This is a genomic window from Bacillus sp. SSR7, assembly GCF_055902415.1.
The window spans coordinates 1-230,686 of the sequence record NZ_JBVVXV010000002.1 but is presented as its reverse complement, the minus strand read 5'-3'; the positions used below and the strand labels follow the sequence as shown (position 1 = coordinate 230,686).

Genomic DNA, 230,686 nt, shown 5'->3' with positions numbered 1-230,686 from the left:
TGAATGGCACCTGTCTGATACCCAGTAAGTACTGTCGCACCTTTTACAGTTGATCCCATCGGATAAGAACTTGTCATCGTTCCTAATGCGAAATCTTGCACTTTCGTTTCGCCATTTTCTTCTACTAACTGTTTCCCTGCCATAGATAAAACTTCACCATTTTTTGGATTCATCATTACAACGAATGCACGATCTAAAAGAGGTTGTCCCCCTTTATATCTCAATAAATTTTTCGTGATAATTTCTTCTACACGCTTTTGTAATTCCATATCAATTGTTAAATTCAGATTGTTACCACTTTGCCCTTTTGATACATTAATCGTTTCTAAAATATTACCGTTTTTATCCGTAATATTTCTCACTTCCGCTTTATTACCGTGCAAACTATCTTCATATTGCTGCTCAAGATAACTTTTTCCTACGCGGTCATTTCGGTTATAATCACGAACAAGATAGTAATCTAGTCTTTCTCTCGGTAAACCTTCATCAGACGTTGACACCCCGCCAAGTACACTTCGGAATAGATCATCATAAACGTATTTTCTATCCCAATCAACATTCGTATCTACACCCGGTAATGCTGCTAGATTTTCACTAATAATAGCATATTCTTGTTCTGTAGCATCCTTTTTAATGACTTGTGGCGTCATCGCATATCCGCCGTCCATTTTGCTTTTAATCGCTAGTACTTCTAAATCTTTTGCGGATAATTGATTCACTTCTTCTTCCGTCACGCGATTTCGTTGACGCTCATCTAATTCTTTATCGTCAATTTTTTTATCTTTAAACTCTTGACGATCTTTTTTCGTAATTTTTTCTTGCGCTTCTTCTTTATGAATAGCAAGCCAATAATCTTTTTTATCGCGATCTGTTAATTTATCTGTCGGTACTTCAATCAAATCTGCTAATTTTTTCGCTGTTTCTAAGCGAGCCTCTGCAGTTGATCCTTTCATTTTTGTAAATGTAATCGTACGTACAGCTGCATTATCTACTACAGGTCGCCCATAACGGTCAAATATTTTCCCACGTGGTACAGGATTACTTATCGTCGAGTTTTCTTTCCTCTCCACTTCATTCTTATATTCCTCACCGCGAACAATTTGTACATAACCAAGCCTTACAATAACCGCGGAGAACATTAAAAACACGCAGAAAAACAGCACGTTTAACCGAAAAGGAACGTGAGTCTTTTTCTTTTGTTGTTTCTGTTTCTTGCCCATACAAACCCCCTCTACCAACAGCTATGTAATTTGAAAGGGACACCTTCATACAGGTGTCCTCACTGCTGTCTTACATCTTTTTCTATTCTAGCATAAAACAAACGATAAGTTAACCTTCTGGTTCTGTTTGATTCTGCGTGGTTCCTTGTGCTACAACACTTGTGTTCCCTGCATTTCCTTCATCATATTTGACATTTTTAACTGCAAAATAAATAAGAAAATGTCCAGCACCTAAAATACATAGTAAGAAAGGTAAACTCTTTTCAGGCGGAAAGAATAATACAGCACATAAAAAACTTAAAACTGAACAAATTCTCCCAGCATTTAACCATAATTCTCGGACAACAACATACTCTACACGCCACTCTCTCGCATTTTTCGCTCTACCAATTACATCATATGTCATCGATCCATATGGAACGAGTAAAATAGGGTATGCAATCGCAATGCATGCTGCATAAATAAGTAATTTTGTGTATGTAACATTGAATATAACTAAAAATACGACAGCATATAAAATAATGCCTCCAAGTAAAATTGCTTTTTTTCGCCACTCTTTCTTTAACATACGAGCAACTAAATAGTAACATACAAATGATACAGCAGAATTTACTAAGCTATATTTCCCTAATGCAAGCTCACTATCAGTTGCTAAGTACACGTATACTGAAATAACAAAAATGAATGTTCCCTCTCTCAATCCTTGGAAAAAATGAGCACGTGTAATTCTCCCCCAATTTTTATCAATCCGTCGCTCTTTCAAAACTTGTGTAACCTCATAACGCCCTTCACATTCTCTCTTAGATACAAAAAAGCTTAAAACGACAGCAATTGCAAATAACAGTAACGAGAGGAAGAATATGACCGTATAACCACTCCACTTCTCCATACGTGAAATTGTGTATCCAGCTGCTATCGGTCCAATCATGCCAGAGAAGGATGTAAGAAGCCCAAGAAACCCGTTAAAGAAATCTCTTGTTTCTGGTTCTGTAATCTCAAATGTTAATAAGTTAAACGCGAGCCAGTAAAAACCATATCCGACTCCTAAAAGAGCCCCCATTAATAAAATATAGTGAGAAGCGCTTTTTCCCGCTACTAAAACAACGATAAAAAAAATTGCTAACGTGCCTACGCCTATTCGTAACAAGATCGAGCGATCAATACGCTTCGCTAATTTCCCACCTATAAGAAATGTGAGGGGCTGCAATACAACGCTGGCCAAATTATACAAGCCGAGATTCACATAATTTTGTGTTTGTTTCCATAAATAAATGTTAACAAACGTATTCGATAAAGAAATTGCGAGCGTGTATAAACCTCCAATAAAGAGTAATAACACTAAATCCCGATTCACTTCAACGTCACCAATTATATGTTTCCACTTCATACACAACTCTCCTTTACTTCATGTTCTAGTCTTCCAAAGACAAGCCCAATTATGTAAAAGGAAAGCATAGAAAAAAGCTAGGAGCATTCTCCTAGCTTTTTCTATCGTTATTACAATTATTTTGCTTCTTGGTAACGTTTTTCAGCAGCGTTCCAATCTACAACGTTCCAGAATGCACCGATGTAGTCTGGACGACGGTTTTGATAATTTAAGTAGTAAGCATGTTCCCAAACATCTAAACCGATAACTGGAGTTTTACCTTCAGTTAGAGGAGAATCTTGGTTTGGCGTGCTTGTTACTTCTAACTCACCATTATTTACTACTAACCAAGCCCAACCAGAACCGAAGCGAGTTGCGCCAGCTTTTGCGAATTCTTCTTTGAATGCATCGAAGCTACCGAATTTCGCTTCAATTGCAGTTGCAAGTTCGCCTACTGGTTGTCCGCCGCCGTTTGGAGATAAGATCGTCCAGAAGAATGTGTGGTTAGCATGTCCGCCACCATTGTTACGTACTGCTGTACGGATTGCTTCTGGTACTTCGTTTAAGTTTGCAACTAATTCTTCTACGCTTTTGTCAGCTAATTCTGCATGACCTTCTAAAGCAGCGTTTAAGTTTGTGATGTACGTGTTATGGTGTTTTGTATGATGGATGTTCATTGTTTCTTTGTCAAAGTGAGGCTCTAAAGCATCATACGCATAAGGTAAATTTGGTAATTCGTGTTTTGCCATTGTTATATTCCTCCCAGTTTATGTATTGCCACTTAAGTGACATACAACTACATTCTACCCTAATTGCCATAGGGTGCAAACAAATAAATCACATTGTCTTGCTATCATTAAAGTAGCAAAATTCCCACTTCTTTTCAATTAAAATGCTCATATATTTCATAAAAAAAGCCCCCTTCTACAAGGAAGCTTCCTACTGACATAATAAACACGTGAAATGGATATGGACCCTGTAGGACTCGAACCTACGACCGGACGGTTATGAGCCGTCTGCTCTAACCAGCTGAGCTAAGGGTCCACAATTATGTATGTAACAATACATCAAATAAAGGAATTCCTATCGGATATATCCTTTAAGAAATGTAAGATAAATTTACCATATAGAAAAGAAAAGTGTCAATTGTATTTTTCTCATTTAAAAGAAGAAAATTAATAAAAAGAAATTTAGTTATCTCTACTATATGTAAATATAATATATCTTGAGATTCCCTAGATTCCTACGTTACAATGATTTTATACATACATAAAGGAAGTGAATCTATGTCCATATTTACCCAATTAGTCAAAAGCGTATATTCGCCTAAAGATATGGCGCTATTCCGTTTTCAAAAAATCGGAAAAACCATTTTGTATATTATGCTACTTTGTCTAATCACTACTATTCCAAGAACATTCTTTTACGGTAGCTTTATCCAAGATAGTGTTACTATGGTAAATCAAGCAATTGAAAAAGATTTACCTGATTTTAAAATCGAAAATGGTGAACTAAAAGCTGATATTGAACAACCTATTCAAAAAGAAGAGGGAGATGCTCTTTTCGTATTTGATCCAAATACAACAGATATCGAAAAGTATCAAAATAAAACTGGTTTATTTATTTTAAAAGATAAAGTAGTTTCTATAGGAAATGGCCAGACGCAAACATACTCCTACAATGATTTATTAGGGACATCTCTTGAGAAAAAAGATTTGCAAGATTTCATTTCTGTATTCGATAGTATTTATCCAATTTTACTAGCTGTTATCGGAGTCTTAGTATATCTATTCCAATTGTTCATTACTTTCTTAGGAATTACTTTACTTGCGTTTATCGGTTCTGCTATGAGTGGTCAACGTAAATTATCTTATAAGCAAGTATGGACGTTAACTGCCTACAGCTACACAATTCCAACAATCTTCTTTATGATTATGGATTTATTCAAAATCGTTGTACCTGGCTCAACATTCATTTATATCGCAGTTGTTTTAATTGTTCTATACTTAACAATTAAAGAAGTTCCAAAACCGAACGAAAAAAATGCCTAAATAGGCATTTTTTTTTTGGACAAGCATATATTCCTAGCAAAGGAGTGAAGAATATGAAGAGATTAGGTATATTCTTATTCGTGCTTGTTCTTGGTTATATATTTTATTACGATATAAAAATCGGCACTTTACCGATGTTAAGTTCATATAAAAAGACAAATGCGGCCGAAACGATAAAACAAGAAAGTACAAATACAAAACAAAAGAAAGAAAACAAGGCGGAAAAAGAAACAGATGTCACTTATAAAACAATTGAAGTCAAAACAGGTGATACGGTTCTTTCCATTACAGAAGCGATTAATAAGAAGAAAATTCCTTCTATCGAAAAAGTAATTGATGATTTTAAACAATTAAATAAAAATACAACTGCTACAAAAATACAACTTGGAAAGTCTTATAAATTCCCGTTATATCAATAAGCAATCACTTAATCCTTGTCAATTACATAAAGGCGCTGATACAATAGTAAAAGTGAAACCGAGCACTTCGGTTTCTATAGCCCTGTATCACGTATACTATCATTGATATAAGGGACTAAATAAGAAACTTCTTTTATAAGGAGAGCGATCTATTCGTGAATGAAATGACTCATCGTACAAAAACACGTCCAGTTAAAGTCGGTAATTTAACAATTGGCGGTAATAATGAATTAATTATACAAAGTATGACAACAACAAAAACACATGATGTTGAAGCAACAGTTGCTGAAATTAAACGTTTAGAAGAAGCTGGTTGTCAAGTCGTGCGTGTTGCTGTTCCAGACGAACGCGCAGCAAATGCTATTGCTGATATTAAAAAACAAATCAACATTCCGCTTGTTGCTGATATTCATTTTGATTATCGCCTTGCTTTAAAAGCAATTGAAGGCGGCATTGATAAAGTACGTATCAATCCAGGTAACATTGGTCGTCGCCATAAAGTAGAAGCTGTTGTAAATGCAGCAAAAGAACGTGGTATTCCAATCCGTATCGGTGTAAACGCAGGTTCATTAGAGCGTCACATTTTAGAAAAGTACGGATACCCAACTGCAGATGGTATGGTTGAGAGCGCCCTACATCACATTAAAATTTTAGAGGACTTAGATTTCCATGATATTATCGTATCTATGAAAGCCTCTGATGTTAACTTGGCAATTGAAGCATACGAAAAAGCTGCACGTGCTTTTGATTATCCACTACATTTAGGTATCACAGAATCTGGAACGTTATTTGCAGGAACTGTAAAAAGTGCCGCTGGTCTTGGAGCAATCTTAAGTAAAGGCATCGGAAATACACTACGTATTTCATTAAGTGCTGACCCAGTTGAAGAAGTAAAAGTTGCGCGTGAACTATTAAAGTCATTCGGCCTTGCATCTAATGCAGCAACACTTATTTCTTGTCCAACTTGCGGTCGTATTGAAATTGATTTAATTAGTATCGCTAATGAAGTGGAAGAGTACATTTCTACACTACAAGTACCAATTAAGGTTGCAGTACTTGGCTGCGCTGTAAATGGTCCTGGTGAAGCTCGTGAAGCTGATATCGGTATTGCCGGCGCGCGCGGAGAAGGACTATTATTCCGCAAAGGGCAAGTCGTTCGTAAAGTACCAGAAGAAATAATGGTAGAAGAACTGAAAAAAGAAATCGACGTAATTGCTGCTGAAATGGCTGCTGAACGAGAAAAAGAAAAAGAAACACAAGAACAATAAAAAGAAGGTTGCCCACAACATTTGTGAGCAACCTTCTTTTCTACGTAAAAAAGCTCGTCAGTTATAGAACTGACGAGCTTTTACTTTGCACATTTTGGACAACGGCCATATATTTCAAACTTATGACCAGTTACTTCATAACCGTTAAAATCTTTATTCATAAAATCCATCGGGCAAGAAGTAATCTCTTTCGTCCCTCCGCAATCTAAACAAATAAAATGATGATGATGTTCCATAATAGAACATGTAAAACGAAAATGTTTTTCACCGTTTAATTCCGTTTGTTCTAAAACACCGATTTCAGCAAACACCGTTAAGTTACGATAAATCGTGTCAAAGCTAAGACCTGGATAATCATCCTTCATATGCTCTAGAACGTCCTTCGCCGTTAAATAACGATTGTGAGCTGCAAATAACCTGAGCATTTCTTCCCTTTTCCCAGTATGTTTGTATCCTTTATCTTTCATTAGGCGTAAAGCTTCTGTTAGATTCATATCTATCCCTACTTTATGCAGTTTTTTTCTTTTTCCATAAAATCGCACCAATTAAAATAAGAACCGCTATCATAACAATTGTACCACCTGGTGCTAAATCAAGTTGATACGAAGCAAACATTCCACCAATTACTGCAATTTCACCAAATAAAATGGAGAAGAAAATTGTTTGTTTAAATCCATTCGCAATACGAATACTTGCTGCAACTGGTAACGTCATTAATGATGATACGAGAAGAACCCCCACTACACGCATTGATACCGCAATGACAAGCGCAACCAATATAATGAAAATAAAGTGAATCCACTTTGCACTCAAACCGGTTGATACAGCGTATTCCTCATCGAAAGATAGTAAAAACAGCTCTTTGTATAATAAAGTAATCGTTACAATAACAACAATTGCTACAATGCCAATGATTATTAAATCCGTACTTGTTACAGCACTTACACTCCCAAATAAATAACTAAATAAATCTGTGTTAAATCCATTTGCAAGTGATATAAAAATAACGCCAATTCCCATTCCTGCTGAAAGAATAATCGGAATCGCTAATTCTTGATAATGTTTATATACAGTACGTAGTTTTTCAATAAGTAACGCTCCACCCATAGAAAAAATCATACCCATATATAAAGGATTTAAAAATCCCCCTGTGAAAATTGTTTTTTCTAGTAATAAACTTGCAGCAATACCCGATAATGTCACGTGACTTAACGCATCTGCAATAAGCGACATACGACGAATGACAACAAATACACCGATAAGTGGCGCAACAAGTCCTATTAAAATCCCTGCATATAAAGAGTTACGTAAAAAGTCATATTGTAAAAAATCTTGTATCATTATATCCTCCCGTGATGCTCATGCTCGTGTTCTAAACGATGAACATGATGTCCATATAAGACGGACATTTCTGCATCTTCTAACTCTCGGAACTTCTCTACATTTCCATGGAAATGTAAATGTTGGTTTAAGCATGCAACATGTGTTACTTTCTCGGTAACAGCTCCCATATCATGCGTAACGAGAATTAATGTGATTCCTAACCTCTTGTTTAAATCCTCTAATATCTCATAAAAACTTTCTACATTCTTCACATCGATTCCAACAGTAGGCTCGTCCAAAATAAGTAATTCAGGATCACTAACGAGCGCACGAGCAATAAATACACGCTGTTGTTGTCCACCAGAAAGTTCTCCGATATTGCGCCCTTGAAACTCACTCATTCCTACATCAGCAATCGCTTTTTCTACCTTTTCCTTATCGCTTTTCGTGAAAAAGCGAAATAGCCCTTTTTTCGAAACGAGTCCCATTGACACAACTTCAAACACAGTTGCCGGAAAACCAGAATTAAAGCTATTTGCCTTTTGCGACACATAACCAACTTTGTTCCATTCTTTAAACTTCTTACTATCAACACCAAACAAACGAATACTTCCCTGTTTTGGCTTTAAAACGCCTAATAAACATTTTAGCAACGTTGATTTCCCAGAACCATTTGGTCCAACTAAACCTAAAAAAGCTCCCTTCGGAACTTGCAAATTTATATCTTCTAACACATTTCGATCTTCATATCGAAATGATAATCCTTCTATTTCTAATATATTGTTCATAGCATCTCACCTATTTTAATTCAGAATGATTCCGATTTATATCTATTTGAATTATAGTACAGCTTATTATAGTTGTAAACCAATCTGCCTAAAATATATCTACTTTTTCAAGAAACCTTACTATTATAACAAAAAGCAGAGAAAAATTCTCTGCTTTCAAAAGATATTATAATTAATTTTTTAGTGAATAGCTGATTTAAACTTACCACCATTTGTCTCTTGTGTACTCATAATCGTAACAAACGCATTCGCATCAATTTCATACACAATTGATTTTAACTTTGTCACTTCTAGACGTGTTACCACTGCATAAATAACTTCTTTTTCTTTATCCGTGTAACCGCCTTTCGCTACAAGCTTCGTAGTTCCACGACCAAGACGATGCAAAATCGCATTTGATACTTCCTCATATTGATCTGATACAATTAAAACAGCTTTCGTTTCATCTAAACCTTGAATGACTGTATCAATTGTTTTGAATGCAATGTAGTACGTCATCACAGAATACATCGCTTGTTCAACACCAAATACAAATGCTGCCCATGCAAAAATGAATAAGTTCACAAACATTACAAATTCGCCTACGGAGAAAGGTAATTTCTTCGTTAATAAAATACCCATAATTTCTGTTCCGTCCATTGATCCACCATGACGAATAACGAGCCCTACACCAAGACCTAAAATAAGACCACCAAACACTGTAGCTAAAATTGGCTCTGTTGTAAATGGCGGAACAGCATGTAAAGTTGATTCAATAAACGCTAGAGCTACAATACCGAACGCCGAAGATAACATGAACGTTTTTCCAATTTGCTTATAACCCGAATACATAAATGGGATATTGAGAATAACGACCAAAGTAGAGAAACTTAACCACCAAATATTAGGAGTAAGATAATCTAATATAAGAGAAATACCAATAATTCCACCGTCAATAATTTTATTTGGCATTAAAAACAATTCAATCGCTACCGCTGCGCATGCTGCCCCAAAAATAATCATAACTAAACGATACATAAGATGGATAACACTTTCTTTTCGATGTTGCTTTTGCTCCATAAGTCCTCCCTATACTCTTTTTCTATAGTTTTGTCCTTATATTATAACATACGCTTCTTTTTCTCATGAAAAAAGAAACTCTATACGAATATGTACAAGCTACGTACTCATATATTTCGATAGAAGAACGTGTGAAGGAGGATAACTCGATGAACCTCATTAAACAACTTGTAAATAAAAAATTAAATCATATTTCTACAAAGGAATTATTGAAATATAGTAAAGAATATGACGTTCCAATTACGACTGCACAAGCTGATCAAATTGTTGGACTTATGAAAGGAAAGAATATTAACATTTACGATAATGACGAACGACTAGCGCTCTTAAAACAAATAGCTCAAGTAACCTCGCCCGCTACTGCTCAACAAGTAAATACTTTATTTCAGCAACTACTAAAATAAGGAGGGGATGTTGGGGTCCTTATTGCGCTTTAATTTTTTCAAGAAGTCCTTCATCAAAAGTACCATTTTTCAGCATTTCGATTTCTAATTTATATGGCGGCTTCTTGTCCTTTTTATCTTCACCTACATATGGCGTTTCAAGAATTTTTGGTACGTGCATCAATTGCGGATGATGCACAATATGATGCAATGCTTTATAACCGATATGTCCGAAACCGATATTTTCATGACGGTCCTTTCCTGCGCCGCGTACATTTTTACTATCATTAATATGAAGTACTTGTAAACGATCGATACCAACAATCTTATCAAATTCGTTTAATACACCGTCAAAGTCATTTACTATGTCATATCCTGCATCGTGCGTATGGCATGTATCAAAGCATACTGATAGTTTTTCATTATATGTTACACCATCAATAATTTTTGCAATTTCTTCAAAGCTACGGCCGCATTCTGTTCCTTTTCCTGCCATCGTTTCTAACGCAATGTTCACCGTCTGATCTGGCGTTAATACTTCATTCAGTCCTTTAATAATTTGTTGAATACCAGCGTCTGCCCCTGCACCAACGTGCGCACCTGGGTGAAGAACGATTTGTTTTGCCACACCTAATGCTGATGTTCTCTCAATTTCCATACGAAGGAAATCTACACCTAATTGGAATGTTTCTGGCTTCGTCGTATTTCCAACATTAATAATATATGGCGCATGTACGATAATCTCTTCGATACCGTTTTGTTCCATATGTTTTCTCCCTGCTTCTATGTTCAATTCTTCAATTGGTTTTCTTCTTGTATTTTGCGGTGCACCTGTATAAATCATAAACGTCGTTGCACCGTATGAAACAGCCTCTTCACTTGCTGCTAATAACATTTTCTTACCACTCATAGAAACATGAGATCCAATCTTTAACATACAATCACCTCTTCAATATACAATAGATATAATGATAGCATAATTTGTAGAAATATGTAGTGAATTGTTTTTTCCATTCTCCACTGATTATTATCCCCGTAAATAGCGGGATAAAAAAAGATAAGGGAAATCCCTTATCTTTTTTTATTGCTATATTTTCTCTTCACTTTGTCACGTTCTGTTGCAAGTTTACGTTTATAGTTTGGTTTTACTTTTTTCGGCTTTTTAACAACTTTCGTTGCCATAACATCAAGTTCATCATTTGGTTTTTTACGGCTCTTACGACGACGACGTTCACCTAAATCCGCCCACTCATCTCCGCGTAAATCTACATGTTTAAACTCGATATGACGCTGTTTTTCTAAACTATCTAACGCTTCTTCGTTTGCTGGATCATAAATCGTCACTGCAATACCTGAATGGCCTGCACGTGCTGTTCTTCCCACTCGGTGAACGAAGAAATCTAAATCTGATGGAAGTTCGTAGTTAATAACATGACTAATTCCTTCAATATCAATACCACGCGCTGCTAAATCAGTTGCAACAATATATTGGAATTCAAGGTCACGAATTTGTTTCATCATTTTTTTACGATCACGAGGTGATAAATCTCCGTGAATTCGTCCAACTTTTAAGCCGCGTTCCGTTAATCCGTCAGCAACCTGATCTGCCATTTTCTTCGTATTCGTGAAAACAACTGCTAAATACGGTTTAAATTGTAGTAACATTCTTTTCACTAAATCGATTTTGTTACGATGTTTAGAAGGCACTAAATAATGCTCAATATTTCCAGCCGCAACTTGTTTTGGATTGATATGAATATGCTCTGGATTCTCCATGTATTTCTTCAGAAACGGTTTTAGTTTTTGAGGAATTGTTGCAGAGAAAACTAACATTTGCAAGTTTTTAGGCATGCGTGCTGCAATCTTGTCTACATCATGAATGAATCCCATATCAAGCATTAAGTCTGCTTCATCGACAATAATCGTATTTGCTTTATGAACAAACAGTGCTTGTTCTTCTACTAAGTCTTTAATACGTCCTGGCGTTCCAACTACAATATGAGGTTGTTTTTTCAACTTCTCAATTGATCGTTGTTTATCAGTTCCACCAATTAAACAACGTGCTGTAATCATTTGATCTTCCGTACAGAACTTTGTTAATTTCACGATTTCTTCGTAAATTTGTTGTGCTAACTCACGAGTAGGCGCTGTAATAACAAGTTGTACTTCTTCACGACCTGGGTTAATTCTGTTCAATGTAGGAAGTAAGTATGCATGTGTTTTCCCAGAACCTGTTTGGGATTGTCCAATTACACTTACACCTTTTTTCACGACCGGGAAAATTTTCTGCTGAATTCCTGTCGGCTCTGTAAAGCGTAGTTCACGAACTGCATCTATTAAAAATGGTTTAAAATCATACTGTGTAAAAGTTTGTTGTGTCATAAGTTACACCTTCTTTCTAAATTTCTACTGCGCGCACAAATCAGTCAAGTCTACATTATATCGAAATCTACAAGTAAAATCCATCTTTAGTTTAGGTTTTTACTTCAAAAACTAACCTTCTTCCCTCTTATTGCATATTGTATGTGTATATACCTAACTGAAGAAAGGAGGATTTCTCACATGTTTCCAAAATCCCCCATGAGACAAATGTATCCGAATCCAGGGCAGCAACCTTATACACCATACCCAATTCCACAACTACCACCGATGGCACAAAAAAAGAAAGGATTTCTTGCTAAACTCTTTAAAAAACACGATCCAACCGAACCTTACATGCAAATGGTTCCGCCTTATCGACAAATGGAAGGACCGCCAATGATGCACCAGCAACCGCCACCTCAATATCGACAGCAATATCAGCAACAATACCAACACCAATACCCGCAGCAATATCAACAGCAATATCAACCATACATGCAGCAGCATCCCGAGCAAATGGTCCCTCCTCAAATGTATGAATCAAACGAAACGCGCGGCGGCGCAACAACTCCAACCGCATCAAGTAGTGGCATCGGTAGTTTTTTTTCGAATTTAATTTCGAATCCAACTACTATGATAAATAATATCGAAAAAGTATCACAAGTCGTTCAATCTGTAAGCCCTGTCGTGGAACAGTACGGTCCCATTATGCGTAACCTACCAAGCATTGTTAAGATCCTCACCTCTGGAAAAAGTACGGAAGAAAATCCAACCGAAGATCAAACTGAAGACGTAACAGAAAAGGTTGAGGTAGCAACTCCACATCCTCCACCCAAAAAAAGAAAAAGAAAAAAAATGGTGATTGAGCCAGTCATAGAAAAAGAAGTACGAGAGGAGCCTGTTCAAAAAATAGCAACAAAACCAAAACTATATGTGTAACAATCCTTTGTTTTCTATCCACTCCTCCTTTATAATGTAAAAGACTATGCACAAAAGTATCCCTTGTTTAGAAGGAGAGGATTACTCATATGAAAATTGTTAAAATTTCCCCTCGTGGTTATTGCTACGGTGTTGTGGACGCGATGGTTATTGCACGTAACGCCGCATTAGATACATCATTACCAAGACCTATTTATATTTTAGGTATGATTGTTCACAACAAACATGTAACAGATGCATTCGAAGAAGATGGCATCATCACATTAGATGGTCCAAGTCGATTAGACATTTTAGATAAAATCGATTCTGGTACTGTTATTTTCACTGCACACGGTGTTTCTCCAGAAGTTAAACAACGTGCAAAAGAAAAAGGTTTAACAACAATCGATGCCACTTGCCCAGATGTTACAAAAACACATGACCTTATTGAAGCAAAGAAGGCTGAAGGTTACCATGTCATTTATATCGGCAAAAAAAATCATCCAGAACCAGAAGGCGCAGTTGGTATCGCACCTGATATCGTTCATCTTATCGAAAAAGCCGATGATTTAAAAACATTAGAAATTCCAACGGATAAAATTTTAGTTACAAATCAAACAACGATGAGTCAATGGGATGTTCAACATTTAATGGAGGACATTCAGAAGAAATTCCCAACGGCAGAATTCCATAAGGAAATTTGTTTAGCAACTCAAGTTCGCCAAGAAGCGGTTGCTAAGCAAGCTGATGTTGCAGACTTAACAATTGTTGTCGGTGATCCGAAAAGTAATAACTCAAACCGTTTAGCACAAGTATCACAAGAAATTGCTGGTACGAAAGCATACCGCGTTGCAGATGTAAGTGAAATCAAATTAGAATGGCTACAAGGTGTAGAAAACGTAGCTGTTACAGCAGGTGCTTCTACTCCAACTCCAATTACAAAAGAGGTTATCGCTTTCTTAGAGCAATATGACCCAATGAATCCTGCTACATGGGAAAGAGTTCGAAAAGTACCGTTACAAAAAATATTACCTCGTGTAAAAGTGAAAAAAGAACAATAATAAAAACCGTTGCCTTCATGAGCAACGGTTTTTATTTTTCTTATACAAATGTAAATGGATCTGTATGTAATTGCGAAGCATGAATATGTACATTCAGTTTCTTTGCATCTGCTTTTTCTTGTAATTGCTTTTGTACGCCTTGCTTCATTACTTTTTCAACGTTATGTCCTGGGTCGACGATATTTAAACCGAGCATCATCGCATCATGAGCCACATGATAATACATGTCACCCGTTACATATACATCTGCTCCTTTAAATTTAGCTTGATTGATGTATTTGTTACCATCACCACCAAGTACAGCTACTTTGCGCACTCTATCATTTAATTTTCCAACAACTCGCGCACCCTTTACATCTAATGATTTCTTTACATGTTCTGCAAACTGTCCAAGTGTCATTTCTTCTTGTAAATATCCTATTTTTCCAAGCCCTAATGTTTCACCTTTGTTATCAAGCGGATACACATCATATGCTACTTCTTCATATGGATGTGCCGTTACCATTGCTTTAATCACTTTTCGCTGTAATGAAGCTGGAATAATCGTTTCGATTCGCACTTCTTCTACGCGTTCTAACTGCCCAGTTTCCCCGATATAAGGATTTGTTCCCTCTTGAGGCATAAACATACCTGTACCCTCACTGCTAAACGTACAGTGGCTATAATTGCCGATATGACCAGCACCTGCATCTCCTAATGCTTTTCTTACTTCTTCTGCATGAGTTTCAGGCACAAACACAACAATTTTTTTCATTTCTTCTGCATATGTCGGTGCCAAAACTTCTGTATTTTGCAATCCTAACGCCTCAGCAAGTAAATCATTTACCCCACCCTTAGCAACATCCACATTTGTATGTGCTGCATAGATTGCAATATCATTTTTCATACACTTTTCAATAATTTTCCCATATGCCTTATCTGTATGAATCGCTTTTAGCGGGTTAAAAATTAAAGGGTGATGCGCAATAATGACATTCGCTCCTAATTGAATTGCTTCATCCACAACTTCTTCCGTTACATCTAACGCAATTAATACGTGTTGCACAGGTTTATTAAGCGCTCCAATTTGCAGCCCAATCTTATCTCCTTCCATCGCCAAATGCTTCGGATACATACTTTCAAATAAAGAAATAATTTCATGGCCATTTGGAATTTTACTCATGATAAAACCTCCCCTATCATTTTCATTTTCGCTTCAACTTCCGCACGCTTCGCTTTTATTTCTTCAGAATCAACCGCACGTTCTAACTGCTTTAAAATATTTTGGAAGTTTTTCAATTCTCCTTCCCACTTTTCAACGAAAGCTTCACTTTTTTCTTTCATTAAAAATGGTCCCATAAATAATTCAGCCTGTTTATTTTCAGAGTAAGGAACCGTAATATTTCCTCGCTCCCCTACTAAAATCTCATAAATTTTCCCATCCTCTTTTACGATTTTTTCATGGATAAGCTCCCATCCATTCTCAATAAACCATTCACGAATGTGATGCGCTGCAATGTTCGGCTGCAAAATTAAACGTGTTACACCTTCTAATTTTTCTTTACCACTTTCTAAAATATCACGAATTAACGCTCCACCCATTCCAGCAACCGTAATTACATCTACTTCTCCTGGCGCGATAACAGCTAATCCATTCCCTTTACGCACATCTACTTTATCTTGTAAGCCACTTTCAGCTACAGTTGCTTGTGCAGAGCGAAATGGTCCATCTACAACCTCTCCAGCAACTGCTTTAGTAGCAATATTATTTATAATTGTATAGCACGGTAAATACGCATGATCCGATCCAATATCAGCAACTGTAGATCCTACTGGTATTTCACGCACAACTTCTTCTAATCGTTTTGAAAGCTTTACTTCATTCATGTATTTCCATTACTCCTTCTCTTGTCAGTCTGTCTCCATGATAATGAATTTATAGTAGTTGTTGCAAGCCCATAACAACAATTCACATCTCTATCATTCATCGTATTTGAGAAAATATAGAAAAACAAGCCCTTTGCATAAGCAAAAGGCTTGTCATACGGAACTTTATTTTTTCTTTGATAACCAATCAGCTACTTTAGCGGCCTGATCAGCTGGAACTATATTGGCAGGCATATTGCCTTTTCCTTTCGAAAGAATTTCTTTAATTTCATCCTTTGAAAGTTTCCCACCAACCTTTTGTAAATTAGGTCCTACCGCCCCTTGTAACTGATCACCGTGGCAGCTCGTACAGCTTTGTTTCACAATATCCTCTGGCTTGGATGCTGTTTGTGCTGGTTTCCCGCCATTTTTTGCATCAGCTAACTCTTTAGATTTATTTAGCCCCTGAAATGAAAATACAAACATAACGATAATACCCAATGCTGCAATAAGAGCGAACGGAATCAGCGGATTACGTTTCATATCTCTTCTCCCCCCTCTATACCCCTAAATAGTTAGATGATTCAGTCATTTCCATTGTACTTGAAAACGCTCTATCAGAAAAGAGTAAACTGCTAATCGTTAAAAATATTCCATAAATTCAGTTTATTGTTTTTTATTGTTATATCGCTTATTATTTCGATAATTACTAACGTTTCTCATCATATTTTTCACTTTTCTACATATATTTTTGTATAGAATAAACAAAATTAATCGAAAAATCGAAAAATGAGCATTTGCAAATCAAAAGACAATTCTGTAAAATAAATTACAAGAAATTGTAATCGTTGCTGACAGCTAAAGTTTAACAAAAATTAACAAAATAAAAAAGTTTACTTCACAAAGGTGAAGTAAACTTAAAGGTAGCCTATTCTAAGAAATCCTTAAGGCGCTTACTGCGGCTTGGATGTCTCAATTTACGTAATGCTTTTGCTTCAATTTGACGGATACGTTCTCTCGTTACGCCGAATACTTTCCCAACTTCTTCAAGCGTACGAGTTCGTCCATCATCCAAACCAAAACGAAGACGTAGAACATTTTCTTCACGATCTGTTAGTGTATCTAACACATCTTCTAATTGTTCTTTTAGCAATTCATACGCTGCATGGTCCGCAGGTGATGTTGCTTCTTGGTCTTCAATGAAATCACCTAAATGGGAGTCATCTTCTTCACCAATCGGTGTTTCAAGAGAAACTGGCTCCTGTGCAATTTTTAAGATTTCACGTACTTTTTCTGGAGCAAGATCCATTTCTTCACCAATCTCTTCAGGAGATGGTTCACGTCCTAAATCTTGTAATAATTGACGTTGTACACGAATTAACTTATTAATCGTTTCAACCATATGAACTGGAATACGAATTGTTCTTGCTTGGTCTGCAATCGCACGTGTAATTGCTTGGCGAATCCACCAAGTTGCATACGTACTAAATTTGAAACCTTTACGATAATCGAACTTTTCAACCGCTTTAATTAGACCCATATTCCCTTCTTGGATTAAGTCTAAGAAAAGCATACCACGGCCCACGTAGCGCTTTGCAATACTTACTACAAGACGTAAGTTTGCTTCTGCAAGACGACGTTTCGCTTCTTCATCGCCTTCTTCAATACGCGTTGCAAGTCGAATTTCTTCTTCTGCAGATAGTAAATCTACACGACCAATTTCTTTTAAATACATACGAACAGGATCGTTGATTTTAACCCCTGGTGGTACGCTTAAATCATTGAGGTCGAATTCTTCTTCCGATTTTGCTATTTGGCGATTATTAGGGCCTTCGTCGTTGTCATTGTCGCCAACTAAGTCAATCCCTTGTTCACCTAAATATTCATAGTATTCATCCATTTGATCGGATTCAATTTCAAATCCATTCATGCGTTCTGCAATCTCTTCATATGTAAGAACGCCACGTTTTTTTCCGAGCTCAGTGAGTTGTTCTTTCACTTGCTCAAGGGTCATTTCAGTTTCAATTTGTTTAGAACGAGCTGGTTTGTCAGCCATCTGTTCCCCTCCTTACGCGAGATACAAACATTCATTATACTAAAAATTTATCAAAAAAGCTATTTTCTCGCTTTTTGATTTTGTAAATATGCTACATAATATTTAGCAGCCTCTACAGGATCTGTCTTTTCCATTTGTTTTATCTTGAAGATGATTTCCATCTTTTCAAGTTTTTCTTGATGACGTCTAAGCGTCTCCAAATGGCCTTGTAACACTTCTTCTGTGTATTCTGGATTAATAAATTCATCCGTCGAAATATCAGTAATAATATTTTTCAACTTTTCATCAGAGAGCCAACTTAAAAATGTTCCGACTGAAGGTTCATTTCCCTTTTCATAATATGCGTATAGTTCATATAAAATCCCTTTATGTTCTTCTGTATGAAAATCTTCTATGTGGGATTCCATACGAACGGCCACTTCTGGACTTTGCAACATATGGTAAATAATTTCTCTTTCAGCCCTTTCAAAACCTGTTAACTTCGGTTTTGTTTGAACAATTTGAGACGGCTTAGAAACCTGCTTTACTTGTTTTTGTTGTACCTTTTGTTCTTTGCGATATTGGTGCAATTGATTCAAAAGTGTTTCCATTGAATACGAAAATTCTTGCGATAATGACTTCAAATATGATTCTGCCTGCATCGCATCCTGTAACAACGATAACTCTTTTAAAACACTTTTCACATACTCTTCTTTGCCCGACTCATCTTGCAAATTTTTCCCTAAACGCAAATGATTTATTTTAAAACCAACAAAACTTATACTTGATTTCACAAGATTTTCAAAAGCAGTTGTCCCATATTGTTGCACATATTCATCAGGATCAAGCTTATCTGGCAAGGATGTAACTTTCACTTGGCAACCAACTTGCAACAATAATTGCCCTGCTTTCATCGTCGCTTCTCGCCCTGCTTTATCACCATCATAGCAAAGAACAACAGTTTCAACGTTACGTCGCAGAAGTTTTGCTTGTTCTTCAGTTAAAGCTGTTCCCATTGTCGCAACAGCTTCTTCCACACCACTTTTTACCGCAGCTAGTACGTCGGCATACCCTTCAAAAAGGACCACTTGCCCACGTTTTCTAATAAACGGCCTTGCTTGATGGAAGTTATACAACAATTTACTTTTGTGAAAAATTGGTGTTTCTGGGCTATTTAAATATTTCGGAGTGTCATCTCCTAACGCCCTTCCACTAAACGCTATCACTTTACCTTGTAACGTATAGATTGGAAACATAACTCTTCCACGGAAGCGATCATAATGACTACCATCCTTCTCGCTTCTTATGAGAAGACCAGCTTGTTCCATACTAGACAACGATAAACCTCTTTTTTGTAAAATTTTCGTTGCTGCATCCCAAGCAGGTGACGCATAACCAATTTCAAACTTCTCAATCATCTCTTTTGTAATACCACGTTTTAACAAATACGAAAGTGCTTCATTTCCTTCTTCTGTATTTACTAATAAATGATGATAATACTTTTTTAAAAGTTCATGAGCCTGTTGCATGATGACAGTGTCATCAGATATGTCTTCTTGTTGTCCTTGCCCTGATGTATACTCTGCAACCGCAATTCCATTTCTTTCACCTAGCTTTTGAACAGCTTCGGTAAAAGCCAGTCCTTCCATTTTCATTAGAAAGGAAAATACATTTCCACCTTCTCCACATCCGAAGCAATGAAAAATTTGCTTATCAGATGAAACAGAGAATGAAGGAGAATTCTCACCATGAAACGGACAAAGGCCGAAATAGTTACGTCCCTGTTTTCTAAGTTGAACGTATTCACCAATCACTTCGACAATATCGGATGACGTCCGAATTTGTTCAACAACTTCTTCAGGAATTCTGTTCCCCATAACTCCATCTCCGTGTCGTATTTTGTATTCGATATAAATTGAAAAATTCCTTTATAATTCGACAATATTTTTTCTAAACTTATTAGAAAATGTTGTCGATCACGTTATCAAGCGATTTTGCAGACTCTTTTCTGCGTAACTTCGCAGATACGTACCTATTATATAAAATTGTATCCATTTGCTCATCTATTACAAATGTACCTCATGGGGACAATACATATGCACTTTTTCACAAGAAGACTAGCAAGCACCATATCCTATGTGATCACGAGATCTGTTTTTTTTGCATGTTGATACATATAAAGAAATCAACTTTTGCTTATTCAGCATCTACATAGATCCAAATTCCCTCGCTACTTCCTTAAACGATGAGCATACGATGTGACAAACAACATTTTGACATGAAATTTCGTTCCAACTCGCACAATTGTCAGCCTTCACAGTATATGCATCTGCATCAACTCATACCATATTGATGTTTTGCATATTTCTGTATTCTACATCCCTTCTGCGAATCCTTCCATAATGTGCGTTTTCTTGTATAGATTTTGTCGATTTAACGTAATTACATGTCTTTTCTTAAATCCTATCCCTAGTTTATTCTGAAAAATTAAAGTCTAAACGTAAAATATAGGTTTTTATCACAATTTTTTATTATAATATATTTTCTTCAACTACGCTACATATCCCTTTATTTTTTCATCTTCTATTTCAGGATAGCAGCCCCCTATCTTTAGCATAATAAAAAGACAGAAGAATATAAGTATAACCACTTCGCTATCATCTATTACGAAATCAGCAGGCACTGTGTTTCTCACGAGCGAAAAAAGCACATTCACCTTTGGTAAATGTGCTAAAACATTTTTTGGTTTTGCACTGCATTCACAATAATGTTAGCTGTTTCTTCAATCGCTTTGTTCGATACATCAATTACTTGACAATTTATTTTACTAACTACATTCTCAAAGTGATCAATCTCTTCTTTAATACGATTAATATTGGCATATGTTGCTCCGTCACTTAGTCCAAGTGATTTCAATCGCTCTTTTCGAATATGATTTAACTTCTCTGGCGTAATTTTCAAACCGAAGCATTTTTCTTTAGCCACTTGATATAATTCTTCAGGCGGATCTACTTCTGGTACGAGTGGTACGTTGGCAACTTTCAAACGTTTGTTATGAGCTAAATATTGAGAAAGTGGTGTTTTTGATGTGCGCGAAATCCCAATTAACACGATATCTGCTTTTAAAATACCACGTGCATCTCTACCATCATCATACTTCACCGCAAACTCAATCGCTTCAATCTTTTTAAAGTATTCTTCATCTAATCTACGAACAACACCAGGCTCATATCTAGGCACTTGCCCTGTAATTTCTTCAATTTGATCGATTAGAGGGCCAATAATATCATATGCCTCTACACCTTCTTTTGCAGCCTCTGTCACTAAATATTGGCGCATGTCAGGCTTTACTAACGTAAAACAAATAAGTGCTTGATTGCTCTTAGCAATCGAAATCACTTCTTTTAATGTCCCTGTATCTTCTACATACGGCACACGTCTAATATCAGGAGCAAATGGGAATTGACCCATTGCTGCTCGAACAACCAAATCAGCCGTTTCTCCTACAGAGTCAGATACGACATATACGATTTTATTATCCATTACATTACCTCACTTTAAACAAATTACACTTATTCGTTATTTACTAAGTTTACAAACGCACGTGTAATATTTGTTTTTGTAATTCGTCCAACCACTTCTAAACCTTGTTTCGTATCTTTTACAACTGGCATCGCATCAATCTGTCTTTCTATTAATTCCATCGCAATATCATATAAAGAATCTTCTCTACGACACATCGCAATGTTTGGCATCCTTGTCATGATAATATTAACCGGAAGTGAGGTTAAATCCTGCTTCCCTAAGCTAGCTCGTAATAAATCTTTACGAGATACAACGCCTACTAATAGAGTCGATTGATCTACAACGAATAATGTACCTACATCCTCTAAAAACATAGTACAAATCGCATCGTATACTGATACATTTTTATCAATTACAACCGGTCTAGATTGATAATCTTGTACTTTAATTTTCTTAACAGCTTCAGATAATAACTGCCCCCCAGTTTTACCCGTATAAAAATAACCTACGCGTGGACGTGCTTCTAAATAACCAGCCATCGTTAAAATTGCTAAGTCTGGTCTTAGCGTTGCACGTGTTAATCCCAATTGCGCAGCAATTGACTCCCCTGTAATAGGACCGTGATCTTTTACAATCTGAATGATATGTTCTTGCCGTTTATTCAGCTCTATGATAATCACCACCTTTAATGCACAACGAAAAAAGTTATACTATCTCTTAAATATTATATACTAAATATGCTATTCGAAAAAGAAAGGATGTAAAAAGGACCGTATACGGCCCCAAATTATATTTGAAACTTATCAAGTTGTTCTAAAAAACGTCTTGATTTCAAATAAATCCCGCAATATTCATCATAATATGTATTCAATACTAAACGCATTTGTTTTTTTGTGCTATCCTTCACTGATACATTGCCCAGTCTATGTAAATCGAAGTGGTAGAAAAGACGCAATAATTTATGAACGGCTTCCCCCACTGGTATACGATACTGATCTTGCTCAGCATGACGTGAGCACAGAAAACCGCCCTCCCTAACAGAGAAGGCGACAAAATCTGTTTCTTGATGACAAATCGCACATGTATCAAAGTACGGGCGCATCCCTAATACCGGAAGCATTTTCGTTTGATAAATTAATGATAATACTTCTGGATCAACACCCTCACACATATAATGCAACGTTTGATATAACATTTCAAATAAATATGGATTATGTTTTTTATCTTCTGTTGCTTTATCAGTTAACTCAACAATAAATGATGCATAAGCAGTTAAAAATATATCCTCGCGAATTTCTTTCATAGTTGAAATAATCTCGCCTTGTTGCAAAGTTCCAAGTCCAGATCCCATTTGAATAAGAAAATGACCATGTGTCATAAGTTGCGAAACAGATGCTAACCGGCTTTTCGGTTTTTTCGCTCCTCTTGCCATTGCACTTACCTTACCCAATTCTCTTGAGAATATTGTAACAATCTTGTTCGTTTCTCCGTAATCTGTCGTACGGATAACGATGCCCTCAACTTTTTGAAACATGTTCGTCACCATCCAAGGTTTGAACAAAACGGGTCAAGAAATTGGAGAGTCTAGATGCGCTAGCTCCTCTTCATGTTGATCCATCTCATCGTTTACGTCTTTTTCCATTTCTTTCAAAAGCAAATACGTCTCAATGCTTCCTGTTTTGGAGAAAAACTTCCAGGTAAAATCTAGCATAAGAATCCACCTTTCTCAATAAGCGTAGCCTATAAACCAATTTCCTTTGTTGTTATTAAATTGACCCATTTTGTCCATTTTCATGTGAGAAAAATTTTTCCTAATTTATCAAAACTCATAAAAACCAATAATCAGCGGATGAACAAAACATCCGCTGATTACAGCTTTACTCTATTTTAATACTCGTCTTCGCGGAAACCAAGGTCACGAAGCTGAGACATTTTATTACGCCAATCTTTTTGCACTTTTACCCATACTTCTAAAAATACTTTAGAACCAAGTAATGCTTCAATATCAAAACGAGCTCGCTTACCGACTTCTTTTAACATCTTCCCTTGTTTTCCGATAATAATCCCTTTTTGCGACGGACGTTCAACAACAATCGTTGCATTAATATAAACTGCCCCGCCCTCGCGTTTTTGAATTGCATCGATAACAACAGCCACAGAATGCGGCACTTCTTCACGTGTTAAATGTAGTACTTTCTCACGAATAAGCTCTGCAATAATAAATCTCTCCGGATGATCCGTTACTTGATTATCTGGATAGTATTGTGGTCCTTCCGGTAAATACTTTTTAATTGTACCAATTAGAGCCTCTACGTTATTACCGTCTAATGCAGAAATTGGTACGATTTCTGCAAAGTCATGTAATTTGCGATATTGATCAATTAGCTCTAATAATTGTTCTGGGTGAACTTGGTCAATTTTATTAATAACTAAAAATACTGGTTGTTTCGTTTCTTTTAACTTCTCGATGATGAATTCTTCACCACGACCAAAACCTTCGACAGCATTAACCATAAACAGAACGATATCAACTTCTTTTAATGTCGTTTGCGCCATCTTCACCATGAAGTCGCCTAGTTTATGTTTCGGTTTATGTATTCCTGGTGTATCAATGAAAATTACTTGTGAATCATTTTCTGTATATACGCCTTGAATTTTATTACGAGTTGTTTGTGGCTTGTCACTCATAATAGCAATTTTTTGACCAATAATACGATTTAAAAATGTAGATTTCCCAACATTCGGTCTGCCAATAATAGAGACAAAACCTGATTTATAACCTTTTCTATTCATGTAAATCCTCCGCTAAAAATGCTCCTGGTAACAATTCTCCGACTGTTGTCTCTTGAACGTCACCATGTAAATTTGATAGGTATACTTTCGTATCCTGTTTACATAATTCTACCATAACTTGTCGACATGCTCCACAAGGAGGTACTGGACGCTTCGTATCCGCCACAATCGCGATAGCTACAAACTCTTTATCTCCTTCAGAAACCGCCTTAAATAAAGCTGTTCTTTCTGCACAGTTACATAAGCCATATGACGCATTCTCAACATTACATCCACGATATACTTTTCCATCCTGTGTTAATAATGCTGCACCTACTTGAAATTTAGAATATGGTACGTACGCTTGTTTACGCGCTTCGATTGCTTCTTGAATTAATTGTTTACTATTCATATTCCCGCATCCTTCCTGTTCACAGCTGTGAATAGATACACTCTCTTATTAAAGGCCTTTACGGCACCTTCAAAGCTTAATAAAAGCTTTGGAATGCAACTATACCACATACGGTAAAAAGATAATAGCACCAATTATAACGGCTATTATCGCAAACAACAAAACCGCTCCTGCTGCGACATCCTTTGCGACTTTCGCAAACGGATGTATATCAGCAGTCGCTAAATCTACTGTTTTTTCCACAGCCGTATTTACCATCTCTAAGCTCATTACAATTCCTATTACAATAAGTAATATCATCCACTCTACTTTCGTAATATGGAAATAAAAGCCGCAGCATATAACAATGACTGCGGCTACATAATGAATTTTCATATTTCGTTCATGACGAAGACAAAAGAATACACCTGCTATAGCATATCCAAAACTATCTATAAGTTTTCCTTTTTTCATCGTCCTAATCCAAATGCTTCTAAAATTTCTTTTTGTCTTCCAAACATTTCTTTTTCATCCTCTTCTGTCATGTGGTCATAACCAAGCAAATGTAAAAAGCCATGTAACGCTAAAAAGCCAAGTTCACGATCAAAAGAATGTCCATACTCTTCAGCTTGTTCTTTCGCTCTCGGAATAGAAATAATAAGGTCACCTAACATACGCGGCATTTCTGCGCCCACAATTTCCATTTCCCCTTCTCCCATTTCTTCCATGGCAAAGGAAATGACATCAGTAGGCTGATCTTTATCTCGGTAATCACGATTAATCTCGCGAATGCGTTCATTATCTACAAATGTCACTGATAACTCCGCACCATCCTCTATTTTTTCCATTTGAGCTGCTTTTCCTAATATCTCACGAATTAAATTCACATATTCTTCTTTCACTTCTTCTGTTTCATCAATGAAATCAATTAATAAACTCATTCTTTCTCCTTTTCTTCCGGTGGTTCCGGATATGTAATACGCGAATGGAAAATACCATTTAACGTTTCACATAACGTTTTTCCAACGATTTGTAGTTCCTTAAATGTCAAATCACATTCACTAAATTGCCCATCTTGCAGGCGATCTTTAATAATACTTTGTACTAAATTATTAATTTGCTCTGGCGTTGGATGATTCATAGAACGTACCGCCGCCTCAACACTATCCGCAATACCAACGATTGCCGATTCTTTAGAAGTTGCTTTTGATCCCGGATAACGGAACATCTCTTCTGTATATTTTTCTTTATCTTCTTTAATCGCCTTATAATAAAAATATTTAAGGAGCGTTGTACCATGGTGTTGTCCAGCAATATCAATAATTTCTTGCGGAATATGGTATTCTTCGAGCATCTTTACTCCATCTGTTACATGAGCAATGATAATATCTTTACTCGTCACAGGATCTAATTTATCATGTGGATTCTCAATTCCCATCTGGTTTTCAATAAAGAATTGCGGTTGTACTGTCTTTCCTACATCATGATAATACGCCCCTACACGCGCTAATACACCATTTGCTCCAACTGCTTCACAAGCTGCCTCAGAGAGATTCGCTACCATTACACTGTGATGATATGTTCCTGGCGCTTCTAATAAAATTCTACGCAAAAGCGGATGATTCGGACTTGATAGTTCCATAAGCTTCATACTTGATACAATTCCAAGTCCACTTTCTAAATATGGTAATATCCCCATAGCCAAAACGGATGAGATAATTCCTGAAAGGGAAGCCATTAATAATTGCGTACCAATTTCAAGAGGTGAAAAATTCCCATTACGTAATAATAATAACGCCGCCAAGACGACTACATTTAAGATAGATACGAGTATACCAGCTTGTAAAATCATCGTACGACGATTTTTTTCTCTTAAGAAAATACTCACTGATAATGAACTTAATAACACATAAATACCCACACTATAATTCAGTGTACTTGTTACTCCTTCATTAAACATAATACTTCCGCACACAGAAAAAATCATACTTGTTAAAAATACAAATCGATCGCCAATCATTAGTTTTACAAGTATCGTCCCCATCGCAACTGGGACAACATACGCAATTCCTGCATATTCAAGCTTTTGAAACAAACTAATAATTTTCATTAAAACAATCGTGATAGACAAAATTGTAATATATGCTAAAATGTACGGTTTGTCTTCTCTTTTCCGCTGTAAAAATACTTCAAACTGTTTATGCATAAAGTATAGTAACACACCAATGAGCACCGCTAATCCAACATAAGGCTGAAAACTATTACCTTTCTCTAATAAACCGACTAATTTCAACTGATTATACATATCACTTGAAATTGTTTCACCTTCTCTAACAATAACTTGTCCTTGAAGAATATAAACAGGTGGAACTAAATCTTCTTCTGCTTTCTTCTTCTCTTTCGTTACAGCCGGATCATAGAAATAGTTTGCTGTAATCGCATATGATCCTAGCGCATTCACAGCTTCTTTCAATCCGCTATTCACATTCAGGCTTTTCATTTCATTAACAAATCGCTCTTTCGCTGCCATTTCTTCGGACATTTTAATATTTCCACCCATGATAACGCTAACAGACGTTAAAGCCGCATTCTTTGCTAATTCTAATTGATCCGGTTCTGCATTAATAAAGTATAATAAATTCTCATCCGATAATTCCTTCGTTAAATTAGATGGCAACTTCTTCTTCAACTTTTCTAATTTATTCGCATCGGTCATCTTTTTTTGCTCTTCAGGTCCAGCAGCTTTCATCTCCTGAATTACTTCATTCACCTTAGCAAAAACATCATTTACAATATCTACTCTATTTTGTTTATATTCACTTCTATATGTATATTGATCCCCGACTTTTTGAGCGGCCTCTTGTTTTTTTCTTTCCGTTATAACCTTATCTTCAATTTTAATAGGAGAATGAATTGTTTTTTTCGCAATAGAATACATATCAACATCTAATTGCTCTGGTTTCACATTATTCATAAGTGCAAAAAACAGCACTGCTCCTAATAAAACGTAAGAAATCCAACTTAGTTTTTTCGAATGTTGTAAATTACGAAACCACTTAGAAATTTCTTGAGATCTTAACATGATTTCAATACCTTCTCCTCTCTAGAAATAAAGTGAAACTATTTATAGCTTTCATTTCTTCTAGCCAACGATACTTTTAGGTAACATTTTTATACACCAGTACCTATAGTTTATTTCTCTTATCTTTTATGATAGTAAAAAATATGCCGTTCGCCAACCTTAATACAAAAAGAAATGATCCTGACAAATAGGATCATTCCATTTTATCATATGCCTCAATAATACGTTGTACCAGTGGATGCCTTACAACGTCCGTTTGTTCTAACGTAATGAATGAAAGACCTGATACACCAGATAAAATGTTAGAGGCTAGCGTAAGCCCTGATTTTACCCCTTTTGGTAAGTCTACTTGTGAGGGATCCCCCGTAATAACCATTTTAGAACTAAAACCTAATCTTGTTAAAAACATTTTTATTTGTGCACCCGTTGTATTTTGCGCTTCATCTAAAATAACAAATGAATCATCGAGCGTACGTCCTCTCATATAAGCAAGAGGCGCGATTTCAATTACACCTCTCTCCATCATACGCTGCGTATATTCTTGTCCAAGAATATCGTGCAGAGCATCATACAATGGACGTAAGTACGGATCTACCTTCTCTTTCAAATCACCTGGTAAAAACCCTAAACTTTCTCCAGCTTCTACAGCCGGTCTCGTTAAAATGATTTTCTTTACATACCCTTGCTTTAAAGCTCTTACAGCCATTACTACAGCTAAGTATGTTTTCCCAGTCCCGGCAGGTCCTATTCCAAATACAATATCATTTTTCTTCATTGCATGAATATATCTTCTTTGTCCCATCGTTTTTACACGAATGGATTTACCTTTTGCCGTTTTAAAGATTTCTTCTTCATATAACTCTTCAAATTGAGCAATTTTTCCTTGTTGTGCGAGCTGAATTGCATACGCAACATCTCTTTCTGTAATTGACACACCTTTTCGAATAACAACAAGTAATTGCTGTAAGATTTTTTCTACGAGTGTCACATTTTCAACTGCTCCAGATACATGAACAGTTTCACCTCTAGTTACAATCGATACATTCAGTTCCCGTTCAATTACTTTCAAATGAGCATCATTAACTCCAAAAAGAGCGATTGCTTCGTTAGTATTTTCCAATTGTTGGTTTATTTCTACTAATTGTTCTGCCATTACTCAGTCTCCTTGAATATCGGATTCGGATATCGGTTGTGGCTCTGCAATATTTTCAATCACAGTATAATGCAAAGTGACTTTTAGTTGATCCGCCTCAACCTCTTTACTCAAAATCTTATCACTTACAATCATAGCATGTTCATCCAATTTTTTCTTTAGTTCTTTTTCAGCCATTTCTTTCGCTACTTTCATTGCCTGTTTTTCTGTATATTCTCGGTTCGCCTCTTCCTCTTCCCGCACTATATCTTTTTCATATGCAATCGGCAGTGTAAAACCAAATAATTTCACATCATGTTTTACACTTTCCGTACGGGAGCGCTTATACTTATCATGCTGAAATCCCCATATTTTTATTTTCGTACTCCCAAATGTAAGATAATGCTCATTATACGTATTACCAGTATATACTTGAAATTGCGTCTTGAGTGGTACATTCACCTCAGATGTGTACCACGTTTCTCCATATACAATACCTTTCGCCGAAACAATCGTTGGACTCTCCTCATTACCGTATATCCCTGATACGAGAAGCTGCCCTTTTTCTACATGATCATTTTTTAAAACGACTGGTTTTCCAACTTCAACAAATGTTTTTGTAACAATCGCTTCTTTTTTTGCCACTAAATTTTGCGGCCTTTGTTCCTTTTCTTTTTTCGGCTCATTTTTTTCAACAATTTTAAAATGGTACGTCGTTCCCCTTACTTCTAGTCCTGCCCAAGTAATCGCATTAATATTGTCCGTCAAATGACGTTGTACATCTTCTACACTAGGCATTTGGAATTGTAATTTTCCTTTTTTAATACCCATTTTGTCCAATTCTTTCATCAATATATATTCTGTTTCAGGTTTCGCTCCTGTAATTTCAATTTTCCAAACCATATTCGATAATGCAATCATACCAAAAAAGAAAATTAAAAACCCAATTAAGAATCCACTATTTTTAATTAGGCGCTTATTCCAAAAAGGAAAACCGTAACGCCCAATAAAATATAGTTTACACTCATTTTTTCTATAAATTGGCTTTATTTTTTTCACATCTCGTAATAGCATACAAAAGACTAACGTTTCATCAGCGATTTTCTTAACGTCCCAAACTAATAATTTTCTACGCACACATTCGTTAACGAACCGTTCCGCTCCTCTACCTTCAATTCGTACCTTTACATATCCAAGCCACTTTATAAACCATTTATTTTTCATCTACTACCTTCACTACCTTTCCAAAAGTAGACACACTACTTTTCACTTTAATTAGCAAAATAGCTCGTACGAAAATGAAATAAAGAGTTTTATTTTCCATAAATAGCGGGATAAACTACATAGTAGGGGCAAATCATTAGAATAAAGAAGAAAAACTTCACATACGGAAGTTTCCCTTACTTCTCTTTCTGTTCGTCTTCTAAAAACGTCACTTGCTCAATTATCCCTTCAAGCAAAAGTTCTTCCGGAAGGATTGTTTTAATAACAAAGGACTGCCCCTTAATTAATAACTGACCATGCTTTAACAACAATCTTACTTCTTTATCTGAAAACACTAATAAACCTCGATGATTTTCTATATAGATATGCACTTGCCCAACAAGCGTGATCCGAGGTAGATCCATTAGCACATCCACTGGCAGGTCTATTTGCTTCGTTAACCAATTCTTCATTTGTTCTAATTTTTTCATCCCAAAAGACCCCCTCTCATCCCATATGTATGAAAAAAGAGCTTGTAATATCACGTCCAAACTGAAAAAAAGCATAAAAAAACGTCTCATACGAAATGAGACGTTTTTTTATGCTAATAGCTGGATAACCAGCTTATTCACAAGCGATCCATCTGTTTTACCTTTTACTTTCGGCATAACAGCAGTCATCACCTTACCCATATCTGCTTTAGAAGTCGCACCAACTTCAGAAATAACTTGCTTGATTATATCAACTAGCTCTTCTTCCGTTAATTGCTCCGGCAAATATGCGCTTAAAATCTGAATTTCACTTTGCAGTTTATTAACAAGGTCTTCACGACCAGCTTTTTTAAATTCAAGGAGGGAGTCCTTATGCTGTTTTACTTCACGAGCTAAAACTGTTAGTTCCTCTTCTTCAGTAAGAGTATGCTGTAGTTTAATACCTTCATTTTGTAAAGCAGCCTTAACCATACGAATGACGGTTAATTTTTCTTTTTGTTTATTCTTCATCGCTTGTTTCATATCATCGTTTAAACGACCGAGAAGACTCATAACTTACACCCTCTCTTAGAATTTACGCTTTCTTGCCGCTTCAGATTTCTTCTTACGTTTTACACTTGGTTTTTCATAAAACTCGCGCTTTCTTGCTTCAGCAAGTGTACCAGTTTTAGAAACCGATCTTTTAAAACGGCGAAGTGCATCCTCCAAAGACTCGTTTTTACGAACGACTGTTTTTGACATTCTCTTTCCCTCCCTCCGAAACATCACACTTACATACTAACTTCAGCATGCAAAAAGAAACACTTCTTCAGCATGTCTTTTACGATTATAATACATTTTATCACTTCAGGTCAACTATTTGGCAGAATAAAAGAAGAATAGATGCTCTTCCTTTTTCAAAAACTATACAGATAGCTGCTATCCTTTCCCCTGAAGGCAACTATATTTTTGTCATTACACTTTTTTTCATGCAGGAACGTACGAAACAACTACTCATTTCGTACATTTTCAGTACTTAACTTCTCCACTAAAAAAGAAAGCATGCAAATCGTTTCCGTTTGCATGCTTTTTTATCCCGATTGGCGCGGGCTAATAATCAGCGGGAAATGAATCCCACGCTGATTAAAGTTTCACTTTATGCGCTTGCTGATTCCTTTTTCACATCATCTTCAAGGACACGAACAAATTGCGCTTCGTTATATGGATAACCAGCTTTTGTGATTTTTACTTTCACTAGTTTACCGATTAATTCTTCTGATCCTTCAAATACAATTTTCAAGTAGTTATCTGTATAACCTACATATAGGCCTTCACGGTCACCCTCTTTAAATTGTTCTTCTGGAATAATTTCAAGTACTTCTCCTTCAAACTGTGATGCATACTCTTTCGCTAATTGATTAGATAGTTCAATTAAACGGTGAACACGATCATTCTTCACATCTTCAGGAACTTGATCTTCCATACGCGCTGCAGGTGTTCCTGTACGTTTTGAGTACGGGAATACGTGTAACTCAGAGAAGCGATTCTCTTTAATGAAATTGTATGTTTCCATGAATTCTTCTTCTGTTTCACCTGGGAAACCAACGATTACGTCTGATGTAATCGCAAGACCTGGTAACGCTTCTTTCAAACGATCTAAGCGCTCTTGGAAAAATTCCATCGTATACTTACGACGCATACGCTTTAATACAGTATTAGATCCAGATTGCAACGGAATGTGTAAGTGACGTACAACTACTTCAGACTTATCTAACACTTCAATTACTTCATCTGAAATCTGACTCGCTTCAATAGAAGAAATACGAAGACGTTTTAATCCATCTACTTCCGCTTCCATATCACGAAGTAATCCAGCTAAGTTATAATCTTTAATATCTTCACCGTACCCACCTGTATGAATACCTGTTAATACGATTTCTTTATAGCCTGCATCTACTAATTGCTGCGCTTGTTTAATAACTTCTTTCCCATCGCGAGAGCGCATTAAACCACGCGCCCAAGGAATAATACAGAATGTACAGAAGTTATTACAACCTTCTTGTATTTTTAAAGATGCGCGTGTACGGTCCGTGAAGTAAGGTACATCAAGTTCTTCATATACACGTGTTTTCATAATGTTACGCACAGCATTAATTGGCTGACGCTCTTTACGGAATTCTTCGATGTATCCTAACATCTTTTCACGATCTTGTGTACCAACTACAATATCTACACCTGGAATCGCCATAATTTCCGCTGGAGATGTTTGTGCATAACATCCTGTTACACAAATAACCGCATCTGGGTTTTGACGAACAGCACGTCTAATAACTTGACGACTTTTCTTATCCCCCGTATTCGTTACTGTACATGTATTAATAACATATACATCAGCTTTCTTTTCATATTCAGTTCTTTCATATCCACCTTGTTTAAACAATTGCCAAATGGCTTCTGTTTCATAGTGGTTTACTTTACAACCTAACGTATGGAACGCAACAGTTGACATTGATCATCACCCCATCAATTCAAAATGATACGAAGCAGCACTTAACGCGTATAACGGCGCCGTTTCTGTTCTTAAAATTCTTGGTCCTAAACTACATGGTACAAATTTATGTTCACGAAGCGCTGTAATCTCTTCCTCAGCCAAACCGCCTTCTGGGCCAAATACAATCAATAACTTTTGACCTGGTTTCATCATCGTTAAAGCTTTCGCAAAATTAGATTTCTCCCCTTGTTTCGCTTCCTCTTCGTAAGCAACAAGGCAAACATCATACTCACCACTCATTGACAGCAATTGTTTAAACGATGCTGGGGCGTGTACTTCTGGAATTTCACTTCTATGTGATTGTTCCGCAGCTTCTTTCACAATTTTTCTTAAACGCTCAACTTTTTTATCAGCTTTTTTTGCATCCCATTTTACGATAGAGCGAGATGCTTGAAATGGTAAGAATGCAGCTGCCCCAAGCTCAGTTCCTTTTTGAAAAATTAACTCTAGCTTGTCTCCTTTCGGCAGTCCACTTGCAATCGTCACGAAAACAGGAAGTTCACTTGACGCCTCTACCCATTCTACAATAGCCGTATTAATAAATTCACTGGTAATTTCATCAATTGAACATACGGCTGTTTTTCCGTTTACACAGCAATAAATGTGATCTCCAGCTGACATACGCATTACTCTTGCGATATGATGGACGTCATCACCTACAATGCGAATACTTGTCTCATTTACATATTTCTCTTCTACAAAATAACGTTGCATATAATCACCTTAGTAGAGTTTCGTTCCTTTCGTAAGCCAATACTTACGAAAAGAACGAAACGTTATCATTTTTCATATAACAAACGGCAAGTCCCTCACCTTATAGTGAGAGACTCCCCTTTTCATTATAGACTAAAATCTATATTACGCATTTCGTGCAATAATTGCTACCCAATCTTCCATTCGTAACACTTCTTCAATTGTAAATCCAGCTTTTTCTAGCGCTTCAGAAATTACTTTTTCCTTCGCAGCAATAATGCCCGATGTAATAAATAATCCGCCTGACTTCACAACTCTCGCTGCATCTTCAGGGAATAATAAAATAATTTCTGCTAATAAGTTAGCTACGATTAAATCAACAGGACCTTCAATATCTTCTAAAAGACTATTTTGTCCAACAGATACAATATCATCTGTTTTATTTAAACGCACATTCATTTCTGCACTTTCAACCGCAACCGGATCTAAATCATATGCTTGAACAGAAGACGCACCTAATTTTGCTGCTGCAATACTCAGTACACCAGAACCTGTTCCTACATCAATGATAGTATCACCTTGCTGTACTGTTTTTTCTAAAGCACGGATACACATCGTTGTTGTCGGATGAGTTCCCGTTCCAAATGCCATACCCGGATCTAATTCAATAATTTTTTCTTCCGGAGAAGATGGTGTATATTCTTCCCAAGTCGGCACAATTGTGAATGTATCAGAAATTTGTACTGGATGGTAATATTTTTTCCAAGCAGTAGCCCAATCTTCTTCATTGACTTCGTTAACGGTAATATTTCCAGTACCAATTTCGATGTCGTAAGATGGAAGCACATCAATAGATGATTTTACACCTGCAATCGTTTCATGTAAAGAATCCGTTTGCGGGAAATATGCTTTTATTAATACACCTTCCGCCGGATACTCATCTGGGTTCAATGCATAAATTTCACCATATTGTTGCTCGCGCTCTTTCGTCAACTCTGCTGGATCCTCAATTGCAACTCCACTAGCACCAGCCTCATGTAAAATATGAGAGACAGCTTCTACTGCTTCTTCTGTTGTATGAATACTAATTTCTGACCATTTCACAATTTACCAACTCCATTTTTTATTTCCATTATTCCCCTTTGAAAGCACGTTTAAGCTTTCCGAATAAACTATCATCCTGCTCTTCTTGTCCCGCAAATTCACGCAATAAATCTTTTTGATGTGAAGTTAATTTCGTCGGTACAACAACACGAACGACTACATATTGATCTCCTTGACCATATCCACGTACGTTCGGAGCACCTTTCCCTTTTAAGCGGAATTCTGTTCCTGTTTGTGTTCCTGCTGGAATTTTCAGCTTCACTTTACCATGAACAGTAGGAACTTCCACTTCAGCACCAAGTGCCATTTGCGCGAATGTTAATGGCATTTCGCAAATAATGTGATCTCCTTCACGTTCAAAGAATTCATGATCTCTTACATGAACAACAACATATAAATCTCCTGCCGGTCCGCCATTTACGCCCGCTTCACCTTTTCCAGATACACGGATTTGTTGACCATTATCGATACCCGCTGGAATTTTAACGTTGATTTTTTTACGTTTACGTACTTTACCAGAACCGTGGCATGTCGTACATTTTTCTTTAATCATTTGACCAGTTCCTGAACAATGACCACAAGCTTGACGGTTTACGATACGACCAAATGGTGTATTTTGTTCTACACTTACTTGCCCTGATCCTGAGCAATGTTTACATGTTTCTTTTGAAGTTCCTGGTTTTGCCCCGCTACCTTTACAAGTATCACATGGATCTTCTACCGGAATCTCGACATTTAATTCTTTACCAAAAATCGCTTCTTCAAAATCTAAAGTGACTTGATATTGTAAGTCAGCACCTTGGCGCGGAGCATTTGGATCACGACGTCTGCCGCCACCGCCGCCAAAGAATGAACTAAAGATATCTTCAAAACCGAAGCCACCGCCGAAGTCTCCTCCGCCAAAGCCACCGAAACCTTGATTTGCACCAGCATGACCAAATTGATCATATTGCGCACGCTTTTGGTCGTCGCTTAATACTTCGTATGCTTCTTGTACTTCTTTAAACTTTTCAATTGCATTTTCTTCTTTACTTACGTCTGGATGGTATTTTTTAGCCAAACGACGATACGCTTTTTTTATTTCATCTTTTGAAGCACCCTTGCTAAGTCCAAGGACCTCATAATAATCTCGTTTACTCATAAATTTACAACCCCCGAATCTTTCACATAAACGTAATTTTAACACCGAAAGAAAGTGCTTTGCAACAAAGTTTCCTCACTTACAGTATGCAAAGTAAAAAACTTAAGACCCTCACACATTCCTTCTCATTCGTGAAAAAAGCCAAAGCCAAGGCACGCTTGACTTTGACTTTTTGTCATCTTACTTATTTATTATTACTTATCTTCTTTTACTTCTTCAAACTCAGCGTCTACTACATTGTCTTTCTTCGCGCCAGCATCTTGTGCTCCTTGTGCACCTTCTGCTTGCCCTGCAGCTGCTTGAGCTTGCTCGTATAATTTAACAGTTAATTGTTGTACGATTTCTTGTAAAGCATCTTTTTTCGCACGGATTTCCTCAAGCTCGTTCTTCTCAATCGCAGCTTGTAATGCTTCTTTCGCTTCTGTTGCTTTTGCAACTTCAGCCGCATCCACTTTACCTTCTAAATCTTTTACAACTTTATCAGTTTGGAATACAAGTTGGTCAGCTTCGTTACGAAGTTCAACTTCTTCCTTACGTTTTTGGTCAGCGTCAGCATTTGCTTCTGCTTCTTGTACCATACGTTCTACCTCTTCATCAGAAAGACCTGAAGAAGATTGGATTGTAATAGCTTGCTCTTTGCTTGTTCCTAAATCTTTCGCACGTACGTTAACAATACCGTTCGCATCAATATCGAATGTTACTTCGATTTGTGGAATACCACGTGGTGCTGGTGGAAGGTCTGTTAATTGGAAACGACCTAATGTTTTGTTGTCAGCTGACATTGGACGCTCACCTTGTAATACGTGAATGTCTACTGCTGGTTGGTTATCAGCAGCTGTTGAGAATACTTGTGACTTACTTGTTGGAATTGTAGTGTTACGCTCAATTAATTTCGTGAATACGCCACCCATAGTTTCAATACCTAAAGAAAGTGGAGTTACGTCTAATAATAATACGCCTTCTACATCACCAGTAAGTACGCCACCTTGAACTGCAGCACCTAATGCTACAACTTCATCCGGGTTTACACCTTTATATGGTTCTTTACCAGTTTCACGTTTAATAGCTTCTTGTACAGCTGGGATACGAGTAGATCCACCAACAAGGATAACTTTATCTAATTCACTTGGAGCAAAACCAGCGTCTTTTAATGCACGGCGAGTTGGCTCTAATGTTCTTTCAACAAGACCTGCTGAAAGCTCTTCGAATTTCGCTCTTGTTAATGTTAATTCTAAGTGTAATGGACCAGCAGCTCCAGCACTAATGAATGGTAATGAAATTTGTGTTTGTGTTACACCAGAAAGATCTTTTTTCGCTTTTTCAGCTGCATCTTTCAGACGTTGAAGTGCCATTTTATCTTGGCTTAAATCAATGTTATTTTCTTTTTTGAACTCAGCTACTAAGTGGTCAATAATAACTTGGTCAAAGTCATCTCCACCAAGACGGTTGTCACCAGCAGTTGAAATAACTTCGAATGTTCCGTCTGCTAACTCAAGGATAGATACGTCAAATGTACCGCCACCTAAGTCATATACTAAGATTTTTTGCTCTTCATCTTGTTTCTCTAAACCGTAAGCAAGCGCTGCTGCTGTTGGTTCGTTAATGATACGCTCAACTTCTAAACCAGCGATACGACCAGCATCTTTCGTTGCTTGACGTTCTGCATCGTTGAAGTATGCAGGTACTGTAATAACAGCTTTCGTTACTGTTTCACCTAAGTATGCTTCAGCAGAAGCTTTTAGGTTTTGTAAAATGATTGCAGAAATTTCTTGAGGTGTATAATCTTTACCTTCAACTTCTACTTTGTAGTCTGTACCCATATGACGTTTAACAGACATGATTGTATTTGGGTTTGTAATTGCTTGACGCTTTGCAACTTCCCCAACTTGACGCTCTTCATTTTTGAAAGCTACAACAGAAGGTGTTGTACGGTTTCCTTCTGGATTTGGGATAACCTTTGGCTCTCCACCTTCCATAACAGCTACACAAGAGTTTGTTGTACCTAAGTCAATACCGATAATTTTACTCATGGCGAATCCTCCTACTTTTATGTAAATTATTGATTTACTTTTACCATTGATGGGCGAATCACACGGTCTTTTAGTTTATAACCTTTTTGGAATTCTTCAACTACCGCATTTGATTCAAATTCACTGTCTTCCACTTGCATAATAGCTTGGTGTTCATTAGGATCAAACTGTTTACCAACAGCTTCAATCACTTCAACACCTTCTTTATTCAACGCTTCTAGCAATTGACGATGCACCATTTCCATACCTTGTAACAAGGATTTCGTTTGCTCATCAGTTGCTTCCACTTGCATCGCTCTTTCAAAATTATCAAGAGCTGGCAAAATATCTGAAACTAGACTTTGTGCTCTATATTTTTCAGCAGCCTGTTTATCCATTTGGACACGACGCTTATAATTTTCAAAATCAGCTTGTAGACGTAATGTGCGACCTTCCGTTTCCGTTAGTTTCACTTGTAACTCATCTACTTTTTCTTGTAAAAGAGCAGCCTCACTTTTTTCTTCTACAGTTTCTGCACTGTTTTCTGGCGTGACAGCTTCTTCAACTTGCGCTTCTTTTACTTCTTCTACCACTTGTTCGTTACGCTCTTCCACAATATTCACCTCCTTAAAAGGTATTAGGTACTATGTTAAACACAATTACCTAAGCATTATATATTACACACAGCAATGAAAAGTTCATCACTTGAGCGAATGTATTACTCTTATTTACTTTTTAAGTCCATCTGTAAATTGTCTCGTAAATAACTGTAATAAACTAATTACCCGAGAGTATTGCATTCTTGTCGGACCTAAAATAGCAATTGTTCCAAGCTGTTCTTCTCCAATCGAATATGTTGCAGAAATCAAACTACAATCTTCCATGGCTGTCGCAGAGTTTTCCCTACCAATTTTCACTTGAATACCTACTTGTTTATGACGCAAAATATCATAAAACTCAGCTTCGTTATCAATCATTGTCAGCAAGGATCTTACTTTGTGAATGTCATGGAACTCTGGTTGCGAAAGCATATTTGCTTTTCCTCCAAAGTATATCTTTTCCGATAAAGGAACTTGAAATGTACCATCTAACATTTTTATTGCACTATCGTAATTATGAACATACCCGCGCAATACCGTAACAATCTCCTTAAAGATTTTATTATGGAGTTCCGACATTGGTACGCCCGATAGCTTTTCATTTAAAATATTAACCATTTTTTCTAAATCTGATAAATCAACAGATTCCGGAACGGTAATCGTTTTGCTTTGTACATGCCCTGTATCCGTTACAATAATAGCGACTGCAGTTTGACGATCAAGCGGAACAATTTGTACGTTTTTAAGTTTATTTGTGCTTAACTTCGGTCCAAGAACAATGGCCGTATAATTTGTAAGCTCTGATAAAATTTGAGCCGATTGTTGTGCAATCTTTTCAGCTTCAAAAATTCTTTCAGCAAATAAATCTTTAATTTGTACAATTTCATCTTTCGGTAAGTTTTGCGGCGCTAAAAGATGGTCTACATAAAATCGGTATCCTTTTTCAGAAGGGACACGTCCAGAAGAACTATGCGTTTTCTCAATAAATCCTAGTTCCTCTAAATCAGCCATTTCATTTCGTATAGTAGCTGAACTAAATGTAATTTCATCTTTTTTAGCCAACGTCCTTGACCCAACAGGTTGCGCTGATCCAATAAAGTCATCAATAATTGTTTGTAAAATTAAGAGCTGACGTTCCGTAAGCATCTCATCATCACCTCTGTTAGCACTCTTTGTCTTCGAGTGCTAAATCTATTAATAACTTACCAAAATTGACATTCAATTGTCAACGGAAACGTCACGAAATAATGAAACTTTTTCACGTTAATGGAACATTTAATTAGTCAATCAAAAATGATTGGAATACTTCATTCCCTAATAATTTTCCTTTTCGCGTTAAACGAACATATCCATCGCTCTCTTCAAGCAATCCTTGTTCTCGGTTGTTTTGTAACTGCTTCGCGAAAACTTGATCCATTTCCATATTAAATTTCTTTTGAAACGCTATTTTAGATACACCTTTTGTTTTTCGGAGTCCTAAGAACAACTCTTCTTCCATTTTTTCTTTCTCCGTCACCACATGAACATCTAAATACGGAAATCCGGTTTCATCGATCTTATTGAAATATTGCTTGAGCGGCCCTACATTTTGGATACGTTCTCCATTTACATAACTATGCGCTCCAGCTCCAAATCCATAATACTCTTCATTATTCCAGTATGTGAGATTATGTCTACTTTCATTATTACCTTTTGAAAAATTACTAATTTCATACTGGGTATAGCCGTGTTTCTCCATTTCATCCATTACCATTTCGTACATTTTCGCCTCATGGTCTTCACCTGGAAGTCTTAATTTCCCTTTATTCATTAAGTTATAAAACACAGTTTTCGGTTCCACAATTAATGAATATGCAGAGAAATGTTGTACACCAAGCGTAAAAGCAATATGTAACGTTTCTTTTACATCTTCTATCGTCTGTCCTGGCAAAGCATAAATAATATCTACATTTATATTTTTGAAGCCCACTTCCTGCGCTTCTCTAATTGCTACAAACGCATCTTCTCTCGTATGCTTGCGTCCAATTTTCTCAAGTAATTCATCTCGAAATGTTTGCACACCAAAACTAATTCGGTTCACTCCACCTTCTAGCAATACATTTAATTTCTCTTTCGGCAAATCACCTGGATTCGCTTCAAATGTTAATTCACAATTCGGGGCAAACGGACGTAAACGACGATTTATAATATCTAATAATTTCTTTGTCTGTTCCATATTTAATGCTGTTGGAGTTCCCCCGCCAACAAAAATCGTTTTCATACTATCAAACGGTACCTTTTGAACTGTATTGATTATTTCTTTCTCTAAATACTCTAAATATTGATCGACCGGCTGGCGTTCAATAAACACTTTATTAAAATCACAATAGTGACAAATATGCTGACAAAACGGAATATGAATATATGCAGCTTGCACCAAAAATAACTCCTACCTTTCTAAAAAGAAAACCTCCGCGCTCGGGAGGCTTCTTTTACTTCTCTAACGTATTACGAATTTGTTCCATTCGCATTTTTCCCCAATCATACATCATTTCAACGATTGGTAAAAGCGACATGCCTAATTCCGTCATATAATATTCCACTCGCGGAGGAATTTCTGGGTATACTGTTCGATCAACAATCCCATCTTCCATTAACTCTTTTAATTGGTTTGACAAAACTTTATGAGAAATGCTCGGAAATAATCGCTGTAATTCACTAAAACGATGAGGCCCTTCCACACCAAGATGCCACAATATTACAACTTTCCACTTTCCACTAATAATAGAAAGCGTCAATTCCTTTTCACAATTAAAATTGCCATTTTGTATTTTTTCTTGAATATCTTTTCGAATATTTTCGGACATTAACAAACTCCTAACTCTATATGAACTAAAAAGCTCTCTCACTATTGTAAATGAGAGCTACTCAGATGTCTAAAAAGTAATTATACATAAAAAAGAAGCCGCATAAACGACTTCTTTTTTTATTCCAAATATTAGTTGTCATCCATTTTCAGTACAGCCATGAATGCTTCTTGCGGTACTTCTACAGAACCAACAGACTTCATACGTTTTTTACCTTCTTTTTGCTTATCAAGAAGTTTACGCTTACGAGAAATGTCACCACCGTAACATTTCGCAAGTACGTTTTTACGCATCGCCTTAATTGTAGAACGCGCTACAACTTTGTTTCCGATCGTCGCTTGAATTGGCACTTCGAACTGCTGTCTTGGAATTAATTCTTTTAATTTTTCTACGATTACTTTACCACGGTCATACGCTGAATCACGGTGTACGATAAATGATAGAGCATCGACTTGCTCAGAATTTAAAAGAATATCCATTTTCACAAGTTTAGATGGTTTGTAACCAATTAACTCATAATCAAATGATGCATATCCTTTCGTATTTGATTTCAACTGATCGAAGAAGTCATATACGATTTCTGATAATGGAATTTCATATGTCAATGTAACACGCGTTTCATCTAAATATTGCATATCAATAAACGTTCCGCGTTTACCTTGGCAAATTTCCATTACAGCTCCAACATAGTCATTCGGAACCATAATTGCTGCTTTAACAAATGGCTCTTCAACACGATCAATTGTCTGTGGATCCGGCATATTAGACGGGTTATCGACAATCATGTCTTCACCATTCGTTAAGAATACTTTATAAATAACGCTTGGCGCTGTTGTAATTAAATCAATTTTAAATTCACGTTCAATACGCTCTTGGATAATTTCCATATGAAGAAGTCCTAAGAATCCACAACGGAAACCAAATCCTAGCGCTTGTGATGTTTCTGGTTCAAACTCAAGTGCAGAATCGTTTAACTCTAATTTTTCTAACGCATCACGTAAGTCATTGTAACGTGCAGAATCAATTGGATATAAACCACAGAATACCATCGGGTTTAATTTACGATAACCTGCTAACGGCTCAGCTGCCGGACGTTTCGCGTGTGTAATCGTATCACCAACGCGTGTATCACCAACATTTTTAATCGATGCTGCTAAGAAACCTACATCACCTACTGTTAACTCGTCACGTTGCGTAGTTTTCGGTGTAAATACACCTACTTCTGTTACTTCAAATTCTTTTCCAGTTGCCATCATGCGTACTTTATCTCCAACTTTTACCGTTCCATTTACAACACGGATATACGCAATTACACCGCGGTATGGATCGTATAAAGAGTCAAAGATCATACATTGTAACGGTTCTTCTGAATCACCTGTTGGTGCTGGCACTTTTTCAACGATTTGTTCTAAAATCTCTTCGATACCAATCCCAGCTTTTGCCGAAGCAAGTACAGCTTCTGATGCATCTAATCCAATTACATCTTCTACCTCTTGGCGTACACGCTCTGGGTCTGCACTTGGTAAGTCAATTTTATTAATAACCGGTAAAATTTCTAAATTGTTATCAAGCGCTAAGTATACGTTCGCTAACGTTTGCGCTTCAATACCTTGCGCTGCATCTACTACAAGAATCGCACCTTCACAAGCCGCTAAACTACGAGATACTTCGTACGTAAAGTCGACGTGTCCTGGTGTATCAATTAAGTGAAGAATATATTCTTCGCCGTCTTTTGCTTTATAGTTTAATTGTACTGCGTTTAATTTAATTGTAATACCACGCTCACGCTCTAAATCCATAGAGTCAAGCAACTGAGCTTTCATTTCACGTTGTGTTAACGCGTTTGTTTTCTCTAAAATACGGTCTGCTAACGTTGACTTTCCGTGGTCAATATGAGCAATGATAGAGAAATTACGAATTTTGGACTGTCTTTTTGCTCTTTCTTCTTTGTTCATCTATGTTCTCAACTCCTAATAGTCTCGCCAATATACACTAGCACTGATTATATCAATAGAGCAGCAAAGATTCAATGAAAACTCGTGCTGCTTACAATACAAATCATTCTATTTATATCTTATGCGAACAAACCATAAGAGACAAACCTTTTTCAAATTAAAAAACGGCTGTCTTACAAACCTGTAAAACAACCGTCCTCCGTTTGACTCTTAACTAAAAATCCCTTTTACTTTCCCAACAACTATATCTGTTCCAAACTTTGTTATTTCGTAGGCAACGCTTGCTATCGCCATACCCATTCCTTCTACAATATTAAAACTTTTTAAGCTTTCTAATTGTTTTTGTTTTTCAGTAGCGGAAAACGAACCTTCCAAAGTTTCTGATTCAGCAGCCTCACCTTTTGTTCCTGTCATATGAGCGATTTGTTCATACGACATTTGCTGATAACCTTTCATACTTTTCAATCCATGATTTGCAAGTGCCACCCCCGCTATTACCATAAGTAAGCATATAGCCACACTACATATACATAAAAGCCAAAAGCGGCTTACATGATTATCCTCACTTCCCATCAATGTGTATATGCTCCTGTATTATCTTGGTCAATTTGATGATGCAGCGCTGCATTTAAACCACTTGCTATTACATTTGCCATATCCTCTATGAAGGCATCCACTTCTTTTGGGGTCACCATTAAATTATGACCAAGAGGAGATAACACTTCATAAATTAATTTTCTCTTCTCTTCATCTTCCAGTGTACCTACAGCACCTAAAAACATATTCCGGCTCTTTTCATCCGGCATATCCTCTTCTGTTAATTTTTTCTTTTCTCCAAATGTAAAACCAGCCGGTAACAAAGATCGGGAAGGTTTGTTTCCTTCTTTCATCTCCCGTCCAAAATGTTTCAAAATAAAATCAATTGTATCGCTTGTAATCGAAACGGCATCCACCACAGTCGGAACACCAATTGCGATAACAGGAATACCTAATGTTTCTTTACTGAGTTCCTTACGTTTATTCCCAACACCCGATCCAGGATGAATTCCTGTATCAGAAATTTGTATCGTACTATTTACCCTTTCAATAGAACGAGCAGCTAATGCATCAATTGCAATGACAAAGTCTGGCTTTGTCTTCTCAATGATTCCATAAATAACATCGCTAGTTTCAATTCCTGTAATCCCCATTACCCCCGGCCGAATTGCACTAACAGGCCTAAACCCTTCTTCTACACTTTCAGGCTGCAATTGAAACAAATGTCTCGTTACCAATACATTTTCTACAACTATCGGTCCAAGCGCATCCGGCGTTACATTCCAATTTCCAAGACCAACAATTAAACAACTCGCTTCTTTCGTAACGCCAACCTCTTCTAAGAAATAAGAAAATTCTTTTGCAAAAATACGCTCTACTTTTTGTTGCAACTCCGTATCTTGTTGACGTATACCTTGCACTTCAAGCGTTAAATAATTTCCAGGTTTTTTACCCATCGATTCAGAGGCAGCTTCATCAATTGTAACTTTTGTAATGGTAATACCTTCTTCTTCCCTCTCTTTTACAATAACGCCTTGTATCCCTTTTTGCTCTTCTTGACGCTCTTGCAGTATTTGATGCGCCTCTACAGCAAGGTCCGTTCTAACACTATATTTACTTAAATCTAATGGTTCTTTCATCGTATCTCCTCCGTCATTCATAGTAAATATCGTTAGATTTCCCAAAGTTATATAAGGTCATTCTTTCCTTTACGTGAAATTTCATAGATATACTATTGCAATTCTCTTCACCGTTTGATAGAATATCACTTGTTCTATGTTAAGAATCGAGTCATTCGATTGCACCAGGGAGGTGAAAAGTATGGCAAACATCAAATCTGCTATCAAACGCGCTAAACTTAGCGAAGAGCGTCGTGCACATAACGCTTCTATCAAGTCTGACATGCGTTCTGCTGTTAAAACTGTAGAAGCTTTAGTTACTAATAACGATCTTGAAAATGCTAAAGAAGCTTTCAAAACTGCTTCTAAAAAACTTGACAAAGCAGCTCGTAAAGGTCTTATCCACCAAAACGCTGCAGCTCGTCAAAAATCTCGCTTAGCGAAACAAGTAAACGCGTAAGGCGTTTAAAAAACGATCCATTCGGATCGTTTTTTTATATACAAAAAAGTTCACGTTCTTAGCACGTGAACTTTTTTGTTTTATCACATATGATTTAACCGCATTAAGAAAAACTCAAGCACAAGTTTCTTATCCATTTTTCCCGTTTTCATACTATAATCAGCTTCCGCTAATTCTATTATCACTTTTTTTAATTCTTCAAAAGAGAAAAACTTCGTTTGATTCATCGCTAATTTTACACGATATGGATGCACACCAATATGGGACGCAATTTGATTTTGGCCGTAACCACGCTGCTGTAACTCTTTCACTTGATGCAGTAAACGGAATTGACTTACTAGTAACGCAAGCAATTTAATAGGTTCCTCCTGCTGCGTAAATAATCCATCCAAAATTTGCATCGCACCTGCGATATCTTTTTTTACTACTTTTTCTGTCAAAGCAAACACATTTTGTTCAACTGATTTTGGCACAAGCTCTGCAACAAGTTTCGGTGTAATGTCTCCGCCCATACCGACATATAACGTTAACTTGTCCATTTCCTTCGCCAACATCGTTACATTACTTCCCACAAGCTCTAACAACAAACTAACAGCTGCATGATCAATATGCACATGCACTTCATCTGCCCGAGCAACAATCCACTTCTGAACATCCTGCACTTGCATTGCATTCGCTTCTACTACATCCGCTGTTTTCTTTAATAGTTTTGTAATTTTTTTTCGTTCATCCAGCTTTTCGTAAGGCGCAACAAAAACAAGAATAGAAAAGGGAGAAGGTTCCCCGATATATTCTTCTAAAATTTTTATATTTTGTTCTAACTTTTCTTTTTGTGAAGTTAAAAAGAGTGGTGATTTTATTAATAGCACTTTACGTTCTCCGAAAAAAGGAAGTGTACGTGCATCCTCTACTACATCTTCTAAATATGCTTCTTCTAAATCATATGTCACAACATTAAACTCGCGATCTTCCTCTTCAAGCGCTTCTGTTGTAATAAGCTTTATCGTTTCATTTATAAAAAACGCTTCTGTTCCATACAGTAAATATAACGGAGCAAACTGCTTCTTTTTAATCTTTTTATGTATATCACTCATACTTTTTCCTACTCCCTAACTTGGCAATATATATTTATACTAATGCCCTAGCTTTTGTTTTACAAGTACAAAGGAACAGGCAATATAACCCGTCCCTTTATTTATATTAAACGCCACGCAATAAGCCCCGGGTTTCTTATTGGTGTGCGGTAATCACCTTCCCTTTATTATTCGCAATAAAAATTCGAGTATAAGTGCCAACTGTTAACATGCTTGGAAACAAAAACTCACGTTACTTCATGATCTAAAAGTAGTAAAAACGCTATATTTCTCTTCATATAGAAATTGTAGATTTTTTTCTGACAATATTTTATACTAAAGTGGAATGTTGGGGAGGGATTCTAAATGAATGATTTTGAACAAAACGTTCAAAGTAAACGCAATGACGCTATTGATTCAGGGGTAGGATTTATCGTCTCATTTGGTTTTTTCGCAACACTTTTCATCATTGCAACTGTTATTAAATTTATCGGTTCTTAAAGACTGCTGCTTACTGGCAGTCTTTTTTATCTATTATGTGTTTCATCATATGTGATTTTGCTGCGAAAGGTTCCGTTTTCCCCTTTAAAAACATAGGAGATAGCCCCTTGCTTATCCGTACGCCATATTTCAATCCCCCTCTTCTCAAAACGCTCTATAACATCCTTATGAGGGTGCCCATACCTATTACGCTCACCGACAGAAATAATCGCTATATTAGGCTGTATGACGCTCAGAAAAGGTGTTGTAGATGACGTATTACTCCCATGATGAGCAACCTTTAAAACATCCGCTCGCAACTCTGGATACGTAGCTACTAAAAACTTCTCTCCTTCTTCTTCTAAATCACCTGTAAACAACCACGTTAGTCCTCCTAATTTTGCCAACATTACAATTGAAGCGTTATTTTCACTGCTCTCCTTTCCTGTTGGCGCTAATACGAAAAATTCCGCTCCATTTATGCTCCAACTTTCTCCTTCTCTCACTTCTCTTATTTTCACTTCCTTTTCTAAAGCCTGTTTCTTTACTATTTTTTCTAATTCCGCATCTTGTTCCTTTCGGCCAAATACAACTTCTTTTACGGTTATATTTGATAATAACTGTTGCGCAGCACCTATATGGTCCGCATCTCCATGCGTTATAATTAATTTATCGATCTTTTTAATACCTTCCTTTTGTAAATAAGGGATCAAAATATCATTTCCGACAGAAAATTCATGCTTTTTCCTTTGCCATTCTTCCTTGTTCGGACGAATTGTTCCACCAGTATCAATAAGGTAAATCTCTTGATCATACGGGAGGCGAATTAATATTGCATCTCCCTGTCCAACATCGAGAAAGGTAACACTCCCACTTTCTCGAAAATACGGATATACATAATGACATGTACTAATAAAAAGAAATACACCCGCAGATATAAACAGAATTCCCTTCGCCATTCGCCTTTCCCAAACCATCAATATACTAATAATACTCACGCAATATAAGGCTACAAGAAGGATAGGTGTTTGTCCGAAATTCAGACGGGTAAATGGTAATTTTTCACAATAACTTAAAAAATCATTAGAAAGATTCAAACCTATTGATAGTACATTCGCAAGCCTTTTTGCAAGAAACGGGATGATCGGTATACATATCAAAATAACAATACTACACGGCAATACAACGAGAGATAAAAACGGAACGTATAGGATATTTAGAAAAATACTATATGGAGAAAAATAACCGAAGTGATATAACAAAATCGGAGTACTAACGAGCTGTGAAATGAAAGAAATATAAATAGAATTTCGAATTACTCCATTGCCACTCTCTAGTAAAAGCGGGGCAGATAAAAGTAAAGCAAAACTACCGACGAAAGAAAACTGAAAGCCAATATTAAACACGAGATACGGATCAAATATAAGCATACATATAGCTGTTATACTTAGAGCATCTAAGCTAGATAAACGAATAGAACACATAAAAGCAATTAACATGAAAACTCCTGTTATAGAAGCTCTTATAACAGATGGTGACGCTCCTGCTAAAATCATATATATAGGAATACAGAAGATAAGACATACTGTTGCTACCTCCCTTGTCACACCGCTTCTTAGCAAAATAAAATACACGATTACCATTAATAATACGATATGCGATCCTGAAATCGCCAACAAATGCACGAGACCGAATTGTTGATATTGCTCTTCAACTTCAAATGTCATTTGTTGTCTATCACCAAATACTAATGCATTTATAAAAGCGCCTGATTGCTCTGGAAACATTTCTGTAACTTCTGAGATTGCTTGTTGCCTCAAAAGAAGAATCCATTGCACGAGTGACAACGATGTTTTATGGCATTCAGAAATATATGTAGCGTCCATTATGAAATGAATATTTTGCTTATATAAATAATCACGATAATTAAACCCATGGAAATTCCGAGCTATTTGCGGTTCTTTCCTCTCACCTTCGAATACACATGATACTCCTGCATGTAATTGTCGCATTTGTTTCTTTTCCGAGGCTGATTTCATTTTGTAACTTAACTGCACTATATTTTTATTCTGATCTTCAACTTGAAATGAGAGGCGATCGCCGTTAATAAGAGGTGTAGTATGTATCACTCCTCTTGTAGCTTCGTAGGACTCTCCCAGAGGCTTGTTTTGCCCTTGAACATACGCGGTGTACATAGCGCCACTAAAACACGCTATCATACAATATAAGAAGGTTTTACGCGAAGTACGATATAAACAAAAGAAAACATATATAACGAGACAACAAGTCAGCAATACAACTGAAGAGGAGAAGGCAATTGCAATCCCTATTATAAATGAGATTGCAACATAGCCCCATTGTCCTTGCAACTCATACTCACTCCTTATAGCATCATTTTTGCTTTCGTGAATACACGCTGTAATTCTTCCATTGATAAGTTCTCTTTTTCTAAAGATGCAAATAGTTCTTTTAACTCCATATGACGTTTTTGATCCTCTAATGCTGCAATATCATATTCTAGCGGAACGTGTTTCACCGTTACATTCGCTTTTTCAAATAACTCTACGGCATACGGATGATTTTTATAATCCTGTGCATAATAAACTGCTGTAATACCACTTTGAATAATCGCCTTACAACATTGTAAACAAGGAAAATGCGTAACATAAATTTCAGCTTCCTCCGTTTTCACGCCAAATTTTGCACACTGTAATAAAGCATTCATTTCTGCATGAATTGTACGAACACAATGATTATCAATAACGTAGCATCCATCATCTATACAATGTACACCACCTTTAATTGAACCATTATATCCACCAGCAATAATTCGTTTATCACGAACGATTGTCGCTCCTACTGCAAGCCTTGTACATGTACTACGCAAAGATAACAAATGGCTTTGCGTCATAAAATATTGATCCCATGAAATTCGTTCCATATTCTTCACCTACTTTTTTGTCTACTTGTAGTGTAGCGAATGAAGAAAAACTTCGTCAATCTTTTACGGAATAATAATTTGATCTTTTATTTTCTCCAAAGACTTCACACCAATCCCATCAATCTCTAACAAATCTTCTATTTTTTGAAACGGACCATGTTCCTCTCGATATTTCAAAATACTTTCTGCTTTCCGAGAACCAATACCTGTAATTTTTTCAAGTTGTTCTTTAGAAGCTGTATTTATTTGAACTTTTCCCTCTCCCTTTGAAACAGCAGCTACTTCTTGCACTTGTTCGTTTTTATTCGGTACGTAAAGAATCATTTGGTCTTGTACCATTTGTGCTAAATTTACTTTCATCCTATCTGCCTCAGGCAAAAAACCTCCTGCTTTTTCAATAGCATTCTTGACCCGGTCCCCTTCTTTCATTTCATACACTCCCTCTTTAACAACAGCCCCTTTCATATCAATTACAATTATTTTTTTCTGCTGCTTTGTATCGGATATTTTCGGTTTATTTTTCTTCTCTATATCTTTCTCTTGAGCATCCGTTGCAATAACTGATCGCTCTGTATGCTCATTCGTTTTCCAGAAAATAAGAAAAAGCACAGTTCCAATAATAGCAACTAATCCTAACCATTTCTTTGGAAAATCCCACATCATTTTTCACCTCTAATCATAAATTTATAACATCATTCATATTGTTTAGGAGAACGCTGTTACGAAGGAGGGATGAAACATTGAACATAGGAATTATAGGGACAGGAAACATGGGGAATATACTAATCGATGCATTTTTAGAAACCCGTGCTGTCAAACCTTCGTGCCTTACGATCATTAATCGAACGCCCGCCAAAGCATATCATATAAAGGAAAAACACCCTTCTGTTCATATAGCCAAAACTATTGATGAGGTAATCGAACGATCACATCTTATTTTTATTTGCGTAAAGCCGATAGATATATACCCGATCTTGCAAAAATACGCTAAACATTTTTCTGATGAAAAGTGCTTAGTTTCTATCACAAGTCCAATATCTCCATCACAATTAGAGACACTTGTACCTTGCCATGTTGCCCGTATTATTCCGAGCATTACAAACCGCGCCCTGTCCGGCGCATCACTATTTACATTTGGAAGTAACTGCTCTGAAGAATGGCAACAAAAACTATTTCGCTTATTCAAAAACATTTCTACTCCCCTTGTAATAGAAGAAGATATAACGCGCGTTTCATCTGATATAGCAAGCTGCGGCCCTGCATTCTTTAGTTATTTATTACAATGTTTCATTAACGCTGCTGTAGATAAAACAAATATTACACATGAAGAAGCCACTACTTTAGTAAGTGAAATGGTCGTTGGAATGGGGAAACTACTCGACAAAGGGATTTTCACTTTGCCTACTTTACAAGAAAAAGTATGTGTGAAAGGCGGCGTTACAGGAGAAGGTATTCGGGTTTTAGAAGAACATGTTGGAGATATGTTTCATAAATTAATCGAGCGGACACACGAGAAATTTGATGAAGATTTAAAATGCGTTGATCAGCAATTCAATAAACACACATAATAAATACGTCATCGTCATTCCAAATCCTTTTTATAAACACTTAATTTTTCACATTACATTTTCACTTAAACTAGTACTTTCACAATTCACGTATATCATCTTCTTATTATCCTAGAACTAAAATTACAGCTTCTTCATAAAACAAAAGCAACCTTCCCGGTTGCTTTTGTTTTATCCGTTTTTCTTCGCCATGAAGAAAATACGCTCTGTTTGTTCTGTAACTTCAAGTCGCTCAAAGTCACCAGTTACACGAAGCACTGTAAAACCAGCTTCTTCAAGCCATTTCGTTAACTCTTCAACCGGATATGCACGTTGTACGTGACATTCATCAAAACGATGGTACACATCTTCTTCTGGGTCTTGAACAAAGAATGTTAAATCATGTTCTACACTGTTTGAATCTTCACCAGGGAAGCAATTCCAAATAAGAGATATTTCTTCTCCATTCACTGTGTATGTTTCATTTTGAAATACATGATGTATTTTATATAAAGAATGTACATCAAATAAAAACAAACCATCTTGACGTAAATGATGAAACACTCTTCGGAATGTTTCTTGCACTCCATCTTCTTGCAATACATAGTTTAATGAATCACAAAAGATCGTTACACAGTCAAACTCACCGGGAACATCAAGCTCTCGCATGTCTTGTTGGTAAAAAGGAATAAAATATCCTGCCTCGCCTAGTTTTTGCTGTGCGACTGCTAACATTTCTTCCGAAAGATCGACACCGATTACATCGTAACCCTTTTGTACAAGCGGAAGCGTTACGTTACCAGTACCGCATGCTACATCAAGAATCTTCGCCTCTTTCACATCCGCTTGCTGTAAGCTTTCCTCTGTGAATTCCACCCATTTATCATAAGGGACATCATTCATTAGTTCATCGTACAGCAACGCAAATTGCTCGTAGTTCATTGGCCTAACTCTTCTGTAATATCTTCACGTGGCACATCGCCCCATAGACGCTCTAAATTATAGTGATTACGCTCATCTTTATGGAATACATGAGCAACTACATCTCCAAGGTCAACTAATACCCAGCGAGCTTCATCAAAACCTTCCATACGTTGTACGTCGATTTGGAACTCGTGTGCTTTCGCTTTAATTTCACGTGCAATTGCTTGCACTTGCTTATCTGAGTTACCGTGACAAATAATGAAATAATCTGCAATTGGTGAAATACCTTGCATATTTAGGACAACCATATCTTCTGCTCTCTTATCATCAGCCGCTTTTGCTGCTAATACTAATAAATCTTTATCTTTCATTTACTCATTTCCTCCTTGATAACTGCATTGTATGTTTGGAATGTTAATGGATAAATCGTTTGATCTTTTTCCATTAAAAATTGAATTGTTCTCTTTAACGCAAATAATAAAGCTTGATCTATATCCGTATATGCGAGTTTACGAGCTTCCTCCACCCCCGGAAACTTTCGCCCAGGCTCAATGTAATCAGCTACATAAATTACTTTATCTAACATCGTCATTTTCTCATGACCACTTGTATGATATGTAATAGCTTGCAGGATTTCAGGATCCGTAATGCCTACTTCTTTTTCTACTAAGTATGCCCCAACAGGTGCATGCCATAACTCTTTGTTATAACAAAGTAAATCTTTCGGCAAACCTTCACTTTTAATGATCTCTTCCATCTCTGAAATCGCTCTACACTTCGCATAATCATGGAATATAGCTGCAACTTCAGCCTTTTTTTCATCCACACCGTATAACTTAGCAAGTTCAATTGCTGTTTCCATTACACCAATTGTGTGTATATAACGTTTTTCATGCATTTGTTGTTTGACAATATGAAGTGCTTTCTCACGATTCATACAACCCATTCCTCTCGATATATACCTGTACTTTTTCAGGAAGTAAATATTTACATGTTTTCTTCTCTTTATATCTCTCACGTAATAAAGATGAAGAAACTGCAAACTCCGGAATTTCCACAGTGGTGATAGGATAAGGTGTATGCAATGTATACCCAGGTCTTGCAACCCCAACAAACGTTACAAGATCAAGTAACGCTTCAATGTTATACCACTTCGGTAAATACTCAACCATATCTCCACCAATAATAAAGTGAAACTGCACATCCGGATGCTTCTTCGTCAATTGTAGCATAGTGTCATACGTATAAGATGGGCCATTCCTGCTTAGCTCTTCTAAACAAATAGAAAAATGTTCCTCTGCCTCAGTCGCAAGCTCTAACATTTGTAAACGACTTTCTACACTTGTAATATTTCGCCCTTGTTTATGCGGCGGAATTTGGTTCGGTAAGAACCATACTTCTTCTAAATTCAAAGCGTGAAATACTTCATTTGCAATGAGCAAATGTCCATAATGTGGCGGATCAAATGTACCGCCAATGATGCCAATTTTCCTCAAAAGAAACGCCCCTTCCTTTTACGTACAGCAACTCTCTTCTGTTAGGAATGAAGAGAGTTGCTATTAATAAAAGTTCAATTGGTTTCGCTCTCTACATCATTACGCATCAACGATAAAAATAGCGCATGCTAATCTTTTTATCGAGGAAGCTTAATTTGTTTATTTTCTCTTGACTCTTTGTATAAAACGATTGTGCTTCCAATTACTTGAACGATTTCAGCACGTGCACCTTTTGCAAGTTCTTCTGCAACTTCACGGCGATCGAATTCACAGTTTTGTAGCACACTTACTTTAAATAGCTCACGAGCTTCTAAAGTATCTGCGATTTGTTTAATCATATTTTCATTTACTCCGCCTTTTCCCACTTGAAAAATCGGTGTTAAATGATGTGCCTGTGCACGTAAAAATCTTTTTTGTTTTCCTGTTAACATATATGTTAGCCTCCAAGCTTTCTTATAACTAATTGTTTCATTCGTTCGATATTTGGCGTGTACCCTGTCCACATTTCAAATGCAAGCGCTCCTTGATAAACAAACATATCAATACCATTTTGAATCAGTGCACCTTGCTCTTTCGCCTCACATAAAATTTTCGTTTCAAATGGGTTATAAATTATATCTGATACAATCGTTCCCTTTTTCAACGAAGAAATTTGTAACGGCGTATGTTCGATGCGTGGATGCATACCTATTGTTGTCGTCTGAATGATAATATCATAATTCTCTTGTTCTTCTGTTGCTTTCTCTAGCGATAGAGCAACAGAATGAACAGTAGCCGTACATGCAGCAATAAGTTCTTTTGCCTTATCTACTGTACGATTCGCTACATCAATCTCTTTCACACCTACATCAGCAAGTGAAAAATAAATAGCTCGACTAGCACCACCTGCGCCAAGCAATAAAATACGTTTCTCTTGAAGTGGTTCACTACTAATTGACTGTAGCGCTCGGACAAAACCAATTCCATCTGTATTGTGGCCAATCAATTTTCCATCCTTATGAACCACCGTATTTACTGCACCAATTTGTTTTGCTAGCGGGTCAATCTCATCCAAATAATCCATAATCGCAACTTTGTGCGGAGTTGTTACATTAAATCCTGAAATACCTAACGCTTTTAAACCTCTTACTGCTTCCCCTAGCACTTCCTCTTTAACAAGAAAGGCATGATAATGGGCATCCATATTCAAGTGTTCAAATGCATCGTTATGCATAACGGGTGATAATGAATGTCCAATTGGATTTCCGATTACACCATATAATTGTTTCATAAATCCCTCTCCATATTAAATTAAAGATTTACGCAATGAAACACTTACTCCTTTTGGTACGTGTGCAACAATTTTTGCTCCCGGTTCGTTCACAGTAACCCATCCTAATCCAGAGAATACAACATCCGTTTTTGGTTCACGAATATTAAACTCGTATTTCACTAGCTCTGGCATATTTTCTAATTCTTCTGGTGTTGGCGGGCTTAGTAAATCCCCTGCATGATTTTTATACAATTCATCTGCTTTCTCAAGCTTTGTACGATGGATTGTTAAACGATTTGAGAAGTGACAAGTAAATGCACGACGACCGCCACTTACGTAATCAAAACGTGCCAGTCCGCTAAAGAACAATGTTTGTTCTTCATTTAATTGGAATACCATTGGCTTAATTTCTTTTGTTGGTGTAATAAGCTTTAAGCTTTGTTTTCCAACATAATGAGCCATTTGATGGTGGTTAATAATACCTGGCGTATCATATAAAGAAGATTCTTCGTCTAACGGGATATCAATTAAATCAAGCGTTGTTCCTGGGAAATGAGATGTTGTAATTACATTTTCAGTCTCATCACTAAATTCTTTAATCATACGATTAATGAATGTTGATTTCCCTACATTTGTACATCCAACAACGTAAACATCTTTTCCGCCGCGGTAATACTCAATCGCATCTGCCAGCTCAGCAATCCCTTGTCCCTTTGCTGCACTAATTAAAAAGACATCTTCTGGCTTTAATCCTAGCTGCTTTGCACTATAGCGCATCCAATGCTTTACTTTATCATGTTTTACTGACTTAGGAATTAAATCAGCTTTATTCCCAACAAGTAATACTTTATTATTTCCCACGAAACGATGTAAGCCAGGTAACCAGCTACCATTAAAATCAAAAATATCTACAATCTTAACTACTAACGCATCTGATTTTCCAATACCGTTTAGAATACGTAGGAAATCATCATCTGTTAATGATACATCTTGAATTTCGTTATAATGTTTCAATCGAAAACAACGTTGACAAATGACTTGTTCTTTTTCTAAAGATGAGGCAGGAGCATATCCCACTTCATTTTTATCTTCTGTTTGAATTTCTACACCGCAACCAATACATTTAATTGTTTCAGTCAAACTTTATTCCTCCCAGTTAATTAAACCTTTTTTCTTCATGTTTCTCATAATTCTTCGTTCAATTTTTCGATTAAAGCGCGTTACTAATCCGTCCGTTTGTGCTACTGGTACAACTAAAATTGTATGAAGTCCAACTCGGTTTCCACCTAGCACATCCGTTAGTAATTGATCTCCAATTACTACAACTTCATCTGGCTGCAACTGCATCTCTTGTATCGCACGCTTAAACGCACGGACAAATGGCTTACGCGCACTATGAATAAATGGAATGCCTAATGGATCAGCAAAGTCTTTCACTCGTTGCTCATTATTATTTGAAACGACCGTTACTTGAATGCCTTGCTCTTTCATTTTCAAAAACCATTCTTCAAGTTGTGGCGTTGCATTTGGACGATCCCATTCAATTAAAGTGTTATCTAAATCAGTAATAACACCTTTAATTCCACGTTTTTTCAAATCTTCTGGTTGAACATGATATACATTTTTCACATATTCATTTGGTAAAAATAGTTTCAATTTCTTTCACCTCTTTGAGGAGTTTTCATAAAAATTTTTCGACAACATATTTCGATATATGGCCTGTGGATAAAATTGTACACATTTTCCACATTAATTTTTCAGTCAATTTGGAATTTACTAACAATCTATACACATTTTATCCACCTAGGTTTGTGGATAACCACTCGTTTGTGACTGTCATATTTTTTTGGTACATTAAATGCAACAACGAATCAATCCTTATATTATTAGGAGGTGACTCACCTTGAAAACAAAACATATGGAACAGTTATCTACTGAGTTACTCACTGAGTCTTATTATAAAGCAAAAGAACTAAAATTAAATCCCGACTTCATTTTACTTATAAAACAAGAAATTATTAGACGCTCATTAGAGGACAAGCTTGTCAAATCGTCTTGATTACATATAAAGTGAAATTTCAAGTAACTAACTTGTAAAAAGAGCCATCCTGCGATGGCTCTCGAATAAACAAGTACTCCCATCTAGGGAATTTCATCATTACGCATCTTTGTCCATAAATCTTGCTTACAGTTATGAAATCTTTTTTACTTATGAGCCAATCGAGTAGCAATCTTTTCACCAAGGCGAAGCTCTTGTCCACTCTTCAATTCTTGCACTACTTCTATCATATCTTTTTCAAACAATAACACAACTGTTGAACCGAATGTAAAGTATGCCATTTCTTCACCTTTTTGAACAGTGTTTCTTTCATGCAGCAGCTCAATACTATTTACAAACATAGCTCCTACTTTTACAAGCGCCATATGTTCACCGTTACTATTCACTTCTGTAACAGAACGATAATTTTTTGACAATGGTTCTTTCCCGTATTCCATACCAGCTGCATTTACCGGATATGATTTTCTACCGAGTACAAATCTTTCGGTCACAGAACCAGAAAGCGGACTATGAATACGATGATAATGACTTGGGCTTAAATAAATAACCATGTATGTACCACCTGCATATCGCTGTGCACGTTCTTCATTACCTAGCATATCCACAATCGAATAACGCTTGCCTTTAATATCAAATGTTTTTGTGTCCTCAATAGGACCGTGATCAGCAAAAACACCATCAACAGGACTAACGATACTTGATGCATCTGTATCAATACTACGCTTTCCTTCTTTTAGCTTACGCGTAAATAATTCATGCAACGTTCTATATTCCTTCAAACCCTTTTCCATCTCATCTTGATTAATTTGAAACACTTTCGCATACGATGGAATAATGATAGAGCTTAAACGAGATTGTGCAAATTTACGTAATATATAAGAAGTAAAACGACCATTTGTAAGTTCTATCATAAGTCGATATAATGTACGTCGCAAATTGCGGAACCTCCTAATCAGTCTATAACTTTAGCTTCCCCTTCTTTACCTTCTATATCATATGTAAAATTGGTTCTTATTCCCACATAACATATAGAACTGTTTCAGTATACATGCGGAAAACTAAGTATGGTATTATTCTTAAATTGTTTAGCACCTTCTAATATTACAGATAGAATCCGTCATTTTCAACAGTGAACATGGATTTCTTCTGAACACAACTCTTTTTCTTTCCTTATTTACAAAAAGAAAAGCAGCCCATTTTAAAACATGGCTGCTTGCAATGTACATTATTCTTTTGCTTTTTTCTCTTTCTCTGCTCTTACAAATTCATGGAACATTTTCATTAAAGCCCGCTTTTCAATTCTTGATACGTAGCTTCTGGAAATGCCAAGCGCTTTTGCAATCTCTCGTTGCGTTTTCTCCTTATCAAGCCCTAGTCCAAAACGCTTCACGATTACTTCTTTCTCTCGTTCGTCTAAAATATCGATATACTCTTTAATTTTTTCTAACTCCATACTAAGCTGGATCATATCAATTACATCTTCAGACTCTGATTTTAATATATCAATAAGCGATATTTCATTCCCCTCTTTATCTTGCCCGATCGGATCATGAAGTGAAACGTCCTTTTTTGTTTTCTTTAATACACGTAAATGCATCAAAATTTCATTTTCAATACAGCGTGCTGCATACGTCGCAAGTTTTGTTCCTTTTCCTGCCGAATAACTCTCGATTGCTTTAATGAGCCCGATTGTACCAATTGAAATTAAATCTTCTGCATCTTCCCCTGTGTTTTCAAATTTTTTAACGATATGAGCTACAAGCCGTAAATTATGTTCAATTAACAGATTCCTCGCTTGAGCATCACCTTGCTCCATTAACTCTAAGTACTTTCTCTCATCGTCTGATGATAACGGCTGCGGAAACGCATTGTTCTTCACATAAGAAACAAAAACAAACACTTCTCGAACCATATATCCAATTGCGGCGAATAGACTCAAACCTTTCACCTCCGCCAAAATAGTGGTCTTTACTAAGTGTATGTGGGCGTAAGGTTGTTTGTGTCTGTACAGTTTATTTATAAAACTCAACACTTCCAACATTTAAAATATTTTATTGTTATATTATAATTATATAAAATTGTTGTTTATATATGAATATGCTATTAAAGGGGACACTATTCATGCTTACATTAGACCGATTATTAAATGTAACAATTTATTTAGGGGTATTTTTACTTTTCATTTCGTTCATTACTTTTGTTATTAAGAGAGGACCTGATTTATTATTTTTTCAATTTGGAATTTCTTTATTTTTAGGAGCTCAAATTATAATTGGAATGATTTTTTTTCATAACTATGGTTTCTCCTTTCACTCAAAACTAGAACTACTTATCTTTATTTTCTATGTAATTGGATTTATTACATGTATACTACTGTTCTTTCACTTTCCAAATTCCTATCGAATTTTTTTATTAATCTGTAGTTTTTTATTTTTAACTGTATCCAATTATTACTTTAAAGAAATAATGAATTTTAGCAAAAAAATTCCAAAGCAACATAAAACTTTTTTAAGTACACAAGAAGAAGACTCTTTCCCAAAAGAAGTCCATAAATTTTCAGAGGATTACAACAACATAATAAGGAATGATTTTTATGAAATACCGATGATTCCCACTGAATTACAGATTACAAGCAAAAAAGATTCTTCCCATAGTACATCTTTCTTAGTTGAACTTAATAATATGGAGGATGAAATTACTGATGACTCTGTACAATTAACTCCATCAGACCGTTTTTATATACTGTTAAATACACAAAAAACAAAAATATCAAAAATAGTATATGAAGGGCGAGATTTTTTCACATTAACAGTCACACTAAAGGCTCTTAATTTACAGCAGGAACCAGAAATTCATAATATGTTTTTAGAAATAGATAAACGTAGAGCAATGAATCTTCTTGATTTCGAAATTAAAGCCCATTCTAAAGAATGGAAAGTAACATTTAAAAGTGATAGTTCTTCTTCCAGTCTCCCTATCACATTTACTTTTGAAAAACGAACAGGCAAATTATAAAAATAAAAAGAGTTATTTTCTTTGAAAAATAACTCTTTTTATTTTACTTGCTCAAAATTTTCTCCCCCGTATGCGCATCAATATAACGAATTTCCCGACTACAACCGAAGGATTCTTTATGATTTTCATCCGTTGTTTGTTTATACAGCAATTGATATACCGTTTCCTCTACATCATGATCTATAGACCATTCTAATTTAACTCGAATACCCCCTCTGTATATTTCTAATGCTTTTTCTTTTGTTACTTTTGGTGTTGTTTCGTATGTGAGTAATTCTTTTATACGATTGCTAGGCTCTCCAGAGTAGTGCATCACTGCACCATTTTCTGTATTAATGTTAATCATAATATATTTTCCCTCTACTTGAATGTCATTTACATATATTGAAAAGGAAAATCTCTCAATTCCATCTTCCACTTCTTCACGTTCCTCCCAAAGACGTAAATATTGTGTGATATCTGGAATAACTTGTTCCAAAAATCGAAGTGCTTTTTGTAAACATTCCTCTCTAGACAGTATTTGCTTTACTTCTTTATCGTCTGTCAGTTTTATAAAACCAGTTAATTCATTGGTAGATTTATCAATCATAATGCAAACAAAATTATTATATTTTAACATCGATAAATGCTTCTTAAAAAATTCATTCATTAAATATGGATTTTTTTCTTCTTTTTGTTTCTGTAATTCCTCTTTCGGAACAAATTTCATCCTTATTTCATCAGCATCTTCCGTCTCAGCTACTTTTGTAAAACTTTCTTTATGCCAGTCAAGCAAATCGAATATAACATCTTGCCGGCTATCTTTTTTCGTTATTTCAACAGCTACAGTTGGAGGCAATTTATAATGATCTGGTCCAAACAAGTCTTTACCTGTACTTGCATCAATAAACGCATGACTTGGATCTGGTTCATATACAAGACGGTACCCTTTTACTTCTTCTCCATTTTCATACTCACATGAAGAGTGTGTTAAATCTACAAATACTAGTCTCATATCTTGTCTAGCTTTCAAACTTTCTAAGACGACGTTCTCCTCAACAATGTCACTTGGCCATAACGGTTTTTTCTCTATAGCTTTTTGTCCATTATAATGAAAATGCATCACATCACCTAAAGGATGCACTAGCACAACACACCCCGTATTCGGCAATGGACAGCTATTCACTTCCTGCATATAATTTACTTCTTTCCAACCGCGCCAATCATCCTTAACAGTTACATATGTATAAAATTCAGATTCTTCTTTTGTATATTTTTTTAAGAATGTATTTGCAATCTCTCTTGCTTTATTCTCGTTTATCGCTTCCTTACTGCTCGAAACAGCTTTTTCATCCTCTATCCTAAAGTCAATTAAATTATCAGTATGTCTATTCAACGTAATCTGTATTGTTCTCTCCCCATCCCCTTTATGTTCCCACCATAATAGGTGATATGGGTCATCCACACCTTCTTGATCATCTACAACAAGCCTATAATCATCTGGAATGTCAATAATATGAGCCACTTGCTCTTTTCTTTCTTTATCTTTTTGATTCATCATACCGCTCCCTTTATTACAATTTAAGGTAATTATAACAAACAAAACCAAATAAATATAAACAAAAAAGAATAGAGATATCTCTATTCTTCTACTTCGTTTCACGATGTAACGTTACTCGCTTTAATCGTGGACAATATTTTTTTAGTTCGATGCGCTCTGGATTGTTTCGTTTATTTTTTTTAGAAATATAATTACGATCACCGCACTCCGTACAAGCTAATGTAATATTTACACGCATATGCAATTCTCCTTTCTTTTAAAGATCGCAAACTAAAACGTAATGATTACGATTTAAATATTATATAACTTCATTTTATTTGTCAATTGCAAAATAAAAAGGTTCTAAATAGAACCTTTTTATTTTTAGTACTTTATACTTTTTATTAAAATGTCTCATATGTAACAAACTCACTAATCGGTTTTCGATATCCTCGTGGTCGAGTTTTAGTAGTATCACTTTTTCCTATCGTAATCATTAAAACAGGTACTACATGCTCTGGCATATTCAATTCACTTTGTACTGCTTTTTCATCAAAACCGATCATTGGACACGTATCATATCCATAATATTTAGCTGCGTACATAAAAGTCATCGCACTTAACGAAGCATTTCTAATCGCTTCTTCTTCCATGAAGCGTTCTCCTTTTCCTTCATATAACCCTTTCGTTTGCCTAATTGTATCTTCATACTCACATTCATCAATCATCTTTAAAACCTTCATACCGAAATAAATATTTTCGACATTTTGGTATGCTCTCTTGTCACCACAAACAAGTATTACCGCAGATGCACTCGATACTTTATATTGCCTAAAAGCTAACTCTTTTAATCTTTCTTTGCGCTCTTGATCACGAATTACAACATAATGTGTATGTTGCAAATTGTAACAAGATGGAGAAAGCTTTGTTAGCTCAAATATTTTTTTAAAATCCTCATCTGGGATTTCTATTCCTTGTACAAATTTCATTGCAGAACGTCTAGCAATTGCTAATTCTTCAAAATTCACCGTATAGCCCCCTAATAACCATAAATTCAAATATACATTAATTTATACAATTGAATAAATCAAATGAAAACACTTTAAATTATGGATAATAATGATGATTTACAAAAAAAAGACAAAAAGCTGAAACAATTAGTTCATACGAAATTCACACGAATCTATTACTATAGGAATTGTACATAGTGAACTTATTAACAATTACGTTTATTTATATAGAATTTCACTTGAAAGGAGTTGAAAGTATGAAAACTAAATATCGTTTTATGATCTCATCATTTGCTGCTTGCGCCTACATGATTTGGTGTTTAGTATAATAACAACCTCACTTGTAAATAGGAAAAGGTGTGTATATAAATGGAATATAATCAATCAACAGTTAACTACTGGAAAGCTTTTGTACTACCATATACATTTGCTTTAGAAGAGTTAAAAACTAAATTTGAAATTATGAACCGGGAAGCCCAATTTTTAGAGGATTACAACCCGTTTGAACATATAAAAACAAGATTAAAACAACCTGAAAGTATTATTAAAAAACTTGAACGTAAAAATTTATTACCGACAGTTGAAAATGCGCAAACGCATTTACAAGACATCATCGGCATTCGTATTACATGTTGCTTCGTAGAAGATATCTATCATTTGAAAGAAGTCATTCAAAAGCGTGAAGATATGGAAATCATAGAGGTAAAAGATTATATCGCTAATCCAAAGGGAAACGGCTATAAAAGTTTACACATGATTATTAAATATCCTTTATCACTGAATTCTGGTACAAAAGAAGTGTTTGCAGAAATTCAGTTACGTACGCTGGCAATGGACTTTTGGGCAAGTTTAGAACATAAACTTTATTATAAATATGAAGGGAAAATACCTGAGTATTTAAAAGATGAACTACATGATGCCGCAATGAAAGCTGAAGATCTTGATAATAAAATGGCAACCATTCGCCAAGATATTGATGATATCGAAGCATGCTCAAATCAAATTATGTTACCACTATAAAGTGAAACTTTAATCAGTGGGGGTGTTCATCCCCCACTGATTATTAGCCCACACCAATCGGACGTTAACGGACAGCCCGACCCCCACCTAACTTCTTTGCTCCAACTGAATTTTGAGGTGTGAGTTTTACTGTCCGTTAACGCGGGATAAAAAAGGTTCTCGCCAATGAGAACCTTTTTGTGCTATTTACGGAAAGTTTCACTTTATTTCTTCTCTATCGTGCGAACCTCTTCAATTTTCCAGCCATCCTCTTCTTTTCCAAGTGCATACTGTACTTTCTTCTGAAGAGTGACCTCTCCATCTGTTTCCTTTTCTTTTGTTTCAACAACAACATACCCTGCTTTACTAGCTTTTATTTCTATATGTTCCAATTCAATTTTCTTATTTCCTTTTTGAAAAGCTGCTTCTTTTTGCGTTTTTAAGTCTTCAGCACTAGGCATCTTCTTTGAAAACAACTCCATATGTTCAGCAAGATTTTTTTCATTTGTCGTCCGTACAAATTTCTCCATAACATCTTGAATCGATTTCTCTTCTTCTTTCGTTATTTGTACCTTTTCCTCAGCTTTTGTAGTAGTAGATTTTTGTTCCATCTGATTCTCTTTGAACTGACATCCAACTAGCAATAATACACCTATTAGAAGAGATCCTATCCCTCTGAAAAAAGCTCTCATCTTCCCATCTCCTAAAAAGAAAAGTGAGGCATTTCGCCTCACTTTCATTTATAATTAGCGTCTTCCTTTATTCGGATCGCCACCGCCAACAATATCAAAGACACGTTTAGCGATATTTGTATTCTCTTGAACGCCAGAGAACAAGTATTTACCAGGGCCAAATGCATATACGTTTACATCTTCTCCTGTATGTCCGCCTGTTGTCCATCCTGTAACCGAACGCTTATTGAAAATATCTTCAATTGCATTATCAATCTTTGTTACATCTTTTGAAGGAGCAATATCATTTACCGCTTTAATTTCTTCTGGTGTTAATTGTAAATCAATATATTTTTTCAATGTTTCTTCTACATTTGCACCTTTTGCAATCTCATTTGCCATGAAGTCTGGTGTGCGTTTCGCAGCTTTAATTGGCTCTACTTTAAAGTTATACTCGCCATTTGCACCTAAAGATAATCCGCCAGTAGCATGGTCTGCCGTTGCAACAACTAACGTATTTTTATCTTTTTTGGCAAACTCAATCGCTGCTTTAAATGCTTTTTCAAAGTCTTCCATTTCACTCATTGCGCCAACGATATCATTATCGTGTCCAGCCCAGTCAATTTGACTTCCTTCAACCATTAAGAAGAAACCCTTTTTATTTTTGTTCAAACGCTCAATTGCTGCATTTGTCATTTCTTCTAATGAAGGTGTTTTATCAGTACGGTCAATCATTTTATCTAAACCGCCTGGCGCAAATAAACCTAGAATTTGATCATTTTTATCATTTAACAATTGATTACGATCTGTTACATAGCTATAACCAGATTTCTTAAACTCTTCTGTAAGATTACGATCTTTTCTAACAAAGTTATTTACACCACCGCCAAGCATAACGTCTACTTTATGCTTCCCTTTAATTTTCTCATCAAAATAATCATTTGCAATTGCGTCCATATTTTTACGACTAATGTCATGCGCACCGAAAGCAGCTGGTGTTGCATGTGTAATTTCAGAAGTAGCAACGAGTCCCGTTGATTTCCCTTGCTCTTTCGCTTGTTCAAGAACAGTTTTCACTTCTGCTTTATCGTTATCAACTGCAATTGCCGCATTATATGTTTTAATTCCTGCTGACATAGCTGTTGCTGCAGATGCAGAGTCAGTGATATTTTCATGTTCATCTTCCGGGTATGTTTTTTGTGTTCCTACAAGATGTTTATCAAACTCTGTAGATTCCATCTCAAAAGTTTTTGGATTATCTTTCATATAACGATGAGCCGTCATATATGAAGGGCCCATACCATCCCCAATTAATACAATGACATTTTTAATCTTTGCATTGCTTCCGCTCTCATCTGCACTCACTTCACTAGAACGTGTAAAATTCCATGTTGCCACCGAAGTAACTGCTAACGACGCCACAACTGCAAATGGCCATGCTTTTTTCACAAACTTTTTCACTGTCTTGTCCCCCTAATTAGGTTATTCATTTCCCACTATCAAATTTAATAGAAGACTGTTAAGAGAAAATTAGTTATATGTAAATTTTTTGTTAACTTATGTAAATATCAGTTATAATTTGTATAACTTTGTCTGTTCATATCAATCATCTTCCCCTTTACAATCAAAATATAAACAAGTTGGATTTCCTTTAACGTAAATCTCTTATTTAACATTTTCAATCTATTTGTATGAAAATTAATAGAAATGTGGTGAACATGTATGAAAATAATAAGGCTAGATGAAACTTTTATTTTTGATTTACTCGACCTGTGCAAATCTATTGGGTGGTTACAAAATAAAGCATTTATGAAAAAACAATTCGAAATGTACCTTTCTCTCGGTACACTTGTCGGTTATATGCATGAAAATAAACTGATTGCAGCTGGAGGCGTATTTCCTTTTAAAGATAGGTTTTCTACTATTGGTATGTTAATCGTCCATCCTAATTTTCAAGGCCGAGGCATCGGGCGTATTTTGCTTAATCACTGTTTAGAACACACTCATACAAAACAACCTATTGCACTTATTGCAACAAAAGCTGGCGAGCCTCTTTATACATCATGCGGATTTCAAACAATAACGACGATTCATCGTTTTGAAAAACAAACTACTAAGACACATATCACTCATACAAAACAAATAAAAGAAAAAGATCTTATATCGCTTATTTCCCTCGATCAAATTACAACTGGCGCCGATCGTTCTTTACTTTATTCATTACTATTACCAAGAACGAGCCACTCTTTTAAAATTGAGAGACATAACTGTATAGAAGCTTTTTCCTTATGCATACAAAAAGATAGTATATTATGTATCAATCCACTTATCGCCAAAAGAGAAGAAGATGCTATTCAATTACTACAAAACATATGTGAATGTTGGAATGGCACAGTAAGAATTGATGTCCCACATTCACAATTTTCATTTCGCAAATTTCTTCAAATAGAAAATTTCCAAGAAACGCTCCTTTCACCTCTTATGATAAAAAATGGTAGCGAACTTCCTGGAAATCGTAATATGCTATTTGCTATGATAGATACAGCGTTATGTTAGAAAGGGGACACCTCATTGAAGCGATTTAGCTATTTTATGGTAGGTTGTCTTACTCTTACACTATTAGTAGGATGTAGTGCAGCAGAAAAGCCAGTAGAACAAGTAAAACAAGTTAAAAATACACTTACAGCAAAACTAGCTACCGAGGAAAAAATGGTAGAAATAGATGGTCAAACCATTTACTTCAAAAAGATTGGTAATGAAAAACCACCTTTACTTATGATCCATGGATTTGGAGGATCATCAGATGGTTTTCAAAAGATTTACTCAGACTTAGCAAAAGATCATACAATTATTTCTGTAGATGCTTTAGGATTCGGGCGCTCATCTAAGCCGATGGATTTTTATTATTCTTTCCCAACTCATGCAAATTTGTATTATAAATTAATGAAAAAACTAGGTTACGATTCGTTTGCAATATTGGGCCACTCAATGGGCGGAGAAATTTCTCTTAATTTAACATATTTATATCCAGAATCCGTTACCCACCTTATTTTAACTGATGCTACGGGCGGTCCTCATACACTCGTTAATAAACAAGGATCACCAAGACCACAGTTGTCGACGGATTTAAATACCGTTTCTGCCATTGCAGATTATGATGAGAGCAAAGTGAAATTTAAACGTAATGATGAAGAGCATTACAATAAAATGAAATTATGGCCTAGACGTCTTCAAATCAACGCAAATGAAATAAAACAACCGACCTTAATTATATGGGGAAGAAATGATAGTAGCGTTTCGTGGAAAGAAGGAGAAACGTATCATCAATTCTTAAAAAATAGTACTTTCCATATTATCGAAAAGGGTTATCATGCACCGTTTCGTCAAGAGCCACAAGAATTTGTAGGTTATGTAAAAGAATTCTTTAAAAACAATCCGATACAAGCTGAAAAATAACATAAACGGGTATCTCATTTTGAGATACCCGTTCTCATATATTAAGCAGCTTGCTTTTGGCGTTTTTGAGTTTTTGATCCTAATACTTTTGGGATAACGAAGCCGTCAATTCCAAATTTACCAGCATTCATACCAGAAACCAGAACGAACATCGATAAGATAACCATTTCAGGATTCACTCCAATTGACCCACTAAACATATAGGAAAAGTTCATTACAAGGCCGAAAAAGACCGCCGTTTTTGTTAAACAGCCAACAATTAAACCAATTCCTACTAAAACTTCTCCCCATGTTACAAGTGTATTAAATAGATCAACGTTTGGAATTGCAAAATCTTGTAAAAATGATGCCCACCAAGATTGAACAGCTGGTTGTGCTCCTTTAGATTTTTCAATTGCACCTTGTAAATAACCCGTTGCATCGAATCCTTTTCCTTGTAGTTTACCGATTCCAGCCATTAACCATGTGTAACCAAGATATACTCGGATTACTGCTAGCACAAAAGAAACTGCTTTGTTTTCTCTTAAAAATTGAATAACCATATCTTCCTCCTAAAGTTGTAATTAAGTTAGTTACAGTAAATATAATAACATCAGTTACTTATTTTACAAACGTTAATTATGAATAATTCGTGACATACGTATAAAATATTACAAGCTAACGTTTATATAGTAACTTTTATTACCTGTAAAAACTTGAACATATCATACCATAAGTGATAATCATTTTCATTGAAAAAATGTAAAAAAAGTGTGAGTTAAATGTGAAACACATTCATTCGAATATAGAATAAATGTGTTTCACACTACTTATAGAATCGAAATGTACGTGTCTCCTCATCAATTAAACTCGCTTCTTGAAAAGCATCTTCTAACGTTTTTTCATGGTTAATAAGCCCGTAAAATAAGCGTATTGTAAACATAAGTGCTGCATTCCCATCTACATAATCTATTGATCCAATGTACGATTTTACTCCACTACGTAAAAAAGATTCTGCTAGTTTTTTCTCCCCTAACGTACACCCACTATTTACAATATGTGTATTATGCAATTTTGCATATTTATAAATTTCTGCTGAACCAAAGTATCCCTGCGGTTCATCTTGTTCATATATACCTTCACCTAACTCTTCCATGACAAACTTTCCTTCCTCACCATGAAAGCAAAAGACAACATAATTAATATCGTCATATAAACCCTTTCCAGACAGAATCTCGATGAATTCTTTCGGTCTACCAATCCAGTATGTTATAACTTTCGCCCCAAAATATTCAAGTGATGCTCGGATTGATTGCGCCTCTAAATCAGAATTAAAGCCAACTACTAGTGCAACATTCAACATACACCCTCCATCCTTTAATTAGATTTCATCAATTACACTTTCAAGGGATACATCCATTTCATATATACCCGTTTCTTGCAAAAAATCCGACCTAGTTAAAACGACATTCTGTAAATATTGCCTATATGCTGTAATTGTTCCGTCGTGAGATACAATGCAAATTCTTTAAGCGCCTAGCTCACAACACCAAAGAAGAAATTCATCTACGATTTGCTGAAAACGATTCTCTGAAATAGTATTTATACCTTCCATCCATAGCTGTTTATTTGTACTTTTCTCTATCGAAAAATGTGGAAATAAATTTGTTATTACCCCCTGATCTACTATGTGGTCACATTGTAATGTTTTTGCTCCTTCTCGATAAGGAAAAATACGCGGGGATACATATGGATGGACGATTTTTTGACAAGCTCCCCTCTCACTCCATATCGCCGCCGTTTGTAAAGTTCTGAGTGTAGGGCTAGCGATTAATATATCCGTTTCTTGCAAGGGTACATTGCATTGAAGTAATTTAGCCTGATTCCTTCCCTCATCTGTTAATGATGGATTCAACATTTGTAAACTTGCCGGCAAATCTTTTGTATGTTCTCCTTCACCGTGCCGAACAAAGACGAGTTTCATGCCCATCCTCCTCTCAATATGAAATCCTCTTACATATTTCTTCCCTATTTGATCCTTCATTCCTGCTATATACAAAACCGATATGTAAAAAATATTTGACACAATAAATTGGAAAACATTACAATTATATATGTAAAAAACTTTTTACAATAGAGATGAGAAGCATACATATGAAATGGATAACCATCTTAATTGGCATGATTATATGGGGATATATAAACGGATTTTTTAGCAGTGATAAAACTGCTAATCCTTGGATTACAGATGATGAACGTGAAACAAAAATTAAACAGAAAGCAATTATTGCAAGCTGGTCCGGTGTTTTTATGTTTTGTACCATTAACCTCTTAAACAAATGGTTAGGTGTAGAAACAAACAATACATCACCTTACTTACCATCTTCTATCGCAACTATCTTAAAAGAAAATATAGAGTTACAAATTTTATTTATGCTATTTATTACGTATGGCATCTTTTACATATACTACCGAAGAAAATTAAGCGCTTAACTTTTTATCTCATGATTGTCCTCCTAAATGGTTATAGTAATTAGGACGAAATGAAAGGAGCGATAGAAAAATGAGTAACTCGAATGAATTTTTAGATACACTGCATGAAAAACAAGCAAAAGATGAACAAAATAGAAAGCGTCAAGGGAACGGAAACCCAGCGAAAAAGAAGCCAAATAAAACACATAAATAACAATAAAAAATCTGCCTAAAATTATCTTTTAGGCAGGTTTTTTATTCTCCTTTCACCGAGATAACATGTTCCCAATTCCATTTCTCGTAATACCACTCTGGTACATCTATATTTTCAATCCACTTCATTTCATGCTTTCCATCTTTATGAGCAAGCCATACATCCGCTTTCTTACGGTCTGAACGTATCCATATTAATTGATTACTCTTATTCATGAAGAGCGGATGATAATCTCCTTGCCTATGAGGTGGCTTTGTGATTCGATGTTGTTCGTCGCTTGTACTATCGATCTCATATAAAGATGGTAGTGGTCTTTTTTCTGGTGGAGTTTCTATCCCCGCCTCTTTTGCTCGTGAAACGATAATTACGTTATCGTTCTTCCATGTAAAATCCCAATCGACATATCCTTTCGGTGTAAATGTGTTCTGCTGAAGTGCTGGCAATTCTTTTACTTTTAAATGTTTATTCTCTAACGCAACTCTCCCGCTTCCTTCAATATAGGCCAATATATTGTTGGCTGGCGCCCATTTGAACCATTGTGTGTTTAATAACATTTGATCTACCTTTTCAAAACGACTACCATCTGCGCGAACTAAGCAAAGCGTATTACTATCAGCTGACCATGAAGCTGTCGGTACTGCTAAAAATGAAATCCACTTTTGATCTGGTGACCACTTAAAGCCACTTGCAACTAGCGCTAGGAAATCATCATGTTCATTTGGTAATGCATACAAATGCTTCATTTTATGAGGGTTCATATGGGCATCTTTTTGCACTTCATATAGCTGAGCCCCTGTCCATCCTGTTGGAAGTAAGTGTGCTTCAGAGGATACAAAAAACTTCTTTCCATCAGGATACCATGCATAATCACCTACACCAGCTGAGACATTTTCAAAATCAGTATTCTTATTTTGAACGTCAAATGTATTTAGTGTATTCGCAAATACAAATGCAATTACATTCTCTTTCGGTGACCATTGATAATTTGATGCTTCAGATTGCAATGGTCTAACTTTCTTTCCATCTTCCAGTCGGTACAATTCCAATGTGTTTTGCTTCTTTCCTTTAGCATAGGCAATCCACTCTCCATCATGTGACCACTTCGGCCCTGTTATGTACTCTCCTTTTGTAAGTTGTTTTTCTTTCCCACCAACCTTTATCCAAAGGTCATGATGACGAATAAAAGCTATTTTCTCTTCATTATTTTCCGCGCTAACAATAGTGATTGAACATAAAAACATAAGTAACACTGCACTACCACTTACTATGAACCGTTTCATAACACCCCTCCATTTCCCTCATAGCATTCCTCAATGTCCACCTACAATATGTAAAAAATACCCATTCGACATAATCAGAAAAAATTTCCCAAGAAATTTTAAATTCATAGAGGATTGGTATGAATTATGTCGAAAATATAGTTTAGCTAACATCCGATTATGTAATTCGAGATACATTTGTAAGATAACTTTTCTGAATATTGTCGCTTTTTATCGAGGGGAGTTTCAATGAAAAAAACTACATCTACACTATTAAGTATGGCGCTCGTCTTTTCCAGTTTTGGAGCTTTAAGCGCACATGCTGAATCACTGCAAAAAGAGAAGCAATTTAGTCCACAACTAAAAACAACGATTGAACAGTGGGGAGAAAACAAAATTGCACAAAATGTTGAAACAAAAACATCAAAAGAAATTTCTGTCATTGTAGAATTGCAACATGCTCCACTCGCTTCACAAAGTAACATTCAGCATGCTCCAGATTTACAAAATAATCATGCACAGTCTTATCATGCCCAGCTTAAAAAAGCACAAGAAGATACGACTAAGAAAATAAAAGAAAAAGCACCTAGTGCAAAAATTAAAGAGGTGTATAATACGTTATTTTCCGGATTCTCTATTTCAGTTCCTGGAGATCAAATTACCGCTCTTGCTTCTTTACCCGAAGTAAAAGCAGTCTATCCGAACTTAACATATAAATTACATGAAACATCAAAAAGCGCTACTAATGAAGAAGCATGGAATTTAAAAGACCCATCTGGTAAACCGCTTGATGGAAAAGGTATGAAAGTAGCAATTATCGACTCTGGTGTAGACTATACACATCCCGACTTAAAAGCAAATTATATCGGTGGATATGACACAGTTGATGAAGATAACGATCCAATGGATGGTAACGTACATGGTACTCATGTAGCTGGAATTATTGCTGGTAACGGAAAAATTAAAGGTGGTGCTCCAAATGCTTCTATTCTAGCCTATCGTGTAATGAATGATAGTGGCACTGGTACAACAGAAGATATTATTCAAGGGATTGAGCGCGCTATTCAAGATGGTGCTGATGTGTTAAATCTATCACTCGGTCAAGATTTAAATGTCCCTAATCAACCTGTAACAATGACGTTAGAACGTGCAGCAAAACTTGGTGTTACTGCAGTCGTTTCAAATGGAAATGATGGACCAAAGCCTTGGTCTGTTGATGCACCTGGAAATGCAAGCAGCGTTATATCAGTTGGAGCATCTACTGTTTCTATCCCGTTTCCAACGTTCCAAGTAGCTGGTTCCAGCAAAACATATCAAGGGTTACCGTTATCAAAGTCCGATTTCCCAATAGGAAATGATTCCCCTCTTGTATACGTTAGCTATGGTAATCCAAGTGATTATGCAAAACAAGATGTGAAAGGGAAATTTGCACTTGTTTTACAAGGTACTTCTAGTACGTTAGTAAAAGCAGAACAAGCGAAACAAGCTGGTGCAGTTGGTGTACTATTAATTTCTAATGAAAAAGAAATCAATATTATGCCTGAATACTTTGCACGAGAAAATCTAGCTCTTCCAGTTATGCAATTATCAAATGCAAATGGCGAAGAGTTGAAAAACTTAATTACAAAGCGCAAGAAAAATATAAAAATTGGACAGCCAGTTCCAACTGAATTAATTGGTAACTTTAGTTCTAGAGGACCATCACAAGGTAGTTGGCTTATAAAACCAGATATCGTTGCACCAGGAGTACAAATTACGAGTACTGTACCTAGAGGTGGCTATGAGTCTCACAACGGAACCAGTATGGCTGCACCTCAAGTAGCTGGAGCGGTTGCCCTCTTGCGTCAAATGCATCCTGATTGGACGACAGAGCAATTAAAAGCATCGCTTGCCAATACCGCAAAAACTTTAAAAGATGTGAATGAAAATACATATCCTGTTATGGCACAAGGATCTGGTTTAATTAACATTCCGAAAGCAGCTCAAACAGATGCGTTAGTGAAACCAAACAACGTAAGTTTCGGTCTTATTAAACCGAATAGCGGCAAAGTAAAACTAACACAAAATATTACGTTACAAAATCTTTCTAGCAAAAAGAAAAACTTTTCAACTCGTGTTGAATTATTAGATACAAAAACAAAAATCCAGACTTCTTTCCCTTCTTCAATTAGTTTAAAAGCAAATAGTAACATCGAAAAACCTTTTACTATTACTGTAGATAGTTCCTTACCACAAGGAGTATATACAGGAAATTTGTATGTAAAAGAACAAGGGAAAACGGAAGAAATGCGTATTCCATTTACATTTAGCATCGATCCAAAAGAATACAAGTGTATTGACGGCCTTGAAATCATTAATTCTACTTTCAGTCCAAATAATGACAAAATACTAGATGACAACCTAATCAATTACTATTTAGTTACACCAGTTGAGGACATAGCGTTTCATGCTAATTTAATTACGAAAGACCGTGTGACATATCAAGGCATGGTATATCAAGGTAAAAACGAAACACCTGGCTATAAATCTTTCAAATGGAATGGTACAAGAGCAGACGGATCTCAGTTGCCTGATGGCTTATACCAAATCGAAGCTGTTGCGTCTAACTCTGGTGGAGAAACAAAGCAAACAGGAGCTGTATTTATCGATCGAACAGCACCTAAGTTAACTTATGAAATTGATCAAGAAAATCTTATTATTAGAGGAAACGTTGATGATATTCTACTAGATTGGATGACAGAATCTGGTTGGATTGCACCTGGTATTCCAGTGAGAATACAATATGAGATTAACGGAAATGGTGTATGGGAGAGTGCATTCTTAAATACGTGGGAGAAAAACTACGGAATCTATTTTGATCGTAATCAATTACAACAAGGAAAAAATACAATTCATATCGTTGCAACAGATGCAGCTGGAAATACATCTAATTTAAATGTTGATTTAGATGTGAAATAAAGTGAAACTTTAATCAGTGGGGGTTTCTTCATCCCCCACTGATTATCAGCCCTCACCAATCGGGCTTTTATGGGCAGCCCGACCCCCACCTAACTTCTTTGCTTTCGCTGAATTTTGAGGTGAGGGTCTTACTGCCCATTAAAGCGGGATAAAAAATTATTGTTGACAATTTTTTTAATATAGTTTTATAATACAAAACATAGTTTAGTTGAACGAATTATATATCGGCTTTGAAGGAATACCAGTAGCGACTTATATCCCTGTCTCAGAGAACTGATGGTTGGTGCAAATCAGTACATATACAAGCGTGAATTACAATTCTGGAGCTTCTTTCCCGTAATGCTTTTTATGCATGAAGAGAAAGACGGATCTTTCCGTTATCTTAAAGTGAGTGGTAAACAATTACTTGTTTACAAATAGGGTGGTACCGCGATTTTTATCGTCCCTATCGGATTTCCCGATAGGGACTTTTTTGCGTCCATCCTTTTACATAACTTCATAATATACGCGTTGAAAGAATCGCAGTAGTATCTTATATCCCTGTTACAGAGAGCTAATGGTCGGTGGAAATTAGCACATATATAAGTATGAATTACAATTCTGGAGCTTCTTTTTCGTAGTGCTTATAGGCATGAAGGAAAAGACGGAGTTTTTCCGTTATCATTAATTGAGATGTAAGTATAATTTCACTTACAAATAGGGTGGTACCGCGATTCTTTCGCCCCTATCGGATTTTCCGATGGGGGCTTTTTCTATTTCTCACAGAAACAAATGTTAAATAATTCCGAATCTTATGATAAAATTTTATAAGCGCTTACAATTTTGAAAGGGGGTGATACAAGCTATACGAAACCGATACTTAATTTTATTTAAAAAAAGGAGGATGTCTAAATGACAAAGAAAACAGAAATTCCATCGCATTTAAAACCATTCGTATCCACACAGCACTACGATCAATACACACCGGTGAATCACGCTGTGTGGCGTTACATTATGAGACAAAATCATAGTTTCTTAAAAGACGTTGCTCATCCAGCCTATGTGAACGGATTACAATCATCTGGTATTAATATAGATGCAATTCCAAAGGTAGAAGAAATGAATGAGTGTTTGGCACCAAGCGGCTGGGGTGCTGTAACGATTGACGGCCTTATTCCTGGCGTAGCCTTCTTCGATTTTCAAGGACACGGATTATTACCAATTGCAACAGATATTCGCAAAGTAGAAAATATCGAGTATACACCAGCTCCAGATATTGTACACGAAGCAGCAGGACACGCACCTATTTTACTTGATCCTACATATGCAAAATATGTGAAACGATTTGGACAAATTGGTGCAAAAGCTTTCTCTACAAAAGAAGAACATGATGCATTCGAAGCTGTTCGTACATTAACAATTGTAAAAGAAAGCCCTACTTCTACTCCAGATGAAGTTACAGCTGCTGAAAATAATGTACTTGAAAAACAAAAGTTAGTTTCTGGCTTATCAGAAGCAGAACAAATTTCACGTCTTTTCTGGTGGACAGTGGAATACGGATTAATCGGAAATATAGATGCTCCAAAAATATATGGTGCTGGTCTCCTTTCTTCTGTTGGCGAAAGCAAACATTGCTTAACAGACGCTGTAGAAAAGGTTCCATTCTCTATCGAGGCATGTACAAGTACAACTTATGACGTAACAAAAATGCAACCACAACTATTTGTTTGTGAATCATTTGAAGAATTAACAGAAGCACTTGAGAAATTCTCTGAAACGATGGCCTTTAAAACAGGTGGTAAAGAAGGATTAGAAAAAGCAATTCGCTCTGAAAATCATGCAACTGCTGAGTTAAATAGCGGGTTACAAATTACAGGTACATTTACCGAGACAATTGAAAACGATGCAGGTGAATTAATTTACATGCGAACGAGTTCGCCAACAGCATTAGCAATTCACAATAAACAGCTAGCGAATCATTCTACGTCTGTACACAGTGACGGGTTTGGAACACCAATTGGATTACTCACTGAAAATATTGCATTAGAAAATTGTACAGATGAACAATTACAATCATTAGGAATTACAATTGGAAATAAAGCAGCCTTTACTTTTGCAAGTGGTATTCATGTAAAAGGAACAGTAACAGATATTGTAAAAAACGATAAAAAAATTGCCCTTATTTCCTTTATCAATTGCACAGTTACTTATAACGACCGCGTTTTATTTGATGCTTCATGGGGCGCATTTGATATGGCTGTTGGTTCAACAATTACTTCGGTATTCCCAGGTGCCGCAGATGCTGCAGCATTTTTCCCAATGAATGAAGAAATTCAAGAAATTCCTGCTCCACTTGTACTGAATGAACTTGAACGTATGTATCAAACAGTTCGTGATATCCGAAATGAAGGTATTTTACACGACGCACATATCGAGCAATTAGTGGCAATTCAAGAGGTCTTAAACAAATTTTATGCGAAAGAATGGTTACTTCGCCTTGAAATATTAGAATTGCTTTTAGAACATAACAAAGGGCACGAAACATCAGCAGCATTATTACAACAACTTTCTACTTTCACAACTGATGAAGCTGTAACACGTCTTATTAACAATGGTCTTACGCTACTTCCAGTAAAGGATGTGAAAAATGATGCTACGATTAACTGAAGAGGAAGTTCAAGAAGAATTATTGAGGTTAGATAAATGGGTAGTAAAAGATGAAAAATGGATTGAAAGAAAATATATGTTTTCCGACTACTTAAAAGGAGTCGAATTTGTCTCTGAAGCCGCCAAACTATCAGAAGAACATAATCACCACCCATTTATCCTTATCCAGTATAAAGCAGTCATTATTACTTTGTCATCTTGGAATGCAAAAGGTTTGACGAAACTCGATTTTGAGCTTGCGAAGCAATTTGATGAACTATTTATCCAAAATGAAAAAGCTATTATAAGAAAGTAAAAAAAGAGAAGCCTTTTTTAGGCTTCTCCTTTAATTTTGAAATGGATACAATGTCCAAATGGATCCTCTACTTGTAATATTCCATCTTTGTACGTAGCAATCTTGCCAATATTTTTTAAGCTTTCACATACTTGCTCTTTTTGTTTTTCATTTGCTAATACAATTGTGAAATATTTCAAGCCAACAGAATTTGGCATTTGCGGTAGTATCCCTTCACCTTGCCACGTATTTAAACCGATATGGTGATGGTAGCCACCTGCCGATACAAAGAGCGCCCCATTACGGGCTGGGATCGTTACTTCAAAGCCAAGACCATCCACATAGAAACGTTTCGCTTCTTCCAAATCAGCTACATGGAAATGAATATGCCCCATCACAGTACCAGCTGGAAACCCACTCCATGTACTTCCTTGTTGCAATAATTCTTCACCAGCTAACGGGTTACTAACAAATGGTAGCTCTCCATTCTCATCACGCCAAACTTCTTTTTGACGATCATGATAAATTTCAATCCCGTTTCCATCTGGATCAGCTAAATAAAGGGCCTCACTAAAGTAATGGTCAGCTCCGCCGTGCAGTGGATAAACCATTTCTACAAGATGACGAAGGATATTCGCTAAATCCTGTCTGCTCGGTAATAAAATTGCGTAATGATATAAACCCGTTCTCCCTCTTTGCTTTGGTAAGGCTTCCTTCTTTTCTTCAATGATAAGGAGTGGTTCGTTATTTTCATTCCCAAATGTAACGACCATTTCATCTTCTTTTAGTACTTTCATACTTAGTACTTCTGTATAAAACTCTAGTGATTTCTTTATATTTGATACATATAAATGAACAACATCAAGTGTTGTATCGGGATGAAGTTGAAAACTCATCTTGTTAGCCTCCCATGTAAATTAGTTCTTCTTTGACATTTTCTCTTTTAAGAAATTATCTACAAAACCATCCGCTTTCGCAACAAATAAGTACGCACCCATTGCTAACAATGCAAGCTCTAATTCGAAGCCAGGATTTTTTCCATCTCCTAATAAACCAGCTGACCATTTTACTTTTACAATTGCTCCAACCATAACTAGTGCAAATAATAATCCAATATATCTTACACCTAAACCTAGAATTAATAATAGACCGCCAACTAATTCAACTGTTGCTACACCGTATGCAAGTCCTCCTGGTAAACCAATGCTTGTGAACCACCCTGCAATATTGTCAATCCCCGATTGGAATTTTGTTAAACCGTGCATAAAGAACGTTATCCCTAACACGATACGAATAATTAAGTTACCAATATGTTGATTCATTTCTTTCTCTCCTTTATAGTTTCCTTATACAAAACTTTTATTTACATTACAAAACATACACTAATTTTTTTTATTCGTCAATTCATTTTCACTGGGAAAATATATATTTTTTTTGCTATGATACAAATAGTTGTTTATAAAAAGGAGCTTGATTTTATGAATATTGGTTCTGCAATACGTGAAATCCGTCAGCGTAGAGGCATAACAATCGCACAAATTTGTGAGGGAACAGGTCTTTCTAAAGGGTTTATGAGTCAGGTTGAAAATAATAAAACATCACCATCTATCTCAACTTTAGAAACGATCTCCAATTTTTTAAACGTTCCTCTTCCCTATTTATTGTTAGAACAAAAAGATCGATTGAAAGTTGTAAAAAAGGTAGCGCGTAAATATAGTGTATACGGAAAAGATGAACAAAGAATTGAACATGTTGCAGAGCAAGGTGGCCTTCGCTTAAATCTCGTAGAAATCCCTGCTGGGTTTCCGAAAGAAAACACACCAAATGCCCATGAAGGGGAAGAATGTCACCTTGTATTACGCGGAAAACTAGAAGTTCAACATGGAGAAGATATTGCAATTGTAGAAGAAGGGGATTCTTTCTCCTGGAATGCATGTGTTCCTCATATCGTTCGTAATATAGGAGAAGAAACTGCATTATTACTCATCTCTAGTCATGCAGAAAATCGAAAACGTGTTTATTAAATAAAAAAGAAGCCTGTAAATCAGGCTTCTTTTTTATCCCCTTATAACTCCATAGCTTGTCCCAACTAGTACAGTCTTTTCGTGTTGATTGCGATAAACTGACTCGATTGAAACCTTTTTGTATCCTTCCATCTGTTCAATATTTGTTAAAGTTAATTCACAAGTGATCGTATCTCCTGTAAAAACTGGTCTAATAAACTCACTTACTAATTCTCTTGCTATGTAATGTAATTCTTCGCCTACTTTCGTTCCAATACTAGCAGTCAATAAACCATGAACCATTAAACGTCCATTTTCATCATATTCCATATGATGCCTACCTTTATCTCCTGTAATATTTGCAAATTCAAAAACTTCTTCCTCAGTAAATCTTCTTTCATATTTAAATACATCCCCAACTTTTATACTCATTTTTATCCCCCTAATAATAAACAGAATTTTCTTTCATTTTATCATAAAATGAGTCTCAATTCATTTTCTATTATAAAAAGAATGAAAAATACTTATAGCTGTACTATTTTTTGCTTTTCGCTCCTTTACCGATGCCCATCTCTTTTTGCAGCTTGGTATCCATAGTACGCACATGTTCCATTTCTCGATAACTCTCTCACCTCAAAACCACAACTTCTATAAAAATCAAAATTACTTGCAGAAGTATGCGCAAACCAGTCACCATGTGGCAATTTTTGCAAACAAAGAGCGACAAGTTTCTTACCTAATCCCTTCCCTCTATATTCACATTTCACAACTAAATTTACTATGTTCGCGACCATGATTCCATCCGAAATGACTCTAACCATCGCAATCATCTCTTCTTCATCCCAAATTGTGAATGCCCATGTTGAATTTTCAAATGCTATCGTGAATTTTTCAATTTGCCAAGAAGGGATATTATCATTGCTCCAACCGGCATCTTCGAATAAAGTCTTAATTGCATATGCAGGTACACCATTCGTTCCCTCACGAATAATAAGTCCATTATGATAAATGTACATGTAATCCCCCCTTTATTTTTATATACCATTCTTCAAAAGATGCCATTCACCTTTTTTCATCCAACGCGCTTAATGGAATAAACGAGAACATCCATCCCATGAAATGAAGTTGTTTTCTCATAACTAAGTCCTGTTTTTCTAGCAACAAAGATGGAGGCGGGGTGATCCGGATTAATAAGAGAAATTAATTTATTCATTCGTAACGCTTGGAAGCCATAATCTCGAAATGCTGCCGCTGCTTCTTTCGCATACCCTTTTCCCCAATACTGAGGTAGTAACCAATACCCAATTTCAATTTCCTCTTTTCCATCTATTTGCTGCTTTACTAATCCTGCATGACCAATTCGTATTCCCGTTTCCTTTTCAATCAATACAAATAAACCGAGACCGTTTTTATAGCTAGGAATCACCCACTCTTCCAAACTTTTTTTACACTGCATATATGTTTTTAACGTCCCATTTCCAATATAGCGCATTACCTTCTCATTTCCCCATAATGAAGCGTAGAACTGTAAATCATCCATTGTATATTTGCGAATTTGTAAACGACCTGTATGAAACATCTCTGCACTCCTTCCCACGAATTTGTACTTACCTACACGAGCATGTTTTGGATATATACTAAATGTTACTATCTATTATAAAGGAACTAAATAAGAAATACAGAATATTCAATCTCTAAAGAATTTAAAAAAGGCAGTAGACAAATATTGTCTACTGCATCCATATCATAACTAGCATAAAGAAAACTACAATTGAGGGGGGTGTAGGATTTTCAAATACACTAGGTACTTATCCCGTTCTAACGGGCGGTAAACTTTCCAATTATATGAAAGTGAAAAGTTTACCGCACATAAGAACTTTGGCGGTCATTAAGAAAGCACCGTTAAGTAGTCAAATACACACTGTGCTTTTTCTCCGCCCATTCGTGCATGTTGAAGAAGAGAAATGCCATGGGGGCCAGATGCACGTAATGCTTCTGGTTGTGCTACTAAAATAGCTTGTACAACTTCTAATTCTCCAAGCATAGCGGCCGCGAAAATATCCATTCGAGCACCCTTTTCTAGTAAATAGAGAACAATATCTTTACGACCTACATGCGCGGCTGCTCCTAACGCACTTTCCCAATCTGAGCCGCCCCAATTGTAAGAGGCATGAAGTAAACTTGGCGATTCAGCTAACAGTTCTTGTACTTTTTCTAAATCTCCGTGAGCTGCCATAACAAATTCCCTTACTAACTCAGTGGTAATACATTCTTCTGTTCGCATCTTGCTCCTCCTTTTTTAGAAATTCGTTTTGGTGTAAAAAATGGCTTGTCGCTTTCTTGAAAAATATCTACATCTATGCCAAATACATGCTGAAACATTTCATGACATAACACTTCTTCTGGTATACCGTCATACTGAAGCTGCCCTCGCTTTAATACGAGTAAACGATCACTATATTGAGCCGCTTGGTTAATATCATGTAAAACCATTACAATTGTCATGCCAAATTCCTCATTTAATCGTTTCACAAGTTCCATTACTTCCAACTGATGAACGATATCTAAAAAAGTTGTTGGCTCATCCAATAATAAGACGTTCGTACGTTGTGCTAGCGTCATTGCAATCCAAGCACGTTGTCTTTCTCCTCCTGATAAAGATTGTAAAAGACGATATTCATACCCTTCAAGATTTGTAACAGACAATGCCCAATCAACAATTTCTTCATCCTCTTTATTTAAACGATATCTCCATGATTTATGAGGGCCTCTTCCAAATTCAATTAATTCTCTCACTGTTAAATCTAATTGATGATCATGCATTTGTGGTAACATCGCTAATTGCTTCGCTACATCAGCACTTTTCATCGTATGAATACTTTTTCCATCTAAAACGATATCTCCTTCGCTTTGTTTAAGTAGTCTTGCCATTAAACGAAGCAAAGTAGATTTCCCCGATCCATTCGGTCCAATTAAACTAACGACCTCTCCAACTTTAATATGTACATTCATATTTTGCATTTGAAATCTTTCAGAATGTGCGTAAAACACTTCATTAACGAAAATCACGCTGTTTTCCCCCTCTATGAATTAAATATAAGAAGAACGGACCACCTAAGAAGGATAGTAAAATACCGACAGGTAATTCAATTGGATCGAACCAACTTCGAGCTATCGCATCTGCGAAAACAAGTAATATACCTCCGCCAAGGCATGATAATGGCAGTAAATATTTATAGTCATTTCCAACCAATAAACGTAACATATGTGGTACGACAAGGCCGACAAATCCAATAAGACCAGAAACACTAACTGCTATTCCAGCTAATAATGTGCTTACTACTATTAAATAAAAACGGCTTCTCTCCACGTTATGACCTAATAATTTCGCCATTTCATCCCCAAGCATTAATACTCGAATATGCTTAATACCAAAGAAAGCCAATACAATAGCGAATATTGCATAATAAATAATCATGTTTAAATGTGCCCAACTCACGCCACCAATGCCACCCGCTAACCACGGTAATACGGATTGTACTTTGTCACTATGTAATAACATTAATGCTGACGTCGCTGCACCAATTAATGCATTAATTGACACACCTACTAAGACAATTCTTGAAGGTGGTGCCCCTTTTTGCCATGATAAAGCATAAATGATCATCGCCGTTATGAAAGCTCCTAAAAACGCACCGAGTGGTAAAAACGCCATATGCTGAGGGAATAAAATCATAATTACAATTGCGACAAGGCCTGCTCCAGATGACACCCCGATGATACCAGGGTCTGCAAGAGGATTTCTCATCACCCCTTGCAGCAGTGCGCCAGATGCAGCTAAACATGTTCCTACTATAAATCCAACGAGCACTCTTGGTATACGAAGGTCCCATACAATTCGATGAACTGTCGAACCTTCATCTTGTATCCCTGTTACAATATCTCGTAAAGAAAAGGATAAGCTTCCTGCGAAAAGGCCGTAAAAAAGACCTAAAATCGTTAATAGCACTAAACTAACTGCTATGATCCATCTTTTTTTCGCAAAAGGATGTTCCTTTTCCCTTACTACTTCACTACTTTCCATACTTATCATTTCCTTACATCTTGTATACTTTTATACATAAAGTCCATCGCTTCTGTAACTTTTGTTCCAGGATTTGATCCAAATAAGTCTGGTGGCAAAATAACTACTCGATTTTGTTTTACTGCATCTAAATTTTTCCACGCTTCATTTTTCATCATTTCGCCTTCAAATGCTTTTTTAACGCTATTTGGATCTCCATGTGTAATTAAATAAATCACATCAGGATTCGCCTCAATAATGCGTTCTACACTTAGCTGTGCATATTGCGGATATTCCTTCATTTCTGGAAAATCAGCTGCAATATTTTTCCCACCTGTTTTTTCTAAAATATCACCTGATAAAGAGGTTGGTAATGCTGCTAAATAAGTACCAGGTGCTCCATACACTAGCAATGCTTTCACATCACTCTTTTTCTCATATGTCTTCATTTGATTCGTAATTTTTTGGTTAAGTTCTTTCGCTTTATCTTCTTTCTTCATTATCGTTCCGTATAGTTCAATATTCTTTTGAATATCTTGTACAGAATTCGCAGAAGAAATCATTACTTTCGTTCCTTGCCCTTCAACCGTTGGAACATTCTTTTGGAACCCATTATTAGCAATAAGTACATCGGGCTTTAAGCTAGCAATTTGCTCAAAATTCGGCTGATGTGCATTCCCGATTACTTGTACTTTCTTTATATCCTCTGGAAGAGTTATTTTTGCATCCGGACGACCCACTATTTTTCCGCCTAAAGCATGAATAATATTCATGTCTCCCATACTTAATGTTGCAAAACTCTCTGGCACTTTATCGAATGTTACCTTTCTTCCTGACAGGTCGGTAACTTCTATTTTCTCTTTTCCTTTTTCTGTTTTTGTTGCCGCTGCTTTTTCGTCTCCTTCTGCACTGCAACCTATTAATAAGAAAAAAACAGATAAAATCGCTGTAAATAGCGTAATAGATTTTTTCATTCTTCCACCTCTAATTGATAATGATAATCATTAACTACTATTCTACTTTAATTGATAAGGATTATCATTGTCAATATAAAACGCATACATTTTCTAGAAAAAAAAACAAAAAGCGTTACAAAAAAGATTCCTTCTTTTTGTAACGCACTATTTACCAATATTATTCACATTCGTTTCTCTCTAACTCGTCTCGCATCACTTTCACACGCTGAAAGAAAAAGAAAGATAAACTTAAAAATATAACGATGCTCCCCATCATAACAAAAAATTGTATCGTTTCTTTTGCTCCAGTCGGAATCAATAAACCAACCATTAACAATGTACTTACAGCGAGAAGAAGTTGTCCGAACCGAGTATAATCTTCTATTTTCCCTTGTAATTCCTTCATTATATTCTCACTCCTCCATTTCACTGTATCATATTCTATTACACTGAAAGACAAGTAAATACAGCCATTCTGGGAGATGTTTTCCAAAAGAAAAAGAGCCGCTTTATTGCGACTCTTTTATAACCATTACTCACCTTTATATGCTTTCATATAAATTTCTTTCAGCTCTGAAATGAGAGGTAATTTGGGATTAGCTGTTGTACATTGATCTTCAAAAGCTCTTTCTGCTAATAATCCAACAACCTCTTCAAATTGGTCTTTAGCAACTCCTTGTCCTGCAATACTCATATTTATATTTAAACTTTTTCCGAGCTCAATAATTGCTTTGACAAGTGATTCCACACCTTCTGCAGTCGAACTTGCTGGAAGCCCGAGCATTCTCGCAATATGTGCATAGCGTTCATCGGCTACAAAGTGCTCATATTTTGGGAACAATGCGTGTTTTCTTGGCTTAATAGCATTATACCGAACTACGTGCGGCATAAGAATTGCATTCGCACGCCCATGTGGAATATGAAATTCTGGTCCAATTTTATGTGCTAAGCTGTGATTAATACCTAGAAAAGCATTTGCAAATGCCATTCCTGCGATTGCAGAAGCATTGTGCATTTTTTCTCGTGCTTCTTCATCATTTCCATCTTTAAATGCTCTTGGTAAATATTTAAATACGAGATCAATGGCCTTTAATGCTAATCCATCTGTATAGTCATTTGCTAAAACAGACACATACGCCTCGATTGCATGCGTTAATACGTCCATGCCAGTGTCTGCTGTTACATGTGGTGGTACTGTCATTACAAATTGTGGATCAACAATTGCTACATCTGGCGTTAATTCATAATCCGCGAGTGGATACTTTATATTATTTTTCTTATCTGTAATAACCGCAAATGGCGTCACTTCTGATCCTGTTCCAGATGTTGTTGGAATGGCAACAAACTGCGCCTTACTTCCTAATTCCGGATATTTACATGTACGTTTTCTTATATCTAAAAACTTCTGTTTAATTCCATAGAATGTTGTTTCTGGGTGCTCATAGAAAAGCCACATCCCTTTTGCTGCATCCATCGCTGAACCACCACCAAGTGCGATAATTACATCCGGCTGAAAACTTCTCATCATTTCCGCCCCTTTAAACACAGTTTCATCTGATGGATCTGGCTCAACCTCAAAGAAAACTTCAACTTTCACATCATTTGCATGTTTACGTAAATAATGCGAGACCGTATCTACATATCCGTGCTCAACCATTCCTGGATCCGTTACAATAAATGCACGTGAAATGTTAGGCATATTTGCTAAATATGCTGTCGCATGTTTTTCAAAATAAATTTTTGGTGGTAATTTGAACCACTGCATATTCTTTTTTCTATTTGCCAACCTTTTTATATTTAATAAATGCGTCGCTGTTACGTTTTGAGAAACCGAGTTTTTCCCGTAGGAACCGCAACCAAGCGTAAGTGATGGAGTAAATCCATTATATATGTCACCGATTCCACCTTGTGATGAAGGGGCATTTACAATAAGGCGGCAAGCTTTCATACGTAATCCAAATTGCTTTTGCACTTCTTTATTTACAGAATGGATAACTGCTGAATGTCCTAAACCACCGAGGTTTAACATTTCTTCACAATATGTAAATCCTTCTTCTAATGAATTTGCTTTTACACAAGCTAATACTGGACTTAACTTCTCACGAGATAGTGGATATGCGGCTCCGATGCCTTGTATTTCAGCTACAAGCATTTTTGTATTTTTAGGTACAGTAATTCCAACTAATTCGGCAATATACTGTGCTGATTTCCCTACAATATCACTATTTACTGCACATGTATTTTCATTAATAACAAGCTTTTCTAATTTACTTCTCTCTTCCTCGGTTACAAAATAACAATCATTTTCAATCATTTCTGTTTTCACATCATCATAAATTTCCTTGTCTACAATAATTGCTTGTTCTGATGCACAAATCATACCATTATCAAATGTTTTAGATAAAATCAAATCATTAACCGCTCGTTTTATATGCGCTGATTTCTCTATATAACATGGTACATTACCAGGACCTACACCTAGCGCTGGTTTTCCAGTAGAATAAGCTGATTTCACCATACCAGCCCCTCCCGTTGCCAAAACAAGCGCCACACCTTCATGGTTCATTAATTGTTTCGTTGCTTCGACAGAAGGTTTTTCAATCCACTGAATACAATGTTTTGGTGCCCCCGCCTTCACCGCTGCATCGTATACTGTTTTCGCAGCTGCAATAGAACAGTTTTGTGCGGAAGGATGAAATGCGAAAATAATTGGATTTCTCGTTTTTATCGCGATTAATGCTTTAAACATTGTTGTCGACGTTGGATTCGTTACTGGCGTTACCCCAGCTACTACACCAACAGGTTCAGCAATTTCTATCATCTCTTCGTGAGGATCCTCGTGAATAATCCCTACTGTTTTATCTTTCTTTATGCTATGCCAAATATATTCAGTAGCAAAAATATTTTTAATGCATTTATCTTCGTATACACCACGACCTGTTTCTTCAACAGCCAACTTCGCAAGTGGCATATGTTGATCAACACCTGCTAATGCCATTTCATGAACAATGTTGTCAATTTGCTCTTGTGTAAAACTTTCTAATGCTTGTAAAGCCTTCCGACCGTTATTCACTAACGTATCTATCATCTCTTTTACTTCCTGCATTTCATTTACAACTTTCTCTTTGACTACCATGTAAATTCCTCCTATTCTGCTATCGTGGACTAAATAAGACCCTACAGGTCATAATTAGTCCCGATTAGTGCAAAAAAAATAGAATTGCTTTCCTACATGAACCTCATTGTTTGTGAAATATTTCACAAGATTGTTCGTGAGTAACACTTCATGAATTCAATATACATGAAATCATTTCATTTGTGTATGTCTATTTTGTGAAATATTTCACAAAATAATGTAGTAAAAATGCACTGCCTATACTAGCAGTGCATTTTTACTACGCTAACGCTTGTGCTAAATCTTCAATTAAATCTTCTCCGTCTTCAATACCGACAGAAATTCGAATTAATGTATCTGTAATTCCTAATTCTTTGCGACGATCTGCTGGGATTGATGCATGTGTCATTTGAGAGGGGATAGAAATTAAACTTTCTACTGCTCCTAAACTTTCAGCCAGTGTAAAGTATTGTAATTTCTCAAGTACTTTATTTAATGTTTCTTCGCTATCTACATCAAATGAGATAATAGCACCAAATCCATTTGCTTGTTCTGTTGCCAGTTCATGGTTTTGATGTGACTCAAGGCCTGGGTAATATACTTTATTTACTTTTGGGTGGTTATTTAAAAACTCAGCAATTGCACGTGAATTCGTTTCATGCTCTTCCATTCGAATTCCTAATGTTTTTAAACCACGAAGTAGTAAGAAACTATCTTGCGGGCCAAGAATGCCGCCTGTTGAGTTTTGTACAAAGTGAAGGTCTTCTGCTAATTGCTGGCTATTTACAACTACTAGACCTGCAACTACGTCACTATGACCTCCTAAATATTTCGTTGCACTATGAAGTACAATGTCTGCTCCTAAAGAAATTGGCGACTGCCAATATGGCGTCATGAATGTGTTATCAATAATTGTTAATAAATCTTTCTCTTTAGCAAGAGTAGATATTTTTTTAATATCAGTAATTTTTAGTAATGGATTCGTTGGTGTTTCTACATAAATCGCTTTTGTATTTGGACGAATCGCTTCTGCAACTTCCTCTAAGTTTGTTGTATCTACAAATGTATGCTCAATACCGAAGCGGTTTAATACTTTCGTAATCACGCGGTACGTTCCACCATACACATCATCTGTTAAAATAACGTGGTCACCTTTTGAGAATAGCATAATTGTAGCTGTAATGGCAGCCATTCCTGAACCAAATGCAAAACCAGCATGACCGTTTTCTAATACAGCGATCATTTCTTCTAAAGCTGCACGTGTTGGGTTGCCTGTACGTGAATATTCATATCCTTGATGCTTACCAACTGCCTCTTGTTTGTACGTACTCGTTTGATAAATCGGTACATTTACAGATCCAGTTGAAGGTTCTCCTATGCGAATACCATGAATTAACTTTGTCTTTGCTCTCATTTTTTATTCCCATCCTTTGTATATGTCTTTACTTAAATAGCGCTCACTACTATCAGGAAAAATCGTTACAATATTTGTACCTGGCGCCGCTTTCTCTGCTTCAAGTAAGCTTGCATGAAATGCTGCTCCTGAAGAGCTTCCAACGAGAAGACCTTCTTTTTGCGCTAATTCTTTCACTCGTAAAAATGCATTTCGATCAGAAATTGTATGAATTTCATCAAAATAAGATGTTTTCAAAAATGGCGGGATGAATTCAAGGCCAATCCCTTCTGTTTCATGTGAGCCAGCTTTACCACCATTTAAAATAGATCCTTCTGGTTCCACAATAACCGTTTTTATATCTACATTTTTTTCTTTCAAATAAGATGCAGTCCCCATGAATGTACCACCAGTTCCTGCTCCTGCAACAAATATGTTAATCTCTCCATTAAGTGCCGACCAAAGTTCAGGACCTAGTGTTTTGAAATAAGCACGAGGGTTTGCTTCATTCGCAAACTGACTTGGAGAGTATGAATTCGGTATGTCATTTACTAACTCTTTCGCTTTTGCTATTGCGCCTGTCATTCCTTGCTCAGTCGGTGTATGCACGACCGTTGCACCTAGTGCTTTCATTAATTCTTGTTTTTCAATACTAAATTTCTCTGGTACACAAACAATAACGCGCAAATCATGTTGTAACGCTGCAAGTGCCAGTCCAATACCAGTATTTCCAGCAGTCGGTTCAATAATTGTTCCGCCCTGGGTAACAAGCCCTTTTTCGAGCGCATCTTCGATTAATTCTCTTCCTAAACGATCCTTAACGCTTCCACCTGGGTTATAAAATTCAAGCTTCGCAAATAAACGGACCCCTTCTGGAAGTGAAAAACGAGTAATCTCTACAATTGGTGTATGACCAATTAGCTCATGAACTCCACGATATACATTCATCGTGTTCTCCCCCTTATTTGCCAATAAAGAAAAGGCAACTGTATGTATTTTCTTTATATGAGACAGTTGCCTTTTTGTTACATTACTTTAACTCTTCTAGTACTTTTACGATAAAGTTTGTAGAATGAAGAGCTGCTTGATCTAAAAATTGATCAAATGAAACATTTGATTCTTTACCAGCAATATCAGAAAGTGCACGAATGATAACAAACGGAACTTCATATTGGTGGCATACTTGTGCAACAGCTGCTGCTTCCATTTCTACTGCATAAAGGTTTTCAAATTTATCACGAATTGCTGCAACTCGGTTCGGATCACTCATAAATGAATCGCCTGTTGCAATCATACCTTTTACAACTTGAATATTTTCTTCTGCCTGCATACATTTTTCAGCTAATGCAACTAATGCTTCATCAGCTTTAAATCCAGGCGGCATTCCTGGTACTTGCCCATACTCATAGTTAAATGCTGTTACATCTACGTCATGGTGACGAACTTCTGTTGAAATAACGACATCCCCAACATTTAGAGAATGATGGAATCCACCAGCTGAACCAGTATTAATTACTTTTTCAGGCTTATATCTTTCTAATAAAATTGTCGTTGACATCGCTGCATTTACTTTACCAATACCAGACTTTAACAAGATTACTTCATGTCCTGCTAATTGTCCTTTCGTAAATTCACAACCCGCAACCGTTTCTGTTTCTGCTTGTTCTAATTTATCACGTAAAATACGTACTTCTTCTTCCATTGCTCCAATTACAGCAATTCTCAATCTAATCCCTCTTTCTATTGCTTAGTTGCCTCCATCACCCACACGAAATGATTTAATCTCGTAAACGTTACATGGAAGCCATTGTTTTCAAAAATAGTCTGCATAACTGGAATACGTGTATAGTATTCCGTTTGCAAATCGTTTGCTAACTGATGAAAACCTCTTTGTTTTGCTGCTTCAACAGTTTTATCATATGCATCTTGATCTGCAAATATCGTATCAGCAAACACTATTTTACCACCTTTGTTTAGCAATTGACTATACTTCGCAATCGCTACATTTTTTTCATCATCTGTTAAATGATGAAATGCATAGGTGCTTACTATGGTATCAATTGAATTTGGGACTTCAAACGAAAGAAAATCACCTTCTGTAATAGAAAACTCTTTTGGCAATTTCTCTTTTGCAATCATGCGCATTTCACGTGACGGTTCTATACCGTAAACTGTGCGGCCAGCAAGTAATAATTTATTTGTTAAATTACCAGTACCAACACCAAATTCTAATACGTTACCAAATGACTTGTTAACTACATCCTCTAGAATGTCCTCATAATGAGCGAAAACTTCTTTATATTGTATATCTTCGCCTTGTACAAATGAGTCGTACGTATGAGCCCACTCATCAAATAAACCATTAAATTCTGTACCCATAAAAATTCCCCTTTTTCTTATCGGTTTTATCAGTATGATATTCCCTCTTTCTAAAAATGTCAATTGAAATGTACATGGTATTTCCTTCTTTTCTTTGTTACACTATAGTTGATTACATAGGAGAGGGGCCGTCTTCATGTCATTTACCTTTGAAATGTTAGAAGATAAAGTAGAATTTTTTGAAGCGGGAGACTTAGCTTCTTTAGAACGAAAAATCAGTGAACAAATCGATAATAATAAAGCACTTATGCTTGAAGTTCATCACATCTCTCATCAAATGGTTATGGATCCTGAAAGTAAAAGACCATATTATAGCGCGGTTGTTCATTTTAAATTAAAGAAATTACGCTAACTAAAAAAAGAGAAGCTCCTAAGGAGCTTCTCTTTTTTTAGTTTAGGGTTTGAACAAGTACTGGTTTCCAGCCCTCATTGTCTACCCAATCAATATTTACATAATATCTTTTACCTGTTTGTTTATCCTGTACGTTTCCGTAAGCTTTATTCTTACCGTTATTTCCGATTCGATGAATAATTAATTGCTCTACTGGAACATCAATTGCAGCTGAAATCGCTTGATTCATCTCATTCCAATCTGCTGTACCTTTTTTAAACGTCATCGCAGGTGTTGCACCTTGCTCTGTGCCTACTGGCTTCCAAGAAGGTTTCGTATAAGCGTCAGTTGCCTTTGACTGTGTTTTTTCAGCTGGTATTTTCTCGTTAGCTTTCGCTTCTTCTTCAGCTTTTTTCTGTTCTTCTTCAGCCTTTAGCTTCTCTTCTTCTTTCTTCTTAGCCTCTGTTTTCTCTTGTTCATTCTTCTTCGTCTCTTCTTTGCCTTTAGCTTTCTCAGACTTATTCTCTTTCGTTGTTTGCTGAGCTACCTTTTTATCGCTAGAAGACGCTTGCTCTTTCGTGTCAGGAACAAACAATTGGTATGCTACAATAGCTACTGCTACTAGTACAATAGCAATTGCAATATTTAAAACACCGTTTTGACGACGTTTTTGTTGTTTCTGTTGGAATCTAGATCCTCCTGCCATTCTTCAAACCTCCATGCAGTTTTTCATACTTGCTATTGTAACATTAAATCTAGAAAGGTTGAACATTTACAATAATATTTTCATGAAATGAAAACATTTTACTGTGAATTGCAAGATTACTTTTCATTCTCAAATCTATAGATTGATTCTACGATAGATTTGAAAATAGGTGTAACTTTATTTACATCGCTATTCGTTTCTATATCCACGACAACTAAAGCATACCTTGGATTTTCATATGGAAAATAACCTGCAAACCATCGATTCTCTTTCGTTCCTTTTCCTGTTTGTGCTGTCCCAGATTTTCCAGCGACACTTAGTGGTAACGACTTGAATGCTGATCCTGTGCCTTTCTCCGTTGTTACAACGCTCCTTAATAACTGTTGTAATGTTTTCACTGTTTCATATGAAAGCTGTTTTCCACCTAATGTATGGTCTTCAAATGTATAAAAATTCGTTCCATTTTTATACATTATTTTTTCAACAGCTTTCACTTCCATCTTTTCTCCCCCTCTAGCAATCGTCGCCATCATATTTGCAATCGCTAGAGGTGACATACGTACATCTTTCTGTCCAATTGCTGTTTGCGCTACCGCTTTTTTACTATTCTTATTTCCTTCACTCCCCCAAATCGTAACACTCTTCTCCTCTGGCATTTGCTCAAAATGAGTTGTATGAAATACAGAACCTCTCCATCCAACCTTCTCAGCGCCTCCTAAAGCCGCTACATAAGTTTCTAACACCATCGTATCCTTTTGTATTAACTCATTGCCTAACTCTGAAAATGTCCTGTTACAGCTTCTAGCAAAGCTCTCTTTAAAACTAAGTGTCCCCATCTTAACTTGTGGGTGATCTTCACCATATAAATCTTTATTACAATTAAATACGCGATTAAAAACATTTTCATTTTGATCAATCGCTGCCGCCGCAATTATTGTTTTAAAAACAGAACCGGGAAAATGTGGTGTTAACATTTGATTTTCAAGTGTAGTTTTATATAAACTCTCATCTTTCACCTGTAAAGATGGTTTGCTAACCATTGCTAAAATTTCATTTTTCTTTACATCAAGTAGCACTACTCCTCCCTTCTTAATTTCACTTGCTTCAACTACTTCTTCTGCTTTTTTCTGTAACTCGTTATGTAAAGTAGTTTGAATCGTCACTGGATAAAACGGATTTCCAGGCGATGTATATTTCGCTTGTTTTCCAAAAATCGGTTCTCCTTGCCGGTCCACTTGATACAATACTTTTGCCTCTCCATCGGTCAAAAGAAATTCATCAAAAGATTGCTGCAATCCTGAAATGCCAATCGATGTTTGTTTTGAAATTTTTCTTACTTCTCCGTATCGTTTTTGAAATTCTCGTTCATTCTCACCCACATCACCAATTAAATGATTCATCACGCTAGTTTGCCGCAGACGAACTTCAGCTGCTACAATGCCTAATACATTTAATTGATTCACCTTCTCCATCTGCTCTCGTTCCAAGCGAAGTGGTTCATTTCCTCTTTGCAGGATAAATGCACTTTTCTTATGTTTCATTTGACTTTCAATCTCTTGTCTCGACATACCAATGATATGCGAAATTTTCTCCAACATGTCATTTTTTAATTGTAGAAATGGAAAAACAATTAAAACAGGATACTTTTTCTCACCTATCTCCTTACCATTACGATCTATAAAATGGCCGCGTCCATCATCTACCGTAATGGATTGCGTCCGTTGTGTAACACTTTTTTCAATTAAATTAATCTTATGATCCGTAAATGATTCCGTATCTATAATTTGTATTTGAATTAAACGACAAAGTAACATAAACATGACACATATAAAACAAATTAAAACAATTGTAATTCTCTGTTTTATTTTCATAAAAAAACACCTCGTCTACTATAGTTTGGACGGAGTGTTTCATTTTTTATACAAATAAAGTGAAACTTTAATCAGTGAGGGTTTTGTTCATCCCCCACTGATTATCAGCCCGACCCACACCTAACTTCTTTGCTTCCACTGAAGTTTGAGGTGAGGGTCTTACTGCCCGTTAATGCGGGATAAAATTCTACAGAAAAAAGATTCTCCCGATAGGAGAATCTTTTTTTATTTTACAGAGATAATCTCTACTTGCATTTCTCCACCTGGAGTTTGGATTGCTACCTTTTCGCCAATTTGCTTACCTAATAAGCTTTTTGCGATTGGAGAATCGTTAGAAATTCTTCCTTCAAATGGATCTGCTTCTGCGCTACCTACGATTGTGTAAGCTTCTTCATCTCCATCTGGTAGTTCTTTAAATGTTACTGTTTTACCTAATGTAACAACTGTAGATTCTTCACCGTTATCTGTAATGATAACTGCGTTACGAATCATGTTTTCTAATTGTGTAATACGTCCTTCTACGAACGCTTGCTCATCTTTCGCTGCATCATACTCAGAGTTCTCAGAAAGATCTCCGAAGCTACGTGCAATCTTAATGCGCTCTACAACCTCTTTACGTTTTACCGTTTTTAAATCCTCAAGTTCGTTCTCTAGCTTTTGCTTACCCTCTTGCGTCATAGGGTATGTTTTTTCTGTTGCCATATTTTCCACTCCTTTTATATACCAATCCCCCGAAAAAAAGAGGAGTTCCATATGAAAACTCCCCCGCTTATATGTAGAGCGGAGGTTTCTAGCACGCCTGTACTAGCGGAGTTGTCACATACAACCCCGTATTCCCAATTCTTCTTTATATAAAGAAGATATGTATGGAAAGTTGATATAAATATGCCCTCACCTAAATATAGATGAGGTTGCATGTTTCATTGTATTCGATAGGAAGGGAAAAAATCCCTTCCTATCGTATATCTTTTACTATGCTATTACAAATTTACTTTTTGTTCAAGAATTGTTGCAATTTTTGTAACCATAATATCAATTGCAACATGGTTTTGTCCACCTTCAGGGATAATAATATCCGCAAATTTCTTAGAAGGCTCAATAAATTGATTGTGCATTGGACGTACAACATTTACGTATTGATCAATAACTGAATCCATCGTACGACCACGTTCTTTAATATCACGCTGCATGCGGCGTAAAATACGAAGGTCAGCATCTGTATCAACGAATAACTTAATGTCCATTAACTCACAAAGACGCGGGTCTTCTAAAATAAGAATTCCTTCTAAAATGATTACATCTTTCGGCTCAACTGGAATAATTTCATCTGAACGCGTATGCAATGTATAGTCATATACAGGTTTATCTACTTGTTTATATGCAAGCAACTGCTGCAAATGTTCAATTAACAAATCATTATCAAACGCTAATGGATGATCATAATTTGTTTTTAAACGCTCTTCCATTGGTAAATGGCTTTGATCTTTGTAATAATAATCTTGCTCTAAGATTAAAATGGAATGACCTTTAAAATGGTCAAAAATCGCTTTCGTTACACTTGTCTTACCTGACCCTGAACCACCAGCAATTCCAATTACAACAGGCTTATTCGTCCCCATTCGACTATCACTCTTTCTTATTGAAGTATGCTTTTGCGCATCATATTATTCACATACACTGGTTGATCCACTTTGAATTTCACGATTTGCAACGGATGTCTCGCTGCATCTAATTCGTTTCCATCCTCATCCCAAATTTTCTCCACCGTTTGCGTAAAGTTTTCTATTTCTGGCCCAAAGAACTCCACTTCATGTCCTGGTTTGAAATGATTACGTTGCTCAATCGTTACGATGCCCGTTTCTTCATTATAATCTAACACTAAACCAGCGAAATCATACGTTGTTTTCTTACTATGATTTCCAAACATTTGCTCTTGATGTCCTGGAACCCCTTCAAAGAATGCAGGAGCTGTATCACGATTTGCACATTTATCAAGCTCATCTAACCATTCTTGTTTAAACTCAAAGTTATCCGGATCCGCACAATATGCATCAATTACTTTACGGTATACTGTCGCTACAGTCGCTACGTAATGGATTGATTTCATACGTCCTTCAACTTTTAAGCTATCAATTCCAATTTCAATCATTTTCGGAATTGATAAAATTAAATTTAAGTCTTTTGGACTCATTGCAAAGTGAGCATCTTCTTCTTGGAATAGAGGAAGCTCTTTTGCATCTTTATGTTGTGATACTGTTTGAACTAAATCATAGTCCCAGCGACAAGATTGACAACAACCACCACGGTTAGAGTCACGCGCTGTCATATGGTTACTTAGCGTACATCTTCCTGAATATGCGATACACATTGCACCATGGACGAATGCTTCAATTTCAATATCCACTTTTTCTTTAATCTCTTTCATTTCTTCATAGCTTGCTTCACGAGCTAATACAAGACGATGTAAACCTTCTTCTTTCCAATACTGTGCTGCTTTCCAGTTGGATAGTGATTGCTGTGTGCTTAAATGCACCTCAACAGAAGGCGCTACACGTTTACAAGTCTCAATGATAAGCGGATCAGCAACGATAATTCCCGTTACGCCAGCTTTTTCAATCCCTTTTAAATATTCCTCTAGCCCGTCCATATTTTCATTATGTGCAAAGATATTTGTTGTTACATATATTTTTGCTCCATATTTCTTTGCAAATTCCACACCTTCTGCCATTTCTTCCAGTGTAAAGTTACCTGCATTTGAACGAAGACCAAATTCTTGTCCACCTAAATATACAGCATCTGCCCCATAATGGATAGCTACTTTTAATTTTTCTAAGTTACCCGCAGGGATTAACAGTTCAGGTTTCTTCACAATAACGCGTTTGCCATCGATCACTCGTGAAATTTCTTGTACAGTCATTTCCTACACCCTCCTCGTTTAGTAAACCGTCTCTTTAAAGAAGAATCCTGTATCTAACGGACGATTCACCGGTTGCATTTCTTCTATCTCTTTATATAAGTCGTCTTTCACGTCATAATACGCATCACGATCTTCTACACATAAATCAATTGCTTTACGGTATTTCTTCGTTACCTCAATAATGTATGCAGAGCTTTTTAGTACACCATCAACTTTTAAGCTATCAATTTCAGCATCAATCAGCTCTTCTAACTCATCGATGAAACAAATATCATTTGGACTCATAATGTGAGTACCATTTTCATCTTCATAAATTGGATATTTATTGTTACGCTCTGGGTCATATAAGAACATATTCTCTTCATATTTTTTCTTTTCGATGTCAAGATGACGTCCTTGATACTCAAAGTAGTTTCCTACTAACGAACGCTTCGATTGGAACATACAAGTCATACCGTGAATTTGCACTTCAAGTTCCACTTCAGCATTTTCTTTTAATTCAACAATTTCATCTAAGCTAAGCTCGCGAGCTAATACAGCACGTTTTGCTCCTCTTTGTCCCCAGTAGTTACAAGTAAACCAGTTTGTTGCTGTTGTTTCTGTATTCCAGTGCAATTGCATATTTGGCGCTACTTCACGAACCGCCATTAATACTGCTGGATCTCCGAAAACAATTGCATCTACATGTACTTCGTTTAAAAATGCAACATAATCTGTTAATTCTTCTACTTTATCGTTGTGGAACATAGCGTTCATTGCTACGTATACTTTTACACCATTTTCATGTGCAATCTTCACAGCTTGTTTCACATCTTCACGTGAAAATTCCCCTGCTAAACGTAAACCAAATTTTTGTTCACCGATCATTACCGCATCTGCTCCTGCTTTCGCAAGAGGTTCGATATCCGCCACCGCTTTTGGCGTTACTAACAATTCTGGTTTCTTCATACCTTGGTCACCCTCTCTTTTTACTAACAGCTACTCCATCACCAATTGGGAAAATCGTTGTATCATATCCTTCATGGTTCATAAGCCATTCATTGTACGTCTTAATACGACGGATTAAACCACGTGTACGTCTGTTTTCAATTTTCTCTTTTGTCGTTACAAGGCCATGGTACATCACATTATCTGAAATAATTACGCCACCAGGATTTAATAACGGTTCATATAAGTCAAAAAAGCGACGATATTGTCCTTTTGCTGCATCAATAAAAATAACGTCAAATGTTCCATGTTCTTCTACTTGCTCGCCTGTTTCTAACGCATCACCGTAAATAACGGAAATACGCTCTTTAACTGGTGAACGTTCTATATATTCAAGTGCTTTTTCATATCGCTCTCGATTGCGCTCAACTGTCACAATGCGAGAATTTGGAATAGCTTGCATCATACGAATACTAGAATAGCCAATTGCTGTACCTAGCTCTAAAATGCTCTTCGGTCCAATTAAACGTAAAAATTGCAACATAAATTCCATTCCAAGTCGATCCATAATTGGCACATGATTTTCTTTCGCATAGTCTTCCATTTCAAGAATTAACTTATCTTTCGGATCAATAAATGATAATAGGTACTCGTTAACTGCATCCTCCATAATGGTCCTCCTTATTTACATGGAGAAGTGCCTCTATGACGTCTTTTCACACATAGAATGCAATAAAAATACAAGCCAGCTTCACCCTTAGCTTGTACGTCCCGTTTTGATATTAAAAACGATTCTTCTGCCAGTTTTTAACCCGATATATTTTACCACAAAAAAGAGGGATGCGCGACCTTTTTCGCTACCCCTCCCCATTTCACTGTTTTTTCGTAATATATTTTTGCTTTAGTGCATTATGCTCTTCCAATGTTTTCGCATAGTACACTTCACCAGTTGGTGCAGCTAAGAAATAATAATAATCTGTTTGCGCAGGCTCTAACGCTGCTTCCACTGAATGTTTACCAGAGTTTGCAATCGGGCCCACCGGCAATCCTTTCACAACATACGTATTGTACGGTGAGTTTATCTTTAAATCTTCGTATAATACACGTTGTTTATGCTTTCCAAGTGCATATAATACCGTTGGATCCGTTTGTAGAGGCATACCTTTTGCTAAACGATTATAAAAGACACTAGAGATCTTTTGACGATCTGTAAAGCCTGTTGCCTCTTCTTCAATAAGTGAAGACAATGTTAAAAGCTGATGAACATCCCAGTTTTTCGCTTTCATTTTTGCCTCATTTTGAACAATGATTGCATTCGTTTTTTCCAGCATTGGAATGAGAATTTCTTCTAACGTCGTATCTTTTTTATAGAAAGAGTACGTCGCAGGATATAAATAACCTTCTAATGGATATTTAATATTGCTATCAAAGATTTTATCGGTTAACAACTTTGGATACTTCTGCTGCATTTTTTGAATAAATGCTTTATCGTTTAATTGACGCACAACATCATCTTTATTCCACTTTAACTCTGTCGCAATTGACTCTGCAATTTCGGTTACTTGTGCTCCTTCTTTTATCGTCACTTTATAAAGAGCTGGACGATGTACATTACCAGATGACATTTGCTCAATAACATCTTTTGCACTCATTGAAGGATTTAATAAATATGTACCCGCTTGTAAATTTTTAGATTTAGCCTTTGTATAAAAACTAAAAACTGTACCGTTTTTCACAGCACCTTTTTCTTCTAAAATCTCACCAATTTTACTAGTAGATGATCCTTTCGGAATTTCTACTTCAATCTCTTTTTTATTCCCGCTATCAACTGGTCCTAATGCGGATGAAATATACGCATAGACTGAACCACAAACTAAAAGCAGTGCAATTATCGAGAATAAAACAATGCGTCTACGCTTCTTTTTCACTTGATTCTCTACCAAAACTCTTCCTCCTTATTCAATTGTAGGCCATATGTACATCTTTCTATACAACACGATGAAAAATCACAATACATTTACCTATCATTTTTGACAGATACTTTATTTTCTACAATCCGTCTCATTATACTACAAAGGATTGCGCAGTTTCGACAAAAAATCTTTCATTTTACATATAAAAAAGGCGGACGATATACCGTCCACCTTTTCAGTACTTATTATTCAGCTTCTTGCTCATCAGCTAGAGTGTTAAACATTTCTTGTACCATTTCCCACTCTTCTTCAGATTCGATTGGAAGTAAAGTTCCGCCCTCTTCTTCATTTTGCTCATAAGCCATTGCATCATAAATTTGGTCTCCATCTTCGTCTACTTCACCGATTGGAGAGAAGACTACGTATGATTTTTTGCCAAATTTTTCAGCGTCAAAAGTGAAAATAATTTCACATAAATGTTCGTTACCTTTTTCGTCTACAATTGTAATTTGATTTTCTTCCATTTTGGTCACCTCTTATTTACTATCTAAAAATCCTTGTAAGATTACGACTGCAGCCATCTTATCAATTACTTGCTTTCGCTTCTTACGGCTTACATCGGCTGAAATGAGTAGACGTTCCGCTGCCATCGTTGACAAACGCTCGTCCCACATTACAACGTCTAATTGTAACAGCTCTCGTAGGTTTTCTGCAAATTGTTGGCATGCTTCACCACGCGGGCCAATTGTACCATTCATATTTTTAGGTAAACCTACTACTATCTTGTCCACATCATACTGTTTTACTAACTCAGAAATGCGGTCAAAACCAAATTGACCTCGTTCTTCATTAATCTTGATGGTTTCAAGCCCTTGTGCTGTCCAGCCCATTTCGTCACTAATTGCAACTCCGACTGTTTTTGTACCTACATCTAAACCTAATATCCGCATAAATTACTCCTCACGATGATGTTTCAAGTAAGACTTCACAAGCTCTTCAATTAATTCATCACGTTCAAGCTTGCGAATGATGCTTCGCGCATCTTTATGGCGAGGTATGTATGCTGGGTCTCCACTTAATAAGTAACCGACGATTTGGTTAATCGGATTATAGCCTTTTTCTTGAAGTGCATCATACACAGTTAAAAGTACATCATTTACATGGACACTCTGTTTTTCATCTTGAATGCTAAACTTCATTGTTTTATCAAAACCGTCCATTTCAAGCACCTCACTTATATAGTAAGTATAGGGAGAAGAACTTCTCCTCTCCCTACCATTGTACACTACTATCTCTTTATTTTGAAACAGATTTAACGTACTCTTGTACAAATGCTAAAGCTTCCTCAACTTGCGCTGGGTTTTTACCGCCCGCTTGTGCCATATCAGGACGGCCACCACCGCCACCGCCACAACGAGAAGCTACTTCTTTCACAAGTTTACCAGCATGGTATCCTTGGCTAATTAAATCTTTCGTTACGCCAGCTAAGATGTTTACTTTATCATCATTTACAGACGCTAATACGACAACTGCAGATTGTAATTTATTTTTTAGGTCATCCATCATCGTACGTAAGTTGTTCATATCTGCAACATTTACTTTTGCCGCTAATACGTTCACGCCATCAACTGTCATTACTGAATCAGTTAAGTTTCCAGCTTCAATATTGCTTAATTTCGCTGCAAGAGATTCATTTTCTTTTTGCAGTTGTTTCACTTCAGCAAATAGACCATCAACTCTTGTTAAAATATCTTTCGGATTTGTTTTCATTTTTCCTGCTGCTTCTTTTAATAAACCTACTTGATCGTTCATTAATTCATAAGCAGACTTACCAGTTACTGCTTCAATACGACGAGTTCCTGCACCGATACCAGACTCAGCAACGATTTTGAAAATACCGATAGAAGCTGTGTTATCAACGTGACAACCACCGCAAAGCTCTAAGCTATAGTCGCCAACTTGTACAACGCGTACAACATCACCGTATTTTTCACCGAATAATGCCATTGCGCCCATTTCTTTCGCTTCTTCGATTGCTTTTTGAGAAATCTCAACATCAATACTTTCCCAAATTTTCTCGTTTACGATACGCTCAATTTTTTCTAATTCGTCAGCTTGTACTTGACCAAAGTGAGAGAAGTCAAAGCGTAAACGTTCAGAAGTTACAAGAGAACCCGCTTGGTTAACGTGCGTTCCAAGTACGTCTTTTAACGCTTGGTGTAGTAAGTGAGTTGCTGTATGGTTCTTCACAACGCTACTACGGTTTTTCGTATCGATAATAGCTTTTACAGCCGCATCTTTCGTTAATGTACCTTCTTCAACTACAACTTTGTGCAAGTTTTGGCCGTTTGGTGCTTTTTGTACGTCTTTTACAAGAACTTTCACGCCGTCAGCAAGAAGGTAACCACGGTCTGCAATTTGTCCGCCGCTCTCAGCATAGAATGGTGTTACATCAAGCATTAATTGTCCTTCTTCACCTGCTTGCAAGCTGTCTGCGTATTCACCGTTTTTCACAAGTGCAACAACGTTACTTTCTGTTGCAACCGTACCGTAACCAACGAACTCGCTCGCTACTTTCACTTCTCCAAGGACACCGCCTTGAACTTGCATAGAATCAACGTCTTGACGAGCAGCACGTGCGCGCTCACGTTGTTTTTCCATTTCATTTTCAAAGCCTTCATGATCAACTGTCATACCAGCTTCTTCTGCATATTCTTCTGTTAATTCAATTGGGAAACCGTATGTGTCATATAGACGGAACGCATCTACTCCAGAAATAACAGTTGTTTTTTCTTCTTTCGCTTTTGCAATAACTTCAGCTAAAATTGCTTCACCATCATGAAGTGTTTCGTGGAAACGCTCTTCTTCATTTTTCACAACTTTTGCGATGAAATCTTTCTTTTCAAGTACTTCTGGATAGAAGTCTTTCATTACTTCTCCAACAACCGGTACTAATTCAAACATGAACGGACGGTTGATGTTTAATTTCTTAGAGTAACGAACAGCACGGCGTAATAAACGACGTAACACATAACCACGGCCTTCATTAGATGGAAGAGCACCGTCACCAACAGCGAATGTTACTGTACGGATATGGTCAGCAATTACTTTAAACGCCATATCTTTTTCTAAGTCACCATTACGATATTTCTCACCAGAGATTGTTTCTGTTGCACCAATCATTGGCATGAATAAGTCTGTGTCAAAGTTTGTAGGCACATCTTGAACGATAGATGTCATACGCTCTAGACCCATCCCTGTATCGATGTTTTTCTTAGGAAGTGGTGTATATGAACCATCTGGATTATGGTTAAATTGAGAGAATACAAGGTTCCATACTTCTAAGTAACGCTCGTTTTCTCCACCTGGATATAATTCCGGGTCACTAAAGTCATTACCGTAAGCTTCTCCGCGGTCATAGAAAATTTCTGTATTCGGTCCACTTGGTCCTTCACCGATATCCCAGAAGTTTTCTTCTAAGCGGATGATGCGCTCTTTTGGAACACCCATTTTCTCATTCCAAATTGTGAATGCTTCTTCATCTTCTGGATGGATTGTAACGGATAGTAATTCTTTATCGAATCCAATCCATTTATCGCTCGTTAAGAATTCCCAAGCCCAAGTAATTGCTTCTTCTTTGAAGTAATCACCGATTGAGAAGTTCCCTAACATTTCAAAGAATGTATGGTGACGAGCTGTTTTCCCTACGTTTTCAATATCGTTTGTACGAATTGATTTTTGAGCATTTGTAATACGTGGATTTTGCGGGATTACACGTCCATCAAAATATTTTTTTAATGTTGCTACACCACTGTTAATCCATAGAAGAGATGGATCTTCATGTGGAACTAGTGATGCACTAGGTTCTACTGCATGTCCTTTTTCTTGGAAAAAGTCTAAAAACATTTGACGAATTTGTGCGCCTGTTAGTTGTTTCATTGTATTTTCCTCCTTAAATATAAAAAACTCCCGCCCCTATAAAAGGGACGAGAGTTAACTCGCGATACCACCCTAATTATGAATTGATTACTATAACAATCAATTCATCACCTCATGGTGCCGTAACGTGGCAAGACGGCAGTGATTAGCTGCTCTCAGGATTAGCTTTCTGTTACCCTTCATTTAAAGCTTCTTTCAGCCATATGGAAGCTTCTCTCTATAAATGGACTGTAACGTACTTGTTCCGTCATTGATTTAATGTATTATATGACTAAATATAATAGAATTCTCTTAAGTTTGTCAATGTAGATAATCATTTATATTATATCAATTACTTATTAATCATAGCTATTCTATTATTCATTCTTAACTGCCTTTTCATATATTATGCATGTATGAATAAATTGTACTACCTCTACATACTTTTCTGAATATTTATTTTTTGTTATAATTAAATTATTAATAATAAAGGAGCGCTTATAATGACAACCTTATTGAACAAAGCTAAAAATATGTTAACGACTGATGAAACAATATTGTTTTACGTAGCCTGTTCACTAGATATATTTATTTATCGTTCCGTCGCAAGGTCAGGCCTGTTAATTTTAACGAACAAACGCCTCTTCTTTTATGGACCAGATGTAAGTAAGAACCCATTATTTGAAGAGTACTCTTTCGCAAAAATTTCTAATCTAAAAGAACAAAAACGCCTTTTCAGCAATCAAATTATATTTATGTACGATAATGAATGGAAAAAAATAAAACATATTCAAACAAATGATGTAAGCTCTCTCGTTCAAAAATAAACGAGCAGCTCTCTAAATAATGATAGCCCTCTACTTTTATAAGTAGAGGGCCTTCCTATTACACATCTTCTTTTTTCCAAAGAGGCCTTACATGAACGATCACTGTACGAATGACCGCTAAAATAGGAACTGATATTAATAATCCTACAATTCCTGCCACTTCTCCCCCAACTAATAATGCAAGCATAATAATAACAGGATGCATGCGAAGCGACTTACCAACGATATAAGGGGATAAAATGTTACTTTCTACGAATTGCAAAATAGCAATTGTAATCCCCGCTTTAATGAGTAAACTTGTTGATACCGTTGCTGCAATCATCAACGCTGGAATCGCCCCTAAAATAGGGCCAAAGTATGGGATTATATCTGTTATCCCGATGATGATGCCAAGTAATAATGGATATTTCATACCGATAAACCAAAAAGAAAGAACCGATACTCCTCCTAATACTAAACAAACGAATAACTGTCCGCGAATATAACTTCCGAGTGACTTATCAATTTCTTTCGCCAACATTTGCCCCGTACTCCGCCACTTACTCGGGACTAGTTTCCAAAAGATATGATAAAACTCGCCGTAATCTTTTAATATGTAAAATACAATGAACGGAATTAAGAAAATAATGAGTAACGAATCTAGTACACCACGAGCTGTGCTCATCACTTTATTTAAAAGCGCTTGTATCTTCGTCTCTACTCCGACAAAAATTTGTTTCACCTTTTCATGAATAAATGACGGGAAATTCGCTGTTTGTTCTGTAACACCATCCATCCAAGAATCATACATTTTTGTAAACTGCGGGAATTGTTCATTGATTTCTTGTAATTGCTTAATCACAACCGGCGTTCCTTTATAAATTCCATAACCAATCCCGCCAAAGAAAAGGATGTAAATGAGCAAAATAGCGAGTGTGCGCGGCATCCCTTCCTTATGAATTTTTTCGATTAAAGGATGCAATAAATACGCAATAAAACACGCAATAAGAAACGGTGTAATGGCCACTTTACATACAAAAATTATCGGTGCCCATAGCGGCTTAATTTTTAAAAAGACGAGCAGACAAAGAAATACAAGTAACAATAATCCTAAACGATATATCCAAATGATTTTAAGATTCTTCACACGAAAAACCTCCTCCACCTTTATTTTGAAAATAAATAGGGTAGGTTATGTGCAAAAGTTTTAAAATCTTTTCGTGCAGACCATACTGTTTTGTAAAGACGTACATATACATAACATAACAAGGACAACCATCCCTGAGAATGCAGCGTGAAACAATATAATCAGGAGGGCTCATAATGGTTTTATTTATGCTCGTATTATCAGCACTTTTTATGATTCTTGAATGGGTTTGTATCGGATTTGGTATTTGGAAAGGTTTCTTTATTCGTTCCTCACGAAAAGAAAGAGCGAAGCAATTATTTCATTACGGCATGCTTGGCGTTGGATGTTACGGTCTATCTTATCTCTTCTCTGAAATTGGACTTTTATATTTGCATACAAGTGCATAAAAAAACTCCCTTATGATGAAGGGAGTTTTTTACGCTTATAAATAAGATTTAATCATCTTACGTGCTTTTTTCATATTACGTTTTGAAAATACATCTTGTTTGCGAGCATATTGATATGCTGCCGCTCCAACACCTAATGCGATTAATGAATTGCGTAGATTCAAAGTAAATCCCCCTTTTCGTTATCCGATCGTTCTTTCATTCTCATCAAATAAATCATCAAGAGAGCTTAATGAACCATCTTCTTCTACTTGATGCGTATGGATTTTCCCCTTTGAAACCGATAATTCGATATAACAATTCCAGCAATAAAATTGGTTGACACCTATTTTTCCAATGTCTTTCCCTTTGCAATTTGGACAAATGAACATATGGCTTTCATCTCCTTACAGTCTCCCAGATTCTATTCGCCATTATGTCCAAACCGCATTCATTTATACATTACTGGAGCCTTTCAACGTTATACGTTTGAAAGTTTCACTATATAATTTCACCTTGTTACATGAAATCATACGGTGAAATGTTTTCCACGTCCATTTCTTCGCCATTAACTGTTACCATCTGTACTTCTCCTTGTGATTCCTGCAAGCGATTAGCTAAAGTCGTTTGACGCATTGCATCATCAAGGCGATTTACACCAGACTGGAAAGCGGCTTCCTCCCCGCAAATAATAAGGAACTTCTTACTTCTTGTAATACCAGTATAAATTAAATTACGACGTAACATACGATTATAACTTTTTACTATCGGCATAATCACAATCGGAAACTCACTGCCTTGTGATTTATGAATCGAACAGCAATAGGCATGTGTAATTTGATTTAAATCCGGCTTTGTATATGTTACCTCAATTCCATCAAATGAAACGATGATCATATCTTGTTGCTCAACGTTTTCTTTCGCATAAAACACCGAAACAATTTCTCCGATATCACCATTAAACACTTGGCTCTCAGGCTGATTCACGAGTTGCAGTACTTTATCTCCTCTTCGGTATACAACATCACCGTAAGCAATTTCTTTACTCTTTTCCCTTTTCGGGTTAAACACTTCTTGCAACGCTTCGTTTAATACATTAATACCGGCCGGTCCACGATACATCGGGGCCAATACTTGTACATCTCTTGCGCTAAATCCTTTTGTCTTAGCATTTTCACAAACCTTTTTAACAACCTCAACAATTTGAGCTCCTGTACAGCCGATAAATGAACGATCTTTTTGATTTTGCGCTAAATCTGGCGGGAGTGTTCCATTTTTTATCGCATGGGCAAGTTGAATAACTGATGAGCCTTCCGCCTGACGATAAATTTCAGTAAGCTTTACTGTTGGAACTGCACCTGCATTCAATAAATCTTTCAGCACTTGTCCAGGTCCTACAGATGGCAATTGATCTTCATCTCCTACAACGATAACTTGAATGTTCGTGGGCAATGACTTAAATAGCTGATTTGCAAGCCAAATATCAACCATTGAGAATTCATCAATAATGAGCAATTTCCCTTGTACCGGATCCGTTTCATTACGCTGGAAAGACCCTTCTGGCGTCCAGCCAAGTAAACGGTGAATTGTACAAGCTGGAAGACCTGTTGATTCACTCATTCGCTTCGCTGCTCTTCCTGTTGGGGCCGTTAATAATATCGGAAATGGATTATCATCACTGTATTCATTCGGATTTAACGATAACCCGTGAAGTGAAGCATACATCTCAACAATTCCTTTAATAACTGTTGTTTTCCCTGTTCCTGGTCCACCTGTTAATAACATCATCGGTTTATGAAGTGCCGTTTGAATCGCTTCTTGCTGAAACGGTGCATATTGTACGTTCAGTTGTTCTTCAATTTCACCTAATGTTTTTAACACTTCTGCTTCTGGAAATGAAGGTATTTCTTCTTGATTCATAAGCCTGCGAATAGACTTTACAACACCTTTTTCAGAGTAGAACAGCGTCGCTAAATACACTCGCTCTTCTTCTATGATGACTTTCCCTTCACTTTGCATCATTTCAATACAGCCTACAACGTCTTCCTCAGCCACTTTTCCTTCTTGATTGTTTAAAAGTGACATCGTTTCTCTTACAAGTTGATCTTTCCTCATATAAACGTGACCAAGTTGCAGTGAAACATTCTCTAACGTGTAAAAACATCCTGCGCGTACACGGTCGTCGTGATTACCCGATATCCCTAACGCACGCCCTATATCATCCGCTCTTCCAAAACCAATCCCGTCCACTTCTTCGATAAGTTGGTACGGGTTATTACGAATCACTTCTAATGTCATCTCTTTATATTGCTGGTAAATCTTAATAGAAAGTTTCGTTCCAAAACCGTAGCCATTTAAAAAGCTCATTACTTTCTCTAATCCTTGATGTTCAACAATTGTCTCATATATTTCCTGAGCCTTTTGTTTATTAACAACACCATTTAATGCCTCAGGGTCATCCATAATTTTAGAAATAGCATGTTCTCCGAGATGATCTACAATTTTTTCAGCTGTACGCTTTCCTATTCCTTTAAATAAATCACTCGCTAAATATTGCACCATACCGGCTTTTGTTTGTGGCAATTCTTTCTTAAATGTTTCAACCATATATTGTTTTCCATACTTCGGATGGTCTTTAAAATGACCTGTCAATGTAAACACTTCATCTTCGTGCATGCGGGGAAAATGACCGTTTATCATTACTTTCTTTTCGTCGTACGTTTCATTCGTTTCAATGACTTTCATACTGACAACGGAATAGAGGTTTTCTTCGTTGTGGAAAATGGTATGAAGAACTTGCGCTTTTATAAACTTTTTCTCTTCCTCAAACAAATCCATTGCATGTTGATTTCCCATCTTTCCTCTCCTTTCCGAATTCGTTTCACTTTAATGAGCAGTACATCCCCCACCTCTTTAGATGAGGGATAACTACCCATTAAACTATATTTTCATCTTATTCAGCTTCTTGCTCTAATAAACGAACACCATTACCAGCTAAAAAGTGATCCGGCTGAATGTCAGTTGCTTTCTTAAATAAAGCAAGAGCCTTCTCGTTATTTTCTTCAAATACGTACGCAACACCTAAATTATAATACGCATCCGCATGCTCTTCATCCATTTCTAATACCTTTTCAAAGTAAGGTTTCGCCTCTTGAATATGTTCTAGTCGCGCAAAGCAAAGTCCGCACTGGAACACAGCTTCTACATCGTTTTCATCTAATTCTGTTGCTCTTTGTAAAAACGGCAGTGCAAGACGATCATTTCCAAGTTGCACATGTGTAATACCTAGCATAAATGTTACATCAGCTGATTGTAATCCAGCTTGCATCGCTTGTTCAAATACAGCTTTCGCCTCTGCGAATTGCTCTTGACCGTAATATACATTTCCTAATCCGTAATAAGCAGCCGCAGATTTATCATCTAGCTCTAATGCACGTTTATAAAATAAAACTGCTCTCTCACTGTCACCTAGTACATCTAATAAGTTCGCAAAATTAACGTATCCAAGCGCATCTTTCGGATTTTCTTCGATTGCTTCTGTGAAATTTTTAGCAGCTTCTTCCCAGTTTCCTTCTTGCATATATTGAATACCTGTTTCAAGTTTGTTTGACATGTCCTTCACCTCTACAACAAATTATAACAAAGAATGTATTTTCTAAGCGAACGAAAATTCGCCTTATGTAAAAGAAACCTCTAACCGCGAATCGGTAGAGGCTTCTCGTTTTATCCTAAATAATCCAATTTCTTACCGCTACGGTACACTTCATCAATTGTAGCACCGCCTAAGCACTCATCTCCATCATAGAAAACAACTGCTTGTCCTGGTGTAATTGCACGAATTGGCTCGTCACAAAGAATACGAACTGTATTTTCATCAACGATTTGAACCGTTACTTTATTGTCTTCTTGACGATAACGGAATTTCGCTGTGCACTTAAATTCTTTTTCTTTCGCTTCATTACTTACCCAGCCAACATTCGTAGCAATAACTTCATCACCATATAGAAGTTCGTTATGGAATCCTTGATCAACATATAAAATATTTTCTTTCAAGTTTTTCCCAACAGCAAACCACGGATCACCGTTACCACCAATACCAAGCCCATGACGTTGTCCAATTGTATAGTACATTAAACCGTCATGCTTCCCTTTTACTTCACCAGATAATGTTTGCATCACACCTGGTTGTGCTGGTAAATAGTTACTTAAGAAATCTTTAAAGTTACGCTCACCAATAAAGCAAATACCAGTACTATCTTTCTTCGCCGCTGTCGCTAAACCAGCTTCTTTCGCCATTTCACGAATTTGTGGTTTCTTCAGTTCACCAAGCGGGAACATTGTTTTTGATAATTGCTCTTGGCTTAATTGATTTAAGAAATACGTTTGGTCTTTATTATCATCAACGCCGCGAAGCATTTTATATTCGCTGTCCATATAAGCAACGCGTGCATAATGGCCTGTCGCTACATAATCAGCACCAAGGGCAATTGCATGCTCTAAAAATGCTTTAAATTTAATTTCTTTATTACACATTACATCTGGGTTTGGTGTACGACCAGCTCGGTATTCATCTAAGAAGTACGTAAATACTTTATCCCAGTATTGTTTTTCAAAGTTTACTGCATAATACGGAATACCAATTTGGTTACATACTTCGATTACATCATTGTAATCTTCTGTTGCTGTGCAGACACCATTCTCATCTGTATCATCCCAGTTTTTCATAAAAATTCCGATTACATCATAACCTTGCTCTTTTAATAAAAGAGCCGCTACAGATGAATCGACGCCACCGGACATCCCAATGACAACGCGTGTTTCGTGAGGTAGTTTGTTCATCATGTCACCTCCCATGCTAATTTTGTGTTAATCGCTTCACGATTTTCACTGTTTCGTACGCCGCTTTCTCAACTTGCTCTTTCGTATTTCCAAGTCCGAAACTAAAGCGTACGGATGAACGTATTTGATCGGAGTCTTTTCCGAACATCGCCACTAATACATGTGATGGATCAATCGAACCAGCTGTACAAGCCGAACCACTTGATACTGCAATGCCAGCTAAGTCTAAGTTTACAAGAAACGGTTCAATGTTCATTCCTGTAAAACTAATATTAAGCACATGTGGTAAGCGATATTCTAAGTTTCCGTTTACCTCGAAAATAATTTCTTCATTTTTGAAGACAGATACCATTATATCTTTAAACTCTTCATATTGGGCATTTTTTTGCTCACGAGTTTTTTCAGCTAGCAAAATTGCATGTTGCAAACCAACGATACTCGGCACATTTTCAGTACCAGCACGGCGTTTTCTTTCTTGCTCCCCGCCTATTAATAACGGTTCAAATTTCACATTTGCACCAGCGTATAAGAACCCGACACCTTTTGGTCCGTTAATTTTATGGGCTGAAATTGATAATAAATCAATACCAAACTCTTTCACATTAATTTCTACTAAACCGTAAGCTTGTACCGCATCTGTATGGAAATAAGCTTGATGCTCTTTTAGCAGCTTACCTATGTCCGCAATTGGTTGCATCGTCCCAACTTCATTATTCCCAAACATAACGGATACGAGAATTGTCTCTTCTGTTAATGCCTTTTGTATGTCAGAAACTTGAACGCGTCCTGTTTCATCAACAGGTAAATATGTCACTTCAAATCCTTCACGCTCTAACAATTCACACGTATGCAAAATTGCGTGATGTTCAATTTGTGTCGTTATAATGTGGTTACCTTTATGACGGTTTGCACGCGCTACACCGATAAGCGCTAAATTATCAGCTTCCGTACCACCGCTCGTAAATATAATTTCACTCGGATTCGCATGAATGCTACGTGCACATGCGCGTCTCGCCTCATCTACTGCATGGCGCGTTTGACGTCCATAAAAGTGAATACTAGACGGGTTTCCGAATGTTTCTGTCATATATGGAATCATCTTTTCGACCACTTCTGGGTGAGTCGGAGATGTCGCAGCATGATCTAAGTAAATGCGTTCCATTAAATCTCCTTCTTTCCAAATCGTTTCACAAGGAATTAAATGTAAAACATATAGCCCCCGTGATTTTCTTCCTCATAACGTACTAAATCTTCTAACGTTGTACTATCTAACACTTCTTGCACCGCATCACGAACACGCATCCATAATTGGCGTTGTGCTGGTTCTTCTTCTTCTATCATTTCTACAACGCTAATCGGACCCTCTAATACACGGATTACATCCCCAGCTGTAATGTTAGCTGGTTGATCAGATAATACATATCCGCCATATGCCCCGCGCGTACTCTTTACTAGACGAGCATTACGAAGTGGTGAAATTAACTGCTCTAAGTAATGTTCCGATAAGTCATGTGCCTGCGCAATTGATTTTAATGAAATCGGACCTTCACCAAACTTTTTTGCAAGATCGATCATAATTGTTAAGCCGTAGCGGCCTTTCGTTGAAATCTTCATCTATTTTGCACCTCTTTTCAAATTTTCACTTCTATTGGTTATATCTTATTTATAAAAGAACACAATTTAAAATCCTATGAAATTATAGCATAATATAGTATTATAAGAAATTTCAACTTGTGTATCAAAATGATAACATAAAATCACATTGAAAAACTCGGAAATTATTACAATTGAAAGAAAAATGAAAATATTCATATACATTTTTCCCACAAAACATCATCCTATTTCAAATTCCACTAAAAAAAATGATACGATAGAAAGAGATTATACATTAAGGGAGACGGTAAAAATGAAACAACCACTCGCACATCGAATGCGCCCTACAAATATTCAAGAAATTATCGGACAACAACATTTAGTTGGTGAAGGAAAAATTTTATGGCGAATGGTCCAAGCAAATCATTTTCAATCTATGATTTTATATGGCCCTCCAGGCACTGGAAAAACATCCATCGCGAGCGCAATTGCAGGAAGTACCGGAACCCCTTTTCGCCTATTAAACGCTGTTACTCACAATAAAAAAGATATGGAAGTTGTCGTACAAGAGGCAAAGATGCATCGACACCTCGTTTTAATTTTAGATGAAGTACATCGTCTAGATAAAGCAAAACAGGATTTTCTATTACCTCATTTAGAAAGCGGGCTTCTTACTTTGATCGGTGCAACGACGAGTAATCCGTTCCATGCTATTAATTCTGCTATTCGAAGTCGTTGTCAAATCTTCGAATTACACGCATTAACAGAAGACGATCTTTTAATTGGCTTAAAACGAGCACTTGAAGATAAAGAAAAAGGTCTTGGAGAATATGATGTAACGGTTACGCCTGAGGCATTACATCACTTCGCAAACGCATCAGGCGGAGATATGCGTTCCGCTTATAATGCGCTTGAACTAGCTGTTTTATCTAGCTTTACAACTGATGACAAAGCTGCGGAAATTACGCTAGAAATCGCTGAAGAATGCTTACAAAAAAAGAGCTTCGTTCATGACAAGGGCGGAGATGCTCATTATGACGTATTATCGGCATTTCAAAAATCGGTGCGCGGAAGCGATGTAAATGCAGCACTTCACTATTTAGCACGCCTTATTGAAGCTGGTGACCTGCAAAGCATCGGTAGACGTCTTCTTATTATGGCATATGAAGATATTGGACTTGCTAGCCCACAAGCTGGACCACGTACGCTAGCAGCTATAGAATCAGCTGAACGCGTTGGATTCCCAGAGGCACGCATACCACTTGCAAATGCCGTTATTGAGCTTTGCCTATCACCAAAATCAAACTCAGCTTATAAAGCACTTGATGCTGCATTACACGATTTACGTAACGGGCAAACAGGCGACATCCCAAGTCATTTAAAAGATAGTCATTACAAAGGTGCCGAATCACTTGGAAGGGGCATTGGATACTTATATCCACACGACCATCCAAATGGCTGGGTACAACAACAATACTTACCTGATAAAATAAAAAACAAACAATATTATAAACCGAAAACGACAGGGAAATTTGAGCAAGCACTTTCTACTGTATATGAAAGATTACAAAGTTCGAATAAAACGAAAAATAAAGGGTAACATAAGCGAAAACGTCACCATTATGGAGGCTTCGCTTATGAAAACACGTCAAGATGCATGGACAAAAGAAGACGATCTCCTTTTAGCCGAAACTGTTTTACGACATATTCGCAGCGGCAGTACACAAATAAAAGCATTCGATGAAGTTGGCGATACATTGAACCGCACTTCAGCAGCTTGCGGATTTAGATGGAATGCTGAAGTAAGGCCGAATTACGAAGATGCGGTGCAACTTGCAAAAAAACAACGGAAAGAATTAAAGCGCTCTGAAGCTAAAATAGAAAAAGATCAGTTCACGAAAACGAAACAACTCGTAATCGACGCTGAGTTTTCAGAAGATATTGTACCAAGTAAACAAGAACTTACAATGCAAAATGTCATCTCGTTTTTGCAAAACTTGGAGCACAATAATCCTTCACTCGCAAAGTTACAAACTGAAAATGAAGTATTACAAACTCAGCTCACTTCCTTGCAAAAAACGAATGATGAGCTCGAAACTAAATTAGCTGTACTCACAAAAAAACAACAAGCAATCGAAGAAGATTATGCAATGCTCGTTAGAATTATGGATCGTGCTCGAAAACTCGTTTCAGTTGAAGAACAAGAAGAGCAGATTGCGCCCATTTTTAAGACAGATCAAAATGGAAATTTAGATATTATTTATTCTGCAGAGAATTAAAAAGGATGTCACCTAGCCTAATTTTCCGGCTAAGTGACATCCTTTTTTTGTTTCTTCGGTGGATAGCATATTGTTAAATGAAATTATATCGACGATTTTTCGAATATATCTATCGTAACTTACAATATATCAACGATTTTTTAATTATATTGACTATTCGACAAGGAATATCGATTTACCGACAAAAATTGACGAAGTATCCCTCCCTTTCATACAAGGAAACCCCTGAAAAAATTGGATATTTTTTACTTAAACATTGCTATAAACATATATGTTTGAAGGGAGATGGTTACTATTTCATTAATAGTCTTCAAAATAACACTCGGTGTTCTCGTCCTAACTTTAGCTCTTTTCACCATTAACAGTTTAAAAAAGACGTCCGCCTATACATCAGATAAATATGATCATTACTTACTAGCCTTACTTACATTTGAACTAGTAGTAATACAAATATCCCTATTTCTTTAATACTTATAAAAAAAGCATATATCCGAAATGGATATATGCTTTCACTTTATTCTTGTCCTACACGCTTCACTTCTACGTTTTTAATACGTTCACGTACAACGTGACTTGCCATAATTAAGCCTGCCACAGATGGTACGAATGCATTTGATGAAGGTGGTAATTTCGCTTTACGAATTTTTGCATTTTCGTCTGGTACGATTTCTTTACGTACTTCTTCACGAATTACGATTGGGTTTTCGTCAGAGAAGACAACTTTTACACCTTTTTTAATACCCTCTTTACGAAGCTTCGTACGAATGACTTTCGCAATTGGATCTGTATGTGTTTTAGAGATGTCCGCAATACGGAAACGAGTTGGGTCCATTTTATTTGCTGCACCCATACTTGAGATAATTTTAATTTTACGACGTAAACATTGTTTAATTAAATGAATTTTGAACGTAATTGTATCAGATGCATCCACTACGAAGTCTAAACCGTGCTTAAAGAACTCTTCATATGTTTCATCTGTATAAAACATTTCTAATCCAATTACTTCACACTCTGGGTTAATGTCTGCGATACGCTCTTTCATTAATTCTACTTTTGAACGTCCTACAGTAGATACTAAAGCGTGAATTTGACGGTTTACGTTTGTAATATCTACAACGTCTTTATCAACTAATACGAGACGTCCTACGCCAGAACGTGCTAACGCTTCAGCTGCAAAAGAACCTACGCCGCCAATTCCTAAAATACCGACTGTACTATTTTTTAATATTTCAAGTCCTTCTTTACCGAAGGCTAATTCATTACGTGAAAATTGATGTAACATTCAGCTCTACACTCCTATTACAAAAATGGTCTACCATGTATTCTAGCGTTTTTCCGACTATTTGTATAGAAAAAGTTATAGAATTCCTAAAAATACATATTTCGAAAATGAAAACATAGTGTAAACCGGACTTTTTCAACTTCCTTTCAATACAAGTTTAAAAAGGAGGATTTAGAGAACCGAGCAGATCGAGGCGCTGAAGCCAGGAAGAGCGCAGTGTAGAACTACTACTCGAGCACCGGACTGGCGATGCAACGATGTGATGAGACAGTTATCTAAACCGGACTTTTTCAACTTCCTCTCAAAAAAAGTCTAGATGGTATTAGTATAACCATCTAGACTTTATTCTTACTTCTCTTCTTTCAAGCTTAATTTTAAGTTTAACTCTTCAAGCTGTGCTTCTGCAACTGGGCTTGGAGCTTCTGTTAATAAGCAGCTTGCGCTTGCTGTTTTCGGGAATGCAATTGTATCACGAAGGTTTGTACGACCTGCAAGTAACATAACAAGACGGTCTAAACCTAATGCGATACCACCGTGTGGTGGAGTACCGTATTCGAATGCTTCTAATAAGAATCCGAATTGCTCTTGTGCTTCTTCTTGTGAGAATCCAAGTGCTTTGAACATTTTTTCTTGTACGTCACGCTCGTAAATACGAAGTGATCCACCACCAAGCTCATAACCGTTTAATACAAGGTCATATGCTTGTGCACGTGCTTTTTCTGGTGCTGTTTCTAATAGTTCAACATCTTCACGGAATGGCATTGTGAATGGGTGGTGAGCTGCGAAATAACGATCTGCATCTTCATCGTACTCAAGAAGTGGCCAATCCGTTACCCATAGGAAGTTAAATTTACTTTCGTCAATTAACTCAAGCTCTTTACCTAGACGTAAACGAAGTGCACCTAAGCTATCTGCAACAACGCTCTTCTTATCTGCTACGAATAATAATAAGTCGCCAGCAGTAGCTTCTAATGTAGTCATTAACACGTTTGCATCTTCTTCACCAAAGAATTTCGCGATTGGTCCTTTTAAGCCGTCTTCTTCGACTTTAAGCCAAGCTAAACCTTTTGCACCGTATACTTTTACAAATTCAGTTAATGCATCAATGTCTTTACGAGAGTATTTGCTCGCAGCACCTTTTGCATTAATTGCTTTTACTTGTCCGCCGTTTTCTACAGCACTTGTAAACACTTTAAAGCCACAACCTGCTGCAAACTCAGATAAGTCTGTTAGTTCCATTTCAAAGCGTGTATCTGGCTTATCAGAACCGTAGCGAGCCATTGCATCAGCATATTTCATACGAGGGAATGGTGCACTCACTTCTACACCTTTTGCATCCTTCATAACTTTCGTCATCATGCGCTCCATCATATCTAAAATTTCATCTTGTGTTAAGAATGAAGCTTCGATATCGATTTGCGTGAATTCTGGTTGACGGTCTGCACGTAAATCTTCGTCACGGAAACAACGTGCTACTTGATAGTAACGCTCAAATCCGCCGACCATAAGAAGCTGTTTAAATAACTGTGGAGACTGTGGTAATGCATAGAATTCACCGTCATGTACACGACTTGGTACTAAATAGTCACGAGCTCCTTCTGGTGTGCTCTTCGTTAAAATTGGTGTTTCCACTTCTAAGAACTCTTCTGTGTCTAAGAAGTTACGAATTGTTTTTGTTACGTCATGACGCATTTTGAATGTGTTAAACATTACCGGGCGACGTAAGTCTAAATAACGATATTTTAAACGCACATCTTCTGATGCATCTGTATCATCAGCAATAATAATTGGCGTTGTTTTTGCTGCATTTAATACGTTTACTTTCGTTGCTTGTACTTCAATACGACCAGTTGCCATATTGTCATTAATTGCGCCTTCACCACGCTCAACAACTGTACCTTCCACGTGTAGTACGTATTCGCTACGAATTGTTTCTGCTACTTCTAGCGCTTCTTTTGATGTTTCTGGGTTAAATACAACTTGTACGATACCTGTACGGTCACGTAAGTCGATAAAGATTAATCCACCTAAATCACGGCGTTTTTGTACCCAACCTTTTAATTGAACTGTTTGTCCAACTGCTTCTACTGTTACTTTTCCACATGCATGCGTTCTTTCAGCCACTGTAAGTTCCCCCTATATTAATTTCTCTGCTACGTATGAAGCAAATACATCTAATGCTACTTCTTCTTGTTCGCCTGTTGCCATATCTTTTAAGTTAATGATGCCTTTATCTAGCTCATCTTCCCCTAATACAGCTACAAATTTCGCTTTTAGACGATCTGCTGATTTAAATTGTGCTTTCATTTTGCGGTCTAAATAATCTTTTTCAACTGATAATCCAGCTTTACGAAGATCAAACGCAACTTTTGCAGCATGGTCTTTCGCTTTTTCACCAAGCGCTACAACGTAACAATCAATGCTATGTTCAATTGGTAATTCAATGTTTTCAGCTTTTAGCGCCATAATTAAACGTTCAATACTCATCGCAAAACCGATACCTGGCATTTCTGGTCCACCGATTTCTTGTACAAGTCCGTTGTAACGTCCACCACCGCTTAATGTAGTAATAGCACCGAAACCTTCTGCTTCACTCATAATTTCAAAAACAGTGTGTTGGTAGTAGTCTAAACCACGTACTAAGTTCGGATCTTTTTCAAATGGAACATCCATCATCGTTAATAGCTCTTGAACTTTGTCATAGTATACTGCTGAATCTTCATTTAAGTATTCTGTAATAGATGGTGCCGTTCCCATTAATTCATGGTTACGGTCCTTCTTACAATCTAAAATACGAAGAGGGTTCTTTTCTAAACGAGACTGACAGTCAGAACAGAACTCACCGATACGTGGCTCGAAGTGTGCAATTAACGCATCACGGTGCGCTTGACGGCTCGCCGCATCACCTAAGCTGTTTAATACAACTTTAATATTTTTTAAGCCCATGCCGCGGTAAAACTCTACAGCAAGTGCAATTACTTCTGCATCAATTGCAGGATCGTTACTACCGATTGCTTCAATACCAAATTGTACGAATTGACGATAGCGGCCTGCTTGCGGTCTTTCGTAACGGAACATTTGACCGATATAATATAATTTCGTTGGTTGTGTTGCGTCACCGAACATTTTATTTTCAACGTAAGAACGTACAACAGGTGCAGTACCTTCTGGACGTAATGTTAAACTACGCTCTCCACGATCTTGGAATGAGTACATTTCTTTTTGTACGATATCTGTCGTATCACCAACACCACGTAAAAATAGCTCAGTGTGTTCAAAAATTGGTGTACGAATTTCTTTGTAATTGTAACGACGGCAAATTTCGCGTGCTTGCCCTTCTATATACTGCCATAACTCAACAGTGCCTGGAAGAATATCTTGCGTTCCGCGTGGGATTTGAATAGACATATTCAGTTCCTCCTCAAATTGTTTTAATCTTAATAAAAATAAAAAAACTCCCGCCTCTACTGTTTGAACAGTAGGGACGAGAGTATTATACCCGTGGTGCCACCCTAATTGAAGCACGTATGCTTCCACTTTTTTAATAACGCTTAAATGTGCGTTCATCTCTACTAAGCGTATACGCCGTTCAAGTTGAAACCTCTAGAGTGTCATTCAATCAGTCATCATGTAGAAATGTTTTCAGCCTAAGACATTTCTTCTCTTTCCATGTGTGTCTCATTTACTCTTCTCTATCAACGGTTATATTCATATGTAAATATAAAATTACTATACGTTTGTTCAGTAGGATTGTCAAGTGCTCTAAGAGCGTTCAATCTGCTTCTTTAGACGCTTTACATCTTGAAGAGAAATGCCAAACTCAGAAGCAAGCTCCATTGAAGTATTGTTTTGCTCTTTCGAAATAAAATCATGAAAATTTACGTTAAACAGTTGATTTGCACCATTTGTAACAGAATGCCCTTTTTCATTCATACGCATACGTATATCCCTCACATTCAATATGGATGTTTTACTTTTTATTGTTCCATATTGAAGAGAGAGTTATACATAACTGAAGCAGCTATTAATTCAAAAATAAGAATCCAAATAGCGGAATAAATGAACAAAACATACAACAATGTATAAAAAAGAGAGGATGATATCACCCTCTCTTCTTAAACAACACTATTTACTTTCCACAATGAGGGTCACCGGACCATCATTGATTAAAGAAACATCCATCATCGCTCCGAACTTCCCTGTTTCTACATGCAATCCTTGCTTACGAACTTCTTCATTAAAGAAATCATATAAACGCTCTGCATAGTCAGGTTTGGCAGCATCCATAAAGTTTGGACGTCTGCCTTTGCGACAATCTCCATATAATGTGAATTGCGAAATTGATAGAACTTGTCCTTCTACATCGAGTACAGAATGGTTCATCTTTCCGCTCTCATCTTCAAAAATACGTAAGTTCGCAATTTTTTCTGCGATGTAAGTTGCATCTTTTTCTGTATCTTCATGCGTAATGCCAACTAGTAATGTTAAACCGAACGGAATTTGTCCTACGATCTCACCGTCTACTGTGACAGACGCTTCTTTTGATCGTTGTAAAACAACTCTCATCTTTTCTACACTCCCTATTAATGCATCATGCGTCGTACTGCATAAATTTCTGGAACACGTTTAATGCGTTCTACTACTTTTTTCAGGTGTTGTAAGTTACGAATAGAGATTGACATATTAATTGTCGCCATCTTATTACGGTCACTTCTACCCGAAACGGCCGAAATGTACGTTTTCGTCTCTGTAACAGCTTGTAATACTTCGTTTAATAAACCACGGCGATCGTAACCTGAAATTTCAATATCAACGTTATACTCAATTTCTTTTTCAGGACTACCTTCCCACTCTACTTCTAATAAACGTTCTATAGCTTCTTCTGTATGAACATTTACACAATCACGGCGGTGAATTGATACGCCTCGGCCTTTCGTAATATATCCAACGATATCATCACCAGGTACTGGGTTACAGCATTTTGATAAGCGAATTAATAAATTATCCGCACCGCTTACTTTAACGCCAGAATCCCATTTTCGAATTTTCATCGGTTTACGAACTTCTTTAACTTCAACAATCTCTTCTTCTTCACGTTGCTTACGGAACTTGTCCATTAATCGCGTAACAATTTGTGATGCAGTGATGCCATTATATCCAACTGCAGCAAACATATCTTCTTCATTTGCAAAGTTGAATTTTTCAGCAACACGTTTTAAATTGTCAGGAGCTAACACTTCTTTCATCTCATACTCTAGGCTACGTACTTCTTTCTCAACAAGTTCACGGCCTTTCTCAATATTTTCATCTCTACGTTGCTTCTTAAAGAATTGACGTATTTTGTTTTTTGCATGAGATGTTTGAGCTAGTTTCACCCAATCTTGACTTGGTCCATACGAATGTTTCGATGTTAAAATCTCAATAATGTCACCTGTTTTTAATTTATAATCAAGTGTCACCATTTTCCCGTTTACTTTTGCACCAATTGTTTTATTCCCAATCTCTGAATGCACGCGATATGCAAAGTCAATCGGAACAGATCCAAGTGGTAGTTCCATTACATCGCCTTTCGGTGTAAAGACGAATACCATGTCAGAGAATAAATCAATTTTTAACGACTCCATAAACTCTTCTGCATTAGAAGCTTCATTTTGCCATTCTAATATTTGACGGAACCATGTAAGTTTCTTCTCTAATGTGCCTGTTGTTTCTGCTGTTTTTCCTTCTTTATACGCCCAGTGTGCCGCGATCCCGAATTCTGCAATTTCATGCATTTCTTTCGTACGAATTTGCACTTCAAGTGGATCACCTTTCGGCCCAATTACAGTCGTATGAAGAGATTGATATAGATTTGCTTTCGGCATTGCAATATAATCTTTAAAACGACCTGGCATCGGCTTCCAGCACGTATGAATAATTCCAAGTACTGCATAACAATCTTTAATACTATTTACAACGACACGTACAGCTAATAAATCGTAAATTTCATTGAACTGTTTATTTTGCAGTGCCATTTTACGATAAATACTATAAATATGTTTTGGTCTTCCAGAAATTTCAGGTTGAATTGCAACTTCGTCTAATTTCTCACGAATACCAGTCATTACTTCGTCTAAATACTCTTCACGTTCTGCACGTTTACGCTTCATTAAATTTACAATACGATAATATTGCTGTGGATTTAAATAGCGAAGTGACGTATCCTCTAGCTCCCATTTAATAGTACTAATTCCGAGTCTATGTGCTAAAGGTGCAAAGATTTCTAACGTTTCATTTGCAATGCGACGCTGCTTCTCTTGAGGCAAATGTTTCAATGTACGCATGTTATGAAGACGATCAGCTAGTTTAATTAAAATAACTCGAATATCTTGAGCCATTGCAATAAACATTTTGCGATGGTTTTCTGCTTGTTGCTGCTCATGAGATTTATATTTAATCTTTCCGAGCTTTGTCACACCATCGACAAGCATAGCAATTTCTTTATTAAATTCCCGTTCAATATCTTCTAAAGTAATCTCTGTATCTTCTACTACATCATGTAAGAAACCTGCTGATACTGTAGCTGGATCCATGTGTAAATCAACTAAAATACCTGCAACTTGAATTGGATGAATAATGTACGGTTCACCCGATTTTCTATATTGTTCGCTATGCGCATCGCGTGCATATTCATAGGCACGTGCTACTAGCTCAATATCTTCATCCACTAAATATTGACTTGCTTTCTCGAGTACCTGTTCAGCTGTTAGTACCTGCTCATTTGCCATCGAATCACCTTTTATTGAAAATTGACTTTATCTTAATTAAATAGAATAAATTATATTCTATCATTATAACCCAATGATTGTGAATTGTGAAAAGGAAAAGATTTTACTGACATTTCACCATAATTTTTTGTTCAATTATACAAAAGTACCCGCTCCTCTCCAAGAGATTCACGGGTACTTTTTATCACCGTAGTTTTACTATATAGTGATTAGTATTTTTCTAATACTAATACATCGTAACCATCTAACATTTTACGACCATCTAAGTAAGTAAGTTCTACTAAGAATGCAATTCCTGCTACAACTCCGCCTAGCTCTTCAACTAACTTAATTGTCGCTTCAATTGTTCCACCTGTAGCTAATAAGTCATCTGTAATTAATACGCGTTGACCTGGTTTAATTGCATCTTTATGGATTGTTAAAACGTCTTTACCATATTCTTTACCGTAGTCAACAGTAATTACTTCACGTGGTAATTTTCCTAATTTACGAACTGGCGCAAATCCTACTTCTAATGCATAAGAAACTGGGCAACCGATAATAAAGCCACGTGCTTCTGGTCCTACTACAAGGTCGATGTCTCTCTCTTTTGCATACTCAACGATTGCATCTGTTGCTGCTTTGTATGCTTTACCGTCGTTCATTAACGGTGTAATGTCTTTAAACACGATACCTTCTTTCGGATAATCCGGTACAATTGCGATATGTTGCTTGAAATCCATATTTCTGAATCCTCCTCAGATCTAAAAGGTTTGTAAATACAAATCCTTTACCCTAACTGTTCTACTTCTTTATGATTACGAATCGTTTCAAACCATGTATATAGTTGCTGATATGTGCTATAAACCAATTCTTTTTCTAATTGTAAGTGGTTCATTTTCTCACGATATGTGTTCGATTCAATTAAATCACGCTTTTGTTTTTTGTCTGCCATAAAAATGACGCCATCTTTTATTGTAACAAATTCTAACTCAAAAAACACCTGTGTCATGAAATTTACTGTATCTTTTGACCAACCTTTATGCTGACATAGTTGCGCTCCATATTGCCTTAAAGAAAATGGTGATTTTTGGCTCAAGAACGAATAGTACCATTTAAAGTGTTCTCTCGTTGGAACAGTACTAAATAAATGATTATTCTCTTGATAAAATAGTGTATAAATTCGCGACGGGAACCCCACTTTAAATAGCTCTCGTAATTCATCTGTTCCTTTCGGTAAATCAAGGAACACGATGTATTGATCATCTAATTCTGTTACTTCTGATGCATGCATCATATACTCTTTATAGTCTTCTAAAGAAAATTTATTCAATACCTCTTCAGAAAAATACACCATCGTTATTTTTTCTTTCGGAAGCTCTGCTATATTTGCTTCTACGTTACGCATACTACGCCAATCAAATAATTGCCATGCCTCTACCGCAATATCTTGTACCATTAATTGCGGCTTCTTGAAATTATTCCATTCATTAATAGACGCTTCCCCGATTACAGATACTTTTGCAACTGGAGAAATTTCTTTCGCATACGCACCAAATCCAAATCCAATTGTATCCAGTGTTGCTTGTCCATCACGAAGAGCCATTTTTAAATGTGAACCGTCTGATCCGATTGCACGAATACTTTCTAACTCCGCATCTTTCACTGCAATACGTGGCTTTGGATTTCCAACACCAAATGGTGCTAACTTTTGCATATCTTCAATTGCTGCAAGTGTTACGTCCTCCACTTTACAAAATGCATCGACAGCTGTAATTGGAATAAAATCTTCTTCTGTTAAAATTACCTCTGCTTGCTCATTTAAACGGCGGCGTAATTCATCTACATCATTCATATGTAGCGTCATTCCCGCTGCCATCGGATGTCCTCCGAAGTGTGGCAATAACTCTCTACAATCTGACAAGTTTGCAAACAAATCAAATCCTGCAATACTACGCGCTGAACCTTTTGCTGTTTCTTTCACAGGATCAATGCATAATACAATCGTTGGACGATAAAAACGTTCAACTAATTTAGAAGCGACAATTCCAATTACACCTGGATTCCATCCTTCTTTTGCAAGCACTAATACTTTATTGTCTTCAGGCGGGAAATTCGTTTCCACTTCAGCGATAGCTTCTTCTGTAATTTGCTTTACAATATCTTTTCGCAGTTTGTTCAGCTCATCAATTTCTTCAGCCAGCTCTTTCGCTTCTTCGGGATCCTCTGATAATAAAAGATGTACAGCCGGCGTAGCATCCTCTAAACGTCCAACTGCATTAATACGCGGTGCGATTGAGAAGCCAATACTCTCTTCTGTAATTTCACTTTGCGAAACGTTAGCAACTTTAAATAGCGCCTTTAGTCCAATATTTTTCGTCATGCGCATATGTTTTAAACCGCGCTTCACTAGCAATCTATTCTCACCATGAAGTGATACTAAATCAGCCACTGTACCAATTACTGCAATTTCTAATAAATGTTCTGGTACACGGCCGAGTAGTGCATGCGCAACTTTAAACGCAACACCAACGCCCGCTAAATAGTGAAACGGATACACACCGCCATCTAATTTCGGGTGAATAATCGAAAGTGCTTCTGGCAATTCTGGTGGCGGCTCATGGTGATCTGTAATAATTAGATCTATCCCAAGTTCCTTCGCTACTTTCGCTTCATGTACAGCTGCGATACCAGTATCGACAGTAATAATGAGTGAGAATCCTGCGCTATGTGCCCAACGAAATGCGTCTTCGTTTGGTCCATATCCTTCTGTAAAACGGTTTGGAATATAAAATTCTACATCTGCACCTAATTCTTGCAAGGCAAGATATAACACAGTCGTACTACTTACTCCGTCCGCATCGTAGTCACCAAATATTAATATTTGCTCTCCATTTTGAATCGCCTTATTTACACGTTCTACCGTTCTATCCATTCCTTCTAATAAAAATGGATCATGAAATTCTTGATTTTCTGTATTTAAAAAATCTAAAATCTTATCTTCTGTATCTAGTCCTCTACCGAGGAATAACGAAACGACAAGTGGTGATAATTGTAATTTACTTGCTAATTCACTCACTCGCTCGCCATTATATTCTTTTTCTTTCCAACGCGTCTTCGGTTGTAACACGAAATCACCCCTTAACCTGTTCATTATACAAGACAGATTAAGGGGTGACAATATAATGCAAACTACGATGCAATATCTATATACTAAAATGTTAATAATGTTTAATTTGGAGAATACGGATTTATATGTACAAACACATTTTGTACGTTATCTTGTTTCATAAGCGTTTCTTTCACATGCTTTCCGATGCGATGCCCTTCTTCTACAGTAATGTATGGATCTACAGAAACTTTAATATCAACAATAACGTAATGACCATGTTCCCTGGCGTATAAAGAACCAATTTTTTTCACACCATCTATTTGAAGTACTGCTTCTCTAAGCGGAATAACATCTTCCTCATGAAGAACATGATCAAGCGTTGCATGAATTGCTTCTGCCCCAATACTCCATGCCATTTTTGCAACAAGAAGTGAAACAAATAATCCTGCAATTGGATCGGCATACACAAGCCAATCTAACCCGAACTTACCACCAATAATCGCTGCACAAATACCGATTAAAGCTGCAATTGAAGAAAATACATCTGAACGGTGCTCATATGCATTTGCAATAATTGCATCACTATTTACCTTTTTCCCTAATCGAAATTTATATTGAAACATTCCTTCTTTCACAACAATCGAAAGAACGACAGCAAAAATCGTAATCCCTTTCGGTGGTTCTAGTTCCTGCGAAAAAGCTTTTATGGACGAAATCGCTATCTCGATTCCCACAATAAATAATAATACTGCAACAATAATCGCTGAAATCGATTCCGCTTTACCATGACCATACGGATGATCTTCATCGGGCGGCTGCTTTGCTGCTCGTAACCCAAACAGTACAGCTAGTGAACCAATTACATCTGATGCAGAATGCACCGCATCTGCTAATAGCGCTTTACTGTTTCCAATATAACCAATTACCGCCTTTACAATCGCTAATATAATATTACCAACGATCCCGACAATAGCACCAAACTCGGCCTGTTTAAAACGTTCATCTTTTTCCATAATTAAAATCCCTTCTTTTCTTAACCTATCTTTTTATCCCACTTTAATGGGCAGTAAGACCCCCACCTCAAAATTCAGCGAAAGCAAAGAAGTAAAGTGGGGGATCAACTGCCCATAAAAGTCCGATTGGTGAAGGCTAATAATCAGTGGGGGATGAAGAAAACTCCCACTGATTAAAGTTTCACTTTATTGTAACAAAAACAGCGATACCATCACCACTTTCTTCCATTTTATCATTTCAAAGTAACTATCTTATTGTATCCACAAACGAAAAAAGAGATGCCTCATAAAGAGACATCATCTTTTTTATACTTGCGGTTCAGATTCTACTTTCTCAACCTTTTTCTTGTTTTTGCCCTTTTTCAAACGACGGTTTTCAAGCATTAACCAAATTTGAGAAGCAACGAAAACAGAAGAATACGTACCTACAACTAATCCAACAAGTAACGCAAACGAGAAGTTACGTAGTGACTCACTACCGAAGATAAGCAGTGCAATTACTGGGAATAACACTGTTAATACAGTATTAATCGAACGACCAAGCGTTTGACGAATACTCGCATTCACAATTTCTTCTAAGTCTTTTATATCGCGTACTCGTTTTTTCTGTTTGTATAATTCACGGTTTCTATCGAATGTAACGATCGAGTCATTAATAGAATAACCGATGATTGTTAATACCGCAGCGATAAACGTTAAGTCTACCTCTAATTGGAAAATACTAAATATAACAATCATAACGAATGCATCATGTAATAATGCAAGTACTGCAGATAATGCATACGTAAATCGGAATCGAATGCTTACGTATAAAATGATAACCGCAGAAGCGATTAATACTGCGATAAATGCATTTCGTGCAATTTCTTTACCGATTGTCGGCGAAACTGTACTTACGTTTGGATCTGTACCATATTTATCGTGGAAGAATGTTTTTGTTTTCGCAATTTCATCTTTTGATAAAACACCTAATGTACGAACTGCAAATCCTTTATTGTCATCTCCAGTTGGTACAATATTTTCTTCCTTCACATCAATGTTCAATTCTTTAAAATCTTTATGAACATCAGACACAGTAACTGATTGTTTTGATTGCAAGTCGATACGTGTACCACTCGCAAAGTCAATACCAAGATTCAATTTGAAAATTGGTAAAATAATTGCACCTGCAATTACAACTACAATCGAGAAAACAAGGAATTTATGACCAATATTTACGAAGTTAATACGATCAAATCTTGTCGGTGGATGTACTACACCTTTTGTTAATGGAATAATATCCTTTTCCTTAACACCGAAGTAAGATGGTTTTTTATCGAAGTAACGGCTCTTTACAAGTAAACTTAGTAAGAAACGAGTACCGAATACGTTCGTAATGAAACCGACTAAAATACTTACGATTAAACTTGTTGCGAAACCTTTTACAGAGCTTGTACCATAAACGAATAATACACCAGCTGCTGCAAGTGTTGTAATGTTCGCATCTAAAATTGTCGCTAATGAGCGATGGTTACCAGCACGGAATGCTGACATCATTGACTTACCAATTTTCAGTTCTTCTTTTAGTCTCTCGTACGTAATAATATTCGCATCAACTGCGATACCTACCCCGAGCACTAATGCTGCAATACCTGGCAACGTAAGAACTGCATGCATCCAGTTAAAGACAAGTAATGTGACAAAAATGTATAGGCCTAACATAATAACCGCTACAAGTCCTGGTAATCGGTAGAATACAAGCATAAATAAGAAGATAATAGCAATACCAATCGCACTAGCGAAAATCGTTTGCTCTAATGCTTGTTGACCAAATTTTGCTCCAACAGATGTTGAATACATTTCTTTTAAATCAACAGGAAGTGCACCTGCATTTAATAAAGATGAAAGTTGTTTCGCGCTTTCAACTGTGAAGTTTCCACCTACAATAGATACTTCAGCTTGGTTAAATACTTGACTTACTGTTGCTGCTGATAAGAACTTCGGATTCGGTTTTGCAGATTCTGCTTTGTATGAATCTTTTCCTTCTTCAAAATCAAGCCAAATTACCATTAAATTCGTTGGTGGTGGCATTTTTGAAATTTTTTCAGTTACTTCACGGAATTTTTCAGCGCTTTTTAGTGTAAGACCTACGCTCGCACGGCCTTGCTCATCAAATGTTTGTTTCGCTCCGCCGCCTTTTAAATCCGTTCCATCCATAAGAAGATTATCATCTACATCGCGGAATGTTAATTTCGCTTGTGTTGATAACATCTCACGTGCTTTTTGCTGATCTTGTACACCAGCAAGCTGTACACGAATTCGGTCCTGCCCTTCGATTTGAATGTTCGGCTCACTTACACCGAGTGCATTGACACGATTTTCAAGAGCACCTACTGTACTTACAAGTGCGCTATGATCGATTTTATCACCTTTTTTGGCTGGTTTTACTTCATACAGAACTTCAAAACCACCGCGAAGGTCTAGTCCTAGACTAATTCCTTTTGCTATGTCTTTTCCTGCCGCACCAATTACTCCACCGATTAATAAAACGATGAGGAAAAAGGCGGCAATTCTCGTACCACGCTTTGCCATATGTACCCTCTTTCCGCTACTAACACTTCAAATAAATCTTTTACGATTCACTTTCACACGTGTGCATACGCCAGTTAGTAGACTTCCTTTCTATAATTTTGCTAGCTCATCACTAGCTGTGCCGGTAAGTTTTCACATTACCTACACTTTCATTATTTGTTTTTTCTCTTCACTACCTCCTTTATATATGATCTTAGACATAATTATTTCCTCATTATCAATACCTATCATTATACTGCAAAAGGAAGAACAAACCAATTGCAGTCGGTTATTTATTTTCATATTCATCAAATGACCAAAGTGGCGCTTGATATGCTTCAACAGTTAAATACGTCATATATTCATTAGCTGTTACTGTTAATACGTCATTAACTAATTCATACAATCTAACGTCACTGTCTATCTTCTTCCACTTTTTCATTTTAAGAAACTTCCAAATGTCATCATCTGTTACTCGGTCGTAGCCGAACATTTGGAACTCTTCTACTTTACTTTCTAAAACGACTTGTAACTGTCCGCGGTATGATTCTACCAAAGCCTCTCTATCTAACATATATAACATCTCCTTCTTATTTCAGCACGAAAAGTCGCTTTTAATCCCGCTCTATTGGACAGCAATAACTACTTTCAAGAGCACTCTCTTAAATGCTTGTCATTCTTGTCTCGTACGTGCATATAAATTATTGTAAATCATTCCACTGATTTTGAGAAGGTAGGAGAAGACCATGACGAGACAAAGCTTTTTAAAAGGCGCATTTATTTTAATGATAGCCGGCTTTATTACCAAAATTCTAGGATTTATTAATCGTATTGTAATGGCACGTATTTTAGGAGAAGAAGGCGTTGGCCTTTATATGATGGCCGTCCCTACATTTATTCTAGCAATTACATTAACACAAATCGGTCTTCCTGTCGCAATCGCAAAATTTGTAGCAGAAGCAGAAGCTGTGAATGATAAACAAAAAGTAAAAAAAATATTAACCGTATCATTAGCTGTTACATCCGTTATTAGTATCATTTTAACAATTGGAATTATGCTCCTCACACCTATTTTAGCAAAAACATTATTAACTGATGAACGGACGTATTATCCATTAATGGCTATTTTACCTGTCGTTCCTGTTATTGCTGTTTCTTCTGTTTTACGCGGCTATTTCCAAGGGAAACAAAATATGAAACCTAGCGCTTACGCCCAAGTTATAGAACAAATTGTCCGCATTACAATTATCGCTATATGTATTCAATTATTTTTACCTTACGGCGTAGAATATGCTGCAGCCGGCGCTATGTTATCAGCCGTTCTCGGTGAAGTGGCATCGTTATTATTTTTACTCACTTTATTCCATCGCGAAAAACATTTATCTATACGCTCTGGATTTTTCACTACTGTAAGGGAAAGCAAGGGGACATTCTATTCTCTTATGGATATTGCACTTCCAACTACAGGAAGTCGTTTAATCGGTTCCGTTTCCTATTTCTTTGAACCTATCGTCGTTATGCAAAGCTTAGCGATTGCCGGCGTTGCTGCCTCCGTCGCAACCCAGCAATACGGTATATTAAACGGGTATGCATTCCCGCTCCTTTCACTGCCAGCCTTTATTACATACGCTCTTTCTACAGCACTCGTTCCATCTATTAGCGAGGCAATGGCAAAAAGACAACATAAATTAGTAGAACACCGCTTACAACAAGCTCTTCGGATTTCACTCATTACTGGCGGATGGTCGGTCGTTATATTATACGTATTTGCTTCTCCTGTTTTAACCCTTATGTATGGATCGGATAGTGCAACAGCGTTCATCCAGCTTCTTGCACCTTGCTTTTTATTTCATTATTTTCAAAGTCCACTTACCTCTGTTTTACAAGCTTTAAACTTAGCACGTGCGGCCATGATGAATACGTTTATTGGTGCAATCGTGAAATTAATTGTTATTTTTGTACTAGCTTCAAGGCCAGAGTTTCAAATGATGGGGGTTGCCCTTGCAATTGCAGCAAATATCGTAACAGTAACATTTCTTCATTATGCTACTGTTTTAAAGAAAATTACATTTACCATTTACGCAAAAGACTATATTTTTGGCGGACTTGCCATCGGTATCGCAGGCTCCTTCGGTTTTTACCTTCATAAGTATATAGTTTTCTCTCATTCACTTGGCATACAAACACTATGGGAAATCACTTTAACAACACTCGTTTATATTGTACTCCTCTTCATTTTCAAGCTCATTCGAAAAGAAGAGCTAAGTCGTCTCCCTATCATTCGAAAACTTTCATTTTTGAAGTAAACGGGCTTACTATTTCGTATAGTAAGCCTCTAGTTTTCTTTCAAATCAACAAAAAATTGTCCATTTTGAAAACTACAGTATAAAATTTTTGTTACATCGTTATAGCCTAAGTTTTTTAATTTTTCAACGAGCCACTCATCTGTATGTTCAATCATTTGCAAATGATTAGATTGAATTTCTCCATCGATAATAAGGGGAAGCGTAAACTGCAATGCATCCTGCCCGCCTTTTTGTTTTTGAAAGACAGATAACTTCCCAGATGGTTCTAAAATAGCATATTCTACATCCCTTATATCTCCAACTCCCTGCTCCCTTAATTGCATCATTAAATCATCTATATTATAACGTTGCTTTCTCATCTTCTTTTCATCAATCTTTCCCGCATTTACAAGAATAGCCGGCTCACCTTCTATTAAATGCCGAAATCGTTGATACTTTAACGAAATAACTGACAAAATAATTTGTATACACATAAGAAAGGTCATCGGAACTAATTGGTGCCAAAGTGATTTATCGGTATTTTCAATTGCGACTACTGCCATTTCACCAAGCATAATGAATACGACTAAATCTAATACACTTAGCTCTCCAATTTCACGTTTACCCATAAGACGAAAAATAATTAAGATGATGATATACAACAGCATCGTCCGGCCAATGATTGATACCCATTCCATTTCTACATCTCCTTTTTACGTATAGACTCCCCTATAAAAAAGAAAATAGTCTAACTTAGGCAAAAGGAAAATATGCTTGTATTAAAAAGGGGGAATGTATAAATGGATGGAACGAAAAAATTATCAACTGCAATCGGCTTCGGTATCGTTATCCTATTAATTCTCGCAACAGTTACTAGCATGATTATGGCTCTTTTATTAAAATTTACAGATATGAATGAAGGAACATTAGCTGTCACTATTTTTATACTAGCACTTTTATCTATGCTTATATCCGGGTTTACTGCCGGCAAAAAAGCACAAGGGAAAGGTTGGCTAGTAGGCTTCACAACAGGACTTACATTCGCCATACTTGTTTTTCTAGTTAACTATTTAGGCTTCTCTCAAACTTTATCGAGCTCACAGTTACTTTATCAATTAGCATTAATGGGCGCGAGTACACTCGGTGGCATTTTCGGTGTAAATATGTCCAAACAAAATAACTAAAAAAGGCCCTGCACATTTCATGCAGGGCCTTCCTCATTAGTTTTTCACAACTTCACGAATCGCATTACGATCGAAAGTTAAATGTGAACCGCCAGATTTAATAACGATTTTCGTCTCATCTACTGATTCGATTGTACCGTGTAAACCACCGATTGTTACGATAGCATCACCTTTTGCTAACTCACTTTGCATTTGAGCAACTGCTTTTTGACGTTTTTGTTGCGGGCGAATTAATAAGAAATAGAAAATCGCAAACATCGCAACGATCATAACGATATTCATCATACCTGGATTCATCTTTTGTTCCTCCTTTTAAATTATGTATTAGAAGTTTTTAGCATTCGGTTTATTAAAGCCATACTGTTCAAAGAACTCTTCGCGGAAATCGCCAAGACGGTCTTCACGAATAGCTTGTCTCACCTGCTCCATTAAGTTTAACAGAAAATGAAGGTTGTGATAAGACGTTAAACGAATTCCGAACGTTTCATCACACTTCATTAAGTGACGAATGTACGCACGAGAGTAATTTTTACATGTATAGCAATCACAGTTTGGATCAAGCGGACCGAAGTCTCTTGCGAATTTCGCATTTTTGACAACTAGACGGCCTTCACTTGTCATACATGTACCATTTCGAGCGATACGAGTTGGAAGTACGCAGTCAAACATATCAATACCACGAATTGCACCATCGATTAATGAGTCAGGAGAACCTACTCCCATTAAGTAACGTGGCTTATTATCTGGAAGAAGTGGTGTTGTAAACTCAAGTACACGGTTCATAATATCTTTCGGCTCACCTACAGATAAACCACCTACCGCGTAACCAGGGAAGTCCATTGAAACAAGGTCTTTTGCACTTTGGCGGCGAAGCTCTTCAAACTCCCCACCCTGTACAATACCGAATAAACCTTGATCTTGTGGACGTTCATGTGCTTTTAAGCAACGCTCTGCCCAACGACTTGTACGCTCTACAGACTTCTTCATGTATTCGAAAGTAGCTGGGAATGGTGGACACTCATCAAATGCCATCATAATATCTGAACCTAATGCATTTTGAATTTCCATCGCTTTTTCTGGTGATAAGAATAATTTATCTCCATTTAAGTGGTTACGGAAGTGAACGCCTTCCTCTTCAATGCGACGGAAGTCACTTAAACTGAATACTTGGAAACCACCAGAGTCCGTTAAGATTGCACGATCCCAGTTCATAAATTTATGCAAACCGCCTGCTTCACGAATGATTTCGTGACCCGGACGTAGCCATAAATGATACGTATTACTTAAAATAATGCCAGAATCCATTGCTTTTAATTCTTCTGGTGACATTGTCTTAACTGTTGCAAGCGTACCAACTGGCATAAATGTTGGTGTATCAAATGAACCGTGCGGCGTATGTACACGTCCTAAACGGGCACCCGTTTGTTTACAAGTTTTAATAAATTCATAACGAATTGCTGTCATAATTTACTCCTTTTATTTGTTTCCCATTTTAGCGTGAGAGGCAACGAACATTGCATCACCAAAGCTAAAGAAACGATATTTTTCTTTTACTGCTTCATTATAAGCATGAAGTACATTATCTCTGTTTGCAAATGCACTTACAAGCATAATTAATGTTGATTTCGGTAAATGGAAGTTTGTAATTAAACCATCAATTGCTTTAAATTCGTAACCTGGGTACATAAAAATGTCTGTCCAGCCAGAAGCAGCACAAAGCTTGCCATCATGATCTGTCGCAATTGTCTCTAACGTACGAGTTGATGTCGTACCTACCGTAATAATACGTCCACCATTCTCTTTTACACGGTTTAATAATGCCGCCGTCTCTTCAGACATATGGTAATATTCTGCGTGCATATGGTGTTCTTCAATCGAATCAGCAGAAACTGGTCTAAATGTTCCAAGCCCTACGTGAAGTGTGATGAAAGCTAACTCAACGCCTTTTTGTTTTAACTTCTCCAGTAACTCTTCTGTAAAGTGAAGTCCTGCTGTCGGCGCTGCTGCTGAACCGATTTCTTTCGCATATACTGTTTGATAGCGATCGCGATCTTCTAGCGTCTCTTTAATATATGGAGGAAGTGGCATTTCTCCAAGTTCATCTAAAATTTCATAGAAGATGCCGTCATATGAAAATTCAAGCTGACGTCCACCTTGATCTGCAGTTCCTGTGCAAGTTGCTTTTAATTTCCCTTCGCCAAAAGAGATAACAGTTCCTTCTTTTACACGTTTCGCTGGCTTAACAAGCGTCTCCCACTTATCGCCTTCTTCTTGTTTTAAAAGAAGTACTTCAATGTGTGCGCCTGTATCTTCTTTCACACCATGCAGACGAGCAGGCATTACTTTCGTTTCATTTAAAACTAAGCAATCCCCCTCATGTAAGTAAGAAAGAATGTCTGTAAAATGTTTATGCTCAATATCACCTGTTTCGCGGTCTAACACCATTAATCTTGATGTTTCACGCTCTTCTAATGGGACCTGTGCAATAAGTTCTTCTGGTAAATGAAAATCAAACAGATTAATATCCATAACTATATCCACCTATTTCTTATTTGAATCGATTTATTATATACATAATAAAAGATAATACAATACTTAACACAATACATGTAATGATAGGAAAATAAAAGGTAACGTTTCCTTTTTTCACAAAAATATCGCCTGGAAGTCTTCCAATGAACTTCCAAGCTAAGCCAACAACGATAAGTAAGATACCTGCTGTAATAAGCAATTTTGGCATCTCCGTCATACTTTTGGCATCTCCATTCCGAAATGCTCATATGCAAGTGGCGTTACAATTCGCCCCCTTGGCGTTCGTTGTAAAAAGCCAATTTGTAATAAATACGGCTCATACACATCTTCAATCGTATGAGATTCTTCTCCAATCGTTGCCGAAACCGTTTCTAATCCAACTGGACCACCACGGAACTTCTCAATAATACCAAGCAATAATTTATGGTCAATATGATCTAGACCTAATTTATCTACTTGCAGTAGCTCTAATGCCATTTGTGTAATTTCCATCGTAACCGTTCCATTACCACGAACTTGTGCGAAATCTCGTACACGTCGTAATAAACGATTCGCAATACGAGGTGTACCACGAGCACGTCTTGCAATTTCTAGTGCGGCTAACGAATCAATTTCAACTTCGAATACTTCTGCTGTACGTTCAACAATCTCAGAAAGCTGATCTACTGTGTAATATTCTAATCTTGAAAGCACACCGAAACGGTCACGAAGCGGCGCTGATAATGCACCTGCACGCGTCGTTGCTCCAACTAATGTAAATGGCGGTAAATCTAATCGTACAGACCGTGCTGAAGGCCCTTTTCCAATTACGATATCAAGGCAAAAGTCTTCCATCGCAGGATACAATACTTCTTCAATTGATCTATGCAAACGATGAATTTCATCAATAAATAATACATCCCCTGGCTGAAGTGCTGTTAAGACAGCCGCTAAATCACCTGGTCTTTCAATTGCCGGTCCTGAAGTTGTTCTAACATTTACGCCCATTTCATTGGCAATAATATTCGCAAGCGTCGTTTTACCAAGACCTGGTGGTCCATATAAAAGCACGTGATCCAACGTTTCTTCACGCATTTTCGCCGCTTCAATAAACACCTCTAAATTATGTTTCGCTTTATCTTGGCCAATATACTGACGGAGTGTCTGTGGCCGTAATGAATATTCTAAATCCGCATCTTCATATGCAGACTCCCCTGAAAGGAGACGTTCGTCCATTATACTCACCTCTTACCATTTAGTAAAAGACTAAGTGCCTTTTTAATATACTGATCCGTCGTTAATGATTCTTTTAATAACTCTGGTACAACGCGAGAAACTTCTCGTTCCGCGTACCCAAGTGCGCGCAGAGCTTCCAGGGCCTCATCAAGCTCAGCTGACGAACCTTTCTTCTCATCAAAACGTTCTTCGTCTGAGAATAAATCAACAAATGCATCTGGTACAACGTCTGCTAGTTTTCCTTTTAAATCTAAAATCATTTGGCGCGCTGTTTTCTTTCCTACGCCCGGGAACTTCACTAAAAACTTCTCGTCTTCATGTTCAATCGCTTGAACGACCTGTCCTGTTTGACCAGAAGCTAATATTGCAAGAGCGCCTTTTGGCCCAATACCAGACACACCTAACAACTTTGTAAATAATAAACGCTCTTCACGTGTTTTAAACCCGTAAAGCGCCATAATATCTTCTCTCACATAATGATATGTATAGACACGGATTTCTTGCTTACTTCTTTGAAATACATACGGATTCGGTGTGAAAATTTGATAACCAATTCCATTATGGTCAATTACGACATATTCCGGCCCTACATACTCCACGTAACCTGTAACATATTCAAACAAAATACAATCTCTCCCTCTTAAATCATGTATTCCATTTTAACATATTTAATGATAGAAAAGCGAGACTGCCCCAACAAATGTTCTCTATTAGAAACTTCTGTTATTTTCCTACGAAAGCTTTCAATCCAATCGGAAAAGATATGCTAATTGATGAAATTGTAAAACAAATTTTAGATAAAAATAAATAAGAAAGAAAGCAGCTCACCATGAGCTGCTTTCTTTCCTATTCTGCACTGCGTATTGTTTCATTTTTTCAATTGTCTTCACAAAACCTTCTTTTGATTTAATCCGAATACCACGCTTCAATTTCGCGCGCTCATAACTCTCAAGCTTTTTCATATCAATTTGGAAGAAGGAATGAATCGCATTATCACTTTTCGGTACACCTTTAAAAATTTGTAATATCCCTTCCTCCGAAACACCAAAATAACCACTCGTCTTTAATAACGGAGAAATATCGTCAACTTTCTTTTGTAGTACGATTTGTACATCATCACGATCAACGAGCTGCCACTCTTTATACTGCTGTAAAAACTTTTCTAAATCCGCCACTTTTTCTGTAAAGATTTCCTCACTTACTCCGCCATCAACATACATACGCTCTAATAAAATTGTAACTTCAGGTTCTTTCTCTGTTACTTCTGGTACTGGCCCTTCCGCCTTTACATTCGTTTCATAAACGAAACAAAACATCATAACGAAAGCTTGCATCGCAATCAGTATCCATTTCATTTCCGTTCACCTCTTTTAGGCAAGATCAAACTTTCATTAGTAGCTTTTCCGAAAATGGGGGTTTTATCCCTAATTCATAGATTACTCTCATTAAGACTTATAGAGTCCAATGATTTCTGCCTATTTCGAAACATATTGATTACTTGAAAGCTTTTTTATATCTTTATTTGATTGTACCGTCGCTATATAGACTCCAATTAATACGATTGCCATTCCAACTATTTGTTGCCACGCAACAGCTGCTCCATATAGGACAACTGATATGCAAGTAGCTACAATAGGAGTTAGATTTAAATACATACTCGCTTTGCTTGCACCTAGCTCTTCTACTCCTTTATTAAACACGATATATCCAATTAACGTCCCGCATATGACCATATACAACATTTCTATCCATCCCTGTAAAGAAAACGTCCCAACCTTTCCCCATCCATCTTCATATAGAGAAAGGCCTGCTAAAAACACAGTACCCAATACCGTCATACTCATTGTAGTTAACAAAGGGGAGACACCACTCATAACTTTTTTTCCTGTTAAGCTATATAACACCCCGCAGATTAAAGCAGCTATAAATAAAAGATCGCCCTTATTAAATGACAAAGACATAAGTGTATTCATTGAACCACTCGTAATAACAACTATTACACCGATAAGAGACAACATTAAACTTATTCCGACTTTTATACTCCAAGACTCTTTAAAAAATAATATTGCTCCTAATGTTACAAAAACGGGCATTGTAGCAATAATAAGCGAGCCATTCAAAGTAGAAGTATAGTTAAGTCCCATAAAGAAAAAAACATTGTAGCCAAAAATACCTGTTAATGATACAAATAACAGCCCTTTCCAATTCTTTAATAACAAACTTGTATTCCACTCAGATTTCATAAAAACTATGCCCATTAAAATACAACCCGCTAAACCAAAACGAATTGTTGCCGCTGTAATCGGTGGAATTTCAGTAATAACATGCTCTGCTGTTGCAAAAGACCCACCCCAAAATAAAGGAACAAGTAACATAATGACATACATACGATTTATTTCTTTCATTCTTATTACCCCTTTCAACTAAATAAGTTTAAAAGTTTAAACTCGTTTACTTGTTAGTTAAAAAAAATTAATAATTCGATTCTATTGCTTGAAGTAAATCCTTCACCTGTTTTAAAAATTCCCCGGCTATTATAGAATAAAAAATTTCTTTTCCATGTCGATCCGCTACAATTAATTCTGCTTGCCTTAAAATTTTCAAATGATGCGAAACAGCTGGTCTAGAAATCCCCATTTTATCTGTTATTTGTGTTACATTCATCTGTTTGTTTTCTAATAACAACATAATAATTTGTTGACGATTCTCATCTCCTAATGCCTGAAATATAGGTGTTACAACCTGAAATTTCTCTAATACAACTTCTGTATTTCTACATTCAAAATTCTCCATATCCTATTCATCCCAACCTTATATATAACATGTAATATATTACCATTAAATAGTAACTCTTTCATGCACAATTGTAAATAACTTTATTTTCAGACTCTTTTTTCGATAAAAAAGGAAGATTGGACTCCTCCACTCTTCCCATTACATTCATATAAAATGAAAGACGCCTGCAAAGCAGGCGTCTTGATGCGTTTACGGCGAGAGACCAGGCGACCACATTCGCGTGTTTAGCACTTAAGCATATCTCTCGTCTTACGTAAATTAGCTCATCGCTTTGCTAATATAACATTAATAAATTATAAGTGCAACATGTTTATAAAAATATTTTATTTCCTCTTTCATCCAAACAAATTATATGTAAATTATAAATTGATAAATGCAATATATATGTTACAATTTATATAACAGCGAAATCATCATAAACAGGAGATGGATATTGTGAAAAAAATAATAGATGAACGTCTCATTCTGCAAACATTAAAAAATATACGTATTGCCTTTCTTTTTCAATCACTTGGTATAATTGGAATTTTAGGCTATATCGGATTCACTGAAGGACTAGATCAAATTACGAAATCTCCATTATGGCTATTATTTATTCTTACAACTATCGTACTTAGTTATTTACAATTAAGCGTTTCAATCGATGTAGAAGAAAGCGAAAAGAACATAAAATTAACTCCTTACTATAAACTTGTCTTACGCTCCCTTATCGTTGGGGTTATTATGACTATTATTTATATTATTTTCAGTCCAGAAAGACCTCTCTTTGAAGCTATTTTAACAGGCAGTATTCTCTTCATATGCTTTTTAGTATCTTACTCCGTTAGTTATTTTATAAAAAAGCGTCGTTTACAGGACAAAGATGAATAAAGAGGAAGGGCTACCCTTCCTCTTTTATTTTGCTATCGCACTGTACCAGTTAAACCGTAACGAATGTCTCGGAACATATTTCCTATGTCACGATTAAAATCGTTTGTCACTGTACCGTTACGTAAGCGTGTACTCATTGCATCGACACGAGTAAACATGTCATTTCTTACAGAAACATATACGTTTCTGTTTCCAACTTCATTTGCAACCGCTTGACGAATTTCGTTCGCCATCACCGTTTCATTTGTTACTGTGTTACGTGGTTTTACCGCAATCGCTACATCGTTGCCATATACAACTGTAGACACGCGGTCTACGTTATTCATACGTTTCACACGATTTGTAATTCTTTCTGCAGTTTTACCATCATTGTTAATGTATGAATTGTTCATTGTAATATTACGTGTTGGATGCGGATTAGCAATTTGACCGTTGTAATTTACATCACGGTAATAGTTGTATCCTGTATCGTTACGACCATTTCTATATGTTACATAGTCTGTATAACGATCGTTACGCGTCACATTATCATGATACTGATGTGTATCATTATAAGATGTACGCTCGTAATTGTAGTTACGTCCATCCATTGCATTGTTTTTTGGTGTACCACATGCAGCTAATGCACTAGTAACTAACAAAGAAGCAGCAATCACTTTTACTTTCGTATTCAATACAAAAACCCCCTCTGTTAGAATGAACTTCTCTTCTGAAAAGCTCCCTCTTATGATGAGTAACAGAGAAGGTTTTTACACTGTTAATATTTCACTGGGAATTTTCTAACATTCGTTGTGGTTCTTCTGTTTTGAGAACAACTCTACATACAAAAAAGGTGGGAATAACCCCACCTTTTTTAAACTTCTTCATCCTCTTCTTCTGAAACTGGCTCCCCAAATACATTCGGCGGATCTGGTTGATAATACATCGTTCCTGGCTGCGGTGCATATGCTGATTGAGTTGGTTGATAATATAAAGGATTCGCGTATTGTGGACCTCCAGGTTGCGGACTATATAGCCTACTCTCTCCTCCGCATCCACAATCCTCCTCTCCTTGCACGAGCGGCGGCATATTATTATCTATCGGCATCATATTTGGATTTGGCATAGACGTATATTGCGGTCCAAACGGTGCTCCTTGCTGATACGGCATTTGATATGGATTTTGTTGTTGATAATACGGATTCGGCGGCATCATAGGCTGTTGATACGGCATTTGATATGGCATCACATTCGGTGGTTGATTGTTATCCATGATTGGCATCATATTCGGCATTTGGTTATTATCCATGATCGGCATCATGTTCGGCATTTGGTTGTTATCCATGATCGGCATCATATTTGGCATTTGGTTGTTATCCATGATCGGCATCATATTTGGCATTTGGTTGTTATCCATGATCGGCATTATGTTTGGTATTGGGTTATTATCCATGATTGGCATTATATTGGGTGGTTGATTGTTATCCATAATTGGCATGATGTTTGGCGGTTGATTGTTATCCATAATTGGCATGATGTTTGGCGGTTGATTGTTATCCATAATTGGCATGATGTTTGGCGGTTGATTGTTATCCATAATTGGCATGATGTTTGGCGGTTGATTGTTATCCATAATTGGCATGATGTTTGGTGGTTGATTGTTATCCATGATTGGCATGATGTTTGGTGGTTGATTATTATCCATGATTGGCATGATGTTTGGTGGCTGATTATTATCCAACATTGGCATGATGTTTGGCACTTGAATATTTGGCGGTATTACTTGCGGAATAACTACATTTTCTTTCGATACATTTGGTGACACTATATTTCCTACATTTTCTTTCTTCACTTGCGGCGATACTATATTTCCTACATTTTCTTTCTTCACTTGCGGTGACACTATGTTTCCTATATTTTCTTTCTTTACTTGCGGTGATACTATATTTCCTACATTTTCTTTCTTTACTTGTGGTGATACTATATTTCCTACATTTTCTTTCTTCACTTGCGGTGATACGATATTCCCTACATTTTCTTTCTTTACTTGCGGTGATACGATATTCCCTATATTTTCTTTCTTTACTTGCGGTGATACGATATTCCCTATATTTTCTTTCTTTACTTGCGGTGACACGATATTATCCTTTTTCTTTTGCGGAGAAATGATGTTATTAGGTTTCATCTTAGTAATTTGAGGGGCAATTAATTCGCTTCCTTTTTTAATTACATCTGAAATTTTATATTCTTTTTTCGCTTTTATTGGTGGTTGCGGTGGCTGTGGTAGCACATTTACCGAAAACTTTGTATTTTCTTTTTCCGCTGGTTTTTGTTTTTCTATAACAGGTGGCTTTTGAATAACAGACGGTTTTTCAACTGGTTTTTCAACTGGTTTTTCAACTGGTTTTTCTTTTTGAATTGGCTGTTCTTTTTGCACCTCTTTTTGCGGCTTCACTTGTATTTCCTTCTGTGGTTTTACCTGTACTTCTTTTTGTGGCTTCACTTGCATTTCCTTCTGCGGTTTTACTTGCACTTCTTTTTGTGTTTGTTGCATAGCAGGCTGCTGCGTAATTGGTGCTGATTGATACGTAACTTCTTCCTCGTCTTCTATTCCAAGCGGCGTTGGCGTTGCTGCAAATTCTTTTTGTTGCACTTCTTTTACGTATTGTTTTGGAGGTGCTGAACCTGCTCCAGCATGCTGTTTTACGTGTACACTGTTTGATGGTACTTTAATTTTCATACCTGGCATAATTAAATCTGGATTGCTAAGTTGTGTATTTGTTTTTTTCAGCGTATCAAAATCCACTCCGTACTTTTTCGCAATTTTCCAAAGGGTATCCCCTTTTTGCACGATATGAATTTTCAAATTTTCCCCCTCCTGTATAACTTATCTATAAGTAACAAATCTCATGAAGTAACTCTTCCTACATAACGTTAACTTCTTTTCACTTTCATCACTTCTTCGATTTTCAATATCATTTGAAGTGGCATAAGCATAAAAAAATCACAATGATTTCTTCAAAACAATGTATGCCCATTTCGTTCTCGTTATGATTATATGTACGAAAAAAAGCAACGGGAATCCGCTGCTTTACACACGCTCTAACATACGATTTAATGCAAGAACTGCCTCTTCAGTCACTTGTTTATCTACGCTAATAACGTTAATTTCTTCCCCTTTTTCTATCGTTTCAAGTGCCCATAATAAGTGCGGCAAATCAATTCGGTTCATCGTTAAACACGGACACATAAATGGATTAAGTGAAACAATTTCTTTATCTGGATGTTGTTGAATAATTCGGTTCACTAAATTCATTTCTGTACCAATTGCCCATTTACTTCCGGGTGGAGCCGATTCAATCCTATCAATAATGTATTTCGTTGAACCTGCATAATCCGAAGCAGCTACAACTTCATAGCAACATTCCGGATGTACAATAATATTCATATCCGGATGATTTTTTCGGACATTCTCTATATTTTTCACTGTAAAGTTTTGATGAACTGAACAATGTCCTTTCCATAAAATCACCTGAATTTCTTCTATATCTCCATCGTACTCTAATGAATCAGTATGCGGATCCCATACTGCCATTTTATCTAACGGGATACCTAAGTCGTACGCTGTATTTCTTCCTAAATGTTGATCTGGTAAAAAGACGAGACGCTCTTTTTGTGTAAACGCCCAAGATACCATTTGTTTAGCATTAGAAGAAGTTACTGTTGCTCCGCCATTACGACCGCAAAACGCTTTAATTGCAGCCGTAGAGTTTACATACGTTAACGGAATCATCGTATCTCCAAATAATTTTGTGAGCTCTTTCCACGCTCTTTCTGTTTGTTCGATATCTGCCATATCTGCCATCGAACACCCTGCACGCATATCTGGCAAAATAACGATTTGATCATCTGTCGTTAACATATCTGCTGTTTCTGCCATAAAGTGTACACCGCAAAATACAATATATTTCGCCTCTTTATTGCTCGCTGCAACTTGCGCAAGCTGAAGTGAATCTCCTGCTGCATCAGAAAATTGTACCACTTCATCTTTTTGGTAATGATGGCCTGGAATAAATAGTGTTTCCCCCATTTTTTCTTTAATTTCACGAACCCGCTTTTCCATCTCTGCTGTTGACATCGTGTAATAACGCTCTGGTAACATCGTTTCAATCGGTTGTACTTTTTCTAAAATACTCATATTCCTTTCTCCCCCTCTAAGCCACTTTCCTTACGCCTCAATATTGAAACTAATATCAAGTGCTTTCACTGAATGTGTTAACGCTCCAAGTGAAATATAATCTACCCCTGTTTTTCCGTATTTCGATAAATCTTCAATGGTAATGCCTCCTGATGCTTCCGTAACGATGGCACTTGGTACAATCTTTGAAAACTCCCGAATCTCATCTGGCGTACGGTTATCAAACATAATAATATCCGCACCAGCAGCTACAGCTTCTCTCACTTGCTCCTCCGTTTCTGTTTCCACTTCTACTTTTACCATATGTCCTAATTTCTCTTTCACCGATGTAACAGCTTTCGTAATAGAACCAGCAAAAGCAATATGATTGTCTTTGATCATGACACCGTCATATAAGCCGAAACGGTGATTAAATCCGCCTCCGCATACAACTGCATACTTATCAAACATACGTAGCCCTGGCATCGTTTTTCGCGTATCACAAATGCGTGTATGGCTGCTATCTAAAGCACGAACAGCTTTATGTGTCATTGTCGCTATCCCGCTCATACGCTGGATAACGTTTAATATAACGCGCTCAGCCGTTAATAACGATGCGATTGGTCCTTGGACAGTTGCAATTATTTCGCCGTTTTCTACAAAATCTCCATCTTTTTTATGAAGCTCCACTTCAATTCTCTCATCAATTAATTTAAAACCTTCTTCAATGACTAAACGTCCCGCAAAGACCCCTGTATCCTTCGCAAGAAACGTTCCTTTTGAAAGTAAATTATCTGGAAAAATAAGCTGAGATGTTACATCTCTTTCTCCTATATCTTCTAGAAAAAATCGATTTAATGCTTCTTTAACCTTTATCGTATTCATAAAGCCCCTCTTCCTCTCATTACACAAGTTGTAGTTTTCTTTTCACTCGAATAATCTCTTTTTTTACGCTATTTCTATGTGGATAATCACTTCGATAATGGCCACCAATGCTTTCTTCTCTTTGCAAAGCTGATACGACGATAAGCTCACAAACTGTTAACATATTCATAATCGTTATCTCTTCATTTGTAAGAGCATCATGTTGCAATATCATATTTCGAACACCGTACTTACTAAGCCATCTCTTTGCATAAGATAAACTTTGTTCTGTTCGCACAATCCCAACGTATTTCATCATACATTCTTGTATTTCTTCTTTCGCCGGCAAATGATTCAGAACGATAAACTTCTTTTCCTTCTCAGCAAAGTTGTTCAATCTATCTTTTGTCGCTTTCGTTAAAAGATGCTGTCCTATTCTTTTTCCAAATACAAGACCTTCTAATAATGAATTACTCGCTAATCTATTGGCTCCATGAACACCGTTACAAGCTACTTCACCAACCGCATATAAATGTGGAATGGACGTCTCTCCATCACAGTTTGTTTTCACGCCACCCATATGAAAATGAGCACCGGGTACGACCGGAATGCACTTTTCATTTATATGAACACCATTCTTTTTACATAATGATGATACAGTCGGAAAACGTTCTTCGAAATTTTGGATGGACTCGATATTCAAATACACTTTTTCACCCGCTAAAAGCTGTTCATGAATCGCTCTTGCCACTACATCACGCGGTGCGAGATCATGATCTGGGTGTATACCCATCATAAAACGCTGTCCTTTTCCGTTTATAAGGACAGCTCCTTCACCACGGACAGCTTCAGAAACAAGGCCACAGCATCGCCCACCCGCATATAACATCGTTGGATGAAATTGTACAAATTCTAAATCTACTAGCTCTCCACCCGCACGGTACACCATCGCAAGTCCATCACCCGTAATTGTTTTGTCATTAGAAGTAAAGGCGTATAAACCACCAACCCCGCCTGAGGCTAGCACAGTATAATCTGCATCATAACGCTTCAGTTCCCCTTCACTATCTCGCGTTAAAACTCCAACACATTTTTCGTTTTCTATAATAAAATCAAGCACCATTTCCTGTTCCACTACCGTAACGTACGGAGCTACTTCTTGAATGAAATGCTCTAATAAATTCTTTCCTGTTGCATCGCCACCTGCATGTAAAATACGACGCTTTCGATGTGCACCTTCTTTTCCAAGATGGGGACCCGTTTCATCTCCATCAAATTTCATTCCATTTTCAATGAGATGATTCATTTCTTTTGGTCCTTCTTCAACTAAATAACGAACCGCATCTTCATTGTTATAATGACATCCTGCTACTAACGTATCTTCAAAATGATCATTCGGATTGTCATATGTAGCTACCGCTGCGGCAATTCCACCTTGCGCTAAATATGTATTATTATTACGATTCGTTTCCTTTGTGATAATAATCACATTCTTTTCGTGACAAATCTCTTTTGCAACACGAAGTGCCGCAACGCCACTTCCAATAATTAAGACATCTGCACTTGGCATAATTGTTGCCTCCTACTTTACACTTTTCAACTGTCTTGACACCTATATTTACATAGTTTTAAAATAATGACAAGAGTTTTTTTATAATTCTTATTTTCACTACCATTTAAAAAATAAAAGAAATGTAACTCTTACTAGAGAGAGGAACTTACATGATGATATATCTTGATTATGCAGCTACTACACCTATGAGCGCGGAAGCATTACAAACATATATGAAAGCAGCATCGCAATACTTCGGAAATGAACAAAGTTTACACGATATTGGAGGAACGGCCTCTTCTTTATTACAAGTTTGTAGAAAAACATTTGCTGAAATAATTGGCGGAAAGGAACAGGGGGTATTCTTCACGAGCGGTGGGTCAGAATCGAACTACCTTGCGATTCAGTCCCTTCTCAATGCCCAAAATAAGAAGCATATTATTACGACACCTATGGAACATGCATCCATTCGAAGTTATTTTCAATCCTTACAATCAAAAGGGTATACAATTACTGAAATTCCTGTTGATAAAAATGGACTCATTCGTTTAATAGATTTAGAAGCAGCTATTACAGAAGATACCATTCTAGCAAGTATACAGCACGGAAACTCTGAAATCGGAACCGTTCAAAATATCGCAGAGATCGGGGCACTTTTAAAAAAATATAACGTTTTATTTCATTCAGATTGTGTACAAACATTTGGTAAACTTCCTATCCATGTTTTTGAGATGGGGATTGATAGTCTTTCTGTTTCAGCACATAAAATATACGGACCAAAAGGGGTCGGCGCTTGCTATATAAATCCGCAAGTGCGCTGGACACAAATATTTCCGGGAACTTCTCATGAAAAAGGATTTCGTCCTGGTACAGTAAACGTTCCTGGCATCGCATCTTTTTTAACAGCAGCTGAGAATATATTAAAAAATCAACAAGAAGAAAGTTTACGTTTTAAAGAGTTACGATCCTACTTTTTAGAGCGATTACAAGCACTTCCTCTAGAAATTGAAGTAGAAGGTCATTCTACTTCTTGTTTACCACATATTATTGGGGTTACAATAAAAGGAATAGAAGGTCAATATACAATGCTAGAATGTAATCGCCGCGGTATTGCCATTTCTACCGGAAGTGCTTGCCAAGTCGGTAAACAAGAACCTTCGAAAACAATGCTTGCAATTGGAAAAACGTATGAAGAGGCAAAACAATATGTCCGCTTCTCTTTCGGACAACAAACAACGAAAGATCAAATTGATACTACTATTCATGCACTACACACAATTGGAAATCAATTTTATAGAGGTGTTAAATCATAATGAAACAAAATGAACAAAAAAAGATTTTAGGTGAAGAAAGACGACAGCTTATCCTTCAGTGGCTTCTCGCTGCAAATGAACCGTTATCTGGGAATGAGCTATCGAAAAAAACGAATGTAAGTAGACAAGTTATCGTGCAAGATATTTCCTTGCTTAAAGCACGAAACGAACCGATCATTGCGACTGCTCAAGGCTATTTATATTTAAAACCACAAGAGAAACAACAAGCTTTCGAACGCGTAATTGTATGCCAACATAAACCAGCAGAAGTACGTCAAGAACTTACAATGCTTGTTGACCACGGCGTTACAATTAAAGATGTAAAAGTTGAGCATCCTGTATACGGTGACTTAACAGCATCTATTATGGTAAGTAATCGCTTTGATGTAGAGCAATATTTACAAAAAATCGAAAACACAAATGCTTCCTATCTATCGCAATTAACAGACGGTATTCACTTACATACTATTGAGGCAGATTCAAAAGAAAAATTAGATGCTGCTTGCGAGGCACTAGATAAAGCTGGTTTTCTCGTTTATTAATGTAAAGCACAGAGTTTTTATAATTCTCTGTGCTTTTTTAATGCTATAATATTATAATCAATCGTAAAGGGGCTAACATATGGGAATTGAACTCGTTCACTTTAGCATTGGCAAACCGAAACAAATGAAATATAGCGAAGATAAAGCAATGATTACCGGTATATGTAAAGAACTTACCGAAGAAGCTTTCCTATCAAAAGATGGCTTCCTTGGTGATGATGTAGCAGATTTAAAACACCATGGTGGACCTGATCGTGCAGTTTGTGTGTACCCACACGAGCATTACGCACTATGGGAAGAGGAATTCCAAACAACGCTTCCAGCTTCCACATTTGGGGAAAACATTACCGTGACAAATATGTTAGAGCGTGATGTATGCATCGGGGATACATATCAACTAGGTGAAGCAATCATTCAGGTCACACAAGCAAGAGTACCTTGTAGTACGATTTCAAAACGCCTCGGCATTCCTGGCATACTGCCGCGCATTGTAGCAACTGGATTTACTGGCTACCTATGCCGCGTTCTTCAGGAAGGTACTGTACGTAAAGATTCAAAAATCAAATTACTAGAACGTCAACCGGGTAATGTTTCTGTCTTGTTCTCTAACGAAATTTATTTTCATAATAGAAAAGATAGAGATGGCATCGAAAAGATTCTTGCTGTTCCAGAACTAGCTGACGTTTGGCGTGGTCAATTAGAAGAGCGTCTTGCGAAGTTAAAATAAAGAATCCCACCATCTATAGGTGGGATTTTATTAATCTATCACACGGTATAACCTAACTCCCCCTTATAGCCAATAAGAAGAATAACTCCCCAGCACCGTAACAGAAAAACCAAGTGCTTCAAGTTCCATCGTTACGCCTGGCAATAATACGTCATCGTATGCTTTATCAACATCGATTAAGAAAAAGTAATTTCCAAGTCCTGTTTTCATCGGGCGCGATTCGATTTTAGATAAGTTTAATTTTCTCCATGCGAAAGCTGATAACACTTGATATAGTGCCCCTGCATAATCAGCAGGTAACGTTATCATAAGCGTCGTTTTCTCTCCGCGGTTTTCTCCATTATTTGAGAGTATTGCTTTCTTTTTCTTATGAAGCACTAGGAAACGTGTATGATTATTTTTATGTGTATGAATACTTCGTCTTACAATCGTTAATCCGTATTTTTCTGCAGCTGCTTCATTTGCAATGGCAGCGATTTTTTCTTCAGGATGTTCTTTCACATATTGCGCAGCAGCACTTGTTGATGTCATATCTCGAGCAGTTATCCCTTTTAATTCTTCATTTAAAAACTTATGACATTGGGCAATAGCGTGTGGGTGAGAATGCACTGCATATACTTCTTCCCACACTTCTGCATACTGCGGATGTACAAGTAAATGTTGCTGAATGGGTACTGTAATTTCTCCTACAATAGAAAGCGGCTGCTCATGCACGAGATAATCAACTGTTATATTCACTGAACCTTCTATAGCGTTTTCTAGTGGTACCACTGCATAATCTACATTTCCATTTGCAGCTGCATCCATACAGTCTGGAATCGTTCGATACGGTACATGCTCTGCTTCCGGAAAAAAACGACTCACCGCCATATTTGTAAATGTTGCTTCTGGTCCTAAATATCCTACTCGAATCATCGTCTTTTCCCCTCTTTTTCGTTTTCTTACTGTTATACCATACTTTTTTATATTCTTCTATGTAAATTTCGAATATTAAAAAAAGACTAGCATTTGCTAGTCTAAATGTTTCCTATATTCTCTTTGAGCAAAAAAGAAATAAACGATGCATGCAACAATATAAAATAGAATAAACAAGCCTACTTTTCGTAATGAACCATCCATAAAGATTGTATTATGAAATGTATATAACGCAACCGCACTATGCATACTCCCGACTATAATAGGCGCAAAAAATAGCATACACAATTGCCAGCGAGAAATCTTCCACACTTCTTCTTTCGTCATTCCAAGCTTAGATAGCGCTTCGTACTGCTTTCTATCTGATGAAATATTATGAAACCATTTAAAATATACGATACTACATGAAGTAAGAAAGAATAATATACTAATGAATGAGCCTACAAATAGAGTAATATCGCCGAACTCTTTCATATTCACATATAACTCCATATTACTTCGAAATGCGTTATTATCATCTTGTTTTATATGTTTCCGTAAAGCTTCATTTAATTTTTTCGTATTTTCGATATTTGGTAATGTGTATCCTCTATACATCATTTTTTCAGAATCCGGAACCTTATTTGCTATTCTGTCAAAATCTTCATCATTCATGACGAAAAACAGACCGTTAATGTGCGCAAGATGATAGTTAAATTGCACCCCTTCTTTCTGACCGTTAAATACGAATGGATACGTTTGATTCATTACTTGTAATTGAATCTCTTTTTGATTATATATATTCGAACGATTGTATTTATTATAAAAAACAAGTGTAACAGTTCCTTTTTTAGGATGATACGTTTTCTGTTTTTGTTTTCTTGCCTCCTGATTGTATTCACTTTCTTTAATGAGCGGCGCTACTTCTGCTTCTCCCTTGTTGGACTGAAAAGATGCATACACTCCAACAAAACTCATAAATTGAAAATCATCATATCCATATTGATGCAGTAATTGTTCAACCGTACCTTCCTCAAAGACTTCATGGGTAGAAACACCTTTTTCTATGTATGAAAATGAGTGTGCACCTCCATCTCGCCACATATCTTGCATGCTAGAAAAATATAAGAACACCGTACCTGTTGCTGTAACTACAAATGTCGTTGCCATAGAAAGCATAAAGAAAAAGCGACCATTTTCCTTCATTCGATGTGACAATTGATTCACTATAAATAAATACGGATATGTATACATAATCTTTTTATTTCGTTTAATCATTTCCAACAATTGGATTGCACCGTGTGTAAAAGAAAAGTACGTTCCGAAAAAAACAAGTATAGACACAGGGAAAAAATATAATCCTATCGTTTCCATTGTCACTTGTAGCGCTAACGCATATCCTGTCCCTAAACAAATAAAGCCGAATATACAAAGCCATATTGATGTTTTCTTCTCTTTTTTATCCGTTCGAAATTCTTTTAATAACCGAATGATTTTTATGTTCCATATACGTAAAGCACTTATAAAAGATAACAGAATAAAAACAACCATATATGTAATAAACGTTACCACAATCGCTTTCACGTCAAATATGACAGGGAGTTCTTTCGGAAGACGCATTAGCATGCTAAACACCATAAAAAAGAGTTTCAAAAAGATCATGCCAATCCCAATACCGAAAATATTAGCAAATACCCCGATCAACATTTGCTCGGTCATAATTACACCAATTACGTTAGATTTCGTTGCTCCCATTAACATATATAATCCTAATTCTTTTTTACGTGCCTCTATGAAAATAGAAGTGGAGTACAAAATAAATATGACGAAAAAAGAAATGATAATAACATTACATATAACAAGTCCCCAGCGTACGTTTTGATACCACAGTGTCTCCTGCATATACGGATGCACAATGACAGACATGTATGCAAAAGACGCAAATATTGCAAAGCAACTACTTAAGAAAAACACTTTATAATTACGCCAATTTCCTTTTATATTTTGCAGCGCTAGTTGCCGAATGTTCATCTATCGTCCCCCTATAACTTACTACATAGGCAAAAAGCTAGAGGTTTCTCTAGCTTTGCACGTGTTTCAAATATCCTCTTTGCGCGATTATAAAATAAATCGCAGAAGCTACAATGTATGCTCCAATTACAATCGCACCTGATTTCCATAAATCGAGATAAAGCATTTTCCCTAGCGTATGAAGAGCAAATCCACTATGAATAGCGCCGATTACAATTGGGATAAAGAAGATAACACCCATTTGTCGAATTGCAATTTTACGAATTTCTTTATCTGTCATACCGATTCTCTTTAACGATTTAAATTGAATACGATCTTGTTCTTTATCGTTAAACCATTTAAAGTATGTCATACTACAAGCAAAGAAGAAGAATAGTACAGCTACGAAGAAACCAATAAACATTGTAATTGCCCCTGATTCCCTTATATTTTTATAAGCGAACACTGAGTTATGCAATTCCTCTTGCTTATCTGGTGCAATTTCCTTTTTCAAATCTAACACAAGATCTTCTGTACTTTTCCAGTCTTCTATATAATAACCGTAATATTTTGTCTTTTCTTCATCTGGTACGAGCTTTGCGTATTCCTCAAAATCTTGATCATTTACAATGAGATATTCACTATCATTAAAAACAGAAAATGAAGTTGGCTGATTTAATTGAACAGACTGCGTTTGTCCGTTCATTTTAAATTCATACGGTTTCGCAAGATCTACCTTCATCATATCGTTCGCCATATCCGTTATGACCATCGTTGCACTACCAGGTGCATTATGAACTTCTCTAACTTGCTCTCTTTTTTGTTTACGTACTTCAGCGTTATATTCTTTTTCTGAAACAATCGCCATTGGCATCTCATGTTCACTGTTAAACATCGTGATTTTTTGAGTTCCAGGAAGTTTTACGTACGTTACTTCTCGCGCTTCTTCAAATCCGTGTTTTTTTATTAATTCTTTTGCTTTTCCTTCTTTGATGACATTATGCGTATGTATTCCCTTTTCCTCATACGAAATAGCATGCGGGGTACTAGTTACTGCCTTATAGCTCATATCTTCAAAGAATACATACAGTGTACCGACTGCTGAAGATACAACCGCCGTAATGATAGAAATTACAAATAGAAAACGAGCATTATCTTTCATTTTATAAATAAGATTGCTAAGTACGAACATATTTGGATATGTATAAAAAGATTTTTTTCGTTTTTGTAACGCCTTTAATACGACTGTACTACCTTGTGTAAACAGCAAATAAGTTCCGCCTATCGTCAGCCCTACAATCGGTAAAAACAGAATGATAAAATTCATAAATGTTACTTGGAAGCTAAGTACATATGCAACAATAATACATCCTATACCAACTATGCATAACCATGTAAATGCAAAAGGCTCTACTTTTTGCTTTCTTGCTTCTCTTAATAAATCAATAATTTGCAAGCGTCCTACTGTCCAAACGCTAAACAATGATAAGATTAAAAATAAAATAAAGTATACACCTGCTGTAATCAAAACCGCTTTACTATTCCATACGAGTGGAAGTGTTTTATCTATTTTCAATATTACGCTTAATGCTTGGAAGAATAATTTGGAACAAAGCATACCAAGTCCAATACCTACTACAATTGCAATACTACCTAACATAAGCTGTTCTAATATAATCATTCGGCCAAGCTGAGATTTTGTTCCGCCTATTAATGTTAATAGACCAAACTCTTTTTTCCTTGCTCGTAAAAATGTTGAATTTGCATATAAAATAAAGAGTGCTGAGAAGATGACTACAATATAATTCATCGATTCTAACCCTTTTGAAATCATCTCCCTCATACTAATATTACCGCCTACAACATCTGGATGATAAATGAAGGAAGCATACATGAAAAATACGACTATCGATAAACAACTACTTATAAGAAACGCTTTATAATTACGCCAATTTCCTTTTACATTATTAAGCGCGAGCTGGCGAAAGTTCATGATATTCTCCTCCTAGCATCGCAAGTACGTCCAGAATTTCTTGGAAAAAGGCTTGTTTCGTTCTTCCCTTATGTATTTCTGAGAAAATCTCTCCATCACGTATGAAAAGAATACGTTCGCAATAACTCGCCGCTACTGGATCATGCGTTACCATTGCAATTGTTACTTTCTTTTGTTCATGTAAGTCTTGCAACGCGCTCATTAATGATTTTGCCGACTTAGAATCTAAGTTTCCAGTTGGCTCATCTGCTAAAATTAACGTCGGTTCATGAATGATCGCTCTCGCAGCTGCTGCACGTTGTTGTTGGCCACCTGATACTTCATATACCTTTTTATTTAAAATGCCCTCGATATTTAAAAACTTTGCAATCTCAAGCACTTTTGCATCGATTTCATTTACAGATTTCTTCGCCATTACAAGTGGTAAAATGATATTTTCTTTAATCGATAACGTATCAAGTAAGTTAAAATCTTGGAAAATGAATCCTAAATGTGTACGGCGAAACTCCGCTAATTTTGCAGCACGCATTTGATTAATTTCTTCCCCATTTACAAGCACATGACCTGAAGTTTGCTTATCAATTGTTGCTAATAAATTTAAAAGCGTTGTTTTCCCGCTCCCTGAAGGACCCATAATCCCTACAAATTCGCCTTCTTCTATTTTAAAATTTATATCATTTAAAGCAGTCGTTGCTACTGAACCTTTTGATTGGTATACCTTCGTTAATCCTTTTACTTCAAGAACACTCATTTCTAATCCCCCTATGTGTTTTCTTCTTACATTTACTATAAGAAAAATAAGAAAAAGAAACGAGTGATTTCCCTTACAAAACGTTTTGTTACCTTACAGTTTTGTCATTTTTCTCATTAATGTATGATATTCTTCATCTTTTGCAAATTGGAACGTGAATGTTGTCCCTTCCCCTTCAGCCGATTGCACATACATACCGTGATGTAAATTATCACAAATTTCCTTCGTAATATATAAACCCATTCCAGTCGCTTCTCTCGTTTTACGGCCATTTACCCCTGTAAAGAATGGATCAAATATACGCTTTACATCTTGCTCTGGAATACCGATTCCATTGTCCTTAATATGTAATAACACCTTTTGATCTTTCTCTTCAATTTGAAATTGAATTTCCTTTTTTTCTGCTTCCGAAATTTTTGTATACTTAATTGCATTTACAACAATTTGCCCTATAGCAATACTGAGCCATTTTCTATCAGAGGCAACCATACAAGTATCTTCCTCAAACATCACTTTCGGAAATACAGACGATTGAATGAAGGACTTTCTATTTTCATTAATAATACCTCTAATGATATCTATCACATTTACTACTTCTACTTTATAATCTTTCGCAAACTGTTCTAACCTTGCCATATGTAACGCTAAATCTAAACCATTTAGTATGCGATTATTTTCTTCACGGATACTTTCAACTGTTGCTCTTGCTTCACGATGCTCTTTACCAAACTTCTGTAATAGCAACTCAATAACAGATACTGGTGTTTTCATTTGATGAATCCATTGGTTCATAAATATCATTTGCTGTTGTTCTTTTGCATGTTGTTTATGAACTTCATTCATATATTGCTGTCTTAATAGCGTAAACGATTCAACGACCATCTCTTGCTCTGCCGTATAAGAAGTATCAATAAGTAAGGAATCATGTAATGTATTTCCGCTAGTAACATATTTTTCGATCCTCTTGAAAAATACACTCCGTTTTCGGTAATCGTAAATAAGGTATACAGTAAACACAACTGTCCCTAATAACAGTCCGTATAACCACGTATTCCAATCAATAGATCGCTTTTCTAAAAGACTTTGCAACTGCAAAACGAGCCCAAATAAACAAAGGCTAACAATGTAAGAAAGAATTAAAGAAAAACGATCCATAAGGTAATTTTTAACCTTCATGCCCTTCGCCCCACTCTGTAAGAAGCGCATAACCATATCCACGTTTCGTTACAATTGCATTTTTAATGCCTAACTCCTCTAGTTTCTTCCTTACACGTTTCACATTCACAGTTAATGTATTATCATCAACAAAAGCTACCTCATCCCAGAGGGCTTCTAACAATTCTTCGCGTGTTACGTATTGATTTGCTTGTTTCATTAAACATTCTAATAAGTAAAATTCATTTTTTGTCAGTTCTGTTTGTTGCCCTTGCCACTCAACAACGTGCTGAGATGGGAATAACAACAGTCCATTTACACCTAAACAATCGCTTTCTGCCGCAGAAGCATACTCACCATATCCACGACGAAGTGCACTTTTCACTTTAGCCATTACAATGTCTAAATGGAATGGCTTCGTAATGTAATCATCTCCGCCATTTTCAATTGCCATTACTTGATCCATTTCCCCCGTTCTTGCAGAAACAAAAATAATTGGTGCATTCGATATAGTGCGGATTTGACGACACCAATAGAATCCATCAAAATACGGTAAATTAATATCAAGTAACACGAGATGTGGATTTACTTTTACAAACTCATCTTTTATATGTCGTAAATCACTCGCTCGAAATGATTGATAGCCATACCTTTCTAAATGCTCTTCTAATATTCCTGCGATTTTTTCATCGTCTTCTACAATTAATATTTTATACATGTTCGTTTTCTCCCCATAAAAAATTCTTATAAAACCACTCCTTTTCTATTATAAATTGAAAATTTAATTAGTGGGGATTTTTTCCTGTATGAATCAGACTTTTACAATATAAAAAAAGACTGCCATATTTCGGCAGTCTTAGTCGATAAACTCAAATTCATATTCAAGGATTTTTACAATATCTCCGTCTTTTGCACCACGTGCACGAAGGGCTTCATCAATACCCATTCCGCGCATTTGGCGAGCGAAACGACGTACAGATTCATCACGTGAGAAGTCTGTCATCTTGAATGTTTTCTCAATATCATAACCAGAGATAACAAACGTGCCATCACTTTCACGTGTAATTTCAAATTTAACACCTTCAGTATCAAATTTGTACATTACACTTGTATCAGACTCATCCGCAACTTCATGTATTGGGAATTCTGGTGTTGTTTCTATTAAGTTCGCTACTTCAAACAGTAAGTCACGAACACCTTGTTTCGTTACAGCTGAGATTGGGAAGATTTTTACTTCGTCTCCCACTTTCTCTTTAAATGCTTGTAAGTTTTCTTCTGCATCTGGCATATCCATTTTGTTTGCAACAACAACTTGTGGACGCTCCGTTAAGCGAAGATTGTATTCTTTTAATTCATTATTAATCGTTACGTAATCTTCATATGGATCACGGCCTTCTAAACCAGACATATCAATAACATGCACGATTACACGTGTACGCTCAATATGACGTAAGAATTGGTGTCCAAGTCCGACGCCAGCATGTGCGCCTTCAATTAGTCCAGGAAGGTCAGCCATAACGAAGCTGCGGTTATCACCAGTCTCAACAACACCAAGGTTTGGAACGATTGTTGTGAAGTGATACTCTGCAATTTTCGGACGTGCTGATGATACGACAGATAATAATGTAGATTTACCTACACTTGGGAATCCAACAAGTCCAACGTCTGCTAGTACTTTCAGTTCTAGAATGACATCACGCTCTTGACCTGGCTCCCCGTTCTCAGCGATTTCTGGCGCTGGATTCGTAGCTGTTGCAAAACGTGAGTTACCACGACCACCGCGGCCACCTTTTGCAATTACAGCCGTTTGCCCATGCGTTACTAAATCGGCAAGAATTTGACCAGTTTTTTCATCTTTTACTACTGTTCCTGGTGGAACCTTTACAAGTAAATCTTCAGATTTACGTCCGTGCTGCCCTTTACTCATTCCGTGCTGACCACGATCAGCTTTGAAATGACGTTGGTAGCGGAAGTCCATTAATGTACGTAAGCCTTCCTCAACAACAAAAACAACATCTGCACCTTTACCACCGTCGCCACCTGCTGGGCCACCTTTTGGTACATACTTCTCACGACGATACGCAACCATTCCGTTACCACCGTCGCCGCCTTTTACATATATCTTGACCTGATCTACAAACATTATTTCACCACACTTTTTTCAATTGGTTGTAATATAACTGAGACTTCTTCGTCTCTTACTGTATAAGAAATGGAATACCATTTATTGTTTTGGTTCGCAAGCCAATTCTGTAGTTCTTCTACACTCGTTAGCTTACCACGAAAATCAAAAAAGAAACGAGCATTCTCCGCGTCACATTCAATTGTGATACAAACATAATTTTCAACATATACGTCTAAACTATGCTGAAGCATTGAGAAAAATTGATTCGTCCATGTACATACAGTCTCATCTAAGTGAGATAAGTTATGTAAATTCCCTAATACTTCGTACTCCAATAAGCACGGCTGCTGTTTCCAATTATATGTTAAAATCCACTCTGAAAATAAAGGCATAGATAGCCCTATCAGATTGGATTCTTGTCTCGCTTCTTGGACAAAACGATCGATGAGACTATGAATTTCTTCCACTTTTCCAAGGGAAAGGTTTCCTTTCACCATCTGCATACGATTGAGCCAATCATGTCTTGAATGGCGCAATGCATCTATAATTGTCCATTTTTTATTCATTTAGATACCCCTTAATATAGAAAAACTCTAACCTGCACTCAGGTTAGAGTTTTCCGTGAGTTCTTATGCTTCTTGAGCAACAGGATATACGCTCACTTGTTTGCGGTCACGGCCAAGACGCTCAAAGCGTACTACGCCGTCAACTTTCGCGTATAAAGTGTCATCGCCACCACGACCAACGTTAACACCTGGATAAATTTTTGTACCGCGTTGACGGTAAAGAATTGAACCACCTGTAACCGTTTGACCATCTGCGCGTTTAGCACCAAGACGTTTTGACTGAGAGTCACGACCGTTCTTTGTACTACCTACACCTTTCTTAGATGCGAAAAACTGAAGATCTAATCTTAACATACGTTACACCTCCTGCACTTTTTCTATTAAACGGATATACTTTCCGTAATCAAGTTCGATCGTCTTAAGCGAAACAACCAATCCTTCTAAAAGTATTTGTGCTTTTTCTGCTGCATGAACGTCTAAATCATTAGGCAATTCATACGTTAAGAATCCGCCATCACTTCCGAGTTCAATAGTTGCCTGCACATTACAAAGTTCTTCCACTGCATTTATAGAACCAAACACAACCGCTGTAGTTCCAGCACAGACAAGATCTTGTCCATGTGGCGCATAATCGGCATGTCCAGTCATTTTAAATGATTGGATACGTCCTAATTTCGTGCGACTTATCGTAATTTTAATCATGTTAACCAGAATTAAGCGTTGATAGCTTCAACAACTAGCTTAGTGTAAGGTTGACGATGACCTTGTTTCTTACGATTGTTCTTTTTCGCTTTGTATTTGAAAACGATGATTTTCTTAGCGCGACCTTGTTTTTCTACTTTCGCAGTAACTGTTGCACCTTCTACAACTGGGCTACCAACTTTAACGTTTTCGCCACCAACGAAAAGAACTTTGTCAAAAGTAACAGTTTCACCAGCTTCAACATCTAATTTTTCAATGTAGATTGCTTGACCAGCTTCAACTTTAATTTGTTTTCCACCTGTTTCGATAATTGCGTACATACTTGCACCTCCTCTTAATTACTAAGACTCGCCAAAAACGAGGTAGACATAAAATGCCTTTAGGGAACCTGTCTTGTGCGGTTGTAGCATATAGCCGTTTAGGTGCTATAAACTATAACATAAAGATGTTATCATGAATCATAGACGGTTGTCAATGAAAGTTCTACTAACTATTTTTTCCGCTCTACAATTTCTTTTTTACTTCCAAAACGGATAATTGCATACTTTTCGATCATATCATCTTTGAAATAAATTTCAAATGGAATATTTTTTTGTAATTCTTTTTGTAAAAATTGTTTTTGCAGTCCTTTAGGTGCAGAGATTAATACTGCCTCATCTTCTATATTACCATATGTGATTAGTTCTCTCTCTAGCTCATACGCAATCGTTTCATATGACATCACATACCCTGTCGCTTTGCACGGTGCACACTCTTCAAGTAATACGTCGCGTAAAGAATGTTTCTTACGTTTACGTGTCATCTCTAAAATCCCTAACTCTGTAAATCCGAGTACTCTTGTATATGTGCGATCATTTTGCATAGCAGCCATGAGACATTCTCTTATCTTTTCTTTATCTTCTCTTCTTTTCATATTAATAAAATCAATTAATATCATACCACCGATATCACGCAATCTTAATTGACGTGCGATCTCTTCAGCTGCCACTTCATTTGTACGAAGGACTGTATCTTGTAAATTTTGTTTTCCAGTAAACTTACCCGTATTCACATCAATTACAGTCATCGTCTCCATTTGTTCCACAATTAAATAAGCACCATTTGGGAGCCAAACAATTTTTTGAAGTGCTTTCTCAATCTCACGCTCTATGCCAAAATGGTTAAACATTGAAGATTTTTCATTATAAAAAGATACTTTTTCTTTACCGACTTTTTCTTCTAATTCTTTTACTATACTTCTTGTATCTACAACTACTTTTTCAATCGTTTCAATTGGATTCTCTTGAAATACACGATCTAAAAAGGTTGCCGGTCGATGGACTAGTAACGGTGCCTTTCCTTGGCCCTCTTTTCTTTTTAACTCTTCATATAACTGCTGTAATCTTTGCATTTCAGCTTGTATTTCTTCAATTTCTCCTTTTTCAGAAGCTGAGCGGAAAATATAACCTCCTGTCCCTTCTACTTCAATTTGGAGTAATTGTTGCCTTCTTTTATTGTTTTTTATTTTCCGAGAAACCGCACGCATTTCATCATATGGCATATAAACGACATATTTTCCGGTAAATTCTATATTTGCTGTCAATTTTGGCCCTTTCGTATCAATTGCCTCTTTTACAACTTGTACAAGTACCGCTTGTCCTTCATGTATATGATAAGAAGATGGTACATCATCGTACGAAAGATACGCATGTTTTTCTAAACCTATATTTACAAAAGCTGCATTCATTCCAGCAATCGTTCTTACGATACGTCCAACATAAATATGCCCAACAATCTCTTGTTCTTCATTTCGTTTCCATAAAAACTCAACAATTTTCTTCTTCTCTTCAATTGCAACGCGTTTTTCCGATCCAGCGTAGTTCATATATAACGTTTTCAAAATACTTTCCTCACTTTATAATCTTCTTTGCTTTTACAATAATAAAAGGTTAGTGCTAACGTCAACACTAACCGATTAATTCTTCAACAGATGAAGTTGTTCGTTTTTCAGTAAAATACGCATAAAGCAATTCATTTTCATCCAATGTGTAATGTTCTTTATATTTTCCGCGAACGATAATAGAATGCTTATAGCCTCTACGAAATTTTGTGAATATCTTATATAAATGATCTTCTGATTGCACCTCAATTGGTGCAATCTTTTCAATTCCTCTTTTGTTCCCATAATAACGTTCTAATAAAAAACGCATAAAGGCATACCGTCTTTGCTTCCATTCTTGATATAACGACACCGCTAAAAATATGAGTAGTACCCACATCATAATATTGTTACTATTCCAAAGTAACTGCCATCCTAGTATGACACTAAAAAAAACACATGATAATTTCATCATCTTTTCATGTGCTTGTAAATAAGGAAAACGATATGATAGTACGTTAAACAATACTTTTCCACCATCAAGAGGCCAAATAGGTAGTAAATTAAATGCTAAAATAATTATATTATTCCACATAAAGAAATAATATAATTCCGCATGAAGCCAACCAGCTTCAAACAACATATAGCCTACCGCCATCATCCAAATATGTTGAATTGGTCCTGCAATTACGACAACTAGTTCCTCTTTCAATGATTTATTCCCATGTTCCTCAAGCTCAGCCACACCACCAAACGGCAAAAGTTGAATCTTCTTAATACGCCAATTATAGTGTGCCGCTGCAAAAGCATGCCCAAGTTCATGGATGAGAACGATACAAAATAACAGTAGTAACTCTTTAAAACGTGCCGTGAAAATACCAATGACAATAATAACCCAAAACAACGGATGCACTGAAATCTTTGTTAAAACATCTCTATATTTAATCAAATGAAATCACCTGAATCGGATCAATAAATTTTTCGTCCTTTTTTATTGCGAAATAAAACTTACCATTTTTATTATTCGCATCATTATTCACTGTTCCAATTTTTTGTTTCTTTGAAACGTAATCATATAATTTCACTGACATATCATTTAAGTTTGCATACCATGACTCCGTACCATCTGCATGCTGAATTTGAACTGTATTACCAAGTTCCTCTTTCTTGCCTGCAAAAATAACTAGCCCTTCATTCACTGACTCAACAGTTGCATTTGTAGCTGTTTGTACAAATACACCTTGGCCATTTTTTTGAAACCCTTGCATCACCTTTCCGGAAGCAGGAATGGCATAATCTTTTTGCTGAATCGTTTCTTCTTTTTTCTCATTAGGCGAATAGAACACGAGCGGTTTTCCAAACTGTTTTTCGTACCATTTCGCTACAGTAGCAAACTGAAATTCTTCTTTCATCACTTTTTCTGTAACAGCTTTAGCACCGTCGAAAGAAACTGGTGCATTCTTATATAAAATAGCGACAGAAAGAACTAATATTGCTGATAACAATACTTTGAAGAAAAACACTTCTTTTCGAAATAAAGGATGAATTTCCTTTTCTCCATCTTCAATAAATACTGTTTCACTATCAAAATTCCCTCCAGCAAAATACTGCTCTTCCTCCATCCTTTCTTGCTCTGCCTTCCTCTTCGCAATCCGTTTTTTAATTTCTTCTACACGTCTATTCTTCATACTGTCTCCTTTCTTTCGTTAAGCTAATGTACATAGAAACAGTTGTATACAGTTTGTACATATGTATGAGCTAGGTATGGAAGATATTCGTGTGAAGAAAAAAGAAAGCACTCCGCAAATATGCGAAGTGCTTTTAACGGATTCCAAAGAAGTTTTTCACCTTTGTAAATACCGATACCTTTTCTTGTTCAAATGCTTGTAATGGGACATTCTCACCCAACAAACGTCTTGCAATATTACGATAAGCTAACGCTGCTTTTCCGCTCGGTTGCAACGCTACAGGCTCACCTGTATTTGTAGCACGAATAACTTCATCATCATCTTCGACAACACCAAGAAGCTCGATTGACAATGTACGTACGATTTCATCAACATCTAACATATCCTGTTCATGAAGCATATGACTACGCACACGATTAATAACAAGTTTCGGTGGTTCAATATCCTCTTTTTCTAAAAGCCCAATAATACGATCCGCATCACGCATTGAGGATACTTCTGGTGTCGTAACAACGATTGCTTTATCCGCACCAGCTACCGCATTTTTAAATCCCTGCTCAATCCCCGCAGGACAATCAATTAATATGTAATCATAATCTTGACGTAATACTTGTATTAATTCATCCATTTGTTCAGGTGTTACCGCTGATTTATCACTCGTTTGTGCTGCAGGTAATAAATAAAGATCATCAAAACGTTTATCTTTAATAAGAGCCTGAGGTAAACGGCAACGCCCTTCAACGACATCAACAAGATCAAATACAATACGATTTTCCAGCCCCATTACTACGTCTAAGTTTCGAAGACCGATATCTGTGTCAATTAAGCACACTTTCTTTCCAGATAACGCTAAGGCTGTACCAATGTTCGCAGACGTTGTAGTTTTACCTACACCGCCTTTTCCAGATGTAATTACTATTGCCTCTCCCACAGCTATACAATTCCCCTTTCTAACTTTGTTAAATTAGGTCTAAGATGAGTGAGAAGTTGCAGTCGATCGACAACAATGTGATTGTTCTCATTAATATACGCACATTCTGCCGCCTCCGCTCCGTCTTCTTTCTCTTCCGGAGCCCGCATTGCCACATCACTAATTCGAAGTTGCATCGGGTTCATAACAGATGCAGCGATTACAGCATCCGAATCCCCATAATACCCAGCATGCGCAATTCCTCTTAATGATCCTACGACAAAAATATTCCCCCCAGCGATAACCGTTCCGCCTGGATTAACATCACCAATTAACAATAAATTTCCTTTTACATGTAAAACTTGTCCAGAGCGAACAATTTTGGAAATAGGGACAATTTCTGTTTCTTCTTTCCAAGCTATTGCTTCCTCTTTCGTTATAACATCACTTTCAATCGAATCCACAACGAGATTCTTTTTATTACGAATTAACGTACGAATCTCTTCTTGTTGGACTTCTGTTAAATAACGATTTCCCACTTTCACATGCACTTCAATTAAAGAGCGTCCATCACCATCATAGTAATGAGTAGAAAGCTTTTCATCCAATTCCTTCAGTAATTCAGAGAATGAACAACAATCATCTAAATGAAGCGTTATCCCGTCTTTTGTCCCTTTTATTGTTACATTTTGTTGCTTTTTTTCTTCCACTAAAGTTCACCCCACCGATTCAATTCGACATAAAATTAGAAAATCCTTTTTTCTTTTTCTTCCATCGCTTTTGAAAGACGCACTAAATATCGTCTCAGTGGGAAACAAACTATCAATAAGAAAATTGCATTTAGCAATAAAGTAGACAGGAGACGATCTGTGAAAAAGACATACGCCGACATATGAGTACGTCCTAACAAAGTTAAAAATCCATACACATAATACTCTAATGCTGCAATGCTAGCTAGTACGATAGAGACAACAATAAATAAATTCAATTGTAGTACCTTCATCACACTATAAACTAAATAAGCTAAAATCGGATACGCAAAAATATATATACCGACAAGTTCCGTGTATACGGTATCAAATAAGAAACCAAATAATAGTCCGTAATAAATCCCTTGGACCGGACTGTAGTACACAGTAACAAAACATAACACTATGATAAAGAAATGAGGTGCTGCTATACTGTCTTTCCAAAAAACTGCTGTTGGAACAATAGTAGCAAACATATTTTCAAATAAAAAAACAAAAAGGAGCAAAAGAGGAAGAGCTGCTCTTTTTAAAATCTTCATCATCTCTTCTCCCCCTCCTATTCTAATGGCGCTGAAGGCGTTTCACGTTTCGCAACCATAATATGCTCTACGTCATTTAAATCAGCGGCAGGTTTTACATAAGCTGTTTTTGTTAAACCGTATGGATCCGGCTGAACATCAACGATTTTTCCAATTACAAGACCTTTCGGGAAAATATCACCAAGTCCAGATGTTACAACTAATTGATCTGCTTTTACGTCTGCATCAGAGCCAATCTTTGTGAAAAGAAGTAAGTGCTTTTCTTTGTCATAACCTTCAATCAATCCAAAGATTTTCTCATCACCTTGTACGATAGCAGAAACACGATTTGTTCGGCTCATAGAGCTTAATAACTCTACTGATGATGTAAACTGAGATACACTTTTCACTCGTCCAACTAAACCTTGTGGAGTTACTACAGCCATATCTTTTTTAATTCCTTGCTGTGCTCCTTTGTCAATACCAACTAAATCGTACCATTTATCTGGATTACGCGAAACAACAGTAGCTGGAATTTCAGTATATTGGCTATTTAACTCTTTTTTACCCGTTAACTCTTGTAACTTCTTGTTATCATCTTCTAATTGTTTTACTTTCCCTGATAGACCTGCATAATTGTCTAATTTTGCTTTTAATTCTTTATTCTCTTCATACGTGCGCTTTACATCCTCTACATTTTCGAAGAATCCAGCTACGTATTTCGCTGGCTTTTGGAATACACGTTCTACCACACCGACAGTGTCTTTAACAAACTGCTCTGGCCATGTTAAACTGTTCCGTTCTTTCAATGAGATTCCAATCAATGCCACGAGAAGAATAATACTAACTAACAAAACAATTAATCTTTTGTTTAAGAAAAACTGTGGCACGTTCACACCCTCTTAATTTCATTGATTTTTATTTTGCAATATTATCGAGCAGCAGTTTTGAAAAGATCGATATTGTCTAATGCTTTACCCGTTCCAATTGCTACGCAATCTAATGGATCTTCTGCAACAAGAACTGGCATATTTGTTTCTTCACTAATTACTTTATCTAAATTACGTAGTAATGCTCCGCCACCTGTTAATACGATACCACGGTCCATAATATCTGCCGCTAATTCAGGTGGAGTTTTCTCCAACGTATTTTTAACAGATTCTACAATTGCATCTACTGTATCTTTTAATGCATCTGCAATTTCTTCTGGTTGAATTAGCACTGTTTTTGGCAAACCACTTACTAAATCTCGACCGCGAATTTCCATAGGCTCAATACCTTCTGGCTCGCCTGCAGAACCGATCTCTAATTTTAATGCTTCAGCTGTTCTTTCACCGATCATTAAGTTGTAGCTTTTCTTAATGTACTGAATGATTGAATCATCCATATCATCACCAGCAACACGAACTGATTGACTTGTTACAATACCGCCTAAAGAAATGATTGCAACTTCTGTTGTACCGCCACCGATATCAACAACCATACTACCAGTTGGTTCCCAAACAGGTAAGTTTGCACCAATTGCTGCTGCAAATGGTTCTTCGATAGGATAAGCATCACGAGCACCAGCTTGACGAGTCGCATCGATTACTGCACGTCTTTCTACAGCTGTAATACCAGATGGTACACATACCATTACATAAGGCTTACGTGAGAAGAATCCATTTGATTTTTGAGCTTGTTGAATGTAATATTTCATCATTGTTGCTGTTGTTTCGTAATCAGCAATTACACCGTCTTTCATCGGGCGAAGTGCCACAACGTTTCCTGGTGTACGACCAATCATTTGTTTTGCATCGCTACCTACAGCAACGATTTGTTTCGTATCAGTTTGTAACGCTACTACTGAAGGTTCACGTAAAACTACACCTTTTCCTTTTACATATACAAGCGTGTTCGCAGTTCCTAAGTCTATTCCAAGATCGCGAGTAAAGCCACCAAATCCAAACATATTATTTATCTTCCTTTCTTGTTTTCACGGACTCATTTTTTCTTACTTTATATTATAAAAACAGTACGTTTTTTATATCTTTATCCTTTTTGTAGATAATTTTCTACAAAAAACTCATAAATCACATTATAAAACAAAATAAGTAAAAAGCATAGTCTTAAATATGACCTTTTTCCTTTAAACTCACGAATTTATGGTCACCTATTATAATATGATCGAGCACTTCAATTCCGATAATCCGGCCGCATTCTACTAAGCGTTTTGTTACTTCAATATCTTCTCGGCTCGGCGCGGGGTCTCCTGAGGGATGGTTATGAAGACATATGATAGAGGCTGCTGCACGGCGAAACGCTTCTTTAAAAACTTCCCTTGGATGTACAATTGATGAGTTTAAACTTCCAATGAAAATCGTTTGCCTATGTATAACTTGATTCTTTGTGTTCAAATATAGACATACAAAATGCTCCTGCTGCAGGAAGCGCATTTCTTCCATCATATATCTGGCGCAATCTTCCGGGCTTCGAATGCTGTATTTATTTTGATATTCTAACCGCACCATTCTTCTACCGAGTTCAAAAGCAGCTATAAGCTGCGTTGCCTTTGCAACCCCGACACCATGTATACTGACAAGCTCTTCTAACGTTGCATCTTTCAACATACGTAAACCATCAAAGTGATGTAAAATTTTATCTGATAACTTCAAAACTGTTTCTTCTTTAGAACCTGTTCTGAGTAACACTGCAAGAAGCTCCCGATTGGATAAACTTCCAGCTCCCTCTAACAATAAACGCTCCCGTGGCTGTTCTTCTTTGACAACATCACGAATACCGTTCATTTCTCCACCCCTTTATTTGTTCTCTCAAAGAAAATCCCATGCAGTTTTACGCATGGGTTACATCAATATTAAATTGTTTTAATTCCCGAACAAGACGTGAAATTGGTAACCCAACTACACTATAGTAGTCCCCTTGAATATGTTGAACAAAAATAGATCCTTTACCTTGAATCCCATAACTTCCTGCTTTATCCAAAGGCTCTTTTGATGCAATGTATGCGTCAATTTCCTCTTCTGTTAATTCCCAAAACGTAACTTCTGTACGCTCGTAAAAAGTGACTGTTTTGTCCTTTGCTATAATTGCAACACCAGTATACACTTCATGTGTTTTCCCTGATAATAATTGCAACATTTCTTTCGCCTCAGCCTCATTAGATGGCTTTCCAAGAATACGCGACTCATATGTAACAATTGTGTCTGCACCTAACACAATATGATCACTGTTATTTTCTGCTACCGCAGATGCTTTTTGCAGGGCAAGGGACATAACAATATCAGAAGGCGATGAATACGCACCAATCGTTTCTTCTACTTCACTTACAATAATTTCAAATGGCACACCCGCTAACTCAAGTAATTCCTTCCTGCGAGGTGATCCTGAAGCTAAAATAATTTTTTTCATATTTTCTCCTTCCTTTCTCACATGAAGCAGAATCATTTATATCAATCGTATCAAAGGAGTAGTTTGTCCACAAATAAAAGAAATATTATTTTCTCTAAACAAAATAATACTTCCTTACTAAAACACGATTATATTCCTGTCATAGAGAAAGCACTTTACTCTAAATTCAAAAGAAAAGAAAGAAGCATCTACACTTCTTCCTTCGTCATTTCATTATCCTATTATTTCACCTTTTGTGAAACAATTTTTTCGTATGAAAGTATACCATCAATGATAACTTGATTTAATTTCGCTAAAGATTCCTTATCACCTTTTCCGTCCTTCACTGTTTGCACAGCTACTGACGTGTACATATACAATTTCTTTGCTTCTTCCTGCTTCATACTTTTCCCTTCTTTTTCAATCGCTTTCCACTCTTTTTCGATTGCACTTATATCTTTTGCATTACCTTTTTCACTAGCTTGTACGCTAGAAGCATATTTTGCTAAATGAGTATATAATGGCTGTACTTTTGTTAAAAACGCCCCAACTTCTTTATCATCTTTCAGTAACGCTTTATCTGTTATATCCCAGTCCTTTTTCAATACGGAGACATTATCATTTTTATACTGCGTCATTAATTGGTTTATGCCTTGTTCATCGCCAGCAATACCAACAACTAATGCATACTTATCACCGCTCGGTTTTAAGGCTGCTACACCTCCATTACCTTTCCACTCTTCAAGAGCGGCCTGTCCCTTTTCTTCAGAAGAATAGATTCCTCCTTGAACAAAAAATAATTTCATTGGATCTAATGACGTTCCTGTCTGTGCTTTTGTTTTTTCCTCTTTTGGTGCTGGTGTTTGTTCTGCCGTTCCACCAACCTTTGATTCTTCCTTTCGCATCTGCTTCGAAGCTGTTACTTCACTTCCTCCTGTGGCACCTTGTCCTTTCAGTAACTGTAGCATCCCCATCCCAAACGTCGTACCAATAATAATTGCAGTTGCAACGATTGCAATTAACGTATTACTCCACTTCTTTCGATTTTTTTCCGTAGACGCTACTTTCGATTTTTGAAACGGAACAACGTTTTTTGGCCTTTCACTTTCTACTACCATCCAGTCAAATTCATCTTTCTTCTTCTCCTCATACTTCGCTTCTGTTCCATTCACTTTCACTGAGATCGTTCGTGATTGCTTGTCCATACACTCACACCTCACCTCTTATCGTTGTCCGCATCATATCATATTCATTTCACAAAAAAACGAGATATTTGTCAGAGGAATTCGCCAAATAACCCTATATATTTATCTTATATGTATGCATTTGACTTCATTTGTAGAACAAAAAAACTAGATAGCAAAGACTATCTAGTTTTTTTCGCGAATATATTTTCGAACTTCCGAAATGAAATAAAGAGAACCTGTTATGATAAAAACATCATTTTCTCCAAGCATTTCAACCTTCGTATCAATTGCCTCTTTCCAATTTTCAAAAACTAATTTTGACTCTTTCTTTGAATACGATGCAAGCTCGCCTGCTAAAATAGCACGATCAAAGGCGAATGTTGTAAAAATAATTTCATCGGCGATGGTTTCTAATTGACCTACCATATTGTGCAATTGTTTATCACCAAGGGCAGTAAATAAAACTATTACATTTTTAGCTTTGTAATGTGATTCTACCGTTTTCACAAGACTTTCAATACCTTCTGGGTTATGAGCACCATCTATAATAATATCCGGATTACTTTGCAGTTTTTCAAAGCGCCCCACCCAATACGCTTCCTGTAATCCAGTTCTTATTTCTTCTTCCTCAATTAAAAATGATAAGTATGTTTTTACATACATGACTGCCATAAGTGCAAGTGCTGCGTTTCCTACTTGATGGCTGCCTTTCATTGAAATTCGCACATCTTCAAAAGAGGCGAAAGGGCAAGTGAAATCGAACTGTTCTCCATCTTCGCTAGACTGTTTATGTAACGATGTAAAATGGTTGCCCATCTCGTATAAATTTGCATGATTTTCCTTTGCAACTTTTTGAATGACTTGCAGCGCTTCCTCATCTTGCACACCAGTAATAACCGGAACACCAGACTTAATAATCCCCGCCTTTTCATATGCAATTTCTCCTAGTGTATTACCTAAAATATGCATATGATCGTGACCGATATTCGTAATAATCGTGAGAACTGGATGAATCACATTCGTAGAATCAAAGCGCCCTCCAAGCCCTGTTTCAAATAAAACAACATCACAGAAATTAACTTTACCGAAATAACAAATTGCCATAACAGTAATAATTTCAAACTCAGTCGCTTCCCCTAAATCCGTCTCATCTAGTTTTTCAACGACTGGCTTTACCATCTTTACAAGTTCAGTAATCTCTTCATCTGCAATTGGTGTTCCATTCACACTAATACGCTCGTTAAATGTTTCAATGTAAGGGGAGGTAAATGTTCCTACCTTATATTTTGCATTTTCTAACATGTAACGCATATATGTTAACGTTGAACCTTTTCCATTTGTACCAGCAAGGTGAACACATTTTATGTGACGCTCTGGATTTCCGAGCTCTTCTAGCATCCATCTCATTCTTTCTAATCCTGGTTTAATACCAAATTTCAATCGACTATGAATCCAGCCTATCGCTTCTTCGTATGTATGTATCACGTATGCTTTCCCCTTTCAAAAGACAACCTTCATCATTCTATTATACGCAAAGAAAAGAGACTCACCAATATAGTGAGTCTCTAAAAAACATTTTTATTTCTCAAGATCCGCTAAACGTTGGCGAACTGCTTCGCGTTTTTCTAGGTAATCTTGCTCTTTCGCACGCTCTCCTTCAATAACTGCCGCAGGAGCTTTCGCTACGAAACCTTGGTTTGAAAGTTTCTTCTGTACACGTTCTACTTCTTTATCGAACTTCTCAAGTTCTTTCTCAAGACGCGCTCTCTCTTCATCAAGATTGATAAGATCAGCTAACGGTAAGAATAACTCTGCACCTGTTACGATTGCAGTCATCGCTTTTTCTGGTGCTTGTAAATCCGTTTGAATTGTTAACTCGCTTGGGTTACAGAAACGCTCAATGTAAGAGCTATTTTTCGTAAGCTGAGCAAGTACAGCCTCATCTTTTGCTTTAATTTGCATTTGAACTTTTTTGCTCATTGGCGTATTAACTTCTGCACGGATGTTACGAACAGAACGAATGATATCAACTAGAAGGTGCATTTCTGCTGCAGCTTCTGCATCTTGTAAATCTTCGCGTACTGTTGGCCACGCTGCTACTGTAATAGATTCGCCTTCGTGCGGTAAATGTTGCCAAATCTTCTCTGTTACGAATGGCATGAATGGGTGTAATAGACGCATTGTTTGATCTAATACGTAAGCTAAAATAGAACGAGTTGTTTTCTTAGCTGCTTCATCTTCACCGTATAGAGGAAGTTTCGCCATTTCAATGTACCAGTCACAGAAATCATCCCAGATGAAGTTGTATAATGAGCGACCAGCTTCACCGAACTCATATTTATCCATGTTACGTGTTACGCTTTCGATTGTTTCATTTAAGCGAGTTAAAATCCACTTATCTGCAACTGATTTTTCACCAGTTAAATCGATTTCTTCATATTTCATGTCATCCATGTTCATTAATACGAAACGTGATGCATTCCAAATTTTGTTAATGAAGTTCCAAGTAGATTCTACTTTCTCCATGCTGAAGCGTAAATCTTGACCTGGTGCACTTCCTGTTGATAAGAAGAAACGCATTGCATCTGCACCGTACTTCTCGATAACTTCCATTGGGTCAATACCGTTACCAAGAGATTTACTCATTTTACGTCCTTGCTCATCACGAACTAAACCGTGAATTAATACATCTTTAAATGGACGCTCGCCTGTAAACTCTAACCCTTGGAAAATCATACGAGATACCCAGAAGAAGATGATGTCATAACCAGTTACTAGTGCATCAGTTGAATAGTAACGTTTGAAGTCCGCTGCATCTTCATTTGGCCAACCAAGTGTTGAGAATGGCCATAACGCTGAACTGAACCATGTATCAAGTACGTCGTTATCTTGATTCCAATTTTCAATATCTGCTGGCGCTTCTGTACCTACGTATACTTCACCAGTTTCTTTATGATACCAAGCTGGAATGCGGTGTCCCCACCATAATTGACGAGAAATACACCAGTCGTGAATGTTTTCCATCCAACGTAAATATGTGTTTTCGAAACGATCTGGTACGAACGTTACTTTCTCTTCTTCTTTTTGTTGAAGCGCTACTGCCTTCTCAGCAAGTGGAGCCATTTTTACGAACCATTGTGTTGATAAGTAAGGCTCAACAACTGCACCACTACGCTCACTATGACCTACTGAATGCATATGAGGCTCGATTTCTACTAATACGCCGGCTTCTTGTAAATCTTGTACTAACGCTTTACGGCATTCGAAACGATCCATGCCGTTATACTTACCAGCTTTTTCGTTCATCGATCCATCTTCGTTCATTACTAAGATACGCGGTAAGTCATGACGGTTACCTACTTCAAAGTCATTCGGGTCATGGGCTGGTGTAATTTTTACAACGCCTGTTCCGAAATCTTTTTCTACATACTCATCAGCAATAATTGGAATCTCACGACCCACGATTGGAAGTGTAACTGTTTTTCCGATTAAATGCTTGTAACGATCGTCTTCTGGATGAACCGCTACCGCTGTATCACCAAGCATCGTTTCTGGACGAGTTGTTGCAAGACGAATGTGACCAGAACCATCTGTTAACGGATAGTTCATATGGTAGAATGCACCTTGAACTTCTTTATGAATTACTTCGATATCAGAAAGAGCTGTGCGTGTTGCCGGGTCCCAGTTAATAATATATTCACCGCGGTAAATTAAGCCTTTTTCGTATAATTGAACGAATACTTTATTAACCGCATCAGATAAACCTTCGTCTAATGTGAAACGTTCGCGAGAATAGTCTAGTCCTAAACCAACTTTCCCCCATTGTTGACGAATGTGAGAAGCGTATTCTTCTTTCCATTCCCATGCTTTTTCAAGGAATTTCTCACGGCCAAGATCGTAACGTGAAATACCTTCTTCACGAAGTTTCCCTTCTACTTTCGCTTGTGTTGCGATACCCGCATGGTCCATTCCTGGAAGCCACAATACATCGTAACCTTGCATACGCTTCGTACGAGTTAAAATATCTTGAAGAGTTGTATCCCAAGCATGACCTAGGTGTAACTTACCAGTTACGTTCGGAGGTGGAATTACAATTGTATACGGTTGTTTCTTCTCGTCTCCTGTTGCTTCAAAATATTTGCCTTCTAGCCACCACTGATAAAGGCCTTCTTCAACGGACATATGATCATATTTAGTTGGTAAATTCTTTTCCGTGTTTGACATTATTTTCCCTCCTTAAAATAAAAAATGCCCCTCATCCAAAAAAAGGACGAGGGACATCGCGGTACCACCTTTATTTACAAACAAATTCAGGAATTTGCTTATACTCTTAATTTGATAACGGACAAATCCGTCTTTTCCTAATGAGAACTATTCCGTTCAGAAAAGATGCTCCAGGGCTACCTTCTAACATAACTATCTAGAGAATCTCCCAGCTAATGATTCTCCTCTCTGAAGACGTTTCTTGTTATACTCTTCCCCTTCAAGGCATTTATATGATTGTTAATTATTATATACAATAGTGTAAAAAACGAAACCTTATTCGTCAAGATAAATTTAAGACTACAGCTTTTTGAGTAAAAAAAGAAGATAAGTAGCAGCCTCTACTTATCTTCTTATCCGTTCCCTTGCTGGGCAGCTTGTAATTGCGAAAGGAAATATTCTATATTACTAACGAGCCAATGCGCTTGTTGCAAACTCTTTACTCCGAGAAGTTCATTTTCCTCATTACGCCGCTCTCTTCTTTTCTTATAAGACTGGATTTGCCGAATAAATTGCGATGGATACGTCATATACGCAAACATGAGTAGTTGCTCTTCTTTCGTAAAAGGGAAATTTTTTTGATACATTTGATACCATTCAAACCGATCACTTCGCGCAATTGGATATGTGTTTAACGACCGAGAATAAAACCCTACAATATCTTGCACAGGTGTTGCAAACTTCGATTTTTCTAAACTAATAAAATAGCCATTCCGTTCATAATCAAATAAAAAATGATTAAGCGATACGTTACCATGTACAAAAGTAATACGTGTTTTTTCTTTTTCTTTCATCGCATCGTTCCACTCATTTAATTGCTTCGTTGCAAACTCACGCGCCCTCATTACGTGATGATAGTACGTACAATATTGCAATTCAAACGGAGACATATACCACTTCGCTTCAGATTCTACAAGAAACTCTTCTAACATCTCTCCATCATTTTCCCAGCGATCGGATATATTTGTATAATGTTTTTCTAAATCCTCTTCTGTATACGTTTCTTCTTTTACTGTTTTTTGGTGCAACGTTCCGAGAGTCTGAAACATTTTATGGTATTGATCATTATCCTCGCCGTTCCCTTCCGCACGCTCTAACCAAGGCATTAAATAATAATTATACGTACCATCACTTAAAATATAATTTCCGTCCGTCGCATGGTATATAGGTACATAATTTGAAAAACCTTTCTCCTTCAAATATTGAATATGATGCAAAAAGTTATTCCGCTCTAACTTCCTGCCTTCTATTTTCTTGAGCGCATATGGACCTTGATTCGTATAAATTTTCGTCACACTTCCGTGCTCTTCCATATGCTGCGTATCCAATTTATATTGCCTTACAATGGGTTCATAGCGATTTCGTAATTCCATATCCATACGAATAACCCTTTCTATTCAAAACATAGCCTTTAGAAAAATAAGTGAGTGAAAACACTCACTTATTTCGCTTTTGCTCTTGAAACAGGAATATAAATAATTTGTCCTGTAGTTAAATATATATCTTCTGTTTGATTGACACGGTATAAGTTTTGTACAGATGTTTCATAGCGTTCTGCAACAGATTCGATCGTATCTCCTTCTTGCACAAAATACATTCTTAACTTTGTAAATTCTTCTTCCGGTTCTTTCGTAAATAATTTCGTTAAATAAAGCGCATTTTCATCCCGCTGTGAATACGTTTCCTCTTCTTGTACTTCTTGTTTTTTCGCTTTTTCTTTCTTGAAGTCTTTTCTTCCGAACAATTCAAATTGCGGCGTTGTTTCTTTCTCCTCTTCACGCTCTACAAATTCATGTTCTTCTATTTCCTCTTCTTCTACTTCCTGCTCTTTTCTTTCTTCTAGTTGGAACGGTTCAAATGCGTAATCTTCCCACTCATCTGATTCCTTATAGGCTGGCTCTTCGACTTGTGGCGTTGGTCTAGTTTCATGCTCTTGCGCAGAATCATCCTCTAACTCAGCATACGCCGTTTCTTCCTCTTCATCCTCAATTCTTTCTTCATCACATAAACCTGTAATAGATATATCCGCTAATAATTGTAAGCAACCATTTTCCTTTAGTTCATAATCAAATTCCTCGATAGATACATATAGTTCTTCAATTACTTTCACACGGTTTCTTGGGATTGATATTTCAAGCGGGAAGGAATGAACAAGTTCATTAACCCCATCTTCTCTTGTTTCTACATAATCAATGGACTTCGCTGGCGATAGATCTCTTAATGAATAAGCTGAATCATCTTTTCGTGCAACATACTCTCCCGTTAAATCTAATTGCCCTCTCACAATTACCTCATGATCAAGCTCTTCTATCTCAACGTCTGGATCTAACGAAATTGACAAAAGTTCTTCGACTTCCTGTCCTTTTTGGAACCAAACAGATTCTTTTAATGAAAAACGTAATGAATGATCTGTTGCCACTTCTTTTCCCCCTCCCAAACTATATGTCATTACAGATTTATGTACGGAAAGCTGACTTTATGAATAAAAAAAATCGCTCCCCTTTTGAAGAGCGATTTTCTTTATTCAATTAAGCTTTTAATTTTGACATTGCAATTTCAGCCGCTGCAATTGTCGCCTCAATATCTGCATCACTATGTGCTGTCGATAAGAATAAACCTTCAAATTGGGATGGCGGTAAAAATACACCTTGTTCTACCATTTCACGATAGTAAGCAGCAAAGAACTCTAAGTTTGAAGATTTTGCTGCATCGTAATTAATAACTGGTTCATCTGTAAAGAAGATACCAATCATAGAACCCGCACGATTGATATGATGCGGAATGCCATGTTTTTCAGCCGCTTTACGTAAGCCAGCTTCTAACATTTCAGCTTTACGCTCAAATTCTACATACGATTCTGGCGTTAACTGTACTAACGTTTCATAACCTGCTGCCATTGCTAGTGGGTTACCTGATAAAGTACCTGCTTGATAAATTGGTCCGCTCGGTGCAACTTGGCGCATAATTTCTGCTTTACCACCGTATGCTCCTACCGGTAATCCACCACCGATTACTTTACCTAAACAAGTTAAATCAGGTGTTACACCGTAATAACCTTGTCCACAATTATAAGCAACACGGAATCCTGTCATTACTTCATCAAAAATAAGCAATGCACCATTTTGCTCTGTTACTTCACGAAGACCTTCTAAAAATCCTGGCTGCGGAGGAACAACACCCATATTCCCTGCTACTGGTTCTACAATGACACAAGCAATATCATCACCGAATTGTTCGAAAGCGTATTTCACACTTTCTAAATCGTTATACGCTACTGTAATCGTATTTTTCGCTACACCTTCTGGTACACCAGGGCTATCTGGTAAACCTAGCGTCGCTACACCAGAACCCGCTTTAATTAATAACGAGTCACCATGACCGTGATAACAACCGATAAATTTCAAAATTTTGTTACGCCCTGTATAACCACGAGCTAAACGTAGCGCACTCATTGTCGCTTCTGTTCCAGAGTTAACCATACGCACAATCTCAATTGATGGAACACGCTCAATAACAAGTTTCGCTAATTTATTTTCAATTTCCGTTGGGGCACCGAAGCTCGTACCTCTTTCAGCAACAGCTTTTAAAGCCTCAACAACACGATCATTTGCATGACCATGAATTAAAGGCCCCCATGATAATACGTAATCGATGTATTCATTTCCATCGATATCATATACTTTAGAGCCTTTTCCACGCTCCATAAACAAAGGATTCATACCGACAGACTTAAAGGCACGAACTGGGCTATTTACGCCACCAGGCATTAAATCTTGAGCCTCTTCAAACGCTGCAATCGACTTATCAAACTTTTTCATTATTTAGCGCCTCCTTCTTGTAACCATCTTGCTGCATCTTTCGCATGATACGTAATAATTAAATCTGCTCCTGCGCGTTTCATACTAATTAATTTTTCAAGTACAACTTCTTTTTCATTAATCCAACCATTTTGCGCTGCTGCTTTAATCATTGAATATTCACCGCTTACGTTATAAGCAACGACTGGTAAGTTAAAGTTATTTTTCACATCACGAACGATATCTAAGTAAGAAAGAGCTGGCTTTACAATTAAGAAATCTGCCCCTTCCATTACATCTGATTCAGCTTCACGGAATGCTTCCATACGGTTCGCTGGGTCCATTTGATATGTTTTACGATCACCAAATTGCGGTGCACCGTGCGCAGCATCACGGAATGGTCCGTAAAATGCTGATGAATATTTCACAGCGTACGACATAACTGGTACATGTCCAAAACCATTTTCATCTAATGCGTGGCGAATTGCTGTTACGAATCCGTCCATCATGTTTGATGGCGCAATAATGTCCGCTCCTGCTTTCGCTTGACTTACAGCTGTTTTTGCAAGAACTGCAAGAGACTCGTCATTTAAAATAATACCATCTTCAATTACACCGCAATGACCATGGCTTGTGAATTGACATAAACATGTATCCGCGACTACTACTAGATCAGGGAATTCACCTTTAATTTGCTGAATCGCACGTTGCACAATTCCATGATCACAATATGCTGATGATCCAACTTCATCTTTTTCAGCAGGTAAACCAAATACAATAACAGAACGAATACCTAAATCAACAACTTCTTGCATTTCAGCTTGCAATAAATCTAAAGATATTTGATATACGCCTGGCATAGAAGGCACTTCATTACGAACATTTTCTCCTTCTAATACAAAAATAGGGTAAATAAAATCTTCCGTATGTAAAAACGTTTCACGCACAAGCGCACGCATGCCTCCGCTTTGTCTTAAGCGACGATGACGATTAAATTGTAAAGAGTTCATAGATTTCTATCCCCATTCTTTTATTTTATAGATTCACAAACACATTGTAGTAATGCTTCTACAGTGTACTCTTTCGGCATAATAATATGCGGAAAATAAAGGCTCGCCTCTTTTTCCGTAATAGGCCCTATACAAGCAATTGTACATTTTTTTGTCCATTCTCTCCAGTTTGTCCCCTCAAGTAAACGAACAAAACTCGTAACAGTTGAAGGGCTCGTAAATGTAATAATGTCCACTTTTCCTACTTCTAACGCTTCTATAAGCTCTTGCTTTTTCTCTACATTTTCTTTCGTACCATACACGATAAGCTCATCTAGAGAAACACCCATTTCACGAAGCGCAACTGGAATTACGTCTCTTGCTAAATTCCCTTTCGGAAATAAAATGCATTCGTTTCCACTTAATTTTTTTCCAAACTCTTCTGCAAATACTTCTGCAACAAATGAAGTTGGAACAAAATCCACTTGATAGCCTCGCTTTTCTAACTCTAACTTTGTTTTCACACCTACTGCAGCAATTTTAGTCGTTACAGGTAGCTTCTCTCTCAAACGATCTAGAAAAAAAGCTACCCCATTTTTACTCGTAAAAATAACCCAGTCATACGAATGTAACTGCCCTGCTATATGTTGAATTTGCCTATGAGACATACCTTCCATACGCAAAAGCGGAATTTCCAATGGAATTCCGCTCTTTTCTTTCACCGCTACACTCATTTGTTTTGCTTGATGCTGGGCACGTGTAACCAATACCGTTTTGCCAGCGAGAGCGTTCATACTTATTGTTGCCCCTTATTTGCAGCAAGAATAAGTTCTTTTGCGCCTTGTTTTATTAAACGGTCCGCAGCCTCTAATCCTACTTTCTCTGGATCAGTTCCTACTACTGTCTCTTTCAATAAAACAGAACCGTCCATAGACCCGACAAGAGCTGTTAATTCGATTGCATCGTTTTCTGCAATGGTTGCATATCCTGCGATCGGCACTTGGCATCCACCTTCAAGTTTATGAAGAAATACGCGTTCTGCTGCCACTGTTTTTTCTGTTACTGCGTCATTCATATGCGCTAGCAACTGCAGTAAATCTTTATCATCCTCACGACACTCAATCGCTAATGCACCTTGTCCTACAGCAGGTACACATAACGTCTCATCTAAATGTTCTGTAATAACTTCATTATCCCAGCCCATTCTTTGTAATCCTGCTGTCGCTAAAATAATTGCATCATAATCTTCTTCTTTTAATTTGCGTAAACGTGTATCGATATTTCCACGAATCCACTTCACTTGTAAGTCTGGTCTCGCAGCGAGTAGCTGTGCACTACGTCTTAAACTACTCGTACCTAAAATAGCGCCTTCTGCTAACTCTTTAAACGACGCTCCGTTTTTTGAGATAAAAGCATCACGAGGGTCAACACGCTTTGGTGTACAACCGATCATTAATCCTTCTGGAAGTACAGCCGGCATATCTTTCATACTATGTACAGCCATATCAATTCCTTTCGTAAGTAGCGCATGTTCAATCTCTTTCACAAACAAGCCTTTGCCACCTACTTTTGAAAGAGTAACATCTAAAATAACATCGCCTTTTGTGACGATTTCTTTCACTTCAAATTCATATGGTAAACCTAGCGCTTTTAACTGATCAATAAACCAGTTTGTTTGCGTTAATGCTAATTTACTCTTTCGTGACCCTACAATAATTTTGCGCATAATTTTCTCTCCTCATTATAAATACCAAAAGTGGAAGTTGGATAAACTGCTTAATAGAAAAATATTAATTAGCATTACGAGAAATGCCCCGATGTTCCACTGCACAATTTTCTTCCCTTGTAACACATCTGCCGCTCGTAAATATAGGCCAGCACAATATACAAATAGAACGACAAAAGACCCAATTACTTTCGTATCATACCAATGGAAATTGTCCAATTTTGTATATCCCCATATGCATCCTAATAAAATAGCTAGTAAGAAAAATGGAACAGAAAATAAATTTAATCCGTAAGACATCGATTCTAGCTTCGGTAAATTCCCTAACCTTCTTAATCTCGCATTCCATTTTTTCTTTTTTAATAGGCGATATTGCAATAAATACATAATAGAAAAAATGAACGATACAGTAAAAGTTGCATAAGAAATAATAGCCATACCGACATGTACGTATACGAGCTCCGAAACTAATTGCTCTGCAAGTACCGGCGACATCTTTCCAAGCGGCGTAAAAATAGAAAAAGCGCTTACGCCAAATGCAACAACATTTGTAAAAAAGACTAAAAAATCGATTCTCATAAATCGATTAATGACTAACGACATCGTAATCAATAGCCAAACATAAAAATAAATCCCTGATAATAAAGTTAAAAGAGGGTTCGTTTCTGAATCTGTAGCTCTAAGCAACATAAAAATAGAATGCAGAACCCATACAATCGAAAGTAACCAAAAAGCAAATCGGTTCGCCTTTCGGTTACTTTGGAAATAATCTATAAAATATAAACTAATGCTACAAGCATATAAAATAATTGCAATATGATAAATAATACTGTTATTTAAAAAACTCATCCGATCATCCTTCCAAATTATAAAGATGGAACGGATGGTGTCCACGCTCTTTTATGTTCTACTTCTTCCGCACGACTCTCTACGTCTTCCATTTCTAAATCGAAAATCTTTGCAAATAACGCTAATTTTTCGTCTGCTCCCTCTTCAGCAGCTATTTCTTTCGCTACTAAAATTGGGTCTTTTAATAATTGATTAATAATACTTTTCGTATGCTTACTAATTACTTTTCTCTCACGATCACTAAGATTTGGTATTTTTCGTTCCAGACTTTCCATCGTTTCACTTTGAATAGCCAGTGCTTTATCACGAAGAGCTGATATTAACGGAACGACACCAAGTGTACTTAACCACGTTTTAAATAAAACAATTTCCTCTTCAATCATAAATTGAATTTTCTCTGCTTCTTTCAAACGCTCAGCACGGTTCGCTTCTACTACTCCTTGCAAATCATCAATGTCATACAAGAAAGAACCTTCTAGCTCATCGATTGCTGGATCAATATCACGCGGCACTGCAATATCAACCATAAATAATGGGCGACCAGAGCGCATTTTCTCTACCTTTGTCATCATCTCTTTCGTAATGACATAATCCGATGCACCAGTTGAACTAATTAAAATATCAGCTTCTAATAATGCACACTGTAATTCACTTAAAGGTTTTGCATGTCCCATATATTTCTCAGCCATTATTTCTGCTTTTGAAAGCGTTCTATTCATGACTGTTACTTTACGAGCACCACTTCCATATAAGTTTTGCAGTGCAAGTTCACCCATTTTACCCGCACCAAGAATAAGCACGTGACAATCTGTTAACTCGCCGAATATTTTTTTCCCTAGCTCCACAGCAGCATAACTAACAGACATCGCACTTTCACCAATTGTCGTTTCTGAGTGAGCACGTTTCGCTAATGTAATGACTTGCTTAAACAATTCATTAAAAATTGTCCCTGTTGCTTTTACTTGCTGTGCTTCTAAAAAGCTATCTTTTATTTGACCTAAAATTTGCGTCTCTCCAACTACCATAGAATCTAAACCGCACGTTACGCGGAATAAATGATCTATTGCACCATCTTGTTCAAAAATAGTTAAATATGGTGCGACTTCTTCTATTTCAAGCTGAAACCAATCAGCTAAAAACTTCTTAATATAATACCGTCCCGTGTGTAATTGATCGACAACAGCATAAATCTCAGTGCGATTACAAGTTGATACAATGACATTCTCTAACACGCTCTTTTGATTTTGTAATGTCGTCATTGCTCGCTCTAGCTCTGCTGCCTGAAATGTGAGTTTCTCACGAAATTCTACAGGGGCTGTTCGATAATTTACACTAACAACAAGAATATGCACGCAGCATGTCCCCCTTCACCCGTTTTATCACTTTATCTACTATCATAATACAACTTTCCTCTTATGAATCTGACAATCGTGTGAACAACCGATTATTTTTTTATTTATTCTCCGTATGTAAGAAAGGAGATTCAGTAAAACGAATAAAAATTTTCTACTTTATAATGATTATAAATTAATAACTCTATTTGTACGTTACCAAAAAAAGCCCTCATAATCAAGTGATGGAAACTATTCCATATGAATTATAACATCATCTTTCCTATCTTCTTTCATCATGAAGGAAAATATGTATGATTGTTCCAAATTGTAGCACGAACTTTCTCAATACAATGTATTTGACATTGTATTTCTTTTTCGTTATATTGGTTTTACAAAATTAAATTGTTCACAACTTAATAAGAAAGGAGTTATGTATGGTAGATAATTCTTTACATCTAGATAACCAACTTTGTTTTTCTATTTACGCCTGTTCTAGAGAGGTTACACGCTTTTACCGACCGTATTTAGAAGAAATGGGCATTACGTATCCACAGTACATTACTTTACTCGTACTATGGGAGCAAGATGGACTTACAGTAAAAGAAATTGGAGAACGTCTATTTTTAGATTCCGGTACGTTAACACCTATGTTAAAACGAATGGAATCATTAAACCTTGTAAAACGCGTTCGTTCCAAAGAAGATGAGCGAAAAGTGTGTATTGAATTAACAGAACAAGGAAAAGATTTACAAGATAAGGCTTGTTCATTGCCGACAACGATGGCAACAAATTTAGGAATTACAGAACAAGAATATCGTTCTTTATTAATTCAATTAAATAAACTAATTGAAACAATGAAAACAATTAATGATAGAAAAGGGGAATAAACATGGATAAATTATATACTGCTTCAGTAACTGCTACAGGTGGAAGAAATGGAAAAGTAGTATCAGATGATGGCATATTAAATCTTGATGTAAAAATGCCGAAAGCACTAGGTGGTGCAGGCGGAGAGGCAACAAATCCAGAACAACTATTTGCTGCTGGTTATGCCGCTTGTTTCGATAGTGCATTACAACTTGTTATTCGTACAAAACGTGTGAAAGTAGAAAGTACAGAAGTAACTGCTCACGTTTCTATCGGAAAAGATACAGATGGTGGTTTCGGCCTATCTGCTGTACTTGATGTACATGTCGCTGGCGTTTCACATAGCGAAGCACAAGAACTTGTAGAAGCCGCTCACGGTGTATGTCCTTACTCTAAAGCAACACGAGGAAATATTGAAGTTACATTAAACGTACGCTAAAAGTGTATAAAGAAAAAAAACGCGCGACATTCGTCACGCGTTTTTTGTTTTTGTCATTTTATGAATTGCTTTCCACGCTTCTTCTTTTCCAAGTCCTGTTTCAGAAGAGAATAGAACAATTTCATCGCCAATTTCAACAGCAAGTGTTTCTTTTACAACTTTTAAATGTTTTTGCCATTTCCCTTTCGGAATTTTATCAGCTTTCGTCGCAATAATAATGGTTGGAATTTCATAATGCTTTAAGAAATCATACATCATCACGTCATCGCTTGTTGGTTTGTGACGTAGATCAACTACTAATACCGCTGCGTCTAATTGCTCACGTGTTGTAAAGTACGTTTCAATCATCTTGCCCCATGCTGCGCGCTCTGATTTAGATACTTTCGCATATCCATAACCTGGAACGTCAACAAAATGCATCATCTCATTGATTAAGAAAAAGTTCAACGTTTGCGTTTTTCCTGGCTTAGAAGAAATACGTACTAACTTTTTACGATTTAAAATTTTATTAATAAAGGAAGACTTCCCGACATTTGAACGACCTGCTAATGCAATTTCTGGTAAATCACTGTCTGGATATTGTTCTGGTTTCACAGCACTAATTACAATATCTGCTTTTGTTACTTTCATTGTTTCACTCCTACTAATGCGTGCTCCAATACTTCATCTAAATGAGATGCAAGCACAAACGTAAGATTTTCTTTTACGCTTTCTGGAATATCATCTAAATCTTTCTCATTTTCCGCTGGTAAAATAATTTTAGTTAAACCTGCGCGGTGAGCACTTAATGTTTTTTCTTTTAAACCACCAATTGGTAATACACGGCCACGAAGTGTAATTTCACCTGTCATACCCACTTCTTTACTTACAGGAATACCTGTTAGTGCAGAAATAAGTGCCGTTGCCATCGTAATACCTGCTGACGGTCCATCCTTTGGAACTGCTCCTTCTGGAACATGAATATGAATATCATTTTTCTCATGGAAATTCGGGTCAATTTGAAGTTCTTCTGCACGAGAACGAATATAACTAAACGCTGCTTGTGCGGATTCTTTCATAACATCCCCAAGTTTCCCTGTTAAAATTAATTTCCCTTTACCTGGCGCTACAGAAACTTCAATTGCAAGCGTATCCCCACCTGCTGCTGTATACGCTAAACCTGTCGCCATACCAACTTGGTCTGTTTTCTCGGCTTGCCCATAACGGAATATGTGCTTACCAAGTAAATCAACAACATTTTTCTCTGTTACTACAATACGCTTGCGTTCTGCTGTAACGATAATTTTTGCTGCTTTACGACAAACTTTTGCAATTTGGCGCTCTAGCGTACGAACACCAGCCTCACGTGTATAATAGCGAATCATTTCAAGAAGCGCTTCATCACGTACTTGTAAATTACCTTTTCGTAAGCCATGCTCTTTTAATTGTTTCGGCAATAAATGTTCGCGAGCAATGTGAACTTTTTCAAGTTCTGTATAGCCAGCAATCGAAATAATTTCCATACGATCAAGCAATGGGCCTGGAATACTTGAAAGTGTATTTGCAGTTGCTACAAACATAACCTTGGATAAATCATATGGTTCTTCAATGTAATGATCACTGAAGTTATGGTTTTGCTCTGGATCTAACACTTCAAGTAATGCTGCTGATGGATCTCCACGGAAATCGTTAGACATTTTATCAATCTCATCTAATAAGAAGACTGGATTAACTGATTTCGCCTTTTTCATACCTTGAATAATGCGCCCTGGCATTGCTCCAACATACGTACGGCGGTGACCACGAATTTCAGATTCATCACGTACACCACCAAGGGATACACGGACAAAATTACGATTTAATGATGTTGCAATGGAACGCGCTAACGAAGTTTTTCCGACCCCAGGAGGTCCTACTAAACAAAGGATAGGTCCTTTTAATGAATTTGTTAACTTCTGTACCGCTAAATATTCAAGTACGCGCTCTTTCACTTTCTCAAGACCGTAATGATCTTTGTTTAAAATCTCTTCCGAATGAGCAAGATCAATCATATCTTCTGTTGCTTCTGTCCACGGAAGTGCTAATAACCAATCGATATAATTTCGAATTACACCGCTCTCCGCAGAACTTGCTGGTAACTTTTCATAACGATCTAATTCTTTCAGTGCAGCCTTCATTGTTTCTTCAGGCATTCCTGACTGTTCAATTTTCTCACGAAGTTCTTCAACTTCCCCGCCCTTGCCTTCTTTATCGCCAAGTTCAGTTTGAATCGCCTTCATTTGCTCACGTAAGAAATATTCTTTTTGCGTGCGCTCCATTGAACGTTTCACTTTTTGTCCAATTTTCTTTTCTAAACTAAGTAATTCTTGTTCATCTTGAATAATTGAAATAAGTGTATGTAATCGTTCTTTCACAGATATGATTTCTAAAATCTCTTGTTTCTGCTTCGTTTTAATTGGCAAGTGAGAAGCAATTAAATCCGCTAATCTTCCTGGCTCTTCTACATCAGCTACTGTTGCAAATGTTTCATTTGAAACTTTTTTCGAAACTTTAATATATTGCTCGAAATGCTCCAGTAATGTACGCATAAGAGCTTTCTCTTCTAAATCAGCTTCCACTTCTTCCGTTATCGTTTTAATAGAAACCTGCACTACATTTTCTTCTTCGATAAACTCTACTACTTCTGCTCTATGTAAACCTTCTACAAGGACACGAAGCGTACCGTTAGGCAATTTTAACATTTGCTTCACTTTCGCCACTGTACCTACACTATATATGTCATCTTCTTTCGGATCATCGATATTCATTTCTTTTTGCATTGCTAAAAAGATAATATTTTCATCCATTGCCGCCTGCTCTAGTGCTTGTATCGATTTATCACGTCCTACATCAAGATGCAGAACCATCGTTGGATATACGAGAACGCCTCTTAATGGTAGGAGGGGCACGATTCTTTCATTCGTATTCATACTAGACATAGCACCTCCATAATAAATTAAACTCCTGTTCAACTATTTTATATTACAATACATCTAGATGCAATTGCAGAGATTCTCTGCAACTGTAAATCCCTCTTTTTTCTCCCTTATAAAAAGAAAAAAGACTCCGCTTAAGCATACAAACTTAAACGAAGTCTGGCAAATACTATTATCGTTCATTCTCACATTGATTGTGCATCTGTTTCGTCTATCGTAGTATGTACATCAAGCTCTCGATGTATATTTTCCTGTATAAACGTTAGCTCAAATACTTCCTTCAACTTCCGAACAGGAATAATTTCAATCCCTTTTATTGTATACAAAAATGGTTGCATGTTTTCAGCAGGAATGATAACTTTCTTAGCTCCTGCCTTTTTCGCAGCTTTTATTTTTGCGTACACACCACCGATAGGTTTCACTTCCCCGTGTATACTTATCTCACCAGTCATCGCTACTTCATTATTCACATACGTATGATGCACTGCTGAATACACGCCTGTTGCCATAGCAATTCCCGCCGAAGGCCCATCAATCGGGATACCGCCTGGAAAATTAATATGTATATCGTACCCTTCTGGCAACACATCTAGAGATCGAAGTACGGTTAATACATTATCTACAGAACCTTTCGCCATACTTTTACGGCGAATTGATTTCGTTTGACTACCAATACTTTCTTCTTCAACAATTCCGGTAACATTTACCGATCCTTTATCTTTCGCCTTGATTGCCGTTACTTCAATTTCTAATAATGCACCTGTATTTGGTCCGTATACAGCAAGTCCATTTACAAGACCGATTCTCGGAATAGGATAAATATGTTTTTCATACTTCGGTGTGAGCTGACTAGAGTGCACAACCCACTCTATATCTTCATCTTTAATGAAAGGACGTTCTTCATTTATTGCCATTCCAGCAGAAATTTGTACAAGATTAATCGCTTCTCGTCCATTTCTCGCATACATCCCAATCATTTCAATACCATTTTCACCGATTTGCATTTCCACTTTGTCAGCCGCATTCTTCGCTACTTTTTGAATTTCTTCTGTATCTAACTCACGGAAGAACACTTCTAAACAGCGCGACCGAATAGCAGGAGGGATCTCCTCTGGCGAGCGTGTCGTCGCCCCAACTAAACGAAAATCGGCTGGTAAACCTTTTTGAAAAATGTCATGTATATACGTTGGGATCATCGTATTCTCTTCACTATAATATGCACTTTCCAAAAACACTTTCCGATCTTCTAGTACTTTTAACATTTTGTTCATTTGAATCGGATGTAGTTCACCTATCTCATCAATAAACAAAATACCACCGTGAGCATCTGTTACCGCACCTTTTTTCGGTTGTGGAATACCTGCTTGCCCCATCGCACCAGCACCTTGATAAATTGGATCATGCACCGAACCGATTAAAGGATCTGCAATACCACGTTCATCAAATCGAGCTGTCGTCGCATCCAGTTCAATAAATGTTGCATTTGTACGAAATGGAGATTTTGGATTCCGTTTCGCTTCTTCTAATACAAGACGTGCTGCCGCTGTCTTTCCGACACCTGGCGGACCATATATAATCACATGTTGCGGGTTCGGACCACAAAGAGCCGCTTTTAACGACTTAATCCCGTCCTCTTGCCCTACAATATCTAAAAAGGATGTAGGACGCACCTTTTCCGCAAGCGGCTCTGTTAAAGAAATCTCGCGCATTTTACGAAGCTGTTCTAATTCTTTTTTTGATTCTCGATCAATTGAAACTTTTTGTGTTCGCTGATTTCGAAGTAAATGCCAAAAATACAATCCGACAATTACACCAAAAACAAGTTGAACAAGTAAAAATATATTTGTCCAGCTCATCATTTATTTCCTCCCGCAATGTTTTATCTCTTAGTATTTCCGCGGAGGAACATAGCTAAACATAAAGAAAAACAGCAATTATAAAAATTGCTGTTTCTCTTTCGCATTATGCAGATGTTTTTGTATCAAGTACAGTACCGTCTTGTAACACCAATTTTGGCGGTGCATTATCAGCTACTGTTTCTTTTGTAAGAACACACTTCTCGATATCTTTACGAGATGGAAGTTCGAACATTACATCCAGCATTAAGCCTTCAATAATAGAACGAAGTCCGCGAGCACCTGTTTTACGTTCAATTGCTTTTTTCGCAATTTCAATTAGTGCGCCTTCTTCAAACTCTAACTCAACATCGTCAAGCTCCAATAATTTTTGGAATTGCTTAACAAGTGCATTTTTCGGTTTCGTTAAAATATCAACAAGAGCATCTTCATCAAGCGGCTCTAGGTTTGCAATAACTGGAAGACGACCGATAAACTCTGGAATTAAACCAAATCTTAAAAGGTCCTCTGGTAATACGTGAGATAAAACATGCTTCTCATTTACATCAGCATTTTTCTTCTCAGAACCAAATCCAATTACTTTTTCACCAAGACGGCGTTTAATAATTGGCTCGATGCCATCAAACGCTCCACCACAGATGAATAAGATATTCGTTGTATCAATTTGAATAAACTCTTGGTGCGGATGCTTACGACCACCTTGAGGTGGAACGCTTGCTACAGTACCTTCTAAAATTTTCAGAAGTGCCTGCTGCACACCTTCACCAGATACATCACGTGTAATTGATGGATTTTCGGACTTACGTGCCACTTTATCAATCTCATCAATATAAATGATTCCTTTTTCCGCTTTCTCTACATCATAATCAGCTGCTTGGATTAATTTTAGTAAGATGTTTTCTACATCTTCCCCAACGTATCCAGCTTCAGTTAAAGATGTCGCGTCCGCGATTGCAAATGGAACATTTAAAATACGCGCTAACGTTTGTGCCAGTAATGTTTTACCACTACCTGTTGGCCCGATAAGTGCGATATTACTCTTCGCTAATTCTACATCATCAATTTTGCTGTTAGAATTAATGCGTTTGTAATGGTTATATACCGCTACCGCTAGTGCTTTTTTCGCGTTATCTTGTCCGATGACATACTCATCTAAGATTTCACGAATTTCTACCGGTTTCGGTACATCTTTGAATTCTACTTCTTCGTCTTTCGCAAGCTCCTCTTGTACAATTTCAGTACAAAGCTCGATACACTCGTCACAAATGTAAACACCTGGACCTGCAACTAATTTTCGAACTTGCGTTTGTGTTTTACCACAGAAAGAACATTTTAATTGCCCTTTTTCATCATTAAATTTAAACATATTTTCACACCCCTTACAAAGTGCTAACCTCTTGCCTTCGTATGTACACGATAAATGTATCGTATGTAAATACATATTATGTCACTACGTGGCGAGAAATACAAATAATATGACTAGTTATGTACAAATAAAAAGTTTTTAAAACTTTTGAAATATGTATATTCGACTCATTAAGGAAGTTTTCCTTCTTCATCGAAAAGTTTTATAAATATATTTCTATATTTATAAAACAAGGCACGATTAAAATCGCGCCTTGTTATTTTATTATGCAGCGTTTTCTACTAAGAAGTCTACAGCTTTACGAACTTTAAGATCTTCAGCTAAAGCGTCTACGCTTCCAAGAGCTTGCTTGATAGCGTCTACTGGCATACCGTACATTTCAGCCATTTTTTCAACTTCTGCAGTTACTTCTTCTTCAGTAACTTCGATGTTTTCAGCTTCAATGATAGCTTCAAGAACAAGGTTGATTCTTACGCGTTTTTGAGCGTCTTCTTTCATTTGCTCTTTTAACTTGTCAGCATCAGTACCTGTGAATTGGTAGTAAAGCTCAAGGTTCATACCTTGTTGGCTTAAACGTTGCTCGAATTCACGAACCATACGATCTAACTCAGTGTCGATCATAGCTTCTGGAATATCGATTTCAGCGTTAGCAGCAGCTAATTCTACTACTTCGTCACGTACTTTGTGCTCAGCTTCGTGCTTTTTGCCTTCTTCTAAGTTTGTGCGAAGTTTTGCTTTTAATTCATCAAGAGTTGCAACCGCTTCGTCAGCTTCTTTAGCGAACTCGTCGTTTAACTCAGGAAGTTCTTTTGTTTTGATTTCGTGAACTGTTACTTTGAATGTTGCTGGTTTGCCAGCTAATTCAGCAGCATGGTACTCTTCTGGGAATGATACTTCAACGTCTTTAGACTCACCAGATTTAAGACCAATTACTTGCTCTTCGAAACCTGGGATGAATGTACCAGAACCGATTGCTAGAGAATAGTTTTCGCCTTTTCCGCCTTCAAATGCTTCGCCATCAACGAAACCTTCGAAGTCGATTACAGCTGTATCACCGTTTTCAACAGTTCCTTCTTCTTTAACAACTAGCTCAGCTTGACGCTCTTGTAAAGATTTTAATTCGTTCTCTACATCTTCGTCAGTTACAGTTGTTTCAACTTTTTCTACTGCTAAACCTTTGTACTCACCTAATTTAACTTCAGGTTTCACTGTAACTTTTGCAGTGAAGATAAGGTTAGCATTTTTTTCGAACTTCTCGATGTCGATTTCAGGATGAGCAACTGGGAAGATACCAGCTTCATCGATCGCTTCACCGTATGCTTTTGGTAAGATGATATCTAAAGCATCTTGGTATAAAGATTCGATACCAAAGCGTTGTTCGAATAACGGACGAGGCATTTTTCCTTTACGGAAACCTGGTACGTTGATTGTTTTTACTACTTTTTTGAACGCAGCGTCGATAGAGTTGTTTACTTCTTTAGCATCAACTTCGATTGTTAAAACGCCTACGTTACCTTCTAATTTTTCCCATTTTGCAGCCATTTATTCTTTCCCTCCAACTATAATAATGTATGCACATACCTCTATAGATTAAGATCTTCATTATCTCTTTTTTGAAATAACAAAAGTACAAATAATCCTCTAGCAAAAGCTTTCAGATATAATGTTCCAATCTACTAATTGCCTAAAAGACAACTACGGTATATTTTGTTCGAGAATAATATGAAACATATTAAGTAAGAGAATTACACTTCTCTTCTCTTACAAACAGGCAGATTTCTGCCTTTTGCAACCCTTACATTATAACATAGAATATGCTCGTTTCAAGAACCGAACGATTCTTTTTCATAATTATACGGGCAAATATCCTTCTCTTTCAACACGTAATAACCATTGATAGGCAATATGAAACTCTTCTAATTCAATATTATACGCTGTCATAAGCTCTTCTTCATTAATAGTCAATCCGAAACGCTTTCTACCAATTCTCTCTAAAACAGCAGCCCAAATCTCCACTTTATCCATTAATAGAGCGAATGGGAAAATGCTAATTTGCAATTCTTTCCAATATGTAACCATCGCATCAAATATATCGGGATAATTTTGCTCTAATCGACTTGATAATGTATGTATAATGTTATCGGATTGCTCCTCATTATGACCTGTAAATGCTGGAATTACCTTGATCGTATTTCCAAACTTTTCTACCTCTATCTCTTCTTCTATTTGATTTTCTATCATTTTATATAAAATAGAAGTTTTCAAATAAGGATGCTGTTTTTCGTCTACTAAAAATTTCTTTAAAACAGGTAATGCAAGATCTAAGTCTTTTAACGAAAGTTGCTGAATCGCTCTTAGCTTTTGCCCAAAGTTTTCTCCAAACATTTCATTAGTAAATTCATCTAATTCAAAATTCGAATCGACTAGTGACGTATCTACTTCATTTAACATACCTTCTGCAAATAAAGCGAGCTGTGCTAATTTTTCCTTTTGTTCCGGCATTATATCTTTCGTTTGCAAAACTTTTTCAACGGTTTCAATTACGCCTTCATAATCATTTGTTTGAACTAAAATTGTCACATACGTTTCAAGAATATCACCAAATAATACAGCTCCTGTTTCCAGTAACTGTTCACACTTCTCTTTTGCTTCTTCCATATGCTTTAATTCTAACAAACAAATAACCGAAGCTAGTTCCGTTTGTTCCGTTTCTGCATTATACTGACGTAATATTTCAAAGCAGCGCAATGCATCTTCGAATTTCCGCTCTTTCAGTGCTAAAAAACCTTCATCAATATAGCGCTCTGATAGCTGCGGAAACAATACGACCGTATTTTCTTTTTTATCCATACGTCCGCCTCTTTTTCTAGATTTTAATTATCTTTAAAGTAAATATATCAAATGAGTAATGAGAACACAACATCTCAAAACCCTTTGTTTGAAATATGAAAATATTTAATTTTTATATTTCAATATAAAAAAATCCTTACTTAAAATGTAAAATGTACAAATAAAAACCCTCAGCGACGAAAGCAGAGGATTTATCATTAATGGAAAGCTTTTATAATAGTGGGGTATATAACAAGGGTAATAATTTGGAGAACAATAATTGCCATAACAATCATGCTACAATAGAAGATTGGTTTACTTCGCTTCATTAAAAACATAATGATGAGCATCGTACAAGCAAACAAACTTAAGAAGAACAAACTCGTCGTCGAACTAAGTATACCACTTGGGACAAAGAACAATAACACTACACTACAAGTACCTATAATTCCAAATAACCATTCCATTCATTCACTCATTCCCTTTCCCTCTCATGGTAGTTTCCTCTACGCAATTAAATGTTTTACAACATCAACTACATACGTTAATTTCTCATATGCTACAAATCCAAAAGCAACTGTTAAACCCGTTACGATTAATCCCTTCATTATTTCTTCCTCCTCGTTTTATCGTTGTTACCTTCATTATAGAGGATTAACAATCTGTTACCATCGAACTACCTTACAGTTACCTTACAGAATTGTAAGATTTCAAACGCACAAGTAAATTTAGCAGAGCAGTTTAAAGAAATGAACGAGATTGTCCTTAACTGGCTTGTTGATACGAAGAAACAATATAATGTGAAAGATTATGGTTTTGTATTTGAGAAATTTATTAATAACTAATTTAAAATAAACAAAAAAACCTTGTTATCAAAAAATAACAAGGTTTTTTAGCGTCCCAGGAGGGGTTCGAACTCTCAGTCCGCTCATTTCCGTACTATTTTATATATTTTGATCGCAGTCTTAATATATCTTCTCCTTCACGAATGCCTGCTGATCCCTTCCTCACATTTTTTACGACAGTCCAGTTCGGGTTAGTTTCATCACCGATGTTCTGTACTGTAAAGTTGCCATCACCATATTTCCGGTGACCTTCTGCCAATTTCTCCGTTAAATCATTCTCATTTGATCTCGCCATCTTTGCGCCATCTCCCTTTTTTATACAACCTTCTAACCAATCACAGGTCTAGTCAATTGGAGATTATCGTTTTCCGCTTCTATTCATTGTAACACACTAACAGGGATAAGTTTCGATAACGGTTGCTCAATCGTACTAGGGCGGGTAAAAAGTTTTATAATATTGTAAGTGAACAGTTAGGAGAATACGATGTACGACGCGTTATAGAAGGTGTTGATCCCGACACTGGCGAAAAACTTTCGTGGCGGGAACGCACTGGCGCTGGCGTCATGGTTTTTGCGGGTCTTACTCCGCTAGGTAAAGGAATAAAAGTAGTTAAAGGTGCCAAAAAGGTAGCTGATGCCATAGATACTGCGAAAAAGATAGACAAGAGCGCGGAAGCAGTAAAAGCCCAAAGACAGGGACAAATAGGAATAAATCAAGCAACTGGGAAAGCATTTGAAAAAGAAGTAGATACAGTAGTAGAACAAATAACTTTAAAGACTAATAAAACAGGGACAAAGACAAGGCTTGATTTTCTAGGGGCGAATAATGATTTAGAAGATATAAGAATAGTTGAAGCAAAGGGTTCGCCAACTGCTCCCCTTACTAAAAAACAAAAAATTGCGATTCCCGAAATTGAAGAACACGGCGCAACAGTTGTAGGTAAAGGAAAACCACCATTTGTAGGCGGCACGGAAATACCTCCAACTAAAGTTGAAATTAGAAGAAAACAATAGATAAGAGGTGTTTTTATGTCTTTATATGAATTAGAAAAAGTTGACTTTATGGGCTACAATCAAGAAGAAAAAATAGCCTATTTAGTCATTGCTGATGAATTAGACTGGACTGATGAAGAAAAACATATTGAGTTACTGCAAGAAAAAATCAATTTGTATTTGGGCTTTATAGAAAGTGACGAGGTTTACGAAAGGTATCCTGAAGTAAAAGGGTATGGTTTTGTTATTAAGATATTCGGGAAATATCTTTTTACTGAATGGGGCAAAGAATTTTTAGAAAAGGTTGATGAAGTTCTCGTTGAAGCTGGATACGGTTTTCAATACGTGCATAAACCATTTGATGAGCCTGAACAAACAAATAATATAACTGACTAGCAAAGGGCGTTTTTAAGCGCTCTTTTTAATGCACTTTAATCTGTTAATCTGTTAATCTGTTGCATATACTCATTATCATATATCCAGTTATAATATTTTCACACCTTTTGCACATACATCAATTTGTAGACAAACAAAAAACCTTGTTATCAAAAGATAACAAGGTTTTTTTAGCGTCCCAGGAGAGATTCGAACTCCCGACCGTACGCTTAGAAGGCGTATGCTCTATCCGGCTGAGCTACTGGGACATGGAGCGGGTGAAGAGAATCGAACTCTCGACCAGAGCTTGGAAGGCTCTTGTTTTACCACTAAACTACACCCGCATATGTTATTTTATTTTCACTCGTTAGCGCCGTTTCCCTATCGACAATATTTATTATATGTATAACCATACATAAAGTCAACACCTTTTTTAAAAGAGGATAATTTTTCTTATCCTCTTTTAAAAACTGCTTGTTCAACTAGCTGCCCGTCTAGTGTTTCAAAACGAACTTCCATTTGATTTTCATCCATTTCTAATAAAGCAAATGTCTTTTCTACACGCTGACGCGGTAATAAAATACTGCCTGGATTAATAAATAATACGCCGTCGATCAATTCCGCACCTAATACATGAGAGTGTCCGAAGCATGCAACTTGCGCCCCTACCTCTTCTGCACGGTACGCTAATGTTTGTAACGTCATTTTCACGTTATGACGATGTCCGTGCACAACTACGAAACGAATACCATCTACATCAGTTACAATTTCGTCTTGAAAGTTAGCATAATCACAATTCCCTTTTACAACACGGAAACCTTGCAACTCTTCATGAGCAGGCGTTAGCTCTGAATCACCGCAATGAATCATGATATCTACTTTCCCTTCATACTTCTCTTTTAACTGCTGTAATTCCTTCACAGAGCTATGACTATCGCTTACGATTAAAGCTTTCATCAATCTCTCTCCCTTATTCTCCTAAAAACCATTCAGGGATTTTTTCTTCTAGCTTACGTAGAGCACGTCCGCGGTGACTAATAGCATTTTTCTCATCTGAACTTAGTTCCGCCATCGCTTTTTTATATTCTTCCACATAAAAGATTGGATCATATCCAAAGCCGTTTTCCCCGCGGCGTTGTTCTAAAATGAATCCTTCACATGTCCCGTTTACAATGACAGGCTTTTTATCCCCTTCAGGGAAAGCCACTGCTAATGCACAGTAGAAACGAGCTTTACGCTTTTCAAACGCTACTTCATTTAATTCTTGTAAAACTTTATCAATATTCGCTTGATCATCTTTCGGCTCTCCAGCAAAACGAGCTGAATACACGCCTGGTTTCCCATTTAAAGCATCTACAATAAGACCTGAATCATCCGCAATTACGATTGCATTCAACTGTCTACTCAAACTATCCGCTTTTAAAATCGCATTTTCTTCAAATGTTTCACCAGTTTCTTCGACTTCTTCAATATGAGGGAAATCGTGTAATGATTTTACTTCTAAATCAAATCGCTCAAATAACTCAGCAAATTCACGTACTTTCCCCATATTTTTTGTCGCTACAACAACTTGTTTCATATTTTCCACCTCTACTCTATATGAGATACGATGTCACCTAACGCTTCTTTTTGCATATCAATCAGTTGGAAAATGCCTTGTTCTGCAGCATCAAGTAATTCATTTAACTGCGCTCTGCTAAACGTCGCTTCTTCTCCAGTTCCTTGCACTTCAACGAACTGACCTTTTCCAGTCATAATTACGTTCATATCAACGTCTGCTTTAGAATCTTCTGCATAGTTCAAATCTAAAACAACACCTTGCTCTTCAACAATCCCTACTGACGTTGCTGCTAAATAATCTTTCACTGGAATTTTAGATACTTTTTCTGCTTGTAATAACTTCTCAAACGCTAATACCATCGCTACGTATGCACCTGTAATAGAAGCAGTTCGCGTTCCACCATCCGCTTGAATAACATCACAATCAATCCAAACCGTTCTCTCACCAAGCGCTTCTAAGTCAACTACCGCACGTAATGCTCGTCCAATTAAGCGCTGGATTTCCATTGTACGTCCTGTTACTTTCCCTTTACTTGACTCCCTAATTGTACGTTGTTCTGTCGCACGTGGAATCATCGCATATTCAGCTGTTACCCAGCCCTTTCCTTCTCCACGCATAAATGGCGGGACGCGCTCTTCAATTGTCGCTGAGCAAATTACCTTTGTATCCCCAACCTCAATTAACACTGATCCTTCTGGATGTTTTAAATAATTCGTATGAATATGTATATGGCGTAATTCTGTTTTTTCTCTACCATCTACTCGCATAAAAATAACCTCCTCATAACTACTTGTTAGTATAGCCAAATTTAAATGTATGATATGTATACAATAAAAGAAGAGGAACCCAAAAAGCAATTCCTCTTTCTTACTTAAGTATATCAAATTATTGACGATTAAAAACTACCTGTATTCACGTTTTCTGGACGATCTACAGGTTTTATTAACTTTCCGCCCTTTTCATCTATAAGATTCGCTTTACCATTTACTTCAATAGAAACGCTTTTCACGCCTTTCTTTTCTGTTAAAGATAACACTAATGACTTCAATACGTAATTTGAAATCATATTTTTATCTGGGTTTATAAAGATATTTTCATTAAAGTTTAATGTAAGATTTCCATCTTGTAATTTTGGATTCGTAATCAGCTTAACTCCTGGATTGAAATCGTTCAGAAGAGATTGATGAATCGGCCCTTTTACAAGTTCATCTACAATTGCTGCATAATCATTTTCTTTTCCTTCTACAACGCGGCGTGTTACTGGTACGTAGTATTGCTGTTTATTATTATTTTGCGCCATAAAATAAAGGATAACTGGTTTTGTATTCGTTACATCCGCTACTTGTTCATCATCGAAGTTGATACCGTTCGCACGGCTCACACCTTCACCGAGCGGCGTACCACCAACAGGCATCTTCGCTAATTTTTCTCCATTTATTTGGAACTGCACTTGTTTTACTTCTTTAAATTGCGTCAACGTCCACGCTATTGACTCAACAATTTGACGCTCTTCTTCTTTTGCATAGTTTTTCATTTCTTTTGAGAAATCAATGACTGCCGTCCCATCTTTTTTTAAATCTAAGGTCATCGATGTATTTGCTGGAATGACTGCACGGAACCCATTCGGTAATAAATTCGTTACCGGTCCATCTTTCACAAGGTACTCTAATGTTTGCTGAATAACCTCATTTGCTTTCGGAGTAGGTATAGCTAACGTTTGCGGTACGACATAGCCATTTTTATCAACAAGGTATAGTTCTCTATTCACCGTTTGTACTTGCTTATCTTTCTTAGATACTTCTTTTTTTCCACCCTCTGTATAGGTAACTTGTTTTGGCGGATCAATTTGTTCCGTTGCTTTCTCCTGATTTATAAAGCCACACCCTGTTAGTAAAACAGCGCTCACAGTAGCACCAACAACCCATTTAAAAGTGGATTTAGGCATGCCATTCCCCCCTAAAATCTAAGTTTGTACTATTATGTATACGAGCTGTTTCTCTTTTTAGAACAAGCTGTGCTCCTTATAAACAAAAAACTCCTGATTTCTCAGGAGTTCACTTATATGGATTCTACTATTATTCTTTTTCTAAATGAATATGTTTCACATTTTCAATCGGTTGACCGAACCATTTTGATGCAATTTCTTTAAATAGACCTATTTTTCCTGTTGTTAAGAAGAGATGATCACTTTGTTCCTCTCCCTCATTCAACATTTTACTATGGTATAAAATAGTACTTACTTCACGCGCCGTTTCGTCACCAGAACTAATTAGTTGTACTTTATCTCCCATTACTTGTTTAATAACAGGACCTAAAATCGGATAATGTGTACACCCTAAAATAAGCGTATCAATATCAGTGTTTTTCAGCGGTTGCAACGTTTCTCTTACAACTTCATACGCCATTTCACTTTCGAAATTGCCGCTCTCTACAAGCTCAACAAAAGGCGGACACGCTAAACTTTCTACCATAACACGATTATTAATAGACTTTAACGCTTCTTCGTATGCACCACTTTTCACCGTTCCAATCGTTCCAATAATCCCAACATGATACGTGTTTGTCATTTTTAAAGCTGTACGTGATCCTGGGTGAATAACTCCTACCACTGGAATCGGTAATTTTTTCTGCATTTCTTCTAATACAACTGCAGTTGCTGTATTACATGCAATAACTAACATTTTGATATTTAAATCTAGTAAATGCTCCGTCATTTCCCACGTGAATTGGCGCACCTCTTCTCGAGAACGTGGACCATAAGGGCAACGTGCTGTATCCCCTAAATATATAATGCGCTCTTTCGGCAACTGACGAATTAATTCCTTCGCTACTGTTAAACCGCCAACTCCTGAATCGATAACACCGATTGCTCTATTCAACTTCATCACCCGTTTTCTCATTCATCATCTTATTTTATCATTATATTTTACACACTTTAAGTTCGCACACTTAAACTGCTTCTGTATGAAAATTTTCATTTGTACCTGTATAGACTAGGACCTTTTTTATTTTGCTCCTTTTTTTCATAATTTGCAAGACAGAAAAATAACCGATCTTCTATATGAAAGTCGGTTCCTTCTATATAAATTACATATTTAATGCTCCATCTTTTTTTGGAAAGAAGACATTCCTATTAATAAGAAGAAATGAGCAGAAATTAAAATGACGATTAATATAAAATTAAAACGATAACTATTTGTAGATTCCATAATTTTGCTCGCTACAGCCGGTCCAAATGCCATACCGAAAAAGTTAATTAAATTATATAAACCAAGACCGACTCCAACTTTAGCTGCATGTAATGTTTTTGGTATAAAAGTGTTCAATGATACTTGAATGGCAGAATAACTCATAAACGTTAAAATAATCGCCAATACAATAACGACTATACTTCCATTCGGAATAAACCCTAAAATTAAAAAGCCAACAATCATAATGACAGACGCTACATAAATCATATTCACATTTCCAAACGAAGGAACAATCTTTCCAGTAATAAAACTAGACACAATACCGAAGAGTGATGCAACAAATAATACAATTCCGATAACCAACGGCGACAATCCGTGCACTCTTCCTAACAGTAATGGCAATAATAATAAATTAGCACATAACGCCACATTCATTATAAATCCGATTGCTATTAAACGAAGAAATGCTTTGTTCGAAAATAACTCAATATCAATAAATGGATGCTCCGCGTTCTTCATGCGAACCGCAAACAAAAATAAGAAAGCTACCGATAACACAAATAACCAACTATTCATATTGACACCTAACAAAACAGTCGTAATGAACGCAAATAATAATACCGCTCCAATGTAATCAAAATGAAACGCTTCATCCGTATGCCGCGATTCTTCTGGCATAAATTTTATAAGCAAGACAATCCCCACTACTGCAATAACCATAAATAAAAATAAATATGGCCATCCTAGTGTATTTGTAATAGCCCCGCCAACTAAAGGACCAATACCAACCGCTAATGCAATAGAAGAACTAATCATCGCTAAAGCACCAGGCTTCTTAGCAGGAACGACTAATTTTGCTACCGCAATCATACTAAGCGCGATAAACGCCGCGCCCCCACTCGCCTGCACTAATCTTGCAAAAATGACAATCGCATAAGATTGATTTACAAATCCAATAATGGACCCCTCTACAAATATGATGATTGAAATAATCAATAGTTTTTTTACACTATAACGATCAGCAAGCTTCCCATATATCATTGAACCAATACCCACAACTAAGGAATAACCTACTACAACCCAACTTACTTTTGATTGACTAATAGATAAATCATGAGCAATATCCTCTAACGCAACATTAAATAAAACCGCATTCATCGGTCCTAATAAAACGATAAAACATAATGTGAAAACAAACCATTTTGAATGGTTACTTATATCTTTCCCCATGTGTAACACCTCTCCTGATTGTAATAACTAAAAATGAAAATAAAGTTGTTTAGCACTTCCATCACTGCTAAACAACTTCATCAAATGTATCGCGCGACAAATTGAATTCGAAACGAAACATGTCCATTGTTCGCTATTCATGGAACTATCATAGTTTCAGCATTACAGTTTGTCAACGAAAAATATACAAAGTAAACTATTTTAGTGTTTTTAGTTTACTTTGTTCAAAAATTGTTATACACTAATTTCAAATCCGATATAAGGAGGACTGACATGGTTATTCAGATTTGCAATTTCTAACTTAATAAAATAATGAACTTATATATAGAAGAAACATTATAGGAGGATTATGATGAAGAAAAAAATGTTAGTTGTATTAACGAGCGTTGAAAAATATCCAAGTTTAAATCGAGCTACTGGCCTTTGGCTTGGTGAAGCTGTCCATTTCGTTAAAAAAGTTGAAGAAGCTGGTTACGAAGTAGATTATGTTAGCCCACAAGGTGGTTATACACCGATTGATCCGCATAGTTTAGCAATGGCGGAGAGCGTCGATTGGGAATGGTATCAAAAGAAAGAATTTATGAATCGTCTCGGTTCTACCATGAAACCGAGTGAAGTGAATCCGGAAGACTATGCTGTTATTTATTACGCAGGTGGTCACGGTGTGATTTGGGACTTCCCTGAAAATAAAGAACTCCAAATGATTAGCCGTAGCATTTATGAAAATGGCGGAATTGTTTCCTCTGTTTGCCACGGAGCTGCTGGTTTATTTCATATCACATTAAGTAATGGGGAACGTTTAATTAGTGGTAAAAAAGTAACAGGATTCTCAAATGAAGAGGAAAAACTAGTTGAATTGGATCAATTCGTTCCATTTTTAACAGAAGATGAACTTATTAAAAATGGAGGACTTTACGAAAAAGCCACGCAGCCTTGGGAAGCTTACGCTGTAGAAGATAATCGTGTTATCACTGGTCAAAACCCAGCTTCAGGTGGTCCAGTAGCCGAATTAGTATTACAACACATAAACAAATAACATGTAATAAAAAAGCAGATTTTCCATTCATATAGGAAAATCTGCTTTTTTACGAAATCATTTGCAAAATAGCCATAACTTCTTTTTCAATTTCAGAATCATCAATCGCGTCTATATACTCCGGTTTAAACAGTTGATACTTCTTTAGTTGATAAAAATCAAGTATCGCTTTCTTTAACGTAATATCGTACTGAATACAAAAAGAATGATCTATAATACGTCTTAACATCACATCATCTTGCACCATAAATAATTGTGCATTCATTTTATTAAAGTAGCCTTGTTCCATACCAGCTTCAAAAAACATTTGCAAATTATGATTACGATTTTGTTGTGCAGCGACTAACTGATCAGATAAGTGCGGATATACCTCTTTCAAATCTTGTAAAAAGACATCAGAAATGTATGTCACACATTTTAAAGAGTGAATAAACGTCTTTTGGAAACGTTCTGCAAAAGACATACTTTCATCTTGATTATCCGCATCCCCTTCAAGAAGGTAGTTCATAAAATCTTCTACCACAGCTTCAATAATCTCATCTTTTGAAGAAAAACGTTTATATAAAGTAGCTTTACTAATATCCATATACTTCGCAATTTCATCTATTTTCAATTGACTAAAACTCGTTTTTCTAATAACGGGCTTTATTTTATTAATATAAGTATTTGCACACGCAACTTTTCTCATTAAAAGAGCCTCCCCTTTTGTCCATACAAAATAGTATAGCAAATTCACGATTAATTATAAATGAAGTCATTATACTCGATACATCTTTTTAGTTTAAGTGGTTTTCAATTTACACTATAGAAAAAATGCCCGCTACCTTTATGAGTAACGAGCACTTTTTCTATACTTTATTTACAGCTCTTCTTATAGCTTTCCCTATTTCCATACTAGACTGCGGATTTTGCCCTGTAATTAAACGCCCATCTACTACGACGTGCGGCGTAAAATTTGGAGCCACATAAAACAAAGCCCCTTCTTCTTTCAATTTACTTTCTAACAAAAACGGCACTCGCTTTTCTAAATGTACAGCTTTTTCCTCATCATTTGTATAACCTGTTATATGCTTACCCGCACTAAAAAACGAGCCGTCCTTATTTTTCACACCGACTAAAGAACTTACTCCGTGACAAACAGCCGCTACAATCCGGTTGTTGTTGTACATATTCTCAATCAAATTTGCAACATATGGATTACCTGGAAAATCTACAATCGCCCCGTGCCCACCACCAAATAAAACCGCATCATAATCCGAAAAATGAACCGTTGAGGTCGGCTTCGTATTTCGCAATAAAGAAGCGACATGTTTAAATTCACGAGGTATCCCGTTCGGAATAGAAACTCTATCAATCGGCACTCTACCGCCCTGTATCGACACAATATCAACATCGAACTTAGCTTTTTCAAACAAATTATAAGGAGCTGCGAGCTCTTCCAGCCACAAACCAGTCGGGTGTCCATTCATATCATGAGCGCTTGTTGAAACTAACAATACCCTTTTCAACATATCCCCTCCTTACTACCTATTTATGTATGGAGTGTTCTTATCATTCATATAGCAAGCGAAAAAAACGAGAACAACTAGCTGACATTTTTTATAAAAGTCTGCTTATTGTTCTCGTTTGAATTCTTTCATAAGATGTTCACAACCTGATAACTTTATCTCCAGCGCCACGCAATCGTGTTATCCTCCATATGAATAGCAGGTATATCAATCCCTAAATACCGCTGAGCATCCTCATCAAAAATAGCCCAATTTTCTTCATATAAAAATTCAGGGTCTATGCTTTCAAAATCAAATATACTATCTTCGTCTACCATCTCACGAAAATATTTTTGGAACGGTTTACTATTCTCGAATAAACGAATTGTTCCATACATCCATGGCATGTCTCCAAAAACATCTTTAATTTCACCTATCTCCATATCCTTAAAATACAACTTCATATGTGCACCTTCTTATCCATGAATGACACGGATACCTCATCATATTTTAAAATAATTATTTTTAACATTTCTTTCTTAAACATATCTTCCCTCTCAAAGTCCGAGATACCTTTTTTAAGTTCAAAATACAAACAAAAAAATAGCCGACTCTTCATATAAAAGTCGGCTGCTTTCTTATAGTTCGAGCTCTCCCATGCGAAGAAGCTCAACAACTGCTTGTGAACGTCCTTTAACCCCTAGCTTTTGCATTGCGTTTGAGATGTGGTTACGAACTGTCTTTTCACTTATAAAAAGTTCACCTGCAATTTCTTTCGTTGTTTTATCTTGAACCAGTAATTCAAATACTTCTCTCTCTCTCTTTGTGAGTAAAGGTTTAGATTGATACGCTTTTTCCTTCAACTGGTATAACCCTCCTTGCTTAAGCCAGAGCTGTGTATGTGTAAGTTGGGTGTTTATTTAGTCAAGATATTGTATGAACGAAATGTGCGGGTGGTGAATGAAAATGGGCTTTATTTCACATGTTATTTTAGACTTTTATACAGTGCGTACACTCTTTGTATCCACTTACTTTTCGGTACGCCATATTTGTTCTAGCAATATACTTACAACAGTACCTACAAATAAACCATTTCCGAATATATACTGCATAACAGACGGCAAGGTTTGGAGTGCTCCAGACGGTAAAAACATAACACCGCTTCCAAATAATACAGCAACGCCTAAAATTGTTACATTCCTTTCATTAAGCTCCACTTGTTTTATATTATTGAATCCAATTCCAATTAGCTGTACGAATGAAGCCATTAAAACCGCAGATGCGACGGCCGATGGTAAAGATGCTAAATAACGAATTATACTCGGAAACAGCGACATTACGACTAGTAATATACATGCTAGTAAGAATGATCGTATATATTTTTGTTTCGTTAAACGTATAAATCCTGCCGTTGCTGGTAACGGCACGACACCTACAGTTGAAAATACAGAAGAAATGATATGCGAAATACCTCCAACCCATGTTCCATCCTTCAACTGTTTCTGTTCAATAGTCCCTTTTTGAATAGTAGCTTGATTAATTGCTATAATAGCTGCCACTGTATTTGAAACTAAAATACATACCATAACGAAACTCGATACAGCCATACCTGTATTCCATTTTGGAAGTCCCCAAGCAAATATTTGCGGAAGTTGCACAAAATGAGTTACTTGAGCTGGAATCGTCACTTTTCCTGCAATGAGAAAGAGAATCCATCCACTAATTAATCCTATTAAAACCGCATAACTTTTGACAAAACCTTTTCCAAAATTAGATAGTATAATAACGAAAAGAAATATGCTAAACGCAATTACCGCTGTAAATCCATCGATTTGAGAAACAGTAGCAGTAATCCCTAGCATTCCTTTTAAAAATACACCGCTTAATTGTAAACATAATAAAAGTAAAAACGTCCCTGTCACAAGCGGCGTAAACAAAAATAAAATATGTCCGATAAAACCAGTTACACCTAACCCTATTAAAATAACACCAGAAATTATCATTCCTAATTCTAAAATTTGCAATGTACTATGTAATTGATCTTGTCCGACCGTTGCGTAAGCAAGTACGGTAAATACTCCAACCCAAGATCCAGCTGGCCCATCCGCAATTGGCAGTCTATGCCCAATCCACCCTTGTAAAAAAGATGATATACCAACTACAAAAAATGTACGCTGCATTAAATAAAATATTTCTTCCGTCGTAAGATGAAATAATCCGCCAACGACAATTGGTAATGCGATTGAATTCGCTAATAAAAAGATAAACCATTGCAAAGTTCCCATAATATGATTTTGGTTATGTTGATTGTCCAAATTTTTCATCCCTTCTAGCTTCCTAAAAAAAATATATTGTAAGAATAAAAAAGAAGAGTTCTCTACTCACCATTAGAACCCTCCTCAAAACATTTAAACGATTCTTTTACACAAGATTATTTAATTTAACCTCACTTAAACTTCCAACAACAATATTTCCTTTATGCACGACTAAATGCTTCTCTGTTTGACGCGCTACTGCTTCAGCGACGCATGTTGCATTCGTCAAAACAAAACTCGCTTCATCTCCTACATTCGGCCAAGCTCGCTTCCCTTCACTGTTTAACGTTTCTTTTCCCCCCGTAATAAAGCGAAGTGCTTTTCCTAACGATTTTTCATCACTCCATCCAAAACGTTCCGCTAATCGATTTGCCTTTTGCAACATATCACCTGTTCCAAACGGTGACCAATGATCTGTAATACTATCATTTCCTAACGAAACTTTCACACCTTTTTTATCTAATAACGGAATTGGGATTACTTGTTTCCCAATTGGTACTGTTGAAGTAATATCAATATGTAAAGCTGCTAGTCTTTCCGCCACTTCTTCAATCTCTTTATCTGTAACACCACCAAGTCCAAGCGCATGACTAATCGTTACGCGACCTTGCCATCCCGCTTCCTCTGTTAAACTTGCCAATCTCTTCATCGTAAACGTCCCAAGATTATTCGCATCATGCAGATGAATATCAACGTCCGCATTAAATTCTACTGCGATATCCATAATGGTATGTAATGATTTTTCAATATCATTATCCACTGTAGCTGGATCCACTCCACCGACTAGATGCGCACCCATACGCATCGCATCTTTCACAAGTTGCACAGAATTACTGCGCAATAATCCATGTTGCGGAAAAGCAACAATTCTACCAGAAACCTGTTTTTTATATGTTTCCAACGCCGCTAACGTCGCCTCCAAATTACCAAGTCCAATAATCGGATCAACATTACAATGCGTTCTTATATTCGTTGCACCATTTTGAAGCAATAACGCTAGCATATTTTCCGCCCTATCTTGAGCTGTTGCTAATTGCTTCGGCAAAATTTCCTCTTCTTCATGAAAACGTGTAAAAATACTTTCTGCTGGCATACAAGCTTTCCAAGGACCACTATAATATGTTTTATCAATATGAATATGCATTTCTTCGAAAGCAGGCAAAATTAATAAACGATTGGCATCAAAAATTGATACCCCTTCCTCTTGAATAGTCCCTGTTATCATTTTTTTAATTCTTCCATCTTCAATGAGTAAACTACATAACTCTGTTTCTGTTTGAGAAATTCTATCCTCTTCATATGTATACCCTGATTCAAGCATTACATTAGTCAGCCAATATACCGTCATCTCTATTCCTCCCACCCTTTATTGAAACTTACCTCATGATATAATTTTAATATCCGCTGAAAATTAAGACAATTAATACGACTGTTTCCTAAAAAAAATGTAATACAACCTCATAGTCTTCTCATAAATTTCCATATAGAATAGAAGTATATAGCTTGTCATAAAAAGGAGTGGATTGGAAGATGTCAAAAAGGTTATGTAAATCCGAAACTGATAAAATGCTATTTGGTATATGCGGTGGTTTAGGAGAATATTTTGATATTAGCTCTACTCTCATTCGCATACTTTGGGTCATTGCTGTTTTATGCTTTGGGACGGGGTTTTTAGTTTACTTTATTTGTTTATTACTTATGCCACGCTCTTACTAATAACCTTCTTTCATATATTTGAGCATAGCGTATACAAAATCCCCTATAGATTTTCTATAGGGGATTTTTTTCATGAAGAATATTTCATCGTTAAATGTAATACGGCTACTTCATCTTCTTCATTCTTATAACTATGTTTCTTATTCGCTTCAAATTGAATCGAGTCGAACTCATTTAATTCGTATACATCGCTTTCTACTTGAATCGACACTTTCCCTTTCATTACCGTCACAAGCTCAATAGCACCTTCATGATGCGCTTCTGGTTCATATATACTATTCGATCGTAAACAAGCACGGTGCATTTCCATCCCCGTTTCTTTCGTATAACGGAACATTGTTTCTAAATGCCATGCTTGTCCTACATCTACTGCAAATCCTTCTCCGCAGCGCGCAACAGCTACAGGCTCTCCAACAACCATCAATCTTGATAAAGGAATCGATAATCCTTTCGTTATTTTCCAAATGACGGCTAACGTCGGATTCGTTTCGCCCCTTTCAATCTTTCCTAACGTTAATTTACTAACTCCTGTTTTTTGAGCTAATTCTTCTAAACTTAATTTTTGCTCATTTCGAATTTGCCTTAATAACTGACCTACTTGCTGAATGACTTCTTTCGTTTGCATATCTTCATGTTCTTTCATATATAAAACCACCTTAAAATATAAAATAGTTTACTTTTATTATTATAAAGTATATTATACTATACATAATCATCAAATTTCGAAAGGAGTGCTATACTTCATGCGCGCAATTTTATTAGGCCTTTTATCATCAGCCTTTTTTTCCGCAACCTTTATTATTAATCGGGCGATGAATGTATCTGGAACGAGCTGGGCTTGGACAGCTTCCTTCCGCTTTTTATTCGCTCTCCCTATTTTATTCCTTATCGTTTTATTTCGCAAAAACTTAAGAGGGTTATGGGAAGAATTAAAGAAACATCCCTTGGCTTGGATCGGGTGGGGGTCTGTTGCCGGTATTGGTTTCTATTCTTTATTAAGTTTTGCAGCTGTCTTTTCTCCCGCTTGGCTCGTTGCTGGAACTTGGCAAGTTACTATATTAGCAGGTTTACTACTCTCACCATTATTTTTCGTTAAAATAGATACAAAATCAGGTACGAAATTTGTACGCGGAAAAATTCCACTTCGTAGTTTATATGTCGCATTATTTATTTTACTTGGTGTAATTTTTATGCAAGCAACTGCAGCAGGTCACATTACAATGACTCAGTTTATTTCAGGGTTTTTACCTGTCGTGTTAGCTGCTTTCTTATATCCGTTCGGTAACCGAAAAATGATGGAACTTGTTGGCGGGCGCCTTGATACATTCCAACGTGTATTAGGAATGGCAATAGGCAGTCTTCCTATAACAATTTTACTTGGTATATACGGATTTTCTACTACAGGTATTCCAACATCAAGCCAAATGCTACAAGGATTTTTGTTAGCATTATGTTCTGGCGTTATAGCGACAATGACATTTTTCTTTGCTACTGACTTAGCCAAAGATAATCTCGCTCTGCTTGGAGCTGTTGAAGCAACGCAAGCTGGAACGATGGTTTTTACCGTACTTGGCGAAATTATTTTCTTGAATGGTTCACTTCCTGGTGGTCTTTCCCTACTTGGAATGATTATTATTATGTTGGGAATGGTTGCAAATAGCATTTTAAATCGATCTGTTCCAGTCGTTAAACAGAGAAAAACAGCATAAAAAAGAGTGTGGTTCTATAAACAAAGAACCACACTCTTTTTTATTGTCCCCCTATTCCCCCTTATCAGAATAGTATTTCATTAGCTGTTTATACTAAAACCTATGTTATAATACGTTTCATGCGCAATATTAGGAGGTAAATTATGTTAAAAAAAGCAATCGCTGAATTTATTGGTACATTTGTACTTGTATTATTCGGAACTGGAGTAGCTGTCATTGGCGGCGGAATTGAAGGAATTGGAACACTAGGAATCGCTATGGCTTTCGGTCTATCTATTGTGGCTATGGCATATAGCATCGGAACAATTTCTGGATGTCACATTAACCCAGCAGTATCAGTAGCTATGTTCATCAACAAAAGAATGAACGCTATGGAACTTTGTTATTATGTATTAGCTCAAATTTTAGGTGGTTTATTAGGAACTGCAACGTTAGTAACAATTTTAAAATCTGCTAAAACACCTTTAGATAATTTAGGACAAAACGGTTTTGGAACTCTTGGTTTATCTGGAGCATTTCTAGTTGAATTTATTTTAACTTTCGTATTCATTTTAGTGATCGTTGCTGTAACAGGTAAAAAAGGAAGTTCTTCTCTAGCAGGATTAGTAATTGGTTTCACATTAGTTTTAGTTCACTTATTAGGTATTCCGTTAACTGGAACTTCTGTTAACCCAGCTCGTAGTATCGCCCCAGCTTTATTCGCTGGCGGAGAAGCCCTTTCTCAACTATGGGTATTCATCATCGCACCAATTCTTGGTGGTATCGTAGCAGCTATCGTAGGTAAATTCATTTTAAATACTGAAAAATAAAATTTTCAATATTTCTGAATAAAAAAGGCGAGCCCTCATTATGAGGATGCTCGCTTTTTTACTCTTTCATTTTAGACTTTAAATTTGTAACTAGTTGATCTACCGTTACATTTGCAAGTACATTTTCCATCGCTTCTTGCGCTTGCATTAAAATAATTTCTAATACTGATTGAATATTAGCTCCTACTGGACATTCAATGTTGGGATTTTCATGGAAGGAAAATAGCTGTCCTTCTTCTACAACTTCCACTGCTTTATATACATCAAGTAATGTAATTTCTTCTAAATCACGAGCAAGTGTCGTACCACCTTTACCAGCTTGTACATCAACAAGTCCTGCTCTCTTCAACATTCCTGTAATGCGACGAATCACAACTGGATTTGTATTCACACTACCGGCAATCCATTCAGAGGTACAGCGAGAGTTTCGATCTATCGCAAGTAATGTCAGCATGTGAACACCTACTGTAAAACGACTACTAATCCCCATCTGCACACCCTCCTTTTTATTCATTCTATTAAAAGACAACTCTTATTATTATATACTATTTTTAATTTATACATAAAGAAAAAGCATGATTTCAATAGAAAACCATGCTTTTCTCTCGTTATTGACGCTTTATGAATTTTGCTAAATCTTTAAATTTCACTTTGTCTGAGTAATTCATTACACCGTTTACGTAAATGCGACTTGCAAGCATATTGACGATAGCAATAGTCACCAATAAAATGACTAAAGTCACAATAATCTCTACAGTTCCTGCTTCACCCGCTACAAGCCTTGAAAATGTAACCATAGGTGTAAAGAATGGAATATACGAACTAACTACAGCTAATGTACTATTAGGATCAAATAGTGATTTAATACTAATGAAAAATGCTGCTATACCTAACATTGTAATTGGGAACGAAAGAGATTGCACATCCTCAATTTTTGATACAACAGCACCAACCGCTGCATATAACATTGCATATAGTAAATAGCCTGTAACAAAATATACAACAAACATACTAATTACTACAGCATCCAACTTGGAAAAGTCTAGTGCAAGTCCTACTAAAGATGCATTTTCTAGGTCTACCCAACCTAATAAATACGGTACAAGAAAACCAAGAAAAGCAGTAATAAGTAATAGTAAAGCACTAGAAACAATTGCTAAAATTTTAGCATGTAGCATTGTTAATGGTTTTACTTTCGGAAGCATTAACTCCATAACACGGGATGATTTTTCAGATGCTATCGTCGTCCCAATTGCAGTTCCAAACACAATAATAAACATATATAAAGCAAACGAGAAAACATAGCCAATACCAAAGGAAGATGCATGATCTTTTACCGCCTCTTGCTTTAACGGAATTTCCATCTGTAACTGTTTTGCTACTTCGGCAGATACGTTATTTTTTTCAATCATTACCGCTGTATACTGTTCCTTCAAATAACTTGCCATAAGTGTAGCCGTTGATTGACTCGGAAAACCACTATACATATACGTCACTTCTGGGATACCATTCTTTTCTGTAATACGGAATAAACCGTCTAAATCCCCATCTTCTACTTGCTTACGTAGTTCATTAAACTTATCCTTATTTTCTACCGTTACTTTAGCAGACGGAAGTAACTTTGTTATATCACTTTCTTGCACTTTATACGTATCGCTTTCTGTTACTACAGCAAATTTATCCTTTCCTTTATCGTTATCAGCTGTGAAATGATTAAATGCGAAAAGCCCAAACACAACTAAAAACAAAATCGCACTCGTAATTAATGATTTTTTAGATAAAAATGCTTCCCTAAAATAAAATGAAAATACGTGAGAAAATTTACGCATTGTTATTTCGCCCTCTCTACAAAGATTTCGTTTAACGTTGGCTCTAACATTTTAAATTGTCGTAAAGTAATACCTTGTTCTTGCAATTGTTGTAAAATGTTTAGAGCTTCTGCGTCATCTTGCACTTTCACATAAAGAAGGCCTTGTTGTTTTTCATACGATACATGAATAGCTTTTAATCCCTTTTCATTCTCTTCTGTATCTTCAATCGTTAAATTACGGAAACCATATTCTTTTTTAATATCACTTAATTGACCTTTTACGACCGCTTCACCTTTTTTCAAAATACATACATGTTGGCAAAAAGCCTCCACTTGTTCCATACGATGACTAGATAAAATAATTGTCTTTCCGCTCTGTACTTGTTCTTCAATAATGCTAGCCAACATTCCCGCATTCACTGGATCCAGTCCGCTAAATGGCTCATCTAAAATGAGAAGTTCAGGGTTATGAAGAAGAGCAGCAATTAATTGAATTTTTTGCTGGTTCCCTTTTGAAAGCTCTCCTGCCGTTTTAAATTTATATTCCGGTATCGCTAATCGATCTAACCAGTGATCAATAGCAAGATCTACTTCTTTTTTCGTCATGCCTTCTAATCTGCCAAAATATCGCAGCTGGTCTACTACTCTACTTTTTGTATATAAGCCTCTTTCTTCTGGTAAGTACCCTATCGTTACTCCACTAGTCCCAAATGGTTTTCCATCCCATGTAATAGAGCCTTCATTAGGCGTTAATAATCCGAGAAGCATTTTGATTGTCGTTGTTTTTCCTGCACCATTTCGTCCAAGTAATCCTAACACTTCACCTTTTGGTAACGAAATTTGCAAGCCGTTAACTGCTTTTGATTCCCCAAATTGTTTCGTTAAGTTTTGAATTTGTAAACTCAAAGTATAAAGCCTCCCCTTTACTATCATTCATACTCTCTTTCAAAGACTATGTTTATACAAGATAAAATATAGCACTACACTTCATCCTCTTAATATGTAACATCTCCTTAATCCATCATTTGTTCTATTTAGTTAAAATTGTAAATATTATCGTGCGATTTGTCAATTATTATTGTCATTTCGACAATTAAACTTGTCAAAATAATTTCCACTATTTTTTCTCATCTTTCTAATATAGGACATACTACTATATATACAAAAGACAATATGCAAATGTTCATACGAAAAATATTATTTTTCGATATATAATATTAACTGATTTTCTAACATCAAGGAGGATACATATGAAGATGAAGAGGGGCATTACCACTTTATTATCTGTAGCGGTTCTATCTACATCGCTTGTAGCATGTTCAGGAACACAAGAGAAAACAGTGGCGAAAGAAGAGAAAGTAAAATTAACAGACCAGCAATTAATGGCTGATTTATGGTATCAAACAGCCGGTGAAACGAAAGCACTGTACTACCAAGGATACAATATCGGTCAATTGAAGCTTGATGCAGCTCTTGCAAAAGGGACAGAAAAAAAACCTGCTATCGTACTTGATTTAGATGAAACTGTTTTAGACAACAGTCCTCATCAAGCAATGAGCGTAAAAACGGGCAAAGGCTATCCATATAAATGGGATGACTGGATTAATAAGGCTGAAGCCGAAGCCCTTCCAGGTGCAATTGATTTCTTAAAATATACAGAGTCTAAAGGTGTAGATATTTACTACATCTCAAATCGTAAAACGAACCAATTAGATGCAACAATTAAAAACCTTGAGCGTGTAGGCGCTCCTCAAGCAACGAAAGAACATATATTACTACAAGACCCGAAAGAAAAAGGAAAAGAAAAACGCCGTGAACTCGTTTCTCAAACACATGATATCGTTTTATTCTTCGGTGATAACTTATCTGACTTCACTGGTTTTGATGGAAAGTCTGTAAAGGACCGAAACCAAGCAGTTTCAGATTCAAAAGCACAATTTGGGGAGAAATTTATTATTTTCCCAAATCCAATGTATGGCGATTGGGAAGGTGCTTTATATGATTATGATTTCAAAAAATCAGATGCAGAAAAAGGTAAAATCCGCCATGACAACTTAAAATCATTTGATGCAAAGTAAAGAGGATGGCATTCGCCATCCTCTTTACTTTGCATTCTCTGTTAAAGGCAAGATAAACACTTCCACACGTCTATTCTTTGCCTTTCCTTCTTGTGTATCGTTTGGAGCAATTGAACGGTATTCTCCGTAACCAATCGCACTAAATTTTTCTGGTTGTAATTCTTTATTTTGCAGTAATACTTGCATAAAATTAACTGCCCGCTGCGTACTTAATTCCCAATTCGATGCAAACTGTGCATTGGCAATTGGGACATTATCCGTATGACCGGATACTGTAATTTCACGGGGTGATGCTGAAACAAGTAAGCTAGACATCTCTTTTGCAATCCCTAAAGATTCTAATTTCACATCTGCTTTCCCGGAATCAAACAACACATTCTCTAATATTGTCACCATTAATCCCTTTTCAGTTAATTTAGTTTGAAAAGAAGAGGATAATTGTTTCTCATTAATATATTGATCAATCTTTTTTTGTAATGCTTTCAATTCATCCATTTCTTTTTTTTCTTTGGCTCTAGCTTCTTCTTGTTTTTTTGTTTGTTCTGCCTCAAGGCTACTCGCTGATAATTCCTTTTCATCATTTGGCTTCTGATCACTTAAAAATTCTTTGTTGCCTGTTCCACCGGCTAATTCACTTCGAAAAGCAACAGCCATCTGTTTAAACTTCGCAGCATCTATACTACTCATTGCGAATAAAACGATGAACAATGCAAATAACAACGTTAACATATCAGAATATGGAATTAACCAAGTTTCGTCGATATGCTCATCGTGTTTTTTCTTTTTGCCTCTTCTATTTTTCTTACTCCGCATTGTTTTCTGCTCCTTTTTCTAGCTTTTTACGCTCAGTTGCAGAAAGTGAACCTAAAATGCGGTTCTTCATAATAAACGGATATGTACCTTCTTGTAACATTAATAAACAATCAATGATTAAACGCTTTTTCTCGATTTCAGCTGCAGATTTTTGTTTTAACTTATTTGCAAATGGATGCCATAATACATAACCTGAGAAAATACCAAAAATCGTTGCAATAAACGCACCTGAAATAGCATGTCCTAACTTTTCAATATCAGTTAAATTGCCAAGTGCAGCTACAAGACCGATAACAGCACCTAAAACCCCTAATGTTGGTGCATACGTACCAGCTTGAGAAAAAATTGCCGCTCCTTTTGCATGCCTTTCTTCAATTGCTTCCAATTCGGCTTCTAGAATCTGTTCTAAATCTTCTGCAGATACGCCATCAATCACAAATTTCATACCACGCAAAAGAAATTCATCTTGAATTTTGTCTAATTGCTGCTCTAAAGACAAAATACCGTATTTTCTACTTTCTGATGTCCAATGAACAAACAATTCTAGCAACTGTTCATAACTCAAATCCTTTTTATTTGAACCAAAAAGAACTTTAAATAATTTTGGAACCCTTTTTAGTTGATTCATCGGAAATGCGATACATACTGCAGCAAATGTACCGATAAAAATAATTAATGCTGCGGCAGGATTTAATAAGGCATTTACGTCAGCGCCCTTGACGACCATCCCTACTACCACTGCTACAAATCCTAAAATAAGTCCAATAATTGTTGCAAAATCCATTCCCATTCACTCCTAGTCTATACAAGAAGTTCTTTATTCTCGATAATCGCTACATCTTCTTATGTATATATATTACATAAAAAATTCATTTCATGAAAGATAAGAAATGAATTAAATGAAAAAATACTACAATTTCACACATTTTCTGACATTTTCTTTGCATTTCTATTACGTTACGACTCTTATATTTCTTTTTCAACAAACTAGACTTATAATAAAAACAATACACATTTTATTAAGAAAGGACTGTGATTACAAGGCATCATGAAAAAGATAATTATTATTTCTGCCACTACTATTGTAATCGGTATCACTTCTTTCGCTTACTTTAGTTCTAAATCACCACTACAAAATAATGCGAAAGCTGTCGAAAGTCAACAGCATAGTAACCACCAAAAAGAAGAGATTCCTGCTTTTCCAAAAGCTGATCATAATGCAAAGAAGCTAGACAATGATTTTTCCGTTGTAACAAATCCAGAGTCTAATCTTGTATTAGTTAATAAACATCGAAAACTACCAGACGGATACACACCTGAAGACTTAACGAGACCAAACGTACCATTTACTAGTCCAAAAGATAAAGAAAAAACATTACTGCGCAAAGATGCTGCAGATGCGCTTGAAAGTATGTTTGAAGCGGCAAAGAAAGAAGGACTTGAACTTACAGCCGTATCTGGTTATCGTTCATACAAACGCCAAAAATCATTACATGATACATACGTTAGACGTCAAGGAAAAGCTGAGGCGGATTCAGTAAGTGCCATTCCCGGTACGAGTGAACATCAAACTGGTTTAGCAATGGATATTAGTTCAAAATCTGCTAAATTCCAATTAGAGCCTATTTTTGGAGAGACAAACGAAGGTAAATGGGTTGCAAAACATGCTCATGAATTTGGCTTTGTCATTCGTTATTTAGAAGATAAAACAGAAACAACAGAATATTCATATGAACCGTGGCACTTGCGCTACGTTGGAAATCCATACGCTACATACATATATAAACATCATTTAACATTAGAAGAGGCGATGGAAGACAAAAAATAAGAGAGCAATTGCTCTCTTATTTTTCTTTCACTCTATCATTGTATTAATTTTTTCTTCCACTCTTCAGGCCACGGTTCGCCTCTTCCCGTTTTTTTCGACGCTTGGACCATCATTCCACGACCAACTAAGCAAACTTCCCCTTTTGCATTCTTCACCATATAATGCAAATCTAATGAAGAATTCCCAACTGATCCCGCTTTTACATACACCTTCAACTGTTCATCAAAATATATTTGCTTAATAAAATTACATTGTAAATCCGCAACAACAATCATCGTTTCTGAAGATTCATGCGTCCATTCTTGCATAAATCCAAGTTCTTTAAACAATGCGATACGTGCTTCTTCAAAATAAGTAAAGGCAACGACATTATTTACATGTCCAAACATATCTACTTCACCAAAACGAACCTTTACAGGGTTGTAAAACGAAAAACCACTTTCCCATTGCTCAAAGTCTTCAATATAAGAAATCCTCTTCATTGTTCCCTCTCCTTTTTATCTCGAAATAAACGGAATAAACAGAAAAATAAAGTTATAAATATTGCCTCTTCGATATGAAGAGGCAATATTTATTAATAGTTATTGTCGCTACCAAAGAAATCTTTGAACGATTGAATTGTTGTATCACGGTTTAACGCCGCAATTGAAGTTGTTAATGGAATACCCTTTGGACATGATTGCACACAGTTTTGAGAGTTACCACAGTTTGCAAGTCCTCCATCACCCATAATCGCACGTAAGCGATCTGCTTTATGCATTTCACCCGTTGGATGTGAGTTGAATAGACGAGCTTGTGATAACGGAGCTGGTCCAATAAAGTCCGATTTACTATTTACGTTTGGACATGATTCTAAGCAAACACCACATGTCATACATTTTGAAAGCTCATAAGCCCACTGACGTTTCTTCTCAGGCATTCTTGGCCCTGGTCCTAAGTCATACGTACCATCAATTGGAATCCAAGCTTTAACACGTTTTAGAGCATTAAACATGCGACTACGGTCAACTTGTAAGTCACGTACAACCGGGAATGTCTTCATCGGCTTTAAGCGAATTGGTTGTTCTAATTGATCGATAAGCGCTGTACATGATTGACGTGGTTTTCCGTTAATCACCATCGAACATGCACCACATACTTCCTCTAAACAGTTCATATCCCATGCAATCGGCGTCGTTTGATTTCCTTTTGAATCAACAGGGTTACGACGAATTTCCATAAGCGCCGAAATAATATTCATATTCGGACGATACGGAATTTCAAACTCTTGGTCAAACGCTTGCGCATCTGGTCCGTCTTGTCTTGTAATGATGAGGCGGATTGTTTTCTCAGACATGTTGTTTATCCCCCTTCTCTTCACCCTTAGCAGCTACATCGTGTTTTGAAGAATAATCACGTTTACGTGGTTTAATTAATGAAATATCCACATCTTCGTAATGGAATGCCGGCGCATTTCCTTCTCCTTCAAATTTTGCCATCGTAGTTTTTAAGAAGTTTGCATCATCACGATTTGGGAATTCAGGTTTGTAATGCGCCCCACGGCTCTCATTACGGTTATATGCGCCAATTGTAATAACACGCGCTAATTCAAACATATTTGCAAGTTGGCGTGTAAATGAAGCACCTTGGTTACTCCATCTCGCTGTATCGTTAATGTTAATACGTTTGTAACGCGCCATTAATTCTTCAATTTTTGCATCTGTTTCTAATAATTTTTTATTTTCACGAACTACTGTAACGTTATCTGTCATCCATTCTCCAAGCTCTTTATGAAGAACATACGCATTTTCGTTACCATCGAGCGTTAAAATATTGTTAAATTTCTCTGTTTCGATTAATTCATTTTGTTCATACACAGTAGATGAAACAGCATCTGATGATTTAGAAAGACCTTTCATATATTCAATTGCATTTGGTCCTGCTACCATACCACCGTAAATTGCTGATAATAGTGAGTTCGCACCAAGACGGTTACCACCGTGCATAGAATAATCACACTCACCTGCTGCAAATAAACCTGGAATGCTTGTCATCTGCTTATAATCAACCCATAGCCCGCCCATTGAATAGTGAACAGCTGGGAAGATTTTCATTGGTAGTTTACGAGGATCGTCACCTGTAAATTTCTCATAGATTTCAATAATTCCACCAAGTTTAATATCTAGTTCTTTCGGATCTTTATGAGAAAGATCTAAGTACACCATGTTTTCACCGTTAATACCTAGTTTTTGCTCTACGCAAACATCAAAGATTTCACGCGTTGCGATATCACGAGGTACAAGGTTTCCGTAAGCCGGATATTTTTCTTCTAAGAAGTACCATGGTTTACCATCTTTATATGTCCAAACACGCCCACCTTCACCACGTGCAGATTCACTCATCAGACGTAATTTATCGTCTCCAGGAATTGCTGTTGGGTGAATTTGAATGAACTCACCGTTTGCATAATATGCGCCTTGTTGATATACAGCAGAAGCAGCTGTACCTGTATTGATAATGGAGTTTGTTGATTTTCCGAAGATGATACCAGGGCCCCCTGTTGCCATAATCACGGCATCAGCTCGGAAACTTCTAATCTCCATAGTTTGTAAGTCTTGTGCAACGATTCCTCGGCACACACCTTCATCATCAACAACAGCTCGTAAGAAATCCCAACCTTCATATTTCGTTACAAGTCCTGCTACTTCGTGACGACGTACTTGCTCATCTAATGCGTATAGTAATTGCTGTCCAGTTGTTGCACCAGCAAATGCTGTACGGTGATGTTGCGTTCCACCAAAACGACGGAAATCAAGAAGTCCTTCTTCCGTACGGTTGAACATAACACCCATACGGTCCATTAAATGAATGATACCAGGTGCTGCTTCACACATTGCTTTAACTGGTGGTTGGTTCGCTAAGAAGTCCCCACCATAAATTGTATCGTCAAAGTGGATCCATGGAGAATCCCCTTCACCTTTCGTATTTACGGCACCGTTAATTCCACCTTGGGCACATACAGAATGCGAACGTTTTACTGGTACTAAAGAGAACAGTTCAACATTTACTCCTGCTTCCGCCGCTTTAATCGTTGCCATTAAGCCAGCCAAGCCACCGCCGACTACTATAAGTTTCCCTTTCATGCTCTCCCACTCCTTACTGGTTTGCTAGCTGTGGATCGATGAACGCTAATAATGCACTCACACCTACATAAGATAGACCTAAGAAAATAGCTAATGTTACATAAGTAGAGATTCTTTGTGAACGTGGAGATACTGTAATTCCCCAGCTGATGCAGAATGTCCATAGTCCATTTGCAAAGTGGAAAATTGTTGAAACAACACCAACTAAGTAGAATGCAAACATAGCTGGATTGTTTAAAATATCTGCCATCATATCATAGTTTACCTCTTTACCTAACATTGCTTGAATACGAGTTTCCCAGACGTGCCAAGAAATGAAAATCAGTGTAACGATACCTGAAATTCTTTGGAAGACGAACATCCAGTTACGGAAATAACCGTAAGAAACCGCATTGTTCTTAGCTGTAAATGCAATATATAAGCCATATATAGCATGGTACAGTATTGGTAAAAAGATAATGAAAATTTCTAGCGCATACCGGAATGGAAGGAGCTCCATAAAGCCTGCAGCTTTGTTAAAAGCCTCTGCTCCTCGTGTTGCAAAGTTGTTTACAATTAAATGTTGCGTCAAAAAGACACCAACCGGGATGACCCCCATTAATGAGTGCCACTTACGAAACGTATACTCGCGGCCTTTCATGTCCCCATTACCCCCCTTGAATGATTGACTGCTGTTTTCAGATTAGTTTATGGCAATAATGTTTTTTCACTATTGGCATAAGAAAAACTGAAAAAATTATTCGAAATATTTCAGCATAATTTGATACCAAGTTCATTTTACTCCTATTTTTGTCGAAGCGTCAAGAAAACGTATACATAATTTGCATATAATTTGCCAATTCTTTTTTTCTTCTTATATATTCAGATTTTCTCAAAGAAAAATCTGTTTTTATAAATGAGAAATGTTATATAATAATCCCTATAGAAAGAGGGGAATATTGTGAGTAAAAATACAATCGATACAACATCTTTAGAAGATGTTTCATTGAACGCCTTCGCTTACGAATTGCTACGTGAAGAATTACTACCTGATTTAATCGGTAACGATCTAGATGGTATTTTATACTGGTCCGGTAGAAACCTTGCAAGAAAATATCCACTAGAAACAATTGAAGAAGTCATTCAGTTCTTTGAAAAAGCTGGCTGGGGCACTTTAAGCATTATTGAACATAAGCGTCGTGAAATGCAGTTCCAACTTAAAGGCACACTCATCGCTGAACGTCAAAAACAAAAAAGACATTCTTCTTATCAATTAGAAGCTGGGTTCATCGCTGAACAAATTCAAAAGCAACGAAACGTCGTTGCTGAGTCCTACGAAGAAAAGAAAAAACGTTCAGACTCTATTACATTTCTTGTAAAATGGGATATAAAAGATCTCATTGAAGTGTAGCATTACCCGCAGTCAACTAGACATATCAGTTTAGTTGACTTTTTGCATTTTCATTCATTTGAATTTATTTTAAATCTTCAGAAATTATACCAAAAAATAGAAGACGTTGTAAACTACAACGTCTTCTTATCCGCTAAATACGTATAAATCGTCTCTGCGACATTTTTCGGCATACCTGCTTCGACAAATTCTGTTACAGAAGCCTCTTTCATCTTTTTTAGCGATCCGAAATGTTTTAACAATATCTTTTTTCGTTTATCTCCAATTCCAGGAATATCATCTAATGCCGATTGAATGACTGATTTCCCGTGTAATTGACGATGGAATGTAATTGCAAATCGATGCACTTCATCTTGAATGCGCTGCAATAAATAAAATTCTTGGCTATTTCTCTCAAGCATCACAGGTTCAGGTGGATCCCCAATAATTAAATGGGATGTTTTATGTTTGTCATCTTTTACAAGACCTGCCATCGGAATATATAAACCGAGCTCATTTTCTAGAATATCACTTGCAGCCGCCAGATGGCCTTTTCCGCCATCAATAATGATTAAATCTGGTAAAGGTAAGTTCTCTTTCAGTGCCCTTGTATAACGACGTCTCACAACTTCCCTCATAGACTCATAATCATCTGGCCCTTGAACCGTTTTAATTTTATATTTCCTGTATTCTTTCTTAGCTGGTTTCCCATCAATAAAAGCAATCATTGCAGAAACAGGATTTGTACCTTGAATATTTGAGTTATCAAACGCTTCAATACGATAAGGCGTTTCAATTCCAAGCTGCTTCCCTAAATTCTCTACCGCTTTAATCGTTCGCTCTTCATCACGTTCAATTAAATAGAATTTCTCTTCCAGGGCAATTTTCGCATTTTTATTTGCCAGTTCTACAAGATCTTTTTTCTTACCGCGTTTCGGCTGTGTCGCTTCTACTTCTAAAAAGCGCTCTACTAATTCCGAATCGATACTTCCTGGAACGACGATTTCCTTCGGTTTAAAATGACTACTGTTTTCATAAAATTGACCGATAAACGTTAAAAATCCCTCTTCTGGTTCGTCGTAGATTGGAAACATAGAAACATCACGTTCGATTAGCTTTCCTTTTCGAACGAAGAAAACTTGAACACACATCCACCCTTTATCAACTGCATACCCAAACACATCACGATCCACTAAATCACTCATAATCATCTTTTGTTTTTCCATAATCGCATCAATATGAGCGATTTGATCACGTAACTCTTTTGCACGTTCAAACTCTAGTTTCTCTGAGGCTTCATACATTTTTGTTTCTAATTCTGAACGAACTTCTTTATGCCCACCATTTAAAAACTTAATAATTTCATCTACAATTTCTTTGTTTTGTTCTTCCGTCACTTCTTTCACACAAGGTGCTAAACATTGACCCATATGATAATATAAACAAACTTTATCGGGCATATTTGAGCACTTACGAAGCGGATACATACGATCTAGCAGTTTTTTCGTTTCATGAGCTGATTGTGCATTCGGATAAGGGCCAAAATACTTTCCCTTATCCTTTTTTACATTTCGCGTAATAAGTAATCGTGGTTGTTTCTCAGCTGTAATTTTAATAAAAGGATATGTTTTATCATCTTTTAATTGAATGTTATATTTTGGATCATGCTTTTTTATTAAGTTCAACTCTAAAATGAGAGCCTCTAGATTTGAGGAGGTTACAATATATTCAAAATCTACAATTTCTCCTACTAGCCGAAGTGTTTTCCCGTCATGCGAACCAGTAAAGTACGAGCGCACACGATTTTTAAGCACTTTTGCCTTTCCAACATATATAACCGTTCCTTGCTTATCTTTCATTAAATAACAACCAGGTTGATCTGGTAAAATAGCCAATTTTTCTTTTAAATGTTCGTGCACTCGTTACCCTCCATTTCTACATGCTTAGCATTTTTATTTTCATATGAAAACATACTATGCCAAAACACCCAACATACGTTCTTTTATTGTAACGGAAAGGCGTAAAAAAGGAAAATAAAAAAAGCTACCAAATGGTAGCCCTTTTATTTTAGAAGTGTTTAGAAACTAATTCTACTAACGCTTCTTTCGGTTTGTAACCTAACGCTTGATCAACTACTTTACCGTCTTTTAATACGAAAAGAGCTGGAATGCTCATTACTTCGAATTGACGAGCAGTTTCTTGATTTTCATCCACGTCTACTTTTACTACTTTTACTTTTTCGCCTAGTTCTGCATCAATTTCCTCTAATACAGGAGCGATCATTTTACAAGGTCCACACCAAGGTGCCCAGAAATCTAATAATACAACACCTTCGCTAGTTTCAGCTGCGAAGCTTTGGTCATTTGCGTTTACAATTGCCATTTTATTTCCTCCTTCAAGTATATTCTACCAAGAGTATATCATTAACTTATATACGTGGCGAATAATATGTATCGTTATGTATTGTAACAAAAAAGTGTTCCTTTATACTATATAAAAATACGGATTACATACTAAAAAGATGAGAGACAGGGGATCTCTCACCTTTTTCTATATATAGGGGTACTTCACTTGGAACTCAAGGGTACTCAAATCATGAATGTACTTTTAACTTTTTAAACTCTTCTGTTAAAAGAGGTACGACTTCAAATAGATCGCCAACAATACCGTAGTCAGCTACTTTGAAGATACTTGCTTCTGGGTCTTTATTGATCGCAACGATTATTTTTGAGTTAGACATACCAGCTAAATGCTGAATCGCACCAGAAATACCACATGCAATGTATAAGTCTGGCGTAACAACTTTACCAGTTTGACCAATTTGTAATGAGTAATCGCAATACTCAGCGTCACAAGCACCACGAGATGCTCCAACAGCGCCGCCTAATACGTCAGCTAACTCTTTTAATGGCTTGAATCCTTCTTCACTCTTCACACCGCGTCCGCCAGCGATAATAACTTTTGCTTCAGAAAGATCAACGCCCTCTGCCGTCTTACGGACGACATCTTGAATGATTGTACGTAAGTCTTTCACATCTACTGTAATAGAAGACACGTCACCACTGCGAGACTCATCTTTTTCAAGCGTTGCGATGTTATTTGGACGCACTGTCGCAAATAAGATGCCGTCTGTTACAATCTTCTTCTCAAACGCTTTACCAGAGTAAATCGGGCGAGTGAAGATAACATTTCCACCTTCAACTTCTAAAGCAGTTACGTCAGAAACTAGACCAGCTTCAAGCTTCGCTGCTAATTTTGGTGATAAATCTTTACCAAGTGCTGTATGTCCAAATACAATACCTTCTGGATTTTCTTCAGCATATACAGCTAAAAATGCTTGTGCATACCCATCAGATGTATATGATTTTAATTTATCATTTTCAACTGTCACAACGCGATCTGCACCGTAATGAATCAATTCATTTGCAAAAGAGGCAACGCTGTCTCCAACTAGAAGACCTACTACTTCACCGCCTTCTGCAATTGTTTTTGCTGCTGCTACCGCTTCAAACGAAACGTTACGTAGCGATCCATCACGAACTTCACCCATTACTAATACTTTACGAGCCATAGATTTTCCCTCCTGCATATATAATTTCGTATTTTATTAGATTACTTTCGCTTCTGTATGGAGCAACGATACAAGTTCTTTTACTTGGTCTTGCAGCTCGCCTTGTAACACTTTTCCTGCATCTTTCTTAGGAGGCAAATAGATTTCAATTGTTTTTGTCTTTGCTTCCACATCATCTTCTTCTAAATCTAAATCATCTAATTCTAATTCTTCTAGTGGCTTTTTCTTCGCTTTCATAATACCTGGAAGCGATGGATAACGTGGTTCATTTAAACCTTGCTGTGCTGTTACTAAAACTGGCAATGAAGTTTCAATCACTTCTGTATCGCCTTCAACATCACGCTCAATCTTCACGTTTTTACCGTCAATTGCAAGTTTTGTAATTGTCGTTACATACGGAATATTTAACGCTTCAGCTACACGCGGACCAACTTGTCCAGATGCACCATCAATTGCAACGTTTCCGCCTAAAATTAAATCTGCATCTTTATCTTTTAAATATTCAGCAAGCACTTTTGCTGTCGTAAACTGGTCACCATTCTCTACATCATCTTCAATATTAATTAATACCGCTTTATCACAGCCCATCGCTAACGCCGTACGAAGTTCTTTCTCACTATCTTCGCCACCGACTGTTACAACAGTAACTTCTCCGCCTTGTGCGTCTCTTACTTGAATTGCTTCTTCAATTGCATATTCATCGTAAGGGTTGATGATGAATTCCGCTTCGCCATCGTAAATTGCACCGTTTTTAATTACGATTTTTTCTTCTGTATCAAATGTTCGTTTCATGAGTACGTAGATGTTCATTCCATTTACCCCCTTGTTTTTCAGAAAGATTCTATCAATTCTAATTTTCTGTTAATTTATATTAAAAAAATAATTGAACTACCTGCCGCTAAATGAAGGCTTACGTTTTTCTAAAAACGCTGCTACACCTTCTCTTCCATCTTCACTCGTAAATACTTCACCAAAGATTTGAGCTTCGCGTTGTACACCTTCATAATAATGAGACGATTTCGTTGTTTGCAATAACTCTAGTACAGCACGAGTCGTCGCTGGGCTTTTTCCAGCAATCTGTTTTGCAACTTTAAGCGTATCATCTAAAAATGTTTCTTCAGCAAAAACTCCGTTAACTAGTCCCCATTTTAATGCTTCTGCACCAGTAATCGGTGTACTTGTTAACATCATTTCACAAGCTTTCGCTTTCCCAACATAACGCGGTAATCGCTGTGTACCTGCAAATCCAGGAATTAATCCAAGTGTTAATTCAGGTAAACCAAGTTTTGCACTTTCAGTTGCAAAGCGCATGTGGCAAGACATAGCAAACTCAAGGCCGCCGCCAAGTGCCGCTCCATGAATTGCCGCGATAACTGGTTTTGAACATTTTTCAACGCGCTCAAACGTAACTTGTCCAAGCTGCGCTAATTCAGTCGCTTGTTTCGCTTCAGTAACAGATGTAAATTCTTTAATATCTGCTCCCGCCGAGAAGAAGCGCCCTTCACCGTGAATAACAACAACACGAATGTTATCATCCTTCTCCACTTGATCAATTAATTCAGTAACGTCATGCATAACTTGTGAAGACATCGCGTTAGCTGGCGCATGATTTAACGTAGCCACCGCGATATGATCTTCAACTCTTACAGATAGGAATTTCAACATGATCCCTCCCATTATTGACGATAACCACAAGCTGCAATAAGTAGCCCGTGTACCGTTTTTGAAAGTGCGACCAGATCATACTTATGATCGCTCATTACCCAATTGGTCACAACTTCATCTACTGTTCCAAAGATCATTTGTCTTGCCACGCGAACATTTAAATCCGCTTGGAATTCACCTTGCTTTATACCTGTCTCTAAAATCTCATCCATAACTTGTAAGTAGCCTTTTAATACTTCATTTATTTTTAGGCGTAATTCTTGATTGGACTGTCTTAGCTCTAATTGCGTAACGATAGCAAGAGGATCATTTTGTGACAACAGCAAGAAGTGCGTTTCTACCAACATGAATAACTTCGATACAGCGCTTTCAATTCCTGCTGTTTTTTGACGAATTGTTTCGACAAATTCTCCCATCTTCTCTTGGAATAAGGATATTAATATATCTTCTTTATTTTTAAAATATAAATAAATCGTGCCATCCGCTACCCCAGCTTGCTTTGCTATTTTAGAAACTTGAGCTTGGTGGTACCCATTCTCCGCAATCACAATGACTGCCGCATCAATAATTTGATTGTATTTCGGTCTATTTTTCTTCACTTTACTGTCCCCTTCAAGAAGATGACTGAATGAATAGTCATTCATATTCTTATAATACTGACTATTTAGAAAAGTGTCAATCCTATTTTTTCAAAAAGAAAGGGCCTTAGCCCGTTTGCTCATCCTCATTCTTTCTTTTCTCTTCATCAATTAGGACACGGCGTAAAATTTTTCCAACTGTCGTTTTCGGCAGTTCATCTCTAAACTCATATACTTTCGGCACTTTATAGGCCGCTAAATATTTACGCGCAAACTGGTTTAATTCTTCCTCAGAACACTCCGTACCTTCTTTTAACACAACAAACGCTTTAACTGTCTCTCCTCGGTATGGATCAGGAACTCCAATCGTCACTACTTCTTGCACTTTTTCATGCTCATATAATACTTCTTCTACTTCACGAGGATACACATTAAATCCACTCGCAACAATCATATCTTTCTTACGATCTTTCACATAGAAAAAGCCATCTTCATCCATGTAGCCAACATCCCCTGTATGGAGCCATCCATCTTGCAGTACAGCTGCTGTTTCTTCTGGCTTATTCCAATACCCTTTCATAATTTGAGGACCTTTTACTACAATTTCACCGATTTCTCCCGGTGGTAATGCCTCACCAGTTTCAAGCGACATAATGATTGCTTCTGTATCTGGCCACGGAACTCCAATGCTACCTGGCACTCGCTTTTCCCATAAAAAATTACTATGTGTAACTGGAGATGATTCTGTTAAACCATATCCCTCTACTAGTTTACCCCCTGTAACTGTTTCGAACTTTTCCTGTACTTCTACCGGCAGTGGTGCTGATCCACTAATACAAGCACGAATAGAAGAAATATCGTATTCTTTTAAAAGCGGGCTATTTAAAAGAGCGATATAAATAGTTGGTGCTCCTGGAAACAATGTCACTTTATGCTTCTTAATCGCTTCAAAAACCATTTTCATATCAAATTTTGGAATAAGAACCATTTTGTATCCTTGCATAATACTTAAATTCATGACAGCCGTCATGCCGTACACGTGGAAAAATGGAAGAACCCCAAGAACGACTTCTTCTCCTTCTTTGCAATTATATAACCATTGAACTCCCATCAAAGTGTTAGAAACGAGGTTTTTATGCGTTAACATAACGCCTTTCGGAAATCCAGTTGTTCCTCCTGTGTACTGTAAAAGTGCTAGATCATTTTCAGGATCACAAGGCAACTCAACATCCGTATTCACTTCTTTTTCTACTGAATTCCAAAGATGAATCGTTTCACTCTCTGATACTTTCACAACTAAATTCGACTGTTTTTTCTGCACAAATGGATACAATAGATTTTTAGGGAAGGGTAAAAAGTCCGCAATACGCGTTACAATAATATGCTCAATTTTTGTAGCAGATTGAACATTCGTTACTCTTGGAAATACTAAATCTAGGCAAAGAATTACTTTTGCTCCCGAGTCATGAAGCTGATATTCTAATTCTCTTTCTGTATATAGTGGATTTGTTTGTACTACGATACCTCCTGCAAGTAATGTACCGTAATAACCAATTACAGCTTGCGGACAATTCGGCAACATAATAGCAACTCGATCTCCCTTTTCCACACCGAGCTTTTGAAGATAATTTGCAAACTTCTTCACCTTATCATGGAAGTCCGAAAATGTAATATCCTTCCCCAAAAAGTGAAGCGCTTTCTTTTCTGGATAGCGAGAAGCCATCTGTTCTACATATTTATGAAGCGGCTGAATATCATAAGAAATCGTACTTGGAATTTCCTCTGGATAACTTTTCAACCATGGTTTTTCCACCTTCATTCCCCCTTCAAATACATAAAAAATAAATGAATGTTCATTCATGAGGTTGTTTTCATTATATTATAGTCACCATAACGTTACAATCATAATATTCTGACTTTTACATAACTATGCTTTACTTCATTAACTTCTTATTATATGTATAAACTCTCCTAATCTTAAAAAAGTAAGAGAGTTATTATTTAGCTTAATCTTATTATCGTTAATACAGCCCCTGGTGTAGTTGTTGATAATGTTGCAACAGCTAATAAACCAAATAGTTGCAAACTAATAGCATCTCCTGCTGCAAGAGTTGTAATAATTGTTGCACTAAATGATGTGGTTGCTACCGCAGGAGCATTGATCGTCCCAGCAAGTGCCCCTCCATTAATTGTAATCCGTGAACTGACTAATAATGAAGCCGTTATATTAATTGTATATGAAATATAATAATTCCCAGCATTTGCAACCGTAAATACTGTGTTCCCACCAGAAACAGTAATTCCTGGACCGATGTTTTGATTATTTGGAAGCGGGACATTCGTTCCACCAAGAACTACCGATATCGCTGTTCCCGACGTATTATTTGCAAATGCATACGTCGCCGTGATACTTGTACCAGTTGCCCCTGTTGAACCGGTTGATCCCGTCGCTCCCGTTGGACCTGTTGATCCTGTTATTCCTGTCGCCCCGGTTGGACCTGTTGATCCTGTTATTCCTGTCGCCCCGGTTGGGCCTGTTGCTCCTGTTATTCCTGTCGCCCCGGTTGGACCTGTTGATCCCGTTATTCCTGTCGCTCCCGTTGGACCCGTTGATCCCGTTATTCCTGTCGC

General features: G+C 36.7%; 234 protein-coding genes, 3 tRNA genes, 3 pseudogenes and 6 other annotated features (1 of these 246 cut by a window edge). Of the genes and pseudogenes, 43 read left to right on the top strand and 197 right to left on the bottom strand.

Features of this window, described 5'->3' with window-relative positions; all coding sequences use genetic code 11:
- The 4 genes from AC0NJG_RS05175 to AC0NJG_RS05160 all read right to left on the bottom strand — a co-directional run.
- A protein-coding gene (locus tag AC0NJG_RS05175; RefSeq protein WP_087954280.1) for a peptidoglycan D,D-transpeptidase FtsI family protein crosses the window boundary here: on the bottom strand, window positions 1-1,220 show its 5' portion. Its footprint begins 907 nt before the window's first position; the window shows 1,220 of its 2,127 coding nt (coding positions 1-1,220); its start codon is at window positions 1,218-1,220; its stop codon lies off the left edge, out of view.
- A 109-nt stretch (window positions 1,221-1,329) separates the two neighbouring features.
- Window positions 1,330-2,607: an MFS transporter gene (locus AC0NJG_RS05170; RefSeq protein WP_474062905.1), complete on the bottom strand. Its 1,278-nt coding sequence runs from the start codon at window positions 2,605-2,607 to the stop codon at window positions 1,330-1,332.
- Window positions 2,608-2,723: 116 nt separating this feature from the next.
- Window positions 2,724-3,335, bottom strand: coding sequence for a superoxide dismutase [Mn] (gene sodA / locus AC0NJG_RS05165; protein ID WP_001052031.1), 612 nt, complete (start codon window positions 3,333-3,335; stop codon window positions 2,724-2,726).
- A gap of 221 nt (window positions 3,336-3,556) precedes the next feature.
- A tRNA-Ile gene (locus AC0NJG_RS05160) sits at window positions 3,557-3,630 on the bottom strand.
- A 242-nt stretch (window positions 3,631-3,872) separates the two neighbouring features.
- Between AC0NJG_RS05160 and AC0NJG_RS05155 the strand changes: the two genes are divergently transcribed.
- From AC0NJG_RS05155 to ispG, 3 genes are all read left to right on the top strand, one after another.
- Window positions 3,873-4,637 carry a DUF1189 domain-containing protein gene (locus tag AC0NJG_RS05155; RefSeq protein ID WP_000021910.1) on the top strand — a complete coding sequence of 255 codons (765 nt, stop codon included), beginning with the start codon at window positions 3,873-3,875 and terminating at the stop codon, window positions 4,635-4,637.
- Between the two features lie 53 nt (window positions 4,638-4,690).
- Window positions 4,691-5,056 carry a hypothetical protein gene (locus AC0NJG_RS05150; RefSeq protein ID WP_143881540.1) on the top strand — a complete coding sequence of 122 codons (366 nt, stop codon included), beginning with the start codon at window positions 4,691-4,693 and terminating at the stop codon, window positions 5,054-5,056.
- A gap of 164 nt (window positions 5,057-5,220) precedes the next feature.
- The gene (gene ispG, locus AC0NJG_RS05145; protein WP_011040674.1) at window positions 5,221-6,324 is read left to right on the top strand and encodes a flavodoxin-dependent (E)-4-hydroxy-3-methylbut-2-enyl-diphosphate synthase; all 1,104 of its coding nucleotides are present in this window, start codon (window positions 5,221-5,223) and stop codon (window positions 6,322-6,324) included.
- An 80-nt stretch (window positions 6,325-6,404) separates the two neighbouring features.
- On the opposite strand, the gene AC0NJG_RS05140 is transcribed toward ispG, so the two are convergent.
- The 4 genes from AC0NJG_RS05140 to AC0NJG_RS05125 form a co-directional block, all read right to left on the bottom strand.
- A complete protein-coding gene (locus tag AC0NJG_RS05140; RefSeq protein ID WP_001054512.1) occupies window positions 6,405-6,818 on the bottom strand; it encodes a Fur family transcriptional regulator in 414 nt (137 codons plus the stop codon).
- A 13-nt stretch (window positions 6,819-6,831) separates the two neighbouring features.
- Window positions 6,832-7,665, bottom strand: coding sequence for a metal ABC transporter permease (locus AC0NJG_RS05135; RefSeq protein WP_000613827.1), 834 nt, complete (start codon window positions 7,663-7,665; stop codon window positions 6,832-6,834).
- A complete protein-coding gene (locus AC0NJG_RS05130) occupies window positions 7,665-8,435 on the bottom strand; it encodes a metal ABC transporter ATP-binding protein (RefSeq protein WP_001059655.1) in 771 nt (256 codons plus the stop codon). The genes AC0NJG_RS05135 and AC0NJG_RS05130 overlap by 1 nt, the downstream gene beginning before the upstream one ends.
- A 180-nt stretch (window positions 8,436-8,615) precedes the next feature.
- Entirely contained in the window at window positions 8,616-9,494 is an 879-nt protein-coding gene (locus AC0NJG_RS05125; protein WP_000435966.1) for a YitT family protein, read from the bottom strand.
- 149 nt (window positions 9,495-9,643) lie between these two features.
- On the opposite strand from AC0NJG_RS05125, the gene AC0NJG_RS05120 reads away from it, so the two are divergent.
- Window positions 9,644-9,898, top strand: coding sequence for a DUF2624 domain-containing protein (locus AC0NJG_RS05120; protein ID WP_001048963.1), 255 nt, complete (start codon window positions 9,644-9,646; stop codon window positions 9,896-9,898).
- Window positions 9,899-9,917: 19 nt separating this feature from the next.
- On the opposite strand, the gene AC0NJG_RS05115 is transcribed toward AC0NJG_RS05120, so the two are convergent.
- Both AC0NJG_RS05115 and AC0NJG_RS05110 read right to left on the bottom strand, forming a co-directional pair.
- Window positions 9,918-10,814 (bottom strand): deoxyribonuclease IV, encoded by an 897-nt coding sequence (locus AC0NJG_RS05115; RefSeq protein ID WP_000912469.1) that lies wholly within the window; start codon window positions 10,812-10,814, stop codon window positions 9,918-9,920.
- A 134-nt stretch (window positions 10,815-10,948) separates the two neighbouring features.
- Window positions 10,949-12,259, bottom strand: a complete 1,311-nt coding sequence (locus AC0NJG_RS05110; protein ID WP_087954278.1) for a DEAD/DEAH box helicase — start codon at window positions 12,257-12,259, stop codon at window positions 10,949-10,951.
- A gap of 180 nt (window positions 12,260-12,439) precedes the next feature.
- Here AC0NJG_RS05110 and vrrA point away from each other — a divergent pair, with 180 nt between their 5' ends.
- Both vrrA and AC0NJG_RS05100 read left to right on the top strand, forming a co-directional pair.
- Entirely contained in the window at window positions 12,440-13,177 is a 738-nt protein-coding gene (vrrA, locus tag AC0NJG_RS05105) for a VrrA/YqfQ family protein (RefSeq protein ID WP_087995407.1), read from the top strand.
- A gap of 89 nt (window positions 13,178-13,266) precedes the next feature.
- Complete coding sequence (locus AC0NJG_RS05100; RefSeq protein ID WP_000706665.1) at window positions 13,267-14,217, top strand: 4-hydroxy-3-methylbut-2-enyl diphosphate reductase; 951 nt, start codon at window positions 13,267-13,269, stop codon at window positions 14,215-14,217.
- A gap of 40 nt (window positions 14,218-14,257) precedes the next feature.
- On the opposite strand, the gene AC0NJG_RS05095 is transcribed toward AC0NJG_RS05100, so the two are convergent.
- From AC0NJG_RS05095 to gpr, 31 genes are all read right to left on the bottom strand, one after another.
- On the bottom strand, window positions 14,258-15,379 hold the full coding sequence (locus tag AC0NJG_RS05095; protein ID WP_173601263.1) for a Nif3-like dinuclear metal center hexameric protein: 1,122 nt from the start codon (window positions 15,377-15,379) through the stop codon (window positions 14,258-14,260).
- Window positions 15,376-16,083 (bottom strand): tRNA (adenine(22)-N(1))-methyltransferase, encoded by a 708-nt coding sequence (locus tag AC0NJG_RS05090; protein WP_474062904.1) that lies wholly within the window; start codon window positions 16,081-16,083, stop codon window positions 15,376-15,378. Before AC0NJG_RS05090 ends, AC0NJG_RS05095 begins: the two co-directional genes overlap by 4 nt.
- A gap of 165 nt (window positions 16,084-16,248) precedes the next feature.
- Window positions 16,249-16,605 carry a cytochrome c550 gene (gene cccA / locus AC0NJG_RS05085; RefSeq protein ID WP_087954274.1) on the bottom strand — a complete coding sequence of 119 codons (357 nt, stop codon included), beginning with the start codon at window positions 16,603-16,605 and terminating at the stop codon, window positions 16,249-16,251.
- A 385-nt stretch (window positions 16,606-16,990) separates the two neighbouring features.
- Complete coding sequence (gene rpoD / locus AC0NJG_RS05080; protein ID WP_000764060.1) at window positions 16,991-18,118, bottom strand: RNA polymerase sigma factor RpoD; 1,128 nt, start codon at window positions 18,116-18,118, stop codon at window positions 16,991-16,993.
- Between the two features lie 59 nt (window positions 18,119-18,177).
- Window positions 18,178-19,974 carry a DNA primase gene (gene dnaG / locus AC0NJG_RS05075; protein ID WP_048550869.1) on the bottom strand — a complete coding sequence of 599 codons (1,797 nt, stop codon included), beginning with the start codon at window positions 19,972-19,974 and terminating at the stop codon, window positions 18,178-18,180.
- 853 nt (window positions 19,975-20,827) lie between these two features.
- The gene (locus tag AC0NJG_RS05070; protein WP_000368943.1) at window positions 20,828-21,640 is read right to left on the bottom strand and encodes a pyruvate, water dikinase regulatory protein; all 813 of its coding nucleotides are present in this window, start codon (window positions 21,638-21,640) and stop codon (window positions 20,828-20,830) included.
- A 29-nt stretch (window positions 21,641-21,669) separates the two neighbouring features.
- Window positions 21,670-22,302, bottom strand: coding sequence for a helix-turn-helix transcriptional regulator (locus AC0NJG_RS05065; RefSeq protein ID WP_000583759.1), 633 nt, complete (start codon window positions 22,300-22,302; stop codon window positions 21,670-21,672).
- 107 nt (window positions 22,303-22,409) lie between these two features.
- Window positions 22,410-23,156: a DNA repair protein RecO gene (gene recO, locus AC0NJG_RS05060; protein ID WP_000487010.1), complete on the bottom strand. Its 747-nt coding sequence runs from the start codon at window positions 23,154-23,156 to the stop codon at window positions 22,410-22,412.
- A 33-nt stretch (window positions 23,157-23,189) separates the two neighbouring features.
- Complete coding sequence (locus AC0NJG_RS05055) at window positions 23,190-23,333, bottom strand: YqzL family protein (RefSeq protein ID WP_000883924.1); 144 nt, start codon at window positions 23,331-23,333, stop codon at window positions 23,190-23,192.
- 176 nt (window positions 23,334-23,509) lie between these two features.
- Entirely contained in the window at window positions 23,510-24,415 is a 906-nt protein-coding gene (era, locus tag AC0NJG_RS05050; protein ID WP_001080241.1) for a GTPase Era, read from the bottom strand.
- Window positions 24,408-24,806 carry a cytidine deaminase gene (locus AC0NJG_RS05045; protein WP_001086294.1) on the bottom strand — a complete coding sequence of 133 codons (399 nt, stop codon included), beginning with the start codon at window positions 24,804-24,806 and terminating at the stop codon, window positions 24,408-24,410. Before AC0NJG_RS05045 ends, era begins: the two co-directional genes overlap by 8 nt.
- Window positions 24,807-24,905: 99 nt before the next feature.
- Window positions 24,906-25,259 (bottom strand): diacylglycerol kinase family protein, encoded by a 354-nt coding sequence (locus AC0NJG_RS05040; protein ID WP_000715476.1) that lies wholly within the window; start codon window positions 25,257-25,259, stop codon window positions 24,906-24,908.
- Window positions 25,256-25,726, bottom strand: coding sequence for an rRNA maturation RNase YbeY (ybeY, locus tag AC0NJG_RS05035; RefSeq protein ID WP_000054691.1), 471 nt, complete (start codon window positions 25,724-25,726; stop codon window positions 25,256-25,258). Before ybeY ends, AC0NJG_RS05040 begins: the two co-directional genes overlap by 4 nt.
- A complete protein-coding gene (locus AC0NJG_RS05030) occupies window positions 25,723-27,867 on the bottom strand; it encodes an HD family phosphohydrolase (protein ID WP_016718495.1) in 2,145 nt (714 codons plus the stop codon). Before AC0NJG_RS05030 ends, ybeY begins: the two co-directional genes overlap by 4 nt.
- A gap of 193 nt (window positions 27,868-28,060) precedes the next feature.
- Entirely contained in the window at window positions 28,061-29,020 is a 960-nt protein-coding gene (locus tag AC0NJG_RS05025) for a PhoH family protein (RefSeq protein ID WP_087995411.1), read from the bottom strand.
- Between the two features lie 3 nt (window positions 29,021-29,023).
- A complete protein-coding gene (gene yqfD / locus AC0NJG_RS05020; RefSeq protein ID WP_000792484.1) occupies window positions 29,024-30,223 on the bottom strand; it encodes a sporulation protein YqfD in 1,200 nt (399 codons plus the stop codon).
- 176 nt (window positions 30,224-30,399) lie between these two features.
- Window positions 30,400-30,693, bottom strand: a complete 294-nt coding sequence (gene yqfC / locus AC0NJG_RS05015) for a sporulation protein YqfC (RefSeq protein ID WP_000732266.1) — start codon at window positions 30,691-30,693, stop codon at window positions 30,400-30,402.
- Between the two features lie 108 nt (window positions 30,694-30,801).
- Window positions 30,802-31,245, bottom strand: coding sequence for a GatB/YqeY domain-containing protein (locus tag AC0NJG_RS05010; protein WP_000054571.1), 444 nt, complete (start codon window positions 31,243-31,245; stop codon window positions 30,802-30,804).
- Window positions 31,246-31,260: 15 nt separating this feature from the next.
- On the bottom strand, window positions 31,261-31,434 hold the full coding sequence (gene rpsU / locus AC0NJG_RS05005) for a 30S ribosomal protein S21 (protein ID WP_000048061.1): 174 nt from the start codon (window positions 31,432-31,434) through the stop codon (window positions 31,261-31,263).
- Window positions 31,435-31,828: 394 nt separating this feature from the next.
- Window positions 31,829-33,181: a tRNA (N(6)-L-threonylcarbamoyladenosine(37)-C(2))-methylthiotransferase MtaB gene (gene mtaB / locus AC0NJG_RS05000; protein ID WP_000108677.1), complete on the bottom strand. Its 1,353-nt coding sequence runs from the start codon at window positions 33,179-33,181 to the stop codon at window positions 31,829-31,831.
- Between the two features lie 6 nt (window positions 33,182-33,187).
- A complete protein-coding gene (locus AC0NJG_RS04995; protein WP_001190157.1) occupies window positions 33,188-33,937 on the bottom strand; it encodes a 16S rRNA (uracil(1498)-N(3))-methyltransferase in 750 nt (249 codons plus the stop codon).
- A gap of 144 nt (window positions 33,938-34,081) precedes the next feature.
- A complete protein-coding gene (prmA, locus tag AC0NJG_RS04990; RefSeq protein ID WP_474062903.1) occupies window positions 34,082-35,020 on the bottom strand; it encodes a 50S ribosomal protein L11 methyltransferase in 939 nt (312 codons plus the stop codon).
- Window positions 35,021-35,048: 28 nt separating this feature from the next.
- A complete protein-coding gene (gene dnaJ, locus AC0NJG_RS04985) occupies window positions 35,049-36,161 on the bottom strand; it encodes a chaperone protein DnaJ (RefSeq protein WP_439982502.1) in 1,113 nt (370 codons plus the stop codon).
- Between the two features lie 194 nt (window positions 36,162-36,355).
- Complete coding sequence (gene dnaK / locus AC0NJG_RS04980; RefSeq protein WP_000034700.1) at window positions 36,356-38,191, bottom strand: chaperone protein DnaK; 1,836 nt, start codon at window positions 38,189-38,191, stop codon at window positions 36,356-36,358.
- Window positions 38,192-38,217: 26 nt separating this feature from the next.
- Window positions 38,218-38,784 carry a nucleotide exchange factor GrpE gene (gene grpE / locus AC0NJG_RS04975; protein WP_087954269.1) on the bottom strand — a complete coding sequence of 189 codons (567 nt, stop codon included), beginning with the start codon at window positions 38,782-38,784 and terminating at the stop codon, window positions 38,218-38,220.
- 114 nt (window positions 38,785-38,898) lie between these two features.
- Complete coding sequence (gene hrcA, locus AC0NJG_RS04970) at window positions 38,899-39,915, bottom strand: heat-inducible transcriptional repressor HrcA (protein ID WP_061687119.1); 1,017 nt, start codon at window positions 39,913-39,915, stop codon at window positions 38,899-38,901.
- 133 nt (window positions 39,916-40,048) lie between these two features.
- Window positions 40,049-41,188 (bottom strand): radical SAM family heme chaperone HemW, encoded by a 1,140-nt coding sequence (gene hemW, locus AC0NJG_RS04965; RefSeq protein WP_087954268.1) that lies wholly within the window; start codon window positions 41,186-41,188, stop codon window positions 40,049-40,051.
- Window positions 41,189-41,240: 52 nt separating this feature from the next.
- On the bottom strand, window positions 41,241-41,615 hold the full coding sequence (locus AC0NJG_RS04960; protein WP_001293546.1) for a winged helix-turn-helix transcriptional regulator: 375 nt from the start codon (window positions 41,613-41,615) through the stop codon (window positions 41,241-41,243).
- 131 nt (window positions 41,616-41,746) lie between these two features.
- Window positions 41,747-43,570 (bottom strand): elongation factor 4, encoded by a 1,824-nt coding sequence (gene lepA, locus AC0NJG_RS04955; protein WP_001030953.1) that lies wholly within the window; start codon window positions 43,568-43,570, stop codon window positions 41,747-41,749.
- Between the two features lie 210 nt (window positions 43,571-43,780).
- Window positions 43,781-44,143, bottom strand: a complete 363-nt coding sequence (locus AC0NJG_RS04950; RefSeq protein WP_140168608.1) for a YqxA family protein — start codon at window positions 44,141-44,143, stop codon at window positions 43,781-43,783.
- Window positions 44,143-45,246: a GPR endopeptidase gene (gene gpr / locus AC0NJG_RS04945; protein WP_474062902.1), complete on the bottom strand. Its 1,104-nt coding sequence runs from the start codon at window positions 45,244-45,246 to the stop codon at window positions 44,143-44,145. Before gpr ends, AC0NJG_RS04950 begins: the two co-directional genes overlap by 1 nt.
- 181 nt (window positions 45,247-45,427) lie before the next feature.
- On the opposite strand from gpr, the gene rpsT reads away from it, so the two are divergent.
- Window positions 45,428-45,685: a 30S ribosomal protein S20 gene (gene rpsT, locus AC0NJG_RS04940; protein WP_001274011.1), complete on the top strand. Its 258-nt coding sequence runs from the start codon at window positions 45,428-45,430 to the stop codon at window positions 45,683-45,685.
- An 83-nt stretch (window positions 45,686-45,768) separates the two neighbouring features.
- On the opposite strand, the gene holA is transcribed toward rpsT, so the two are convergent.
- Window positions 45,769-46,779, bottom strand: coding sequence for a DNA polymerase III subunit delta (gene holA, locus AC0NJG_RS04935; protein WP_087954265.1), 1,011 nt, complete (start codon window positions 46,777-46,779; stop codon window positions 45,769-45,771).
- Window positions 46,780-47,124: 345 nt separating this feature from the next.
- Between holA and AC0NJG_RS04930 the strand changes: the two genes are divergently transcribed.
- Entirely contained in the window at window positions 47,125-47,259 is a 135-nt protein-coding gene (locus AC0NJG_RS04930) for a YqzM family protein (protein ID WP_000997609.1), read from the top strand.
- Window positions 47,260-47,285: 26 nt separating this feature from the next.
- Here AC0NJG_RS04930 and AC0NJG_RS04925 read toward each other — a convergent pair whose 3' ends face one another.
- The 3 genes from AC0NJG_RS04925 to AC0NJG_RS04915 form a co-directional block, all read right to left on the bottom strand.
- Window positions 47,286-49,607, bottom strand: coding sequence for a DNA internalization-related competence protein ComEC/Rec2 (locus AC0NJG_RS04925; RefSeq protein ID WP_474062901.1), 2,322 nt, complete (start codon window positions 49,605-49,607; stop codon window positions 47,286-47,288).
- Window positions 49,608-49,621: 14 nt separating this feature from the next.
- Window positions 49,622-50,179 carry a ComE operon protein 2 gene (locus AC0NJG_RS04920; protein WP_000439784.1) on the bottom strand — a complete coding sequence of 186 codons (558 nt, stop codon included), beginning with the start codon at window positions 50,177-50,179 and terminating at the stop codon, window positions 49,622-49,624.
- 63 nt (window positions 50,180-50,242) lie between these two features.
- Complete coding sequence (locus tag AC0NJG_RS04915; RefSeq protein WP_474062900.1) at window positions 50,243-50,842, bottom strand: helix-hairpin-helix domain-containing protein; 600 nt, start codon at window positions 50,840-50,842, stop codon at window positions 50,243-50,245.
- Between the two features lie 77 nt (window positions 50,843-50,919).
- Here AC0NJG_RS04915 and comER point away from each other — a divergent pair, with 77 nt between their 5' ends.
- Window positions 50,920-51,747, top strand: coding sequence for a late competence protein ComER (gene comER / locus AC0NJG_RS04910; RefSeq protein ID WP_087954262.1), 828 nt, complete (start codon window positions 50,920-50,922; stop codon window positions 51,745-51,747).
- 171 nt (window positions 51,748-51,918) lie between these two features.
- Here comER and AC0NJG_RS04905 read toward each other — a convergent pair whose 3' ends face one another.
- The 8 genes from AC0NJG_RS04905 to AC0NJG_RS04870 all read right to left on the bottom strand — a co-directional run bounded on the left by AC0NJG_RS04905 (window position 51,919) and on the right by AC0NJG_RS04870 (window position 57,054).
- A complete protein-coding gene (locus AC0NJG_RS04905) occupies window positions 51,919-52,668 on the bottom strand; it encodes a class I SAM-dependent DNA methyltransferase (protein WP_001105574.1) in 750 nt (249 codons plus the stop codon).
- Window positions 52,665-53,021 (bottom strand): ribosome silencing factor, encoded by a 357-nt coding sequence (gene rsfS, locus AC0NJG_RS04900; RefSeq protein WP_000653200.1) that lies wholly within the window; start codon window positions 53,019-53,021, stop codon window positions 52,665-52,667. Before rsfS ends, AC0NJG_RS04905 begins: the two co-directional genes overlap by 4 nt.
- Window positions 53,018-53,587 carry a bis(5'-nucleosyl)-tetraphosphatase (symmetrical) YqeK gene (yqeK, locus tag AC0NJG_RS04895; RefSeq protein ID WP_087954261.1) on the bottom strand — a complete coding sequence of 190 codons (570 nt, stop codon included), beginning with the start codon at window positions 53,585-53,587 and terminating at the stop codon, window positions 53,018-53,020. Before yqeK ends, rsfS begins: the two co-directional genes overlap by 4 nt.
- Window positions 53,577-54,146 (bottom strand): nicotinate-nucleotide adenylyltransferase, encoded by a 570-nt coding sequence (gene nadD, locus AC0NJG_RS04890; RefSeq protein ID WP_029439961.1) that lies wholly within the window; start codon window positions 54,144-54,146, stop codon window positions 53,577-53,579. Before nadD ends, yqeK begins: the two co-directional genes overlap by 11 nt.
- 137 nt (window positions 54,147-54,283) lie before the next feature.
- The gene (yhbY, locus tag AC0NJG_RS04885; protein ID WP_000955224.1) at window positions 54,284-54,577 is read right to left on the bottom strand and encodes a ribosome assembly RNA-binding protein YhbY; all 294 of its coding nucleotides are present in this window, start codon (window positions 54,575-54,577) and stop codon (window positions 54,284-54,286) included.
- A gap of 5 nt (window positions 54,578-54,582) precedes the next feature.
- Window positions 54,583-55,416 (bottom strand): shikimate dehydrogenase, encoded by an 834-nt coding sequence (gene aroE / locus AC0NJG_RS04880; protein ID WP_087995420.1) that lies wholly within the window; start codon window positions 55,414-55,416, stop codon window positions 54,583-54,585.
- A gap of 15 nt (window positions 55,417-55,431) precedes the next feature.
- The gene (yqeH, locus tag AC0NJG_RS04875; protein WP_000140795.1) at window positions 55,432-56,538 is read right to left on the bottom strand and encodes a ribosome biogenesis GTPase YqeH; all 1,107 of its coding nucleotides are present in this window, start codon (window positions 56,536-56,538) and stop codon (window positions 55,432-55,434) included.
- Between the two features lie 3 nt (window positions 56,539-56,541).
- Window positions 56,542-57,054 (bottom strand): YqeG family HAD IIIA-type phosphatase, encoded by a 513-nt coding sequence (locus AC0NJG_RS04870; protein WP_000765309.1) that lies wholly within the window; start codon window positions 57,052-57,054, stop codon window positions 56,542-56,544.
- Window positions 57,055-57,301: 247 nt separating this feature from the next.
- Between AC0NJG_RS04870 and sda the strand changes: the two genes are divergently transcribed.
- Window positions 57,302-57,457: a sporulation histidine kinase inhibitor Sda gene (gene sda / locus AC0NJG_RS04865; RefSeq protein ID WP_000850094.1), complete on the top strand. Its 156-nt coding sequence runs from the start codon at window positions 57,302-57,304 to the stop codon at window positions 57,455-57,457.
- A 146-nt stretch (window positions 57,458-57,603) separates the two neighbouring features.
- On the opposite strand, the gene AC0NJG_RS04860 is transcribed toward sda, so the two are convergent.
- Together AC0NJG_RS04860 and sigK are read right to left on the bottom strand one after the other, a co-directional pair.
- Window positions 57,604-58,392 (bottom strand): phosphatidylserine decarboxylase, encoded by a 789-nt coding sequence (locus AC0NJG_RS04860; protein WP_087995421.1) that lies wholly within the window; start codon window positions 58,390-58,392, stop codon window positions 57,604-57,606.
- Window positions 58,393-58,682: 290 nt separating this feature from the next.
- Complete coding sequence (gene sigK, locus AC0NJG_RS04855) at window positions 58,683-59,396, bottom strand: RNA polymerase sporulation sigma factor SigK (RefSeq protein ID WP_000051382.1); 714 nt, start codon at window positions 59,394-59,396, stop codon at window positions 58,683-58,685.
- Window positions 59,397-59,548: 152 nt separating this feature from the next.
- Here sigK and AC0NJG_RS04850 point away from each other — a divergent pair, with 152 nt between their 5' ends.
- The gene (locus AC0NJG_RS04850) at window positions 59,549-60,472 is read left to right on the top strand and encodes a hypothetical protein (RefSeq protein ID WP_087954257.1); all 924 of its coding nucleotides are present in this window, start codon (window positions 59,549-59,551) and stop codon (window positions 60,470-60,472) included.
- A gap of 43 nt (window positions 60,473-60,515) precedes the next feature.
- Here AC0NJG_RS04850 and AC0NJG_RS04845 read toward each other — a convergent pair whose 3' ends face one another.
- The 3 genes from AC0NJG_RS04845 to AC0NJG_RS04835 form a co-directional block, all read right to left on the bottom strand.
- Window positions 60,516-62,009, bottom strand: coding sequence for a YcdB/YcdC domain-containing protein (locus tag AC0NJG_RS04845; protein ID WP_173601258.1), 1,494 nt, complete (start codon window positions 62,007-62,009; stop codon window positions 60,516-60,518).
- A gap of 91 nt (window positions 62,010-62,100) precedes the next feature.
- Window positions 62,101-62,250: a 50S ribosomal protein L33 gene (gene rpmG / locus AC0NJG_RS04840; protein ID WP_001265617.1), complete on the bottom strand. Its 150-nt coding sequence runs from the start codon at window positions 62,248-62,250 to the stop codon at window positions 62,101-62,103.
- A 145-nt stretch (window positions 62,251-62,395) separates the two neighbouring features.
- Window positions 62,396-63,019, bottom strand: a complete 624-nt coding sequence (locus tag AC0NJG_RS04835) for a nitroreductase family protein (RefSeq protein ID WP_001008510.1) — start codon at window positions 63,017-63,019, stop codon at window positions 62,396-62,398.
- 351 nt (window positions 63,020-63,370) lie between these two features.
- Between AC0NJG_RS04835 and AC0NJG_RS04830 the strand changes: the two genes are divergently transcribed.
- On the top strand, window positions 63,371-64,021 hold the full coding sequence (locus AC0NJG_RS04830) for a GTP pyrophosphokinase (protein WP_000456215.1): 651 nt from the start codon (window positions 63,371-63,373) through the stop codon (window positions 64,019-64,021).
- Window positions 64,022-64,224: 203 nt separating this feature from the next.
- Here the strand turns inward: AC0NJG_RS04830 and AC0NJG_RS04825 are convergent, their stop codons facing one another.
- Complete coding sequence (locus AC0NJG_RS04825; protein ID WP_087954256.1) at window positions 64,225-64,692, bottom strand: hypothetical protein; 468 nt, start codon at window positions 64,690-64,692, stop codon at window positions 64,225-64,227.
- Between the two features lie 54 nt (window positions 64,693-64,746).
- Window positions 64,747-66,132 (bottom strand): alkaline phosphatase, encoded by a 1,386-nt coding sequence (locus AC0NJG_RS04820; protein ID WP_087954255.1) that lies wholly within the window; start codon window positions 66,130-66,132, stop codon window positions 64,747-64,749.
- 261 nt (window positions 66,133-66,393) lie between these two features.
- Here AC0NJG_RS04820 and AC0NJG_RS04815 point away from each other — a divergent pair, with 261 nt between their 5' ends.
- Window positions 66,394-67,227 carry a GNAT family N-acetyltransferase gene (locus AC0NJG_RS04815; RefSeq protein WP_087954254.1) on the top strand — a complete coding sequence of 278 codons (834 nt, stop codon included), beginning with the start codon at window positions 66,394-66,396 and terminating at the stop codon, window positions 67,225-67,227.
- 15 nt (window positions 67,228-67,242) lie between these two features.
- Entirely contained in the window at window positions 67,243-68,127 is an 885-nt protein-coding gene (locus tag AC0NJG_RS04810; RefSeq protein WP_087954253.1) for an alpha/beta fold hydrolase, read from the top strand.
- 41 nt (window positions 68,128-68,168) lie between these two features.
- On the opposite strand, the gene AC0NJG_RS04805 is transcribed toward AC0NJG_RS04810, so the two are convergent.
- From AC0NJG_RS04805 to AC0NJG_RS04795, 3 genes and pseudogenes are all read right to left on the bottom strand, one after another.
- Window positions 68,169-68,669, bottom strand: coding sequence for a DoxX family protein (locus AC0NJG_RS04805; RefSeq protein ID WP_087954252.1), 501 nt, complete (start codon window positions 68,667-68,669; stop codon window positions 68,169-68,171).
- Window positions 68,670-68,932: 263 nt separating this feature from the next.
- Window positions 68,933-69,469: a delta-aminolevulinic acid dehydratase gene (locus AC0NJG_RS04800; RefSeq protein ID WP_143881551.1), complete on the bottom strand. Its 537-nt coding sequence runs from the start codon at window positions 69,467-69,469 to the stop codon at window positions 68,933-68,935.
- A gap of 18 nt (window positions 69,470-69,487) precedes the next feature.
- A pseudogene (locus tag AC0NJG_RS04795) lies at window positions 69,488-70,090 on the bottom strand (histidine phosphatase family protein).
- Between the two features lie 170 nt (window positions 70,091-70,260).
- On the opposite strand from AC0NJG_RS04795, the gene AC0NJG_RS04790 reads away from it, so the two are divergent.
- Both AC0NJG_RS04790 and AC0NJG_RS04785 read left to right on the top strand, forming a co-directional pair.
- Complete coding sequence (locus tag AC0NJG_RS04790) at window positions 70,261-70,599, top strand: hypothetical protein (protein WP_000871278.1); 339 nt, start codon at window positions 70,261-70,263, stop codon at window positions 70,597-70,599.
- 70 nt (window positions 70,600-70,669) lie between these two features.
- Window positions 70,670-70,792 carry a DUF4023 domain-containing protein gene (locus AC0NJG_RS04785; RefSeq protein WP_000071866.1) on the top strand — a complete coding sequence of 41 codons (123 nt, stop codon included), beginning with the start codon at window positions 70,670-70,672 and terminating at the stop codon, window positions 70,790-70,792.
- 41 nt (window positions 70,793-70,833) lie between these two features.
- Here AC0NJG_RS04785 and AC0NJG_RS04780 read toward each other — a convergent pair whose 3' ends face one another.
- Window positions 70,834-72,072 carry a TolB family protein gene (locus AC0NJG_RS04780; RefSeq protein WP_087954249.1) on the bottom strand — a complete coding sequence of 413 codons (1,239 nt, stop codon included), beginning with the start codon at window positions 72,070-72,072 and terminating at the stop codon, window positions 70,834-70,836.
- A gap of 228 nt (window positions 72,073-72,300) precedes the next feature.
- Here AC0NJG_RS04780 and AC0NJG_RS04775 point away from each other — a divergent pair, with 228 nt between their 5' ends.
- The 3 genes from AC0NJG_RS04775 to AC0NJG_RS04765 all read left to right on the top strand — a co-directional run bounded on the left by AC0NJG_RS04775 (window position 72,301) and on the right by AC0NJG_RS04765 (window position 77,950).
- Window positions 72,301-75,009 (top strand): S8 family serine peptidase, encoded by a 2,709-nt coding sequence (locus AC0NJG_RS04775; RefSeq protein WP_474062899.1) that lies wholly within the window; start codon window positions 72,301-72,303, stop codon window positions 75,007-75,009.
- 221 nt (window positions 75,010-75,230) lie between these two features.
- Window positions 75,231-75,459, top strand: a binding site (T-box leader).
- 51 nt (window positions 75,460-75,510) lie between these two features.
- Window positions 75,511-75,738: a binding site (T-box leader), on the top strand.
- Window positions 75,739-75,900: 162 nt separating this feature from the next.
- Window positions 75,901-77,655 carry an aromatic amino acid hydroxylase gene (locus tag AC0NJG_RS04770; protein WP_087954247.1) on the top strand — a complete coding sequence of 585 codons (1,755 nt, stop codon included), beginning with the start codon at window positions 75,901-75,903 and terminating at the stop codon, window positions 77,653-77,655.
- Complete coding sequence (locus tag AC0NJG_RS04765; protein WP_000979544.1) at window positions 77,636-77,950, top strand: 4a-hydroxytetrahydrobiopterin dehydratase; 315 nt, start codon at window positions 77,636-77,638, stop codon at window positions 77,948-77,950. The genes AC0NJG_RS04770 and AC0NJG_RS04765 overlap by 20 nt, the downstream gene beginning before the upstream one ends.
- Window positions 77,951-77,967: 17 nt before the next feature.
- Here the strand turns inward: AC0NJG_RS04765 and AC0NJG_RS04760 are convergent, their stop codons facing one another.
- Window positions 77,968-78,825, bottom strand: coding sequence for a VOC family protein (locus AC0NJG_RS04760; RefSeq protein ID WP_000009829.1), 858 nt, complete (start codon window positions 78,823-78,825; stop codon window positions 77,968-77,970).
- Between the two features lie 21 nt (window positions 78,826-78,846).
- Window positions 78,847-79,251: a DoxX family protein gene (locus tag AC0NJG_RS04755; RefSeq protein WP_087954246.1), complete on the bottom strand. Its 405-nt coding sequence runs from the start codon at window positions 79,249-79,251 to the stop codon at window positions 78,847-78,849.
- 156 nt (window positions 79,252-79,407) lie between these two features.
- On the opposite strand from AC0NJG_RS04755, the gene AC0NJG_RS04750 reads away from it, so the two are divergent.
- A complete protein-coding gene (locus AC0NJG_RS04750; RefSeq protein ID WP_474062898.1) occupies window positions 79,408-79,953 on the top strand; it encodes a helix-turn-helix domain-containing protein in 546 nt (181 codons plus the stop codon).
- Between the two features lie 33 nt (window positions 79,954-79,986).
- Here AC0NJG_RS04750 and AC0NJG_RS04745 read toward each other — a convergent pair whose 3' ends face one another.
- The 13 genes from AC0NJG_RS04745 to AC0NJG_RS04685 all read right to left on the bottom strand — a co-directional run bounded on the left by AC0NJG_RS04745 (window position 79,987) and on the right by AC0NJG_RS04685 (window position 91,838).
- Window positions 79,987-80,364: a hotdog family protein gene (locus AC0NJG_RS04745; RefSeq protein ID WP_000025009.1), complete on the bottom strand. Its 378-nt coding sequence runs from the start codon at window positions 80,362-80,364 to the stop codon at window positions 79,987-79,989.
- A 125-nt stretch (window positions 80,365-80,489) separates the two neighbouring features.
- Window positions 80,490-80,948, bottom strand: a complete 459-nt coding sequence (locus AC0NJG_RS04740; RefSeq protein ID WP_000276115.1) for a GNAT family N-acetyltransferase — start codon at window positions 80,946-80,948, stop codon at window positions 80,490-80,492.
- A gap of 56 nt (window positions 80,949-81,004) precedes the next feature.
- A complete protein-coding gene (locus AC0NJG_RS04735) occupies window positions 81,005-81,511 on the bottom strand; it encodes a GNAT family N-acetyltransferase (protein ID WP_087954245.1) in 507 nt (168 codons plus the stop codon).
- Window positions 81,512-81,820: 309 nt separating this feature from the next.
- The gene (locus AC0NJG_RS04730; RefSeq protein WP_087954244.1) at window positions 81,821-82,216 is read right to left on the bottom strand and encodes an ankyrin repeat domain-containing protein; all 396 of its coding nucleotides are present in this window, start codon (window positions 82,214-82,216) and stop codon (window positions 81,821-81,823) included.
- Window positions 82,183-83,001: an ABC transporter ATP-binding protein gene (locus tag AC0NJG_RS04725; protein WP_474062897.1), complete on the bottom strand. Its 819-nt coding sequence runs from the start codon at window positions 82,999-83,001 to the stop codon at window positions 82,183-82,185. The genes AC0NJG_RS04730 and AC0NJG_RS04725 overlap by 34 nt, the downstream gene beginning before the upstream one ends.
- Window positions 82,988-84,016 carry a FecCD family ABC transporter permease gene (locus AC0NJG_RS04720; protein WP_001993171.1) on the bottom strand — a complete coding sequence of 343 codons (1,029 nt, stop codon included), beginning with the start codon at window positions 84,014-84,016 and terminating at the stop codon, window positions 82,988-82,990. Before AC0NJG_RS04720 ends, AC0NJG_RS04725 begins: the two co-directional genes overlap by 14 nt.
- Before the next feature lie 5 nt (window positions 84,017-84,021).
- Window positions 84,022-84,969, bottom strand: coding sequence for a helical backbone metal receptor (locus AC0NJG_RS04715; RefSeq protein ID WP_087995430.1), 948 nt, complete (start codon window positions 84,967-84,969; stop codon window positions 84,022-84,024).
- 160 nt (window positions 84,970-85,129) lie between these two features.
- Complete coding sequence (locus AC0NJG_RS04710) at window positions 85,130-85,357, bottom strand: YrhC family protein (protein ID WP_087954241.1); 228 nt, start codon at window positions 85,355-85,357, stop codon at window positions 85,130-85,132.
- Window positions 85,358-85,483: 126 nt separating this feature from the next.
- Window positions 85,484-88,087 (bottom strand): bifunctional acetaldehyde-CoA/alcohol dehydrogenase, encoded by a 2,604-nt coding sequence (gene adhE / locus AC0NJG_RS04705; protein ID WP_474062896.1) that lies wholly within the window; start codon window positions 88,085-88,087, stop codon window positions 85,484-85,486.
- Between the two features lie 259 nt (window positions 88,088-88,346).
- Window positions 88,347-89,480, bottom strand: a complete 1,134-nt coding sequence (locus tag AC0NJG_RS04700) for a bifunctional cystathionine gamma-lyase/homocysteine desulfhydrase (RefSeq protein WP_143881554.1) — start codon at window positions 89,478-89,480, stop codon at window positions 88,347-88,349.
- Between the two features lie 3 nt (window positions 89,481-89,483).
- Window positions 89,484-90,407 (bottom strand): O-acetylserine dependent cystathionine beta-synthase, encoded by a 924-nt coding sequence (locus tag AC0NJG_RS04695; protein ID WP_029439984.1) that lies wholly within the window; start codon window positions 90,405-90,407, stop codon window positions 89,484-89,486.
- An 82-nt stretch (window positions 90,408-90,489) separates the two neighbouring features.
- Window positions 90,490-91,185: a 5'-methylthioadenosine/S-adenosylhomocysteine nucleosidase gene (gene mtnN / locus AC0NJG_RS04690; RefSeq protein WP_001217039.1), complete on the bottom strand. Its 696-nt coding sequence runs from the start codon at window positions 91,183-91,185 to the stop codon at window positions 90,490-90,492.
- Between the two features lie 14 nt (window positions 91,186-91,199).
- Entirely contained in the window at window positions 91,200-91,838 is a 639-nt protein-coding gene (locus AC0NJG_RS04685; RefSeq protein ID WP_000536319.1) for a class I SAM-dependent methyltransferase, read from the bottom strand.
- A 136-nt stretch (window positions 91,839-91,974) separates the two neighbouring features.
- On the opposite strand from AC0NJG_RS04685, the gene AC0NJG_RS04680 reads away from it, so the two are divergent.
- Window positions 91,975-92,190, top strand: coding sequence for a YrzA family protein (locus tag AC0NJG_RS04680; protein ID WP_000010984.1), 216 nt, complete (start codon window positions 91,975-91,977; stop codon window positions 92,188-92,190).
- A 37-nt stretch (window positions 92,191-92,227) separates the two neighbouring features.
- Here the strand turns inward: AC0NJG_RS04680 and AC0NJG_RS04675 are convergent, their stop codons facing one another.
- The 12 genes from AC0NJG_RS04675 to alaS form a co-directional block, all read right to left on the bottom strand.
- Window positions 92,228-92,875, bottom strand: coding sequence for a YrrS family protein (locus tag AC0NJG_RS04675; RefSeq protein WP_087954237.1), 648 nt, complete (start codon window positions 92,873-92,875; stop codon window positions 92,228-92,230).
- 116 nt (window positions 92,876-92,991) lie between these two features.
- Window positions 92,992-94,746 carry a peptidoglycan D,D-transpeptidase FtsI family protein gene (locus AC0NJG_RS04670; RefSeq protein WP_087954236.1) on the bottom strand — a complete coding sequence of 585 codons (1,755 nt, stop codon included), beginning with the start codon at window positions 94,744-94,746 and terminating at the stop codon, window positions 92,992-92,994.
- 225 nt (window positions 94,747-94,971) lie between these two features.
- Window positions 94,972-95,448 carry a transcription elongation factor GreA gene (greA, locus tag AC0NJG_RS04665; protein ID WP_000179963.1) on the bottom strand — a complete coding sequence of 159 codons (477 nt, stop codon included), beginning with the start codon at window positions 95,446-95,448 and terminating at the stop codon, window positions 94,972-94,974.
- 278 nt (window positions 95,449-95,726) lie between these two features.
- Window positions 95,727-96,365, bottom strand: coding sequence for a uridine kinase (gene udk / locus AC0NJG_RS04660; protein WP_074601505.1), 639 nt, complete (start codon window positions 96,363-96,365; stop codon window positions 95,727-95,729).
- Window positions 96,366-96,382: 17 nt separating this feature from the next.
- Window positions 96,383-97,663, bottom strand: a complete 1,281-nt coding sequence (locus tag AC0NJG_RS04655) for a peptidase U32 family protein (RefSeq protein WP_000217969.1) — start codon at window positions 97,661-97,663, stop codon at window positions 96,383-96,385.
- Window positions 97,664-97,681: 18 nt separating this feature from the next.
- The gene (locus AC0NJG_RS04650) at window positions 97,682-98,611 is read right to left on the bottom strand and encodes a peptidase U32 family protein (RefSeq protein ID WP_000742781.1); all 930 of its coding nucleotides are present in this window, start codon (window positions 98,609-98,611) and stop codon (window positions 97,682-97,684) included.
- Between the two features lie 7 nt (window positions 98,612-98,618).
- Window positions 98,619-99,260: an O-methyltransferase gene (locus AC0NJG_RS04645; RefSeq protein WP_000389094.1), complete on the bottom strand. Its 642-nt coding sequence runs from the start codon at window positions 99,258-99,260 to the stop codon at window positions 98,619-98,621.
- 202 nt (window positions 99,261-99,462) lie between these two features.
- On the bottom strand, window positions 99,463-100,533 hold the full coding sequence (gene mltG / locus AC0NJG_RS04640) for an endolytic transglycosylase MltG (RefSeq protein WP_087954234.1): 1,071 nt from the start codon (window positions 100,531-100,533) through the stop codon (window positions 99,463-99,465).
- Window positions 100,534-100,748: 215 nt separating this feature from the next.
- Window positions 100,749-101,027 carry a DUF1292 domain-containing protein gene (locus AC0NJG_RS04635; protein ID WP_000392247.1) on the bottom strand — a complete coding sequence of 93 codons (279 nt, stop codon included), beginning with the start codon at window positions 101,025-101,027 and terminating at the stop codon, window positions 100,749-100,751.
- A 12-nt stretch (window positions 101,028-101,039) separates the two neighbouring features.
- On the bottom strand, window positions 101,040-101,453 hold the full coding sequence (ruvX, locus tag AC0NJG_RS04630) for a Holliday junction resolvase RuvX (RefSeq protein ID WP_001221197.1): 414 nt from the start codon (window positions 101,451-101,453) through the stop codon (window positions 101,040-101,042).
- A gap of 3 nt (window positions 101,454-101,456) precedes the next feature.
- Window positions 101,457-101,723 (bottom strand): IreB family regulatory phosphoprotein, encoded by a 267-nt coding sequence (locus AC0NJG_RS04625; RefSeq protein WP_000348590.1) that lies wholly within the window; start codon window positions 101,721-101,723, stop codon window positions 101,457-101,459.
- A gap of 76 nt (window positions 101,724-101,799) precedes the next feature.
- Complete coding sequence (gene alaS / locus AC0NJG_RS04620; protein ID WP_000811832.1) at window positions 101,800-104,442, bottom strand: alanine--tRNA ligase; 2,643 nt, start codon at window positions 104,440-104,442, stop codon at window positions 101,800-101,802.
- A gap of 40 nt (window positions 104,443-104,482) precedes the next feature.
- Window positions 104,483-104,702, bottom strand: a binding site (T-box leader).
- Window positions 104,703-104,924: 222 nt separating this feature from the next.
- Here alaS and AC0NJG_RS04615 point away from each other — a divergent pair.
- The gene (locus tag AC0NJG_RS04615) at window positions 104,925-105,248 is read left to right on the top strand and encodes a PH domain-containing protein (protein ID WP_474062895.1); all 324 of its coding nucleotides are present in this window, start codon (window positions 104,925-104,927) and stop codon (window positions 105,246-105,248) included.
- Between the two features lie 58 nt (window positions 105,249-105,306).
- Here the strand turns inward: AC0NJG_RS04615 and AC0NJG_RS04610 are convergent, their stop codons facing one another.
- Complete coding sequence (locus tag AC0NJG_RS04610) at window positions 105,307-106,374, bottom strand: AI-2E family transporter (RefSeq protein ID WP_000793117.1); 1,068 nt, start codon at window positions 106,372-106,374, stop codon at window positions 105,307-105,309.
- Window positions 106,375-106,550: 176 nt separating this feature from the next.
- Here AC0NJG_RS04610 and AC0NJG_RS04605 point away from each other — a divergent pair, with 176 nt between their 5' ends.
- Window positions 106,551-106,763, top strand: coding sequence for a hypothetical protein (locus AC0NJG_RS04605; RefSeq protein WP_000242555.1), 213 nt, complete (start codon window positions 106,551-106,553; stop codon window positions 106,761-106,763).
- A 35-nt stretch (window positions 106,764-106,798) separates the two neighbouring features.
- On the opposite strand, the gene AC0NJG_RS04600 is transcribed toward AC0NJG_RS04605, so the two are convergent.
- The 7 genes from AC0NJG_RS04600 to cymR all read right to left on the bottom strand — a co-directional run bounded on the left by AC0NJG_RS04600 (window position 106,799) and on the right by cymR (window position 113,195).
- The gene (locus tag AC0NJG_RS04600; protein WP_001053553.1) at window positions 106,799-106,927 is read right to left on the bottom strand and encodes a YrzQ family protein; all 129 of its coding nucleotides are present in this window, start codon (window positions 106,925-106,927) and stop codon (window positions 106,799-106,801) included.
- 18 nt (window positions 106,928-106,945) lie between these two features.
- The gene (locus AC0NJG_RS04595; protein ID WP_000469281.1) at window positions 106,946-107,134 is read right to left on the bottom strand and encodes a hypothetical protein; all 189 of its coding nucleotides are present in this window, start codon (window positions 107,132-107,134) and stop codon (window positions 106,946-106,948) included.
- Between the two features lie 127 nt (window positions 107,135-107,261).
- The gene (recD2, locus tag AC0NJG_RS04590; protein ID WP_474062894.1) at window positions 107,262-109,598 is read right to left on the bottom strand and encodes an SF1B family DNA helicase RecD2; all 2,337 of its coding nucleotides are present in this window, start codon (window positions 109,596-109,598) and stop codon (window positions 107,262-107,264) included.
- Between the two features lie 97 nt (window positions 109,599-109,695).
- Window positions 109,696-110,355, bottom strand: a complete 660-nt coding sequence (locus AC0NJG_RS04585) for a tetratricopeptide repeat protein (RefSeq protein WP_087954230.1) — start codon at window positions 110,353-110,355, stop codon at window positions 109,696-109,698.
- 110 nt (window positions 110,356-110,465) lie between these two features.
- Window positions 110,466-111,581 carry a tRNA 2-thiouridine(34) synthase MnmA gene (gene mnmA, locus AC0NJG_RS04580; RefSeq protein WP_087954229.1) on the bottom strand — a complete coding sequence of 372 codons (1,116 nt, stop codon included), beginning with the start codon at window positions 111,579-111,581 and terminating at the stop codon, window positions 110,466-110,468.
- A 16-nt stretch (window positions 111,582-111,597) separates the two neighbouring features.
- Window positions 111,598-112,743, bottom strand: coding sequence for a cysteine desulfurase family protein (locus AC0NJG_RS04575; protein ID WP_087995434.1), 1,146 nt, complete (start codon window positions 112,741-112,743; stop codon window positions 111,598-111,600).
- 35 nt (window positions 112,744-112,778) lie between these two features.
- Entirely contained in the window at window positions 112,779-113,195 is a 417-nt protein-coding gene (gene cymR, locus AC0NJG_RS04570; RefSeq protein WP_000704116.1) for a cysteine metabolism transcriptional regulator CymR, read from the bottom strand.
- Between the two features lie 292 nt (window positions 113,196-113,487).
- Between cymR and AC0NJG_RS04565 the strand changes: the two genes are divergently transcribed.
- Both AC0NJG_RS04565 and AC0NJG_RS04560 read left to right on the top strand, forming a co-directional pair.
- Window positions 113,488-114,774 (top strand): replication-associated recombination protein A, encoded by a 1,287-nt coding sequence (locus tag AC0NJG_RS04565; RefSeq protein WP_000812938.1) that lies wholly within the window; start codon window positions 113,488-113,490, stop codon window positions 114,772-114,774.
- Window positions 114,775-114,811: 37 nt separating this feature from the next.
- Window positions 114,812-115,453: an RsfA family transcriptional regulator gene (locus AC0NJG_RS04560; protein ID WP_087954227.1), complete on the top strand. Its 642-nt coding sequence runs from the start codon at window positions 114,812-114,814 to the stop codon at window positions 115,451-115,453.
- A 514-nt stretch (window positions 115,454-115,967) separates the two neighbouring features.
- On the opposite strand, the gene AC0NJG_RS04555 is transcribed toward AC0NJG_RS04560, so the two are convergent.
- From AC0NJG_RS04555 to AC0NJG_RS04505, 11 genes are all read right to left on the bottom strand, one after another.
- Window positions 115,968-116,735 carry a tRNA threonylcarbamoyladenosine dehydratase gene (locus AC0NJG_RS04555; RefSeq protein WP_000903177.1) on the bottom strand — a complete coding sequence of 256 codons (768 nt, stop codon included), beginning with the start codon at window positions 116,733-116,735 and terminating at the stop codon, window positions 115,968-115,970.
- Window positions 116,736-117,083: 348 nt separating this feature from the next.
- Window positions 117,084-118,859, bottom strand: coding sequence for an aspartate--tRNA ligase (gene aspS, locus AC0NJG_RS04550; protein ID WP_087954224.1), 1,776 nt, complete (start codon window positions 118,857-118,859; stop codon window positions 117,084-117,086).
- A gap of 12 nt (window positions 118,860-118,871) precedes the next feature.
- Window positions 118,872-120,143: a histidine--tRNA ligase gene (gene hisS / locus AC0NJG_RS04545; protein ID WP_033656406.1), complete on the bottom strand. Its 1,272-nt coding sequence runs from the start codon at window positions 120,141-120,143 to the stop codon at window positions 118,872-118,874.
- 69 nt (window positions 120,144-120,212) lie between these two features.
- Window positions 120,213-120,443, bottom strand: a binding site (T-box leader).
- 54 nt (window positions 120,444-120,497) lie between these two features.
- On the bottom strand, window positions 120,498-120,674 hold the full coding sequence (locus tag AC0NJG_RS04540) for a hypothetical protein (RefSeq protein ID WP_001242605.1): 177 nt from the start codon (window positions 120,672-120,674) through the stop codon (window positions 120,498-120,500).
- Window positions 120,675-120,860: 186 nt separating this feature from the next.
- On the bottom strand, window positions 120,861-121,301 hold the full coding sequence (locus AC0NJG_RS04535; RefSeq protein ID WP_001266956.1) for a D-tyrosyl-tRNA(Tyr) deacylase: 441 nt from the start codon (window positions 121,299-121,301) through the stop codon (window positions 120,861-120,863).
- A 17-nt stretch (window positions 121,302-121,318) separates the two neighbouring features.
- Window positions 121,319-123,502, bottom strand: a complete 2,184-nt coding sequence (gene relA, locus AC0NJG_RS04530) for a GTP diphosphokinase (protein WP_088297863.1) — start codon at window positions 123,500-123,502, stop codon at window positions 121,319-121,321.
- A 209-nt stretch (window positions 123,503-123,711) separates the two neighbouring features.
- Complete coding sequence (locus AC0NJG_RS04525) at window positions 123,712-124,224, bottom strand: adenine phosphoribosyltransferase (RefSeq protein ID WP_000346214.1); 513 nt, start codon at window positions 124,222-124,224, stop codon at window positions 123,712-123,714.
- A 47-nt stretch (window positions 124,225-124,271) separates the two neighbouring features.
- Window positions 124,272-126,611 (bottom strand): single-stranded-DNA-specific exonuclease RecJ, encoded by a 2,340-nt coding sequence (gene recJ / locus AC0NJG_RS04520; protein ID WP_474062893.1) that lies wholly within the window; start codon window positions 126,609-126,611, stop codon window positions 124,272-124,274.
- A 101-nt stretch (window positions 126,612-126,712) separates the two neighbouring features.
- The gene (locus AC0NJG_RS04515; RefSeq protein WP_087954221.1) at window positions 126,713-127,606 is read right to left on the bottom strand and encodes a cation diffusion facilitator family transporter; all 894 of its coding nucleotides are present in this window, start codon (window positions 127,604-127,606) and stop codon (window positions 126,713-126,715) included.
- Window positions 127,607-127,912: 306 nt separating this feature from the next.
- Window positions 127,913-130,177 carry a protein translocase subunit SecDF gene (gene secDF, locus AC0NJG_RS04510; protein WP_173601249.1) on the bottom strand — a complete coding sequence of 755 codons (2,265 nt, stop codon included), beginning with the start codon at window positions 130,175-130,177 and terminating at the stop codon, window positions 127,913-127,915.
- A gap of 268 nt (window positions 130,178-130,445) precedes the next feature.
- Window positions 130,446-130,730, bottom strand: a complete 285-nt coding sequence (locus AC0NJG_RS04505; RefSeq protein ID WP_087954219.1) for a post-transcriptional regulator — start codon at window positions 130,728-130,730, stop codon at window positions 130,446-130,448.
- Between the two features lie 172 nt (window positions 130,731-130,902).
- Between AC0NJG_RS04505 and spoVB the strand changes: the two genes are divergently transcribed.
- A complete protein-coding gene (gene spoVB / locus AC0NJG_RS04500) occupies window positions 130,903-132,462 on the top strand; it encodes a stage V sporulation protein B (protein WP_173601248.1) in 1,560 nt (519 codons plus the stop codon).
- 29 nt (window positions 132,463-132,491) lie between these two features.
- On the opposite strand, the gene AC0NJG_RS04495 is transcribed toward spoVB, so the two are convergent.
- Window positions 132,492-133,139 carry a DUF421 domain-containing protein gene (locus AC0NJG_RS04495; protein ID WP_000455381.1) on the bottom strand — a complete coding sequence of 216 codons (648 nt, stop codon included), beginning with the start codon at window positions 133,137-133,139 and terminating at the stop codon, window positions 132,492-132,494.
- A 102-nt stretch (window positions 133,140-133,241) separates the two neighbouring features.
- Between AC0NJG_RS04495 and AC0NJG_RS04490 the strand changes: the two genes are divergently transcribed.
- On the top strand, window positions 133,242-133,625 hold the full coding sequence (locus AC0NJG_RS04490) for a TIGR04086 family membrane protein (RefSeq protein WP_087954217.1): 384 nt from the start codon (window positions 133,242-133,244) through the stop codon (window positions 133,623-133,625).
- 36 nt (window positions 133,626-133,661) lie between these two features.
- On the opposite strand, the gene yajC is transcribed toward AC0NJG_RS04490, so the two are convergent.
- The 9 genes from yajC to AC0NJG_RS04445 form a co-directional block, all read right to left on the bottom strand.
- Complete coding sequence (gene yajC, locus AC0NJG_RS04485) at window positions 133,662-133,922, bottom strand: preprotein translocase subunit YajC (protein WP_001068065.1); 261 nt, start codon at window positions 133,920-133,922, stop codon at window positions 133,662-133,664.
- Window positions 133,923-133,949: 27 nt separating this feature from the next.
- Window positions 133,950-135,089: a tRNA guanosine(34) transglycosylase Tgt gene (gene tgt / locus AC0NJG_RS04480; protein ID WP_000125362.1), complete on the bottom strand. Its 1,140-nt coding sequence runs from the start codon at window positions 135,087-135,089 to the stop codon at window positions 133,950-133,952.
- Window positions 135,090-135,101: 12 nt separating this feature from the next.
- Window positions 135,102-136,154, bottom strand: coding sequence for a tRNA preQ1(34) S-adenosylmethionine ribosyltransferase-isomerase QueA (queA, locus tag AC0NJG_RS04475; protein WP_474062892.1), 1,053 nt, complete (start codon window positions 136,152-136,154; stop codon window positions 135,102-135,104).
- 19 nt (window positions 136,155-136,173) lie between these two features.
- On the bottom strand, window positions 136,174-136,374 hold the full coding sequence (locus AC0NJG_RS04470) for a DUF2905 domain-containing protein (RefSeq protein ID WP_000138162.1): 201 nt from the start codon (window positions 136,372-136,374) through the stop codon (window positions 136,174-136,176).
- Entirely contained in the window at window positions 136,371-137,372 is a 1,002-nt protein-coding gene (gene ruvB / locus AC0NJG_RS04465) for a Holliday junction branch migration DNA helicase RuvB (RefSeq protein ID WP_046197784.1), read from the bottom strand. Before ruvB ends, AC0NJG_RS04470 begins: the two co-directional genes overlap by 4 nt.
- 5 nt (window positions 137,373-137,377) lie before the next feature.
- Entirely contained in the window at window positions 137,378-137,995 is a 618-nt protein-coding gene (gene ruvA / locus AC0NJG_RS04460) for a Holliday junction DNA helicase RuvA (RefSeq protein WP_000464508.1), read from the bottom strand.
- Between the two features lie 201 nt (window positions 137,996-138,196).
- Window positions 138,197-138,727 carry a BofC C-terminal domain-containing protein gene (locus AC0NJG_RS04455; protein WP_474062891.1) on the bottom strand — a complete coding sequence of 177 codons (531 nt, stop codon included), beginning with the start codon at window positions 138,725-138,727 and terminating at the stop codon, window positions 138,197-138,199.
- A gap of 120 nt (window positions 138,728-138,847) precedes the next feature.
- A complete protein-coding gene (locus AC0NJG_RS04450; RefSeq protein WP_087954215.1) occupies window positions 138,848-139,777 on the bottom strand; it encodes a DMT family transporter in 930 nt (309 codons plus the stop codon).
- Window positions 139,778-139,844: 67 nt separating this feature from the next.
- Entirely contained in the window at window positions 139,845-140,165 is a 321-nt protein-coding gene (locus tag AC0NJG_RS04445) for an ArsR/SmtB family transcription factor (protein WP_000426920.1), read from the bottom strand.
- Between the two features lie 438 nt (window positions 140,166-140,603).
- Between AC0NJG_RS04445 and AC0NJG_RS04440 the strand changes: the two genes are divergently transcribed.
- On the top strand, window positions 140,604-141,038 hold the full coding sequence (locus AC0NJG_RS04440; RefSeq protein ID WP_474062890.1) for a branched-chain amino acid ABC transporter substrate-binding protein: 435 nt from the start codon (window positions 140,604-140,606) through the stop codon (window positions 141,036-141,038).
- 32 nt (window positions 141,039-141,070) lie between these two features.
- Here the strand turns inward: AC0NJG_RS04440 and AC0NJG_RS04435 are convergent, their stop codons facing one another.
- The 5 genes and pseudogenes from AC0NJG_RS04435 to nadB all read right to left on the bottom strand — a co-directional run bounded on the left by AC0NJG_RS04435 (window position 141,071) and on the right by nadB (window position 147,628).
- Entirely contained in the window at window positions 141,071-141,712 is a 642-nt protein-coding gene (locus AC0NJG_RS04435) for a YhcN/YlaJ family sporulation lipoprotein (protein WP_474062889.1), read from the bottom strand.
- A gap of 2,014 nt (window positions 141,713-143,726) precedes the next feature.
- Window positions 143,727-143,883: pseudogene (gene safA, locus AC0NJG_RS04430) on the bottom strand (SafA/ExsA family spore coat assembly protein); the annotation flags it as partial.
- Window positions 143,884-144,108: 225 nt separating this feature from the next.
- Window positions 144,109-145,215: a quinolinate synthase NadA gene (nadA, locus tag AC0NJG_RS04425; RefSeq protein WP_087954211.1), complete on the bottom strand. Its 1,107-nt coding sequence runs from the start codon at window positions 145,213-145,215 to the stop codon at window positions 144,109-144,111.
- Between the two features lie 30 nt (window positions 145,216-145,245).
- Window positions 145,246-146,079: a carboxylating nicotinate-nucleotide diphosphorylase gene (gene nadC / locus AC0NJG_RS04420; protein WP_087954210.1), complete on the bottom strand. Its 834-nt coding sequence runs from the start codon at window positions 146,077-146,079 to the stop codon at window positions 145,246-145,248.
- Window positions 146,080-146,098: 19 nt separating this feature from the next.
- Entirely contained in the window at window positions 146,099-147,628 is a 1,530-nt protein-coding gene (gene nadB, locus AC0NJG_RS04415) for an L-aspartate oxidase (protein WP_087954209.1), read from the bottom strand.
- 152 nt (window positions 147,629-147,780) lie between these two features.
- Between nadB and AC0NJG_RS04410 the strand changes: the two genes are divergently transcribed.
- The 3 genes from AC0NJG_RS04410 to AC0NJG_RS04400 all read left to right on the top strand — a co-directional run bounded on the left by AC0NJG_RS04410 (window position 147,781) and on the right by AC0NJG_RS04400 (window position 150,192).
- Window positions 147,781-148,923 (top strand): IscS subfamily cysteine desulfurase, encoded by a 1,143-nt coding sequence (locus AC0NJG_RS04410; RefSeq protein ID WP_087954208.1) that lies wholly within the window; start codon window positions 147,781-147,783, stop codon window positions 148,921-148,923.
- Window positions 148,923-149,465 (top strand): transcription repressor NadR, encoded by a 543-nt coding sequence (locus AC0NJG_RS04405; protein WP_000812272.1) that lies wholly within the window; start codon window positions 148,923-148,925, stop codon window positions 149,463-149,465. Before AC0NJG_RS04410 ends, AC0NJG_RS04405 begins: the two co-directional genes overlap by 1 nt.
- Window positions 149,466-149,544: 79 nt before the next feature.
- Entirely contained in the window at window positions 149,545-150,192 is a 648-nt protein-coding gene (locus AC0NJG_RS04400; protein WP_173601243.1) for an MOSC domain-containing protein, read from the top strand.
- A gap of 63 nt (window positions 150,193-150,255) precedes the next feature.
- On the opposite strand, the gene pheA is transcribed toward AC0NJG_RS04400, so the two are convergent.
- The 32 genes from pheA to hemA all read right to left on the bottom strand — a co-directional run bounded on the left by pheA (window position 150,256) and on the right by hemA (window position 183,661).
- Window positions 150,256-151,107, bottom strand: coding sequence for a prephenate dehydratase (pheA, locus tag AC0NJG_RS04395; RefSeq protein ID WP_000621725.1), 852 nt, complete (start codon window positions 151,105-151,107; stop codon window positions 150,256-150,258).
- Window positions 151,108-151,203: 96 nt separating this feature from the next.
- A complete protein-coding gene (locus tag AC0NJG_RS04390) occupies window positions 151,204-153,117 on the bottom strand; it encodes an ABC transporter permease (RefSeq protein WP_088326764.1) in 1,914 nt (637 codons plus the stop codon).
- 49 nt (window positions 153,118-153,166) lie between these two features.
- The gene (locus AC0NJG_RS04385; protein ID WP_087954205.1) at window positions 153,167-155,089 is read right to left on the bottom strand and encodes an ABC transporter permease; all 1,923 of its coding nucleotides are present in this window, start codon (window positions 155,087-155,089) and stop codon (window positions 153,167-153,169) included.
- The gene (locus AC0NJG_RS04380; RefSeq protein WP_000114533.1) at window positions 155,064-155,840 is read right to left on the bottom strand and encodes an ABC transporter ATP-binding protein; all 777 of its coding nucleotides are present in this window, start codon (window positions 155,838-155,840) and stop codon (window positions 155,064-155,066) included. Before AC0NJG_RS04380 ends, AC0NJG_RS04385 begins: the two co-directional genes overlap by 26 nt.
- 93 nt (window positions 155,841-155,933) lie before the next feature.
- The gene (locus AC0NJG_RS04375) at window positions 155,934-157,016 is read right to left on the bottom strand and encodes a HAMP domain-containing histidine kinase (RefSeq protein WP_087954204.1); all 1,083 of its coding nucleotides are present in this window, start codon (window positions 157,014-157,016) and stop codon (window positions 155,934-155,936) included.
- A complete protein-coding gene (locus tag AC0NJG_RS04370) occupies window positions 157,006-157,713 on the bottom strand; it encodes a response regulator transcription factor (RefSeq protein ID WP_087954203.1) in 708 nt (235 codons plus the stop codon). The genes AC0NJG_RS04375 and AC0NJG_RS04370 overlap by 11 nt, the downstream gene beginning before the upstream one ends.
- Window positions 157,714-157,851: 138 nt before the next feature.
- Window positions 157,852-159,138 carry a GTPase ObgE gene (obgE, locus tag AC0NJG_RS04365; protein WP_087954202.1) on the bottom strand — a complete coding sequence of 429 codons (1,287 nt, stop codon included), beginning with the start codon at window positions 159,136-159,138 and terminating at the stop codon, window positions 157,852-157,854.
- A complete protein-coding gene (locus AC0NJG_RS04360; RefSeq protein ID WP_087954201.1) occupies window positions 159,138-159,686 on the bottom strand; it encodes a sporulation initiation phosphotransferase B in 549 nt (182 codons plus the stop codon). Before AC0NJG_RS04360 ends, obgE begins: the two co-directional genes overlap by 1 nt.
- A gap of 63 nt (window positions 159,687-159,749) precedes the next feature.
- Window positions 159,750-160,040: a 50S ribosomal protein L27 gene (gene rpmA / locus AC0NJG_RS04355; RefSeq protein ID WP_000944958.1), complete on the bottom strand. Its 291-nt coding sequence runs from the start codon at window positions 160,038-160,040 to the stop codon at window positions 159,750-159,752.
- A gap of 3 nt (window positions 160,041-160,043) precedes the next feature.
- A complete protein-coding gene (locus AC0NJG_RS04350; RefSeq protein ID WP_087954200.1) occupies window positions 160,044-160,388 on the bottom strand; it encodes a ribosomal-processing cysteine protease Prp in 345 nt (114 codons plus the stop codon).
- A gap of 11 nt (window positions 160,389-160,399) precedes the next feature.
- Complete coding sequence (gene rplU / locus AC0NJG_RS04345; RefSeq protein WP_000270907.1) at window positions 160,400-160,708, bottom strand: 50S ribosomal protein L21; 309 nt, start codon at window positions 160,706-160,708, stop codon at window positions 160,400-160,402.
- 14 nt (window positions 160,709-160,722) lie between these two features.
- Window positions 160,723-160,801, bottom strand: a sequence feature (ribosomal protein L21 leader region).
- A 77-nt stretch (window positions 160,802-160,878) separates the two neighbouring features.
- Entirely contained in the window at window positions 160,879-162,267 is a 1,389-nt protein-coding gene (locus AC0NJG_RS04340; protein WP_087954199.1) for an Rne/Rng family ribonuclease, read from the bottom strand.
- A 67-nt stretch (window positions 162,268-162,334) separates the two neighbouring features.
- Window positions 162,335-163,195, bottom strand: a complete 861-nt coding sequence (spoIVFB, locus tag AC0NJG_RS04335) for a stage IV sporulation intramembrane metalloprotease SpoIVFB (protein ID WP_000599049.1) — start codon at window positions 163,193-163,195, stop codon at window positions 162,335-162,337.
- Complete coding sequence (spoIVFA, locus tag AC0NJG_RS04330; protein ID WP_143881563.1) at window positions 163,188-163,934, bottom strand: stage IV sporulation protein SpoIVFA; 747 nt, start codon at window positions 163,932-163,934, stop codon at window positions 163,188-163,190. The genes spoIVFB and spoIVFA overlap by 8 nt, the downstream gene beginning before the upstream one ends.
- 133 nt (window positions 163,935-164,067) lie before the next feature.
- Window positions 164,068-164,865: a septum site-determining protein MinD gene (gene minD / locus AC0NJG_RS04325; protein ID WP_000503311.1), complete on the bottom strand. Its 798-nt coding sequence runs from the start codon at window positions 164,863-164,865 to the stop codon at window positions 164,068-164,070.
- Window positions 164,866-164,867: 2 nt separating this feature from the next.
- A complete protein-coding gene (gene minC, locus AC0NJG_RS04320) occupies window positions 164,868-165,554 on the bottom strand; it encodes a septum site-determining protein MinC (protein WP_000391517.1) in 687 nt (228 codons plus the stop codon).
- 35 nt (window positions 165,555-165,589) lie between these two features.
- Window positions 165,590-166,135 (bottom strand): rod shape-determining protein MreD, encoded by a 546-nt coding sequence (gene mreD, locus AC0NJG_RS04315; RefSeq protein WP_000975752.1) that lies wholly within the window; start codon window positions 166,133-166,135, stop codon window positions 165,590-165,592.
- A 14-nt stretch (window positions 166,136-166,149) separates the two neighbouring features.
- Entirely contained in the window at window positions 166,150-167,001 is an 852-nt protein-coding gene (mreC, locus tag AC0NJG_RS04310) for a rod shape-determining protein MreC (protein ID WP_308902247.1), read from the bottom strand.
- 41 nt (window positions 167,002-167,042) lie between these two features.
- On the bottom strand, window positions 167,043-168,062 hold the full coding sequence (gene mreB, locus AC0NJG_RS04305; RefSeq protein WP_000466737.1) for a cell shape-determining protein MreB: 1,020 nt from the start codon (window positions 168,060-168,062) through the stop codon (window positions 167,043-167,045).
- Window positions 168,063-168,219: 157 nt separating this feature from the next.
- Window positions 168,220-168,897 carry a DNA repair protein RadC gene (gene radC, locus AC0NJG_RS04300; RefSeq protein ID WP_087954196.1) on the bottom strand — a complete coding sequence of 226 codons (678 nt, stop codon included), beginning with the start codon at window positions 168,895-168,897 and terminating at the stop codon, window positions 168,220-168,222.
- Between the two features lie 46 nt (window positions 168,898-168,943).
- The gene (locus tag AC0NJG_RS04295; RefSeq protein ID WP_087995343.1) at window positions 168,944-169,519 is read right to left on the bottom strand and encodes a Maf family protein; all 576 of its coding nucleotides are present in this window, start codon (window positions 169,517-169,519) and stop codon (window positions 168,944-168,946) included.
- A gap of 221 nt (window positions 169,520-169,740) precedes the next feature.
- A complete protein-coding gene (locus AC0NJG_RS04290) occupies window positions 169,741-170,703 on the bottom strand; it encodes a stage II sporulation protein B (RefSeq protein WP_474062888.1) in 963 nt (320 codons plus the stop codon).
- A gap of 165 nt (window positions 170,704-170,868) precedes the next feature.
- Window positions 170,869-172,170 carry a bifunctional folylpolyglutamate synthase/dihydrofolate synthase gene (locus AC0NJG_RS04285; RefSeq protein WP_088326774.1) on the bottom strand — a complete coding sequence of 434 codons (1,302 nt, stop codon included), beginning with the start codon at window positions 172,168-172,170 and terminating at the stop codon, window positions 170,869-170,871.
- Window positions 172,171-172,263: 93 nt separating this feature from the next.
- Complete coding sequence (locus tag AC0NJG_RS04280; RefSeq protein WP_088326776.1) at window positions 172,264-174,909, bottom strand: valine--tRNA ligase; 2,646 nt, start codon at window positions 174,907-174,909, stop codon at window positions 172,264-172,266.
- 39 nt (window positions 174,910-174,948) lie between these two features.
- Window positions 174,949-175,181: a binding site (T-box leader), on the bottom strand.
- 120 nt (window positions 175,182-175,301) lie between these two features.
- Window positions 175,302-176,327 carry a spore coat protein YsxE gene (gene ysxE / locus AC0NJG_RS04275; RefSeq protein WP_087954191.1) on the bottom strand — a complete coding sequence of 342 codons (1,026 nt, stop codon included), beginning with the start codon at window positions 176,325-176,327 and terminating at the stop codon, window positions 175,302-175,304.
- Window positions 176,328-176,389: 62 nt separating this feature from the next.
- Window positions 176,390-177,367 carry a stage VI sporulation protein D gene (spoVID, locus tag AC0NJG_RS04270; protein ID WP_087954190.1) on the bottom strand — a complete coding sequence of 326 codons (978 nt, stop codon included), beginning with the start codon at window positions 177,365-177,367 and terminating at the stop codon, window positions 176,390-176,392.
- Window positions 177,368-177,476: 109 nt separating this feature from the next.
- Complete coding sequence (gene hemL, locus AC0NJG_RS04265) at window positions 177,477-178,766, bottom strand: glutamate-1-semialdehyde 2,1-aminomutase (protein WP_000712928.1); 1,290 nt, start codon at window positions 178,764-178,766, stop codon at window positions 177,477-177,479.
- Complete coding sequence (hemB, locus tag AC0NJG_RS04260; protein WP_001087058.1) at window positions 178,766-179,755, bottom strand: porphobilinogen synthase; 990 nt, start codon at window positions 179,753-179,755, stop codon at window positions 178,766-178,768. The genes hemL and hemB overlap by 1 nt, the downstream gene beginning before the upstream one ends.
- A 20-nt stretch (window positions 179,756-179,775) precedes the next feature.
- Entirely contained in the window at window positions 179,776-180,528 is a 753-nt protein-coding gene (hemD, locus tag AC0NJG_RS04255; RefSeq protein ID WP_087954189.1) for a uroporphyrinogen-III synthase, read from the bottom strand.
- Between the two features lie 2 nt (window positions 180,529-180,530).
- Window positions 180,531-181,460: a hydroxymethylbilane synthase gene (gene hemC, locus AC0NJG_RS04250; RefSeq protein WP_087954188.1), complete on the bottom strand. Its 930-nt coding sequence runs from the start codon at window positions 181,458-181,460 to the stop codon at window positions 180,531-180,533.
- 15 nt (window positions 181,461-181,475) lie between these two features.
- The gene (locus AC0NJG_RS04245) at window positions 181,476-182,309 is read right to left on the bottom strand and encodes a cytochrome C assembly family protein (protein WP_000008996.1); all 834 of its coding nucleotides are present in this window, start codon (window positions 182,307-182,309) and stop codon (window positions 181,476-181,478) included.
- Between the two features lie 17 nt (window positions 182,310-182,326).
- On the bottom strand, window positions 182,327-183,661 hold the full coding sequence (gene hemA / locus AC0NJG_RS04240; RefSeq protein WP_000547859.1) for a glutamyl-tRNA reductase: 1,335 nt from the start codon (window positions 183,659-183,661) through the stop codon (window positions 182,327-182,329).
- 416 nt (window positions 183,662-184,077) lie between these two features.
- Here hemA and AC0NJG_RS04235 point away from each other — a divergent pair, with 416 nt between their 5' ends.
- Together AC0NJG_RS04235 and AC0NJG_RS04230 are read left to right on the top strand one after the other, a co-directional pair.
- A complete protein-coding gene (locus AC0NJG_RS04235) occupies window positions 184,078-184,530 on the top strand; it encodes a MarR family winged helix-turn-helix transcriptional regulator (protein WP_000228198.1) in 453 nt (150 codons plus the stop codon).
- A gap of 2 nt (window positions 184,531-184,532) precedes the next feature.
- On the top strand, window positions 184,533-184,949 hold the full coding sequence (locus AC0NJG_RS04230; RefSeq protein ID WP_000359781.1) for an organic hydroperoxide resistance protein: 417 nt from the start codon (window positions 184,533-184,535) through the stop codon (window positions 184,947-184,949).
- Window positions 184,950-184,982: 33 nt separating this feature from the next.
- Here the strand turns inward: AC0NJG_RS04230 and ysxC are convergent, their stop codons facing one another.
- The 7 genes from ysxC to AC0NJG_RS04195 all read right to left on the bottom strand — a co-directional run bounded on the left by ysxC (window position 184,983) and on the right by AC0NJG_RS04195 (window position 194,421).
- Complete coding sequence (gene ysxC, locus AC0NJG_RS04225) at window positions 184,983-185,579, bottom strand: ribosome biogenesis GTP-binding protein YsxC (RefSeq protein WP_048531469.1); 597 nt, start codon at window positions 185,577-185,579, stop codon at window positions 184,983-184,985.
- Window positions 185,576-187,906, bottom strand: coding sequence for an endopeptidase La (lon, locus tag AC0NJG_RS04220; protein ID WP_048551020.1), 2,331 nt, complete (start codon window positions 187,904-187,906; stop codon window positions 185,576-185,578). The genes ysxC and lon overlap by 4 nt, the downstream gene beginning before the upstream one ends.
- A 182-nt stretch (window positions 187,907-188,088) precedes the next feature.
- Entirely contained in the window at window positions 188,089-189,759 is a 1,671-nt protein-coding gene (gene lonB, locus AC0NJG_RS04215; protein ID WP_140168597.1) for an ATP-dependent protease LonB, read from the bottom strand.
- Between the two features lie 106 nt (window positions 189,760-189,865).
- Entirely contained in the window at window positions 189,866-191,125 is a 1,260-nt protein-coding gene (clpX, locus tag AC0NJG_RS04210; RefSeq protein WP_000472281.1) for an ATP-dependent protease ATP-binding subunit ClpX, read from the bottom strand.
- 264 nt (window positions 191,126-191,389) lie between these two features.
- Window positions 191,390-192,667, bottom strand: a complete 1,278-nt coding sequence (gene tig / locus AC0NJG_RS04205; RefSeq protein ID WP_000729253.1) for a trigger factor — start codon at window positions 192,665-192,667, stop codon at window positions 191,390-191,392.
- Between the two features lie 309 nt (window positions 192,668-192,976).
- Window positions 192,977-193,975, bottom strand: a complete 999-nt coding sequence (locus AC0NJG_RS04200; protein WP_087995349.1) for a hypothetical protein — start codon at window positions 193,973-193,975, stop codon at window positions 192,977-192,979.
- A gap of 197 nt (window positions 193,976-194,172) precedes the next feature.
- Window positions 194,173-194,421 carry a hypothetical protein gene (locus AC0NJG_RS04195; RefSeq protein WP_001973787.1) on the bottom strand — a complete coding sequence of 83 codons (249 nt, stop codon included), beginning with the start codon at window positions 194,419-194,421 and terminating at the stop codon, window positions 194,173-194,175.
- A gap of 237 nt (window positions 194,422-194,658) precedes the next feature.
- On the opposite strand from AC0NJG_RS04195, the pseudogene AC0NJG_RS04190 reads away from it, so the two are divergent.
- A pseudogene (locus AC0NJG_RS04190) lies at window positions 194,659-194,799 on the top strand (YvbH-like oligomerization domain-containing protein); the annotation flags it as partial.
- A gap of 94 nt (window positions 194,800-194,893) precedes the next feature.
- On the opposite strand, the gene AC0NJG_RS04185 reads toward AC0NJG_RS04190, so the two are convergent.
- Window positions 194,894-195,094: a hypothetical protein gene (locus AC0NJG_RS04185; protein ID WP_000124460.1), complete on the bottom strand. Its 201-nt coding sequence runs from the start codon at window positions 195,092-195,094 to the stop codon at window positions 194,894-194,896.
- Between the two features lie 122 nt (window positions 195,095-195,216).
- Between AC0NJG_RS04185 and AC0NJG_RS04180 the strand changes: the two genes are divergently transcribed.
- Together AC0NJG_RS04180 and AC0NJG_RS04175 are read left to right on the top strand one after the other, a co-directional pair.
- Entirely contained in the window at window positions 195,217-195,813 is a 597-nt protein-coding gene (locus tag AC0NJG_RS04180; RefSeq protein WP_223290771.1) for a pre-toxin TG domain-containing protein, read from the top strand.
- A 15-nt stretch (window positions 195,814-195,828) separates the two neighbouring features.
- A complete protein-coding gene (locus tag AC0NJG_RS04175) occupies window positions 195,829-196,188 on the top strand; it encodes a DUF6572 domain-containing protein (protein ID WP_088326782.1) in 360 nt (119 codons plus the stop codon).
- A gap of 174 nt (window positions 196,189-196,362) precedes the next feature.
- On the opposite strand, the gene AC0NJG_RS04170 is transcribed toward AC0NJG_RS04175, so the two are convergent.
- From AC0NJG_RS04170 to AC0NJG_RS04135, 8 genes are all read right to left on the bottom strand, one after another.
- Window positions 196,363-196,436: transfer RNA gene (locus tag AC0NJG_RS04170), tRNA-Arg, on the bottom strand.
- A gap of 1 nt (window position 196,437) precedes the next feature.
- Window positions 196,438-196,511: transfer RNA gene (locus AC0NJG_RS04165), tRNA-Gly, on the bottom strand.
- 109 nt (window positions 196,512-196,620) lie between these two features.
- The gene (locus AC0NJG_RS04160; protein ID WP_087954183.1) at window positions 196,621-197,124 is read right to left on the bottom strand and encodes a metallophosphoesterase; all 504 of its coding nucleotides are present in this window, start codon (window positions 197,122-197,124) and stop codon (window positions 196,621-196,623) included.
- A gap of 13 nt (window positions 197,125-197,137) precedes the next feature.
- Entirely contained in the window at window positions 197,138-197,746 is a 609-nt protein-coding gene (locus AC0NJG_RS04155; protein WP_000815943.1) for an XTP/dITP diphosphatase, read from the bottom strand.
- An 11-nt stretch (window positions 197,747-197,757) separates the two neighbouring features.
- Complete coding sequence (gene rph / locus AC0NJG_RS04150) at window positions 197,758-198,495, bottom strand: ribonuclease PH (protein WP_001261765.1); 738 nt, start codon at window positions 198,493-198,495, stop codon at window positions 197,758-197,760.
- A 128-nt stretch (window positions 198,496-198,623) separates the two neighbouring features.
- Window positions 198,624-199,673: a spore germination protein GerM gene (gene gerM, locus AC0NJG_RS04145; protein ID WP_474062887.1), complete on the bottom strand. Its 1,050-nt coding sequence runs from the start codon at window positions 199,671-199,673 to the stop codon at window positions 198,624-198,626.
- A gap of 130 nt (window positions 199,674-199,803) precedes the next feature.
- Window positions 199,804-200,613: a glutamate racemase gene (racE, locus tag AC0NJG_RS04140; protein ID WP_087954181.1), complete on the bottom strand. Its 810-nt coding sequence runs from the start codon at window positions 200,611-200,613 to the stop codon at window positions 199,804-199,806.
- A 210-nt stretch (window positions 200,614-200,823) separates the two neighbouring features.
- The gene (locus AC0NJG_RS04135) at window positions 200,824-202,149 is read right to left on the bottom strand and encodes an MFS transporter (RefSeq protein WP_474062886.1); all 1,326 of its coding nucleotides are present in this window, start codon (window positions 202,147-202,149) and stop codon (window positions 200,824-200,826) included.
- A gap of 352 nt (window positions 202,150-202,501) precedes the next feature.
- On the opposite strand from AC0NJG_RS04135, the gene AC0NJG_RS04130 reads away from it, so the two are divergent.
- Entirely contained in the window at window positions 202,502-203,185 is a 684-nt protein-coding gene (locus tag AC0NJG_RS04130) for a type 1 glutamine amidotransferase domain-containing protein (RefSeq protein ID WP_087954179.1), read from the top strand.
- Between the two features lie 49 nt (window positions 203,186-203,234).
- Here AC0NJG_RS04130 and AC0NJG_RS04125 read toward each other — a convergent pair whose 3' ends face one another.
- From AC0NJG_RS04125 to AC0NJG_RS04100, 6 genes are all read right to left on the bottom strand, one after another.
- The gene (locus tag AC0NJG_RS04125) at window positions 203,235-203,873 is read right to left on the bottom strand and encodes a TetR/AcrR family transcriptional regulator (protein WP_429681143.1); all 639 of its coding nucleotides are present in this window, start codon (window positions 203,871-203,873) and stop codon (window positions 203,235-203,237) included.
- A gap of 160 nt (window positions 203,874-204,033) precedes the next feature.
- A complete protein-coding gene (locus AC0NJG_RS04120; protein WP_474062885.1) occupies window positions 204,034-204,696 on the bottom strand; it encodes a type 1 glutamine amidotransferase domain-containing protein in 663 nt (220 codons plus the stop codon).
- Between the two features lie 152 nt (window positions 204,697-204,848).
- Window positions 204,849-205,136, bottom strand: coding sequence for a hypothetical protein (locus AC0NJG_RS04115; protein ID WP_087954176.1), 288 nt, complete (start codon window positions 205,134-205,136; stop codon window positions 204,849-204,851).
- 174 nt (window positions 205,137-205,310) lie between these two features.
- Window positions 205,311-205,535 carry a spore germination transcription factor GerE gene (gene gerE, locus AC0NJG_RS04110; protein WP_000659484.1) on the bottom strand — a complete coding sequence of 75 codons (225 nt, stop codon included), beginning with the start codon at window positions 205,533-205,535 and terminating at the stop codon, window positions 205,311-205,313.
- A gap of 165 nt (window positions 205,536-205,700) precedes the next feature.
- On the bottom strand, window positions 205,701-206,996 hold the full coding sequence (locus AC0NJG_RS04105; RefSeq protein ID WP_087954175.1) for a purine/pyrimidine permease: 1,296 nt from the start codon (window positions 206,994-206,996) through the stop codon (window positions 205,701-205,703).
- 97 nt (window positions 206,997-207,093) lie between these two features.
- The gene (locus AC0NJG_RS04100) at window positions 207,094-208,335 is read right to left on the bottom strand and encodes an amidohydrolase family protein (protein WP_474062884.1); all 1,242 of its coding nucleotides are present in this window, start codon (window positions 208,333-208,335) and stop codon (window positions 207,094-207,096) included.
- Between the two features lie 182 nt (window positions 208,336-208,517).
- Here AC0NJG_RS04100 and AC0NJG_RS04095 point away from each other — a divergent pair, with 182 nt between their 5' ends.
- Window positions 208,518-208,703: a PspC domain-containing protein gene (locus tag AC0NJG_RS04095; protein WP_000044337.1), complete on the top strand. Its 186-nt coding sequence runs from the start codon at window positions 208,518-208,520 to the stop codon at window positions 208,701-208,703.
- Window positions 208,704-208,773: 70 nt separating this feature from the next.
- Here the strand turns inward: AC0NJG_RS04095 and AC0NJG_RS04090 are convergent, their stop codons facing one another.
- The gene (locus AC0NJG_RS04090; RefSeq protein WP_000658051.1) at window positions 208,774-209,346 is read right to left on the bottom strand and encodes a helix-turn-helix domain-containing protein; all 573 of its coding nucleotides are present in this window, start codon (window positions 209,344-209,346) and stop codon (window positions 208,774-208,776) included.
- 100 nt (window positions 209,347-209,446) lie between these two features.
- On the opposite strand from AC0NJG_RS04090, the gene AC0NJG_RS04085 reads away from it, so the two are divergent.
- Together AC0NJG_RS04085 and AC0NJG_RS04080 are read left to right on the top strand one after the other, a co-directional pair.
- Complete coding sequence (locus AC0NJG_RS04085) at window positions 209,447-210,412, top strand: DMT family transporter (protein ID WP_087954173.1); 966 nt, start codon at window positions 209,447-209,449, stop codon at window positions 210,410-210,412.
- A 143-nt stretch (window positions 210,413-210,555) separates the two neighbouring features.
- Window positions 210,556-211,221, top strand: coding sequence for an MIP/aquaporin family protein (locus tag AC0NJG_RS04080; RefSeq protein WP_000913198.1), 666 nt, complete (start codon window positions 210,556-210,558; stop codon window positions 211,219-211,221).
- A gap of 58 nt (window positions 211,222-211,279) precedes the next feature.
- Here the strand turns inward: AC0NJG_RS04080 and AC0NJG_RS04075 are convergent, their stop codons facing one another.
- From AC0NJG_RS04075 to AC0NJG_RS04065, 3 genes are all read right to left on the bottom strand, one after another.
- Window positions 211,280-211,711 (bottom strand): Rrf2 family transcriptional regulator, encoded by a 432-nt coding sequence (locus tag AC0NJG_RS04075; RefSeq protein WP_000512998.1) that lies wholly within the window; start codon window positions 211,709-211,711, stop codon window positions 211,280-211,282.
- A gap of 118 nt (window positions 211,712-211,829) precedes the next feature.
- Entirely contained in the window at window positions 211,830-213,050 is a 1,221-nt protein-coding gene (locus tag AC0NJG_RS04070; protein WP_087954171.1) for an ABC transporter permease, read from the bottom strand.
- Window positions 213,051-213,052: 2 nt separating this feature from the next.
- Entirely contained in the window at window positions 213,053-213,937 is an 885-nt protein-coding gene (locus tag AC0NJG_RS04065) for an ABC transporter ATP-binding protein (protein ID WP_140168710.1), read from the bottom strand.
- Between the two features lie 344 nt (window positions 213,938-214,281).
- Here AC0NJG_RS04065 and AC0NJG_RS04060 point away from each other — a divergent pair, with 344 nt between their 5' ends.
- Window positions 214,282-215,109: a 5'-nucleotidase, lipoprotein e(P4) family gene (locus AC0NJG_RS04060; protein ID WP_087954169.1), complete on the top strand. Its 828-nt coding sequence runs from the start codon at window positions 214,282-214,284 to the stop codon at window positions 215,107-215,109.
- A 24-nt stretch (window positions 215,110-215,133) separates the two neighbouring features.
- On the opposite strand, the gene motB is transcribed toward AC0NJG_RS04060, so the two are convergent.
- Together motB and motA are read right to left on the bottom strand one after the other, a co-directional pair.
- Entirely contained in the window at window positions 215,134-215,922 is a 789-nt protein-coding gene (gene motB, locus AC0NJG_RS04055; protein WP_087954168.1) for a flagellar motor protein MotB, read from the bottom strand.
- Complete coding sequence (motA, locus tag AC0NJG_RS04050) at window positions 215,912-216,706, bottom strand: flagellar motor stator protein MotA (protein WP_087954167.1); 795 nt, start codon at window positions 216,704-216,706, stop codon at window positions 215,912-215,914. Before motA ends, motB begins: the two co-directional genes overlap by 11 nt.
- Before the next feature lie 264 nt (window positions 216,707-216,970).
- Here motA and AC0NJG_RS04045 point away from each other — a divergent pair, with 264 nt between their 5' ends.
- Entirely contained in the window at window positions 216,971-217,750 is a 780-nt protein-coding gene (locus AC0NJG_RS04045) for a M15 family metallopeptidase (protein ID WP_000720209.1), read from the top strand.
- 35 nt (window positions 217,751-217,785) lie between these two features.
- Here the strand turns inward: AC0NJG_RS04045 and AC0NJG_RS04040 are convergent, their stop codons facing one another.
- The 4 genes from AC0NJG_RS04040 to sdhC form a co-directional block, all read right to left on the bottom strand.
- Window positions 217,786-218,232 carry an acyl-CoA thioesterase gene (locus AC0NJG_RS04040; protein ID WP_087996708.1) on the bottom strand — a complete coding sequence of 149 codons (447 nt, stop codon included), beginning with the start codon at window positions 218,230-218,232 and terminating at the stop codon, window positions 217,786-217,788.
- Between the two features lie 92 nt (window positions 218,233-218,324).
- Entirely contained in the window at window positions 218,325-219,086 is a 762-nt protein-coding gene (gene sdhB / locus AC0NJG_RS04035) for a succinate dehydrogenase iron-sulfur subunit (RefSeq protein ID WP_001291827.1), read from the bottom strand.
- Complete coding sequence (gene sdhA, locus AC0NJG_RS04030; protein WP_000676752.1) at window positions 219,079-220,872, bottom strand: succinate dehydrogenase flavoprotein subunit; 1,794 nt, start codon at window positions 220,870-220,872, stop codon at window positions 219,079-219,081. Before sdhA ends, sdhB begins: the two co-directional genes overlap by 8 nt.
- Before the next feature lie 13 nt (window positions 220,873-220,885).
- Window positions 220,886-221,512, bottom strand: coding sequence for a succinate dehydrogenase cytochrome B558 (gene sdhC / locus AC0NJG_RS04025; RefSeq protein ID WP_000678354.1), 627 nt, complete (start codon window positions 221,510-221,512; stop codon window positions 220,886-220,888).
- A 300-nt stretch (window positions 221,513-221,812) separates the two neighbouring features.
- On the opposite strand from sdhC, the gene AC0NJG_RS04020 reads away from it, so the two are divergent.
- Window positions 221,813-222,262, top strand: a complete 450-nt coding sequence (locus tag AC0NJG_RS04020) for a YslB family protein (RefSeq protein ID WP_000042224.1) — start codon at window positions 221,813-221,815, stop codon at window positions 222,260-222,262.
- A 113-nt stretch (window positions 222,263-222,375) separates the two neighbouring features.
- On the opposite strand, the gene uvrC is transcribed toward AC0NJG_RS04020, so the two are convergent.
- The 8 genes from uvrC to AC0NJG_RS03980 all read right to left on the bottom strand — a co-directional run.
- Window positions 222,376-224,160 (bottom strand): excinuclease ABC subunit C, encoded by a 1,785-nt coding sequence (uvrC, locus tag AC0NJG_RS04015; RefSeq protein WP_000544276.1) that lies wholly within the window; start codon window positions 224,158-224,160, stop codon window positions 222,376-222,378.
- 148 nt (window positions 224,161-224,308) lie between these two features.
- Window positions 224,309-224,623: a thioredoxin gene (gene trxA / locus AC0NJG_RS04010; protein ID WP_001018943.1), complete on the bottom strand. Its 315-nt coding sequence runs from the start codon at window positions 224,621-224,623 to the stop codon at window positions 224,309-224,311.
- A 211-nt stretch (window positions 224,624-224,834) separates the two neighbouring features.
- Complete coding sequence (gene etfA / locus AC0NJG_RS04005; protein WP_000101965.1) at window positions 224,835-225,812, bottom strand: electron transfer flavoprotein subunit alpha; 978 nt, start codon at window positions 225,810-225,812, stop codon at window positions 224,835-224,837.
- Between the two features lie 36 nt (window positions 225,813-225,848).
- Window positions 225,849-226,622 carry an electron transfer flavoprotein subunit beta gene (gene etfB, locus AC0NJG_RS04000; protein WP_001029026.1) on the bottom strand — a complete coding sequence of 258 codons (774 nt, stop codon included), beginning with the start codon at window positions 226,620-226,622 and terminating at the stop codon, window positions 225,849-225,851.
- 78 nt (window positions 226,623-226,700) lie between these two features.
- Window positions 226,701-227,477: an enoyl-CoA hydratase gene (locus AC0NJG_RS03995; protein ID WP_000911295.1), complete on the bottom strand. Its 777-nt coding sequence runs from the start codon at window positions 227,475-227,477 to the stop codon at window positions 226,701-226,703.
- A gap of 11 nt (window positions 227,478-227,488) precedes the next feature.
- The gene (locus AC0NJG_RS03990; RefSeq protein ID WP_087954165.1) at window positions 227,489-228,076 is read right to left on the bottom strand and encodes a TetR/AcrR family transcriptional regulator; all 588 of its coding nucleotides are present in this window, start codon (window positions 228,074-228,076) and stop codon (window positions 227,489-227,491) included.
- Window positions 228,077-228,182: 106 nt separating this feature from the next.
- A complete protein-coding gene (locus AC0NJG_RS03985; protein WP_139303856.1) occupies window positions 228,183-229,868 on the bottom strand; it encodes a long-chain-fatty-acid--CoA ligase in 1,686 nt (561 codons plus the stop codon).
- Between the two features lie 188 nt (window positions 229,869-230,056).
- A partial coding sequence (locus AC0NJG_RS03980) for a BclA C-terminal domain-containing protein (protein ID WP_474062883.1) occupies window positions 230,057-230,686 on the bottom strand: 630 nt, incomplete at its 5' end.

Coding starts and splice junctions, on each gene's coding strand:
- AC0NJG_RS04655 (WP_000217969.1), bottom strand. CDS start 97,663: ATGACTGTACAAGAAATTTCACGAGTGATCGATGGCAAACGCGTTATT.
- sdhA (WP_000676752.1), bottom strand. CDS start 220,872: ATGAAAGGGAAACTTATAGTAGTCGGCGGTGGCTTGGCTGGCTTAATG.
- AC0NJG_RS04720 (WP_001993171.1), bottom strand. CDS start 84,016: ATGGAAAGTAGTGAAGTAGTAAGGGAAAAGGAACATCCTTTTGCGAAA.
- rpmA (WP_000944958.1), bottom strand. CDS start 160,040: ATGTTAAGATTAGATCTTCAGTTTTTCGCATCTAAGAAAGGTGTAGGT.
- radC (WP_087954196.1), bottom strand. CDS start 168,897: ATGAACGGTATTCGTGATGTTGTCAAAGAAGAACAGCCACGGGAGCGT.
- ispG (WP_011040674.1), top strand. CDS start 5,221: ATGACTCATCGTACAAAAACACGTCCAGTTAAAGTCGGTAATTTAACA.
- relA (WP_088297863.1), bottom strand. CDS start 123,502: ATGGCAAATGAGCAGGTACTAACAGCTGAACAGGTACTCGAGAAAGCA.
- AC0NJG_RS04845 (WP_173601258.1), bottom strand. CDS start 62,009: ATGAATCAAAAAGATAAAGAAAGAAAAGAGCAAGTGGCTCATATTATT.
- AC0NJG_RS04700 (WP_143881554.1), bottom strand. CDS start 89,480: ATGAGAGCAAAGACAAAGTTAATTCATGGTATTCGCATAGGAGAACCT.
- queA (WP_474062892.1), bottom strand. CDS start 136,154: ATGGATATTAATCTGTTTGATTTTCATTTACCAGAAGAACTTATTGCA.
- clpX (WP_000472281.1), bottom strand. CDS start 191,125: ATGTTTAAATTTAATGATGAAAAAGGGCAATTAAAATGTTCTTTCTGT.
- AC0NJG_RS04850 (WP_087954257.1), top strand. CDS start 59,549: ATGAATATGCTATTAAAGGGGACACTATTCATGCTTACATTAGACCGA.
- AC0NJG_RS04595 (WP_000469281.1), bottom strand. CDS start 107,134: ATGTTCATTTGTCCAAATTGCAAAGGGAAAGACATTGGAAAAATAGGT.
- AC0NJG_RS05130 (WP_001059655.1), bottom strand. CDS start 8,435: ATGAACAATATATTAGAAATAGAAGGATTATCATTTCGATATGAAGAT.
- AC0NJG_RS04385 (WP_087954205.1), bottom strand. CDS start 155,089: ATGAACTTTCGCCAGCTCGCGCTTAATAATGTAAAAGGAAATTGGCGT.
- AC0NJG_RS04615 (WP_474062895.1), top strand. CDS start 104,925: ATGACAACCTTATTGAACAAAGCTAAAAATATGTTAACGACTGATGAA.
- AC0NJG_RS05135 (WP_000613827.1), bottom strand. CDS start 7,665: ATGATACAAGATTTTTTACAATATGACTTTTTACGTAACTCTTTATAT.
- rpsT (WP_001274011.1), top strand. CDS start 45,428: ATGGCAAACATCAAATCTGCTATCAAACGCGCTAAACTTAGCGAAGAG.
- AC0NJG_RS04095 (WP_000044337.1), top strand. CDS start 208,518: ATGTCAAAAAGGTTATGTAAATCCGAAACTGATAAAATGCTATTTGGT.
- AC0NJG_RS04360 (WP_087954201.1), bottom strand. CDS start 159,686: ATGAATAAAAAATGGACAATTATAGATGCATTGCGCCATTCAAGACAT.
- AC0NJG_RS05090 (WP_474062904.1), bottom strand. CDS start 16,083: ATGAATGAAGTAAAGCTTTCAAAACGATTAGAAGAAGTTGTGCGTGAA.
- etfB (WP_001029026.1), bottom strand. CDS start 226,622: ATGAACATCTACGTACTCATGAAACGAACATTTGATACAGAAGAAAAA.
- AC0NJG_RS04710 (WP_087954241.1), bottom strand. CDS start 85,357: ATGAAGGAATTACAAGGGAAAATAGAAGATTATACTCGGTTCGGACAA.
- yqfC (WP_000732266.1), bottom strand. CDS start 30,693: ATGAAAAAATTAGAACAAATGAAGAATTGGTTAACGAAGCAAATAGAC.
- spoVB (WP_173601248.1), top strand. CDS start 130,903: ATGACGAGACAAAGCTTTTTAAAAGGCGCATTTATTTTAATGATAGCC.
- AC0NJG_RS05125 (WP_000435966.1), bottom strand. CDS start 9,494: ATGGAGCAAAAGCAACATCGAAAAGAAAGTGTTATCCATCTTATGTAT.
- ybeY (WP_000054691.1), bottom strand. CDS start 25,726: ATGAGTTTATTAATTGATTTCATTGATGAAACAGAAGAAGTGAAAGAA.
- motB (WP_087954168.1), bottom strand. CDS start 215,922: ATGCGGAGTAAGAAAAATAGAAGAGGCAAAAAGAAAAAACACGATGAG.
- spoIVFA (WP_143881563.1), bottom strand. CDS start 163,934: ATGAAGAATAGACGTGTAGAAGAAATTAAAAAACGGATTGCGAAGAGG.
- sdhB (WP_001291827.1), bottom strand. CDS start 219,086: ATGTCTGAGAAAACAATCCGCCTCATCATTACAAGACAAGACGGACCA.
- AC0NJG_RS05170 (WP_474062905.1), bottom strand. CDS start 2,607: ATGAAGTGGAAACATATAATTGGTGACGTTGAAGTGAATCGGGATTTA.
- AC0NJG_RS04805 (WP_087954252.1), bottom strand. CDS start 68,669: ATGGTTATTCAATTTTTAAGAGAAAACAAAGCAGTTTCTTTTGTGCTA.
- hemD (WP_087954189.1), bottom strand. CDS start 180,528: ATGAACGCTCTCGCTGGCAAAACGGTATTGGTTACACGTGCCCAGCAT.
- AC0NJG_RS04290 (WP_474062888.1), bottom strand. CDS start 170,703: ATGGACAAGCAATCACGAACGATCTCAGTGAAAGTGAATGGAACAGAA.
- recO (WP_000487010.1), bottom strand. CDS start 23,156: ATGTTTCAAAAAGTTGAGGGCATCGTTATCCGTACGACAGATTACGGA.
- AC0NJG_RS04960 (WP_001293546.1), bottom strand. CDS start 41,615: ATGTCCGAAAATATTCGAAAAGATATTCAAGAAAAAATACAAAATGGC.
- AC0NJG_RS04495 (WP_000455381.1), bottom strand. CDS start 133,139: ATGGAATGGGTATCAATCATTGGCCGGACGATGCTGTTGTATATCATC.
- vrrA (WP_087995407.1), top strand. CDS start 12,440: ATGTTTCCAAAATCCCCCATGAGACAAATGTATCCGAATCCAGGGCAG.
- AC0NJG_RS04560 (WP_087954227.1), top strand. CDS start 114,812: ATGAAAACACGTCAAGATGCATGGACAAAAGAAGACGATCTCCTTTTA.
- AC0NJG_RS04930 (WP_000997609.1), top strand. CDS start 47,125: ATGAATGATTTTGAACAAAACGTTCAAAGTAAACGCAATGACGCTATT.
- AC0NJG_RS04175 (WP_088326782.1), top strand. CDS start 195,829: ATGTCTTTATATGAATTAGAAAAAGTTGACTTTATGGGCTACAATCAA.
- lonB (WP_140168597.1), bottom strand. CDS start 189,759: ATGAGCTGGACAAATATATTTTTACTTGTTCAACTTGTTTTTGGTGTA.
- AC0NJG_RS05110 (WP_087954278.1), bottom strand. CDS start 12,259: ATGACACAACAAACTTTTACACAGTATGATTTTAAACCATTTTTAATA.
- AC0NJG_RS04490 (WP_087954217.1), top strand. CDS start 133,242: ATGGATGGAACGAAAAAATTATCAACTGCAATCGGCTTCGGTATCGTT.
- dnaJ (WP_439982502.1), bottom strand. CDS start 36,161: ATGAGTAAACGAGATTATTATGAGGTCCTTGGACTTAGCAAGGGTGCT.
- ruvB (WP_046197784.1), bottom strand. CDS start 137,372: ATGGACGAACGTCTCCTTTCAGGGGAGTCTGCATATGAAGATGCGGAT.
- obgE (WP_087954202.1), bottom strand. CDS start 159,138: ATGTTTGTAGATCAGGTCAAGATATATGTAAAAGGCGGCGACGGTGGT.
- AC0NJG_RS04760 (WP_000009829.1), bottom strand. CDS start 78,825: ATGAGTTTTCAACTTCATCCCGATACAACACTTGATGTTGTTCATTTA.
- cymR (WP_000704116.1), bottom strand. CDS start 113,195: ATGAAGATTTCAACGAAAGGCCGCTACGGCTTAACAATTATGATCGAT.
- AC0NJG_RS04125 (WP_429681143.1), bottom strand. CDS start 203,873: ATGAGAAAAGTTGCGTGTGCAAATACTTATATTAATAAAATAAAGCCC.
- AC0NJG_RS04565 (WP_000812938.1), top strand. CDS start 113,488: ATGAAACAACCACTCGCACATCGAATGCGCCCTACAAATATTCAAGAA.
- AC0NJG_RS04080 (WP_000913198.1), top strand. CDS start 210,556: ATGTTAAAAAAAGCAATCGCTGAATTTATTGGTACATTTGTACTTGTA.
- AC0NJG_RS04755 (WP_087954246.1), bottom strand. CDS start 79,251: ATGAATCAACATATTGGTAACTTAATTATTCGTATCGTGTTAGGGATA.
- nadA (WP_087954211.1), bottom strand. CDS start 145,215: ATGAGTATTTTAGAAAAAGTACAACCGATTGAAACGATGTTACCAGAG.
- AC0NJG_RS04905 (WP_001105574.1), bottom strand. CDS start 52,668: ATGAACTACGAGCAATTTGCGTTGCTGTACGATGAACTAATGAATGAT.
- AC0NJG_RS04115 (WP_087954176.1), bottom strand. CDS start 205,136: ATGAAGTTGTATTTTAAGGATATGGAGATAGGTGAAATTAAAGATGTT.
- recD2 (WP_474062894.1), bottom strand. CDS start 109,598: ATGGGAAATCAACATGCAATGGATTTGTTTGAGGAAGAGAAAAAGTTT.
- sdhC (WP_000678354.1), bottom strand. CDS start 221,512: ATGAAAGGCCGCGAGTATACGTTTCGTAAGTGGCACTCATTAATGGGG.
- gerM (WP_474062887.1), bottom strand. CDS start 199,673: ATGCCTAAATCCACTTTTAAATGGGTTGTTGGTGCTACTGTGAGCGCT.
- adhE (WP_474062896.1), bottom strand. CDS start 88,087: ATGGTAGTCAAAGAGAAAGTTGTAAATGAAATGCAGGAAGTAAAAGAG.
- AC0NJG_RS04765 (WP_000979544.1), top strand. CDS start 77,636: ATGATGCTACGATTAACTGAAGAGGAAGTTCAAGAAGAATTATTGAGG.
- AC0NJG_RS05040 (WP_000715476.1), bottom strand. CDS start 25,259: ATGAAAAAAGGAAAACTTATAGATAGTTTTGGATATGCTATAGCAGGT.
- AC0NJG_RS03995 (WP_000911295.1), bottom strand. CDS start 227,477: ATGTTGAAATTCCTATCTGTAAGAGTTGAAGATCATATCGCGGTGGCT.
- AC0NJG_RS04185 (WP_000124460.1), bottom strand. CDS start 195,094: ATGGCGAGATCAAATGAGAATGATTTAACGGAGAAATTGGCAGAAGGT.
- racE (WP_087954181.1), bottom strand. CDS start 200,613: ATGAAGTTGAATAGAGCAATCGGTGTTATCGATTCAGGAGTTGGCGGT.
- alaS (WP_000811832.1), bottom strand. CDS start 104,442: ATGAAACAACTAACAGGCGCACAAATTCGTCAAATGTTTTTAGACTTT.
- lepA (WP_001030953.1), bottom strand. CDS start 43,570: ATGAACAAAGAAGAAAGAGCAAAAAGACAGTCCAAAATTCGTAATTTC.
- AC0NJG_RS04350 (WP_087954200.1), bottom strand. CDS start 160,388: ATGATTAAAATTACGATAAGTCGCACGAAATTAGGACGTATCCAATCA.
- AC0NJG_RS04585 (WP_087954230.1), bottom strand. CDS start 110,355: ATGTCAAACAAACTTGAAACAGGTATTCAATATATGCAAGAAGGAAAC.
- AC0NJG_RS04515 (WP_087954221.1), bottom strand. CDS start 127,606: ATGGAAAAAGATGAACGTTTTAAACAGGCCGAGTTTGGTGCTATTGTC.
- tig (WP_000729253.1), bottom strand. CDS start 192,667: ATGGCTGCAAAATGGGAAAAATTAGAAGGTAACGTAGGCGTTTTAACA.
- AC0NJG_RS04195 (WP_001973787.1), bottom strand. CDS start 194,421: ATGGAATGGTTATTTGGAATTATAGGTACTTGTAGTGTAGTGTTATTG.
- nadC (WP_087954210.1), bottom strand. CDS start 146,079: ATGAATACGATAAAGGTTAAAGAAGCATTAAATCGATTTTTTCTAGAA.
- AC0NJG_RS04625 (WP_000348590.1), bottom strand. CDS start 101,723: ATGGACGGTTTTGATAAAACAATGAAGTTTAGCATTCAAGATGAAAAA.
- AC0NJG_RS04825 (WP_087954256.1), bottom strand. CDS start 64,692: ATGAGAGCTTTTTTCAGAGGGATAGGATCTCTTCTAATAGGTGTATTA.
- cccA (WP_087954274.1), bottom strand. CDS start 16,605: ATGAAACGTAATCCGCTGATTCCGTTCGCTCTTATTGCAGCATTGGGT.
- AC0NJG_RS04915 (WP_474062900.1), bottom strand. CDS start 50,842: ATGATGTGGGATTTTCCAAAGAAATGGTTAGGATTAGTTGCTATTATT.
- AC0NJG_RS04505 (WP_087954219.1), bottom strand. CDS start 130,730: ATGTTAGATAGAGAGGCTTTGGTAGAATCATACCGCGGACAGTTACAA.
- AC0NJG_RS04085 (WP_087954173.1), top strand. CDS start 209,447: ATGCGCGCAATTTTATTAGGCCTTTTATCATCAGCCTTTTTTTCCGCA.
- AC0NJG_RS04745 (WP_000025009.1), bottom strand. CDS start 80,364: ATGAGTATAAAAGTTGGGGATGTATTTAAATATGAAAGAAGATTTACT.
- AC0NJG_RS04070 (WP_087954171.1), bottom strand. CDS start 213,050: ATGCGTAAATTTTCTCACGTATTTTCATTTTATTTTAGGGAAGCATTT.
- AC0NJG_RS05155 (WP_000021910.1), top strand. CDS start 3,873: ATGTCCATATTTACCCAATTAGTCAAAAGCGTATATTCGCCTAAAGAT.
- AC0NJG_RS04535 (WP_001266956.1), bottom strand. CDS start 121,301: ATGAGAGTTGTTTTACAACGATCAAAAGAAGCGTCTGTCACAGTAGAC.
- AC0NJG_RS05070 (WP_000368943.1), bottom strand. CDS start 21,640: ATGGATAATAAAATCGTATATGTCGTATCTGACTCTGTAGGAGAAACG.
- AC0NJG_RS04650 (WP_000742781.1), bottom strand. CDS start 98,611: ATGAAGAAACCAGAATTGTTAGTAACGCCAAAAGCGGTGGCGGATATC.
- hemL (WP_000712928.1), bottom strand. CDS start 178,766: ATGAAAAAGTTTGATAAGTCGATTGCAGCGTTTGAAGAGGCTCAAGAT.
- AC0NJG_RS04380 (WP_000114533.1), bottom strand. CDS start 155,840: ATGAGTGTTCTTGAAGTAAAAGGATTAACGAAGGTATACCAATCAAAA.
- mnmA (WP_087954229.1), bottom strand. CDS start 111,581: ATGAACAAACTACCTCACGAAACACGCGTTGTCATTGGGATGTCCGGT.
- AC0NJG_RS04245 (WP_000008996.1), bottom strand. CDS start 182,309: ATGAGTTTTTTAAATAACAGTATTATTTATCATATTGCAATTATTTTA.
- AC0NJG_RS04060 (WP_087954169.1), top strand. CDS start 214,282: ATGAAGATGAAGAGGGGCATTACCACTTTATTATCTGTAGCGGTTCTA.
- AC0NJG_RS04040 (WP_087996708.1), bottom strand. CDS start 218,232: ATGAAGAGGATTTCTTATATTGAAGACTTTGAGCAATGGGAAAGTGGT.
- lon (WP_048551020.1), bottom strand. CDS start 187,906: ATGTCTAGTATGAATACGAATGAAAGAATCGTGCCCCTCCTACCATTA.
- AC0NJG_RS04135 (WP_474062886.1), bottom strand. CDS start 202,149: ATGGGGAAAGATATAAGTAACCATTCAAAATGGTTTGTTTTCACATTA.
- AC0NJG_RS05025 (WP_087995411.1), bottom strand. CDS start 29,020: ATGGCAGAACAATTAGTAGAAATAAACCAACAATTGGAAAATACTAAC.
- mreB (WP_000466737.1), bottom strand. CDS start 168,062: ATGTTTGGATTTGGTGGCTTTACTCGCGATCTTGGAATAGACTTAGGA.
- AC0NJG_RS04405 (WP_000812272.1), top strand. CDS start 148,923: ATGAAACAAAATGAACAAAAAAAGATTTTAGGTGAAGAAAGACGACAG.
- AC0NJG_RS04155 (WP_000815943.1), bottom strand. CDS start 197,746: ATGAAACAAGTTGTTGTAGCGACAAAAAATATGGGGAAAGTACGTGAA.
- AC0NJG_RS04390 (WP_088326764.1), bottom strand. CDS start 153,117: ATGAACATTCGGCAACTAGCGCTGCAAAATATAAAAGGAAATTGGCGT.
- AC0NJG_RS04675 (WP_087954237.1), bottom strand. CDS start 92,875: ATGGCAGGAGGATCTAGATTCCAACAGAAACAACAAAAACGTCGTCAA.
- holA (WP_087954265.1), bottom strand. CDS start 46,779: ATGAGTGATATACATAAAAAGATTAAAAAGAAGCAGTTTGCTCCGTTA.
- AC0NJG_RS04645 (WP_000389094.1), bottom strand. CDS start 99,260: ATGGAGGATGCAGTTAACGAGTACCTATTATCATTTATTGATCCGAAA.
- AC0NJG_RS04800 (WP_143881551.1), bottom strand. CDS start 69,469: ATGTTGAATGTTGCACTAGTAGTTGGCTTTAATTCTGATTTAGAGGCG.
- rpoD (WP_000764060.1), bottom strand. CDS start 18,118: ATGGCTGACAAACCAGCTCGTTCTAAACAAATTGAAACTGAAATGACC.
- hemC (WP_087954188.1), bottom strand. CDS start 181,460: ATGCGCAAAATTATTGTAGGGTCACGAAAGAGTAAATTAGCATTAACG.
- AC0NJG_RS04160 (WP_087954183.1), bottom strand. CDS start 197,124: ATGAAAGCTTTAATCGTAAGCGATAGTCATAGCTCTGTGAAGGAATTA.
- AC0NJG_RS04540 (WP_001242605.1), bottom strand. CDS start 120,674: ATGCGTATGAATGAAAAAGGGCATTCTGTTACAAATGGTGCAAATCAA.
- rph (WP_001261765.1), bottom strand. CDS start 198,495: ATGCGAGTAGATGGTAGAGAAAAAACAGAATTACGCCATATACATATT.
- yqeK (WP_087954261.1), bottom strand. CDS start 53,587: ATGAATCGTGAGAAAGCACTTCATATTGTCAAACAACAAATGCATGAA.
- yqfD (WP_000792484.1), bottom strand. CDS start 30,223: ATGAAAAATAAATGGTTTATAAAGTGGCTTGGATATGTAAAGGTACGA.
- AC0NJG_RS04105 (WP_087954175.1), bottom strand. CDS start 206,996: ATGAAAAATTTGGACAATCAACATAACCAAAATCATATTATGGGAACT.
- AC0NJG_RS04470 (WP_000138162.1), bottom strand. CDS start 136,374: ATGACGGAGATGCCAAAATTGCTTATTACAGCAGGTATCTTACTTATC.
- AC0NJG_RS04555 (WP_000903177.1), bottom strand. CDS start 116,735: ATGTTACATCAATTTTCACGTAATGAATTAGCCTTCGGTAAAGAAGGA.
- greA (WP_000179963.1), bottom strand. CDS start 95,448: ATGGCAACAGAAAAAACATACCCTATGACGCAAGAGGGTAAGCAAAAG.
- ysxE (WP_087954191.1), bottom strand. CDS start 176,327: ATGGATATGGAATTACGAAATCGCTATGAACCCATTGTAAGGCAATAT.
- AC0NJG_RS04775 (WP_474062899.1), top strand. CDS start 72,301: ATGAAAAAAACTACATCTACACTATTAAGTATGGCGCTCGTCTTTTCC.
- hemB (WP_001087058.1), bottom strand. CDS start 179,755: ATGAACTCTTTACAATTTAATCGTCATCGTCGCTTAAGACAAAGCGGA.
- AC0NJG_RS04685 (WP_000536319.1), bottom strand. CDS start 91,838: ATGGGTACAGAATTTAATGGTTTATTTGATGAGTGGGCTCATACGTAC.
- sodA (WP_001052031.1), bottom strand. CDS start 3,335: ATGGCAAAACACGAATTACCAAATTTACCTTATGCGTATGATGCTTTA.
- AC0NJG_RS04120 (WP_474062885.1), bottom strand. CDS start 204,696: ATGTTGAAAAGGGTATTGTTAGTTTCAACAAGCGCTCATGATATGAAT.
- AC0NJG_RS05150 (WP_143881540.1), top strand. CDS start 4,691: ATGAAGAGATTAGGTATATTCTTATTCGTGCTTGTTCTTGGTTATATA.
- AC0NJG_RS04410 (WP_087954208.1), top strand. CDS start 147,781: ATGATGATATATCTTGATTATGCAGCTACTACACCTATGAGCGCGGAA.
- mtaB (WP_000108677.1), bottom strand. CDS start 33,181: ATGTCAACTGTTGCGTTCCATACGTTAGGTTGTAAAGTAAACCACTAT.
- AC0NJG_RS04715 (WP_087995430.1), bottom strand. CDS start 84,969: ATGAAAAAATCTATTACGCTATTTACAGCGATTTTATCTGTTTTTTTC.
- etfA (WP_000101965.1), bottom strand. CDS start 225,812: ATGGCTCGTAAAGTATTAGTAATGGGTGAAGTTCGTGATGGATCGCTA.
- AC0NJG_RS04230 (WP_000359781.1), top strand. CDS start 184,533: ATGGATAAATTATATACTGCTTCAGTAACTGCTACAGGTGGAAGAAAT.
- yhbY (WP_000955224.1), bottom strand. CDS start 54,577: ATGTTAACAGGAAAACAAAAAAGATTTTTACGTGCACAGGCACATCAT.
- AC0NJG_RS04235 (WP_000228198.1), top strand. CDS start 184,078: ATGGTAGATAATTCTTTACATCTAGATAACCAACTTTGTTTTTCTATT.
- rsfS (WP_000653200.1), bottom strand. CDS start 53,021: ATGAAAGATAAAGATTTATTAGTATTAGCAGCAAAAGCGGCTGATGAT.
- motA (WP_087954167.1), bottom strand. CDS start 216,706: ATGGATTTTGCAACAATTATTGGACTTATTTTAGGATTTGTAGCAGTG.
- AC0NJG_RS04790 (WP_000871278.1), top strand. CDS start 70,261: ATGAAATGGATAACCATCTTAATTGGCATGATTATATGGGGATATATA.
- AC0NJG_RS04100 (WP_474062884.1), bottom strand. CDS start 208,335: ATGACGGTATATTGGCTGACTAATGTAATGCTTGAATCAGGGTATACA.
- hisS (WP_033656406.1), bottom strand. CDS start 120,143: ATGTCTATTCAAATCCCACGCGGAACGCAAGATATTCTTCCAGGCACT.
- AC0NJG_RS04090 (WP_000658051.1), bottom strand. CDS start 209,346: ATGAAAGAACATGAAGATATGCAAACGAAAGAAGTCATTCAGCAAGTA.
- AC0NJG_RS04200 (WP_087995349.1), bottom strand. CDS start 193,975: ATGGATAAAAAAGAAAATACGGTCGTATTGTTTCCGCAGCTATCAGAG.
- ysxC (WP_048531469.1), bottom strand. CDS start 185,579: ATGAAAGTAACAAAAGCAGATATTGTAATTAGTGCTGTGAAACCAGAA.
- dnaK (WP_000034700.1), bottom strand. CDS start 38,191: ATGAGTAAAATTATCGGTATTGACTTAGGTACAACAAACTCTTGTGTA.
- yajC (WP_001068065.1), bottom strand. CDS start 133,922: ATGAATCCAGGTATGATGAATATCGTTATGATCGTTGCGATGTTTGCG.
- AC0NJG_RS04370 (WP_087954203.1), bottom strand. CDS start 157,713: ATGTATAAAATATTAATTGTAGAAGACGATGAAAAAATCGCAGGAATA.
- AC0NJG_RS04830 (WP_000456215.1), top strand. CDS start 63,371: ATGGAATATAATCAATCAACAGTTAACTACTGGAAAGCTTTTGTACTA.
- rpmG (WP_001265617.1), bottom strand. CDS start 62,250: ATGCGTGTAAATATTACATTAGCTTGTACGGAGTGCGGTGATCGTAAT.
- AC0NJG_RS04295 (WP_087995343.1), bottom strand. CDS start 169,519: ATGAAAAAAATTATTTTAGCTTCAGGATCACCTCGCAGGAAGGAATTA.
- AC0NJG_RS04075 (WP_000512998.1), bottom strand. CDS start 211,711: ATGGGGATTAGTAGTCGTTTTACAGTAGGTGTTCACATGCTGACATTA.
- hrcA (WP_061687119.1), bottom strand. CDS start 39,915: ATGCTTACGGAACGTCAGCTCTTAATTTTACAAACAATTATTGATGAC.
- AC0NJG_RS04815 (WP_087954254.1), top strand. CDS start 66,394: ATGAAAATAATAAGGCTAGATGAAACTTTTATTTTTGATTTACTCGAC.
- AC0NJG_RS05100 (WP_000706665.1), top strand. CDS start 13,267: ATGAAAATTGTTAAAATTTCCCCTCGTGGTTATTGCTACGGTGTTGTG.
- gpr (WP_474062902.1), bottom strand. CDS start 45,246: ATGAAAGAACCATTAGATTTAAGTAAATATAGTGTTAGAACGGACCTT.
- AC0NJG_RS04740 (WP_000276115.1), bottom strand. CDS start 80,948: ATGTACATTTATCATAATGGACTTATTATTCGTGAGGGAACGAATGGT.
- AC0NJG_RS04445 (WP_000426920.1), bottom strand. CDS start 140,165: ATGGAGAATTTTGAATGTAGAAATACAGAAGTTGTATTAGAGAAATTT.
- udk (WP_074601505.1), bottom strand. CDS start 96,365: ATGGGGACGAATAAGCCTGTTGTAATTGGAATTGCTGGTGGTTCAGGG.
- AC0NJG_RS04920 (WP_000439784.1), bottom strand. CDS start 50,179: ATGGAACGAATTTCATGGGATCAATATTTTATGACGCAAAGCCATTTG.
- AC0NJG_RS05045 (WP_001086294.1), bottom strand. CDS start 24,806: ATGAATAGTAAACAATTAATTCAAGAAGCAATCGAAGCGCGTAAACAA.
- secDF (WP_173601249.1), bottom strand. CDS start 130,177: ATGGCAAAGCGTGGTACGAGAATTGCCGCCTTTTTCCTCATCGTTTTA.
- AC0NJG_RS05010 (WP_000054571.1), bottom strand. CDS start 31,245: ATGAGTCTTCTCGGTCGTTTAAACGATGATATGAAACAAGCGATGAAG.
- trxA (WP_001018943.1), bottom strand. CDS start 224,623: ATGGCAATTGTAAACGCAAATGACCAAAGCTTCGCAGCTGAAACTAGC.
- AC0NJG_RS04950 (WP_140168608.1), bottom strand. CDS start 44,143: ATGGGAAGTGAGGATAATCATGTAAGCCGCTTTTGGCTTTTATGTATA.
- AC0NJG_RS05030 (WP_016718495.1), bottom strand. CDS start 27,867: ATGTTAAGATCTCAAGAAATTTCTAAGTGGTTTCGTAATTTACAACAT.
- AC0NJG_RS04995 (WP_001190157.1), bottom strand. CDS start 33,937: ATGCAACGTTATTTTGTAGAAGAGAAATATGTAAATGAGACAAGTATT.
- AC0NJG_RS05120 (WP_001048963.1), top strand. CDS start 9,644: ATGAACCTCATTAAACAACTTGTAAATAAAAAATTAAATCATATTTCT.
- AC0NJG_RS04280 (WP_088326776.1), bottom strand. CDS start 174,909: ATGTCAAACACGGAAAAGAATTTACCAACTAAATATGATCATATGTCC.
- tgt (WP_000125362.1), bottom strand. CDS start 135,089: ATGACAGCAATTCGTTATGAATTTATTAAAACTTGTAAACAAACGGGT.
- AC0NJG_RS04130 (WP_087954179.1), top strand. CDS start 202,502: ATGAAGAAAAAAATGTTAGTTGTATTAACGAGCGTTGAAAAATATCCA.
- AC0NJG_RS04730 (WP_087954244.1), bottom strand. CDS start 82,216: ATGCGAACAGAAGAATGTATTACCACTGAGTTAGTAAGGGAATTTGTT.
- AC0NJG_RS04525 (WP_000346214.1), bottom strand. CDS start 124,224: ATGGATTTCAAGCAACATATCGCAATTGTACCGGATTATCCGAAAGAA.
- ruvX (WP_001221197.1), bottom strand. CDS start 101,453: ATGCGGATATTAGGTTTAGATGTAGGTACAAAAACAGTCGGAGTTGCA.
- AC0NJG_RS04670 (WP_087954236.1), bottom strand. CDS start 94,746: ATGAAAATAAAACAGAGAATTACAATTGTTTTAATTTGTTTTATATGT.
- AC0NJG_RS05140 (WP_001054512.1), bottom strand. CDS start 6,818: ATGAATCTAACAGAAGCTTTACGCCTAATGAAAGATAAAGGATACAAA.
- AC0NJG_RS04375 (WP_087954204.1), bottom strand. CDS start 157,016: ATGAAGGTTAAAAATTACCTTATGGATCGTTTTTCTTTAATTCTTTCT.
- era (WP_001080241.1), bottom strand. CDS start 24,415: ATGAATAGAAAAGGTTATAAATCAGGTTTTGTCTCTATTATTGGCAGA.
- AC0NJG_RS04780 (WP_087954249.1), bottom strand. CDS start 72,072: ATGAAACGGTTCATAGTAAGTGGTAGTGCAGTGTTACTTATGTTTTTA.
- aroE (WP_087995420.1), bottom strand. CDS start 55,416: ATGAAACAATTATATGGTGTAATCGGAAATCCAATTGGACATTCATTA.
- rplU (WP_000270907.1), bottom strand. CDS start 160,708: ATGTACGCAATTATCGAAACAGGTGGAAAACAAATTAAAGTTGAAGCT.
- AC0NJG_RS05095 (WP_173601263.1), bottom strand. CDS start 15,379: ATGAGTAAAATTCCAAATGGCCATGAAATTATTTCTTTATTTGAAAGT.
- AC0NJG_RS04770 (WP_087954247.1), top strand. CDS start 75,901: ATGACAAAGAAAACAGAAATTCCATCGCATTTAAAACCATTCGTATCC.
- AC0NJG_RS04045 (WP_000720209.1), top strand. CDS start 216,971: ATGAAAAAGATAATTATTATTTCTGCCACTACTATTGTAATCGGTATC.
- AC0NJG_RS04680 (WP_000010984.1), top strand. CDS start 91,975: ATGTCATTTACCTTTGAAATGTTAGAAGATAAAGTAGAATTTTTTGAA.
- AC0NJG_RS04575 (WP_087995434.1), bottom strand. CDS start 112,743: ATGGAACGCATTTACTTAGATCATGCTGCGACATCTCCGACTCACCCA.
- AC0NJG_RS04450 (WP_087954215.1), bottom strand. CDS start 139,777: ATGAAAGAAATAAATCGTATGTATGTCATTATGTTACTTGTTCCTTTA.
- AC0NJG_RS04635 (WP_000392247.1), bottom strand. CDS start 101,027: ATGGAAGAAAATCAAATTACAATTGTAGACGAAAAAGGTAACGAACAT.
- dnaG (WP_048550869.1), bottom strand. CDS start 19,974: ATGGGGAACAGAATTCCTGAAGAAGTTGTTGAACAAATTCGGACGTCA.
- AC0NJG_RS04400 (WP_173601243.1), top strand. CDS start 149,545: ATGGGAATTGAACTCGTTCACTTTAGCATTGGCAAACCGAAACAAATG.
- AC0NJG_RS04750 (WP_474062898.1), top strand. CDS start 79,408: ATGAATATTGGTTCTGCAATACGTGAAATCCGTCAGCGTAGAGGCATA.
- AC0NJG_RS04605 (WP_000242555.1), top strand. CDS start 106,551: ATGGTTTTATTTATGCTCGTATTATCAGCACTTTTTATGATTCTTGAA.
- mreD (WP_000975752.1), bottom strand. CDS start 166,135: ATGATGAAGATTTTAAAAAGAGCAGCTCTTCCTCTTTTGCTCCTTTTT.
- nadB (WP_087954209.1), bottom strand. CDS start 147,628: ATGCCAAGTGCAGATGTCTTAATTATTGGAAGTGGCGTTGCGGCACTT.
- AC0NJG_RS04785 (WP_000071866.1), top strand. CDS start 70,670: ATGAGTAACTCGAATGAATTTTTAGATACACTGCATGAAAAACAAGCA.
- AC0NJG_RS05055 (WP_000883924.1), bottom strand. CDS start 23,333: ATGCTAGATTTTACCTGGAAGTTTTTCTCCAAAACAGGAAGCATTGAG.
- AC0NJG_RS05115 (WP_000912469.1), bottom strand. CDS start 10,814: ATGTTAAAGATTGGATCTCATGTTTCTATGAGTGGTAAGAAAATGTTA.
- pheA (WP_000621725.1), bottom strand. CDS start 151,107: ATGATTCGAGTAGGATATTTAGGACCAGAAGCAACATTTACAAATATG.
- AC0NJG_RS04735 (WP_087954245.1), bottom strand. CDS start 81,511: ATGTTTCATACAGGTCGTTTACAAATTCGCAAATATACAATGGATGAT.
- AC0NJG_RS04455 (WP_474062891.1), bottom strand. CDS start 138,727: ATGAAATGGATACTGATTGCGATGCAAGCTTTCGTTATGATGTTTTGT.
- rpsU (WP_000048061.1), bottom strand. CDS start 31,434: ATGTCAAAAACAGTCGTTCGTAAAAACGAGTCTTTGGAGGATGCACTT.
- AC0NJG_RS04695 (WP_029439984.1), bottom strand. CDS start 90,407: ATGAATGTATATCGTGGAGTTCATGAGCTAATTGGTCATACACCAATT.